Source organism: Dictyobacter aurantiacus, assembly GCF_003967515.1.
GTDB classification, from domain to species: domain Bacteria; phylum Chloroflexota; class Ktedonobacteria; order Ktedonobacterales; family Ktedonobacteraceae; genus Dictyobacter; species Dictyobacter aurantiacus.
Window position 1 is genome coordinate 1,557,134 of sequence record NZ_BIFQ01000001.1, and the last position, 230,686, is coordinate 1,787,819.

Below are 230,686 nucleotides of genomic sequence, written 5' to 3' on the forward strand. Positions count from 1 at the left end.
GTCAAGTAATCTCCCCTCTGCAAAAGACATGCCGCATGCATCAATAAAATAAAGAGAATGGGGACGCCTGCGTTCCCCACGCCGGGGGCACAAAATATCAATTGGCTTTAACGGCCTGACTATGCTATACTGCAGACTATAAACAAAACAGGCGTTCGAATATTTGGGAGAGGCAGAAAAAATGGCAGAGGTAGAGCTTCAGCAGATTGGCGCGTACCCCGTTACCGGTCTACTGCACGAGAGTTCTACGAGCACTTTTTATCTTGGTAAACAACGCAAGAAAAATGTAATTATTCAAAGGCTCAACATCCCCTTCTCAGATGCGGAAGATAAGAAAGCCTTTCTAGCTCGCACGAAACAATTAAAAAAACTGAAGGACCGCGCCATTGTGGCGGTCATTGACGCCAATTTTGATGGCGATAGCGCCTACCTGGTATTGGAGCAGCCAGTGGGGAAACCACTGAGCCAGTTGATAGAGTGCGGAAGCTGTCTGAAGCCCGACGTGGTACGGCAGTATGTGTCGCCAGTCGCCAGCGCCCTGCACTATGCCCACGTCAGCCACGTAGTCCACGGCAATCTCCATCCCGGCGCAATCTTTATGAGCGACCGTCACGAGATGCTCCTGACCAGCTTTGCCCTGACCCCTCCTGGCTTTACACCTTCTCTAGACAACGAGGAGGCAGCCTTGCCCTATATGGCCCCTGAACAGCTACAGGGGCAGACCAGCGCATCCAGCGATCAGTACGCACTGGCGGTGATGACCTACACCTGGCTCTGTGGACGCCGTCCCTACCCGGCCAGCGAACGCACACAACTGCTCGCTCAGCAACTGCACGAGCCATTCCCCAAACCCTCCAGCCTGAATAAACAGATCTCAGCCGCGCTTGAGCAGGTGTTACTGCAGGCGCTCTCGATCGATCCTTCGCAGCGTTTTCCCCATATCCAGGCGTTTGCCGACGCCTATCTGGGAGCGTTGATGGGGATGCCGGTCAAAACACCGGTGGTGCGGCCAGCCATAGCACGCCCAATGATCCCAACGACACCGGCCTTGCAGGACATAGAGGAAGACACAACACCACGGAAGCCTGTTACACCACCGCAGCCATCACGACCTCGGAAGATCGCCGAGGAGCCACTGCCATTCCGCACGCAGCAGAGCTCGGAGGCGCCCGCCGCGCCATCCATCCCCGAGACACCCGACGACCTGGCAAATCGCGTTGAACGCGTGAGCGATGAGCGACAACAGGAGCTCGCCACATGGCTGGCCGAACGTCAGGCATCAGGCGTAGAGGCAAGCAATGGATCGCGGCCCGCCGCATTTTCTCCAGACGATCTGAAGGCATTAGATACGTTAGATGAGGAGGCCGAGGAGGAGAACGCGGCACCGCTGCACGATTCACGCCTGGTGATGAGGGTTTCGGAAGATCTGCGGCAGGGTGGCGTGCTCTCGCAGAGCCTGCCCGGCTACGAGGAGCGACCGGCCCAGATCGAGATGGCAACCATGGTTTCGCGCGCCATCAATAAAAGGACGCCCGCCATCATCGAGGCGGCAACCGGAACCGGTAAGTCGCTGGCCTACCTGGTTCCGGTGGTACGCTCGGGACAGGTGGCCATCATCAGTACGGCCAATAAAGCCCTGCAGGAGCAGCTTTTCTACAAAGATATCCCGTTTGTACAGCGGCATATCAAGCACTTTGAGGCCGCCCTGGTCAAGGGTGTGAACAACTACATCTGCCTGGATCGGGTGGAGAGCGAGCGCGTAGGTATGCAGTTCTATACCAAGAACCGCGACTTCCAGCGCCTGTACGACATGATCAATGATCCCGAGACCGGCTATCGCATGACAGGTGATTTTGAGACGCTGGGCTTCCAGTTGCCCGGTGATATACGTTCCCGCGTCGCCACCGATAGCGACCAGTGCGCCTGGTCCAAATGCAGCTTCTTCGATGAATGCTACGTGCGGCAGATGCGCGAACGCGCCGAGCGCGCCCAGGTGATTGTGGTCAACCATACCCTGCTGCTGCTGGACGCGGCCATCGGCGGCTTCCTGCTGCCCGAGCGCGACGTGATCATCCTGGACGAGGCTCACCATCTAGAAGAGGAGGCCACGCGCTCCTTCACCATCACCATCAATCCGGGCCAGATTCAGACGTTGCTGGCGCAGCGCATGCTCAAGGACCATAGCCAGCTCAGTCTGCAGGACGATGCCATGCGCGCCGCGCAGCTGATGTGGATGCGCCTGGAGCAGGTCGCCAATCCTAGCTTCAAGGGCCGTGTCAACCTGGAGGCGCCCCTGGAAGAGGGGCTACGCCTGGCCACGACCATCTCCGACCTGGCCGACTCGCTGCGCAAGCAGCGTCCCAAAGAGCTCCCCGAAAAAGAGGGGCAGCTCTACGATAAGCTGCTGAAGCGCACGCAGAACCTGGCCGAGAATATCCGCACCGTCTTCTCGGTGGCGGACCAGAGCAAGTTTGTCTATTATGTCGAGCGCATGGAGGGGTCGGCGTCACGCGGCTTCGTGCTGCAGGCATCGGCGGCCCCGCTGGATGTGACGGCCTGGCTGCAGGAGCGGCTCTTCGATAAATGCAACGTTATCAGCACCTCGGCCACCCTGGCTACCATCGGACCCAACCCGGCTAAGCCCGAAGAGAAGGGACCCAACTTCTCATATTTCCGCCGCCGCGTCGGCCTCGATCCCCTGACGCGTCCCGATGTGGTGGAAAGCGTGCTGCCTCTGACCTTTGATTATGAGAACAACGCCCTGCTCTATCTGCCACGCCACCTGCCACCACCGACCTTTGGCGCGGGGGCTGATGACTATATGGTAGACGTCGCCCGCGAGATGTACCGGCTGGTCAAGGTCTCACGAGGGCGAGCTTTCCTGCTCTTCTCCAGTCGACGCATGCTGGATCGCGCCTACGAACTGATGGCCCCGCACCTGCCCTATCCGCTCCTGCGCCAGGGAGACATGACGCGGCTCGAACTGACCCGGCGCTTCCGCGAAGAGGAGGGCTCGGTCCTCTTCGGCCTCAAGAGCTTCTGGGAAGGGGTCGACATCGCCGGTGACGCCCTCTCGCTGGTCGTCATCGATAAGCTCCCCTTTGATCCGCCCGACGATCCGGTGCACGAGGCGCGCGTCGCCCAGATGAAGGCCGCCGGCGAAAACTGGTTCGGCACCTATGTGCTGCCCCAGGCCGTGCTGCGCCTCAAACAGGGCATCGGCCGCCTGCTGCGCACACGCGAGGATCGCGGCGTCATGGCCATCCTCGACACTCGCCTGCACACCAAAGGCTACGGCAAGCAGGTGCTCAACGCCCTGCCGCCAGCGCGGCGCACCTCCAGCATCCGCGACGTCGACCGCTTCTTCAACGAAACACCGCCGTCGTCATCGTAGGTGCTGGGCTTGCCCCAGCTTTGTCGCGAAGCGACCCGTCCCCGGACAGCCACGTGCCACGAAACACGTTTTGCACCAAGATAAAATGGTACATTGGTAAGAGAAAGGTAGGCAAAGAATATGAACCCTAAGCACTATTCAATGCTCATCCAATGGGATCCACGTGATAATATCTATGTCGTTACCATTCCAGAGCTCGCGGGATGTCGCACCCATGGCGATACTTATGAGGAAGCTATAAAAAACGCGCTCGAAGTTATCGAATTATGGATTGAAGATGCCCAAAAAGCAGGAGAGCCTATTCCTCAGCCGACTTTTGCCGCTTAGCCTACCTGAGAACTTTTCCCACAGAAATATATCAGAACCCGCTCGTCTCAATGAGGGGTGTTGATTGTTTGATGAAAAAAATGTGAACTATTACACATTTTCTTCAATGAAGGCGGATGAGGGCGATTTCCATCGATATAGCCGCATTATTTATAGTAAGAGGTGGGGAAAACGGCTCCACTCACATAAAATTGTAAATCCTCTCTTCATAGATCTGGCGAAACAACAAGAGTCCTCGTAAGAATAAAGCAGTAAAAATTCGTCTTCTTATGCCACTACACCTTGTAAGGAAATCAAAATGTTGAATGCGATTATAAATTAATATGGCAACTTATATAGTGTAATGATAGTAAACGAGCAGGCCAAACCTGACCGACTATCGCCCTGGTATTCTTGAAAAGAGGTATCACCATGTGGAACAACAAGGCAAAAACAACACTCATCTTTATAGTCTGTTTTCTCGTCGTGGGAATAGCATACTTTGGAAGCGTCATCGGAAGCCAGGTTGCTAATGCGGCTCCAGCTTCCCCCTCACAGGCGCACTCAGCATCTGTAAGCAATAAGGCCACGACGAACGCTTCCATCAATAGGGTCACAACCCAGGCTTCCGCTTTCAGGGTCACAGGCATTGATATGTCTGTCACTCCCAGTACCACCTCCCTATGGACGTGTGGCTCTTACATCCAGGTTGTCTATCATGCCATCTTTCATGTCAACTCCGGTCCAAATGGAGGAACGATTGTCTTCTCCTATACCATTAATAATGGGCGTTCTCAAACGATGGAGAAGTTAACTATTCTGCCTGGCCAACATCTCTCAGACTTCACATTCACCTGGCAAGGAAGCCTTCCCGCCGACCATTTCTACCCGGAACCGGGCGGCATAATGGTCACCAGCCCAAACACCCTGGTGTCTAAGCTGGTCGCGCCAGCTGGATACTGCCGCTAATCACAACAGTTTGCGAGCATTTATGCCACAATGCGCAAGGTGGGAGAGTCAGATACTCTCCCACCTTGCGCGCCCGCCACAAGCCATAGAACCCGAGTTATAGAAATATGATATGATCTAAAAAGTAGGGTCCTTGTCCAGGAAAGCTGTATTAAAGGAGCAATGATGGCACTTCCAGAATACCTCTTTATGAGTGTCGATGACTACCTGGCACTCGACAATAATAGCCAGGATGCGCGCTATGAATATCTGGACGGCGAGGTTCGCATGCTTGCCGGTGGGAGCACGTATCATTCCGCCCTTATTTCACGGCTGGGCGCAGTGCTAGAAAGGGCCTTAGAACATAGCTCGTGCTGGACTTATAATTCCGACATCCGCGTGGAGCTATCAGAGTCCTATTATGTTTACCCTGATCTCAGTGTCAGTTGTGATGAAAGCGACCAGAAGCTCGGCAACTCGATCTTGCATCCATGCATGATTATTGAGGTTCTTTCCCCTAGTACTGAAGCTATTGATACCGGCGAAAAGCTGCGTGCATACCTCACCCACCCAACTATTCAGGAGTACATAATTGTCGATTCCCTGAGCACCTGGATTGAGGTCTATCACCGTGAAGAAGACGGCTGGAAGCTGCGCACCTATGGACCTGGCAATACAGTCAGGTTGGAGCATCTAGATATCCAGTTCAAGGTTGACACACTCTATCGAGGCATGGACCTTCAGGCCACGCGCAGGCAGACGAAACGCAAGAAATTGAAGTAATCACAACGTGCATGGTGGAAAAAGAACCCCTATATGTGCCGCATCGCGTATGACAAGAATGACAGAAGAAACATTTGGGGCGCACTCACTATTATGCCTATGAAAGAAGAAACGATCTTCAGAATCTTGAGAGGCGAATTTGAAGAACATAACATCACGCCAGACGATATCTTTACATATGAAGATAGGCATGAATACACCGGTTATATAGCATCGGCGACCATCCGTCCAGAGCACAAAATCCACTTGAGAGGGCTGGTACGAGATGTCTTCGATTACTGGTGTGAACAATATCCAAACGTCAAAATCAACAAGCTGTATGCCTACGCATCCAGCGATACCGGCTGGGAGCTGGTGAGCCACTTCTACTTTGCGCCCAGGTACGACATCGGAGATAATGCCTTCGAGCTAGACTTGAGCCGCCGCAATCCTAACCGGCTCGTTTCAGATTTTCAGTCATGCCTCAGGAAAAAAACCGGAAAACCCGTAACCAGATAACAAAAGACCAGAGCGAGAATATCAATACACACTCGTCTCTGGTCTTTTACTGTAATAAACAAACGTTTTTATATAGTTATCCTTCAATAGTGACTTTAATGCCTTGACACCCATTAGTTAGTTGTCTAAAATGTTATTTACTACTTTCTTATAAAGGATTAATTGCCCAAAAAGCATGGAAGGACACATCAATTATGGACCTTCAACAGGAAATTGATGCAAGACGAGCCGAAATCAGAAGCGACAATTATGCAATGTCAATTGGTGAACTGATTAGTTTATATGAAAATGAAGAGATTGATATTCATCCTGAATTTCAGCGTTTCTACCGTTGGGATGCGTGGCAAAAGTCTCGTCTTATAGAGTCCTTACTCCTTGGAATTCCAATCCCACCTATTTTTGTTTCTCAAAGGGAAGATGGTGTTTGGGATGTTGTAGATGGACTACAACGTCTTTCAACAATATTTGAGTTTGCAGGAGTTTTACAAGACGAACATAAAAAAGTAAAGCCCCCTCTAGTTTTAATGGAGACAAAATACCTTCCTTCTCTTAATGGGGTTGTTTGGGGTGATAGTAGTGAGGATCAACAGCACAAATTGCAGCTAAGGCAAACATCGTTAATCGATGAAGCTCCTAGTGCACCTAAAGCTCTTAATAAAACACAAAGACTACTTATAAAGCGCGCCAAAATACAAGTAAGTATTATTTTGAAAGAAAGTGATGAAAGAAGCAAGTACGACCTCTTTCAACGCTTAAATACAGGAGGTTCAAGCTTATCAAGTCAAGAATTACGCAATTGTATTTTGGTATCAACAAATCATCATATGTATGAGTGGATAAGAGACCTTTCTCAGGATGAGAACTTTACAAGTTGTGTAAGCCTAACTGATAGAGCTATTGATGAACAATATGATGTTGAACTTGTTCTCAGATTCCTTGTATTTCGTAGTTTAGAGGGGGAAATACTTAAGAACATTGGTGATTTAGATGATTTTCTAACACGGCAAATGGAAAAGATAGCTCTTTCTAAAGACTATGACATGGAGAAAGAAAGCACTTACTTTAAAGGAACATTTAGCTTGTTGGCTAATACGACAAAAGGAAATAGCTTTAGAAAATACGATGCAGCTAAAAACAAATTTACTGGCGGCTTTTTAGTTTCGGCATTTGAAATGGTAGCGCTAGGAATTGGTTACAATCTTGATTTCATAAACACGCATCCAGTTGATATAGAGGAAAAGATTAAACAAATATGGAGCACTCGAGAATTTACAAGAAATTCTGGTTCAGGAGTGCGAGCATCAACACGAATAGCAAAAACAATTCCCCTAAGTCGCAGATTATTTAGGCCCTAATAAAGTCATGACAAAAATTAGAACTATAGAAGATCTACAAACCGTTTTAGATAGTGAGCTGGCTTGGCGCAAAAAAGAGCTAGCCACCATCAAAGGCTTGGTAACAACCAAATCTTCTAGAGATGTTACCAATTTTTATCTGCGTAGTGGTATAGCCCTTACCTATGCGCATTGGGAAGGGTTTATTAAAGTTGCTGGAGATGCGTACCTTACATATATCTCATCTCAGCGACTTCCTTACTCTGCTTTAACGATGAATTTCTCTGCCCTCGCGACAAAAAAAATAATGAATGCAGCTAGTTCCTCTAATAAAGTAACAGCTTACACAAAGATAACAGAGTTTTTTACAATTGGCGTCAATAATAGATGTAGTTTTTCATCAGAAATAGAAACAAAATCAAATCTCTCTTCCGAAGTTCTTAAAGAGATCACTTACATTCTTAACATTGATTATCGTGATTATGAAACAAAAGCTAATCTCATTGATGAGAGACTTCTTAAAAATAGAAATGGAGTTGCTCATGGGAAATATTTATTGATAGATGTAGATGAATTCATAGAGCTTCACACAACAATTGTTGAACTTTTAGATTTATTTGCCAATCAAATCAGCAACGCTGCATATACAAAAGCATATAAAAGAACTGCTGATCCTTTGTAGTAGAGACATTGAGCGATAATATAAATCTTTCTACAAGAATAAACAGCTTGCTGAAAACTCAACCAATTAACATACTTCTTTAAGCTTAACAAATTAATGGGCCGGTCCTGATAAGAGGTTAGTTAAGGCAAATGGCTACCTATTTGTGTTTCATCGGCGAGATTTTAAGGCACCAGAACGACCAGGAGAGTGCACTACGCTATATGGAAGATGCTAAAGATTTAGCACATAATGCGTCCAAGGCAATACAAAGGCATATCCTACAAATGCTTGCTTATGGTAGGAAGAAGCGTTTGACCATGCTATCTCAGAAGCAACAGATCTGCTCTCATTTCCTGGTGAGGGAATAGATGCATCAAAAAAGGAGTTTATTCCTTTTGAAATTTATGAGACCCGAGGAAAGATTTATCGCGATTTAGGCAAACCTACAGAGTCTATCCCTTATCTCGAACTTGCAGAGCAAGCCCTGGTTAGTGCAAATTCTGTCGCACTTCGCTGGAAGGAATCAAACTTATAAATGAATGATTGTATATAAAAATCGTAGGAGTACCTATGGCAGTTCCTGACTATCAAAGTCTTATGCTTCCTCTCTTAAAAGTAGCTAATGATGGTAATGAGCACAATCTTAGAGACACCATAGAGATTTTAGCTCAAAAACTCATGCTTAGTGAACAAGATAGAAAAGAACTTCTCCCCAGTGGTAAACAGCGCAGATTTGATAACCGAGTCCACTGGGCACGTACTTACTTAGTGAAAGCTCTTTTACTGACCAACACAGGAAAATCAAAATTCCGCATAACCGAACGCGGTCAAGAAGCTATTAAATCAAACCCCACTCATATTAATGTCAAATACTTAAGGCAGTTTCCTGAGTTCATTACTTTCGTTGACAGCAAAAGTAATGGAGATGCAGAGACAACACAAGAAATCATCGAAGAGATCAGACAAACCCCACAAGAAATTTTAGAAGCCAGCTATCAGAACCTGAAGAAGAACCTCGCCATGGAACTGCTGGAACGCGTCAAAAATAGCCCACCAAAGTTCTTTGAAAATCTTGTTGTAGATCTGCTCATTGCAATGGGATATGGAGGCTCACGAAAGGACGCCGGTCAAGCCATAGGGCAAGTAGGAGATGGCGGCATAGATGGCATTATTAAGGAAGATAAATTAGGTCTAGATGCTATTTATCTTCAAGCAAAAAGATGGGAGGGGACGGTTGCTCGACCAATTGTACAAGGATTTGCAGGTGCTCTCATAGGCAGGAAAGCACGAAAAGGAGTGTTCATCACCACATCTGATTTTTCCAGGCAAGCAATTGACTATGCTAACGGAATCGATAACCTTAAAATTATTTTAATTGACGGCGAGCAATTAGCTCAATTAATGATTGAGCATAATGTCGGTGTAGCAGAAGAGTCAAGATACATTCTTAAGAAGATAGATTTAGATTATTTTAGTGAGGAATAGCAACCATTATATTGAACTTTCTATGAGCACTGCTTTTTAGTTCAATGCATGGATTTTATTGTTAGGCCATAATATGAGAACAGTGTCAGATAGTAGCATTGAAATATTCATCTCCTATGCGCACGAAGATGAAAAATTGTTAAAAAAGATAGAAAAGCAGCTTAAAATTTTAAAACATCATGGTGATGTTATAACCTGGCATGATCGCAAGATAAACGCTGGGCTTGAGTGGAAACAAGAAATTGATTTTCACTTAAAATCTGCAAATATAATTCTCCTTCTTATAAGTACGGATTTTATGGCTTCTGATTATTGTTACAGTGTTGAATTGGAGCAAGCACTGGCGAGACATCATAATGGAGATTGTAGAGTCATTCCAGTTATCTTACGGCCCACTATATGGAAAAATGAAAAATTCAGTAAATTGCAAGCATTGCCGGCTAATGGGAAGCCAGTTACAAACTGGTCAAATAAAGACAAGGCATTTGTTGATATAGCAGAAGGTATTCAGAAAGTCATTTCCGAGTTAAAAACTCTAACACGAGAAGTGGGAGATATAATACCAAAAATCACTGATACGCTGCCGATACCAAATATGCAAAAATCATTATATATACAAACTGAAGATAGCCAAAATGATGTCATATCTAATGAAAAAAATATAGAAGATGATCAGACCCCTATAGATGATATAGAAGATGATCAGACCCCTATAGATGATATAGAAGATGACCAGATCCCTATAGATGATATAGAAGATGACCAGGATAATATGAGTGATATGGAAGGTGGGAAGGAGGAATCATTTTATAATAATCATTCCCTTGGCTTTGAAGACCAAGAGAATTCATTGTTTGATAGTGCATTATCAGTGGAAGATGTGAGAATGCACTGGGAAACCTTCAGAAAGCATATCAGGACTACGAAAGATGGAATAAAAATCTCAGCGTTACTCAAGGGAGCGATTATTCAGAAAGTAATTAATGCAGGGGATAGTCAAGAAAAAACCACAATAATTATTAGAGCCTATGCAGATTTTCATTATAAGAGCTTGCAATTTATTGATAAATCAATTATTGAATGGGCTTTCGAGATTACACTAAATAGACCTTGCAGTGTGGTAATTTTACCACCTTTAACCTTGCAAAAAATTAAAGATTCATGGGAAATAATCAGGCAACGGGTTAGATCTAGGAGCGATGGAGTTAAGATCGCAGCAATACTCGCTGGCTTTGACATAATTTCACTAGTATCAAAGGGCGATGTAAATGTTATCACGCTTAAAGCGCACACAGAATTCCACTATAAAACCCTAAATTATGAGGGGTATTTGAAGTCGGTTATATGGGTCATGGAATCAATATTAGATGGAAAATGTCAATTGCGTATTTTACCGCCAAGGTAGCAAAAGCAATTGATGTGATATTGTTGATTATTGTTATTTGTAACGAAGACCCAAAAACTTGCCAACCTGTCACGCAGAGTGCATTGGAGGTAATCCGATGTCCAGAGGTTCCATGTACAATTCTAAAACTTTTAAAGTCCAAGAGTAAAACAGCACTAATAAATTGGGGGCAGAAACGTTCAACTCAGGTTATGAAGCCTTGATTTATTTGGACAAAATTAATAGGCCAATCCGCTTGGGAGAACTGTCGAGGCAGATGGCAAGCCATTAGAAAACAGGGCTGTGAGTAGTTCAAATCTTCCTACCACAATGGAGGTAGTATGGATCAGCAAGAAGCTTTTCAGGATAAGCAAGAGCCAAAACCTGAATCAACTCAAATCAGACGGTCTATTCATGATAAATATCAATATAACAGTGTATATGGTGTCCACAATGCAATATTTTCTAATATAGAGAATACAAATGCAGTTATTGAGACGATAAAAGGGCATAGAATGGAATTTGAGGATATTGGAGTAAAATTGGCGAAATATGCTCATAAATATAAAACAATTTCCTTAATTACAAAAGTACTAACAATTTTCTTTGGTGCATTCATTGTTACAAAAGAAGTTGCGAACCAAATACTAGGTTCTTCCAATATTGGGAACATTATAATTTATGCAGCAATAGGACTTCTCATTGCAACTTTGACCGGACTCGACACAGCTTTTAAATGGGAGAAAAAGTCTATTGAGTTAGGGGCTTTAGTAGCCGTATGCCGTGCAACTACAAGAAAGACGGCATCAGACCTAGCAAAAATATCTGAAATAGCAACTTCTCAAGAAAATGATTCCAGAAATAAGGCGAACAAAATACTAGATACTTTGGATAACGCATTGGTTGATGTTCAAACGAAAGCAGCAGCACTTGGCATAGATACTACAAGATATAAAATATCAACTAGAGAAAGCGATTATAAGCTTTAGAGTAGTTCAAATCTTCTCACCCAAGCCGATACCAGGAACGATACACATAAACACAAGGCAAGCAAAACATCCAGAATCAAGTACCATAAGTAAGTACCTAATCCTGGGTGTCATCATATGCTTTCTTGCTAACAAAGCTCTAATTAATCAACCAGAAGCCCCCTCTACAGCGGTGTAAACAATCTCAAGTTGACAGCAGTTTTGACAGCAGTGGCGATGGATTGATGTGGTAATTCATAGATGCATTTAGACATTTTTAATATCTTACGAGCTGATAAACCCAGGAGAATAGAGGTAGACAGGGCTGGAAAAAGAGATTAGAATAGGAGGTGCATTCCGACTCATCATAAACAACAATAATTTGAATTGGTACAGGGGAGTTCGCGCATGAGCAAAACGAAGATGCGTTGTATCAATTGCGGCAAGTGGTTTCAGTCGGCCAATGCTAGAGAAGTAACTTGCCCTGATTGCACGCAAAAAGCCAGAAAAGAAAAGCAGGCGGCTAAGCACGCGCCGCCCACCCAGAATAAAGCTGCCGGCGCGGCCGCAGCACCCCGGACGGTGGCGCCTCCACCGAAGCCGAAGCCAGCGCAAAGCGGAACCAACCAATGGCTCGATAGCCTGTCCGATGTGAAGGTAGCTCAGCCGGAGCAACCACCACAGCGTCCGAAGATCCCATCCCCTCCTGTACAACGTGACCGCGGCAACGGTCCGGCAGGAAACCGCCCGGCTGGACCACCAAGTCAGGGGCAGCGCGATGGCAATGCGCCACGCGGCAATGGTCCAGGACGCGGTCCCGCTGCGTATCATGTGAGCAACGGTAATACGCTCACCGTTTCACCAGGACAGCGCCCCCCTCAGCCATACCGCCCCACTGAGGGTGGTCCGAATCGCGGCGGGGGACGCGGCAAGCCCTGGTCTAAAGGGGCCGGCCCCGGCGGTCCTCGCGGGGGCAAAAAGCCAAAGGTGCCAAAGCCAGCACCAGCTCCAAAGCCAAAACGCGAGAAGACACCACCACCAGAGCCGTTTAAACCGACTCTTGAGCAGATTACCCAGGTCGAGGAACGCTATATCGCCCTGGCCCAGCCCTCTGAGTTCGACGGCATCCGCACCCAGATCGCGAAAGAATTCAACATTCCAAAGAAGGCAGTCAAGAAGATCATTAAAGATCTGCGCGATCGGCAGCATATCCCCAGCTGGTGGGAAATTCAGACCTATAAGGGCTCCCAGGAGGAGCTGGATCGCATCAAGGCGCTCTATGAGCCCTACCTGCCCGTACCACCTGTAGGGGTGCATAAGAAGATCTCAGACGAGCTGGATCTGAAGCCAGGAACGGTCTACCAGGCCATTAAGGCGATTCGTACCGAGATGAATCTCCCGCAATATAATGACCCCAAGTTCCATGAGGAGGAACTGGCCGAGCATATCAAGCGTGCCCAGGCCAAAAAGGCCGCGGCCGAAGCGGCTAAAGCCGCCGCCGCTGCTGAGGGCAAGGAGAAAGAGGGGGAGACAAAGAAGGATAGCGCCGAAAGCGAGGCGGGCAAAGAGACAGCGGTGGCGGTGGCAGATTCCATCACAGCTGAAACCGCTAAACCTGAAGCCGCACCTGCAACCTCTGAGCTCGAAGCTTTTAAACCTGAGTCGTCAACGGCAACATCTGAGGCAGAGGCAGCTAAACCCGAGGCCGCGGGCACGACTTCCGAGCCCAAAGCTTCTGAACGCGAGACCTCCACGGTGGCATCTGAATCTGATCGCGGTTCGGGCGCCCACGAATAACCTGCACGTCAATGGGACTAAAGTCATCCCATGGCGATGCAACCTAGCCAAACCAGATGAATTAGGCGATAATTCATCTGGTTATTGAGGTTTTCTATGGAAGATTGTATTTTCTGTAAAATCGCAGCGGGCCAGATCCCCAGCACGGTTGTCTACCAGGATGACGATGTGTTCGCGTTTCGGGATCTCAACCCTCAGGCCCCTGAACATATTTTGTTCATTCCAAAGCGCCATCTCGCCTCAATGGCCGAGTTGACCGCCGCGGATGGTCCTCTTCTGGCCAGCATATTCACGGCCGCCAAAGATGTGGCCCATCAACTGGGTCTGGAACAGGGCTACCGCTTTTTGACCAATGTCGGCCCTCACGCAGGTCAAAGCGTTTTCCATCTGCACTTTCATCTTCTGGGTGGCCGCGACATGGGCTGGCCTCCAGGATAAGCAGAGGCGCGCCTACCAGGATAAAGGATTTGTGATGCGTATTGCGATTGACTATACCGCGGCTATTCGCCAGGGCGCGGGCATCGGGGTGTATGTGCGCAACCTGGTGGCCGCCATGCTGGCACAGGATGAGGATAATTTCTATACATTGCTTACCAGTGGACGCGCCAGTGCGGAGCGTCCATTTCCTATGGCGGACAATGTACGTGGACGCAATATAGGCATCCCCGATCGTTACCTGAATATCCTCTGGTATCGCCTGCGGGCTCCCCTTCCGGCTACCCTCTTTTCTGGTCCGGCCGATATCTATCATGGGCCCGATTTCGTGCTGCCTCCCCTGGGAAAGCGGGTACGCAAGGTGGTGACAATTCACGACCTGGCCTTTCTGGAGCATCCCGAATACGCGGTACCTTCGCTGGCTGAATATCTGCGCAAGGTGGTGCCGCAGGCGGTAGAGCGCGCCGACGTGGTGGCGACGGTCTCGCACGAGGTCAGCCGCACGCTGGTCGAGCATTTCCAGACGCCACGTGAGAAACTGGTGGTCATCCCCAACGGCGTCCAACCCTATTTCCGCCGCATCACGGACCCCGTGATCCTGGGCGCCACACGCCATAAGTTTCAGCTTGGTCAGCCCTTTGTGCTGGCCGTGGGGACGCAGGAGCCGCGCAAGAATCACCAGGGCATCATCAAGGCGTTCTACCAGGCGCAACAGGAGAAAGATGGCCCTTCTCTCTTAGTGATCGCGGGGGGGCAGGGCTGGCTGTACGAGGAGGCGCAGCAACTGGTGCGCAATCTCAGGCTTGAGGAGAAGGTACGCTTCCTGGGTCGCGTCACCGAGCATGAGTTGATTACGCTGTATAGCATGGCCGAGCTCTTCGTCTTCCCTTCCTTCTTTGAAGGCTTCGGCATCCCGCCGCTGGAGGCCATGGCCTGCGGGGCGCCAGTTATCACTTCGAATACATCGTCGCTACCAGAGGTGGTGGGCGATGCCGCCTTACAGGTTGATCCGCACAATATCGATGAACTGTCGCACGCCATGCTGCGCCTGCTACAAGATGAACAGCTCCGCACAGATCTGCGTCAGAAAGGCTATCAACGTGTACAGCTCTACACCTGGCAAGCATCCGCCCGCAAGATGCTCCGTATCTATGAGCAGTTGCATGCGGGCCAGAGTAATTTCGCAAGCGAGGCATAATCATTATGAAGATCGGCATCAATGCGCAGTTCTTTCAGTTTCCCGCCACCGGTAGCGGACAGTATCTTTCCCACCTGCTCAACGCTCTGGCTGACGTGGATGATCATAATGAGTATGTCTTGCTGGGACCTCGCTCGCTGCCGCAGTTGCCGGTGCAGGCTTATCCCTACCGTGTCCACGCGGTCCCATCCCTGGCAGCGCGCAATGAAAATATCGAGAAGGTGGTTTGGGAGCAGTGGACGAGTCCACTGGCGGCACGCAAGGAGCATGTTGATCTCCTGCACGTCCCCCACTTCGCACCCCCACTCCTTCCACCCGTACCAACCGTAGTGACCATCCACGACGTGATCGCGCTGCGTCTGCCCGCTTACCGGCCCAACAGGAAAGTCAAAGCCTACACCAATCTGATCGCGCGCTCGGCCCACCGCGCCAGCATGGTAATCGCGCCCAGCCAGCATGCGCGGCAGGATATCATTGATGTGCTGAAGTTGCCACCCGAGCGTATCCGCGTCATCTATGAGGCTGCCGGTGATGAATATCAGCCGGTGACCGATCCCGCCGTGCTGGCCGCCGCGCGCGCCCGCTATGGTCTGGGTGAACGCTACATCTTCTACCTGGGGGGACTGGATCAGCGCAAGAATGTGCCGCAGCTGGTGCGCGCCTTTGCCCGCCTGCATGCCCAGATCGGCGATCCCGATCTGCAGTTGTTGATCGCGGGCAATCCGGACAAACAAAAGGGGTCGCTCTTTCCAGATCCACGCCCGGTGGCAGCCGATCTGGGCATGAGCGGACAGATCATCTATCGCTTTATTGAGGAAGAGGATAAGCCTGCCATCTATAGCGGGGCCAGCGTCTTCGTGTTTCCTTCACTCTATGAGGGCTTTGGACTCGATCCGCTGGAGGCGATGAGCTGTGGAGCGCCGGTGGTCTGCTCCAATCGCACCTCACTGCCAGAGGTGGTGGGGGACGCCGCCATCAGCGTTGATCCAGAGGATGTGCGGGAGCTAGTGGATGCCATGTATCGCGTCCTGACCGATGAGGGACTGCGTACAGGTCTGCGCGCCCGCTCGCTACAGCAGGCGAAGCGCTTCCACTGGCACCAGGCAGCGCAACAGACCCTGGCCGTCTATGAAGAGGTGCTGGCACGTAAAAAGGCTCGTAGAAAAAGCTGAAAAGGACTGATGATGCGTATTTTGATGCTTTCCAAAGCCCTGGTCGCCGGGACCGCGCAGCGTAAGCTGGAAGAGATTGCCCGGTGCCCTGATGTCGAGCTGACCCTGGTTACCCCTCCCTACTGGCATCACGACGATGGAAGCAAGCAGATGCTTGAGCACCTCTATACCGAAGGCTATCGCATGATCGTGACGCCGATGGCCTTCAACGGCAAATACCACTGGCACTACTATCCCAGACTGAGCCAGATTATGCGCGAGGTGCGGCCTGATATCGTGCATATCGATGAGGAGCCGTATAACCTGGCAACCATCCAGGCGATGTACCTGGCGCAGAAGCAAGGGGCGCGAGCGCTCTTCTTCACCTGGCAGAATCTGTATCGCCGCTATCCTCCGCCGTTCCGCCAGATTGAGCTATACAATTACAGGCACGCCGCCCTGGCCATCGCCGGCAACCGCGATGCCTCGGAGGTCCTGCGCAAGAAAGGCTATCAGGGTCCCATCCGCGTCATCCCACAGTTTGGTTTTGATACCGATATCTATAAACGCAGCGCGCCCCGGCCACAGCGCGAGGCCAGGGCTCCCTTCACCCTGGGCTTCATTGGTCGCTTCAAAGAGGAGAAAGGACTGCACCTGATGGTGGAGGCGTTGCCCCATCTGCCCGAGTATTGCCAGGTCATCTTTATCGGCCAGGGCCCCATGAGGGGTCCGTTGGAAGAGCTGGCCGCGCGATTGGGTGTCAGCCAGCGCGTTATCTTCAAGCCAGGAGTTCCTACCGATCAGGTACCGCGCGAGATGGAGAAGCTGGATGTCTTCGTGCTCCCCTCGCTCTCGCGTCCCAATTGGATCGAGCAGTTTGGCCGCGTTCTGGCCGAATCGATGTCCTGTGAAACGCCTGTCATCGGCTCCAGCAGCGGAGAGATTCCCTACGTGATTGGAGATGCCGGCCTGATCTTCAAAGAAGGCGATGCCCTGGATCTGAGCTTGAACGTGCGGAAGCTGCTCGAAGATCCTCAGCTCTACAGCACCCTGGCGCAGCGTGGTCGTCAGCGCGTCCTCGACAACTATACGCAGGCACAGATCGCCCGCCAGACCTACGAAGCCTATCAGACCATCCTCCAGAAATAGCAAACCCGGGGCGCCCCTCGTGGGCGCCCTCCCTCAATTTTCTATGGTTCGTTTATAGCGGTTAGCTAAAGTAAAGAAGGGCTATGGGAGCGGGTTCTCCAGATTCGCCTCTCTCCGGACGAGGCTTTTGTGGCTCGCCTCTCTCTTCCCGCTCCCTGACGGACTAAGTGGAACTGTAGTACTTAGACAGACCTATTATTTTTCCAATGGCAGAACATAAATTATAATACCCTGGTGGATGGGAAATGGCAGAATGGGATCATGTGGCTGATGATGGAAAGGCAGAGTGAACTGGAAATGCCAGTTGCCGTGAATTGTCATGCCATGTTGATAAGAAGGTCCACTGAGTTGAACTTCCTTCACATCCCAGGTAAAAGTCAGATTGTTCACTGCAGCAGGAACGCGAAATTTGACAACGTTGTTGTTACCAAGGGTATCGTTACCTTTGAGGTGATGTTCAATATCTCCGCCTACGATATTGATGCAGGGGGCAGGTCCACTACCTTGCCAGGAGTCATCACAGACACCCAGACCCATTAGTGACTGACCGCCTGTTGGGTGTCCGTTTCTATCCACCGTGGGGAAACTCTTTACTTGCATATATGGATTTTTTGTTATTCCTATCGCGGTAGCATGCTGATAGCCTTTGGACAGTGTGGCAGGAAGCTGCACATTATATTCTATGTAGATACGGCTCGGATCGACATAACCTTTTGTAACATTAATAGTTATTCCCTGCGACTGCTGACTCTGAGAAACGTCGGCAAAGGCGTACACGACATTATTGTTTTCACCGAATAAGTGGAAGAACGGTCCAGCTGTTACAATTCCAAACGCAACTAACAGAAGAGCTGCGACCGCTGCCAGGATAGGCCATATGTGCCTGCGTCGGGTTGGTCGGAAACTTCTTGCTGCCAACAAACGTGGATGTGTTGCTGCTGATACTCTGCCCTCAAGAGCAGTCATGCGCTGCGCAACAGTTTGCCAATCCGCTTCAAGATCAATGGATTGGAGCGTGTGGGCAGTCAGGGTAACACGCAGCAAGTCTTCCTGGGAATCATCAACAGACGTCTGAGAGTTTGTTGTTTTCATCGTATTACTTAGCCTCCATAGCTTGCCTGCTTGTCATCAGGCGATCTTGACGGGAGAACTGGACTAGTTTCTGCAGTGAGGATGTTTCTTGAGAAGTCGCACGTAAACGTTGGAGGGCTCGATGAATAAGCACACGAATGGTACCCTCGCGTTTACCTAATATGTCAGCGACTTCGCGCAGTGAGAGATCATCATAGTAGCGCAAGACAAGCGGAACGCGATAATGTGCAGGAAGCGCCTGCACGCATTGCCAGAGATGCTCCTGGCGTTCTGTTGAAATGGCGATCTCGTCTGGCAGCGGGATTCGGGTGCGCTGCCAGTCTTCGCTTAGCTCATTGGTTTCATCCAGCGGAACGTGTCGGTGCCGTTGACGAGCCTTGATGGTATTGAGAATATGGCGCGTAGTAATGCGTTGAAACCAGAGCGGGAAAGCTGTAAGGTCACGTAATTGATTGCGATGTTCAAAAGAACGCAGGAATGCCTCCTGGGCACAATCCTTCGCCTCCTCCGGTGGCAGACCACTCAGGACCGCCAGCTGTACCAGACGTGGATAGTGCAGATTGAAAAGGGTCCTTACTGCTTGTTCATCACCCTGTTGCCATGCAGCTATGATTGCCACTTGACTTTCGGACATATTTAGAGTCCTTTCTATCTTTCTATGATGAAGGACAACCACGAGACGAGAAATGTTACAAAGATGGAAAAAGTCAAGAGGCGAACAAACAAGGAGCAACATAACTTCTAATACGAAACCGCTCGCAAAGACGCCATAGCAGGTTTCACTTCAAGTTTGTTCAAAACATATTTATTATTGTCAAGTCTATTCAATACATTTATTATTAATATTTTTTAATAATAATGACAAATCACTTGCTTTATTGTGGAGTTTGAAGTATTATATAGAAACATTTAATTATATACAATGTTTTAAATTTACGTCTGGAGCATTTTAACATGCAAAATAATTCTGATCAGCCCAACCAACCTTTTTCTCCTAATCAATATGGGCAGCCCAATCAGCCTTTTTCTCCTGATCAATATGGGCAGCAGGGCCAACCTTTTCCACCCACCCAGTATGGTCAGCCCGGACAATCTGGCCAGTTCAATCAGCAATATCCTTATAATCAGCAACCTCCTTATACGCCTGGAGGACAGCCTCCCTATACGCCCGGGATGCAGCCACCTTATGGTCAGCCTCCGGTGCCACCAAAGAAGAAATCAAAACTTGGTCTCATCATCGGTATCGTCGTTGCCGCGCTTGTATTGTGTGGCATCATCGGAGCCTTAGCCACACGCACGAGTTCACCCTCCACGACCAGCACATCCAGTCCAACGACTCAGGCCAATACGTCGACCCCGACCGCTCAGGCCACCACGCCATCAACGACCACCCAATCATCTGATCAGGGAAACCATAAGGTCGGCGAAACGGTCAAAGTCAACGACAACTGGACGGCCCAATTGCTGGACGTCAAAACCACTCCCGGCAACGATATCATCAAGCCAAAACCCGGCAACGTGTTTGTCGTCGTCCATCTCAGCCTCAAAAATACCTCCAGCCAGACGCAGAATATGAGTAGCCTGCTCTGCTTCAAGCTCCAGGATAAAAATGGGCAGGCTTATAACGAGACCATCGATCCCGACGCGGGCACAACCCCCGACGGCAAGGTGTCAGCCAACTCACCTCTGGCCGGCTCTATCGTCTACGAAGTGCCCAGCTCGCAACACAATTTCACCCTGCAGTTCACGCCCGATATCACAAGTAACGACATGGCAAACTGGGACTTCTCGATCTAGTCCATCAAAAGACACAACACTCTCTTACTACACCGCCCCGGCAGCGCGTATATATACGCGCTGCCGGGGTCGTTTTATAGTTTGATCTCAACTTTCCCCCATAACCATACGTAGAAGTAACAGAATGTAGCGTGTTTCAGCAGGTATAAACTGCTTCGCTATCATAAAGAAAAGAGAGGAATTTGTATGACAGTTTCAAACAGAACCGAGTTAATCCCACGCCGTATATTATTTGGAAATCCGGTCAAGGCCAGTCCTCGCATCTCGCCCGACGGTACACGGCTGGCGTACCTGGCTCCGGTGAATGATGTGCTCAACGTGTGGGTTGGCGAGATCGGTAGCGAGGAGTCACATCCTGTCACCAATGATACGGAGCGGGGGATCCGGTTTTATTTCTGGGCCTTCGATAATAAACATATTCTCTACGTCCAGGATATGGGTGGCAATGAGAACTGGCGCCTGTACGCGACCAACCTGGAGACGCGCGAGACACGCGATCTGACACCATTTGAAGATGTGCAGGTACAGATCGTTGATCAAGATAAACACTTTCCCAACGAGATGCTGATCGCGATGAACAAAGAGAATCCCCAGGTCCACGATGTCTATCACCTGGATCTCTCCAGCGGCGAGCTGACGCTGGTAGCGAAGAATCCAGGCAATGTGGCGGGCTGGATCGTAGATACGCAGTTCAAGGTGCGCGGTGCCATGGCCGCCCGGCCCGATGGCGGCATTGATCTGTTGACGCGCAAAAGCGAGCAGGACGAGTGGCAACATATCCTGGGTTGGGACTCCGATGACGCGCTGACCAGCGGCGGTCTGTTCTTCAGCCAGGACGGCGAGTCGATCTATCTGCAGGATTCGCGCCAGGTCAATGCGGGCCGCCTGATTAAATTGAATCTGACCACCAACGAGCAGAGCGTGATCGCCGAAGATCCACAGTACGATGTCGGCGACGTGATAGTCAATCCGGACACCTATGAGATCCAGGCCGTAGCCTTTAACAAGGATCGGACCGAGTGGCAGGTGCTGGATGAATCAATCCAGCTCGACTTCGATCGCATCCATGAGATTCACCAGGGTGATTTCTCGATCGTCAGCCGCGATAACGCCGATGAAACCTGGATCGTGGCTTTTATCGCCGATAACGGTCCGGTTCCTTATTATGCCTATCACCGCAAGGAGCAAAGCGCGGACTTCCTATTCGTCAATATGCCCGATCTCGCCGAGTATACACTGGCACAGATGCAGCCGGTGACCTACCAGGCGCGTGACGGCCTGACCATTCATGGCTACCTGACCCTGCCGGTCGGCGAGCAGCAGAGCAATCTGCCGATGGTTGTCAACGTCCATGGTGGACCCTGGGCGCGCGATAGCTGGGGCCTTAATCCCGAGGCGCAGTGGCTGGCCAACCGTGGCTACGCCTGCCTGCAGATCAATTATCGCGGCTCAACCGGCTACGGTAAAGAGCATCTGAATGCCGGAGATAGAGAGTGGGGCCGCAAGATGCACTACGACCTGGTTGATGGCGTCGAGTGGGCGGTCAAGCAAGGCATCGCCGATCCGAAAAAAGTCGCTATCTACGGTGGTTCGTATGGTGGCTACGCCGCGCTGGTCGGGGCAACCTTCACCCCGGACCTGTTCGCCTGCGCCGTCGATATCGTGGGTCCCAGCAGCCTGATCACGCTGATCCGCACCATCCCGCCCTACTGGTCAACGGCCCTGGCCACATTCCAGAAGCGCGTCGGCAACGTCGATAGCGAGGAGGAGTTCTTGAAGTCTCGCTCGCCGCTGTTCGCGGTCGACAACATCAAGATTCCTCTGCTGATCGCCCAGGGTGCCAACGATCCACGCGTCAAACAGGCCGAGGCCGAGCAGATCGTGGAGGCGATGAAGAGCAAGGGCATCAACTACGAATACATGCTCTTCCCCGATGAAGGTCATGGCTTCGCCAAACCCGAAAATCGTCTCAAATTCTACGCGGCCGCCGAAAAGTTCCTGGCCCAGCATCTGGGCGGACGCTACGAAGAGTAGCTATGAAGCATTCTGACATAGAGGTACCGCTATGTCACTTCCTTAAGAGCCCATCCGTTAGAGAATGTGGAGCCCTGCATCTCTACGGATGTACTCTCAAGGGTTCAAACAAGGAAAACTGAGTTATGAATGACGACCCGATGTTGATATTTGCAGGCAGTGGGAGTCCACGGCTGACAGCTCGCATCTGTGAATATTTACATCTCCCACAGGGCAAGAACGAAACTCTGCACTTCTCTGACGGCAACACCTTTGTACGCGTCCTGGAGAATGTACGGGGACGGCGTGTCTACCTGGTGCAATCCACCATCTTTCCAACCAACGATATGTTCATGGAGCTGCTGTTCTGGATCGATGCCTTCAAACGGGCAGGGGCCGACTCGGTCACGGTCATTATTCCTTATTTTAGCTATGGTAAAGGCGATAAAAAAGATGAGCCGCGCGTCTCTATTCGTGGTCGCGTCTGCGCGGATGCCATTGAGGTGGCCGGGGCGGATCGCGTAGTCACCATGGACCTGCACGCGCCCCAGATTCAGGGCTTCTTCCATCGGCCGGTGGATAATCTCTATGCTCTGCCTGTGCTCTGTAATCGCATCAAGGCCATGAACCTGCCCAACCCGATCATCGTCTCGCCCGACGTCGGCTTCGCCAAACAGGCTCGGCGCTATGCCTCGCACCTGGGGACCCCGATCGCCATCGCCTACAAAGAGCGACTGGCCCATGACGAAAAGGCGGTCGTGATGGAGGTCATCGGCGATGTACGCAACAAGACCGCCGTCGTAGTCGACGACTTCACCACCTCCGGCGGCACCCTGGTCAGTGTCGCCAACCTCTTACTGGAGCAAGGCGCGCGCGAGGTCTACGCCGCCGTCACCCACAGCGTCCTGACGGGGCGAGCCGTTGAGCAGATCGAAAACAGCCCCATCAAACGTCTCTTTATTACCGACACCGTCGAGAACCACCCGGTACCGTTTACCGCGAAAATCGAGGTCGTCTCTGTAGCGCCGCTTTTTGGTGAGGCCATTAAACGCATTCACAATCGGGAGAGTATCAGTGAGATGTTCAAAGGCGTGTAAGGTCTGATTCTGACCACGAGGGGGAATCTACCAGCCATCACGGCAAGCATCATGACACAAGTGAATGGATGGTGTATAATGTAGCCGCTAACAGTAGCCTATTATTAGAGGAGTTCACACCATGAATGGTGACATGATAGGTCGTGTCATCAAAGGTCGCTACAAGCTAATCGATGAACGCGGTCGGGGCAGTTTTGCCACCGTCTATATTGTACGCGACCTCGGAGACAACCGGATCTACGCGCTCAAGGTCATGCATCTAGAGCTCTCGGGAGATGGCGAACTGCTAGCGCGTTTCCAGAGAGAGGCACATATTCTCTTGAATCTGAGCGATTCTCACATTGTGCAGATCTTTGACTACGGAAACGATAATAACATGCACTATATCGTGATGGATTATATCGACGGTCAAAGCCTGAAGTACTACATGATTAATCAGGGTCCCATGGAGCCGATACGCGCCATCAACTATGCTCGTCAGATTACCGAGGGCCTGGACACGGCGTATAAACAGGGTGTGGTGCATCGAGATATAAAGCCACAGAACATACTTATTAATAGCAAGGATATTATAAAGATAACCGACTTCGGCCTGGCCCGCGGTCGGGACACTGTTACACTGACGCAGTCGAATGTATTTATGGGCACCGCCTACTATATTTCGCCTGAGCAGGCCGAAAGTGGGCGTTTAGCGGATACCCGCTCCGACCTTTATTCGGTGGCGACTGTGCTCTTCGAAATGTTGACGGGGCGTCCACCTTACGAGGGGGATACCGCCGTAGATATCGTGATCAAACATATCAACGAGAAGGTGCCGTCGATCTGCCGCCTGCGCCCAGATCTGCCACTGGAGATGGACGCGTTTATGCAGCGGGCCCTGGCGAAATCGCCGGACGAGCGCTTTGCGACCCCTCAGGAATTTAATGCCGCCCTTGAGCGGCTCACCCAGCAATTGCCGCCGCCCAGGCCGGTAAGTCCGGGTGAGATCAACAAGGCACCCGCGCCGCCACCGGCAAAAGAGGCACGCATCGTCGTGATATCCAGTGGGCAGAGCATTCCATTAAAGGGGGATAAAATGGTCGTTGGTCGTCAGGACCCTACCCTGGGTATCTATCCAGAGATCAATCTGGCGGATAAAACGGTTGGGCGACGTCACGCATACCTGCGCAACCAGCAAGGGGTTTATACAGTCGAAGACCTCAATGCCCTGAATAAGACTCGTTTAAACGGAGTGACCTTGACACCACACGAGGAACGTACCCTTAAAGATGGTGACATTCTACGCTTTGGGAGCGTCGAGGTACGTTTCGAATTGCGTTAATTAGAGGCTAATTATTCGATATTCTTACTCATTCGCTAATACGCAACATTGCGCTCGCCGTGGTGTGAATAGCACTGAGTCGCAGTTGTAGGGGTACCTGGGATGGTGCCCGATCCAGATCGGGTGGCGTGTCTCGTCTGTAGTCTGGTCAGGCTGAGGAGATCAGCCGGGCTACAAATGGCGAGCGTTCTCGCTGCCCCTACGCTTAGAGGGGTGAACTGTTATGAGAGAGCCATATTTGACTATCTTTGCTGCTCTGGGCAGCCTTGTTCCAATGCCTGTTCTCATCGGAGCAATCATCGCCGTTGCCGTTATTCTGGCCCTTGGTGGCGTATTCTTGTGGCGCAGCAATAAGGGCAAAACAACGAAACCGCCGATCGGGTCCGCTGGGGCCAGCGATTGGCAGCGCCAGGGTCAGCCGGGCGCCTGGAATCAGAATCAGCCACAGGGGTCGTCCGCCTGGAATCAGCAGGGGGGGCAGGGACAGAATCCATGGGGCACATCCGGTGCTGGCGCCCAGCAGAATAGCTGGGGCGGCGCCGCCGGCGCGCCCGCTCAGCAGCAGCAACAGCAGGCCAATGCCAATCCATGGGGCGCCAGCCCGGCTCAGCCCGAGCAGAATCCATGGGGCGCGCCCAGTCCTTCACAGCCCGCCTGGGGCAACGCGCAGCAGCCGCAACCGCAATCACCGGCCCAGGGGGCCAATCCATGGGGCGCATCCCCGGCTCAACCCGAGCAGAATCCATGGGGCGCATCCAATAATCCGGCGCAACCGGCTGCTAACCAGCCATGGGGTGCGGCAAGCCCTTCACAGCCAGGCTGGGGCAATCAGGGCAATCAGGGCAATCAAGCTCCCTGGAACGCACAGGGCGCCTCTGCTCCCGCTCAGGATCCCTGGGGAGCCGGCCAGCAGGGGCAAAGTGGTTCAGGCCAGCAGTGGGGAGCTCCGGCGGCCAACGCGGCCCCACAGCAGGCACAGACCGCCTATGGTGGAAATCCAAACGCGGGCTGGAATCAGCCGCAGCAGCAACCACAACAGCAGGCAGACCCATGGGGCGCGCCCAATCCCAAGCCACCTTCCGCGCCATTCGCGAATCCGTCTGCGGTCCCACCATGGCAGCAGCCCAACCAGGGCGGCTTCGGGCAGGATCCCAATGCCATGTATGGCGGCAGCGGCGCCGATAACGATAAGACCATGCTGCGCTCACAGGGTCCCCAGATGGGCGTTAATCCGCAGATGGGCGGGGGCGTCGGCTTTGTGCGCGTAGAAGAGGGGAAAGAACCCGGTCGCATTTATGAGATTCGCAAGGAATCATTGAGCATGGGTCGCAGCCGCGAAAGTGATATCTTCCTGGAAGACCTGGCTGTGTCGCGCCTGCATGCTTCACTTGTCAATATGGGCAATGGTAGCTACGCATTAAAGGATGAGGGTAGCGCCAACGGCACCAAGGTCAATGGGCAACTCGTCAATAAATTCCAGACGTACCCATTGCAGGAAGGGGACCGCATCCAGCTTGGGCAGACCGTCCTCGTGTTCGCCAAGAAATAAGCGGAAGCGCTTCTAACCTATGTCAATGTCTATACTATGCTCATACATTAACGCCATTTAGAGAGGGAAAGGGGCCACGCAGGTGTACTGCCCGGATGGAACCAAGCAGCAGCCATCAGCGTGGCCCTATGACATGATGCAGCAAGACGATCTGATTGGAACAACGCTCGGCAATTACCGTATCCTGGAGGCTCTGGGACAAGGGGGAATGGCCCGGGTATATAGGGCCCACCAGGAGAACCTGGGCCGCGATGTGGCGATCAAAGTTTTGCCACCGTGGTACGCGGCTGACCGTAGTTTCGTTGAGCGCTTCAATCTGGAGGCCAGGTTGGTCGCGTCGCTCACACATCCAAATATTGTGACCGTTCACGATGCGAACGAGCAATATGGTCATTTGTATATTGTAATGCAGCTTGTCGATGGGGGAACCTTAAAACAGCGCTTCGATAGATTTTTGCTGGAGAAGCGGGCGATCGATACGGCCGAGTTGATCTCTATTTTTGTGCAGTTGTCCGACGCACTGACGTACGCTCATGGCCAGGGGGTCATCCACCGCGACATCAAACCGGTCAATGTGTTGATGGATCGCTCGGGGCGCCCGATCCTGTCGGATTTCGGTATCGCCAAGGTGCTGGCCAGTACGCAGATGAACCTTACCCGTCCGGGTGCCGGGGTAGGCACGCCGGAATATATGTCACCAGAACAATGCCAGGGCGGTCCGGTGGATGGTCGAGCCGATATTTATGCGCTGGGCATCATGCTCTATGAGGCGGAGACCGGGCGTACACCGTTCGTGGCGGATAACTATCCGGCGCTGGCCCATAGCCATATCTATGAACAGCCACCGCATCCACGCTCCCTTAATCCACTGATCCCACCGGCAATAGAGCACATTATTTTGAAAGCCCTGGCCAAAAATCCCGCTCAGCGCTATCAGACAGCGCGCGAGATGGGTGAGGCTCTCAATCAGGCGCTCGTGCAGATCAACAATCCGTCCCAGTCAGCCATCGGCGGCATGTTTGGACAGGCACAGGTGGGTGGCGGCAACTTTATGCCCCAGCATCTCCTGCCACCTCAGCCCCCGATCGCCCAGCCACCACCACACACACCGACGATGGTCGATAGTCGCCAGCAGAATGTACTCTTCACGTGCTTTAATTGCCAGCACTTAAACAAGCCTCAGATGCGCTACTGTACACGCTGCGGCTATCTGCTCAATCAATGCACCGTCTGTGGCGAGCGCAATCCGGTCGGCAATCGCTTCTGCACGCGCTGTGGACAACCACTGGCCATTTAACATACATCGCGCCCGCATGAAAAAGGGAAAGGGAACGCAGCGGGCACTCCCGGTGTGCTAATAGACGAACTCATCCGGCTGCATAGAGGTCAGGCGGTCAAGGGTTCTGCGCTGCTCATCCATCCGTTTATGGTGCAGCATGACCCTTTGTTCAGCCGATAAGGACAACAGGGCTCTGACGCGCTCAACGATAACGCTGGGCTGCGTAGGCTTGGTGAGGTATTCAATCGCGCCCTCCTCAAAGCCCTGCATCTGATCCTGCAAATGGACCAGGGCGCTGACAACCAGCACAGGGATACCGGGCAGCAGATGGTTATTGCGAAGCCAGTGCAACACATCCCATCCCGACCCCGGCTGCATAACCAGGTCGAGAATAATCAGGTGGGGCTGAAATTCTGGAATGGTGCGCATGGCTTCCTGGCCGTTTGAAGCGGCCGCGACCTCAAAACCATGGTGCCGTAAAAAGAAGCACAGCACTTGCTGGATAGCCTGTTCATCTTCAACGATAAGAATCCTATTCTTCTGTGGTGCCTCATACATACTAGTTTACCTCTACTATCCACCAGCCTGCTAACTACAAACAAACATCGATAAACATCACTGTATCGCGTCACTCAACGCGGCGGGCATACATGTATGGTAGGTGCATCTCTCCCTGCTGATATGCTGATCCCCTCTTTTGGGGACGTTCATCTGCAAGCACAGAGGGGGTCGCGGTGTGGCGGATCTGAACCACACTACGAGGTACGACTACGCCTAACCAGGGGAAAGCGAACTTCTGAAATAGTGCGCTCAACCGGTTCATTATTCTCTTGTGGATTACGGTTCGATAGCGTGACCATGCCACGGCGCAAGGAAAATTTCCCGTCGAGATCGCCGATCAGATGTTTGATAAGCGAGAGGCCCAGTCCTTCGGAACTGCCCTCGGCGGCTTCGTCAAATGAGAGTTCAAAGGCCGGTCCAACACCGTCGTCCAGCACCTGAACAATCACCATGCCATCCTCTTCCAGACCACGAATGATGATGGAACCTTCATTCTTATTCGCCATACCGTGCTTGATCGAGTTAGAGATCATCTCGTTGATGACCAGGGCCAGCACGGTGACGGCCCGCGAGGGGATAACGATCGGGCTGGGCTCGACCTGGAAGGTAATACGCTTCTCGGGCGGACACAGGTTGGAGTGGGCGACACCAACGATCTTGCGCGCGATCTCGTCGACACGCGCCTCGCTGACATCTTCGTGTGCCAGCAGGTCATGGGTTGAAGCCAGACCCTGCACGCGGTTGACGCTTTCCGCCAGCGTGGCCCGAATCTCGGGCGACTTGGTGCGCCGCCGCTGCAGCGAGAGGATGCCACCCACCGTCGCCAGGTTGTTTTTGACGCGGTGATGCAGTTCACGCAGCAAGACCGACTTGAGCTCCAGACCCCGGCGCGCCTCCTCGTACAATCGAGCGTTCTCGATGGCGATGGCAGCTTCATTGGCGAAAGTAATCACCAACTGCATCTGCTCGGGACTCAGCAGGTGACGATGATTGCTATAGATACAGATACAGCCCAGCACCTTCTGCTTGACCTTGAGGGGGACGCAGAGCACCGAGTGTATCTCCGATGAGACAAAGGGATCGCTACGGATAAAACAGCTCTCGTCCGTCTGGAAACAGTCAACCGCCATGCTTGGCCGCCCGGTCTGAACCGAGCGACCGGCGCAGCACTGCCCCACGCCAATCTGGATGCTGGAGGCCAGGTTGCTGTTCAAACCATAGTGCGCCAGTACATGCAGCTTCTGCCGGTCCTCATCAAGCTCAAAGATGCAGGAGCGCTCCGCTCCCGAGAGGTGAACGGCCTGGGTGGTGATGATCTGTAGCACCTCGTCAAGGTTCAGGGTCGAAGCGATGATCGAGGAGACGCGATGGATCGTTGCCAGCTCATGCACCTTGCGGCGCAACTGCTCATCGGTCTGCTCATAGAGCCGTCCATTTTCGATATTGATAGCCACGATACCGGCCACCACCTCGACAAAGCTGATCTCGTCACGGGTAAACTCCCGGGGCTCGATCGATTGCACACTGATCACACCGATCAGGCGCTCCGCGTTGCCGAAGAAGATAATCGGTAACGCCATCAGGCCGTGCAGATCGGTATGGTAGGAACGCGCTTCCGAGGCGAAATTGTTATCCGAGAGAGCATCGGGCATAAACAGGGGACGCCCCTTGTCCGCCACCCAGCCGCTATAGCCTTCACCCAGGCGCAGCGTGAAATGCATCCCTCCCAGGGGACGCGGTCCGTTAGTGGCGCGCAGGGTTAGCACGCGTTGCAGTTCATCATAGAAAAAGATGGAGCAGAGTTCAACGTGTAGTTCAGCTGCGACTTCCTGAGCTGTAATCTCAAGCGTCTGATCCAGATCCATGGCCGAATTGCTCACGCCATTGATGCGCTGCAGGGCCGTCAGACGTTGCTCAAGCTGCTGGGTAGTGTGGACGCTTTCGATCTTATACTGGTCGGTAACGCTCTGATATCCACGTGCCAGCGACATGACACTGATCGATTGTAGTTGCGACAGGCGGGCCGTGGCTGCGGCCAGCATGCCCGGCTGATCCGAAAAGACCTCTTTCAGTTCATTTAAGAGCGCATCGATATATTGTTGCAGACCGTTGAGGCGCCCATCTAGCTTGCCACCCTGTTCCGCCAGCCAGCGCCCAGACCGCTCAAAACGAGCTGCCAGGCTTTCATTATTAACGGCCTCATCCCCTATCAGAGCATTGAGAAGAAGCCATGCATCACTTCCCTCCTCGGGACCATGGCTATCGCCAGAAACACGCTGGAGACATGCCTGCAGGCGAGTTATATGGGTATGTAATCCTTGCTCTACACCATCACCTGATATCACGTTGCTTTTCCTAATCTGCTTCATGCCACACTAAAGTAGCGCGTCATCTACCATCCGAACGTAGCCCGATGGCCTTCCGAAGAAGGTCCTGGCTGGGGCTGGTCAAGTCCGGGCCTACAATAGCCGGGCGGAAGTCACCCCTATTTACAAGCCTCCGCCTTCAGGCGTGGGGGTACTTGACCATTATACTTTGTCCATGTATCGTATTTTAGTTGTGCTATGAGTCAGTGTCAAGATACAGAGTATATGTTGACTGAACGCTATTCTAGCAGAAACCGCATAGCTATATGACTAATCTCCTATTCACACTTTTTTGTTTACCACCTGTATATCTGCTTCGTCATTATAAGTAATGTCCACGGCAGGGTAGTTGTTTGATAAAGGGGTTTGTTAGAACATGAGATGCTCACACTGCGGCATGCCGCTCTCTCCATCGCGTACCAGTTGTCCACGCTGTGGAGCAACGGTTGGGAACGGGGGAATACGTACATCGGGCAAGGTCAGGCTGACTCACGATCCAGCCCCTTCGCCATCCAATTCGTTTACACCTGATAGCGCTAACGCCAATCAGGACGCACCAGCCGGCTGGGGCGTGGTCGCCCCGGTGACGTTTCCACAGAAGCCGCCAGTTGATGTGCCACATGCCCCAGGGCAAGCTGGTCAGTTTTCGCCGACATCTCAGCCTTATCCGTCTCCTCAGATGAATGGGCCTCTACCCGTGAATACCGGCGCGCGACAGAATATGTATGTGCCGTCAACGCCAACACCAGCCAGGCAGACTACTCCACAGGCGCCGCGTATGCCTATGCCGGCCCCGCCACCGATACAGCGACAGTCTACCCCACCCCGTCAGCCTCGCATAAAGCTGGGCTTTACGGTCGCGGGCATGTGTCTGATGGCAGGTTTCCTTATTATGGTCTTTGTTTTCATCATGGCGCAAAGTCTACCATTGCCACAGAATGCTGCTTCTAGTAATGCTGCACCTCAGCAATCCATGAATCAGCCGGTCGCCACACAACCTGCTACGACACCTGCGGTCAGCACACCTCAAACCTCTGCGACACAGCCAGCCGCCACACAACCAGCCGCCACACAGCCGCAGGCTACGCCAACCGCGTCGTCTACGACCCCAACCATGCCAGTGTCGAGCAATCTCTATGTGGATAACGCCAGTCTGACCAACGGAGTCAATACACAAAATGGGCAGCCGCTACAGCCGACGCAAACCTTCCGCCTGGGTCAGCTGGTATATGTAACGATGGTCGTTCACCAGCCAGCCTACAACGGTGCCATCTGCCTCAGCTGGTCCGTCAATAATCAAGCCTACCCCTATGCCAGCCCGGCAAATCCTGGTGGGGCTACCTATCTAGCGCAGACAAGTGCCTATTTCTATTACAAACCAGGGACTACCGGCCCTGGCTTTGTGGATATTTATTGGGCCAGCTCAACCGCCTGTACTGATAAAGTACTCGTTCAACACCTACCATTTACCATCACCGCATGATCCATCATACATGTAAATAAAACAAACGTACATACAATCCATCGGTGCGCCCCTCGTGGGCGCTATCTACCTCGGCCCACGGTACCCCCGGTGTGCCTCTTGCAAGCACATCTAATTACTCATATAATATGCTCAACCAGCGAAATCCAATAGAGAATATGCATTCGAACCCTTGTGGTCTATTTTGCATATAAAACCTTTAAAGCATCAAAAAATATTCATACATCAAAATCCCGGTGAAAGTGCGCCTAAAAGCACAGCATATATGTACAGCAATCCAGTTTTATTTGCAGGAAGGAAGCATTCATGACGCATTGTCAGTTCTGTGGCGCCATATTACAACCAACACTCACCTATTGCCCGTCCTGTGGAAATGCCGTGGTCGCTAACAACATACAGAGACGACCAGATGTTAACGCCGCTGGCAATCCTCCGAACGTCATGCCTATGCCTCAGAATAGCCAGCCTCCTGCTCCCGTGCAGCCGCCGACATCCGCAATGCCATCGACCCTGTTCAAAAAACCAGGGCAGACTTTTTCGTTGCCCACGTCACCGACTGCAAATAATCAGTCTCCAGCTGGTCCGCCTTCTCACTCGGGTCTGCTTGGCAGTAAGTCTTCATCACAGCCACACTCGCTGTCTAGCTTACAGGGACCAGGCCCCCAGTTCGCGCCCCGACTGTCCCTCTCAGGTATCCCAGACACCAACGTAGGGTCGCAGGTCCAGCGCTCACCGCAGTCATCACTCTCCGGCTTCCAGAATGGTGGATTCACCGCGCAGCCACCAGCAACACCAATGCCTGGATTGCTAGCTAGCAACCCAATGCGGCAGCCTTCATGGCCCGGCATGCCGCAACCAGATCAGAACGCTGGGGGGCTGGCTCAACAATCAGCTATGCAGACATGGGGAGCACCTGTAGCACCCTCAACACCACTTCCGCCGCAGCCGCAGATAGCGATGCCGAATACTATGTCGGGGGCCGCTGGCGCGCCGGGGGTGCCCATGGCGGCGCTCCCCAATACGCCTCAACCATCAGAGGTCGTCACGCCGGGCCGCAATAAAGGTCGCCCGCGCATAGGAGTCTGGCTAACGATCCTCGTTCTGTGCGCGGTCGTGGCGGGCACGGTTGGTGTATTTGCCTACCAGAAGTATAGCAGCAATCCACAACCGGGCTCATCTTCATTCACGTCGGTCCAGGGACCATCAGGGACATCCAGTGTAGAGCAGGCGGCCTCGATCATCCAGCACGCCCAGACCTCAAGCGGTATCGACGCCAACTATAATCCCGTTAATGCGGGCAAGAAATTCGCGGTGGGGCAGAAAATATATATCAGCTTCGATATCCAATCCAAAACCAAACCGGGCTATATTGAGGTCAAGTGGTATAGCGGGAAGCACATGAAGGATGCCGATACATTCGCGCACGATCCCGCGAACTCCAGTGGCTACTTCAGTACGTACTATGACGCGCCAGCACAGGGCACCGCCGAGCTCTACTGGTGTACCCGAGCCAATTGTAGCGATGCTCAACTGGCTCAGGTACTCACCTTTACCGTTGCCTCGTATCAGAGCAATTCCTGATCTTCCTCAAGCTCTTTTTCACCGGCGATCAGGGGGGACAGCGCCGACAGGAGAGCGCGTTGCTCCTGGTGCGTCAGAGGCTGCAGCGGCTGGCGGGGCAGACCACCATAGCCGGCGCAATGCTCAAGCGCAGCCTTCAATCCCGCCACCCCATATTTAGAGGTCACGGCGCTATTGGCGGGGATCAGGCGTGCCTGCAGGATGCGGGCCTCCTCGATCTTCTCCTGCTCAAACATGCTCTGCAGCCGGCACACGGTACGTGGGAAGACATTGGCCAGGGCGGCCACGGCTCCGATGGCGCCTCCCACCAGCGCCGGCAACAGGATATCGGCGCTACCGGCGAAGATCTGGAAGTTTGGTTCGGCACGCGCCACCAGTTGCGACAGCTTGACGATATCGCTGGAGCTATCTTTGATGCCGGTAATATTGGGATGCCGCGCCAGTTCCAGGATCAGATCTACGCTCAGATTGATCCCGGCAGCGCTGGAGGGCATATTATAGATCAGCACTGGCAGCGGACTGGCATCGGCCACGGTCCGATAGTGGGCGCTCAGCGCCGCGTCATCCATGCGGCGCGGATAATATGAGGGCGGCAAGACCAGCGCGAAGGATGCACCATAGCGGGCCGCCTGCTCGCAATAAGCGATGGTCTGACGCGTCGATTGCGCGCCACAGCCCGCGATGATGGGGAGTGGCTTCTCAGCGCCCCTGACCGCCGTTTCATAGCTCGCCGCCAGCAGCCGCGCACGCTCCTCGCTATCCAGATGGACCGCTTCACCATTCGATCCCATCACCACATAGCCCGCGATACCACTGGCCGCCAGGCGGCGCAGATGGCGCTGCTGTGTCACAAGATCTAGATGCTGATCGGGATCAAAAAACGTGGGAACGGGGGGATAGATACCACCCGCTAAGATGGTCGATTGGCCTGGCATAAATAGACACCTTCCTGCTCATGCGAAAGAGACATACATATGTGTTCTAAGCGCATTATAGCATGCTGCTCATGTCAGGGTGTGTCTGACATGTGTCACCATGGGAGCAGGTGATAGCCCCCGCACGCGCGGCCGCTGCGCAGCCGCGCTGTTTTTTTATGGTGGTGCATGGGCTGCGCGTCAGCGCAGCCCATGCACCACCATAAAACGGATTCCTGATGTCTACAGATGACCACCCAGGGCCACCATGGCGATCAGCAACACCAGCAGCAGGCCCACGCCAATCCAGAGTGTACGCATCAACAGCGCTTTCTGATTGGCTTTGTGGCGCAGTTCGGTGACGCGCTGATCCTCCGCCGGCGACCAGCGGGCCCGTCCACAATAGGGGCAGAGCGGAAAGAGCTCATAGGGTGGGCAAAGTCCCCCCAGTTCATCACGCCGGCCCGAGCCGTAGGAATACGAACCGATCTCATAACGGATCTGCTCGCTCTCAAAGACGGCGTTACAGTGGACACAGCGTAACAGCAAAAATTCGGGCCAGTCCAGGGCGTGGCAACTGGGACAATACCGGGGCTGCTGCTGGCCCTGCCAGCGATGGTGGCAGCGGTGACAGAAATATTGTCCCTGTGGCGTTTTAGGGGCAACGCCACGCAGCATACCGTCCTGGGCCAGGCGTCCGGCGTCAGAAGGCGCAAGTGTATAATCAAAATCGACCAGGTTGATGCGGGCAGGTTTGCCCGACATCAGGGCAGGGAACGCATAGTGTCGCTGGCGATCACGCCGGGCCTCGGGCGTCACCTCATCGCTCGCGGCCCTACCGCCTCGTGGGCGTACCGTGGCCGCCGGGTGAGCAGCAGCACTGGATGCTGGGACTTTATAGCCGCGTCCACCGCGCTCGTCCAGCAGATACTCGGAGCGCCGGGCGTCATACTGCTTGCGCTCAAGCGGATCACTGAGCGTCTGATATGCCTGCAGCAGCTGGCTCATCCGCTCATTGGCATCCGAACCAGCATAGACATCAGGATGATATTGAAGCGCCAATTTCTTGAAGGCCGCCTTAATGACGCTCGGTTCTGCATCCACCGGCACCTCAAGCAACGCATAATAATCAGTAAAAGTATTCATTCGCTAGGTGTGTAATCGATATGTAAGCTGGCAATTTTTTGTAAAACAAGGTATCTTCTAGTACATAGACGAATAACTAATCAAAAGGTTGTACATATGGTCAAAACACGAGAATATCAGGCGTTGCTCAGCGCTTGTGCCCGGGAAGGTTGCCTCCTTTGTAATCTGGTTCATGAAAGTATCTATCGCTACCTGGACTCCTGGAAGTATGAACTCTTTACAGATGTAGAGATTCGGCAAGAATTGCGCAACACGCAGGGCTTCTGCTATATTCATACCTGGCAGCTGGCACGCATGGGTGCCACCTTGCCCATCGCGCAGGCATATCGCGATATTCTCTCCGACACCATTGATCAGTTACAGCAGAACAGCTCCGCCACGGGTCCATCAGGAGGATTATTCCGCCGGCTCTTCGAGAACAAGGAGGACGCCACCAATAAACCTGATTGTCCCGCCTGCAAACAGAAAGCGCAGGCCGAGGAACGCTACATCCACAGCCTGCGCCAGGCATTGCTCGACGATGAATTTCTGGCCGCCCTCTCGCAATCCACCGGACTGTGCCTGGACCACTTTAAGCTGGCCAGCGAGATGCGCACCAAAGAGGTTCCCGGCAACTGGTATCAGCGCCTGCGCCAGGCCCAGCTCACCTGTCTACAGCGGCTCGACGCCCAGCTGGGCGAGTTGATCCGCAAGCACGACTATCGCTTTAAAGAGGAGGAGCGCGGCAGCGAGATGCTTGCCTGGAAGCGGGCAGCCGGCCTCGTCGCCGGAGAAGACGTTCTTTCGTGATGTAACATGAAGATGGGCGCCGGACCGGCGCCCATCTTCATGTTACATCACATATTTATCCTTAATGAGAGACGCTCAACAGACCATCATAGTCGCTGGCGCCGATGAAATCGCGCGCGGAGACCGTCGAGTTCTCGGGCTGGACGCGCCAGAACTTGCCGCTGAGTTGATCCCAGTCGGCCAGGATCTCTTCGGCGTATTTGCTGCGCGTCCTGCGCGCATGCAGCTCAACGACGCTGCGCAGGGCTTCCAGCTCGCTGCCATCTTCGATACGGCTGAGTCCAACCATCTCTGTGTTGCAGCGACCTACGAAGTGGTCCTCACGATCCAGCACGTAGGAGACACCGGCGGACATGCCAGCGCCGAAGTTCTGTCCGGTCTCACCCAGGACCACAACCATGCCACCGGTCATATACTCGCAGGCGTGATCGCCAACACCCTCGACTACGGCGACGGCACCACTATTGCGGACCGCGAAGCGCTCACCGGCACGACCAGCCGCGAAGAGGTAGCCAGCCGTTGCTCCATACAGGGCCGTATTGCCAAGGATGATGTTATCCTGCGAGGCAAAGGTTGAATCGGTTGGCGGCACAATCACAATCTGTCCACCACCCATGCTCTTGCCGACGTAGTCGTTGGCGTCTCCACTCAGGATCAGGCGCATGCCGGATACGTTGAAGGCGCCAAAGCTCTGGCCAGCAGAACCGGTAAAGTTGCAGGTGATGCTGATACCAGGCAGACCCTCGTTGCCGTAGCGCCGGGCGATTTCACCCGCCAGGCTGACGCCGATCGAGCGATCATAGTTGTTGATCTCATGCTGGGTGATGATGCTGCGCTCGCCACGTAGAGCTGGCTCGGCATCGATCAACAGTTTTTCAGCCACCTTAGACTGTGGTACCGTCGTCTGGGCGTTGGGATCAGAGATGACCGGCAAAGAGGTCAGCAGTGGCGTCACGTCCAGATCACAATCAACTTTACCTTGCAGCAGGTCCGCGCGTCCAATAACATCCTCCAGCCGTGAGAAGCCAAGCTCGGCCAGCAGCTCGCGTACCTCTTCCGCTACCTGGGTCAGGTAGTTGATCAGGAACTGGGGACGACCGGTAAACTTGGCGCGCAGATCCTCGCGCTGGGTCGCGATGCCGGCCGGACAGGTGTTCAGGTGACACTGGCGAGCCATATCGCAGCCCAGCGAGACCAGGGCTGAGGTACCGAAACCGAATTCTTCAGCACCGAGCAGGGCGCCGATAATCACGTCGCGACCAGTCTTAAAACCACCGTCGACGCGCAGTTTCACGCGCTTGCGCAGGCCGTTCTTCACCAGCACCTGCTGGGCCTCGGCCAGACCACGCTCCCACGGCATACCCACGTGCTTGATCGACTGGATCGGTGAAGCACCGGTCCCGCCATCATGGCCGCTGATCAAGACATAGTTGGCATGACCTTTAGCGACACCGGCTGCAATCGTACCAACACCAGCCGCCGAGACCAGCTTCACACCAACACGGGCACCCGGATTGATCTGGTGCAGGTCATAGATCAGTTGCGCGATATCTTCAATACTATAGATGTCATGGTGCGGTGGAGGCGAGATCAATTGTACGCCCGGCGCCGTGTGGCGCAACTTGGCGATAAACGGCGTCACCTTGAAGGGTGGTAGCTGGCCGCCCTCACCCGGCTTGGAACCCTGAGCCATCTTAATCTCCAGCTCCTCGGCCCGCACCAGGTACTCCGGAGTCACGCCGAAGCGTGCCGACGCCACCTGCTTGATCTTACTGCTGACGGGATAGCCCTCAATGGTCTTGTGATACCACTCGGGATCTTCACCACCCTCGCCGGTATTGTTGCGCGCGCCGATGCTATTCATCGCCGCCGCGATCGTCTGGTGGGTCTCAGGACTGAGCGCGCCCACCGACATCGCCGAAATAACGAAGCGGGAGCGGATCGACTCCATCGACTCGACCTGATCCAATGGGATTGGCTCGCGCGGTACGAACTTCAGCAGGTCGCGCAGCACAGTCGCCGGTCGCTGATAGACCAGCGAGGTGAACTGCTGGTAATCTTCCTTCGCACCCGATTGCGCCGCCTTCTGCAGAGCGCGCACGATCAGGGGATTGAAGGCGTGGTATTCAGCATCGCGGCGGAAACGATAGCGGCCCAGGTCGGCCAGTTTACGCTTCTTGGGATTGGCGGCTTCAGGCGATGCCTGCGCCTGCTGCAGATCTTCCGCCTGCTTGATCAACTGCTCAGACACCAGCTGATAGGTGATCTTGCCGGTATGGAAGGTGGAACCCGCGAAGCAGCGCTCAACAAATTCAGGCACCAGGCCCAGCACCTCAAATTGTCCCGCGCCAATGATATTGCGCAGGGTCGAGATGCCCATGCGCGCCATGATCTTGCATAGACCCTCTTCAATAACGTGGATGTAGCGCTCAACAGCCAGCTCGCGCGTCACATGTTCGAGGCGACGATCGCCAGCCATGGCACGTACGCTCTCCAGCGCCATGGTGGGTACGATGGCTTCAGCACCATAGCCCAGTACCAGCGCAATCTGATGAACGTCGCAGACCTTGCCGGTCTGACAGATCAGCGAGGCACGCGAACGCAGCCCCTTGTCGATCAGAGCCCGGTGAACCGCGCCAATGGCGATCACCATCGGGACGGGCAGGCGCGTCAGCGAGGCATCGCTATCACTCAGGACGATCAGGGTAATGCCATCATTGATAGCCGCGATCGCCTCCGCCTCCAGGCGGTCAAGCGTCTTTTCAACGCCCGCGCTGCCATCGGTAATATCGAAGGTCGTCAACAGGGTACGGGAGCGGAAATGCTCGTCATCAATCTGGCACAACGACTCTAATTGAGCTTCAGTCAAAATCGGCGACTTCAAATGAATCAGGTGCGCGTGATCGGCCGTCTCGGTCAGCAGGCTGCCACGGCGACCGATGTAGGTATCCAGCGACATCACCACGCGCTCACGCAACGGGTCGATGGGAGGATTGGTCACCTGGGCGAAACGCTGCCGGAAGTAATCCGAGAACGAACGCTGCTGATTGGAAAGAACCGCCAGTGGCGCGTCATCGCCCATGCTCCAGGTCGGCTCTTTATTCTCCGACAGGATCGGGCGCAGCACCATCTCGACATCCTCATGTGTATACCCAAAGATCTGCTGACGTACGAACACATCGCTGATCTCTGGCGCATAACCGGGATCGGGCACCTCCTCAAGAGAGGACTCAGGCAGGCTCACACGATGGCTCTCCAGCCACTCTTGATAGGGCTGACGCTGGGCCAGGGCCTCTTTAATATCCGCATCGCGCAGGAAAACCTGGTGCTCCAGATCAACGGCGATCATCTCACCGGGTCCGAGGCGACCCTTCTCCACGACATCCTGCGGCTCAACCGAGACTACACCGACCTCTGACGCAACGATCAGCAGGCCCTGGGCGGTCAGCACGTAGCGAGCGGGACGCAGGCCATTGCGATCCAGCGCCGCGCCAACGGTACGGCCATCGGTAAAGACCAGAGCGGCCGGACCATCCCATGGCTCAATCAGACCGGCATGGTAATCGCACCACGCGCGCCGGGCGGCATCCAGTTCTGGATCATGCTCCCAGGCGGGCGGGACCAGCATCTGCATACTCTGCAGCAGATCGCGACCAGAGGCGGCCAGAAACTCCAGCGCATTGTCCAGTTGGGCGGAATCGCTGTTTCCAGGCTGCACCACGGGCAGCAGATCTTGTATCTGCTCATTCCAATACGGCGACGTCATAGAGCCTTCGCGCGCCTGCATCCAGTTGCGGTTGCCCTGAATAGTATTGATCTCACCATTGTGGGCCAGCAAGCGCATTGGTTGGGCCAATGGCCAGGCAGGAAATGTATTGGTGCTATAACGCTGATGGAAGACAGCCAGCGCGCTCGTAAAGCGCGGATTGGCCAGGTCTTGATAGAAGTTGGCCAGGTCATTGGGCGCCAGCAAGCCTTTGTGAACGAGAACGGTATTGGAAAGTGAGGCGATGTAACAATCTGAAATATCAGCCTCCGTAAGCTTCCTCTCGATCAAACGCCGGGCATGATAGAGGGCTTTCCCATATGCCTCAACAGTAAAATCAGCGGGACAAGCGACCAGGACCTGCGCGATCTCGGGTGCAATCTCGCGGGCGCGTGTTCCCAGAACGTTATAGTTCACGGGAGGAGTACGCCAGCCCAGAATGACCAGACCGGCATCCTGCAAAACCTGCTCGATGATCTGGCGACATTGTTGCGTATGGACACTGCCCCTGGGAGGGAGAAAAACCATGCCGACACCCAGATCCGCCGGGTTGGCGACTGTCACTTGCTGTTTTTCCAGTTCCTCAAGAAGCAATGCTCTAGGAATTTGTGTGAGAATGCCAGCGCCATCATATACCTCTGCGTCCGCATCCTGGGCACCACGATGGGTCAATCGCGCCAGCGCTTCCAGGGCCTGTTGTACCAGGGAATGGTTGGCCTCACCGGAAACGTGCGCTAAGAAACCCGTGCCGCAGGCGTCATGTTCCCAACGGCTATCATAAAGCGGATACGTTTGACACGCAGATTCAATGGCTTCATGCTTGTGCGTCATGCATTGCTCTCCCAATTAAAGACTATCTTGCCAATGCTAAGAGGCACCTGCGCCGGAGCCGGAGAGTTCGACGAACTGTCGTTGGCCGCCGAAATCATTTTCGCTGTTTCGGGTATGTGCAAGAGGGACGTTGTTTCAGGCTTAAAACATTTGGAGTATGTCGTCGCGACATGGAATGGATGAGCATCATAGCTCTTCGTACAGATCTGGTAACATTACCACTTGTGGAGAGAGTATAGCATACAGATAAGCATCCAAACAAGCTTTGTATATGTAGAAAGTAACTACACTGCTCCCAGCGAAATAGTATACTTTCAACTCCCTTTTGATAGACTCTACGACAGGCAGAGCCGAAATAATGGCCATTTCTCCCCCCTACGACATTAGCGAATCCGGCGAGTGTTCCAGCCGAAAAAAGCTCAAAGCAGCGTCATAACCAGATATTGCGACAGGTAATTCAAACGCCCGGCGCTTCAATAGAGAGATTCGTCTCACAGAAGAAAGATCCACATTCCCCAACGGCCCCTGTATGATTTCTCCATAAAAGCGGGAGTGCCCCTCACCAATCCCTTCTTCTCCCTCCCGCGTGGGAGGTGCAGGAGGGCGTCTGGCCCTCCTGCCGGGGGCGTGGGGGTGTCCCCCCACCAATTTCTTTCTTCTCCCTCGCCGCCGCAGGCGGGGAAATATGTCAACCAGCTACATCTTGCCTGCGGCACAAATATGCTAGAATGAAAGCAAAGTGCACAAGATCAAGCCAGCAAGTGGAGCCACGCACGCGAATAAAAAGGTCTCTACACCGAGAGCATCTGGCAACGACGTTGATCCTGTACTCATCAAATGTGTTTATAGTAAGGACAGATTATGTCAGAACGAATGTACCGTCGAGAAAAAGACCATGCGCTCCGACAGGATATACGTGTCCTGGGCAACACATTGGGGCAGTCTATTCAACGGCACGAAGGCCATCAAGTCTTTGATACAGTAGAGCAATTGCGTGGCCTTTGCATCCGCCTGCGCGACCAGAGTGAGCGTCTGAAACAGGTAGACGATGCCGAGAAAATCACGATCCAGCAGCAGATTCACGATATGGAGCAAGAGATCTTGCGCATTGTGAGCGAGAGTGATCTGGATACCGCCATCGATGTAATTCGCGCTTTTACCGTCTATTTCCACCTGGTCAATACCGCCGAGCAGTACCATCGTATCCGCCGCCGGCGCGCCCATGAGCTTGATCCTCAGTCTACCCCGCAACGCGGCTCTCTTGAGGCGCTGGTCGAATTCTTTAAGCGCAACCAGATCGATGGGGAGACGCTGCAGAAGCTCTTCAATCAGATGTCGATCGATCTGGTCTTTACGGCCCATCCGACCGAGGCGACACGCCGCAGCCTGATCACGAAATCACGCCGCATTACCGAGCTCTTGAATAAATCAGATCACGCCGATCTGATGACACAGCGTGAGCGCGAGCAGTGGCAGCGCGATCTCGATACCGTCATCGATCTGCTCTGGCGAACGGACGCGGTGCGCCAGGTGCGGCCGCAACCACTGGATGAGATCAAGATGGGCATCTACTACCTGGATGAGATCATCTACTATGCCCTACCGGATCTGTACGCGGAATTCGAGGAGCTGCTGCACAAAGAATATCCCGACCTGGTGGTCCCACCCTTTTTACGCGTCGGCTCCTGGATCGGCGGCGACCAGGATGGCAATCCATTCATCCATGCCGATACGCTGCTGACAGCATTGAATCAACAGCGCAACTATATCTTAATCCATTATCGGCGTACGCTGTTTGAGCTGGCCCGCGAGTGCTCACAATCTATCGATCATTCCACCGTCACTCCGGAACTGCAGGCATCGCTGGACCGTGATATGGCGGCCATGCCAGAGTACACGGAAGAGCTGGGACCCCAGACGGCGCTCGAACCATACCGTGCCAAATTCTCACTTATGTGGAAGCGGCTGGGCGAGAACCGGGCCATGCCACCTATCCCCCAGCAACTCTCCTGGAGCTCTTCACCATTGGCGGATCAACAGGAAGAGACGGGCCAGGGGATCGCCTATAAGGACGCGGAAGAGCTGCTCGCCGATCTGCGCCTGGTGCAGGATAGCCTGCTGGCCGATGGCGAAACGACGATCGCGCAGGGTCCCTTGCAAACGCTGATCCGCCAGGTCGAGAGCTTTGGCTTCTATTTCGCCGCGCTGGACGTGCGCCAGCATAGCGAGCGCCATTCGTCCGCCGTCTCAGAACTGCTACAGGTTACCGGACTGCGCAAGGATGACTATAAGACTTTGCCCGAGCAGGAGCGCGTCCAGATCCTGGAAAATCTATTGCAGGACCCACGCATCCTGACCCGGCCCGGCCTTAAACTAAGTCCGGAGACCAGCCAGATCCTGACCAACTTCCAGACGATTCGCCAGGTGCGCGAGACCTTCGGTAAGCGTGCCGTGAACTGCTACATCACCAGCATGTCGCATTCGCTCAGCGATCTACTGGAGGTGCAGTTCTTCTGCAAAGAGATGGGCATCTACGATCTGCCAATCGTGCCGCTGTTCGAGACCATTGATGACCTGCGTCGGTGTACCGACATCCTGGAGACGGCCTTTACCCATCCACTCTACCAGGAATACCTGAAGAATTGTGGCTATGAGCAGCAGGTGATGCTGGGCTATTCAGATAGCAGTAAAGATGGTGGCATCCTGACCTCAAGCTGGGAGCTCTATCAGGCCCAGAGCCGGCTGGCCACGCTGAGCCAGCGTCACGGCATCACTATTACCATCTTCCACGGTCGCGGCGGTGCCATCGGTCGCGGCGGCGGCCCCATCTACCAGGCGATCCTGGCTCAACCACCGGTCTCGGTCAATGGTCGCCTGCGCATCACCGAACAGGGTGAGATGCTCTCGTTCAAATACGGCATCCATGACATCGCGATCCGCAACATGGAACTGGTGATCGCCGGGGCCGTGCAGTCCAGTATTCCCATCGAACATATCGTTGAATCCCAGGTCCATCCCAAACCAAAAACCGACTGGGTCGCGACCATGACCCGGCTCTCGAACAGTGCCCATAGCCGCTATCGCAAGCTGATCTATGAGGATCCGGCCTTCCTGACCTTCTTTGAGCAGGCCACCCCCATCAAAGAGATCGGCTGGCTCAACATTGGTTCCCGTCCGGCGCGCAGGACCGTTGGACGCGCCATCGAAGAGCTACGGGCCATCCCCTGGATCTTCTCCTGGATGCAGACCCGCTATGTGCTCCCAAGCTGGTATGGTGTGGGAGGCGCGCTCGAAGAATACCTGCAGGAAGATCCCGATCGGCTGGCCCAGCTGCAGCAGATGTATAAACAGTGGCCATTCTTGCAGACCTTCCTGGATAACCTGCAGATGACGCTCTCCAAGGCGGATATGAGCATCGCCCATGTGTATGCCCACTTCCTGGTTGAAGATCGAGGGCTGAGCGAGCGCATCGCCCGCGAGATCCAGTCTGAATATGAGCGCACCTGCCGCGCGGTCACCGCCATCGTCGGCGGCAGAAATCTGCTGGATAACTCTCCCACCCTGCAGGAATCGATCCGGCGGCGCAATCCCTATGTTGATCCGCTCAGCTATTTCCAGATCATCCTCCTCAAGCGCCTGCGCGCCCTGGGTGGTCCCCTTACGCTGGACGCGGAAGCGCAAAAGCAGGCATCAGCCGAAGAGAACGAGCGTGCCCGCCTTACCTATGCGGTACTCCTGACCATCAATGGTATTGCCGCCGGCGTCCGCAATACCGGTTAAAGGTTCGGAGTTCACCTCCGATTGAACAAGAAGCGCCGCTCCCTGGTCGGGGAGCGGCGCTTCTTGTTCAATCGGATATTTTATTGTTCGCGCTTGAATTCTTTAATAAATTTTGGTAAGAGGATAAGATGCGATGATAGGGCGACGGTCCATAACGCCACCGTGATGACATTACCATATTTTTGTGTAAAAGAACTATTTTTTTGTGTTGTCCCTAATACCATTATACGTCCTCTCAGCTCTACAATCTCAGCCATAAGTGTTAGCCATACACTAACATATACACATCATACCCAACAGATGGTTACGGAATCAAACACAGCTACAAGGGTTCGGATCTCGCGTTTTAATTGGACGCGAGGTCCGAACCTATGAGGGTGGTCATTTGCGGGGCGTGGGCGCAGGGGTTGCGGTGGCCCCGAGGTTGATGGTGGTGTCGTCAAAGGTTTTGAGGTTGACCACGGTTCCGCTGGCGCCGCTGTAGGTGACGGTTACAGTGTCGCCGGTCTGGACCAGGGGCAGCTTGGGTGACAGCGAGAGGTTGGCCGTGAAGATGTACGGCTGTCCCGCGATCTGCAGGTAGTAGATGGTACTCGTTCCCTGCTGGACCGAGGAGATGCGCTGCACCTTACCGCTGGCGGTCTGTATCTGCCCGCTCGTGCTGCCGCCCGAGTTACCACTGCTGCCCTGGGAGGTCAGCCATTGCTGGTAATCGCGCAGGCCGGAGCCGAGGTCGGGATCGAACTGCACATTGTTGCCATTGAGCTCACGAGCATCGACCAGGCCGACCGCCTGGAAGATATCGCCACTCGCCGTACTTTGTGTATAAATGGCCACCCAGGTGGGCGTATTATAGATCTGATAGAGCTGAACCGAGGAGACATTATAGCCACGAATATTGGCGCGCGTGGACTGGAACGTCTTGGTCACGTTATCCCCAATTCCTAAGCCCGCCGACTTGCTATAGAAGCTGGCCTCGTTTTTGTGCGTGTCAAACAGGAATACACCGGTGCTCGAATTGTCATTTGAGGACGCTGAAGACATCGGAATCAGCCATACAGGCTGGTCGACATTGTTGTAAAGAAGCTCGGGAGCGCTGGCAGGCGATTGCTGGCCCAGGCCAGAAGGATTGAACCAGGGAGCAGCATGATAGAGCCCCCACCAGCTGAGATACTGCGAGACGGTCTCCGCCGGCATAACACGATCAACCCAGGCAGGTACGTTCTGGGGACTGTATTCTTTGATGTCGCCCGTATGGGCATCCACCAGCAAGACCTTACTCAGCACGTCACCGGTATAACCACGCGAGGGCTGCATCAGAGAGATGGTCCAGTAGGGATGCAGGCTATCATCCAGCTCAAGAGTTGGATCGACCAGCCGCCCATAGGTATAGCCACTGAGATAGACGTGACGCAACAGGTCCTGATTCAGCAGCGCTCCCGGCAGGTAGCGAATCGTTGACTGCGTATCTGTATGCAGCTGCGGTGCCTGCTGAGGATCTTCAGCATCGACCATCACAAAGCCAGGCGTTACCGGATTGGAAAGGTTCACAAACAGGTTGTTATAGCTTAACTCTGCCACATAATAGAGGTGATGATTGATCGATTGCAAGGTATAACTATCGGGATTCAGTTGATAGGCCGAACCAAGATTCTGGCCCGTCGATCCCAGGATCTGCTGTCCCTTGTATGACGCGATGCTCTGACTGACCAGCACGATATGGCCGGCATCGGTCGGCGGCAGATTTGGCGCGGACTGCATGGTGACATGGGGAATCGCCGCCAGCGCCTTGGCGTTGCCATCGAACCAGGTGGTAAAGATGTTGATGAGCAGGGTAGCAGCGATCCCAAAGACGGCCACGACAATCAGGCCGAAGATACCCGCGGCAATCGAGCGGCGCGAAACTTTGGCGGCATCGACTTTGGGGGTATAGACCTGGCCCTGGCTGGCACTCAGGCTCATCTCCAGCGCCCCGCGCGCACCCCCGGCGATCGCGAATAGATTAATAATGCTGCTGATCAGCAACGGCCAGAGTACCCACTGCCAGCCCCAGAAGGGTCCGGTAAAGGCAGGTTCAGAGAAGTAGAGGATCAATAAGCAGAACACGTAATTGAAAATGGTAAAACCCGTAAACCAGCGCACAAATGAACGCGCCTCGAAAGGCTCCTTGCGTCCAAACCCCAGCCGTCCGATGGTCAGCAAGGCCATAACGATCAGGGTGCCGATCAGTGCCAGCAACAGAATGATCATCTGGATCAATCCCTCTTGTTCAGAGGCAAGAGGTCTCCTTTTCTCAAATGCAACAATAACATTTTGCTATTATTTTTATAGCATACTGCTATTGCTGTGTCAAGGCTTTTGGCTGCAAAGATGTGCTAGACACACATGAGTGTGTCTGACTTCTGTTATCACGGGGATGCGTGATGGCCCCCGCACGCGCGTCCGCTGCGCGGCCGCCTGATTTTTTATGATGGTGCACCAGGGGCGCATCCGCGCCCCTGGTGCACCATCATACTATGGGCTGTTGGCCACCACACAAGCTTTCGCGCCTGCGTGGCTCACGGATCAGCTTTGAGTTGGTGCAGGGAGGGCGCAGATGTGCCCCTGGTGTGCCAACATATTGGCCACCACACAAGCTTTCGCGCCTGCGTGGCTCACGGATCAGCTTTGAGTTGGTGCAGGGAGGGCGCAGATGTGCCCCTGGTGTGCCAACATATTGGCCACCACACAAGCTTTCGCGCCTGCGTGGCTCACAGGTCAGCTTTGAGTTGGTGCAGGGAGGGCGCAGATGTGCCCCTGGTGTGCCAACATATTGGCCACCACACAAGCTTTCGCGCCTGCGTGGCTCACAGGTCAGCTTTGAGTTGGTGCAGGGAGGGCGCAGATGTGCCCCTGGTGTGCCAACATATTGGACACCACACAAGCTTTCGCGCCTGCGTGGCTCACGGATCAGTTTTGAGTTGGCGCAGGGAGGGCGCGGATGCGCCCTCCCTGCGCCAACTCAAAAAACCAGCGCGGCCGCGCAGCGGACGCGCGTATGGGGAGGCGTGATAGCCCCATGATGGCTTAAACAGCAGGATAGGTAGCACCATGCTTAAAACATGTGCTGTAAGAGTTCCACATAAAGTGCTTGTAAATAGTATGCATGACTCACATTCATTCAGGACGTTTATTCGTTGACATTTCACAAGGTGGATGGTACTCTTTTTGAAAGACAAATAAATAACCAGACCCGCGCTGATCGAAAATAGTATGAGAGAAGCACCTGACAGCGATCCGAAAGAGAGTGGAAGTTCGGAATGGGAAAGCTCTTTCAAAACGCCTTCGTGAGCGGCTGACCGAAGAAAGTTATCCCGGCTCTTACCTGAGCCAGGGGAGCAAGTAGGACAGGTGGGTGGTTCCCACGTCGCGCATTAACCAGGAAAAGTGGTCACTGTCAGTTTTGTCACGAGGACGTGAACAGGCTAAGCTGCAGATAGTGACAATTGGGGTGGCACCACGGGCATAGCTCTACCTCGAAGTTTGAGAACTTCTAGCGTGACTATTCTCGTCCCTTCAAAAGAATGGAGGGGGCGAGGATTTTTTTTACCCCTTTGCACCTTCCATCTATCACATTCCAACTTTTTCTTTGTCCTCTCTCGGAAACGTTATGAGCCTGCCAGTAACAGGCATACGTGCAATGAGGGCAAAACAGTCAGGAAGAAGAGGTGCAATACCATGCAGATGCAACTTACAAAGATTCCCTCAGCAGTGCGCAAGCTTGACGTACCATCAGTGGTTGAGATCAGTGAGCAGATTATCCCTGAAGAAGGCGCGGTCCTGATCGCGGAGGCGCTGTCGGACGCGGGCAAGAATAATCTGTTAGAATTCACCACCGGGCGCATCGGTTTTCTGGTAGAGGGAGATGTCCTACCAGTCGTCCTCGGGAAGCGGCGCGCGCTGCGCGAGTATAGTGGCGATATCCCCAAACATGTCGCCGTTGGTGACTTGCTCTATTATCTGTGCGAAAGTGGTGTTGTGGGCGAGATCCGTGGCCTCAACGAGCAGTGGGGCGCCCCCATGCAGGTCAGAATTCTGGGCAGCCTGGTCGAAAATGGTCGTCAGGTCAACATTAAGGATGCCGCCCTTCCCCATCACACAACATTGGAGCAGAGCGCTCCCATCATTGGCGTGGTCGGCACCTGCATGAATATCGGCAAGACCACCACCATCTGCAAGATCATCAAACATTTTACGCAAAAGGGCCAGAAGGTCGCGGGCGTCAAGCTCTCGGGCGTCGCCTCTACGCAGGATCTGGATAAGATCGCAGACGCCGGGGCATCTCCAGTCGTCGGCTTTATGGATGCCGGTCTGCCCTCGACCTGCGGTGATCCTCAAGAAGTGATTGAGGCCGCCATCAGCGTGCTGCAGGAGGCCAACAAGTCAAATCCAGATCTGATCATCGCCGAGTTCGGCGACGGCATCCTGGGCGAATATAACGTCGGTCATATCCTGAAATCACCTGAGATTCAGCAACACATCAGCTCATTTATCGTGGGAGCCGGAGACCTGGTTGGAGCGTGGGGCGCGCAGCAGATCATGCACCAGTACGGAGTTACCGTCACTCTGATTACTGGTCCCGCTGTCAACAACGATACCGGCGTCCAGTTCGTGGAGAGCCATTTTGGCGTCCCCGCCGAGAGCAATCAGCACGCCATGCCGAAGACACTACACCTGGTCGAGAAAGACCTGGCCGCGATCAAGCAGAAACAGCATGTACAGGCCGTCGCGGTACAATCTTAAGCAGAGTCAGTACGTACAGGAGAACATCGTATGCTTCAACAGCAAACCACTACCCATTTCCTGAATACGGCCGACCTGCCCCAGGAAGAGATCCAGGCGCTCATCTCGCTGGCCTTAGATTTAAAACAGGGTAAGGTGCAGAAGAGTCTGGCCGGTAAGACACTGGCCACGCTCTTCTTCAATCCCTCGGTTCGCACGAGAGTCTCGTTCGCCACGGCCATGTCCAGGCTGGGCGGACAGGCGCTAGAGATCAGCGGCAACAACGTATGGTCGTTTGAATACGCCGATGACGTGGTAATGGATGGCTCAACCATCGAGCATGTCAAAGAGGTTGCCCCCGTGCTCTCGCGCTACTGCGACGGCCTGGCCATCCGCTGCAGCGAGCTGGTCACCAAATCGACCGAAAGCGCCAGCACCGGCAGCTGGGCCGAGTCCAAACAGGATATCGTGCTCAACAGCTTCGCGAAGTACGCCAGCGTACCCGTCATTAATATGGAATCCAACGTCTATCATCCCTGCCAGGGGCTAGGAGACGCCGTCACCATCAAAGAACAATTGGGCGAGACAAAGGGCAAAAAATACGTTCACACCTGGGCCTACCATCCCAAAGCACTGCCAATGGCCACCACCAATTCACAACTGCTGGCCGCCTGCGACCTGGGTATGGACGTTGTACTGGCACATCCACAGGGATGGGAACTAGATCCTGAGATCCTTGAAGTGGCCCAGAAACGTGTTATACAGAGTGGGGGCTCATTTTCCATCTCATATGATCAGAAAGAAGCCCTGGAAGACGCGGATATCGTGTGTGCAAAAAGCTGGGGCGCCCTCCCCTACTACGGCAACTGGGAAGCTGAAAAACAGGCCCGGGCGCAACTGAAAGACTGGATTGTTGATGAGCCAAAGATGGCTCGTACCAGACAGGGCAAATTTATGCACTGCCTGCCGGTGCGTAGAAATGTCGAGGTCACGCAAGGCGTACTGGATGGTCCCGGTTCAATCGTCATTGACGAAGCTGAAAATAGAATGTGGGCCCAGATGGCCTTGCTGGCAACCCTGCTTGGGAACTGAGCCAGCCACGCGGCATCTACCAGATAACTGATCCATTTCGGTTGACCTGTCATTATGTTCTGCTTAAACCTCCTGGCGGCAAGGGAGGAGTGGTAGTAAGAAAGGATGATCCATGCACACGCCAGTACTAACCAGACCAGATTCAATTCAGCGGCCTCTGCGCCACGGCAAACTAATCCTGGAAGATGGGACGCAATTTGAGGGCCGCTCCTTTGGCTATGAAGAGGGACGATCCGGTGAGGTCGTCTTCAGCACCGGTATGGTGGGCTATCCCGAGTCGCTGACTGATGCCTCGTTCGCCGGTCAGATCCTGACCCTGACCTATCCCCTGGCCGGCAACTATGGTGTGCCCTCCCAGGACAAATGGGAAGATAATCGCATCCACGCCACCGGGCTGATCGTCTCCAACTATATTGATACGCCGTCACACGCCCAGAGCACGATGACCCTGAGCGAGTGGCTCAAGCAGCAGAAGGTGCCAGCACTTGAAGTCAAGGATACGCGCCTGCTCACCCAGCATATTCGTAACCACGGAGCCATGCTGGCGAAAATCGTCTTCGATGAGGACGTGCCTTTCTTTGATCCCAATCAGAGCAACCTGATCTCACAGGTCTCCACCCGCGAGGTCACCATCTCAGGAGACGGTCCCAAAACGATCGCGCTGCTGGACTGCGGCGCCAAGAAGAATATCGTGCGCTGTCTGCAGCGCCGCAATGTGCGCATCGCCACAGTGCCCTGGGATTATAACCTGTTCGCACCAGATATCCCCTTCCATTTCGACGCCCTGCTGATCTCCAATGGTCCGGGCAATCCCAAGACGGCCACAGCGACCATTCAGACCATTCGCACGGCGCTGGAACAGAAGATCCCCACACTGGGCATCTGCATGGGCAACCATCTGCTGACACTGGCGGCCGGCGGCGATACCAGCAAGATGAAGTTCGGGCATCGCAGCCAGAATCAGCCCTGCATCATGCAGGACAGCCCGCGCTGCTACATCACAACCCAGAATCACGGCTTCGTGGTCAGCGAGGTGCCACCCGACTTCAAACCCTGGTTTATCAATGCCAACGACGGCAGCAACGAGGGCATCATGCATGTCTCGCAACCCTTTATGTCGGTTCAATTCCATCCCGAAGCGGCCCCGGGACCGGTGGACACTGAGTGGATCTTTGATTACTTCCTGGAGAAGATTTGATGGAACAATTACGCAAAGTGCTGCTGCTGGGGTCTGGTGCCTTGAAGATTGGACAGGCCGGTGAGTTCGACTATTCTGGCTCGCAGGCCCTGAAGGCGTTAAAGGAGGAGGGGGTCCAGACCGTCCTGATCAATCCCAATATCGCGACCATCCAGACCTCGCAACTGCTGGCGGACCGCGTCTACTTTCTGCCTGTGACGCCCTACTTCGTGGAGCAGGTCATCCAACGCGAGCAGCCGGATGGCATCCTGCTCTCATTCGGCGGTCAGACGGCCCTGAACTGCGGCATCCAGCTGCATGAACAGGGGATTCTGGCCCGCCACAACGTGCGCATCCTGGGCACACCAATCTCAGCCATTATTCTGACCGAGGATCGGCAGAAGTTCGCCGAACATCTGCATAGCATCAATATTCCGACTCCGCAGAGTCAGAGCGCCACCACGCTGGCCGAGGCACTTGAACTGGGAGAGCAGATCGGCTTTCCCGTGATGGTGCGCGCCGGTTTCGCCCTGGGTGGACAGGGCTCGGGTATCGCCAAAACAAAAAATGAACTTGAGCATATCGTTAAACATGCACTCTCATTTGCCCCGCAGGTGCTGGTTGAACAATATCTTCATCACTATAAAGAAATAGAATATGAAGTTGTGCGAGATCATCATGATAACTGCATCACCGTCTGTAATATGGAGAATATGGATCCGCTGGGCATCCACACCGGCGAATCGATCGTGGTCGCGCCCAGCCAGACCCTGACCAACGAGGAATACCACCTGCTGCGCGCAGCCTCGATCCAGATCGTGCGCAGCCTGGGTATCGTCGGCGAATGCAACGTCCAGTTCGCCCTCGATCCCATGAGCACCCAATATTATGTCATTGAGGTCAACGCACGCCTCTCGCGCAGCTCGGCTTTAGCCAGTAAGGTCACTGGCTATCCACTGGCCTATATCGCCGCCAAACTGGCGCTCGGCTACGATCTGACCAGCCTGCCCAACAAGGTCACCGGCGTAACGCGGGCCTGCTTCGAGCCCAGCCTCGACTACCTGGTCGTCAAGATACCACGCTGGGATATCGCCAAGTTCAAGGGGGTGGTGGAGACGATTGGCACAGGTATGAAGTCCGTGGGCGAGGTGATGGGTATCGGACGCACCTTTGAGGAGGCCTACCAGAAAGCCTTGCGCATGCTGGAGCAGAATTTCGAGGGCGCGCTGCCAGCCGCCGACTTCTTCTCCTCACCAGAAGAGATGCGACACTACCTCTCCACGCCGACGCCCAAACGGCCCTTCGCGCTGGCGCAGGCGCTCCAGCAGGGCATCACTATCGAAGAGATCTATACGCTGACCGGCATCAATCCCTGGTTTCTGGCGCGTATCCTCAATATCATCGAACACGAACAGACGGTAACGCCCGACGGCGAGCTGACGGCCGAGCAGTTGTGGGAGATGAAGCAGCTAGGCATCTCGGATAAGCGTATCGCCGAGTTGCACGGTAGCAACGAGATGGGCATCCGCCAGCTGCGCCAGCGGCTAGGAGTACTTCCTTCGGTTTTGCAGATCGATACGCTGGGCGCGGAGTTTCCGGCCGAGACCAACTATCTCTACCTGACCTACAACGCACGGCACAACGACGTCACCCCCTGCAGCGGCGGCGGAATCATCGTGCTCGGTTCTGGTCCCTACCGCATCGGTTCCTCGGTGGAGTTCGACTGGACCAGCGTCAGCACCGTCGAGGCGCTGAAGAAGCACGGCAGACAGGCCATCATCATCAACAGCAATCCCGAAACGGTCTCCACCGACTACGACGTCTCCGATCGGCTCTACTTTGAAGAGCTGACCTTTGAGCGCATCGCCGACATCTACGACTTCGAGCAGCCGGAGGGCCTGATCGTCTCGGTAGGTGGACAGACGCCCAATAATCGCGCTCGGGCGCTGGCAGCCTATGGCTGTCAACTGCTGGGCACTCTGGCGAAAAATATTGATCGCGCCGAGAACCGCAGCACCTTCTCACAGCTGCTGGACACACTGGGCGTGCGGCAGCCAGAGTGGGATACGTTCACGACGCTGGACGAGCTGACGGCCTTCGCCGACCGCGTCGGCTACCCGGTCCTGATTCGTCCATCCTATGTGCTCTCGGGCAGCGCCATGAAGGTCTGCGACACGCCCGAAGAACTGGAGCTGTACGCCAGCCAGGCCGCCGCGCTCTCGCCTGATCATCCCGTGACCGTCTCAAAGTTCTTTGAATACGCGCGCGAGCTAGAGTTCGACGCCGTGGCCCGGCATGGACAGGTCAAGGCCCATGTCATCTCAGAGCATATCGAGAACGCCGGGGTTCACTCGGGCGACGCCACCATCGTCCTGCCGCCGCAGACCATTCCACAGGAGGTGCAGCAACAGATCGCTGTGATTGGGCACCAGATCGTGCAGGCGCTGGAGGTAACGGGTCCGGTCAACATCCAATTTCTGCTCAAAGACGGACAGCTCTACGTGATCGAGACCAACCTGCGCGCCTCGCGCACCTTCCCATTCATCTGCAAAGTTACCGGCATCAACTTCATGGACATCTTTGTGGACGCCATCTTCTCCCAGCAAGAGTTGCCCCCGGTTGAGGTCCCCAAACCGGACTTTGTCGCCCTGAAGGCGCCGCAGTTCTCCTTCGCGCGCCTGACCGGGGCCGACCCTGCCCTCAGCGTAGAGATGTCCTCCACCGGCGAGGTCGCCTGCTTCGGAGAGGATCTCGAAGAGGCCTATCTGAAGGCCATTCTGGCCTCGGGCGGCACGCTGCCGCAGAAGGGCATCTTCCTCAGCATATGCGGCGAAGACAAGCAGGAGGCCCTGCTCGCCAGCCTGCCGCATCTAAAAGAGCTGGGGCTGCCGCTCTACGCCACCGAAGAGACATGGCAATTTCTACAGGGGCACCAGATCGAAGCCACTCACCTTTCAGTGGAGAAAGGCGAGGTGGAACAGGCTTTCCGCCAGCACCAGGTTGACCTGGCCATCGTCATCGTCGCGGGCCGCCTGCAGCGCGACTTCGACCAGAACTATACCCTGCGGCGCCTGGCTATCGACTGCAACATCCACCTGGTCACCAAGATCAAGCAGATGCGCATCTTCCTGCGCGCCCTGGCTCACAAAGACCTATCTGAACTGCCCATCAAAGCCTGGGACGAGTATCAGCACGAGCAACCGCTCGCCGAACTATACATATCCGAGCCCACCTTGATGAGCAGCCAGCCATAAGCGCATAACAGCTCAGCAAAGAAGAGGAGTGACTGTTCACTCCTCTCTTTTTGCGTCCCTGAGAGAGGCTATATACTCATTGTCTGCCAGTTCCTCTAACTTACCCACAGCGTCTATCCTTCCATTTTTCATCACAATAATTTGATCCGCTCGCTGCAACGCTGCCTGGCGATGTGAGACAACAAGGCAGGTCAGATGAGGGCGAATAGCTAACCGCTGCCATAAGGTCCGTTCAGTCTCTACGTCCAGAGCGCTAGAAAGATCATCAAAGACCAGCAGTTCTGGTTCGCGCACAAACATGCGCGCGGCCGCGGCGCGTTGAATCTGGCCACCTGAAAGCCGTACTCCTCGTGTGCCAACCTGGGTAGCCAGACCATTTTCGAGCAGCGCCACATCGCGCTCCAGTACCGCATCAGTGATCGCTCGCGCCACGTCAACCTTTTCCTCTGGCAGGCCCAACAGGATATTCTCCTGCAGGCTTGCACTAAACAGCATCGGCACCTGGGGAGTATAGGCGCAACGAGGAGCCACAAAAAACTCTCCTGGTTCATCCACAGCCACGCCGTTCCAGAAAATCATTCCTGCATTGTGTGGCAGCAGTCCAAGCAGCGTTTGCAGTAGTGTCGTCTTGCCCGCCCCTATGCGTCCGGTAATAACGGTAAATGAGCCGGTGGCGATACGCAGGTTCACATCCTCAATACCGCGTCCCGAGCTGCCATGGCGATAGCTCAGGCCACTCACTTCTAGCAGAAGCAGGTGATCCTCCGCAGACTTCTCTATATACGGTACCGCGGGAAGTTCTCCATAAGTATGCAGAGGATGATGGGCAACCAGCTCTTCTGAGCTGATATCCGGCAATAACTCGGTCACACGGCGTGTGGAAACGGGAGCCAGTTTGAGGGCGGTCAGGAGCCTCCCCACGCGTCGCGGCATCATCAGCAGCCACTGCAGATAAAGCACAAAGAGCGCGAAGTCGCCAACGCTAAATGTGTGTGCCCGCAATGCTTGCGCCGCGAGCAGCACGATCAGGCCCCGCCCCAGATCAGTCATGTTCCCACCCACCGAGTTCAACACATTGCCCAGAATGGTATCTTTGAGCGAACTGACACGTCGCCGCTCATTGAGCGACTCCAGGCGCACCAATACCCTATCCTCAGCCGAGCTAACTTTAATTGCTTGCACAGCGCCAAAGATCTCGCCCAGAAAGTCCAGCGCGCGCCCTTCACTCTGGCGCGCGGCCTGCCGATAAGCTTCCAGATGTGCCCGCGCCTGATGCACGACAGTTACGATAAGGGCCAGCGGGACAACGGTAGCCAGGGTTAACAGAGCATTGATGCGCACCATAATGATCAACGCAATCAAGGAGAACAGAACCTCGCCAGACAGACGATACCACTCATTGATCACATCATCGGTAGCCAGCATGACGTCATCTACAAAGCGACTGATAAACTCGCCAGCCTGTGGGGTACCCACTACCCCTCTCTTGTCGCACAATATGGCATAAAAAAAGTTGCGCCGCACCAGGTCATTCAGCGTCTCAATACAGTACCGGTGCAGCAAGAACCAGCCCGATACCGTTACCTGGGTGACAATTTCACACACCAGCAGCAGCGCACCCAGCAACCAGAGATTAAGTCCCAGTACGGTTCGATGGCCGCTCAACCCATCGAAGATCGCGCCCGTTAGCAGGCCCGTTAAGAGCGGGAGACAGCTTGCCAGTGCCCATGCCAGTACCATTGCCCCAAATAGCAGCGGGCGATAGCGCACCAGTTTGCCCAGTGGCAGCATCATATCTGAACCTCCTCGCTTGCGATGTGCAGCAGGTGAGAGAAACGTGAATGGGGATCTGCAAGCAGACCAGTCCTCCCGCCATACTCTACCAGCTGACCATCCTCCAGAATAGCCACCTGATCCGCACGCTGAATCGTTGCCAGGCGATGCGCGATAATAATGCCGGTGCGCCCTTGCAACAGACGCGCAACGGCCCGCTCGATAAGTTGCTCCGTAACCACGTCCAGGCGCGACGAAGCTTCATCCAGAATGACTACAGATGGATTCTGCAGGAAGACACGGGCAAAGGCCAGCAGCTGCGCCTCACCGGCAGAGAAACCTGCTTCGCTAGTAGAGTCAGACCCGATAATTGTATCCAACCCTCTGGGTAGCGCCGCGTACCAGTCCTCCAATCCCAACTCGTCTAGCACCTGCACAATTCGTTCGTCGTCGCTATCCGGGGAGAAGAGAGTCAAATTGTCGCGCAGACTGGCCGGGAAAAGCTGCACCTCCTGCGTAACCATGCCCACGCGCTGCCTGAGCACCGCGATACGTTCATCCTGAATAGGGATACCGCCCAGGCTGATGCTACCCACATCGGGATCGCACAGGCGACACAATAGCCGTGCCAGCGTGCTCTTGCCGCTACCGGTGTGACCCAGCACGCCGAGCACCTCACCAGCACCGATATGCAACGTAATATCCTTCAATACTGGAGCACCCTTCTGATAGCTGAACGAGACATGCTCACAGGCCAGGGCCAGGGCGCCAGCTGGCAGCGATGTGATCCCCAGGCCATCACGCAGTACAGGTTGTAGCGCCAACAATTCATCGATACGCTTCAGGCTCGCGCTGGCCTTCTGTAAATCATCGATCTGCGCCATAATCTCTTGCAGCGGCTGCGCCAGCATCTGTGTATAGGTCACAACCAGGTAGACGGTCCCCAGAGTGATCGCACCCGCCTGGAAAAGCGCCGCCCCCAACAAAAATGCTCCTACCGCGCCCCCTGTCAACAGAATATCGGTCCCGCCAGAAATGATGATGCTGAGCCTGTGGGCGTCCCACTGACGCAAAAAGGCCACGCGCCTCCTGGCATAAAACGTGCGCATCACATAAGGGATGGCCCCGCTGGTGCGCAGGTCCACAATGCCCGTAATCTGCTCACCCACAAACCCGTGTAGATCCGCCAGCGCCGCACTGGCCTGTTTCCAGGCGGGAGAGGCCGTCTCACTCGTGCGCCGAAGCACATACAGACAGAGCAGCACGTAGACCGTCAACGCCAATCCCAGTCGCCAGTCCATACAAGAAAGCACAATCAGGATACAGATCAGAAGTAGCAGGTTAATTAAGATTTGCAGCACAAAACTTGAGAATAGATTGGCCAGTGCCGAGACATCCTCGTCGGTGCGCTCAATCAGTTCACCCGGCGTATGCGTTTGATGGAACGCCATATCCAATCCAAGACAATGGCGGACCAGATCCAGCCTCATACGATTGGTTGCGCGCCAGGCCAGATTGCCGCTCACATAGGCTGTGGCAACAGACAGCCCCTGGCTCACCAGCACCAGGGCCAGAAATAATCCACCCCGCAGCAGCAAGATCTCCAACGACTTTCCACCTACCGCATCATCGATAAAAGCACGCAATAGCTCAGGATTACCCACCCGTACCGCGACGGTAGCCGCCAGCAATACAGCCAATCCCAACACACACATGCGCTCAACACCTAGATACTTAGCCAGCACCACCCGGCGACCTGTTGTAGGCATAGATGCTCCTTGCTTTATATCAATAAAGATTAATACAGAACAACCACTGCGGCAGTGCGGCACTATCCATATGTGGGAAAAGCTCATCTACCACCTACCCCTTCCCACCAATAAAAAAGACCCCGGACAGCAACCCACGCCGTCTCAGGGTCATTTGACAAGAATGTGGATGTATTTCCACAGAAGAGCTATGGAGGCATCAAACAAACAGGGACACATTTAGCGCATGGGCACGCAGCGATTGAGAGCTCACACTGGTTTCTATCTGGTGGTGCATCGGGTACGCGAATGCGCACCCGATGCACCACCTAAAAACGAGTACGGCCGCATATGCGGACGCCCGTGCGGCGGCGCTCACGCGCGCCAGTAAAAAGCGTGTCTCACACTCTTTTTGTTTGTTTCCTTCATAGCCCAAAGACAGCGGAGTTATTGATCTGTCTTTGGGCCTTGACACGTTTGCATTATCACGCTAAACATTTCCTGCTAATGGTTATTTTGAGGCTTTTAGCACATCTTAGCTGAATGAAGTATAGCCAACCGCAGAGAGCAATGTCAATGATTCATGCAACATAGGATGCACTCAAATTTTTGTAAAGACACTGCGGTTGTATGATTATAGAGCAAAAAAACCATACAACCGCAGCGGCCGCGTTAGACAAACATTTTCTCGATGGAGGAGACCAGGATGCCCTGGGCGCCGAGGGTTTTGAGCTCTTCGATGACATCCCAGAACATGTCTTCGCGGATGGCGGTATGTACAGCCATCCAGGAGGGGTCGGCCGTGGGCAGGACGGTGGGGGACTTGAGGCCGGGCATGATGGTGGAGATGTATTCGAGCGCGCTGGCCGGGACGTTCATCATGACGTATTTATATTCGGAGGCGGCGATGACGCCACGGCAGCGTGTCAGCAGGCGCTCGATGATAGCGGCCTTATGGTCATTAACCAGCGAGTCACGGTTGGCGATGATCACCGACTGCGAGTCCAGCACATTGTCGATGGCGACCAGGTCGTTCAGGCGCAGGCTGCTGCCGGTGCTGACCAGATCGACGATAGCCGAGGCCACGCCCAGCGCGGGCGTAATCTCTACGCTGCCGCTGATGGTGATTACGTTGACATCCACGTTGCGCTCCTGAAAGAAGCGACTGGTCGTCACAGGATACGAGGTAGCGACCTTGCAACCGGACAGTTGTTCGATGTTTGTAATGCCGCTCTCGGCAGGAACGGCCACCTTCAAGCTGCAATGGCCATAATTGAGCGGCATAATCTCCGTAACCGGTTTATCAGACTCCACTACCAGGTTGCGGCCCACGATACCCAGATCCACCACGCCTTCGGCGACGTACTCCGCGATATCGTCATCGCGCACGTATAGAATATCCATCGGAAAGTTGCGGCAGATACTGAAGAGGCGCTGCTTATACGATTCAAAATGCAGGCCCACGGTACGCAACAAATTGCGCGTATCTTCGGTCAACCGACCATCCTTCTGTATCGCCAGCTTGATGTGATCTTCACTCAATCTCGTTACCATCGTCAATGTGCTCCTTCTGGTTTTACCCATAAAAAAAACCCTCATTCCTCGCAACTCGAGGAACGAAGGTCAATCCGCGGTCCCATCCTCATTTCTGTCCAATCGACAGACACTCGGCCTCATAGTCCTGTCTCTTTCAAACAAAAGGACGCATGACTATAAGATGCTCTTGATAACGGATGAGGCCATCCGGTGTGCTTTGGCGTACTGCTGCGCCTGCTCGCACAAGGCTCTCTTGGTGTGTTCGGTTGGCAGGTATACCTGGATTTGCACCACCCTCCAGGTCGCTGTATATACCACGCCCACCTACTCTTCCTCGATCAATCGCCTCTACTTGAATACATTGTACTGATCATCTATGACTGTTCGTAGCTGCAAGCTAGTTACACAACCTGTTGCAGCGACGAAATCAATGTGCTTATCCAGCTTTGACTTTAGTATAGTAAGCACTCAAACCATTGTCAAGTGAAAATTATACATTTAAAGATCTTTTAACACATGCATATGTCGGCCCCCTGCCTTCGGCGGGGGGGAGAAAAGTTGGCGGGGACACCCCGCCCCCGGCAGGAGGGCTCACCGCCCTCCTGCACCTCCCAGCTTGTATCAGCTTTATTTGTTAAGCATCATATAACAATAGCACTACACAAATAGGTACATATTGATGCTAATCGGCCGCAGAGTGGGTCGCAGCATCTTCGTCAACGGTGGGCGGCGCCAGCGGATCGGTGACCAGCTCAGGTTCAGGCACAGCCGAGCTGGTCGGGCGCGGACGATAGACAAAGCGGTCCGAGACCAGGTATTTATAGACGAATGAGAAGCAGAGCCCGATTGGATTAGAGAGGTATTCGTTCATGTGAAAGACATAGTGGAAGATCAGGGCTACTGAGAAAGAGATCACCAGGGCGGAGACGCTGGTCGCCTCGGCCTTCAGCAACCGATAGAGCCAGATAGAGACACGATGGGGGCGGTATTCGGGATAGGTAATGAGCTGGTTCAAGACAAAATTGGCGCCATTACTGACGGCAAAAGCAAAGACATAGGCGACTGGATAGAGATGGAACAACAACATAAACGCAGCCAGCGCCAGGTCATTAATAAGGATGCCGATGCCACCAATCATGGCGAAGCGCACAAATTTTTTGCGTACTAAATTTGCGAGAAAGGCAAAGATAGAAGATCTCCTTTTTTATTTAGACAGTGTCTGGCTGCCGTCATGTGGGTGCCCCTTACGCCCCCGCACGCGCGTCCGCTACGCGGCCGCACTGGTTTTGTGATTGGTGCATGGGCGCGCGAATGCGCGCCCATACACCAATCACAAAAAAGAATTCTAACTCATAAGGGATGCCGCTAGCTCGCCCTGTTATTATAGAGCGAGCTAGCAAGAAAAAAGTCAGTTTTATAAAGGTTACTTGCTACGCCAGGGCTCTGTTGGTCCCTGTCCGGTAGAGGTCTGCGGGGGATAGCCCTGGGTGGGAGTCGTCTGGGACGGATAACCCTGGGTTGGACCCGCAGGGGTGGGCTGTCCAGGTCCCGGTTGATTAAGCTCACCGGGAGCCTTGCCTACCATCGGCGGGGGCTGATTAAAGGGCTGAGACATATCGATCTGCCCCTGCCCCGAAGCAGGCGCCATGGCCGCGCTCATACGACTCTCGCTGCGTTCAAGCAGGCGTTTGGCGCTGTCGCGTCCACCCAATCCAAAGGCCAGGCCGCAGGCCAGCGCGATACTGCCCACGACGGCCGTGAACAGCGTTGTAATCAGCGCTGGAGCGATCTGCAGCTGCTCAAGGGCGATCAAGACAGAGAAACCCAGGATCGCGTAGCGCGCGATATTGGCCAGGAAGTTAGGGTTCGCCATGCGCGTGCTGGCGGAGGCGCCCCGCACCAGATCAGCCACCACGGCGGAGATCACCATACCCAGAAACAGCACGATGATCGCCACAAACACGTTAGGGATATAACCGACGATCTGCCCAATCAACGTACTGACCGCGTTCAACTCCAGAGCGTTAAAGGCGGGGACCAGAAAGATCAAGAAGACAAACCAGAAAAGGACCTTTCCCAACAACGTCGCGGGATCCATGCGCAGGTTCATCTGCTGCTCAAAACGCGTAAAGCCGATGCGATCACTCAAGCGATCGAAGCCCACCCGGCGCAACAGCAGGGTCAATCCTTTCTCTAGCAACGAAGCTACGATCCAGCCTATCAACAAAATGACTAAGAATCCAACCAGCTTTGGAATAAAAGCAAACACCATGGCCAGGGCGCTCGCCAGCGACGAATAGATAGCGACGCCCCAATTAGTAATCACACCCATGAGCTATGCTCCTTTCGCGGGTAGATATCACTGACCGCCTGGTCCACCCCTGTATAACAAACGAATCTACATGGATATGTGAAACATGTCCTCCTAAAGACCAACTTTTATGTGCACTCAGGGTTTGACATTTCAGGAGCAGGCTGTTATCCTAATACAAATATTAAAGAAGACCCGCGTTGAACGAAAATAGTACGAGAGTTACAGCCAACAGCGATCCGGAGTAGAGTGGAAGTTCGGAATGGTCGTGTCCTCTCAGAACGCATTCGTGAGCGGCTGGCCGAAGAAAGTTTTCGGTGATCCACACACATTTATGGGACCACAGAAGACAAGTAGGACAGGTGGTTGGTTCCCACGTTTCGCAAGTAACCAGGAAAAGTGGTCTTTCGGCTCTTGCTCATAGAGCCTGTGAATGAAAGACAATTAGGGTGGCACCACGGGTGTGATAGGGCAAAGATAAAATATCCCTGCACTCTCGTCCCTTCAAGATTGACGGAAGGGGCGGGGGTTTTTTATTGTCCCTCAGCTTCTTCCATAGCACAATCGAAGGAGATCACACATGCTAATGGTTCAACAGGGGTGCCCCAACCTATCGGACACCACGGCAAGATCCATTCGTGCCCTCAACCAGCCTGCTAGCCACGCATGGCCTGCCCATCTCAGCGTCCCCCACGGCGCGGAGGAGGGCGTGCGATGAGCAAGATCTGGCAAAAAGGCTATAGCATCAACGAGCAGGTGGAGCGCTACACGGCCGCGCAAAATAGTCTGCTCGACAATCGCCTGATTCGGCATGACGTCTGGGGCTCACTGGCCCACGCCATCATGCTGCACCAGATTGGAATTCTCGACAACGAAGAGCTCCAATCCCTCAAAAAAGGTCTGAACGAGATCCTTGAGCTAGAGAAAGAAGGCCAATTTGTCATCCAGCCCTCGGATGAAGACGTTCACACCAGCATCGAGAACTATCTAACGCAGACGATCGGGACGGCAGGCAAGAATATCCATACCGCCCGCTCACGCAACGACCAGGTGCTGGTGGATATACGCCTCTACAGCAAAGAGGAGCTAACGCAGACCAGCAAGAAGCTTTTCAATCTCATCACCACGCTTTTGAACTTCGCCGAAGAGCAGATGGCTACTCCCATGCCCGGCTATACCCACATGCAGCGCGGCATGCTCTCTTCGGTTGGACTGTGGGCCGCCAGCTTCGCCGAGTCCCTCATCGATGATGAGCGCCTGCTCTCAGCGGCCTACGAGATCAATGATCAGTCACCGCTCGGCTCAGCCGCCGGCTATGGCGTTCCCCTACCCATTGATCGCCAGCTGGTCGCGGATCTGCTGGGCTTCGCGCGCGTGCAGAATAACGTCATCTACGTGCAGAATGCCCGTGGCAAGATCGAGGCAGCCATCGTACAGGCGTTGACGCAGATCATGCTGGATCTGAGCAAGATGGCCCAGGATATGCTGCTCTTTACCACGGCCGAGTATGGCTTTTTCCAGGTGGCGCAGGAGGTATGCACCGGCAGCAGCATCATGCCGCAGAAGCGCAACCTGGACATCATGGAACTGGTACGGGGACGCGCCCAAACGATGCTGGCACATCAACAGCATATTCTTGGCATCGTCTGCGGTCTGCCATCCGGCTTTAACATGGATTATCAGGAGACCAAGCGTCCGCTGATGGAGGCACTGGACCTGGCGCAGGAGAGCATCGACATCTGTTCCCTGGTGATCAGCAAGATAAGTGTCAACAAAGAAAGACTGCTGAAGGCCTGCACCTTTGAGCTCTTCGCCACCGATCACGCCTACGACATGGTCACCAAAGATCACATGCCGTTCCGCGACGCCTATCGCATCGTCGGCAAAGAGGTCACGGCCCAGCTCGATCAGCTCCTGCCCCTGCCAACCGAGAGTCAGGAGCAGCTAGTTGAACGTCTCAAGGCCCGCAGCCATCAGGGCGGTACCGGTAATCCGGGTTTAGAACTGGCACGCCAGCGCCTGGCACAGGCTCAAGAAGACTGGCAGCAGCGCGCCACACATTTCACAACCGCAATTCAACAGCTCGTTGGAACATCGCAGATATCCATTCTGGAGGAGGAGTAGCTATGCCATCTGTTGTACTCGCATATTCTGGTGGACTTGATACCTCAGTCGCCATTCGCTGGATCAAAGAGAAATACGACCTGGACGTAATCGCCGTCACCATCGATGTTGGCAATGAGCGCAACATGCAGGAGATCGCCGATCGCGCCACTCAAATCGGAGCCATCAAGTCCATGATCGTGGATGGGCGTGAAGATTTTGTGCGCTATTTTGTCTGGCCCGCCCTGCAAGCCGGCGCCATCTACGAGGGACAGTATCCCCTGGCCACAGCGCTGGCCCGTCCCCTGATCGCGCGCCTGCTGGTTGAGGTAGCACGCCAGGAGGGCGCGGTCGCTGTGGCCCATGGCTGTACGGGCAAGGGCAACGACCAGGTGCGCTTCGACGTCTCGATCAATACGCTGGCACCCGACCTCAAAATCATCGCGCCGGTGCGCGAATGGAGCATGACGCGCGACAACGAGATCGCCTATGCCGCCGAGCACAACATGCCGATCAAGGTCAGCAACGCCAGCCCCTACTCGGTCGACCAGAACCTGTGGGGGCGCAGCATCGAATGCGGCATCCTGGAAGATCCCTGGGCCGAGCCACCGGCCGACGTCTTCGCCTGGACCAGCGATCCCGACACCATGGACGCCCTGGAGCCCAAATACTATGAGATCAGCTTCCAGAACGGTATCCCGGTCGCCCTCAACGGCGAAGAGATGCCCGGCTATGTCCTGATCGAGACCCTCAACAGCGAGGCCGGCAAGTACGGTATTGGACGCATCGACCACATCGAGAACCGCCTGGTCGGCATCAAGTCGCGCGAGATCTACGAGGCGCCAGCCGCCGTGGTGCTGCACACCGCCCACAGCGCCCTCGAAAGCCTGACCCTGAGCCGCGAGCAGATCCGCTTCAAAGAGACGATCGCCTCCGAGTACGCGCGCCTGATCTACAACGGACAGTGGTATAGCGCCCTGCACCAGGACCTGGCCGCGTACGTCCAGAGCACGCAGCGCTTCGTCAGCGGCACGGTACGCGTCAAGCTGTCGCGCGGCCGCTGCCAGATCGTTGGCCGCAAATCCGACCACTCGCTCTACGATCATGGCCTGGCCACCTACGACAGTGGAGACCAGTTCGACCACAACGCCGCCCTCGGCTTCATCAAGCTCTGGGCGCTGCCGCTGAGCACTCAGGCCCAGGCCCAGCTGCTCCCCTCCATCGGCTTCGAGGGCAACCTCCTCAACACCGGCGAAGGCAAGGTGCAAATCTCCACCAACCCCAGGTCTGAATAGCAGGCAAAAAGCAGAAGAGTGCGGGAGGGGCGGCCAGCCGCCCCTCCCGCACTCTTCTGCTTTTTGCCTGCTTGATACATCCTCTTATCTATGCATGGGTGGGTTCGGGAGCCTTCTCCTGTTGAGCTTCTTCTTTGTGATTCTGGCGAGCGGCACGCCACTTTTTGAAATCCAGCATGCGCTTGTAGGCCTGGTAGAGGAATGGGTTGTAGGGCAGGTCGTAGCCGGGCATCGCGGTACGCGCGAAGCCGTTGAAGCCGCGCTTGAAGGTATAGACGCCCCACAGCGGATCTTTGCGGGCCTCCGGCTCTTCCAGGGTGGTGGGAATGCCCAGGAAGTTGTAGTATTCGCAGCCATGAGCTTTGGCCCACTGCATGCCGGTCCATTGCAACAGGTGATTGGGCATGACGTTGCGACCTTTGGTCAGGGACGCACCATAGCGATACCAGCACCATTTGCCCATGCGCATCAGGACGATGGCCGCGATCGGCTTGCCCTCGTGCTCGGCGATCAACATGGCGTAGCGATCGCCCTCAGAAAATAGCTTCTCCACCAGCTCGAAGTGCTCGATGCTGTGAATATAGAACTGATCGCGCTCACTGGTCTCCTGCAGGATACGATAGAAGGCCTCCATATCCGCCCGGCCATTGGCCTCGCGCACCGTGACACCTTTACGGGATGCCAGGCGAATGTTATAGCGCCACTTCTCTTTCATGTTGGCCAGGATCTCTTTTTCATCTGGCCGGATATCCAGAATCCATTCGCTGCGAATGTGCAGGAACTGAGTCGAGGGCTTGAAGCCGCGACGAGTCAGGGCCGAGGTCCAGGTGGTATCGCCCACGTCGGCTCCCGGCTCAAGCTTGAGCATAAAGGCCCCCTTCTTACGGGCCTCGCTCTTAACGAAGTTGAGCAGCACATTCATCGCTGGCGAATCGGGATCATCGATCACGGGACCGCGTGGCGCATAGAAGAAACTGCTACGCAAAAGCGGCATCTTGACCAGCAGGAGCAGCATGGCCGCGCAGAGATCGCCCTGCTCATCGACCACGCCGACATGAAACGCCTGTGAACCGACATCCTTCGACAGCTCACCCCACTCATAAGACTGGGTGATATTTCCGTAGGGGGACTTCTCCACGAAGTCGTTCCACTGCTGTCGATCAGTAATGAAACGTGCTTCCATCTTTTTCTTCTCCTCTATTGCAACCTGATAGGCTGAGAGTCTTATCACGACTAGCACAGGCCAGGGCACCTCTCAGACAAATAAGCAGAGGAGACACACAGCAGCCATGCTAGAATATTAACTAGCGGATCCTGGTGAGTAATATACTCCTACGCCAGGTTGTTTTTGTGCCTGGGTCCAGACATCCCAGATATAGAACACTCGGTCTGTACTGGTCGATATCTTCAAGCTTGCGTCAGGCAGCCAATCCAGCACAGCGCTCATAGTTTCCCGATAGATGAAGACAGCATACCGGGTGCGCACATTCCATATATGAATATCCCGGCCTTCGCCCGTTAATGTCATCAATTGCGCCTCAGAAGAGCACGTCAGGGCCGTAATCTCTTCCGCCTGACGATAGCAGCCCAGATTACAGGTTAGAGAGGGATCGTGACCTGCGCGATAATCCCATACCTGCTCCATATGGGCTGGACCAGCACCCACGATCGAAGTCAACCACGAAAAAAAACTTTCCACACCTACACCTCATCTTCGACCAATCAATCGCAGGAATGTATACACCTGACAAGTAGCGTGGCAACACTCCAGTTGAATTTGCGCCGCCTTCACTCATCTGATTGAAAGGTATGATGTTATCGGGTCCAGTTTATCATGCAGTAGGATAAATCGCTACCAATTAAAACTTATGTCGCATGCGCTGGCCTCTTTCTTTGCGCAGGCGTCCGCGACCATCCATAGAGCGTATCCAGGTGCGAAAAGGGGTGCAGGGTTCTCCCTGCCGGGGTGTGGGGTGTCCCCACGCTCTCCTTTCTCCTCTCGCGCCGCAGGCGGCGCGAAAAAGAGAAAAAGAAGTTTTGTGGGGACTTGAGCATGCTCCCAGCATGCTCGCCCACACCCCGGCAGGAGGGCTGGCCGCCCTCCTGCACCTCCCGCTTTAGGGGTGCAGGGGTGTGGGCCTTCATCTTACATTCACACCTATTGAGGCCACGCCTTTTCATAATGCGGGGAAAGGGGCTATAATACACCTTAGCGATAGCAAACGTATAGACGGTAAAAAAACTTCCCGGGCGGCAGCGCCATTATGGGTGGAAGAGAAAGTTTAGAGCAGGTCAGGAACCTCACGCCTCAAGGCGGAGGCTTGTTGCGGCAAGCCTGAACCTGACCAGTCTTGGTCTTGGAAGAGAGACTCCGTTCGGGGAGAAAATAGGTACGGCGGGGTGCATGCCAGCTCCGCCCTCTACGGTCAATCATTAAACAGGTGGACGAGGTCAAGCCAGTGTGGTTGACGTCAAACCTTCTCGAACATTGACGAGGCACCCATTACCCTGGAAACAGGAGGCTCTGAAAGGAGCAAAACTGTATGTCACATGTGTTCGTGGTTGATACGAACAGGACGCCACTCAACCCGGTGCATCCAGGAGAGGCACGACGCCTGCTCTCGCACGGCAAGGCGGCGGTCCTCAAGCGATATCCCTTCACCATCATCCTGAAACAGGCCATCATCACACCACAGGTCACCGGCCTGCGCGTGAAGGTTGACCCGGGTTCACGGACTACTGGCATTGCTGTTGTCAACGATACCTCGGGTCAGGTCGTGTTCGCGGCAGAGCTCACCCATCGGGGACAAGCCATCAAAGCCAACCTGGACGCTCGACGCCGCGTTCGCCGCAGTCGCAGACAGCGCAAAACACGCTATCGTAAGGCTCGCTGGCGGAACCGTCGCATCAAGAAAGGATGGCTCCCCCCCTCGCTTGGCAGTCGCCTTGAGAACATATGCACCTGGGTCCGTCGCCTTTGCCAGCTCTGTGTGGTGACCGCCAGTAGCATGGAGTTGGTCCGGTTCGATATGCAACGCATGGAGAACCCGGATATTGCCGGGGTGGAATATCAGCAAGGCACATTGATGGGATACGAGGTGCGGGAGTACCTCCTGGAGAAGTGGGGCAGGCAATGCGCCTACTGTGGGGTGAAGGACGTCCCCTTGGAAATTGAGCACATCCACTCCCGTGCTCACGGCGGGACGAACCGGATTGCCAATCTCACGGTGGCGTGCGTGCCATGCAATCGAGCCAAAGGGAACCGAGACATCACCAACTTTTTGCACCAGAAACCGGAAGTGCTGGCGCGCATCCTGACGCAGGCCAAACATCCGCTCAAGGATGCGGCTGCCGTCAACACCACACGGTGGGCGCTCCTGGATCGCCTCACAGCCACGGGGTTGCCCGTGGAAACCGGATCGGGTGGGGTGACCAAGTTCAATCGGACGCAGCGCGAGATCCCCAAGACCCATTGGAGTGATGCGGCCTGTGTGGGAGCAAGCACACCACCGGTGCTCAAGACAACCGGTGTGGTTCCGCTGCTCATCCGTGCCACCGGCCACGGCAGTCGGCAGATGTGTTTGATGAGCGCGTATGGGTTTCCCAGAACAGCGGCCAAGGGAGCCAGGAGAGTCCAGGGGTTCCAGACCGGTGACCTGGTGAAAGCGGTGGTTCCTACGGGCAAGAAGCAGGGCACCTATTGGGGACGCGTTGCCGTCCGAAGCAGCGGCTCCTTTAATATCAAAACGAGCACCGCGACGATACAGGGCATTTCTTACCGACATTGCCAGATGCTTCAGCGAAGTGATGGCTATACTTACACCACAGGAGGCGCACTTCCTCCCCATGCCTGAAGGCAGGGGTTTCCGTGCGATTGATATTGATGACAACAATTTTTGAAACGATCAAGCGGCGGCGCAGTATTGGTAAGATGACGGACCAGGTGCCGACGCATGAACAGGTTGAGCGCATTCTGGAGGCGGCCACACACGCCCCCAATCATCATAAAACCGAGCCATGGAAGTTTTTCGTGGTAAGCGGTAAGGCGCGTGTCGAGATGGGGGATGTGATGGCCCAGGCCCTGGCAGAACGTCATAAAGACGAGCCCCATCTTTGCACCCCGGCCAGCCTGGATAAGGAGCGGAACAAACCATTGCGCTCGCCTATCCTGATCGCGGTAGCCTCCAAAGCGCCAGAACAGGGCAACGTACTCGCCATTGAAAACATCGAGGCGACGGCAGCAGCTGTACAGAACATGCTGCTGACTGCTGAGGAGATGGGGCTGGCCGCCATGTGGCGTACCGGGGACGCGGCCTATGATCCCCGCGTCAAGCGCTGGTTTGGACTGGCACCAGAAGATCAGCTGGTCGCCTTTGTCTACCTTGGCTATCCGGCTATCCAGGCCAGCGAACGCCACCCTGCGCCAGCGGACAACAAAACCGTCTGGCTCTAGCAGCAGGCAGCATATGTTACCTCGCTGCATCCACTTCATAGTCAGCCTGCTTTTTGACGGCTAATCCGCAAGGACCCCGAGTTTTTTGTTGGGAAAACTCGGGGTAATTTCATGATATTTACCGCAAGACGCTCTTCTCGTCACGTATACATTAAATAGCCCTACTCATACAGACCATTGTTTACGTTTTATATAATAGATAACTCATTTATCATGTATGTAGCATAGGATGATAATTATGTATAGCACACCACATATATTGGAAAAGCCAGAACGGTCAATAACACCACACTATAAAAAGACACGTATCGCGGTAGCACTGGTAACGGTGATGATGATCATCGCAGTATCGATGCGCTTTATTCTGATCATCAATAACTGGCCGGTCACAAATAGCGATGAATCAATTATGGGGCTGATGGCCCTCCACATTTCACATGGAGGAGAATGGCCCCTCATGTATTATGGACAGGGATATATGGGGCCGATAGAAGCATATATAGCGGCACCCATTTTTCGTCTCTTAGGGCCATCCGTATTTAGTCTACGTATCGGACTACTACTATTTTTCGGCTTGTTTTTAATTGCTATGTACAGGTACTCAAAGTTTCTGTATACGGAAAAATTCGCCCTCTTTATCTGTCTTTTACTGTGCCTGGAATCGAAAGAGATCATCATCCGACAATTGAAGGCGATAGGAGGGTATCCAGAGCTACCTTTTTTGGCCGTGACTATTTGTATTCTGGTTACGACCATACTCTGGCGACACGATAAAACGAGTACAAACAAAGCGCAAGTAAGTCAATATCTCCTCTATTTTCTGCTTGGCCTGGTGGCAAGTTTTGCTATATGGACCGATCCTCTGATCTTCCCATTTGTCATGATGGGCCTGTTCCTTCTCATTATGTTTATCAAAAAAGATTTACTATCTCTGTCGGGGTTATTATTATTATGCGGCTTTATGATCGGCATATTTCCAATCATTTTACATAATATAACCGCACCATTTAGCGAGAGTACCATTGCCAATATGGCTGGACTTGCCAACGCGAGTGATGGAAAAAGCTATTCGCTGCTGCAAAGAATGGGTAGTGCATTCTTTATTAGTATCCCCAGCGCAACCGGTTATCCGCAAATATGTCCCGCCAACATGGCTCCAACCCTGGGGGAGATAAATACAGGATGCTTGCTACTGCGAGGTAGCTGGAGCCTCGGCTATGTAGTATTGTGGATACTGGCTGTATGGAATGCCGTCAAAAACATCAGGCAAGAGGCTGCAACGACGCGTGAAGCAAGGCAAAAGCAGATCATCGAGTATAGCCGCCTGATGTTACTTGTGGGTGGAGGGGTAACAATCGCCATCTATTCACAGAGTACATTAGCGGCCGTGGTACCAGAACCAACCTCAAGGTATCTTATTTGTCTTCTGCTCACCATTCCAGCCGTACTGTGGCAAATCTGGCCTGGGAAGAACAGTGCTCTTAAAAACAAGACCACAAAAATTCCTGGAATAGTCCTCTTGCTGCGTTTATGTATGCTATTCACTATTCTCTGTGCCTTCTCATACGGCGTATTTGAAACGTTTACGGATATTCCCGCCGCCCAACAATTTTATCGCCAGGACACAAAACTCGTGCAACACCTGGAGGCGCTCCAGGCAACGCGCATCTACTCGGAATACTGGACATGCAATCGCCTTATATTCCGGAGCAAAGAAAAAATCCTCTGTAGTGTTCTCAATCCGGATCTTACACCAGGGATGAATCGTTATCCCCCCTACCATACTGCCGTGAAAAAGACCAAAAATCCCTCTTATGTGTTTCCGCTTAACTCTCAACACGAGCAGAACTTTATCAAAATACACACACAAGATAATACGTTACAGAATTATCAGTACAGCACTTATGAGGGGTATTCTATATATCTCTCTAAAGAGAGTATCTGAATCTCGCCATCCCAGGGGTATATGAGCGCCCCCGCACGGGCGTCCGCTGCGCGGCCGCATTGATTTTGTGTGCTGGTGCATCGGGGGCGCAACTGCGCCCCCGATGCACCAGCACACAAAGGACTCCTGAGCATCGCAGTGTGATGATCGTGAGAGTCACCCTGGGGGCACGTGAGCGTCCCCACACGCGCGGACGCCCTTATTTTTTTGTGCTGGTGCATGGAGGCGCAGTTGCGCCTCCATGCACCAGCACAAAAAAGACGCCTGAGCATCACAGTGCGAAAAATCAAGCATGCTCAGTGCCGATGATCGTGAGAGTCACCCTGGGGGCACGTGAGCGTCCTCACACGCGGACGCCCTTATTTTTGTGCTGGTGCATGGGGGCGCAGTTGCGCCCCCATGCACCAGCACAAAACGAATTTGTGAGCGGGGATACTTTATATGATTTTTTCTAGCAGAAATGGATAGATTTAATATTGGATCAGCGCAAAGACGTCGTGTCCCTCCAGGCGTTCGCGGCCTTTGAGGAAGCTCAGTTCCACCAGGAAGGCGATGCCAGCGATATGGCCCCCCATCTTCTCTACCAGTTCGATGGACGCGGAGACGGTGCCGCCTGTGGCCAGCAGATCATCCACAATCAGGACACGTTGTCCCGGCTTGATGGCATCGGTATGCAGCTCAACCACATTGGTGCCGTACTCGAGCGCGTACTCGACGCTAACGGTGCTGGATGGCAATTTGCCGAATTTGCGTACGGGCACAAAACCACAATTGAGCAGGTAGGCCAGCGGCGCCCCGAAAATAAAGCCCCGAGACTCAACGCCAACTACGGCTTCAATACCAGCCCCCGCATAATGCGCGGCCAAACGATCCATGGCAACGTGAAATGCTTTGGGATCCTGCAGCAAAGGGGTAATGTCCTTGAACAGGACACCTTTCTGGGGAAAATCAGGGATATCGCGAACCCAATCTTCCAATCGTACAGGCTCGGATGTTGACGTCATGAGCTATGTTCTCCTCTATATGGTATGAAATTGGCAATAACACAGGGGCCGGTCAAGCCATATATGTTATTCTCTTGACTGACCGCCCCTTATCTTCACTCACGGAAGACGTTAATCGCATCCATTAAATTTATGAATGACAATCAACATTTTCTCCGTTAGCAGTATACGCTAGCCATTTCCCACATGCAAGAATCTGAAGGGTCATCTCCCGTTTTCCGCTGGCAGAAAACGGGAGACGGAGGCGAATAGCAATCAGCGCGCCGTTGCGGCCTGCGCAGGAGTCTCATCTGCCGGCGGCAACTGGGCTGTACAATAAGCACAACGCGTCGCTTTCAAAGGCACAGAGCTCAAACAGAACGGGCAATCACGCGTGGTCGGAGCCTCCTCCTTCTTGGGACGCAGGCGATCATAGCGATCGTGCAAAGCATTGATCGGCTTTACAACTAAAAAGTAAACCACCGCTGCCGTCAGAATAAAACTGAGTACAACATTAAGAAAATCACCATAAGCAAAAATCTGTTGGTGGTATGTTGTTGTCAAATTGCTGAGGTTCTGTTTCTGCACAAAAAGACCAATTAATGGTGTAATCAGATCTTTAACCAGAGCTTGCACTACGCCATTAAATGCAGCACCTATAATAACGCCGACGGCCAGGTCAACGACATTGCCGCGTAACAAAAATTTCTGGAAACCACCTAGCGTGTTTAAACCGCCCTTAAAACCGCGGCGGCCATAATCCGCGATGCGATCACGATCAAATAAGTCCCGAGCCATGAATACTCCTTCTCTGTCAGAAGACCATACGATTACAATACAGTCGCTGGATGCTACACATGCATCTCGCATGTAATACGCAGGGTACAAATAATCCGCTACATGGCAGAGACATTTGTCGTAGGTGCCGGGCTTGCCCCGGCTTTGCCGCGCAGCGGTTCTGACAAACGCGCCACCATACAGATCCAATCTCAGCGTAACACAAAGCTCAGCTTTATTCCAGACCCTCACGCGTAGGGGGTGTGCGTCATATTTTTGCAAGAAGGACGGCAATAAGAAAAATAGAGATGCCTGCGTAGGTGCTGGGCTTGTCCCAGCTTTGCCGCAAAGCGGCCCCGTTCCCGGCCGTTTCAGCTCACATAGCACCATTCCCTTGGCCAAAAACCCTTTTTGCAACATTTGAGTGACACATAATGAATATATGTATCTTGATTTACATACAGGTTTATGGTACGCTCGTAAGAGATCGGCTGAAAGGAGTAGATACGCCAGATGATAATGGTATTGGCAATTGATTTGAAGAAGAATTTTTCGCATCCTCTGATGGGAACCTATCTATAAGTGCGCCCTCGAAGCCGCTAGCTGTTTGTAGCATTGCTCCTCCTTCTCTACCCAACGGGAGCATATCCTCCACTCGCTTAGACTGCATGACCATGGGTGCACGCTGACCCGTGGCTTTTTTTCTCCCTTTTTCACATTATGATGCGTTGATACGCGAAGCCATGGGTATGGTCTGTCTGTTTCACCTCGTGGCCTTGCGGATATCATCATGCGCACGAACAAATTTATGGCGCCGGGCTCACGAGGTTGCTGAAAGCATTGCTGTGATGAAAGGATTCACCCATGAGCACCGCGCTCAAAGATTCATTTACCTATCGTGAGCTGTTAACACTCTACCTGGGACCACAGTGGCGGCGCGTCTGCTGGCTGATTCTGTTGCTGCTGGGCGGTATCATTCTGCAGCTGATTAATCCTCAGATCTTGCGCCAGTTTATCGATAGCGCCATGCAGGGGGCCGACATCACGCCGCTGATGCTGGCCGGAGCCCTGTTCATGGGGCTCTCGCTGCTGAACCAGGCATTGGCTGTGATCAATACCTATGTTAGCGAGAATGTGGCCTGGACCGCCACCAATCAGCTGAGAACCGACCTGGTGCGCCACTGTCTACAGCTCGATATGGCCTTCCACAAGGCCCGTACATCGGGCGAACTGATCGAACGCATCGATGGCGACGTCAATACGCTGGCCACCTTCTTCTCGCAGGCCATCGTCAGATTATTCGGCAATGGCTTGCTGATCATCGGCGTGCTACTGCTGCTCTTCAAGGAACAATGGCAGGTAGGGATCGCCATCAGCCTGTTCGCGCTCGGCGGCCTGTTGATCCTGGTGCGGATACGCCGCGTCGCCATTCCCTATTGGATGAAGACGCGTGAGAAGGATGCCGAGTTCTTTGGCTTTCTGGGCGAGCAGCTGGCTGGTACGGAGGATCTGCGCGCCAACGGCGCCACCGGCTATGTGATGACCCGCTTCTACCAGATCCTGCGGAGCTGGCTGCCGATCAATATACGCGCCAGCCTGGCCAGCTATGGAACCTGGGGCAGCACCCTGCTCCTGTTCGGCATCGGCAACGCACTGGCCCTGGGCATCTCGATCTACCTGTGGAGCAGGCACGAGCTCTCACCGGGCGGTGTCTACCTGATCTTCTACTACACTAACCTGCTCAGCGCGCCGATGGAGCAGATCCGTACCCAGCTGCAACAGCTGCAAGAGGCGGGGGCCGGCATTGAACGCATCCGTCAGCTCCTGCAGGCTCAGCCGACCATCCTCGATGGCAGCGGACCAGATCTGCCAGCGGGAGCGCTGGAGCTGGAGATCAATGACCTGACCTTCGGTTACAATCCAGATGAGCCGGTGCTACAGGGGATCTCCTTGCAGCTGGCGGAGGGACGCGTGCTGGGTGTGTTGGGGCGCACTGGCAGTGGCAAGACTACGCTGGCGCGCCTACTGCTGCGTCTGTATGAACCCCAGCAAGGAGAGATCCTGCTGGGAGGTGTGCCGCTGCGCCAGACGCGGCTGAGCGATCTACGCCAGCACATCGGCATGGTCACCCAGGATGTGCAGCTCTTCCACGCCACGGTGCGCGACAATCTGACCTACTTCAACCGCGCCATCGCCGATAAACGGATCATCAAGGTCCTCTCCCAGATCGGGCTGGTGAATTGGTATAAGAACCTGCCAGAAGGACTGGATACCATCCTGGGCTCGGATGGCGAGGGGCTATCGGCGGGCGAAGCTCAGTTGCTGGCCTTTACACGCGTCTTTCTCAGCGATCCAGGCCTGATCATCATGGATGAAGCCTCGTCCCGCCTGGATCCCGCGACGGAGCAGTTGATTGAGCGCGCCGTCGATACCCTGCTAAGCAATCGCACGGGTATCATTATCGCGCATCGGCTAGGCACCATCCAGCGCGCCGACGACATATTGATCATCGAAAATGGACGGATACTGGAGTATGGTCCGCGCGCCCGGCTCGCTGCCGATCCTCAATCACGCTTTTATCAGTTGCTGCAAACCGGCTTAGAAGAGGTGCTCGCATGAAGACATATCAATATCTCTGGTGCCTGTTTCGCTATCGTCCACTGCTCTACACGCTCAACGCTGTGCTGTGGGCCATCATCCATGTCGCACCCCTGGTGCCGGGACTGCTGGCGCAGCAGTTCTTTAATCGTCTGCAAAGCGCCACGCAGCTCTCACATGCCTTCTGGCTCATTATCGTGCTGCTGGTGGCAACCGAGCTGGGCAGGGTCTGCCTGATCCTGTCCGGCGGCACCGTAGATTCACTGCACCGCTTCAGCATCAACGGCTTGCTGAAGCGCAATATGCTGGCGCGCATCCTGGAGCGTCCGGGGGCCCACGCGGTACCGGGCTCTCCAGGCGAGGCGATCAGCCGCTTCCGTGACGACGCGCGCCAGGCTGAAGACGCCGTCAGCTGGACTCTGGATAGCCTTGGCTCCATCATCTTTTCGATCATCGCCATCGTGATCATGCTCAGAATCAGTGTCACCATTACGCTGTTTGTGTTTATGCCGCTGGTCTGCATGGTCGCTGTCACCCAGGCCATCCATAAACGCCTGGAACGCTACCGTCGCGCGAGTCGTGAGGCCACAGGAGCCGTCACCAGTGCCATTGGTGAGATTTTCAGCAGCGTACAGGGGATCAAGGTGGCGGCCGCCGAAGATCACGTCGTGCAACATTTCCAGGGACTGAACGAGCAGCGCCGCCGCACTATGCTCAGGGACCGTACGCTGGAGCAGCTGCTCGACTCGATCTTCGGCAACACGGTCGGGCTGGGCACCGGCATGATCCTGATCCTGGCCGCCCAGGCACTCCACACTCATCAGTTGAGTATCGGTGACCTGGCGCTTTTCATCTACTATCTGACCTTTGTGACTGAATACACGCAGTGGGCTGGCACGTTCCTGGCCCACTACATCCAGACCGGAGTAGCATTTCAACGTATGGATGCGCTGCTGCAGGGCGCGCCAGCTGAGCGGCTGGTCGCCCATCATCCACTCTACCTGCGCGGTCCCCTGCCAGCTTCCAACAAGAACACACTACCCACCACGCAGGATCAACTAACCACGCTCAGGGTCGAGGGGCTGAGCTACCGCTATCCCGATAGCGGGCGTGGCATCACCGGGATCAGCCTTCAGCTGCATCAAGGATCGCTAACCGTCATCACTGGGCGCATCGCCTCCGGCAAGACTACACTGCTGCAAGCACTGCTGGGTCTGCTTCCCAGAGACGAAGGGGAGATCTACTGGAACGGCCAGCAGGTACAGGACGCGGCCAGCTTCTTTGTACCACCGCGTAGTGCCTATACCGCGCAGATCCCACGCCTCTTCAGCGCCACGCTGCAGGAGAACATCCTGCTCGATCAGCCGCACAATCCTGAGCGGCTGCAGAAAGCCCTGCACACGGCGGTCCTGGAACCAGACATCGCCACACTGGAACACGGCCTGGACACGGTCATCGGCAGTCGGGGCGTCAAGCTCTCAGGTGGCCAGATCCAGCGCACGGCGGCTGCTCGCATGCTAGTACGTCCCGCCTCCCTGCTGGTCTTTGACGATCTCTCCAGTGCCCTCGACATAGAAACCGAGCATCTGCTGTGGGAGCGGCTATTTCAGGACCAACCACCCACCTGCCTGGTCGTCTCCCACCGCAAAACCGTCCTGCAACGCGCCGACCAGATCATCGTACTCAAAGATGGACAGATCGAGGCCAGCGGCACGCTGGCTGAACTCCTGGAAAGCAGCGCGGAATTTCAATATCTCTGGCATGGAGCCAGCAATTTTTGACATTGATAGCAAGATCATGTTACCTTGGTAGAGGTAATACATAGCGTAAATTGCTCATTTGTGAGCAGACAATGTAAAGAGCATAGAAGACAGCCGATGGTCATTTGTTGATGACCATCTTGATACAGGAGGACACAGATATGTGGCCATTTGATCAAAATCAACACCAGGTATACCAGCAGTATGCCCAGGCCTATGATACAGGCAACTTCAATGGATTCGATCCTATGCAAGCCATCAACCATTTACGCCAGTTTATTCAGGGTGCGCCACCCGAGATGCAGCAAAACATCTATCAGCAACACTTTGATCAGATGCCGTATGAGCAGCGCGCGATGCTGGCCCAGCAGATGCCACCGCAATACGGGGTTGATCCAGGCAATAGCTGGTCCATGGCTCAGGGGCTGATGCGCATGGGACAGGAACAGCCGCACCTGCTCCAGCAGATCTTCAGCCATCCCTTGCTGATGGGCAGTGCCGTAGCTTTAACCGCCCTGGTCGCCAAACATATGCTGGCCCAGCGTCAACAGCAGGGTGGCTATCAGCAGCAGCCGTACTATAACGATAATTTCCAGCAGCAGGGTGGCTTCCAGCAACAACCTTACGGCTATCAGCAGCCTTACGGCAATGATCAATATCAACAGCAGCCCTATGGTAATCAGCAGGGCTATCAGAATCAACCATACTATGGCAATCAGCAGGGCTACCAGGATCCACAGTATGCGCAGCAAGAACTGCAGCAGGAGCGGCAGCGTGAACAGGAATTGCGGCGCGAGCTGAGACAGGAAGAGCAAGAGATCGAACGCCTGGAGGGCAATGGTTACGGTAATCAACAACGCCATCATCATCGCCGTGAAGAATATTAAGTTTCTTTTGTGTGTTGGTGCTGTGGGGGCGCGAATGCGCCCCCACAGCACCAACACACAAAAGAAACCGATGTGGCCTGCTCGCATAGCGGCCACAGATAGTGGAGCGAGGCGCGGTGGTGTGCTATACTCGGGGGGAAATAATTCACCATCATCATGATGCATAAAGAGGTACTATGCCCGAGTATATATGGGGCCGCAATCCCATTTCAGAAACGTTACAGTCCGGTCGCCACGTTCAGCGTCTGCTGCTGGCCGAGGGAATCCGTGAGGCACCGGCCATCGCGACCATCTTGCAAGAAGCCAGGCGGCGCCAGGTTCCGATCGAGACCGTGCCGCGCCACCGCCTGGATCAGATCAGTCACGGAGCCGTTCACCAGGGCTGCATCGCCCAGGTTGAGGAGCGCAGATACGCCAGCGCCGACGATATCCTGGCCCATGCCGCGCAGAAACAGGAGGCCCCTTTTATCCTGATCCTGGACGCGATCCAGGATGTCAACAACCTGGGCTCCCTGCTGCGTACGGCCGAGGCAGCCGGCGTCCATGGCGTGATCATCCCGGAGCATCGCGCGGCCGAGGTCAACGCCACCGTGGTCAAAACGTCGGCGGGCGCCACCGAGCATATCCTGATCGCGCAAGAGACCAACCTGACCCGCGTCATCGACCAGCTCAAGAAAGAGAACATCTGGGTTGTTGGTCTGGCAGGTGAAGGAAAGACCCTCTACACTCAGGCCAATTTAACCGGGCCGCTGGCCATCGTGGTAGGCAACGAAGGAAAAGGATTGAGCCGACTCGTACGCGAGCATTGTGATGTGCTCGTCAGGCTACCGATGTTCGGACAGGTCAACTCGCTCAACGCCGCCGTAGCCGGAAGCATCTCCCTGTATGAAGCATTACGACAGCGTACCACCCAGAACGGAAAAAAGTAGGACGTGACACATATAACGATAACAGAGCGGTAAATGTAGACGTATAGATTACAGAGGATTTATCCCATTACACCAATTCATTCAACTACGTCTATTCCAATACAACGTTGTGTTCTCAGGAGTAATTCTAGTGTTCAAAACTTTCATCAAGGGTCTCAGCGTCTTATTTTGTGGCATGGTCGGGTGCGCACTTTTTATCTGTATCAATACACAGCCCGCGGCTTTTGCCAGCCCAGCTCACACGCAGGATGATCCAACGCCCACAGCGACGGCAACGGCAACCTATAATCCTGGCTTAACGCTCGCCCTGCCAACAGGAGGAACGCCCAGCGGGCGACCGGGGACCGTCATTCAATTGACCGGCACTGGCTTCCCTCCCAACAGCGGTGTGGCGTTCTCGATCGCGACAGATCCCAATCAGTGCACCAGCGGCAATGGCAGCGTAGGACCCCTCCAACCACAACAGCCCGCGACTGCCGATGGCAACGGCAACTTCACAGTTCAGGCCAGCTGGCCCGATGGCGCCAACCAACCCAACACCAAATATTACGTCTGCGCCAACGCGGCCAACACCCATGCGGCAGCTACCACGCCATTTACCGTCCTTGGTCAGCCCACGGTAGCCTCCTCCAATCAAACGGTCAACGCCGGCGACAAAGTAACTATCACAGGGCAGAACTGGCTTCCTCAACAAGGCTTAAATGTAGCGATCACCGCCGGTCAGGGCGGCAACACCATCGTCAGTGGGCAGACCAATCCGGATGCCAACGGCACCTTCACGCTGGACCTGACGATCCCTGCGGGTACCGCATCCGGCAACTACGGCATCAGCGTCGTCGGCCAGAATGATCCCAACCTGAAAACGTATCAGGACAACGCGATCACCGTCAACGCGCAGGCCACACCCACTCCCCAGGCCACAGCTACGCCCACTCCTACTCCCCAGCCAACGCCCACCTCTACCCCGACTTCCTCCACTAACAACAGCTCTTCCGGTGGCGGTGGCGGTAACCTGACCTGGCTCATCTTCTTATTAGGTGGTGTAGGAGTCGTCCTGGTCATCATCGGCCTGACCATGTACCTCTCCAATACCCACAGTAGTTGAGGGGGTGTCAGACACACTTTTTCCAGGGGTGCGTGAGTGCCCTCGTTCGGGCGGCCGCATACGCGGCCGCCCGTGTTTTATATGTAAATGAACGGGTTGCGCGAATGCGCAACCCGTTCATTTACATATATGTCATTTGTATCGTAGGTGCGCCCCTTGCGGGCGCTTGCCGCGAAGCGGCCCCGTACCCGGGCGCGCACGTTCCACCAACGGTACCATCTCCCCGATCAAAGGTGCCCGTACCTCACAGGGAGAGGCGTTTGAAGACGCTTTCGGGAATGGATTTGATGACCAGCATGATGATGCGCCAGTAGCCGGGTGTATAGGCAACGTCTTTGCGCCGCTTGATAGCGTCGTAGATGCCCTGGCCGACCGCCTCGGGTTTGGCGAAGAGCAGGCCCTGCTTCATGTGCGCCGTCATCGGTGTAGAGACGGTGCCAGGCTTGATCGTAACCACGGCCACGCCCGATTTCGACAGGCGGTTGCGCAGTCCCTGCAAGAAGGTGCTAACCGCGGCTTTGGCGGTGCCATAGACATAGTTGCTTGCGCGACCGCGATCGCCTGCCACAGAAGAGATGACCGCGATCGTACCCCGCTTCTGCTGCTCAAAATAGTTAGCACTCAGGGTCAGCAGCGAGATCACGCTCAGCGCGTTGGTGTTGAGCTCCTGCAGCGTCTCGGCTACGCTCAGCTCACAGGCCCGCTGATCACCCAGGGTACCATGCGCGATCAACAGCACATCCAGACCGCCCAGGGTGGCGATCGCCTGCTGCAGCATCGCATCGTGGTGCTCAAGCTGACTGAGATCCAGAGTATAGGTCTCGATGGCCTGCGCCCCACGCACCTTCAGATCAGCGGCTACCACCGCCAGCTTCTCGGCGGAACGTGCGACCAGGAAGAAGTCGGCCCCATCGCGGGCAAAAAACTTGGCTGTCTCGTGGGCCAGCGCGGACGTGGCCCCTACAATTGCTACTCTCATCGTCTTTATCGTACTTTCTTAGATATAGGTCGGAATGTTGCTATCGGTCCCCTGAGTCACACGACGCCAGAAGCTGGAGGAGAACTTGGGATCAATATACTGCTCAAACTCCTGCCACTGCGGATAGTACTTCTTAAAGGACTCAGGGCTCATGCGAGCATCTTTGGCTGGATAGAGGACGCCGCCGTTATCCTCAACGATGCGGTCCAACTCATTCATAAAGGTGCGCGTGCGCTCGCCATGATTGGAGAAGTCGAGGGCCAGCGTAATGCCGGGACGCGGGAAGGACAGCATGCCAGGCGACTTGATGTAGCCAAACTGCTTCAACACGGTCAGGAACGAACCCTCACCAGCCTGCTGGATATGGCGGATGCACTTTTGCATCGCCTCACGGCCATTCTCAAACGGGACCACAAACTGATACTGGAAGAAACCACGCTTGCCATAAATGCGATTCCAGTTATGGATGGCATCCAGTGGATAGAAGAATGGATCATAGGGCACGGTCTTGCTGACGTACTTCTCACGCTGGACATGGTAATAAGCCTCGTTGAACGCCTTCACCGTATATGTATTGAGCGCGAACGAAGGGAAATCGATCGGCACGGCCAGCGGCAGCTTCTTCGGCTTATATTTCTTCGCCAGATCAGGATCTTGATTGTGGTTGCCGCGCGAAAACTTGCCGCGACACAGCTTATCGCCACCGATCAAGAGATCCACCCACGACACAGTATAGTCATAATCTTTATCCGAGGCGGCCGAAAGCTCAAAGAACTCATCGAGCGACTCAAAGCGAATCGAGTCCATATCGATAAAAGGATTCACAATCTTGCGCAGCCGGAACTCGGCCCACAGGATCACGCCGGTCAGGCCCAGGCCACCGATCGTGGCGCGGAAAAGCTCGCTGTTCTGCTCGGGTGAACAGAGCAGGTGCTCCCCGCTTGAGCGCACCAGCTCAAATTTAGTCACGTGGCAGCCGAAGGTGCCGGCGGCATGGTGATTCTTCCCATGCACATCATTAGCGATCGCGCCGCCAACCGAGACAAATTTGGTACCCGGACTCACCGGCAAGAACCAACCACGTGGAACCGCCACCTGCAACACATCGGCCAGCGAGACGCCAGCCTCGCAGCGAATAATGCCTTTTTCTGTATCAAAAGAAATAAAGTTCTTAAGATGGCTCGTATCAATAGAGATACCATTTTCATTCAGACAGCTATCACCATAACTGCGACCATAGCCATAAGGAAGGATTGATTGATCCAGCGAACCAAGATCCGGCAGTTCATCGCGCCAGTATACCGGCACGACCTGGTTATTCTTGACCACTGGATAGCGTCCCCAGGATTGAGGTTGTTTATTTGCAGATCCCATAACTTATCTATTCCTTGTTCATTGTAGCGCGAATGAATATGTTTCACATTGTTGTTACGTTCATAATAACGTATAAGCGCTAACTCACGCTACGAATCAGCCCAAATGTATAGGTGAAGGGTCCAACGCTGCCTGCGGCAGCGATTGGAAGGAAATATGGTGTTGAATACAGGGGCCGACGAGGCCCCTGTATTCAACACGCAAAAAAGGATTACAGGTTGAGGATGCTGTGATTGACATCCTTACGCGTCTGCAGTGCTCACAGGTTTTTATAGAGATGATGAGGTCAGGGTGCACACCCTGGCACCATCATCTCTATAAAAATAAAAGAGGTTCAATAGAATTGTATTATGAGCTCTATTGAACCTCTTTGTGTGGAGCTTGTGGCTCCGGAGGTATATTAGCGACCGACCAGTGAAGCAAAGAGATTGAAGGCCGCGGGATTGGCGGCATTGATCACAAGCTGCACAATAACGGTCAGCACCAGCAAGGCGGCCGATGCCAGGGTGATCGAGGTGCCCAGACTCATCGAGGTCACCAGGCGACCCTCTTTCTGTGGCTCATCAAAGAACATAACTTTGATGATGCGACCATAGTAGACCACCGAAACGATACTGTTCAGCAGGGCGATAATTACCAGCCAGGACTGACCCAACTGCCAGGCCGAGGTAAAGATGAACACCTTACTGAAGAAGCCAGCCACCGGTGGAATACCTGCCAGCGAAAGCAGGCACAGGGCCGTACCAACACTCAGCAGCGGGGCGCGTCTCCACAGGCCACGGAAGTCATCGATCCTCTCACCACCGGTCATATTCGCCAGCGCAATGATGCCCGAGAAGGCACCCAGGTTGGTGACAACGTAGACCAGGATAAAGAAGAGCACCGCGGCGGTACCGGTAGCAGCAGCAGCCTGGTTCGTACGGGCCATGCCCACGGTACCGACCACACCGACCAGGATATAGCCGGCCTGCGCGATACTGGAATAGGCCATCATACGCTTGATATTGGTCTGGACAGCGGCCACAAAGTTACCCAGCGTCATGGTCAAAACAGCCACGATCGAGAGGATAACAACCAGGGGCACCATATCCACCTGCCACAGGCCACCATAAACCAGAACGCGGATCAGAGCCGCGAAGCCAGCCGCTTTCGAACCGACTGAGAAGAAGGCCGTTGCCGGTGTCGGAGCACCCTCGTAGATATCGGGAGCCCACATATGGAACGGAACCGCCGAGATCTTGAAGCCGAAGCCCGCGATCACCAGTACGTCCGCCACGATCACCATCAGGTTGCCATTGGTAAAGCTCTTGAAGGTATGCGCCAGTCCTTGCAGATCGGTGGTACCGGTCAGGCCATACAGCAGGGCAAAGCCATACAGCAGAATGGCCGAGGACATAGCACCCAGCAAGACATATTTGACAGCCGCCTCAGATGACTTGGTGTCGGAACGAATCAGGCCCGCCATGATATACAGTGGGAAGCTGGTCAGCTCCAGGGCGATATAGATCGAGATCAACTCACCTGTACTAGCCATGAACATCATACCCACGACCGACAGCAGCATCAACGAGTAAAACTCGCCATCCGCCTGCACGTACTTCCCAATATAGTCATAAGACGCCAGGATGATGACGGCCGCGATAATCAAGAAGATAATCTCAAAAAAGAGAGAATACTGATCCACCACCAGCATCTTAAAAAATGCGGTCTGGGGACCACTATAGGTAACAACCTGCGCGATGGTAAAAGCCGCAGGCACGATCAGACCTACCAGCGCGGTAGCCGCGATGACGATACGTTTCTTCGTAAAAAGATCAACGGCCATCACAACCAACCCTAACAGCACCAGGCTGATTTGAGGCGCCAGCAGGTAGAGATCATAAGGCTTAAACATAATTACTCCTTACCCCGCAGCGGGGCGATCCAGCTTATTTGTTAACCTGGCGGATCGCCCAGGCTGCTTAGGGGACCTCCCCTACTTTATCATGGTCACGGCCGTGTGAATAATCGGCGTGATACTACTCGAAATCATGTTAATCAGGGGCGCCGGATACACGCCAACAAACACGATCAGCCCGGCCAGAGCAAACAGCGGGACGAGCTCGCGTGCCGAGACATCTGGCAGCCAGTTCCACTTCTGTTTGAAAGGTCCAAAGAAGACGCGCTTGATCATCCACAGCAGATACGAGGCCGTCAGGATCATGGTAAAGACCGCGATCAACGTCGGGATGGTCCAGACGCGGAAGCTGCTGGTAAAGACCATATATTCAGCGACGAAGCCAGCCAGACCGGGCAGTCCCAGTGAAGCCATGGCCGCGAAAGTGAACAACGTACCCAGCATCGGCATACGCTTGGCGATACCACCGAAGACGGCGATCTCGCGGGTGTGGGCCAGATCATAGATGACGCCGACGCAGAAGAAGAGCATACCGGTAATGATACCGTGGCTAAACATCTGCAGGGTCGCACCGGTCAAAGCCACCTGGCGGAACGCCTGGTCGCCACCGGCCAGCGCGCCCGTAAACATCCCATTGCCTGCGCCAGCCGCGGCGGCCACGCCCAGCAGGATGATACCCATATGGCTCACGCTCGAGTACGCGATCAGCTTCTTCATATCCCTCTGCACCAGGCAGATCGCCGCGCCATACAGAATATTGATCACCGCGATCACCGCCAGCCAGCCCGCGAACTGCCCCAGTCCCCCAGGGAACAGGGTAAAGCAGAAGCGAATCAGGCCATAGGCACCCATCTTCAGCAGCACACCGGCCAGCAGTACGCTAACCTCGGTCGGCGCATCTGTATGGGCATCCGGCAGCCAGGTATGGAACGGGAACATCGGGATCTTCACCGCGAAGGCCATAAAGACCAGCAGGAAGGTCAGCAGCTGCAGGGTAACGCCGATGCCAAAGATCGACGTGGTACCACCGATCAGGTGCGTGGACAGATACTGCATATCGGAGCTACCGATATTAAAGTAGAGCAGGATAAAACCGGCCAGCATAAACACGCTACCAAAGAACGTGTAGAGCAGAAACTTCCAGGCTGAATAGACACGACCAGGAACGCCATGTTTGATCGCGTCACTGCCCCAGACACCGATCAGGATAAACATCGGAGCCAGCTCAACCTCCCACATCAGGAAGAAGAGGAAGATATCCAGCGCCATAAAGACGCCCATCACACCGGCTTCCAGAAACAGCATCATAGCCATGTAATCCTTGACGCGCTTCTTCTGCCAGCCACCAATTACGGCCAGCATCGTCAACAACGCGTTCAAGATCACCATCGGCAAGCTCAGACCGTCCACGCCGAGAAAGTATTGTACAGTAAAGCGGGACGAACCAGCCTGCAGATTAATCCAGTTCAACTTCACCTGGTCGGCCAGGTGGTTCAGATCGCCAAATCCGCTAATCCCACTGGTATTGAGAATGCGGAAGAAAATCCACATTGAAAGAACGAAGGTAGCCGCCGAAAAGGCCAGGGCCCACCAGCGCGCCGCTTTCGTCGGGAACACATAGACACCCACACCACCAATCACAGGCAGCAGGAGAATCCATGTAAGATCGCTCGTAAAAAACGACATGTCTTCTTATCCTTTACTTAATGCCTGTGGTGATCAGGACAACGACGACAATCGCTAAGACAGCCACACCGCCAAAGAAACCCAGCATATACGTCTGTACACGACCAGTCTCCACGCGACGGGCGCCAGCACCCAGGCCGGTCACACCACGTGCCACGCCATTGACGATACCATCGACAACGTAGACATCGAACAGCTGCGAAAGCTTAGAGACGCCACCCAGGATCAGGTAGTTGGTAATCCAGTTGTACAGGGTATCCATATAGTAGCGGTTATACAGAATGTTATGCAGCACACGCAGCACAGCGTTCGACTGCACAAACTGGTTAATCTTCACCAGCTCGATGCGGCCATAGACGGCCCAGGCAAAGACCAGGCCAGCCAGGGACACCACAACACCGATCCAGGTATCCAGGGTTCCCAACAAAGTCGGGATGCTTAAGTTCTGTACAGCCTCGGGGTTGACATTGACATACTGGTAGAAACCGGTCCAGTAGCCAGCGATGACGGAGGGGATCACCAGCAGCATCAACGGAATGGTCATGGTCAGGGGAGACTCATGAACCTCACCGGAACCGCGATATGGACCACCCCACAGACCCATGATCTTACCACCCTTACCACCGAATGCCAGGATGAAGGCACGCAACATATAGAAAGCGGTCAGAGCAGCCGTAATCAGGGTCAGGGCATAAATCACAGGATGACCATGCTCCAGCGACAGGCCGATAATCTCTTCTTTACTATAGAAGCCAGACATGAAAGGGAAGCCCGAGATAGCCAGTACAGCAACCAGCCAGGTGAAGGCGGTGATCGGCATGCGAGTCGCCAGGCCACCCATCAGACGTACATCCTGAACTTCTTTGTGCATGGCATGATGCAGACCATGCAGCACGCTACCAGCACCCAGGAAGAGCAAAGCCTTGAAGAAGGCGTGCGTAAAGAGGTGGAACATACCGGGGCCAGGGCCAAACTCAGGACCAGCCACGCCCAGACCCACGAACATATAGCCCAGCTGGCTGATGGTCGAGAAGGCCAGCACGCGTTTGAAGTCTGACTGCACCATAGCGATCGTAGCAGCGAAGAAGGCGGTAAACGCGCCGATCGAAGCCACAACATCGAAAGCGAACGCGGGAGCCGCGCTAAAGAGCGGGAAGGTACGGGCGACCATATAGACGCCGGCGGCGACCATGGTGGCCGCGTGGATCAGCGCGCTCACCGGGGTAGGACCTTCCATAGCGGAGGGCAACCATGTATGCAGGGGGAACTGCGCCGACTTACCGATCGCGCCACAGAACACCAGCAGCATCGCCACACCTAACAGGGTGGAATGATACAAAGGATTACCAGAAGTGATGCTCTTCTGAATCTGCGCGAAATCGAAGGATCCTGTATTCACAAACAGGATCATAATACCGAGGATAAAGCCAACGTCACCGATGCGGTTCATGATAAATGATTGCAGGTTCGCACTGGCAGGCGCGGGTCGCTGCTCCTCGGGTTTAGCGCGTTTATTGATCCAGAAACCGATCAACAGATAAGAGCTCAAACCGACCAGTTCCCAGCCACAGAAGATCACCAGGAAGTTCTGGGCGAAAATGATCAGCAACATCGAGAACGCGAACAAAGACAGGTAGGCATAAAAGCGCGCATAACCTGCCGAGTTCTCCATATATCCCTGAGAGTAAAACTGGACCAGCAATGAGATAGTGGTTACCACCACCAGCATAGCGATGCCCAGGCGGTCCAGGTGAAAGGCGATATCATAATGCAGATTGGCCACATTGAGCCAGGTATAAGAAAAGACCGAAGTACCGCTCTGGGGCAAAACGCTCGAAGTCATCGAACTGAACAGCAAGACCCAGGAATACACACAGGCGGCAAGCATAATCAGCAGCGCGGCATAGGCGCTGGCCTTCGCACCGGCCGAAAGACGAGGAACCTTAGGATCATCGTCATCATCCTCGGCATGCCCGACTCGCTCATCTCCATGGGTGCCCTGCGCCTCAACCCCGTGGGGATCGGCATGATCACTGGCATGGTCGCCATGGCCACCAGCATGAGCAGCCGGGGCCGTCTTGGGTCGGCTCAGCATATCCCATACCCGTGTACCGAAGATGATTACAGCGAAAGCGAGGAGCGGTGCAAACAAGATTGTCCACGATAATTGATACAACAACATCTGATCACCACTTCATCATATCGATCTCGCCAACATCCACCGTAGCACGCTTGCGATAGATGGCAATAATCATTGCCAGTGCAACCGCAGCCTCGGCCGCAGCAACAGTGATAATGAAAATAGCGAAGATCTGTCCAGTCAACAGCTCTTTATAAGCATTGACGGTATTAAAGTACGAAAAACCAACCATTGTAATATTGACGGCATTCAGCATAATTTCAATACCCATCAATACGGCAATGGCGTTGCGCTTCGTAATAGCGCCATACAGGCCAATACAAAAAAGCACGGCCCCCAGAACAACAAAATGATTAACTGTAAGCTGCATCCCCATTAATCCTCTCTGCCAATGACAATTGCGCCAACAATTGCGACCAGCAACACCAGTGATGCAATTTCAAACGGGAGCACATAGCTGTAATTAGTAGGGCTGTACAACAACTGGCCGATGCGCACAACGTTGTTGGGGAGCTGCTTTGCGACCTCTGACGCACTGACAACATTTTTTACAGCGTGCTGGCTCGTATTCACCGCATAGATGATCGCCACGCCAACGGCGGCACAGATCACAGCAGCCACAGGCCATAACCGATTGGTCGGATTGGTCTGTGTACGTCCTGTAATGCGCGTCAACATCAGCGCGAACAGGATCAAAATCGTTACCGCACCTACATAGATGAGGATTTGCACAATAGCAATAAATTCTGCACTGAGCAGGACATAAATACCGGCGGCCATGGCGAAGACCATAACCAGAGCCAGAGCGCTATGCACAATATTACGAAGCCCCACCACCAGCAATGCGGCACCCACCAGGATCACGGCGAAGATCCAGAATAAGAGGGTGGCTAAATCCATAAAAAAACATACCTCCGGATTATATCAGATATTATTGGATCGTAATTTCAGACTCAAACCAGAGGGAGAAGATTACACATCCTTACATTGGTTAATTCTGCTAATTGTATTGTATCTCATTCTACGACGCCCCGGGCATGACAAGATAAGCCTATGTCCTAAATGGGGGGATAGAACGCGTGCATAGTCCCTTTGGGATTCTAACAAAACCTGAGACTGGTGACAAGGGGAAAAAAGTTCCATTGCGCCACCATTAGTCAGACAATCAGCACCTTCTCCAATTACCCGTTGCTTACGCTATCCCTGCCATTTGTAAAAATAACTCTACAATAGCAAGATATCAAATAGGCTACCATCATACCTACTAAATAGCGGTACACGACACGTAAATGAACCAGGTGTGCTATAATTTGTCGTAAACATACATAGTTTCATTTTAAAAGGGCGTAATTGTGGCATGAGCTTAACACATACATCTCTCGATCAAACTCAACCTGATATAGTACGATGCAAACGTTGCAATGCGGAACTGCCACCGTCGGCAACTTTTTGCGGACGATGTGGTGAGCGCGTCGAGAAACAGGGAGGCGATAAGTCATCTCCCAAAAACGCCGACATCACTGATCGCTATCGTATCACTTCATTGCTGCGGCGACAAGCTCCAGCGCAGGTCTTAATGGCCATTGATACACAGCAGCAACGCCCGGTCATCATCCATGATATTGATATCAGTTCACTTGACGAGGAACATCGAGCCCTGGCTATCGCGGCGTTACAAAATGAATACGACGTGCTGCGCCGGCAACGTATTCCAGCGGTGACACCGCTGGTCGATCTACGCTATTTCAATGGACATCTATACGTCATCTCCGGATGGCCATTCGCGCTGGTCAGCAAAAACGGCACCAGCAACACTTCGCAGCTACGGATCTCAACCCTGCAAGATATCCTGCAAAGTGGTATTGGCCTGCCCGATGAGCAGACAGCCATCGCCTGGGTCTATCGCCTGAGCCGGGCGCTTGAGCAGCTACACCGCTCGGAGATCCTACTCGGGCAGATCGATCCCCAGACTATCCTGGTCAGTCAGCATGACTATAGTGGAGAGCCACTCCTCATCATCGCCTGGATACCTGATCTGCTACGCGAACTCATTCCCCAGCCATTGAACCATGCCAATCCTTCTCCGTTTTGCGCACCAGAGGTACTGCTGGGCGATATTGAGCCGCGTTCAGATATCTACAGCCTGGGCGCCATTCTCTATCTGTTATTGACAGGCATTACACCCGATGATGCCAATAAACGCCGTCACCGTCCACTGCCATCGTTGCGCGATCTGGATGCGCGCAGCAATAGCACATTAGATATGACGGTCATGCAGGCCCTGGCCATGGAGCGAGAGCTACGCTATCAAAGTGCCAGCGAATTCACAGAAACGCTGCAGCGCTTCCTACCCCGACCCACCATCAATCGCTCAGGCGATCCCAATAGCCCGCAAGCCAGCAATGAGAAAAGTGCTCTGTCGAGCGCGCCTAACATGGCCGATAATAAAAGTGACACAGATAATGAGGTAGCGGACACCGAGGAAGCGGATGATAAGACCATTTCGATGATCCCGCTTCAGGCCCGCATGGCCCGGCGCTACCTGTCCAGGATCAAAACAAGCAATCTGAGCCTGGCAGAAGTATCAACCGGGGAGGTGCCAGTGGAAAAAGGCGCGGCACAACAGAGACAGTTCCAGGTGGACCAATCTACACAACAACATGATGAGAAACCACTTGCCGAGGAGCCCGAGGTTATGAATACAGGTACAGTAGAAGAAGAACAGGCAGTGGAGTCCGCAGGCACTGAAATCGCCCACGACCCACAGAACACCACGCCTGATGTCAGCCAGAGCGAACAGAATCTACAAGGCGAGGCCGCCGCGCCAGACCAGAATGAATGGGGGGCGCAAGAAGGTATCCCCGCCGGGGAACAGCATATCCAAACGGCGAACGAAATACCACCCCAGGATATCTCCCAGATGTCGACGATTCTGATTAAAAAAGACTCACTTAGCGCGGAACTGATAGCGCAGGCCGCGCTGGTGGATCACCCGGTTGATAATGAGCAGGCCAGCAATACCGAACAGGCGCAACATAGTGAAGAGGCAATGCACGAGCATAAAGACTCCTCGCTGACACACTTGAAGAATATCATCACCGGTTCTCTACCAGCATTGCCCAAACTGCATATACCCAAAACGCCGTTGCTGAGTAGGGAAAGCACGGGGGATCTCAAGGGACAGGCTGACGATTCATTGCTGAAGCGGGTCCAGCGTTTCATCCTGGGCGAACCTCAGCAGAACACATCTGCGGCGGCCTTGATTGAGACGCCGATGCGTGTCCAACCTAACCAGGGCTACTCCATTCGCGTCAACGTCCTGGGACGCGATAAGACTAACGGTGATCAGATAAGTGGTGGATTGAGCGCCCTTGGCGAAGGGGAAACGGTTCATATCGAGGTCCGTTCAGCGCTCTATCAGAACTACGCCTATATTGTCCAGCAGGCCGACGTCACCATACCAGGAACCGGCTATGTCGCCGAAGTCACAATGCCCATGCAGGCCCTCAGCAGCGGACCAAGCGGTAGACGCGAACGCCTGCATATCTTCTTTATGGATGACAATCGCAGCCCTCTGTATGAAAAACCTTTTGTCATCGAGCTGTTCGTCTCCCACCTCGTCCAGAGTGGCCGCGAAGGACATAATGTGCTGTCAATACCGTTATAGGTGGGAAGTTTCCCGCCTATAACGGTATTGACAGCACAGGTGTTCCTGTTTTAATGAAGATATGGAGAGGGGACCTGTGTGGTGTGCAGTGCACACCACACAGGTCCCCTCTCCATATCTTCATTATTAATTTCTTATCCAGGGATGACGGGTGAGTTTCCGAATAGGAAGATAGTTCCACCCATCATGGCATAGAGCAGTATCATCAGCAGGCCCTCAAGCCAGACCAGTTCGCCGTCTTTGGTGACTTCGCTGAAAAGGAAGGTGGCCAGGGCGAGTACAGCCAGCTCAACCAGGCTAAAGATCAGGTCGAGACGGTGCGGCATAAAGAGGCTGACCAGGACCAGGATGGGGGCCATCAGCAAAGCGATCTGGATCGATGAGCCTGCTGAGGCCGACAAAACCATTTCCATGCGCTTATCCAGGGCCATAGAGATGGTATTGAAGTATTCTGGCAGACCACCAATCAATGGAATAAAGATCAGGCCTACAAAGGCGGCGTTCCAGTGCAGCACCGCCGTCATCGGTTCAATCGTCCCCACCAGAATCTCTGAAATGATGGCGACACCAACAGTTGCCAGGATCAGCAGGAGCAGACTTCTCCACAAAGGAACCTGTTTGGTCTCTTCATCTGGCTTCTTCTCCTCGGTAGCAGGCTGTGCCTGATTCCGCTTAAGAGTCAGGGACGATTCTAGCAGATGGCTCTTCGAGGCGTTTTTTCCATTGGTAGCGCCTGACGCGTTGCTCTGCTCCGCGACCACTCCGGTGCCATCTTGTGCTTTGTCCTGCTCCGCCACCGCTCCGGTGGCTCCGGCGGCTTTTCCTGTCTCATGGGCAACGATCGCATCAACGGTGCCATCGATGCGCCGCAGCACGCCGCTCTTACCCGCAACCTGGCTCTGTGCCAGATGCTGGCGATAGGCAAGCAGGCGCATGATAGCGGCCGCCGAACGTGCGCCCACCAGCGGATCAATCTCCACCTCGTTCTCTTGAGGTTTATCACCCAGGCGGAAAACGCTGAACAGGATCGACGCGACATAACCGATCAATAGCATAACAGCGATCGCGTCCGACAGCATCACACCGCGCTCAGCAACCATCGATTGATTGGCACGTGTCGCAAAGATTTCAGCGATCGTGGGCAACAACAGACCACCGATCGAGAGCGCCAGTAAAGATGCGTACTGGCTGGCGGGACGCGTCTCAAAACGCAAGCGACCATTTTTAAAGCCACCGACACAGACGGCGACCCCAAAGACCAGCAAGAGATTTCCAAGTACGGTACCGATAATGGTGGCGCTAACCACATCGACCAGGCCCTTGGTAAGCGAGATAATACCGATAATAAGTTCGGTCGCATTGCCAAATGTCGCGAACAACAGACCACCAATGCGCTCACCTGTATGTTCCGCCACCTCTTCCACCGATTGACCAATCAGAGCGGCCAGGGGGACAATGCCCAGGGCAGCAATCACAAAAAGCATCCATGAAGGGATATGTATAAAGGGAACATATTCAAGCACAACAGCCAGAACAGCAAAGATCAATAAGAAATATAACCAGCGCGGCATTCCATTCCTCCCAAATTATCCTGGATAGAAATCCATACGTTGTATACGCACGGTCAAGCAGTAGAGTTACAGCCGCCCGGTTGGTCATGCTGTTTTTCAGCATGACCAACCGGGCGTGGGGACGCCTGCGTTCCCCATTATTTTTTCTTTAAAGCGTATCAGACTCTCGTCACTCTGCGGGCGCGTGGTCGCCCCCGCACGCGCGGCCGCTACGCGGCCGCACTGGTTTTGTGTGTTCGTGCATGGGGCGCGCTGATGCGCGCCCCATGCACGAACACACAACGGAATTCTGAGCACCGAAGGTGCAAAAAACCATGCAGGCTGCAGGCCATCATCATGAGAGTCAGACACTCTCTTATATGCAAGTGCAACAAAGGCGCAGATGCAAGTGCAACAAAGGCTCAGATTCGCCTTTGTTGCACTTGCATATAAAACAGGTGCGGCCGCGTAGCGGCCGCCCGTGCGGGGGCGCTCATGTTCGCAAACATAAGGAGAGTAAGACCTATTTATAGGCTAAAACACCACAGCTGGTGGTCCAACCACTGACAACTCTTGTCAGAAGTAGTAAACTTTTGCCATACTTTCAATGGGGAAACAAATCTCAAGCATTGTCCTTACAAATTACTTAATAAGGGTTTTTCTGATGAAACGTAGTTTATTAGCCAGGCTGCGCTCAAATGGCATCTATTACATTATTGCCGGCCTGCTTTTGCTGTTAGTCATACCGCTCTACCAGGTCCTCTTCCTGGGACCCACGGGCTTTAGCGCCGCGCTAGACGCCACCGGCCTGGGACGCTACACAGCCTACCTGGCCTGGATCAGTAGCCATAGCCTGCCGTTCTTGATCTATCGCGCGCTCTTGCTATGCGCCTTTTTGCTGCTGATATCATTTCCGTTTAACCTGAATCGCATTATTGTCGCCCAGGAATTGATGGCGCAACAGGAACGCGAGGAGGAAGAGCGCCGGACCGAGACAGAACAGGCTGATACCGCCGATAGCGAGGAAGAAGAGGAGGAGGATGGACTGCCAGCATATCCATGGCGTGGTAAAGGATTCGTTGTGCTGGCGGCCTGGCTGGGTGTAGTCGGGCTCTCGATTTATTTACTGGGTACCGCGGCCAGCAGCATCTACTTCATCCTGGTTGCCAGCAGCACTGGAGCCGCCCTCCAAAATAGCATCACAACCATCGCGCCCATATTTTCCATCATCACCAATGTACTGGGCACCGGTCTGCTGGGATTAGGCTGTCTGTTCTTTGGCGCCATGATCGCGCGCACCGGCAAGAATCTCTGGCCGGGAGCCTGGGTCGCCTTTGGCTACGCCTCGCTCTTCATCGGAGCCATGCTCTCTATCAGTGCGGTAGCCGTGCTTAGCGCCGCGGGCAGCGGTCAGAGTACCCTGACGACCATCGCCACCCTGCTCTTCGCGATCTGGATTATCTGGCTGGGAGCCATGCTGGTGCGCCTGAAGCCGGAACCGTAAATTCGTAAATTAATCGGACGCGAAGTCCGAACTTATGGAAGAAGGGGATTTTATTTATGCTTAATGATCCGGTGCTGGTGAACGATTGGCATGTCGTCGCACGGGTAGAGGAGGTGCAGGAAGGGAAGACCAGAGCGGTCCGCCTGCTGGAAGAGGACCTGGTGCTCTGGCGCGTAGGCGGAAAGGTCTGCGCCTGGCAGGACCTGTGTGTCCATCGGGGGACCAGGCTCTCGCTTGGCAAGGTTGAGCACGGGACCCTGGCCTGTCCTTATCATGGCTGGGTCTATAATCAAGAAGGTCAATGTATACGCTACCCCGCCCATCCCAATCAGCAGCCATCAGAGCGTGCGCGGGCCAGGGTATACCAGGCTCGCGAACGATATGGCTGGATCTGGGTCTGCCTGGGAAAGGCGACCAGGGATATTCCGCATTTTCCTCAATGGGAGGACGCCAGCTATCGCAAGGTTCACTGCGGGCCATACACATACAAAGCCAGCGCGCCCAGGGCAATTGAAAACTTTCTGGATATTACGCACTTTCCGTTTGTGCACCAATCATACCTGGGAGATCCCGCACACGCTGAAGTCAATGATTACCAGGTAACAACTGATGAGGATGGTATCACGGCCAGCAACATCACCGTCTGGCAACCTGATCCCGATGGTCGCGGGCAAGGGGCCTATGTCTCCTATACGTATCGCGTGTATCGGCCGCTGACGGCTGGATTTGTGAAATCTTCGGCGGGTCCCCACTTTGCCATGTTCTTCACCATCACGCCGGTAGCGCCCAATCTTTCACATGCGTGGGCATATGTAGCTATGGATTATAGCGATCTCACCGAGAGCGAAATCCAGGGATTTCAGAACCTGATCACTATGCAGGATGTGCCGATCGTAGAATCGCAGCGGCCAGAACTACTGCCCCTGGACCTGCAGGCCGAACTACATCTGCGATCAGATCGCACCGCCATCGCTTATCGCAAATGGTTAGGGCAACTGGGATTAAGCTTCGGGACAGCTTGATCCCAATTCACATAACTGATGGGTCATATCTCTGCTGTGCTGGTACATAAAATAGATATAGGCCCACCAGATTATTTCCCATCTTCTCTAAACTGGTGGAGCACGGTATAGCCGGCGCGCCAGCATTCAATGGCCTCAGCGTCTCGGCCGAGTTCTTCCAGAACCTGCGCCCAACCACCGTAGATCTCAGCCTCATCGGCGTAAGCCTGGGTTGCGGCCAGGCACGTCTTAGCCTTCTCATACCAGGAAAGGGTCTCTTCCAACAGCTGGCGACGCCGGGTCCCGTCCTCGTGGAGAGCCGCTGCATACGTCACCTTGGCGATCACATGATAGACGCGCCCCTGCATATGCACATCATCGGTCTGCTCCATCGTCGTCAGGGCCAGCTGACAATAGCGTCGGGCCTCCGTCAGGCGCTTCTCCGCCAGACGCACCTCTGCCAGGGCGGCGCAGTTCAACATAGCCAGCGTTGGTCCCTGATAACTGGTTGCCATGGCCAGCGATTCAGTATAGTGGTCAGAAGACTCGCGATAATTGCCCATCTGCATACAGACATGGCCGAGCATATTGTGCATGCGCGCCGCCATCTGCTGATCATCGCGCGCCATATACAGGCGCAACGCCTCCTGGCCGGCATTGTACGAATCAACAAGCTTATTCATCGCACGATAGACATCGCACAGGCCATAGTAGATATCGGGCAGAGCCGTTTCATTACCGTAGTGATTGCAGAGGCGTATCGCCTCTTCGTAGTGCTCAAGGGCTGGAGTATATAAACCACGCATCAGACACGTCATGGCCAGGTAGTAACGCGCATGGATACGAACCACCGGCAGATGAACACGTCGATCGTGTAGTACCTTCAGGCAACGCGTAAAATGAAGAGAGGCATCCTCATAAGTTGAAAGGTTCACCGCAGCCATTCCCAGTCGTAGCAACGCCATCGCATGGCGCTCACGCTCCTGTGGTGTCTCTACAGCCAGGCGTTCATCCATTCCCACCAGAAGTGGTGAAAGTGTATTGAGCGCCTCCTCCCACTGTTGGCGCTGAATATAACACCAGCCAAGCAGATACGCTACTTCTTGTTGCTGCTTCTCATTATCAAGCTGCATGCTTTTCAATACGTCCAGAGCCGCGTCATATCTGCCTTCTTCCACCTGGAGTCTGGCCCGATAAAGTAACATCCTGTTATCCGCATTCTGTGTCACTAGCGCATTCCTCCCTTAAAAATAAGAGCAATTATAACACATCTAGTCTCATAGGTACACATATCACTCATGATGCGATATATTGTTTAATGGATTGATAAACCAGTGGATACCAAACTACCGTTATGCAAAATAAAACACCCTAAACCTATATTTTTATCTTATTAATAGACCAAAATAAATGAGGATTATTAAAACTTCACCAAAACTTTATCCTGTAAGGGATGGACGGGCAAAGAGTTAAAGTGTAAGGAGAAAAATTGCATGGAGAGTAACATAGAGAGCATATAAAAATACAACGGGAGTCTTGCGCCCCCGACACCGCGCCCACAAAGTGTCGAAGAGATTCCCGTTGACAACAGTATAGCGTAATTCCATTCCTTACACAAGAAGATAGGACTTATGGGAGGATAAACTGTTCAAATAACATAAGAAGAAATGCTGGCTTACAGCTATATTTGCTGCGTAATAGCATAACATATATTATAGCTGAGTATAATTCATTCGGCACCGGTAGCCAGAAACTCCTACTTAAATAAGTAGCCGATAAGGGTAGGCAAATACAATTCTTGCACGAGATATACTGTCGTGATAGACTGTCGGAAGAAAACAGACCCTTGTTTCGAAAATGATAGATATTGAAAATTATCATTTTCTCCGATTGTTTATACTACAATGTTTGCTTATCAAATATATGTCGAAAAAATAACAACGTCGTACGTATTACAAAATGCACATCATAGCGTAAGTGAGCAGACTCATGCTGTGCATCTGTATAATGCGTATTTGTGTAGAGGAACATATTGTGGATAACGAACCTGGAATCAGCCGAAGGAGAAGCCTAGTGCAGAGGAATTTGCGCACAGGAGATCAGTTTGCAGGACGCCGTGTTGTAACTATCGGCGGAGGATCAGGAACATTTTCACTCCTTTCCCATCTCAAAAAATATCCATTTAATATCACTGCTGTGGTCAATATGTCGGACAGTGGCGGTAGCTCACGCCGGCTCATGGACGAGTTCCGCCGCCAGCTGCCATTGGGCGATCTCCGCATGTCACTGGTTGCGCTGGCTCGTAACGGAGCCCTGTGGCGAGAAGTATTCATGCATCGCTTTGAAAAATCCGAAGATGCCACCGAACCCAATGCTATTGGGGGAGTTGGCGGACATAGCCTGGGCAATCTTATTCTGAAGGGTCTGCAAGATATTAACAATGAAGATCTTCTGCTGGCCATTGAAGATGCGCAAGAGTTACTGGATACCGCTGGCAACGTTGTGCCTGTAACCCTGGCTCAAACCACTATTTGTGCTGATCTTGAAGACGGCACCGCGATATGCAGTGAAACAGAAATAGATACACGAGGAGAAAAACATCCTGGTCCGCTGTCACCCATTCAAAATTTGCGCCTGATACCCGGAGATGCACCCGCTTGTCAGCAAGCGGTTCGCGCCATCCGCCGCGCTGACACCATCATCATTGGTCCCGGCGACCTCTATACCAGTCTCTTACCCAATCTACTGGTGACGGAGATTGCCCGCGCGGTACGCGAATCTGACGCGGAAAAAGTCTATATTTGTAACCTGATGACAAAGCACGGTGAGACCGATAACTACAAAGCATCGGATTTTGTCAATGTGATTCACCATTATCTAGGTGCGCGGGTAGACCGTGTCCTGCTGAATAACGGTACCTTTTTGCCAGAGGTTCTAAGCGCTTACGAGGAAAAAGGAAGCATGCCGGTACAGGTTGATCAGCAGCAAGTGGAGCGCATGGTTCCCAGCGTGGTTGTCGGGCGCTTTAATCTGGAAGGTGATTCGCTGGCGCGTCATGATCCTGAGCGCGTTGTGCATGCTATCTTTGATAATGTGATTGATTAAAATGGCAATTCTTCATTGCTATGGTGAGGGAGATATGAGGGCAAGCGTCATATTTCCCTCACCATAGCAATTATTTTTTATTCAGATCAGGGGCGCCGAAAAAACACACGCCCTTCGCAGAGGCCGGCCAGGGCGCCGACGAGTGAAAAAAGGGCGATATGGCGGTGCAGGTTCGCGCTCCAGATAAAGACACCGCTGGTTAATAAAATATAACTGAGGATAGCCAGTACCGATCCAATAAAGGGACGCGTGAACCAGGTAATAACGATAAATGTAGGGGGGCGATCTATCTGCAGGCGGCTCAGGGTAACGATGCAACTGATACATCCTCCTAAAAGTCCATACATCATAACTAGCCAGGGCACCCCCAGTGGTTCGAAGCTTTGATTAAACACCCCATTGGCCACACCCAATCCTTGAATGATGGCGACAATCAACACGATCAGCAATAGCGCAACCAGGTAGATGGCGAAAATCATCAGCCAGCGTTGTGTCTGCAGCGTGGACTGTGGCAGAAATGAACGTGGAATAAGGTTAGCAGAGGGCAGAAGTGATTCTTTAAAAACGGGCAGGGGCTCGGTATTATGTTCATTCGCGGTCGCTGTTTCACTTCCTGAACCAGACAGCATGTCCGCTGGCAGATGGGCCGAACGTAGCTCCGATACATGCGAGGAATGCAGTCCGGCCACCTGAGATGAATGAGAGATATACTGACCAAGGGGGCTATTGTGCATGGTGCTCTCCTCTGAAGCGCTATTCATGGCGCTGACACGTCGTGAGCGCTGACCCATGAAGTGTTCCCCGGCTGATTGCTCACCCTCAAGATTTACACGTTGCTCCCATAATCTCTGAATATAGCTTTCAGGTATTTTATGCTTGCGCGCGATCTGCGCCAGGCGCTGCATAAAAGCCGGATCACCGGTCCCCTGTTCAGGCAAAGTAAAGTGCAGCTGCTGATAGGCGAGATCGGTTGCGACATAGGTAGTACTGGTTATCTCACGTTCCCGATAAGATTCATGGACCGCCACCTGGATCCCCTTAAAAAACTTCTGCGGCGTGATTGCGGCATGGATAGTATCAAGCAACGATGGGTCGTTCCCGTTTGGTTCAGACACCCGGCGAGGGATGCGATAGAGCACGCCCCATACCTCCGCGTCGGGCTCTAAACTGGGGCTGATCGCGACGATGGTGGGTCCGGTACTGCCATGGATACGCTGGGCGCCAATCACGAATGTATAGCCCTTAAGGACTGCGGGGCCATACAACAGGGCCAGGCCATCCAGTCGTTCGGGACTATTTAAAATCGCGGCGTCCATTTCCAGGCCATATTCAAATAGCCAGATAAATTCCTGCTCCTCTTCGACGGGACCGGGTTGGCTGGTAGAGACCGGGGCCAATGCTTTCTCGCCATCAGACTCGCTGATCTCTTCGGGTAGGGGAGGCGCCGATGGTGCTTTCGAGGGAAAGGGAGGCGCGATCTCAGGCCGATTCTCGGCTGGATACTGGCCTCCAGAAGATATCATCATCTCATATGAAAGTGGGCGCGGAGTATTGCTACGTACAATCGGCACGCCAGGCACGACCTCTTCTCCCGATTGCCGCTCGGCGGCCGGTACCGATGTTTCTTCCCGCTGCTCCTGCGCCTCTTCAGACTTTTTCTGCTGTTTATGCTCCATTTTGATTGCAACCTCCTTCTATTCACATGCCCACCAGTCAATCAAAATTACAGCTTCTATCATGCTAAGATACTCATAATGCCCGTATCCACCAAATCAATAGGACTAATGGGGCAAAGAGAAGGCAGATAGCGAAACAGATCAGGAGCCAGCAAAACCCGTTCCACAAGGGTAGGATAGGTCAGACCATCGGCATGTGCTCGATGGGGAGATCCTGCTCCTCTGAATGCGTCCTGCGAGCCAGCAAACGACGCATGGCGACTCCGATGCGACGCACACCCTCGGTAATATGCGCCTCTTCAGGAGAGGCAAAACTCAGGCGAATATAGTGGTGTCCGCCTCCGTCAACATGGAACAGATCACCACAAACGAACGCGACCCGTTCGTGGGCCGCTTCGCGCAACAGGTGTCGCGCCTGCATCCCATGAGGCAGACGGCACCAGAGATGCATACCACCGGTAGGCGGATAGGCACGTCCCCCCGAGGGCCAGTAGGTCGCGATAGCTTCTAGCATCAGATTCAACTTATGTTGATAGCACTGGCGTGCCCGCGAGAGATGTCCATCCAGCAGATCGCGGCGTATCAATTCCGCAATAATCCACTGTCCTAACGCATTCGTATTGAGGTCAAAGGTTTGCTTATATAATCCCATGCGCTCAATCACGGGTTCGGGAGCAGCCAGCCAGGCCACGCGCAAACCAGGGGCCAGCATCTTCGAATAGGTGCTCAGATATAAGACATTGCCATAGGTATCCAGGGACTTCAGGGGCTGGGATGGCTGCTCGCCAAAGTAGATCTCGCCATAAGCATCGTCTTCAACGATAGGAACCTGGTAGCGCCTCGCCAATTGCAGCAGGCGTCGGCGCCGCTCAACGGACATCACTACACCAGTAGGATTCTGGAAGGTCGGCAGGGTATAGATGAAACGCGGCTGACGGCGAGCCAGGATCGCCTCCAGCAGATCCACACGCATCCCCTCACTATCGGTGGGGATGCCAATAATGCGCGCACCCAACGCCCGAAACATCTGGATCGCACCCAGGTAGGTTGGCACCTCGACCACAACTTCATCGCCAGGTGAAAGTAGGAAACGCCCCAGCAATCCCAAACCCTGCGTGGAACCCGAGAGGATCAGGATGTTCTGCACATCTACGCGCACGCCGCGGGTGCGCATGCGAGCCGCGATATGGCGGCGCAAGCTTAAGAGGCCGTCAACCGGGCAATAGCCCAGCGCACTGCGTTGAGCTTCAAGCGGGCTATCGGCCATAATCGACCGAATCAGGTCGGCCGGCAACATATCGGCGGAGGGTGTCCCCTGGGCCAGCGAAATAATCTCTTCCCCGGCTTTCAGCGAGGTTAGTTCGCTTACCGCGCGCGTGTCGCGTCCGATAAGTGAATCCTCATTTGCCGCCAACCCCAGCAACCAGGAGGGTGTGGTCTGATCAAAATAGTCCTCCTCCGGACGAAGAGAGCCACGCTTCACCAGTGTTCCCCGTCCTACATGTCCCTCAATCAAGCCCTCGGCCGACAAATCGTTATAGGCATTCATGACCGTTGTACGGTTTACGCCCAGTTCCCGAGCCAGCGTACGTTCAGGAGGGAGGCGCGTCCCCTCGGGCAGTTCGCCAGAAAGGATCGCCTCGCGCAACCCCTGGCTGATCTGCCGATAGAGCGGAATACCATTTGAACGCTCAAGATGGATAAACGAACGAATGGATGCCATAAACAAAGGCAATGGCTGATAGTTGGTCTGTGCCTGTCCCATGTCTTCCTCCCAATTGGCTGTTGATATCAACAGTGTAACCAATCCAATCGCTACCCCACAAGAGCCAATTAAAGGCAGCAAGCACCCAGCCAATTGTAAGAGCAGGTCTTACAATTGGCTGGGGGTGCTTGAGCACCCCCGCACTCGCGTCCGCTGCGCGGCCGCGTTAGTTTTTATATATGGGAGCTAGAGGTGGAGGGCGCCTCAGCGCCCTCCACCTCTAGCTCCCATATATAGACTGGTGTGCACTGCTGATACCGCACTAGTATTTATAAGTTGGGGCAGCAGGGCGCCTCAGCGCCCTGCTGCCCCAACTTATAAATACTAGTGCGGCCGCGCAGCGGCCGCGCGTGCGGTGATACGCACGTGCCCCTATAAGACAGGAGTAAGACACTCTTTTTTAGGAAGAGAGAAAGAAGCCCAAAACGACAAAATTGAAAAATAACGATGCGATCTAGCTGGGAGTATCCAGGGGGCTGGAGGTTATGCTACACTAAATCGCATCGTCTAACCTATCAAAAGACGAATAGCAACCCATATCAGTTAATTTTTTTCTTTATGTAAAGTGAAGTAATGGTGTATGGAAACAGTTGAACAACGTATTCAGCAGGTATGCGAAGATCGCGAACATGGCTCCCGCTGGCTGGTCAAAGAGACGATTACAATTCTGCGCGACCTGGCGCGGGATGAGCAGCGTCCAGCATCCGAACGCCTGCGGCTCCTGGCCAGCGGTGCCCGGCAGATCGTTCAGGCCCGACCGGCCATGGGGGCGCTCAGCAGCGCGGTCGGACACGTCATACAGGCGCATGAAGAAGGATTGGAGGCCATGGGGAAGGCGGCTCAGCAGTTACTGGACGACTATGCATCGGCGACCGGGCGCATGGCCGAACATGCACGTCCCTATGTAAAGGGGCGACTGATGACCTGCAGCATCTCAGGAACCGTTTTAGAGGTTCTGGTAGCACTGAAGGATCAGATAGAACATGTCACAGTGCTGGAGGGCCGTCCTCGTTACGAAGGGCGCGCCATGGCCCAGGCCCTGCATGAAAAAGGGATTGCGGTCACCATCATTACCGATGCACAGGCGGATATTTTTTTGCCACAATGCCAGGGTGTGGTCGTAGGGGCCGATAGCCTCCTGATCAACGGAGATTTGCTGAATAAAGCTGGAACCACGCTACTGGCCTGGGCCGCCCGTGGGCACGACGTCCCTTTTTACGTCCTCAGCGAGACGCTTAAGATCTCACCCAAACGCTGGCACGAGCACGATCCAGCACGCATAGCCAGCAACCTGGCGCTTCTGGAAGAGAAAGAGCCTCAGGAGGTTTTTGCCGATGCTCCATCCGGCATTCAGGTGCGCAACTTCTACTTCGACCATACCCCCTACCGGCTCTTGACGCACGTCATCACGGAAAACGGCTTGCTAGACAGAAGAAGAATTCGAGAGATCGCGGTCACGACCAGGGCTAATGAACGGCTGCTATCGAAGTGGCATCCATAGGAGGCAACCTTGCCCTGTCCCACTTTTTTCAGCTACAATACTTCAACAGGTAGTGCATTCTCAGCAAGACTGTGCCAGCCAGGCGTAAAAATGATATATAAGTGGATGGGTACAGGGAAAGGTCTAATTATGTACTTGAGGAAAGAAGAAGGGGATTGGGAGGTAACATCAAATGGTTTGTATGTGGCAACGCGAGGCTATCTTATTCGTCGCGGCTTCTGCTGCTCCAACCGCTGTCGAAACTGCCCGTACATCAACTGGCATAACAGTTCCCACTGGCAACCTCTCCCGGCCGAATGCATTAAACGCACGCGGGTCTCACCCAGATCGATCTGCGCCGCCCAGGCCCTGCTGGCCTATCACGAGCAGCAGCTCACGGATAGTCCACCTGAGGAGAGGACAAGGCATCAGGAAATGATTGCCCACTATACACGCCTGCTCACCCAATGGGGAGACAAAAAATGAGGAAGGCCAATACAGTGTTGGCTCTTCCTCATCATTTCAACCAGGTCAATACAGGTTATGGATGCCAGATAAAAGAGACCCCCGGGCCCGGTTGATACGTATTCCAGGAAAAGACTCCCCAACCGACAACATTCCAATTGGTGGTGGCCACCGAACCATCGGCGTTTATTTTCTCAACCACGGCTACGTGCCCCGCCCAACCGGCATACTGCGTACCTGGCTGCAGCACGATAATCGAGGGCACATGAGGTTGGGAAGAAACAACCCAGCCAGCGGCAGCCGCACCGGCCGCCCAGGCCGAGGCATTACCGCTCCACGTGACGGCGTAACCGGTCAAATGGTGGTACTCATAGTCGGCCCAATAGGTACACTGTCCCGGCGTAAATGGATTTACAAAGCTGCTATCAGCGATCGTACCGGTGCTAGAAGAGATCCCATTCGTCGTACCGGTCGAGGTAGGCCCCGTCTGCTGTGCGGGCTGTTGATTTGTCTGCGTGCCATCAGGCAAAGTAAAATTATTCTGCACGCCAGCAAAAGAATACTTACCGCCGGCGCCATTATATTCAAAGCCATCCTGCGTCACCGCGGTCGCCGTGGCGGCCTGGGCCGCGATCAACGCAGTATTATTCTGCTGTGACGTAACCGTATTAGAGCTCTGATGAAATATATTTCCCCAACCATTCGCCAAACCAGAACTTACCGGTATCACAGCTGCTAGAGCACCAATTATAACCGCCACCAGGGCAACTGTAGCACCAATATTGACGACAGCCTTTCGTCCCGTGGGAGGGCGCAATGTACCGGAGCTTTTTTTGCCAGTACCAGGAATGAAGATTGGTCCGCGTTGAGGGGAAGTAAGTTCCTTATTCGCACTGGAAACAGCAGCTGGCTGTACCTCTGTCCCCTTCACCACCGCTGGCAACTGCTCAGCAGGAAGCTGGGATGTGGCAACACCACCTTTTGGCTGGGAAGAAGTGTCAAAATCCAGCTGTTCTACGTCGGACGACGTAGCAGTGTGTTCATTCGAAAACATGTATACTTCCTTCACTTGGATAAAACATCTCTTAAGAGTCGCAAGCCATGCGTTTCTCTAGACTTCCGACCCCAATTTATCTAATTACACCTATGTGCGTCAATTTATTGATACTTATTAGGACTATGTACCCATGCGGTTTTACTTTTTTTTGCAAAAATAGCCACATAAAAAACAAAGTGGAGATAGAATATTCCTATCTCCACATGCATAGAATTATCGCTTAACCCGGGAACCAGATAAAGGTCACGCCAGAACCAGGATAGAAGGTCCAGTAGGTAGTTGTAGCCCAATTGCCATTCCAGTTCCAGTTACTGGTTGAGACGCCATTGTAGGGATTGCTAACACCTGTCTCAACGACCGCGACGTGACCATAGGCGCCAGCGCCTTCAGTGTAGGGGGCCAGCACAATGATCGATGGTCCATATGGATTGGGGACCGACGATGTCTTCCAACCATACGCGGGGGCCTGATAGGCCCACTGATAAGCATTACCCAGCCAGGGGACCCAGTGACCGGTCAACTGGTGATAGCGCATATTAGCCCAGTAGGTACACTGGCCATAGAAGAAGCGGTTTAAGCTACCTTGATCTTGAGCGGGGATAATGTTAGTAGTGACTGTAGGAGCTGCCTGAACACCGGCGTACACCTGGTTACCAGCGTCAAAGCCATCCTGCGTCACCGCGGTCGCCGTGGCGGCCTGGGCCGCGATCAACGCAGTATTATTGCCTTGAGAGGTTTTGGTGTCGCTGCCCGGATTAAATATCTTTGTCAGGGTACTGCTAGCCTGGCCATTACTGGTAGGAAGGACAGCGGCAAACGCTCCAATGACGATGACAATCAAGGCTACCGCCACACCGATATGCACCACGGTTCGCCTCCCCCTGGGAGGACGCAACGTCCCCGTGCTTTTCTTACCAGTGGAAGGAATAAATACAACCTCACGGAGCGGATCGGTGGTTCTCGGTGCGATACCAGGCATAGCTCCGGCATCTAGAGGCATAGGGACAAGGGGGGCCTGCGCATCACCGGGGGCAGCCATTGGAGTATTTGGGACAGGGACACCTCCCTGCTCCATCAACATGCTCGGAGCGCCTCCCCCATTGGACGCCGGAGGAGTAACGCCTTGGTGTTGCTCAGTATCGGCATTACGGGAACGATCACGAAATAACATACACATTACCTTTAGTTTTACAAGGGTGCATCAAAAGATGACGCTCCAAATAGATTTTTTCAAATACTCAACCTGACTTTACATAATTAGCGGCGTTTCAGTCAATTAATCAGACCTCTTTTAGGACCATATAACTATCGCTTATTTGCATATAAGAATTTTAATGTGGCCTAATACTCCTCTTACAAAAAGGGCGCGGCCCTTGTGATCCTCCAGGTGCCACCACGCGGGTGGCGAAAGAAAAGATCCTCTATGTCAAGTCTAAAAAGCGCATCAAGAAAAGCTGAAAGGGGGAAATGAAACTGGGGAAACAAGGACTGCCTTCAACTGAGCATGAAGGAGCATATCATGCCGCAGCGCGGTGTCAAGCCGCTTCACTTTCCTTGACACCGCGCTGCTTGCATGATCAGAAGAAGACATGCTCAGCTGAAGGCAAAAAAACAGGCGGTTTTGCCTTTCAAAGATGGCCCTTTCTATGCGGCTCTGGGAGCATGAGCCAGCTTCGCGGACTGAAAGATGGCAGCGTCATAGCACTCGTGCTTGCTCCAGAGCGCAAAGAGGATTCTCACCCACAGATTAGAAAGGGCACGAACGGCTTCCGTATGGCTTTTCCCTTCACTTCGTTTACGCAGATAGTAATCCCTCGCCCAGGGTTCTTGTTGGGTACTTTGCCACGCAAACTGGTGCAAGGCATTGCGCAGAGGTTTACTACAGGCATAACGGCGGTGGGCTTTCGCGTAGGTTCCACTCTGAAAGATGACGGGCGAGGTTCCAGCCAACGCCTGCAAATTGCTCGCTCGCAGGTAGCGGCTTCTCTCATCCCCAATCTCCGCCAACAGTCGAGGGGCGAGCCGTTTTCCAGCACGGGGCAAACTGCTGAAAATCGGACTGTCAGCGTGGGTCAAAAAAAGGTCTTCAATCACCTTATCATATTCGGCGATCTCTTCCACCAGCGGCAGCAGTTGCTTGACTTGGACCAACATCAGGCGGGACTTGGTCCGCGTTGTAATCGCATCAGCGGTCAAATGGGATTGATGCAGCCTCTGGAAGATCAAGGGCGCTGCCTTTGTCGGATTGGTATGCCTTCCCTGGCGCAATGTGACCTCAATCTCTTGTACCGAGGCCCCCATAGCCGCTTGCGGAGTCGGATAGGTTTGCAAAAACATCAGCGTCGAATGCTGCTGAAGCTTGGCAAACAACTGCAAAGCCACTGGATAGTATGCTTTGAGGCAAGCTGTCAACTGGTTTACCAGTCGGGTCTGGCTCTGAATCAAGCTATCTTGATCGCGGGTCAATGCTTTCAATTCAGCAATGATGTCGCTATCAGGTTTCAAGCGCCGCAAGTCCACCAGTTCAGCCCGTCCATGTTTCGCCAACAGGTAGGCATCAAGCGCGTCCGTCTTTACCCCAGAAGCTGGCCGCCGACGATCAACCGTTTTGGGATGAACTGGATACACGTGCCAACCTGCTTCCAGCAGCGCAGTGATCAGCAGCCCACGAGATGTTTCGATGATGCAAGCCATCTGGTCTCGATCATCTGGGCCAGTAATATCTTCCAAGAAGGCATTCAGGTGATGCAAGCCTTCAGGCGTATGGTTGACGCGCAACGATCCAACTTGGCGGCCAGCATCGTCAATGACCAACACATCGTGGTGAGCGTTCGCCCAATCAATACCAGCATACCACATAGCAAACTCCCTTCTCGAAGAGAACTGTTCCTGGGTCAGCGTGTTCTTATACTGCGGTGCTCAATGAAGGCACGATCCTCTAATGGACGCTCCATCCAGGAACAGCAGGAGGCGAAGCGCGATCTTTTCTAATTGGTCGAGCCAGGTGAAAGAGGTAGACTTTCGCCTCCTGCGTTCGACTCGTTTCTGGAGCAAGTGTACCGCTTGCTCCGTCCCTCTCTCGAGAGGGCTTGTAAACATATTACTGTATAAGAAGAGAGAGTTGGTGCGCGAGGGCCTGATCGGCCCTCGCGCACCAACTCTCTCTTGGAAGATGTACTTAATTGGGATACCAGATAAAGCTGATACCGCGGCCAGGATAGAAGGTACGCATAGAGAAGGTAGCCCAGTCCCCGTTCCAGTTCCAATTGCTGGTCAGTACACTTCCATCGGCATTGATCCTCTCCACTACAGCGACATGGCCGTAAGCACCCGCCCCCTGAGCATAGGGGCTAAAAACCATAATCGATTGGCCCATTGGATTAGGGGTATCAGAGATCGTCCAGCCATACGCCGGCGCCTGGTAGGCCCATTGATAGGCATTACCCAGCCAGGGGATCCAATGGCCGGTCAACTGGTGATAGCGCATATTGGCCCAGTACGTACACTGACCATAAAAGAACTGGCTCAATCGACCATAGTCGGCCGCGGGAAGATGGATATTCACCGGGGCCGCCTTTACCCCTGCGTAAACATGGCCACCCCCGGGATCGTAGCCGTCAACAGTAACCGCTGTAGCGGTAGCCTCCTGCGCGGTGATCAAAACTGTATCATTTTTGTGGACCGAGGCAATGTGGAAAGTGAAAGGGAAGGTGCTCCCTTCATGGCTATTACCAGCATCGACCGGCATCAAAGCCATCGTCGCCCCCAATGCGAGAAATAAAAATAAAAAGCTGAGAGCGCTATGGACCACCAGGCGCCTTCCTCGCAGCGAGGTCTTTCCAGAGGGAGGCGTTCTACCGCCTCCGGGTGCAATAACCAGCGATGGTGACGCGCTTCCCCGGGATCTAATAGAAGCAGATGCGATCTCCTCGGTTTTTTGTTCGGTAACAAACTGCTGCGTGCAATTAACAGGGCCCACGGCAGGGGGTATGGCAGGCGCGCTACTGGAGAATGGAAAGGGTTGCCCACCTCGGGCGATACGTTGAAAGGTCTCATGCGGTGGCGCGAGATACTCTCCCGGACCTGCTGGTGGAAAAAGAGGAGGTGTATGGACGGCATCATAAGATAAAAATTGCATATGCTCTGGAAATGGTAACTGTTCTATGGGGACACTACGCGGGACAGCTTCATTCGCCAGAGGAGCTATGCGACTACGCTGCCGATAGCTGCTTTTACGCTTATGGTAACGCTCAGAAGACAACATTACGTACAACCTTCACAATCCAGCCGAGCTACACTACAACAATACGGCCCAACTTCAGAAGCACTCGACTCCTGTTTATAACTTTACCCATGTAATGAGAAAAGACAAAATACGTTCTTTTGCCATAGGAAAATAATCCTACGCTATCAACGGCTAAAAGCATATAAATAATTTTATATACCATAACATAATTTTCTATCTTATCGCATGTTTTATGCTGTTTTAAATAAATATGTTAAATATAGTTATCTAAAGCATGCATCAAATAAAGCATTTTCATCTTTAGCACGATACCTGATTGCTGTCCAATAACCATCATTCATGATAGGATATGGTTAACGTTCTGAAATGGCGATGCTATTAAGCAAGCAAACTATTGACCTAACGATTCACACCATAGTGCAAGTAGGAGCTAAGATGAAACGCACCACCCTGCGTCTTTTTTTCTCTTTATTCTCCATGATCCTGTTACTGGCTGCCTGTAGTCCTCAGTCAGTATTAGGAGATGGGGTTCAGTCTACGCCCACAGCCGCGCCCGGCACCGCTTCGACGGACGCCTGCCCAGCCAGTATCGGGCAACTGCCAACCTGTCTGACACCTACCGCCATGCGCAAAGCCTATGGCATTCAATCGCTCTACGATAAGGGGTACACGGGTAAAGGGCAAACCGTCATCGATATCGTTTCCTTTGGTAGCCCTACTATTCAGCAAGACATGAAAGTATTTGACCAGACCTTCAACCTGCCCCCCGTGAACCTGCAGATTATCGCACCGCTCAATGTGCCCGAATATGATCCCCATCATGACAAATCTGGCTGGGCTGGCGAAACGACGCTGGATGTCCAGATTATCCATGCCCTGGCTCCCGATGCTAAAATCGTTCTGCTGGTCAGCCCGGTAGCAGAAACAGAGGGCACAATTGGGCTGCCAGAATTTCGCCAGCTTGAACAATACACCATCGACCATAAGCTAGGCAATATTGTCTCACATAGCTGGGGCGCCTCGGAGCTCACTTTCAAGGATGCTAAAGGGCAGGCTGAACTCAATGTCTGGAATCAATTGCTGGAGAAAGCAACAACACAGCAGGGCATGACCTATTTCTCTTCGTCCGGAGACAATGGCGCAACTGATTACTCGGACCTCAATGCGACCAAGCTCGCGAATGTCCAGACAACCAGTTTCGCGGCCTCTTCTCCCTGGGTGACCAGCGTGGGCGGAACAAATCTCGTCGAAAACCATGGCGCCTTCAAAGAAGTAGCGTGGAATGGTAGTGGTGGCGGCTTCAGCCAGTTTTTTAGCATTCCTGACTATCAGAAACTGCTCCCCGCCGCGGCACAGGAACAATTTAAAAATCGCCGCGGGGTACCCGATGTCTCGGCGGTGGCCGATCCTTTCACTGGCATGGCTGTCTATATCGGTGGCAACTGGACGCAGGCCGGGGGCACCAGTGCAAGTTCACCCGTGTGGGCCGCGATCATGGCTATCGCCGATCAGATGGCCGGTCGACCGCTGGGCTTCATCAATCCAGCCCTTTATAAGATCGCCGCATCGAACAGCTATTCCCACGCTTTCCGCGACATCACGCAGGGCAATAATAACAATCCGTCCGCCAAAGTGAAAGGATTTCAGGCCGCAGCGGGCTGGGATGCGGTTACAGGCCTTGGCGCGCCCAATGCGCAAGTTCTGATACCAGCCCTGATCAAAGAGATTCCGAAGAATTCGTAAATATTCATAACAGAGGCCGCGAATGCGGACAGATGAAAAAGGAGCCCGGCGTATGCCGGGTTCCTTTTTCATCTGTCCGCATTCGCGGCCTCTGTTAAAGTAATCCTTTATGGACGCACCATTCGGCGTTCAGGAGAGAGCCGCCGGCGGCGCCACGGATGGTGTTGTGGCCAAGCATGACAAACTTGTAGCTGAAGAGCGGGCAGGGGCGCAGCCGACCAAGGGTCACGGTCATGCCATTGCCAGCGTCTCGATCTCGCAGGGTCTGTGGGCGATCGATTTCACGGCGATAGACGAGGGCATGTTTGGGCGCGCTGGGCAGGCCAGCCGCCTGCGGCTCCGGCACATAATTCTCCCAGGCCGCGATAATCTCCTCGGGGCCAACCGAACGCTCCAGCTGGATGCTGGCGCACTCCAGGTGTCCCTCACGGGTCGCCACACGGTTGCAGTGGGCGCTCACCGCCAGCGGCGCATCCACAAAGCCCCGTCCCTCCTGCCACTCACCCAGCATCTTTAGCGTCTCGCTCTCCAACTTCTCCTCTTCGCCACCGATATAGGGGACAACGTTATCCAGAATGTCGTACGAAGGGATTCCTGGATAACCGGCGCCAGAGATGGCCTGCATAGTAGTCACCAGAGCCTTGCTAACTCCAAAGGCCAACTGCAACGGCTTGAGCGCCATCACCAGCGGCGTAGCCGAGCAATTGGCGTTGGTCACGATAAAGCCCGACCAACCGCGCTGTTTCTGCTGCTGAGGGATGGCGGCGATATGGTCCGCGTTCACCTCGGGGATCAACAGGGGCACATCGGCGCCCATACGATGGTTCTTGGCGTTGCTAAAAACGGCTACGCCAGCCTGAGCAAAGGCAATCTCGATCTCGCCCGCGATCTCGCCAGGCAGAGCCGAAAAGACCACCTTAACCCCAGGCATAGCCTCGGGACGACACGGCACCACCGGGAGCTGCGCCGCATCCGCGGGCATGTCGCTCCCCGACAGGCGCCAGCTGGTCACCTCGGCATAGGGGAGTCCATTGTGCTTATCCGAAGCCGCCAGGGCCACCAATTCAAACCAGGGATGCCCCTGCAATAATTCGATAAAGCGCTGGCCGACCATGCCGGTCGCCCCCAGCACCCCTACAGGAATCTTCTTATGCGATGTCTCCATATATATCCTCCCACTGCTCGATGAAAGTGCCAGACTTGTGTCGGTATGGGGCACGTGAACGCCCCCGCACAGGCGTCCGCATGCGCGGCCGCACTGATTTTATGTTGTTGGTGCAACAGGTGCGCGATCGCGCACCTGTTGCACCAACAACGAATGGGCTCATGAGCACTACAGACGCTAAAGCTCAGAACAGTGATCGTGTGAACCTGATCCATCCTATGAAAACGGACGGGCCGCATACACAAGCGAACCCGTCCCCTGGTTATTTATAATACTATATCATCTGCTCGATGCAGCGATATGGCTATCAGGCCTGGCGGCGTGCTTCTTTACCGGTGGCCGGATGGCGCACCAGCGGGATCACCGGGGCGATCAGATCGCGATGCAAACAGCGCAGGGCGCGCTCAGCCGAACGATTCTCTACGATCAGCGTAATGCCCTGCTCTGAAGCTCCCTGCGAGATAACCGGGATACGCTCGCTGGCCAGCGCGGTAATAGCGCGCGCCGGGCTCATTGGATCATTGGTAAAACCCGAGCCGATACAGGCGCAGGCCGCCAGGCCCCGGCGGAGAGAGACACGCCAGAGCTCTTTATCCATGTTACGCTGCAACAATGCCACCACTGAGTCGGCCGCCTTCTCATCCACCACAAAAGAGAGATGATGGCCGGAAGAAGAACAGATGGCCGCGGGGGCCGCGCCCGCCCTGGCAGCCAGGTCAAACACCTGACCAGCATTCTCCGGAGCACCAAAGAGGTCCGTACTCTCCACCGTAATCAAGGCCATGTTGCGGCGAATGGTGATCGCGCCCGCCCCACTTGGGGTATGTCCAGTGGGACCAATGATCGTGCCACGAATATGTGGCCGGAACGAGTTGCGCACCCGCACCGGAATGTTACGATGGGCAATGGGGATCAGGGTACGCGGGTGCAATACCTTGGCACCAAACCAGGAGAGGCGGGCCGCCTCCGCGTACGATAATTGCGTCAACAATCTGGTATTGGCGACCATGCGGGGATCAGCCGTCAGCACGCCATCAACGTCTGTGTAAATCGAGACATCCACGCAATCAAGAGCCGCGCCAATCACCGTCGCGGAATAATCTGATCCATTGCGTCCCAGCGTCGTTACAAAACCAGTGATCGTGCGCCCCATAAAGCCTGCGGCAATCGGCACCACACCGGCCTCAACCAGCGGATAGATCAACATCTGAGCGTTGGTGCGCGTCTCCTCGATCAAAGGATCGGCACCCTCAACCACGCCAAAGGGCTGCGCGAGATCGTGTGGGGGATGGCTGGTAATAATGACCTCTTTGCGCACCGGCTCCGCCGCGGCGCCGCGCGTACGCACAGCCGCCGCCACCAGTAAAATAGAGAGCCGCTCACCCCAGGAGGCGACCGTGGCCGTACGCAGATGCACCATATCATCATTGGCCGCCGCCTTACGCAGGATCTGCACATCCTCGCTCAGCTTCCCAATCGCCTCCTCCAGTTCATCCAGCAAGCGCGTTCGCTCCTCGCCCGCGTGGGTCACATGGCTGGCGGCATCCAGATGCTTCTGGCGCAGCGAGCTCAGTTCCTGATCACAGGACTCACCCTCGCCCGAGCAGGCGTAGCGCGCGATCCGCAAAAGCTGATCGGTGACACCAGACATAGCCGAGACTACCACGACGGGAAAAGGGGCTGTAGAATCATGCAGGGTGTCCACAATAATGGACGCCACACGCCGGATACGCTCACCACTACCGACTGAGGTACCGCCAAATTTTAAGACACAGACAGATTGTTCCATAGCAGACCACCACCATTCATAACACAGCTTCAGGGGCCAGGCCGCTCAACCGCGCATACCCGTGATCAGCGGCCCGCATCCGAAGGAAGACTTATCTACGCATTCGTAGCTGCACCAACATCGGCCAACGCAGCATTCAGAGCCTGGTCCAGATCATCGGTCAGATCATCAACGGTCTCCAGACCAATGGAGAGGCGGATAAAGTCAGGCGTAACACCAGCCTCAACCTGCTCCTCAGGTGTCAACTGAGCATGGGTGGTGCTCGCGGGATGGATAATCAACGACTTCGCATCACCCACATTAGCCAGGTGCGAGAACAGCTCGATATGGCGAATCAGCTGCTTGCCAGCCTCCAGGCCACCCTTGATGCCAAAGCCCAGGATGGCGCCAAAGCCACCATGCGTAAAGTACTTCTGTGCCAGTTCATGCTGTGGATGACTCTTCAAGCCAGGATAACTGACCCAGCTGACGGCGGGATGCTGCTCCAGGAATTCCGCCACGCGCTGCGCATTCTGGCTATGGCGCTCCATACGCAGCGGCAGAGTCTCTAGTCCCTGCAGGAAGAGCCAGGAATTGAACGGAGTGGTGGCTGGACCCATGTCGCGCAGCAGCTGGACGCGCGCCTTGATGATGTAGGCCAGCGGACCAACGGCCTCGACATAGCGCACACCATGGTAGGAAGGATCAGGCTCGGTCAGACCGGCGAAGCGGCCGCTGGCAGCCCAATCGAAATTACCACCATCCACAATCACACCACCGATGGAGGTGCCATGTCCACCAATAAACTTGGTCGCCGAATGGATCACGATATCAGCCCCATGCTTGAGAGGCTGCACCAGGTAAGGGGTCGCAAACGTATTATCGATGATCAGTGGCAGGCCATTTTCATGGGCGATATCGGCCACCGCGCGGATGTCCAGCGTATCCAGCCGAGGATTGCCCAGCGTCTCCGCGTAAAACGCTTTGGTGTGCTCGTTGATCAGCGAGCGAAAATTCTCAGGATCGCGGCTATCCACAAAGTGGACCTTGATGCCGAGCTTGGCAAAGGTATAGTGGAACAAATTGTAGGTACCGCCATACAGACTGGCCGACGAGATGATCTCATCGCCTGCTCCGGCGATATTGAGCAGCGCCAACGACTCGGCCGCCTGTCCTGAAGAGACCGCCAGGGCACCCACACCACCCTCAAGAGCGGCGATACGGCGCTCAAAGGCATCCTGCGTTGGATTCATAATACGGGTATAGATATTGCCAAATTGCTTCAAGGCAAAGAGATTCGCCGCGTGTTCAGGACTATCAAAGACATAAGACGAGGTCTGATAAATAGGCACGGCACGCGCCCCGGTCGCACTATCAGCGGTTTCCTGTCCAGCATGCAAAGACAACGTTTCAAAACCATAGCTACGATTACTATTTAATGCCATGAGATTTCTTTCTCCTTTTTTTATAGTGAGAATTGACGGAGGACGGCGTTTAATTTGTCCCATTCTTTCAGGAACGCATCATGGCCATGGGGAGAAGCAATCTCCACATAGCGTGCATCGCCTCCAACGGTTTGTACTTTATCTGCCAGCCAGCGCACATGTGACGCCGGGAAGAGAAAATCGGAGCTGATCCCGACAAAGAGCATCTCGCTCTGGATGCGTCCGAGCGCATCTTCAAGAGAGGCATACCCCTCGCTTACATCATAAAGATCCATCGCTCGGCTGATATAGAGATAGCTATTGGCATCAAAGCGGCGAGCAAGCTGATCGCCCTGATAGTAGAGATAGTTTTCGACATCGAAGCGTCCACCCAGTTCAGGCGAAAAGGTTGGAGCCGTCACCGGTTCACGCTGCGCCTGCTTGCGCGCGAAGCGCTGCTCCATCGACTCCTCACTCTGATAAGTGATCATCGCCAGCATGCGCGCGATCGCCAGGCCCGTCGCGGGTCCCTGGCCCGGCCGGTAATCTCCACACTGCCAGGCGGGATCAGCCATAATCGACTGACGCGCTACTTCATTGAAGGCGATCGCCTGAGCCGACACAGCCGCCGAGGCCGCAATTACAGCCACTTTATCTACAATGTTAGGGTAGGTAACCGCCCACTCCAGCGCCTGCTGACCCCCGATGGAACCACCTGCCACCATCGCCAGTCGGCGCACGCCCAGGTGCTTGATCAGCTTATACTGAGCCCGCACCATATCACGGATCGTGATCACAGGGAAACGCATGCCATAAGGGCGTCCGGTCACAGAATTCTCAGAGGAAGGACCAGTACTACCAGAACAACCGCCAATAATATTGGCGCAAATCACAAAGTAGCGCGCAGTATCAAAGTATTTGCCAGGACCAATCAGGGGATTCCACCAGGCAGCCCTGGGATTCTCTGGATCCTCGACATCATGGGCATGAGAACTACCGGTCAGCGCATGCGTAATCAAAATCGCATTATCGCCCGTGGCATTGAGCTCTCCCCACGTCTCATACGCCAGCGTCACCGGTCCCAATCGGCCGCCGCGCTGCAGCAAAAGCTGATCAAAAGTGAACGTCAACACTTCATTCTCTGTCTGCGTCTTTATTCGGTTTATATATTCCAATTGCGCTACCATGTAATACTCCCCCTCCTGGAAAAAGGAACAAAAAAACCCTCACCCTGCAGGGGCGAGGGGTAAACGTCTTCGCGGTACCACCCTGATCTATTGACACCTCACGGCGCCAACCTTTACGAGTGTTATCCTGTCAAACTAGCCACCCGAACTATCCACAACCTAACGGCCAGCGACAATCTATAACACTACAGCTATAACGTAGCTCACGGCACAATCTACTACCTCGCAAAAGGGTTCAATCTGCAACTCAGAGGCCATATTCAATGCCGGTACGGCGCTGACATCTCATCGTCGTCAACTCTCTGTAGCCGCCCATTCACATTTACTCTTCCTCTTCAACGCAATTCTCTTTTTCAATTGTAAGGTACACCAGATTCCAGGAAACAGGTAACAAAAAAGCCCCTCACTTGGGGGGGCCGCTACATTGCTGTTCCCCTCATCTTGCGAAATATGCGCTGCACATTTCACCGGAATTGGCACCCTGCTTGCTACATTGCAAACGGGTTGCCGGGCTTCACAGGGCCGTATCCCTCCACCTCTCTTGATGAGAGCAGTTATCACTGCATTATTCAGTTATAGTATGTTCTTTTGTTTGCGATTTGTATCTTAATGTTATTGAGTAGTATACCCAAGGTAGCTAAACGCTGTCAAGGGCACAACCATACCAAACATGTGTACAAAATACACATATCACCATATTTGCAAAGTCTGCTGCTCAGGCTCCAGGCCGGGACATGATCTTTTCCTTTTTAACCAGGCATAAAATATCCCCGCCTACGGCGGAGAAGAGGGAAAAGCATTTTGGGGGCACCCCAAACCCCGGCAGGAGGGGCTCGCCGCCCCTCCTGCACCTCCCTGCTTTATGCAAGACTACCTCTTTTTCAGCATTTAGTCCCAGGAGGAGGCCTGGTTGAGGGCGGTGATATGATCGGGAACCAGGGTGATGTCGACCGCCTCCAGGCTGGGCTGCAGTTGATCGGCACTGTTGGCGCCGATGATGGGAGCGGTAACAGTTGTCTGAGCCAGCAACCAGGCCAGCGCCACGGCACTCGGCGTGGTTTCAATTTCCCGGGCGATCCGCTTGACGACATCGAGGGTGCGCCATGCACCCTCGATGTCATATTTCTGCGCAATCGAGCTGGCGCGTTCGCTCTCGGCATTTCCGCCGCGCTCGTATTTGCCCGTCAGGAAACCACCGGCCAGTGAGCTATAGGGGATCACCCCGATCTGGTGCTGCTCACATATAAGTTTAAGATCGCTCTCGAACTCGGCGCGATGAACCAGGTTATAGTGTGGCTCCAGTACATCATAACGTACCGTATTGTGCGTGTCGGCGCTCCACAGACTCTCCATCAGCCGCCAGGCAGGATAGTTGGAGGCACCAACGTAGCGCACCTTGCCCATGCGCTGCAAATCATCGAAGGCCTTGAGGGTCTCATCAATGGGTGTCTCGGCATCAAAGGCGTGCGCCAGGTAGAGATCGATATAGTCGGTCTGTAGGCGGCGCAGGGAAGCATTTACACCATCCAGAATATGCTTGCGCGAGAGTCCGCGATCGTTGGGGCTATCACCCATAGGTTGATAGACCTTGGTCGCCACGATCATCTCGCCGCGCTTGTGTCGCGACTTTAGCCAGCGACCGATAATCGCTTCCGACTCACCGCCCTCGTGGCCGGCAAGCCAGCGTGAATAAAAATCGGCGGTATCCAGAAAATTGCCGCCCTTCTCGATAAAGGCATCCATAACCTCAAAGGCCGCATTCTCGTCCGCCGTCCATCCCCACTGCATGGTTCCCAGGCATAGTGCCGACACTTTCAGGCCCGTACGGCCCAGTTTTCGATAGCGCATTGCTGCATCATCCCCTCTTTACTAACAGCCAGGCTAAAACACATACATCCAGGTTCATAAGATCTCGCCGATACAACGTATCGCTAGCCTATATTGCACGTCGCACGCCCGGCATTCGTTTCTGGCCCGGACACATAAAAAAAGATGCCATCATGCGATCCACAATGGCATCTCTACACATCCTAAGCGTTGATACGTTCGATGATCAGGGCGTTGGCCATGCCACCACCTTCACACATAGTCTGCAGCCCGTAGCGACCGCCCTGTCGCTCCAGTTCCCACAACAAGTGCGCCATCAGTCGGGAACCTGACGCGCCCAGAGGATGGCCGATGGCGATCGCGCCACCATTCACGTTGACCTTGCGCATGTCCGCTCCGGTCTCACGCTGCCAGGCCAGCACGACGCTGGCAAAGGCCTCGTTAATCTCGATCAGATCGATGTCGGACAACGTTAAACCGGCCTTCGCCAGCACCTTGTAGGTAGCCGGGATGGGAGCAGTCAACATAAAGATGGGATCATCGGCGGCCAGGGCGAAAGAGACAAAGCGGGCGCGGGGCCGCAATCCCAACCGCTCGGCGGTAGCGCGCTCCATAATCAGGGTGGCCGCAGCTCCATCGCTGATCTGCGAGGAGTTGCCCGCAGTCACCACGCCATCCTCCCTAAAGGCCGGCTTGAGTCCCGCCATCTTCTCCATACTGCTATCCACGCGAATCCCCTCATCGCGCTCAAACGACTGGCGGGTACCTTCGGGGGAGACGACCGGGACCGGGATCAGCTGTCCGGAGAAGCGGCCTTCGGCGGTAGCCTGGGCGGCGCGCCGGTGACTTTCGAGGCTAAACGCATCCAGTTCGTCACGGCTTAGCTCCCATTTCTGGGCGATCAGCTCAGCGCTGACGCCCTGAGGAACCAGTTTGCCCTCGTAGCGCTGCTCCATACGCGAACCAAATGGGGAGGCGGCACCCTGGGCACTGGAGCCCATCGGCACACGCGTCATCGATTCGACGCCGGCCGCCAGCACGATGTCGTAGGCTCCACTGATAACGCCCTGGGCCGCGAAGTGAATAGCCTGCTGGCTGGAGCCACACTGGCGATCAATGGTTGTTCCCGGCACCGACTCGGGGAAGCCGGCCGCCAGCACAGCGTTACGAGCCACATTCCAACTCTGTTCGCTCACCTGGCTCACACAGCCAACGATCACATCATCAATGAGGGCGGGATCAATCTTTGTACGCTCAACTACATGCGAAAATACATGGGCCAACAGATCAACTGGATGCCAATCCTTTAGCTGACCGCCACGACGACCAAACGGCGTCCGTACAGCTTCAACGATCACTGCTTCACGCGGGGTTGTGCCTTGCGTCATCGCACTGCTCCTCCTTACCGTTACTGCTCTAACAGTCCTTGCGCTTGTATTACGCGCTGTCTATAGTAAGCCACAAAGGTGCAGATAGAACAAGCGGTGCTTATCCCATGGTGCGTGGCAAGCTATCAGGCGATCCTGCGGGCGACGCGCATTCCCATGCGGGTGCATGGCTTCTCAATCAAGCGATACGAGACCACAGCAATAGGCACCACAATCACGAACAGCCAGCCCCAGTACAGAAGATAGGTGGCAACTCCGTTCACCGTGGGCAGATGGGGCATGATCTGCTGGTCGAATAGATCCAGAAATGGCAGATGCCACATATAGAGTCCATACGAGATAAAACCGATCCAGCACAGTGGCCGCCAGGCGAATGGACGCTGTAGCCAGGTAGGGCCAAAGAGGATGGCCATTACGCAGGCTCCATATCCCATAGCGATAATCGTTTCGTTTAACCAATCGAACTGAGGGGTCAGCACATTCATAAAGGCAAAGATGGGTACCTGCAGGTGCAGCACGTTAAAATGCCAGATGGCCGTAAAGAACAACAGCCCTAGCCCGATAATCGCCAGCAGCGGGCTGGCCCATCTCAGGCCGTAGCGAATATCCGCGCTATGTTCAGCATGCCAGGCATAGGTATAGCAAAGACAGATAATCATGCCCACCGCGAAGTTTTCCAGGTACTTTCCCTGTATCCCATAAAGGACAAACACCGCTAGCCTGGCGATAAAGGTAGTGGGATGATGTGCTTCAGCGGTTCCCCCAAGCATGCGTATCCCCAGTCCCCAGATGACCATCAAACCACAACAGCCTATCATCACGCGCAGGCGCTGCGCCGGTGATTCGGGCAGACGCCGGGCCAGCAGCAGAAATCCCAGCGCTAGCAAGGGCAGCAACATGTAGAACTGCCACTCAATGGCCAGCGTCCAGAATGGGCCATTCAGCTTGCGAAACGTGCCATGGGACGAGTCCATGAAGAATGTCAGGAAGAGAGCCAGCTGCTTCCACCTGCCCGGCTGTAGATACTGTGGCTTGAAAAACAGAATAATGGTAAATAGCGCTACATAGTAAGCCGGAATGATACGGAGCGCCCGCTTGAGATAGAACTGGCGTAGCGACGGCCACTCCACCTGAAACAGCAACGCCTTCGCATACGGCAAGAACAATAAAAAGCCCGAAAGCACAAAGAAAAGGGTTACCCCCGAACCCCCAAAAGTCGCCAGCGCGCTGGCAAAGGGATGATCAGGCAGATCCCATAAATTGTGCAGAGCCAGTAGATTAATATGAAACATAATAACAGCGATGATCGCGCATGCCCTTACCCCATCCAACACCGCGATATTTTTTTTATGACCAGTTTGCAGATGGCCTTTCTCTTTCGATGCACTATCCTCCACATGGCTCTGATTATCCTGTACTACCACCGACATAATTGCTCTATCCTGCAAAACTCAACCTTTCTTCGTGTATATAATAACCTGTTAGTACGATCAAGCGAACACCTGAAATAGTAAAGGTGTTACTTTTACATATATTGCAGTTAATCTCCTGGGCGTCAAACCATCAGTGCCTATGGGTTAGGCAAAAAGTCATGCATACATATATCCATTCGGCCAGAGCCAGAAAATAAAAAAGCACCATCCCCGGCAGGGATGGTGCCATCATTTTTTTGTTCGCGGTTAGCTAGTAACGCTGCTGATAGGGATTGGGAACGTAACCCGGCTGGCCAAACATGACGCGCGGACGATTGACCGGGCGTTGACCAAAGATGAGGTAGAGGAATGGGCCCAGGAATGGGAGCGCCCAAATGATCAGCAGCCAGAAAACCTTGCCCAGGGGAGAGTGATCATCCTCCAGGATAAAGATGGTTTCAATAATATGTCCGACCAGGGGCAAAAAGACGATAATCAAAAACAATATAGAATTGGTGGCGCAACCTCGACTTGTAGCCATACTTTTTTTATCTCCTTATCACACACACTGTATGCTGTAGTACCTTGAAGCATGTCCGCAGTATATGCGAATCTCTACGTCTATATCTATCATTAATATCTGTCAGGCGCTATCAATAATAGTACGGTTTACAGATAGAAATTGTTGCAAGCGGGAGGTCAGAACCATGCTGGTCCTACTTTGCGCCACTGGCTACCCAGGTACTCGGTTCAGATCAGGCGAAACAGATGGTAAAGTGCAGGGCCAGGCCATTCTTTGCGTTATGTTCAACCCATAGCTGGCCCCCATGCATCTGTACAATACGCTGAGCAATGGAGAGGCCCTTGCCATCGGAGTTCTCATGAGCCGGCTCGGGCAGCCTGGAACTGGCGCGCAGGTGGACAAACCCATGGGCAAACATGTTCCAGGCCTGGTTATGAATACTCACATGCACCTTGTTTTCCGCCACGTAGCTGCTAACAGTAACCATGTTGCCCCGGCTGGTGTGTTCAATGACATAGCTTAGCAGGTGGGAAGTCATCAACGTAAGCTTTTCGCGATCCCCGAGCAGAATGGGAACGGCGATGGCCGGGCTAAACGTGACGGTATGATGGGGAGCAATAAAGCGCATCCTTTTAACAACGCCGGAGATAAGGATGTTCAGGTTCACCCATTCCAGGCAAACGTCACTCTGGTTGGACTCGACGCGCTCCAAATCGAGCATATCATTGATCAGGTGCAGCAGGCGCCGGGCATCGGCATGGATATCGATAGCAAACTCTTTGAGGGTATCCACGCCAAGGTCCTGGTCACGCATAATCTCGCTACACTTTGCGATGCCCTTTAGAACGGTACGGAATTCGTTATTGATGGTGGCCATAAAATTTGTCTTCATGGTGCTGGTACACAGCAGCTCTTCATTAGAAATCTGCAAGCCACATAGCATGCCCTCATACTCGCGTAGTTCACGGTCTCGCTGCATCACCAGGGCCAGCATGCGAGACAGGGAGCGCATCAACGCCACATCAGCTTCAGGCAACGGCAGCAACACGCGACCATAATCTAGAAAAAGGATGCCAACCAGGTCATCCTGGTACAGCATAGGGACAATCATGCGGTACATAGCATGTTCGCCACCCGGTATATGCGCGCCATCCGGCACCATCGCCTCACCCCGGCACAGTCGCTGAAACTGGGCCGCATCTTGAAACAAAAGATCTATGGGTACATCCTCGCTCCAATACTGGGCATAGGCTGGCACATCTCCCGCACAACTAAGGGGAGTAAATATTTTATGCTCTGGCTGAAACTCGGCCAGCATCACAAAATAGCATCCCAGGCACTTACGGATGCACTCGCTACAGCGCTCGATCAGCGAGATCCTCTCTCCATCATCCCTTTCACACTCATTCAGCCTGGTCAGCGTATCATGCGTGACCACAAGGGCTCGGCGCTGAACCAGCGCCAGAGATAGAGCCTCCAGGGCTTCTAACGCGTGTTTCGCCCGCCGCACATCCGGTATATATGAATATGCTGCCGACTCAAGCACCTGGCCACACTCCTCCTCAACCTCCTCCTGTTCTGCTCTATCAACAGAGAGCCTGGAACCGTTCGTATGCGCGATATGCTGGCGGTCTTTGCCATCTCTGCTCATAGTGTTACTCCTTATTTTTACCTATTTATAGTCTACAGATGGCGCATAATTAGGTTAAACATCGCACTATTATTTGCGTACTTTTTCAGATGCACGCCAATAAAGATCCTGGCCTCCGTAGAAGCGATAAGCAGCCTCCATGTGTCAGAGGCCGCTTATCACATACATCCGATCTATAGAGATTAACGACATTTAGCATATAAGGCTACAGTGTAGCGATCAGGAGCAGCTCAGGGTTGCCCATCAAGGTTGCCGCCAATATAAGCGCCACCGCTGGGAATGGTATAGCCGCCACGAACAGGCACAAATTCAACTCCATCGGCGGCCACCTGGGTACCAAACTCGCCGGTAAAGTTGCTTAACACCACGCTACCAGTTGTGCCGCTGTGGAAGTAATAGGTGCCCAGGCTCACCCACTGGGTTCCCGTGCTGACAGTCCCAAAGGGGCCGCCGAAGACGCCGATGTGCGATTCATCGACGCGCACGGTATGTCTTACCTGGAGCTGCGGATTCTCGGGATTGGCGCTATGGATGGTATAAGGGACCCAGCTGCTCGTGGCATGGGTATCATCGACGTATACGCCGACCTCATAGTAGCCATCCGCAGGGATCACGGGGCGCCAGGTAGCCGTAGCGAACGCGCCCCCGGTAGAGGTCCAATGCAAGCTCCCGCGAACATCGGTCCAGAACGCGCTGCGGCGCCAGTCGCCAGTCGAGCTCCAGCCGGGACCACCATCGTCTACCAGGATGGCGCCGGGATGGACGTGCGATCCTCCCAGGTAAGGAACCGCCGTACGCGAGGCCGGTGTGTCTACCCAGAGGTAGTTGTCGCGCACGATATTAGGATCGCGTGTGCGACCGCGCCAGCCAAAGGGATCGGTCGCCTGCCAGTTGGGCAGGTAATAGGCCGACATATGCAGGTGGGGTCCGGTCGAGGCGCCAGTCGTACCGCTGGTGCCGATCTGCCACTGGGTCCCAATCTCGTCTCCATCTGAAACCAGTACAGAGCTGAGGTGCCCATACGAAGTTACAATACCATTGCCGTGATCGATCGCCACCCACAGTCCAAAAGAGGAGTTGTGATTGACCGCGTTGTACCAGCCAGCTCGAATAACCCTGCCCCCGGCCGCGCTCAGCACAGGCTCAAAGCGCATATCCATATCGTAGCCATTGTGCCCATCATAGCAGCTCAGACGGGCGATACAGTCATAGACCGAAGTGCGCCAGGAGACGCCATCGAAGCGTACAAAGACGCCGTCATTAGCATACCAGGGCTTATCATGATCCACAAAAGAGACAGTGCGCTGCATAATGGTGTGATAACCATAATATGGGCGATGCATAAAAGGCATGCGGTATTGATACTGCAGTGAAGCCGCCGAAGCCTTCTCACCCATCCAGCCATCACTGCGTTGCGTCCCGACCAGCCAGGGCAGGCTCATCAATACCGTAAACAAACATAGCAAGGATATATATCTTTGGAAACGTAGAAACCTCATAGTCATCGATCTTCTTTTATAACTAGGGAAGCGCATGGAGCATATTCCCGCAATACTACGATCAGTTACCCCCATGCCACCACATGCGAGAAAGTGGGCGAGATAGGTACAACCTGCGTCTCACCATCGGACCCATTAACCTGGGCAGACCAGTAGCGCGGCGTCCCCCCTAGCACATTATTCACCGGGTTGAGGGCCGTGAAAATGACGCGATCGCTCAGGGCAGACCAGGTTGGATTGATATTCCACTGCTGACCCGTCTGCGCGGCCGTAGCAACCAGGCGCTCTTGATGGGTGCGTAGATTAAAGACCCCGACACCGCACTGCAAAGCCTGGTACAATTTATCGGCCCGGTGATCGCCGGTATTGGTGCGTACCACAAAAGCCAGCTTCTGCCCATCGGGCGACCAGGAGGGCAGATAGCCATGCCCACCATCTACGTCGGCGAGCCGCTGCTGCCGGGCGCCGCTGCTATCCATGGTCCAGAGGCCCGCGCTGAGGAAAGGAGCTGGACTGTCGGCCAGCCGCTCGTAGGCGATACTCTTCCCATCAGGTGACCAGGCAAACAGGCCGGCCACTGATTCCAGGCCGGTAGTGGCGAAGAGGTGGGTGCGGGCGCTACCATCGCTATGCATCATGTAGGTATCGCTTCCCTGACCCAGTCCGTCCGTCGTAGAGTAGACGATGCGCGAACCATCCGGCGAGGGGACCGCGTCGATCAGATTGGAGGACACGGTACCGATATCGATATTGACGTGCGCCCCTGTAGCGGCATCGACCATCCACAGGCCAGGATTCCAGCTCCCGCCGTCCAGCGGCGCATCGGGTCCCAGTGGCAGCATAGGGCGATAGAGGAAGGTATGTCCATTGCCACCAGGCTGCCAGCGCAGAAAGTTTCCCATCACAGCGTTCGGCTTAAACGAAACAGTATTCGCCTGAACCGCATACATCCAGACCTGCTCGCCGTGATCCCGATTCCCGTCGATCGCCAGGTAATTGCCATCCGGCGACAATTGCAGGGAGAGGACCATGTCGGATGAGACCAGGCCAAAGTTGTCGCCCAGCGGCACCAACGGTTGAGGCTTGCTCGTCGGCTGCCCGTCGGGACCCTTGGGGGCACGGGCCAGCACAAAGCCGTGTGGATCCTTCAGGGTGTAGTAGATATAGGCGTTGGCGGAAGAGGTGCTCGTAGGAGCCTGCCACAGCAGTTTCCACGCGGTAAGGCCGCCCGCAATCACCGTTACGATGCACAATAGCACAAAGGGTATGAATATCTTTCGTCTCATAAGCATTCCCAATTCAGCAGATTGTATGCAGAGCTTTTCAATGCTTCTTCAATAAGCCTGGCATGGCTCATGTTATCTCAATCGGCTGGACTGAAAAGCTGGACAGGGAAGGTGCTGCACTGGTGACTTATGGGGAAGGCAAATGGACTGTTTGTATGGTGTACTGCGGCAACCGCAATACACCATACAAACAGTCCATTCATGCGGATAATCCAATTATGTAGATATTGTGGATAGCACTATTTAGAGGAAGCGGCGTGCAAGGCGCATAGATAATGGCCGGTAGATATGTTCGTAGCCGCCTGCATATTGGACGACGCGTCCACCCCAGCCGCGTTTGAAGCGATAGACGCCGGCCATAGCTTCGTCCTCATCGTCGCTGGCCGGAATGCCCCAGAAATCATAGACATGCGCTCCACACTGTTTAGCCCAACGAATAGCCTCCCACTGCAAGACGTAGTTGGGCATCAGTTGTCGTTGCTGATTGCTCGAGGCGCCGTAAAGATAGATCGCCTGCCGCCCCATAATCGCGATCATGATGCCGGCCAGCAGCTGGCCATCGTGCTCCGCTAACAGGAGGCGCAGATTATCAGATGGCGCATAGAGCTCCCAGACGCGCTGATAATAGGCCAGGCTATGGATGCCGAACTGATCGCGATCGCCGGTCGTTCGCAGCAATGTATACCAGCCCTCTACATCGGCGAGTGAGCTCGCCAGGCGCACCTGCACCCCTTTACGTGCTCCCAGACGCACATTGTAGCGCCACTTCTCCTTCATCTGGGCCAGCAGGCGATCCTCATCGGGCGCCAGATCAAGCACAATACTGCGGCCCGGCTGAACAGGCGCAATCTCAGTCGCGCCCCACTCGCGTGTAAAGCGCTCAACCGCCTCACCAGCGGTGGTAGCGACCTCTACATCCGGCTCCCAGCGCAACGCCAGGGCCCCCTGCCTGCGCACATAGCGGTCCAGTTGCGCAAAGAAGGTACGGACCAGCTCTGGCTGCTGCCAATCCACCACAGGACCACGCGGAATGTAGGCCAGATGGCCCAGGGCCAGGGGTACCCGAGGCGCCGTCTTACGCAATACCTGGGCCACGGCCACAATCTGCTCCTCGGAGCACAGGGCCAGGCGCAACGGCGACCAGCCGGCCGTGGCTTTCAACTCACCCCAGCCCCAGCTCTGCAAAAAATGGCCATTGGGATGATTCTCCACAAAGGCATCCCACTCGGCGCGCCGCGTCTGGGGCAGCGCCCGCAAAACGTAGCGCGAGGAATCCGACCTCACTTGAGACTTAGACTCTGTTACCATCTTATCCAACTCTTTCACTTCAGATATTGCTCTATATCATACTCTATATCGTCTTCGACTATAGGAGCAACTAGCCATAGCAGAAATGTCCCTACATGCTATAATATTTGAGTTACAACCTAACAATCCTAACAAGCGGTCATTTGACCGATAGGAGGCAATACGTGAATATAGTGATCCTGGGATGTGGCCGTGTTGGAGCAACACTTGCCACACAACTGGATGAAGCAGGACATACAGTATCAGTCATCGATAGCAGCAGTGACTCTTTTCAACGTCTGAGCCCCAAATTCAAGGGAGATAAGATCGTCGGCAATGGTGTAGATGAAGAGACGCTACGCCGAGCTGGTCTGGAAACCGCAGATGCATTCGCCGCCGTCACCAACGGCGATAATCGTAATATTATGGCCGCCCAGATCGCCAAAGAAATTTTCAACATCAAAAAAGTCGTTTGCCGCATCTACGATCCCCTGCGTGAACAAACATTTAGGGAAGAGCTCGGACTGGAAACGATCTGTCCTACACAAATCATCTCAAGCCTGTTCGTCGATGCGCTGATCGGGAACAAGGCCTCTGCGCCTGCCCAGAGAAGTTAGCCAGTGAAGGATCAGCTGTTTATGGGTACGAACCGTAATAGCATAAATGGTACGTACTCCACCTATCACACAGGAAGAAAATAAGAGAGGCACAACATGTATATTATTGTTGGGGGAGGTGGCGATGTCGGCTACTACCTCACACGCTATTTGCTCCAGCAAGGTCACGAGATCTTGCTGCTCGAAAAAGAGAACAGGCGTTTTCAGACGCTATCAGAAGAGCTAGGCCAGGCGGTACTCAAAGGTGACGCCTGTGAGGCAAGGACGATGGAGGAGGCGGGAGCACGCCGGGCCGATGCGGTAATCGCCGTCACCGGTGAAGATGAGGACAACCTGGTCATCTGCCAGATGGCAAAGAAACGCTTTAATGTTGGCCGTACCATTGCTCGCTTGAATAATCCCAAGCACGAGGAACTGTTCCAGCGCCTGGGCATCGATGTCACGGTCAGTCCGACCAAAGCCATCCTTTCATTGATTGAATCAGAACTACCGGGACAGCGCTTCGTCCTGCTGATGAATCTCAAGCGGGCAGGATTAGAGATTATCCAGATCGTGGTTCCATCCCTATCACCGGTAGTCGGAAAACCGCTCAGCCAGATCAATCTGCCACGGCGCAGTAACCTGGCCCTGATTATTCGTGGTGAGGAACCAATCATCCCGTCCGCTGATGTGACCATCGAGGCCAACGATGAAATTTATGCCCTGGTCAATCGCGAAGGTGAGGAGGAACTGCGCCGCACTTTTGGCAACGCATAGAGATTCTTCCATATGAGGCAAGTGAGTGCCTCCACACAGGCGTCCGCATACGCGGGCGCACTCATTATTGAGATGGTGCAGCAGGGGCGGATCCGCCCCTGCTGCACCATCTCAATAATGTATCTGAGTACCGCATCAAAGGGCGGGCTCATCAGCTTTAGAGACCGGAGTGAGAGTGGAAGCCTCAGGCTGCAACGCATCATGCATGCTCTCATCCTCCAGGCGTTCGTCAACGCGGATACGGGAGCGCAACTGGTCTTTGGTCTGCTCAAGCCCTCCACGTGTAACTATGTGGGGACGCCGCATGGCCCAGGGCGCTCGTTTGCGCGCCATGATCTGATCGGCAGTCTCACCCCTGGCGGAGCGATAGATGCTGGCCACAACTACCCAGGCGGCCGCGACGATCGGGGTCGCCAGCAGAGCGCCAAAGACCCCAAAGAGCCTGGCGCCTACCAGTAAGGACAGGATGGCCGCAACAGGATGGAGGCCGACGGCGTGTCCAACGATACGCGGCCCCAACACATTGCTCTCCAGCGCCTGCATAATCACGAACAAGACAATAATCAAGATGGTGCGTTGAGCCAGTTGAGGCTCGCCCAGCAACAACGAGAGCAGAATAGGTGTGATCGAGGCCAGGGCTGGCCCAACCATCGGAATGGTCTCAAACAAGAATGCCAGCACACCACAGATCAGGGCATAGCTGCCCAATCCCGAGACGAGGCAGATCAGACTGGTCCCCACACCAATAATCAAGGCCAGCGTCAACTGACCCCGGATATAGTTTCCGACTACGCGATTCAAAGCATCCTCAAACAAGAGCACATTGGGAAGCCAGGAGCGGGGAGAGATGCTGATCAGGTTGTTACGGATACGCTTGCCGTCCAGGGTTAGATAGAAACTCAACACAGTCACCAGCAATACGTTCAGAAAAACACTGACGCCATTGGAGACGATGCCGATCACATTACCAGCCAGCGAGGTGGCGAAGCCGTACACCTGCGCCTGCACCTGCGTAATCGCGTCCTGAATCTGTGCATACGGCACGCCCATCTTCACCAATGAGTTAATGGCAACGTGAAAGGTATCGGGAAGTGAAAACGCGAAATCAGCGATGGTGGTGGAGAACGTATTGACCTGCAGCACCAGCGAGAAAACCAGTTCATAGGCCAGGCCAATGATCGCGCCTAAGACAACAATATACGTAATCACGGTTGCCGCAAGACGTGGGACACCATATTTTCCCAGGAAATTGACAATAGGAGTGAGTAAAAATGCGACAGCCATGGATAGCAGAAGAACAACGATGGCCTCAACAAACTGGCCCAGTAATATCCAGACCGCCCAGAAGATGACACCCAGACCCACTATACTCAGTAGTATATCGCGCGTTCTCTGCCAATTGATGTGATCCATATCCCTTAACCCTCATAGTTAATCAAGCTCAGCAAAGTATCCCTCGGTGTCATTGTGACAGGTTTTCCACAAAAGAACAAGCATATAACACATGAAATCGCTGCCATATAAAATGAAAAAAATATTACTAATTATTCATATCAGAGAGGAGATACAGTATTAGAACGAATAGAGAACGTCACATACCAAAGCGCACAGAAAAAATTAGCCAAAACAGCCATAAAGTAAGGTTTAGTTGCCAGATGAACACGTTTCGGGAAACAATATACAGCAGAGGATTGCATAGCAGGCATATGTATATGTTGAAACTTTATTTATTTATAAGTCGTCATTCCAATAGGACAACGCAAAGCCAATTGCTCGGCTACCCTCCTGAACAATGGGCTTATGTTAGAAGAAGTCCTTAAATTACTTTTGTTGATTATTACAAAACGGTAATCTTATCTTGCTTCGACTGGAAGCAACGTGAAAGAGGATGTACCCGTGGGTATAAATGTAGCCATCACACCTAGTGCACTATTACTATCTATCTTACTGCTGTTTCTCGTGGCCTGGACCGTCATTTTTGCCTACCTGGCATTGAAACGACCGGTCGAGTCATTGGTAGACACCAATACAGCAGCGTCAACAGCGCAGCCACAGCCCGTAACTATCGCTCCTGCCGTACCTGCACAGCTTCCCAAGATGAAGCCAGCGGTCCTTCAGACAGCGGTAGCCTATTCGGAGCAATCGGCCAGAGAGCCAGTATTAGAGCAATCATTGCGCTAACCTTCACACACAATACATATAAAAAATGGCACCAATCTCACACAGGTACATGTGGATTGGTGCCATTCGTGTAAACTAGAAAGAGCAGAAGGGTCAGTTAAGAGAGCGAGGCATAGGATTCGCTCGGTCAGGGAGTATATTGTATGTTCTCTCCGGGATGCGGTGCACGAAACTGACCGGCGTCATTTAAAAATATAATATGGCTCTCCTGCACATTCACAATCATATCCGGTTTACCGTCGGCGTTCACATCTTTAAATGTCAGTGTCACAGGTGAGAGATCCTGGTCCGCCCCGACTAAAACAGGCCCGACATAGACTTTGGCATTGGCGGCATCGCCTCCCTGGAACTCGATGACTTGAATATGGCGGTTCAGATTCATGGCGATAAAATGGCTGGGGCTGGTAGCGGAATCGTGGTGCCCCACGACCTGGTCGGTCTGAAAGGTGCGTGGACGGCCATAGCGCCAATCGTCCTCGACCCCCTGCCACCAATGGGCAACGCTGCTGACAACCATCCATCCGATCATCATGGTGATCATGGCAAAGCCAGCATAGACGGTCCAATGCATACGGCGAGGCTCGTGGGCAGCATAGACAGGACGTGAACGATGGACGGGAGCCACCACACTATCAGTGTCTACCTGGCGCCGGATGGGTGTAGATATGGGTGGATGACTGGCGGTCCTGCGAGCCGGGACGGCGTTGCGCCCGGTGGAACGCATATGGTGAACCTCGCTCCATTGCTCATCACCATGCGGATGTTCCGTCTCTGGCTGTACATCGGTGCGATAGCGTATTACGCTGCTCGCCGGTCGCGATGATGGCCAGATGTCATCATACTCTTCAGAGAAAATATCCGGGGCAACTGGCCTCTGCTGGCCAGAGCCTCGCCTGATTGTACGCACATACGAATTCTGCTCCACATTGCTACCGTCCTCTCATCAAATTTTACAGTGATCCGAACTTCTGTTCTAACTGCTTTCCATAGTACACGAAACGTTTTGCCCTGTCAACAACTTTTTGGAACAAAATTACTATAGTTCATAAAATCTATATATTTGAAGTCATCCCCACAGATCCCCCTGGACGATTTCCGGTGGAGGAAGCGGACGTTTTTTGATAGCGGCACGCCGTTCGCGCACGGGCCGGCGTAGCTCTTTGTCGGAGGATATACCTGTGTCGGGTGGGGTAGCATGAATAGCCGTTTCTAGACGGGCGGCCTGCAATTCAATGGTCACCTCAAAGATGGAGGCACGCTGTATCCGCACCTCATCCCACAGGCTAACCAATGTCTCCAGCGTCGCGTCCTCGGACTGCTGAAGATCAGGGGTGAGGCAACGTAGTTCCTGCAAAGCCTCATGCCAGACGGCTGTCCCTCCTGGCTGCTTTTCCAGCCAGGACAGAAATGCTTGCCTGACATGGGCCAGCCAGTTCTGCGCATACAGGCCGAGACCGGCGACAAAAGTAATATCCGTGCTATTGGATACGCCGGATACCGTTACCGCCTGCTGCAATTCGGAGCGGCGGTAACAGTGCAGGAGAGGATAGCATTGTCGCTCGGCAATAAAGCCCTGTTGCTGGACCTGCCGTTGTATCTGTGCCACATCAAGCAGCTTCAGACGGTCCGCGAAATCATCGTAGTGTTCTTGCAGGAGTTGCAACACGTCCATCACAGACAACTGTCCCTGGTAATACACCACTGGAAAATCAGCGGCAATGGGACTAAAGGCATCCCTGGCTTCCTCGGGGATGGCCAGAACCAGATCTTTGCGTCCGCGTAGATACTGCAATTTCTGGATCTTGCGCTCACGATAGGCTGGTGTCCAGAAACCGAGGATTTCAAAGTAGATACGCCGCCTGCCACGCGTGAGGGCAAAATCGGGTAGAAAAATACCTTTATCCAGCAACAGCGGTTCCTGCTCACGTTCCAGTTGCCAGCCATCGACGCCGTGGTTCCTGGCCAGCGAGAAAAAGGCCTCTGAGAAGTTTTGCTCGATACTGCTATCGAAGAGCTGCGAAGGATCGTTAAAGGTCTGGGACCGGGCCGAATCGCCCGAGCGGGGTAGCAATTGCAACAATTTGGCATCCATGGCAAAGGTATAGGCGCGCTGCAAGAAATGTACTCTGGCCTCAGCCTCGACGATACCAGGAGTAAGTTGTGGCTTCTTAACGCCCGAGGGCTGGCTATAGCCCAGTAAGAAACGACACAGACGCGCCAGGCGCAGGCCATATTGCTGGGGAGCACCGGTCACCTCCTGGGGTCCATACAGGGTCAGGTGAAGCAATGGCGGCACGGCTGGTCCGGTCAGCGAGGGCTGAGAATGCTGCTCGTATTCCAGATCATAGTAGACACCCAGGCGACGCGCCAGGAAGCAGAGGCGCTTGATTACGGCGCCCACGCCGGCGGAGGGTGTCTGCAAGACAGCCTGCTGGTTCTCAGCCTGGTTAAAGGCCATGACATCAATCACAAAATGGACGCTAGAGGCATTAAAGAGCGCCGCCTCAAAGGTCCACTGATTATAGAGGGTCGTCACTTCCTCAACGGTGGGAGGGAGCTCCGCATCGCGCGTCAGGATGGCCTCGTCCTCGCTATCCAACGCCAACAGGTATTCCAGGTCACCAGTCGATAGCGCGTAGCGGCTGGCGACCAACTGCAAAGCCTGCGCGCGCTGCTCGGCCCCCAAAAAACCATGATAGTGCTCATTGATGTGGGTATACAGGGACAGGCGCAACTGCACCGGCGATCCCAGGGCCAGCAGTTCCTCACTGCCCCCCATCTGCGCCACGGTCTCGTTCCACGCGCGCGAACGCCAGCTATACCAGTGGCTGAGTGTAGCCATTAAACAATACGCCAGGCGATACTCGCCGACAATAGCCCTGGCCTCATCCTGCGCAAATAAGCGCTGCGGCTGGCCCAGCAAACTCTCGTAATAGGTAACGAGGCGCGCAATCTCATCCTGACATTCACCACCCCGCAAAAAATGGAGTGACACAGCTAGTTTACCACCCCGCCGCTGCACCGATTTCCTGATATCCTGTAAGCTAAAGCGCACAAATAACTCCTGACTAGCAACAATGTCTATTATCGACCTTTATTATAGCGAGAAAATCCACCCAATGGGTAGCTTCAGCCCCTGCAACCAATTTTCCCTTTTGAATTGATGCAGCAGGGTCGCGGATGCACACCTGCGGTACTCAAAAGTCATTTTTGTGTGGTGGTGCAATGGGGGCGCGAATGCGCCCCCGTTGCACCACCACACAAAAAAACCCTTTCCACGTCCTATTCTTTAGTAGCCGCTATCAAACGGTATGTAGGATACTTTTCCTAAATAATTGAGTATCCACTCTGACTCTGCTATGGTACTAATGGGATAGTATAGACTTTGCCGACAGCTTTGTCGGCGAACAGGAGGTGGCCGTGAGCACATCGCCACGCCGCATTGGACAATATGAACTGTTGCAACAGATCGGCAGCGGGCATCTAGGAGAGGTCTGGAAAGCGCATGACCATGCCCAACATCGTGATATTGCCATCAAATTGCTACACAGCGATCTGCAGGCCGATCCAAACTTTTTAAATCGCCTGACCAATGGAAGCAGGGTGTTGACCACGCTGCGCCATGAGAACCTGGTCAGCGTCTACTCTGCCGCGGTTTCGCGCTCAAACGAGGCTCGTGAGACGACCGCCTACATCGCGATGGATTATATCGAAGGATATACACTCAAGGATTACATTCAGGCCACCGTGCACCGTGGCATTTTTCCCGCAACCGAAGACATCGTCTATCTTTTTTCGGGCATCGGGGCAGCCGTCGATTATCTTCACCAGCAGGGTATCGTGCATGGCGATATCAAGCCGACTAATATTTTGCTGCATAAGCAGCGGCGCACGCATTTCGCCGCCGGTGAGCCGATGCTAACCGATGTTGGCATCACCCAGATCGCCGGCAATGATAGTCATCTCAGCGCCCCTCACTATTTATCTCCAGAGCAGGCCCAGGACAGGCCGGCCAATAAGGCCAGCGATATTTATTCTTTGGGCATCATCCTCTACGAGCTATGTACGGGCACGGTCCCATTTCGAGGGGACAAGACATTCACAGTTATCTCTCAGCAGAACGATACACTACCCGCGCCACCAACGCTACTCAACGCCAATATACCTCCGGTCCTGGCGCAGGTCATCTTGCGCGCCCTGGCCAAAGATCCCAATGCCCGTTTTCCAGAAGCCACACAGTTGGCCTACGCTATTGCCGAGGCATGCGCGGTACAACCCACTCACCCGCTGGTGAAGCAGATCGCCACCCGTACATCACAGGAGCAGATCTCGACTGGCACTATGCCACACAATACGCACTCGATCCTGGGGGTGCCACAGCCGCTCGCCCCCGAATCACCCATATTTATGCGTCCATTGCAAAATCTCTCGGGGCGTCAGCAGCCACGTCCTGCACAGTCACATCCCGTTTCGCTCAACGCCAATCCCGATCTTTCCGCCGCCGACGTCTTCCCCAACTCGGCTCGCATGTCGGCGGTTACGCCTGGCAATCAATCACCCACTACCAGCAAGCACCCGGCAACAGGCATCACCTCACCACAAAAGCCGGTGGTCGCACCTACCCACCTGGTACCCACAACCCCACCAGAGAAGCCGCAGTTTCCCCGGCCATCTGGCTTACTGGGCCCCCTATCCAATCCCGGCACACCACAACCTCAGATACGACAGGTAGCCACGGACAACGCATCGACTATGGAAAGGCGCAACTCAATGCCACGCCTGCAGGCGCTGCCGGCCACACCCCACACCCCACAGCCGCAGGAGCCCACGCAGTCCACCAGTTCATATCAACTATCATCCATACGTGACGCACAGGCAGCCACCTATCAACAGCAGCAATCCGCCAGTCAGGCAGCCGATGCGGTCCCCCCACCTTTCCCACTACCCACCAATCCTGGCAGAACCACACCGATCTATAAGAACAAGTACGTGGTCGGGATCGCGCTGGTGCTCCTGGTGGCAATAATTATCGGGACGTTGGTCACCAATACCGCATTCAACCATAGCACAGTAGGACAAACAAAGGTAAGCGGGACGCCCCGCACGAATCCCTCTCCAGTCACCACGACGCCGGTGGCGGGGACACTCTTCTTTCTAGATGATGCCCTGGGGCACAATGATCAGCTCCATCTGAACATGTCAAACATCGGCGCCCCGGCTCAGGGTAAAAGCTATTACGCCTGGCTACAAACGGACACACAAGGCTTCATACCATTGGGGGTGCTGCAGGTCCAGAATAAGATGGTTGACTTCATGTATGGAGGAGATGCCACCCATTCGAATCTACTGGCCCATGCCCAGGGTATACAGATTACCATTGAGCCCACGGGCTCGGCGCCTAAAGCTCCGGGCAAACAGATCGCCTACCAGGGCAGCTTTCCCGTCGCGACGCTGGCAGAGCTCAAGAATATTCTTTACTCGACGCCCGAGCTACCACCAGGATCCGCCGTTATCGTGAATATGTTCGACACCATTAAGTCGATGAACGACAAGGCGATCAGCATCGTTGATTCGCTGCAGCAGACCAAAGATTACGGCCTGGCCAAACGGCAGAGCACACGCCTGATCGAGATGATCGATGGCACCAGCTATGCGCGTGAAAGCGGGGACCTGCCCGCGGCCATCCCACCGCAGCTCCACACCTCCATTGGTCTGCTTTCTTCGCCTAAACAGCAGGGGTATCTGGATATCCTGGATAAACACCTGGATAAGCTGAAGGCGGCCGCCGCCAATAATACTAACCTGCTGCAGCGCATCCAGAACGCCAAGAACGGTCTGCAGGATCTGCGCGGCTGGCTCCAGCAGATGCGACAGAATGACGTGCAGATCTTAAAGGCCACCAACCTTGCCAGCAACCAGAATCTTAGCGCGGCCCTGCAATTGAAGCAGATAACGGCCTATGCCTATACAGGGCGTACCATTCCACCAGACACCAATCCAAAGCCAACGCCTGGTTCAGCAGGCGCGCTACAGACCTATACCGAGGTACAATACCTGGCAGCGCTGGACCTGCAGGCGGCTAAATAATACGAACTTTCGCACCTACGGTGCTCAAGAGTTTGTTTTGGGTTATGGCATGGGGGCGCGAATGCCTTTCAAGTATAGGTTTTCAAGGGCCTTGCCCCTTGAACCCGCTTGTGCCGCCGTCAGGCGGCACAAGGAGAGGGAAAATCAGGGGACACCCCTGAAACCCCGCCATGGGCTGCCGCCCCTGGACCCCGCTCCAATGGGAGCGCTCACACGCCCCGGTATGACGAGAGAACGCACTTTCTATGTGCGTGATATGGCGTTGTCCGCAGGAGTCGAAGGTACTCCAGGTGCTACCAGCAGCCCGAACTCGGCCGCCATAGCCAGGTGGTCGCTAGCATGTTCGCCCAGAAAACCATCCTCACCCTCAACCATGACATGGCACATCTCCAGACGGCCAATCAGGGTGGGATCGGCAAAGACATAGTCGATCCTGCCCGCCGGGGCGGCGGCCGGACAGGTGAAGCCCTGCTCGTGCGGATGCAGATAGCGGAAACAATCTATATAATGCTCCTTCAGGAGGCGAATGGGACCACGAGGAGCATAGAAGTAAGCGGCTAAATCAAACAATTTACAGAGCAGATCGCTCTGCCCCACCGCGCGAAAGACTGGATTAAGGAAGCGCAGTCTGCGCGGTACGACCGAATCGAGATGGGGATGCCCATCCTGGAGCGCGATATTTTTACGCCTGGTATCCAGGCGCATGACATATTTGAGCAGCGCGCTGGCCGTAAAGTCATCTTTGGGGGCCAGTGTATTAAAATCACCCATCAGTATATGTGGCTTGCCCTCCGCTCGGAATGGCGCCAGGATGTTCAGGATCTCGCGCACCTCGCGCATGCGGATGTGGTTGCCAGCCCAGCGACGATTAAACGAGGCCGCCAGATGGATAACGAAAATCGTCAGTTGCTGGCCCGAACGCTCTTCAACACACACTTCCAGTAAGGGGCGAGTCAGCACGCCGGGGCGGACATGATTCTTCACGGAGAGAATCGGCAGGCGCGTCATCAAGGCCGTCCGATAATCGCGATTACTACCAGTCTGCCCGCCCTCGATAAGCTGCATACCCAGCGCCTGCGCCATCTCCTCAACCACCGTCAGGCCCTCAAACTTAATGGGATTGAGCGCCTCAGGCAATCCCACGATATCGGGATCGGCCGAGCGAATGATCTTTAATAACTGTTCCGTCCTCTTCGCGCCTTTTTCGCGCAGGCTATAGCCACCAGCAAGAATATTATATGAAACGACACGTGTCATCGATCTTGATCCTTTTATGCGAGATAACTGGCCTCAGTGCGCTTTATCGGCTACAGCCAGTTCTGTCCATTTCAACACTCGTAAATTTCAGCTTAGAGAGTGTCAGACACACTTTTTACTGGTGTGCTTGAGCGCCCCCGCGCGGGCGTCCGCTGACGCGGCCGCACCGGTTTTGTATGGTGGTGCAACAGGGGCGCGGATGCGCCCCTGTTGCACCACCATACTATGGGCTGTTGAGCATCTGTGGCGCTCAGAAACTAGTTTTGAGTTGATGCATAGCCCCTGTTGCACCACCATACTATGGGCTGTTGAGCATCTGTGGTGCTCAGAAACTAGTTTTGAGTTGATGCATAGGCTGCGCATCCGCACCCCTGTTGCACCACCATACTATGGGCTGTTGAGCATCTGCGGTGCTCAGAAACTAGTTTTGAGTTGATGCATAGCCCCTGTTGCACCACCCTACTATGGGCTGTTGAGCATCTGCGGTGCTCAGAAACTAGTTTTGAGTTGATGCATAGGCTGCGCGGATGCGCAGCCTATGCATCAACTCACAAAATCAGGGCGGCCGCGTCAGCGGACGCCCGCGCGGGGGCGCTCAAGTACCTCGATAAGATGAGAGAAAGACGCTCACTAATACTGATCAACATACAATATTGAACCAACACAACAATTACTATACGTTTGATGTGAGTTACTGGTGAGAAAATCCCCAGATTCACTATAGCAGAGATAGAAAAAAAATTGAAAGATGGGACTATTTCTTTTCCAGAAGTACTAACTTAAACAGTGAGAACGACAAAAAAGGATTGGAGAAAAAATAGCCTGGTAGAGATGCTCAATATGATAAACAGAGCATCTCTACCAGGCCACCAAGGGGCAACTATGCGCCAGCTACTTCCAGGTGACGCGATCCAGCAGGTACATGGTCAACTCGCTGATTGGCAGGCGAACCTGGGTCATACCATCGCGCTCACGCACCGTCACAGTCTGATCGTCCAGAGTCTGGAAGTCAACGGTCACGCAGAACGGCGTACCAATCTCATCCTGGCGACGATAGCGGCGCCCGATATTGGCCACATCGTCATACTGCGACACCATATAGCGGCGTAGGTTTTCGTGAATAGAACGCGCGGTCGAGACCAGTTCTTCCTTGTTCTTCTGCAGCGGCAGCACCGCGACCTTCACAGGCGCCAGCCAGGGATGCAGGTGCAGGACGGTACGAGGCTCTTTCCCATTAGGATCTGGCTCTTCCTCATAGGCATCCAGCAGCAGGTTCAAGAAGGTGCGATCAACACCACCGGAGGTCTCAACGATCCAGGGAATATAGCGCTCTTTCGTCAGCGGGTCGGTATAGCTCAGATCCTGGCCACTATACTCAGAGTGGCGCGAGAGATCCCAGTCCTGACGCCAGTGAATGCCTTCCCATTCCTGCCAGCCCAACACCGTCTTATACTCCACATCGAAAGCCTTTTTAGCATAGTGGGCCAGTTCATCGCTGGCATGCTCGCGGAAGCGCAGGCGATCCTTATGGTTCACGATGCCCTTATACCATTCGAAGCGGAAATTCTTCCAGTACTCATACCACTTGTCCATCTCGCTGGGATGAACAAAGAACTGCAGATCCCACTGCTCGAACTCGCGCTGTCGGAACAGGAAGTTACCAGGGGTCACTTCGTTGCGATACGCCTTACCGATCTGGCAGATGCCAAAGGGAACCTGGACGCGCGATGACTTCACCACGTTATCATAGTCCAGGTAAATATTCTGACAGGCCTCACCGCGCAGATAGGTCTTCATGCGATCGCCTTCAACCACGCCCAGGTAGGTCTCCATCAGCAGGTTAAAGACACGGGGCTCACTGGTCAACTCACCACCGCAGACGGGACACTTGTGCTGCTCCAGATTCTCAGGCTCCAGGTGATCGGTACGGAAGCGGCGCTTACACTTTTTACAATCAACCAGGCGATCTACAAAATTTTCCACGTGACCACTGGCTTCCCAGACACGTGGATGCGTGATGGTAGCACCTTCGATGCCGACGACGTTATCGTGGTTCTGAACCATCGACCACCACCAGTAGCGCCTGATATTGTTGCGCATCTCAACGCCAAGGGGGCCAAAATCGTAGATGCCAGCTACGCCGCCATAAATCTCTGAATTGGGGAAAACAAAACCACGGCGCTTGGACAGGGAGACAACTTTTTCAATGGGGACCAGAGGGGTATCCTTTACCTCCGGCTTATTCTCTTCAATTTGTGTCATGAGTGGTTTCCTCCGCAAAAAAAAGCCCCAGGCATCTATAGCCCAGGGACGAATGCGCTAACGTAGGCCTGGGGCAACTACGTTTTACAGCGACATGCGCGGTCCCACCCTGCTTCTTCACCAAACAGTGAAGCCACTCAGTTATGTTCAATGCATCCACCTCAGAAGCGCCCTTCACCCGCCTGTGATTGCCGATCTCACACCAACCATCGGCTCGCTGCTATCCAGTACAGATTACTCTTCTTCCTCAACGCTGGAACACATTTTGTATTCGTATTGTATAGGGATTAGTATAGCGAAGAACTGTACAAGTTGCAAGTGATACAGCCCAAACGGGACATTCGCTACCTTGTGAAGGTTATTGAGAGGTGTTACAATAGTGCGAAAAATAGTCGGTAATGAATTAAAGAAGAGATGGAAGAATACGTGGTGACCGAGCACGATCCCCAGGCTGATATTCAGGCCTTTGCCGCGCGTTATACATTTCCAATTGACACGTTTCAACTGGAAGCGATGGACCAGCTCGCGCACGGACAATCCGTGCTCGTTGCGGCACCTACGGGGACAGGTAAAACCCTGGTAGCAGAATACGCCATTTGGCGTGCACAACAAAAGAGGCAGAGGGTCATCTATACGACTCCCTTAAAGGCCCTCTCGAATCAGAAGTACCGCGATCTGCGTGAGGTATATGGCGCGGACGCAGTGGGCCTGGTAACTGGTGATATCGTTGAGCGCAGTCGTGCTTCGATCGTTATCATGACCACTGAAGTCTATCGCAATATGCTGCTTGAAGAAGAGAGCGATCCAGCATCCGCTGGTAGCCCTTCAAACCTGGCGGATGTAGGTTATGTCGTTTTCGATGAATTACACTATCTGAGTGATATAGGGCGTGGACCGGTATGGGAAGAAGCCATCATCTGTTCGCCGCCTCATGTTCAGCTTGTTGGTCTCTCGGCCACAGTCAGCAACGCCGAGGACCTGGCCAGCTGGATTAGCCGGGTCCACCGCCCGATCTCTTTGATCACCCACGAGCAGCGCGCGGTACCATTGGAACACTACTACTTCCTGGACGGCAAGCTGCACCTGGTACAGGACGCGGACGGCAACCGGGTTGAGAAGTTTCCCCAGACCGGAGGTGAAGCCAAGCTGGCGCAGATGCTGGGCCGCAACCGGGTCTTTACCTTTGACGACGAGGGTGAGGATGAGGAAGAAGATTTAGATACCGATCTCTGGGAAGAGCGTCGCCGTCGCAACCGGGCGCCACGACCACAGGATCACCGCCTCTCGCGCAAGGAGCGCGAACGGCTACGTTCCCAACCACGCAAAGGGTCAGGATCGGGATTTAAAGAGAGCTCCAGCCAGGCAGAGGAGCGCGATGAAAACAGTCCACAGGCCAGCAGCAGCGCTGAAGCGCAGACCAATGGGGACGTAGCTCACCAGGAGAAGCCGCGCGGACGCCGTCCCCGGCAGCGCAAAGCTCCCGAACCAGGCGAGATCCTGACGGTCCTGCGTGATAGCGACATGCTGCCCTGTCTCTACTTCCTGCCGGGTCGACGCGTCGTGGAAGAGGCCGCCATGAGCGCCTCCATGCACAACTTCACGACCCCGGAGGAAGAAGCCTTGATCCGCGAGGAGACCAGCATCTGGCTGGAACACCTTCCCAAGGAAGATCGCAACCTGCAACAGGTGCATGCCCTGCTCAATCTACTGCCGCGTGGCCTGGCCTTTCACCATGCCGGTCTGCTGCCAGGACTGAAAGTGCTGGTAGAAACGCTGTTCGCCCGTGGTCAGTTGCGCGCCGTTTTCGCCACCGATACCCTGGCGCTAGGTATCAATATGCCCGCACGCTCGGTCATTGTAGGCAGCCTGAGCAAGTTTGACGGCCAGGAAATGCGGCTACTCACGCCCAACGAGTACCGCCAGCTCACCGGACGCGCCGGACGCCGTGGCATGGACACGCGCGGGGCCGCCATCATTCCCTATTCGCCCTGGGAGCCATTTGAGCCATCGTTTCAAAAGATTACCGGCGATATGTTGCCCGTCACCAGTTCATTTGTAATCCGCTACAACTCGGTGCTCAATCTCTGGCGACCCACTGATCTTCAACACCTGCGGCGCATCTGCGCCTCCAGCCTGCGCGAGTATCAGCGCTACCTGTTGTGGGAGATCAACGAGCTCCAGCGGCTGGAAAAACGCTATCGCAAAGCCAGCAAGTCGGGCAAAAAGAAAAAGGGCGCGGCATCCGTAGAAGCGGAACGGGCCCTGGAGAAGCGGCGTGAGAAGATCGGCGCCTTCCCGCTCAGCCGTGCCGGAGCCGCTGAACTGGACGGAACTATCTTCGCCCTGCGCGCATTGGGGCATATCGGCCAGGATGAACAGCTTACCCTCAAAGGGAGGCTGCTGCGCAACATCTTCCATCCCGCCGGTATCGTGCTGGTCGAGCTGATCACCAACGGCTACCTGGACGAGCTCTCGCCAGCTGAACTGGCCGAGGTCTGTAGCTGGTTCACGTACGACAACGATCGGCGTCTGAACAATCGACATGTCATGCATGCGCGTCTGACCCAGATACGTCGTGAGCTCTGGCATATTATTCAACATGTACGAGGGGTTGAGGAGCGCGCCGGGATCAGCTCTACACCAGGCTTTGTACCTGAATTTCATGGTCTTGCCCTCTCCTGGGCCCGCAACATGACGCTCAGCGGCCTGATGAAGCGCATCGACCTGGCCGAAGGTGACATCATGATGTTGCTCAACCAGACCATCGATCTCATCCAGCAGCTCCAATCAGCCGTTGGACAGGTATTGGACAGCCGTGATATCTGGGAACAGATATCGCCAGTCATGGTTGAAGGCATCTACAATGAGAGCAATACGCCCCGCTACGAAAAGAGGCGCAACGAACAGCAACAGCAACAACGAGCCAGCATGGAGCGCTTGCGTCCCATGCTAGCGCAAGCCTCCGCAGCGTTGCTCCATGGCATTATCGCCCAGAGCCGCACGGTCCCCTCCATGGCGGTCCAGCTAGGACCCGAAGAGGTCCCCCTGGATGCCGAGGAGGATCGCGATCCTCAGGGCCTTTCAGACCCAGAAACATTCGTCGGCGACCTTTAACCCGACCAGGACGTGGTCACAAGAATGTTCATCCTTTTTTCGTATGAGAGCGGGACTGCCAGGGACGGCGCGCCATCCCTGGCAGTCCCGCTCTCATACGAAATCTCTTCTTTTCATTTCTCCACCACAGGTGCCGTCAGCCAGGCATAAAACGCCACGCATGTACAATGAGTAACAGCGTGAAATCCACTGAAACAGGCTACATGTCGTACACCCCTCGCGAAACAAACAATTCTGCGTATAATCCAATGCTACTAAGTAGCACGAAAGCACAAATTGACGCAGTAATAGACATTACTTTGGTCATGCTTGCCCTGCCATTTCATTGTCAGACGCATGGAAGTTGACTAATATGTACAAAGGTACAAGTATGTCGGGAAGGCGGGGTGAAAAGATTAAGCTTAGTATTCGCTGGCAAAGTGAGCGCCAGTTGTAATAGAGGGGTAGAGAGTTTTGATGAACGCAGAAGCATTGATTGGAAGGGTATTGGGCACATGCACACTCCAAAAACTGGTAGGACAGGGGGGCATGGGGGCCGTGTTCCTTGCCCAACAATCTCGCCCCCGCCGTCAGGTTGCGGTCAAAGTGCTTCTACCGATAACACAATTAAACGCCAATCAACTGGCCGCATTCCTGGAACGCTTTCGTCGCGAAACTGATGCCGCAGCCTCGTTGGAACACCCGAACATTATGCCCGTGCATGAATACGGGGAACAGGGCGGCCTGGCGTACCTGGTCATGCCCTATGTATCTGGAGGCACCCTGCGCGATGAATTGGAGCGAGAAGGGCCTCTCAGCCTGCAGCACACCGTAAATTATTTAGAACAACTCGCCGCCGCCCTCGACTTTGCTCACGAACACGGGGTCATCCACCGCGACATCAAGCCCGCCAATATCATGGTCACCAACGAAGGCCGTCTGCTATTATCCGACTTTGGCCTCGTCAAAATTATCGCCGCAGGACAGGCACCGCAGGTGCGCCTGACTGGAGCTGGGGCTCCAGTCGGCACACCGGACTATATGGCGCCGGAACAGGTCATTGGTGAAGAGGTCGATACCCGTGCCGACCTCTATTCGCTGGGGGTTATCCTCTTCCAGATGCTCACCGGAACAACACCTTTCCAGGGTGAGACGCCGATGCAGATCGCAGCACAACATCTGCAGATACCACCTCCCTCACCGCAGATGCTGCGCCCGGATCTACCGATTGCAGCCGAGCAGGTGGTGTTGCGGGCGATGGCGAAACGGCCAGGAGACCGCTATATGCGCGCCCAGGACATGGCACGGGCGTTTCGCTCGGCCGTCGTCAATTCAGGCATCCAACTTGATCCAGAACAGACATGGGCGGGCTTGCTAAGTGGTTCGACCGCTTCACGCCTGGCTATTCCCAGGGGCCAGTTTGATCCCATGCGCCAGACCGCCTCGATGCCTAAAGTGACGAAAACGGATGCACAGCCAATGGGGAACGTACTGAACCGGTCCGCCAACAATCAGGCTCCTCGGCAGCCAGCCGTAGAAGCAGTGCAACCTCGGCAGAACGGTGGATTGCTGGGCCGCACCAACATAACTCCAGCCGGTGCCACCGCTCGCCCAACGGGTGGTCTGCTCTCAAAAAGCGGTCAATTGCCACAGGCTGGATCGGGGGCCACTCATACAATGAGCGCACCTGATCCGATAGGCGCACCCAGAGCAGCCGGCGGTGGACTCCTCTCCAAAACGGGACAATTCCCCCTGGTCGGAACGGGCATGCTGCCAACGATCAACAAAGGGCAGGCCACCGCAACAGCGAGCAACGGACTCAACCCGGCCTGGAGTAAAGAGCCGCCACAGACGCCCAACAACCTGACTCAGAATGCGGCCTTCCCTAAAACGCCAACGGGCGCCCTGAACACAGCAGAGCAAAATGGTTCAACCGGCACGCTCAAACTGAATGATCCAGTCAAAGTGGTGAAGGTGCCGGTCGCTGGCCAACCCGGACGCTATATTACCGGCATCCTGCCTTTTGAAAGGCAACCAGAAGAGAAGCCAGCCGAACCAGCAACCGCTAAACCAGGTCTTAAGCCATGGGTGAAGAATACCATCGCATTGGTCATTGTATGCGTAGTCCTGGCATCCATAGCCGGAGGGCTCTTATTCTCGCAAAATCAGAATAAAACGCAGGGCAACCAGCAAGCGAGCACAACGGCGGCCGGCAATACCGCCAATGATCCAGGCGCGATGGCCAGCGCGACCGCGAGCGCTAATGTGCTGGTCTCTGATCCATTAAGCAAAAACATCAATGGATGGCGCACCGACCCCCCCAATCTCTATGCCTTTAAAAATGGCGCGTATCATATCGCAGTGCAGGGCAACAAAGGCAGCGGGGCCATCCTACCGCAAAAAACGTTTGATGGCCCGCTCACCTATCGCGTAACCATGCAGGAGGTCAAAGGTGACGACAACGATCCCAACAACACCTTTGGCATGATCTTGCGCTTCAACCAGCAACAGAAAAACGGTAAGACCAACACAACCTTTTACACCTTTGAAGTGACAAATGTAAAAGGGAAAGAATACCAGTTCTGGCGCTACGATGATAGCCAGCCAAATCCCTGGATACAGATCAAAAACAGCACCCTGCCAACGGGCAATGAATTCCACCAGGGTAAGCAGGCCAATACCATTACGATCGCAATGAATGGTGACAGATTTACGGTCACCGTAAATGGCAAAAAATTATCCAAAGTCTTTCAGGATGGAACCTATAAAAATGGTTCTGTGGGTATGATCGTCAATAAAGATGGCACGGAAGTAGCCTTCACGAATCTCTTGCTTACACGTAACTAACACCATCTATTACAACTGTCTTGTAATCTCACAGAAAGGGGACAGCCTCTGGGACGGTGTTTGGATCATTCACACCAGATAGCCAGCTTTTGTCGGCAAAGGGGTAAAGTATCATGAACGCAGAAGAGTTATGCGGCAAGGTGCTCGGCACCTGCACGCTACAAAAGGTGATTGGACGGGGTGGTATGGGTGCAGTTTATCTGGCTCAGCAGTCTCGTCCGCGCCGCCAGGTTGCGGTCAAAGTTCTTCTACCCATTACGACCTTCAAACCGCAGCAACATAAAGCATTTCTAGAGCGCTTCAGACGAGAGACCGATGCGGCCGCTTCGTTAGAGCATCCCAACATTACACCGGTCCACGAGTATGGAGAATTAGACGGATTGGCGTACCTGGTCATGCCCTATATCAGCGGTGGGACTTTACGCGACGAGCTGGATACAGAGGGCAAATTACCTTTGACGCGCGTGGTGAGCTATCTTGAACAGATGGCGGCCGCGCTGGATTTTGCGCATGAGCGCAAGGTTGTCCACCGCGACATCAAGCCCGCCAATATTTTAATGACGCCAGAGAAGCGCCTCCTGCTCACCGATTTTGGCCTGGTCAAGATTATTACCGATGGTCAGCAGCGCAGTCAGAATCCACTTTCCGAGGTCGGGATGCCAATGGGGACGCCAGATTATATGGCCCCCGAGCAGGTTATAGGTAGCGTAGTAGACGCGAGGGCGGATATTTATTCACTGGGCGTCTTACTCTATCATATGGTAGCAGGCACGCCTCCCTTTCAAGGTGAGACGCCAATGAAAGTGGCCCTGCAACATTTACATACGCCACCGCCGCTACCCAGAATGTATCGTCCAGATTTGCCCCCGGCCGCCGAACAGGTCATTTTACGCGTCCTGGCGAAACGGCCAGTCGATCGCTACCAGCGCGCACGCGACCTGGCCAGCGCCTTCCGGTTGGCCCTGGAAGCGGCTGGCGTACAGGTAGACGGATCGATGGAATCCGGTAACCGCCGCCGAGGACTCTTTGATCCGGTCTGGCAAAGTCAGATGCCCATAGCGACTCCTCAGCAGGAACCGGTGAAAGCGGCACACGAAACAGTACAGCAGCTTCCTCATGAATCAGCTGGCAAGGTCGCCCAGTCGTTTACAGCGCGCCACGATATTGTGGCCCAGACCAGGATGACACTACCATCATTCTCCGGTATCCTGACCGAGACAGATATCGCGGCTTTCAAGTCCGCCAGCCCACAGCCAACGGCAGTGCCGGGCGCGGACTCACTGCTGCAGGGCCAGGAAATTCCAGAAACGCCAAATAGTGGCCAGACACCTTTACCGCCAACCATCGGGACCGAAGTCCGGCACGGAGGCCTGCGACCAGGGGCCAGGCAGACGCCCTTGCCACCGGTAGGGGAGAATGTGCAATCCGCACTGCTAGCCAGTAACCAGATCGGGAATGCTACAGAGACTGGAAACAGAAAGATGTTTATGCCGCCTCGTCTGAAACTGGGGCATAAAACGAATCTACGCGGTCTGCATAAGGGAGCCAGCAAACCCGGAGGACTGATTACCAATACAGTACCAACGATGCCACAGCCCCTGCTGAAGAACAGCCCTGATCAAGGCCATCCCGCGACCTCGAATGAGAAGACTACACGCGCCTTCGGCCTGCTCGAAGGTATCCAGCCAGGGGCCACCAAAACGGAATCCTCGGCCCAACCTCATCATGAGCCAGGCATCCGGGCAGGAATACCGGCCGCGGATCAACAGGCAGTGACAGGACAAAATAAGAGGATAGCGACTGAAGTACTATCGGTGCTCTCTCAGTTGCCTACTCTGATAGAATGGGTCAAGAGCCATAAGAAGACAACACTGGTGATTGGCGCGATCATCCTGCTGGTCCTGGGCTTGCTTCTATACATGCTCACGCGGCCTGTTTCCAGCACACCAGCATCAGGCGAGCGTGGGCCATCACACAGCATCGCGTTCACAACCGGCGCCAGCACCCGGTTCACCGCCAGCGGATCAACGATCCTTTCGGACCATCCTTTCAACGCACCTGCACCTGGTGCAAAACAAGGGACGAAAAAAGGGTCTCCAACGTTGACCAGCCCCGCCAGCGAGAACGCGCGCATTCAAACACAACAATATTTAAAACAAACAGGATATTGAGCGGGGCAAGCCCAAAGCTGGGACAAACCCAGCACCTACGGCAAGCCCGGCACTAAGCTGGGGCAAGCCCAGCACCTACTGTTGACATACGCTATTTATGACCGGTGAGAGATTATGAATAACCAACAAGGACCTTTTAACTCGCCCTTTTTCCCAAAGGCAGGAGAGCGAGACACAGAACCATCTGAAAATACAAAGACGACCAATCAACATGGTAGCCTGAGACATAAGACCAGTCTACGTGGTTTGCAGCAGAATACGGGGCCTGTGCCTGCGAATAATGCGCAACAACCGTTTGCTCCTTCACAGTCATCCTGGGGAACCAATGGGGGACCGCAATCCTTCCGGCCCCAACAACCCTGGAGCAATCCAGGTCCGGCCTTCCAGGAAAACCAGCAGCAACAGCATGGAGCAGGCATGCAGGGCTTTCCATCATCACCGGCTCAATCTGGTAATCCAACAAACGGACGAACGCCCACCGGCCAGTTAGGTCCTGGTGCGTCCATGTTTAATAATCCACTGTTCCCGAAGGGAAATACACAACAGTTGGGCAGCGCTGGTTCGTCGGTTAATAACTTTAACGATCTACAAACAGAGGCTCACACGCCCGTCAACGGCGCGCCCAATGCCACCCAGAATTTCGGCAATAGCGGCGCATTCAGGAGACCAACCGGTGCCCTCGGCAATAGTGGCACTTTCAGAAATCCAACCGGTGCCCTCGGCAACAGTGGCACTTTCAGAAACCCAACTGGCGCCCTCGGCAGTAGCGGTGTGCACCCAAATCCTAACGCCACCAGAGACCTGGGCAATATGGGGCTCGTACCCAGTCCAACCGGTGCCCTTGGTAATACCGGTACCCTGATGCATCCGGCAGGTGAATACAGTGGCGACACCGGCATGCTCAAACTCAACCAGGCGGTCAAAGTTGTACGCATTCCCGTCGCTGGTAAGCCGGGCGAATATAAGACGGGCATCCTACCAGTCCTCTCGCAAGGCAATACTGGCGCGCTACCGCCGACACAAAACCCGGCGGAAGGATCCAAAAAGAAGGGCAAGATTATGATGCTGGCCATTCTGGTCATGCTCGTCATCTTTGCCTCTGGCATCTATATGTTCACCCGTTCGGGCGGCAGTAACATGGCGGCCAACCCGGGAAGCACGGCAAACGGGAACAACGCACAGAATCAGGCCAATTTGAAGGCCACGGCGACCGCCAATGTTGAGGCCACCACAACATTTAACAACCTGATATTCGCGGATCCGCTAGAAACCAATGGTAGAGGCTGGTTAACGACAAATAACCGCCCTGATCTGGTGAAAAAAGGCATCGTTATGAACTTCACGGATAATGCCTATCATATCAGTTCTGCCAAAGTCGGTGATAATACATACTTCGCATCTTCCGTTCTGCGCAACGAGGATATACCTACCAGATATACCTATAGTGTGGATATGCAGCAGTTAAAGGGCAAAGATGACAACGACTTTAACTTCTTTGGTCTACTGTTTAGCTACACGGAGATTGGTGGGCAACCGATATCATACGCGTTCCGTGTCATTAATAATAAAGGTGGTTTGAGGTACGAATTCTGTACCCTCGATGGCCGCAAAACTCCCGTCTGGTCCGATCCCATCTGGAAGCAGAATGCCGGCAAGGAGTTCAAAGGAACCAAAGCCAAGAACAACCTGAAGGTGCATGTAGATGGGCACGACTTTACCTTCTGGGTAAATGGGAAGCAGGTAGGCAAGGCGCATGATACCAGCTATGGGACCGGCTCCATCGGCCTCGGTGTAAATGGGCAGGCTGGCGGTTCAGAGGTAGCATTTACCAATCTTGTGCTGAGCAAGAATTAATGTCGTTGATCTTATCAATTTTCATCATCAAAACATGGGTGGAGGTACTCGTTTGATAGTATTTAACAGCGCTCTCATATCAGCCACGGTCGCACAAATAAGTGGACTCAGTTTCAAATCAACAGCGGTAATCCCCGTCGTACTATGTGTCACAGGCTTTCTGTGCCTGATCAATGTGGGTCTGGCCATCTTCTATCGCCACAATAAGCGGGTGGAGATTATCACATACTACGCGGCCTTCGCCTTTGAGCTGATCCTGTTCGTAGCTGCGTTCCTGGTACTGCTGGGGGTCTTCTCTCAGTCGTTCTTCCGCCTCCCTGCTGGTCTGCCAATCAACCAGGGTGAGATTGGCGTGGCGCTGGCCATCGGTCTCGGTCTCTTCCCCGCCGCCTACTGGCATCGCATCAACATCTCTGAGCTGCCTAAACGCATCACAGAGGATGGCCAAAAACTGAAGAACAACCAGATCGACGTACGCATCCGCGACCGCAGCATTCCCGGTGAATGGATGAATTAAAGATAGCTATCCATCAAAAAAGATGGGTTGGAGCAAAAACGCACGTCTGAGGCGCATTTTTGCTCCAACCCATCTTTTTTGAACACAATTCTTCACATGGTGTACCCGATCTAATCATAAGGGTCAGGTAGTTGCAGAAATAGCTTTGATCTGCTAAAGTAGCAGCACAATAGTTGATAAATGCCCGGAACAGCTATAGATCGGCACAAAAAGTCTGTGGGCCGAATATTGCGGTGCAAAGAGAGGCCAGCTATAAAAGCTAATCCGGTAGCATTAAAACCAGCAGGTAATATTTAAAATACGAATTTACGGTTTCTACTTATCCAGCGGGCATATATAAAAACGTCACAGCACCATTCTTTTTCATTGTTATAGCGACACACCCATTTATTATCTGCGAGAGATGTATGAATAATCAGCCAGAAGCATTCAACTCGCCCTCCCTTCCAAAGGTGGGAGAACCAGAGACAGAAAACCAACGCATAGCTCCTCGCTTGAGGCCTAAAACAAAACGGCGGAGTCTTCTGCCACTACAGTCAAGCGCATCTACCACCCCGACATCCTCATCCGTAGATGACGCAGGCACAGATACCTCCCAATCCTTTATCCAGACGCCAGAGCCATGGGCAATGCCTGGAACACAAGCGTTGTCATCATCACAACGTGAAAATCCGCCTCGGCAGATCTCCTGGCATGAAATGGCCACGCAGGCCTTTCAGGAGGCCCAGCAATCGAGGGGTGAAACCACCACCCGGGAATCCCTATCTCCAGTTCAGCCGCCACTACCAGATACACCTGAAACGCTTGCGCCGCCGGTACAAACGCCATCAAGCAAGCAGACCGGTGGCCACACATCACAGCTCAATAAGCCGAAATTCTCGAAATCAGCGTTCTCTAAGAGAAATAATCAGCGTACAGGCGAGGCGGGTACACCCACAGCCGGCCTGGACGATGCTGGTATGAATAGGCAGGCCGATCTTAAACCATCGGGCAACCCTAACGACACGACCGACAACCTACCATCCAGTTCCAACGCTACCCGGAATCTGGGCAACACTGGTATCTTGCCGGGCCCAACTGGAACCCCGGGTAAAACCGGCACACTGATGCACCCGGCGGGCGAGTATAGCGGCGATACCGGCATGCTCAAGCTCAACCAGGCGGTCAAAGTTGTGCGCATCCCCGTCGCCGGCAAACCGGGCGAATATAAGACGGGTATTCTACCCATGTTAGCGCAAAGCGATACCAGCGCGCTACCACCTACGACTCCACCACAAAACCAGACCTGGCAGCAGAAAGTTAAGCAACACAGCAAGTTTATAGCGCTGGCCACCTTCATCGTGCTGATCATCTTCAGCTCTGGTATCTATCTACTCACCCGTACGACAGGTCACACCACGGCCAGCGTAAATGCCGTGAAAAGCTCAATAAAACAGGTCAGCCTGAACGCGACAGCCACAGCCAATGTCCAGGCTACGGCCACTTTTGAGCAATCGCTGCTTATTAATGACTCACTGAGCTCAAATACCAGGGAATGGTTAACGACACAGAATCGCGATGATCTCACCAAAAAAGGCATCAAGATTTTTTTCCAGGATAATGCCTATCACATTAGTTCAACCGCGACCGGCGGCATTGCCTACTTCGCAGACGCGCTCCTGGTAAACGAGATAACACCCGCCAACTTTACATTTAGTGTGGACGCTCAGCAGATCAAAGGCGATGAGAATAGTCAGTATAACTTCTATGGCCTGCTGTTTAGCTATATAGAGATCAATCGGCAGCCTATCTCCTATGCATTTCGGGTCATCAACAATAAAGCTGATCGAAGGTACGAATTCTGTACCTTCGACAATCGCAGGCAAGAACACAAATGGTCCGACCCCATATGGAAGAAAGCAACCGGGAAAGAGTTCCATAACGGGAAGGGAAAAAACAATTTGAAGGTCCAGGTGAAAGACCATACCTTTACATTTTACGTCAATGGTCAGAAGCTCGGCTCGATAAGGGATACTAAATATGGACCCGGATCGATCGGCTTAGGGGTCAATGGTTTGCCAGCTGGCTCCGAGGTAGCTTTCACCAATCTCTTGCTGACAAAAAATTGATTTTAGCCTTATTGTGACTATACAATGGGGGTGTTCTCGTACAGGCATCGATGCGCTGGTTTGTGGCTTGCAGAATTGTACCCATTGGCCCACATATCCTAAAAATCGCTATAGAGAGATAAAAGATTTGATTGTGCCTGATTTACTACGTCAATATAGATGTGTCCATTTGTAAATAGCTTATTGCTATAACTTCCATAGCGGGCAGCTATTTACAGGTGAACAGCAAGTGGTCAACCATAAACGTATATCACGTAAGGCAAGTGCCAGGATTATCCATAGCAATACTCATTACCATAACAAAGGGATATTAAGTATGACGATGTACCCTGAACCAAATGCATCTAGCAGTTCGGCGCCGGTGGAACAGTATAACTATCCTGTTCCGGCTCAGACAAATACTGCATATGCCGTGGTTAGCCGCAATCTTGTGCGTCAGTTTGATCAGAAGCTGGCGGTCAATAATCTCAATCTGGCGGTACGGCCGGGGGAGTTCTTTGGCTTTCTTGGTCCCAATGGCGCGGGCAAATCGACAACCATTAAGATGATGGTAGGACTACTGCGACCAAGCTCCGGCAATGTCTGGGTTGGCGGTGTCGATGTCTGGCAAGATCCGTTGCGGGCACGCGCGCTAATGGGTGTACTCCCCGAGTACTTAAACCTCTATGAGCGTCTCTCTGGTCGTGAATTTATCACCTTCTCGGGACACATGTATGGCGTGGCCGAGGCCGACATCCAGAGGCGCACGGAAGAACTGCTGCAGGTGTTGGATCTGAGCAATGATGCCGACAAGTTAATCGTCGACTATTCGGTTGGTATGCGCAAGAAAGCCGCGCTGGCAGCGGCCATCATCCATCGTCCCCAGGTACTCTTCCTCGATGAGCCATTCGAGGGCATTGATCCCGTCAGTTCGCGCGTCATTCGCGATATCCTCCATGATCTGACGCGCCGTGGCACCACCATCTTCTTCTCATCGCACATCATGGAAGTGGTTGAGCGCCTCTGTACGCGTGTGGGCATCATCAATCAAGGGGTACTGGTGGCTGAAGGCACCCTGCAGGAACTGCGTGAGCGTGCCAGCGGCAGCGGGGGTAGTAAAGACGCCACCCTGGAAGACATCTTCTTGAACGTGATCGGTGTGCGCAACGAGAACCACAATTTAAGCTGGCTGGATTAGGAGGATATCGTGCTTATCCACGGTGATAAACTTCGCTGGTTATTCTGGCTGCGCTGGAAGATGTTTACGCGCAGCTTTACACGCGGCAATAAGGTCGGTCGCATCATCGGCACCATCTTTCTCGCCTTGTTTGTGCTGGGTATGGGCGTAACCATCGCCGCAGGGACTTTTTTTGCCTATCGTCTCCTGCCCGAACCGGCTAATGCCGAGGTGCTCTTCCTGGTTCTGACGGGCATTTTCTTGCTCTGGCTGATTCTGCCGCTACTAGAGTTTACAACCAACGAAGGGCTGGACATCTCCAAACTGGCGCTCTTCCCTCTGACCAGGGGTGAACTGATGCTAAGCCTGGTCTTCTCGACCCTGCTGGATATTCCAACGGTGGGCCTGATTATCGCCCTGGCGGCGGTGGTGGCGGGCTGGGCCACATCAATTCCACTGGCCTTGATGGCGCTGCTGAGTATGCTGGTGTTTTATGTGCAGCTGGTCGCCGCCAGTCAGCTGGTGCTGGCCTTGCTACAGAAGGTATTGCAGAGCCGCCGCTTCCGCGATCTCAGCGTGATCCTGATCGTTCTGCTCTCATCCAGCGGCTACCTGTGCCAGTTCGCCGTGCGCGGCTTTATCAACAGGGGCTTTTACGATACGTTGTTACAGGCGCACATCTCACCCTACCTGCAGTGGTTGCCTCCCGGCATGGCGGCCCGTACCATCCAGCAGGCGGCGGTAGGCAACTGGCTGATGAGCGCAGTATGGCTGCTGGCGCTGATTATAATCACGTTCCTGTTCCTCTTCTTCTGGCAGATGATTGTGGAGCGAGGCTTGACCACAGCGGAGAGCGCGGGAACGGCCAGGACGGTACGTCACCAGAACGTAGTCGGAGCGACCTCGGGCAACGTACTGACGCGCCGCATCCCGGTCCAGGTCAAGGCCATGCTGGAGAAAGACCTGAAGTACTTCTGGCGCGATCCACAGATCAAGGCCGTCTTCCTACAATCGATGGTATCGCTGGTCTTCCTGGTTCTGTACTTTAGCTTTAGCTTTTTCAATAACAGCGGCACCAATAGCGCACGCCTCTTCACGCGGATAGGACCCTGGACCGTGCTGGTCGCGCCGCTGTTCCTGATGCTCACACTCTACACCCTGTCCTATAACTCGCTGGGATTTGAGCGGCAGGGCATTACGACCCTCTTCCTGTTCCCGATCAATCCCAAATATATTCTCTGGGGTAAGAATATCGCGATCTTCATAGTGGGACTGGTAGAGATCTGCGTGCTGATTCTGATCGCGGCCATCATCACCAAAGCCTGGGCCTTTATAGGACCGGCTCTCGTGCTCGGACTGGCGGCCATGGGCATCATCCTGGGCATTGGCAATTTCACCAGCGTCTACCTGCCACAGAAGATGCGCCTGGCGCGGCGTGGCTTCCAGACCTCTTCCAACCTGTCGGCGGAGGGAGGCTGTCTACGCGCCATTATGTCTATGGTAGCCACGATGCTCATGCTCGTCCTGCTCATACCGGCGGCTGCGGCGGTCGCGGTCCCCATCTTCTTCCACATTGAGTGGATCTGGATCTTAACGCTCCCCGCATCCCTACTCTATGGAGCCGCCTTCTACATCATTGTTACCAACATAGTCGCTCCACGTATCCTTAAACAGGCGCCCGAAATTGCCGGGGTTATATCCAAAGAGTAGACGCCCACACACAAAAAGTTACAATAAATATAGTCAGGTCGCTTCTGATGGCGATAAAAAAATTGCTCGCTGCAGTTCTTAAGAACTGCAGCGAGCATTTAGAGCCTTAACTGCAAACACACACTCTCTCTCATAGACGGTGCTAAAAACCAGGATTCTTACTGTTCTCAGTGCCCGTGTAAATTGTGCCTGCGTCTCTCACTTATATAGTTGTCTTTTTTTAAAATTGGTTACGGCCAAAACGATTATATTTTTAACCAATATTATTTTTTCTTTACCGTCTCAGACCATCCATCATTGTTCACTATATACCTGGTAGGAAATACCAATAAGCCAATCAGGTAGTACCTGTTAAATTTCTCGCGTTTGACCCGTACCTAATATAGAGGGAATGATAAATATTAAAGGATGAGACTGCATTATTGTAAGAAGGGCTACTTTATGTTTTTCAGGTCACGATCTCCTGACATGGCAAACTCAGACGGAGAGGCGCAGCAGCCTGCGTTTGAGCAAACCTTGTATCAGGCCAAACAAGGGGATGGAGATGCCATCAGTGCATTGTACCGGCAATTTCTTCCAGCCATCTTTGGTTATATTGCGGCACGGGTCCCCGAAAAATCACTGGCAGAAGATCTAACATCTGAAGTATTTTTAAAAATGATCGAAGGGCTACAACAGGTGCGGGCTACTAATGAGACCGGCTTCGCAGCCTGGTTGCTGCAGATCAGTCGCGTGACTATTGCTGGCTATTATCGTGGGCAAGCCAGGCAACCAGAACCCGTTTCATTGACGCCAATGGATAAGGATGCTACGTGGCATGACGGCATTGGCGAACTACCAGACAACCATCCAGCGACGGATCCGGTGTACCAGTTCGAGCAACGCGATGAATGGAGGAGCGTCGTACAGGCCATGAATACATTGACCGAAGAGCAACGCCAGGTGATTGTCGGGCGGCTGATCATCGGTTACGATGTGGCAACGGTAGCAGAAATGATTGGGAAAAAAGCCAACGCGGTCAAAGCGCTTCAATTTCGCGCATTGCAGAGTCTCCAGCGAGCTCTCAATCCACAGCCAAAAACAAAACAGGCCAAAAAGCAGCACCCTGGCAAGTGGCAGCATCAGGAGGTCAAACCATGAAGTCGCAATCAGAACGCCTCAACGAACGATTGGAGGAACAACTTCAAGCCAGGCGGAGCACGGCGATATCAGGTAAACAGCATACCCGCGCAACCTCCAGAGATGACGAGGAGATCAATGATTTATTGGAGATCGCGCAATATCTCCAGTCAACACCTCATACACAGGTAGACAACCAGTTCGCCCAACGCCTGGAGAGGCGCATCCGCGCACATGCTATCCATATCCAGCAAAAGCGCGCCAGCCGGCCCTGGTGGCAAAGGCTATTCGTGTTACGCAAGCAGATCGCGGTGGCGAGCTTAGCTATCTGTCTGCTACTAGGTGCAGGAACTGTCGCAATAGCGGCCCAAACAGCTCCCCCTTCCAGCCCTCTTTACTTGATAAAAAACCTGGAGCACAAAGCCCGGCAAGCATTGGCGCCCTCCCAACTTGACAAGGCAGAGCAGATTCAGCAGGGTATACGTAATCAGCTCAAGGTTTTGAAGACGCTTGCCAATCCAGCGCAAGAAAAAGCCTATAATCATGAACTGCTCAGTCTGGAGCACCAGTTGCATTTAGCATCTCAGCTCATTGATGAGATTTCAGATCCAAATGATCGCAACCATGCAAATAACGAATTGAGCAGGCTGAAAATGGAGGTCAATGCGACCCTGCACGATCTGCTCCCCATGCTCAACCACTCAGAACAGCTGGCAACGACAAATGAACTCAATTATCAGGGAGCGCAAGTTCTTCATCTGAAGAACGCAACCGTCATGATCTCAACATCACCACATCCACAGGCGACCATTACCATTACAGGAGAAAGCTTTCAACCAGGCGCGCAGTTGTTCATCAACAATCAATTGCAGCCTGCTACCGGCATGCTCCAAAACGGAGTATATATCTTCACGCTAGATTGGAATGGTGAGCAACAGCCCGTCACGATAGCCCTGCGCAATCCTGATGACACTCTGGCACAGACAACCATGATCACGTTCTCAACCGATGGCACATCCAATGAAAATAGGAATCCAGAAAAAAGTGGGAACGGTGACAATGGCAGCAGCAATGGCCAGGGTAGCAGCAACGGGGGCAGTAATAGCGATGGCGGCGGTAATAGCGATGGCGGTAGTGGTAGCCATAGTAGTAGTAACGGCAGCGGTAGCGGCAACAGTAATGGTAACGGCAATGGCAATGGAGGAGGAAAAACCGACACGGCATCATCGAAATCGCATCACAAATGAAGCCAGGTAGGATGTCGGTAATCGCTAGTTCCCACTGAAAAGATTAGATATCTAGAGAAAAGTCGTACCGCCATGCTGGCGGAAGGCCGCCGGTGTCAAACCTTTACGGCGTCGGAAAAGGGTAATGAAGTACCGAACGTCAGGATAGCCGACGGTCAGGGCCACCTCTTTGACCGGCAACTGACGATCGAGCAGGAGTTGGGCCGCGATGTCCAGGCGCAACGTTGTCAGATATGACATGATGGTTTCACCCATCACTTTCTGGAACAGGCGGCTGGTGTGGCGCTCGCTCAGATGCACCTGGGCCGCCAGATCACGGATAGAGATGGGACGCCAGTAATTGTCGCGCAGATAGCGCTCAATCATCTGGGCGACCGCCTGGTCGGGCTGACGCGAAACGGGTTGTTCGGACCGGGTCAGGGCCTCCTCATCCACCGCTGCCCTGGCAGTATCGACCAGCAGCTTGCAGACCAGGCCATTAATAATATGTGGGTAGCCTGGATGCCGGGCCGCTACCTCCTCGGTTAATAGCTCCAGGGTACGCAGCATAGAAGAGGTACGCCTGCTCACAACGCACGGCGAAGACATAAAAGCCGTGAGCAGATTATCTATGGACTGATTCTTCCCTGACGCATCGCTCAGAGCGGCATCCTGCGCGCCTGGCGTCAGGGTATAGGTCCAGAAATAGATACCAAGAGGTTGCGCCTCCGCAGAAATGATCTCATGGCTCACACCGGGACGCGCGATAAACACATCGCCATTACCGACGGTATACATTTCCGATCCGACGCGGAACTGACCCTCACCCGCGAAGGCATAGCAGACCTCAAAGCACGAATGCGTATGGAGATAGTTGCGCCAGTAGCGCGGCTCAAAGAAGCCCCAGCCCAGCATCTCGCTGGCAAAGCTCCCCAGATGGATAGACAGGGCCAGGTTATTCAGTTCCATGAAGCGCTGACGCGGGACAGACGCAGATATCTCCACCACAGTACAACCTTTACTACGCTAGTGAGCTTCCAGAGGATCAATACCGCGCAGCATCATCCCCTGTCCACGAGACTTATGGGTATCTACCGTCGGCGGATCCTGCGGATCGCGCATCTGAATGAGCAGGGTCGTCCGCGCCTCATTACTGACGTTGACACCGGAGCCATGGATCGTCAGATAGCTGAAGAACAGCACGTCGCCGGCCTCGGCGGCACAGGGCTGAGCAGATTCCAGTGGATACTGCTCCAGGGGGAGATGCCAGCTACCCTCGGCCTCGTGTGGCACGGGACCCAACTTGTGAGAGCCAGGCACGACGCGTACGCAGCCCTTTTCCAGGGGAGCATCATCAAAGTGCAGGATCGCCGCGATCATACTATGGTTTTGATGTGGAAAAAAAGGATGATCCTGGTGCATCGGGAAGGGAGATCCCTTCTCTGGCGGCTTCACAAACATCTTATTGTGATGTAGCTGCACGTTCGGACTACCGATAATATCGGCCGCGATCCCCGTAATGCGCTCGTCGACCAGCAAACGTGTGAAGGCCGCGGACTGAAATTGCACATCGTGGCAATGCAGGATTCTGGTCGCCATTGTCGCATTCGTGCGGGCGCTGCCCCAGGTAGCATCGATGTCATGATCACGAGATAGACGATCAACCAGGTTATGGCACTCCAGACGGTAGGCCGCAGCCTCCTCCTTCGACAATACCCCTTTGACCAGAATATAGCCATTCTCTCGATAAAACGCAAGCTGCTCTGCTGTAAGCATGTCGGTCCTCCCTGTCCAATAACACTATAGGTGAATAAGTAAGAACAAAACTCTATACAGATATTCTAAACAGCGGGTACCGAACGTACAAGAAAGGAGAAGGACAGAGTTGTTTGTAAAACGGACATGCTCACCCTGCCAAACATTTGTCCCAGGGTGAGCATAACCCTTAAGCACATTGAAGCGCAAGCTCAATACTCATCGGGCGGTGTAAGAGGCGTCTCCTCCTGTCCTTGACCAGCCTGCACCTCAACAGGCTGATTGGCGGCTGTCGCACCACGTGCTTTAGCATAGCGGCGGAACAGAAGAAAAGGCACAACCAGCAATAGCACAACGATCACATAGCCGAGAATATTGCCCAGTTTATCGACCAGACTGGCCTGCTGGGGTGTTGTACCCAGATTGGGTGGGTAGAGGCCAGTAATAATAAATTGTGGCGTCCCACCTGCGGGGATAGTCGCGGCCAGCTGCCGACCAGGAATATCATACATCGCCACATTCCCATTGCTTAAAGCCGCGAATCCCAGTTGACCATCGTTGGTAATTGCGATCGAACGCGGTGCGGCATCGAGTTTCAAGACATGGTTCGGCTCTTTGGGGATAGTAAAACCAGCATTCACGGGATTCAATACCACCAGCTGATTGTGCGTGCTATCAGGCACATATACCTCACCCGTAGTCTCATCAAAGTCCATTGGGCCATACGTTCCCCCTGAGAGGAGTGGAGAGACTTTGTGCGAACTGAGATCAATAGCCTGTAGCGATCCGGCGGCGGTGGTCGCATAGACGGTAGAACCTGGAGGGATCGAGAGGTAGCGTGGTCCCTGGGGTAGTGGAATGTTCGCCAGTTGCTGGCCACTCACGTCATCATACACATTCAGGGCTTTCTCGTTTGAGACCCACAGTTGCTCCCCGTTCTTGCCAGAGACGGCGGACCCTACGGCCGCGTACGCCAGACCATAGACGGGTCCAGTGGTTTCGATTTTGCGCTTAATGGTACAGTTCTCGGCATCTATAACAGTAACGGTTGGACCATTAGAACCACCCACATATAACGATTTAACATTGGGATCAAAGACCAGCAACGTCGGCGCTCCGGGAACGGAGGCGGCACAGACCTGATCACCCGTCCTGGCGGCGATAATAGCGATCTTGTTGAGCTGAGGTTGCGTCACATACAGGAAGCGCCCATCCTGGCTTAAGGCCACCAGGTGGGGATCGCCCGCTACCTTGATCGTTTTAGTGACCTTCTGCTGTCCCACATCAATCACCCCCACGCCGCCGGTGCTACCGGCGACGTAGGCCAGATTGGGGGCTCCCCCATCCGCGTGGACCACGGGCGTCCGCATAGCGCAGACGACCATAACCACTAGGGAAACAATAAGCAGCAAGCAACGCGCGCATATAGGGTTATCTTTACCAAACATGTCTTACCTGGCCTTTATTCTTCTCTATGCCTTCGGGGTTAACGATGTCCACGTGGGATTCTGCTGATCGAACTGGTAGACCGCGCATGGATAGGATAGCGACAGAAAGAGGCGAGATGATACCTGTGGATCCGGCACCAGGTTCTCCAGGTTGCCCTTGATCTGCGGCAGGGTCTTCCAGCTATGGCCACCATCCGTACTCTTGTAGATCATACGGCCAGTCTTGCCATACACCATCTCAGGCTGGTCAGGGACGGCAGTCAGAGCGCTGTAGCGTGCATCGGCATAGGCCATAGAAAAGCTCTTCCCACCATCCTTAGATACCATGATCCCCTGGTCACCGGAAGCATAGATCGGCTCCCGCGGGCCGCTGGTGGTCATATTATACACGGCAGAGGTGAAGTCCTTGATCGTCTGCCAGTGAGCACCACCATCGCTACTGCGCGCCGCTCCATCGTTACTGTATACCAGTAACTGTCCCGGCTGACCGGGTAGAGCCAGAATGCCCAGGATGCGCCCGAAGGGCAGTGGCCCCGGTGAGCTAAAGTGCTTGCCACCGTCCTGACTGACCACAAAACCGTTAGCGCCTTTGGTCGGCACATAGGCATAGAGCTCATTAGCTGAGCGGTTGCCCGCCACGATGGTATACATCTTCCCGGTATCGCTGGCTTTGGAGGCCGGCTGCCAGCTACTGCCACCGTCCGAACTGGCATACAGGCCAATGGTGCCCGTCTGGCTGCTGAGTGAGTGCTCCGCCAGCAGATAGACATGCTGACGATCCATAGGACTGCTGGTCAGCGACGAGGTCATCATATCACCCATGCCCTGGTTGGGGCCGGACCAGCTTTTGCCAGTATCGGCGGAGCGATAGAGGCCATAATGGGTGGCAACCAGCAGGACGTTGCCGGGTAGCGCCATCATGGCATGTACATGGTTCGCGGCCGTGCCAAATACATTGACCTTCTGCGCATCTGGCGTCGCCGTCGGCTGGATGCTGCCATCTAACGCTGAACACGCGCTCAACAGCAGCAACAGGGTCAGGATACAAAACAATTGGACAGGTAAATATAGCCAGCGCCGACTGTCAGCAGGCGCGTCATCTCTACGGACTTCAGCTTCATCGTTGCATGAAACTGAACATGTGTTTCTACTCATCCCTACATCCTCAATATCAAATTCTCACTACCCCAACTTAGAACGCGGTAGTGATATCGACAGTTCCACTATGCAAGGTATCCTGGGGCGTCCGAATCTCAACTCGTAGCTGCCAGTGACCCCCCATATTCAAATCTCCCTGGGCCGTAAAATGCCCCTTCCCATCGGGCTGTAAATTCACAGAATCGGTCCCCATATCCATATCCAGCATCGAGATATAAACGGATACGCCAATGTTGGTGGCAGGCTTTCCCTTACTATCGCGCACACTGACCGTAAAGACGTTGGTACCCAGGCGATTGGGAGAAACGGTCAGATCGATAGTATACTGATGATCTTTAGTGGGGAATGTGCCATGATACGGCTTCACCACACCGACCTGCTGCGCCGCCGGCTGATTGGGGATCGCCGGCGACAGGCTACCGGCAAACACATTCATCAACCCTGTGCACACCAGTACAGCCACGCCGAGCACAGGTTCCCAGCGCAGAACCGTCGTAAGGCGCCGGGACTGCCGTCCGACTGTACGCTCAAGCTGCTTAACCTCTGGCGCCGATGCCAGTGGCAGCTGCCCACCATCTTCCTCACTTGCCTCCGGTTGAGTCACAGCACTATCATATTGGGCGGCAACCTTCTTCAAGCGAGGGCGATAGATCAGAACATGGATCGCGCTGGTGACGAGTAGCGCCACCACCAGCAATGTCTTAATCGATAGCGAGCGGCCATAAGCGGTGGTAATCAACTGGGCAAACGAGTCCATGTGCACGACCGCATTAAATGGTCCGCTGACGGCCATAATTACAACACCCGCCAGCGCCAGCGGTGAAAAGCGTCCCAGCGTCGATATTAGCACATGAACGCGATCAGACAGCGAGTCGCGGCGCAATCCCGGCAGGTAGACCAGCGAGAGGTAGATCATCCCCCCGACCCATAGTGAGGCGGCCAGCAGGTGCAACCAGTCACTCAGAATAGCTAACGTCTGCACATTGCCGGTCACGGCCGCCGCGTGGCTCGAGAGGGTTACAGCCGTTAGCAAGGCCAGACCGAGCAGCAGGTTGAGCCAGGATAAGATGCTATCCATGACCCGTGGGCGCTCACGTACTACCATGCTAAAAATGGCCAGCACCAGGGCAATCACAACCACCCCCAGACGCAGGATCAAGAACGAGCCGAAGCGGCTATGGAACAGAAGCTCCTGGAACGTGGTGGGCGACAGCGCCTGGCCCAGATTACCACTTGAGAGATCGAGGCCCTGCCCTATTAACACACCTATATTAGCCAGTAAAAGCAACAGCAACGTTGGGAAGGCGAAGACACACTCAAAACGATCGGCGGCACGCTGATCGGCGGTACGCAGTTCAGCATCCTCTGTATCGTTGAGCTGCAACACAAAAGAATGCCAGAGCTGGGCACCAACCCAGAACACCACGCACAGATCCACCAGCGTGATCATCAAAAAGCTAAAGAACGAGGTGGTATCTAGCTGTCCACTGGCCGCGCTGGAGGTACCACCCAATACGCCCGTACCTGGTGCGACCTTACCTGTTGACTGGGGCACCGTCCCATCGGCCGCGGCCACACTAAAACGCACCGAGCCACGCAAGACATGTCCATCATCAGCCGACTGGGTACGCCAGACCACGACATAAACACCGGGTGGCAGGTTGGCTGGTAATGAAACGATCATCTCACGAGGATCACTGCTGGTAACATGGGCATCTTTGGAATCCACCTGCGTATTGGATGCGTTCACAACCTCCATGGTACTGGAGGTTGGATTCAGGTCTTCACTGAACCACGCCTTGAACTGGTCGGGTGGTGTGGTAAGTACAGCATCTTTGCCGGGATCTGACCTGAGCAAGATGGCATGGGCCTCAGCTGGCAAAGCAGAGAAAAAGAGTAGGAGCATGACAAGGGGAAAAGCCAGTCCAAGCATGCGTCCCATAGTACGGAAACGGCGCAAATAAAACATAGAAAAAACCTTTATCTTAGCGGATGATGAGCGCGAGCAGTCCTGTCCATTGCATACAAATATCGCTGGATACACATCTTTATACAGTTTGTATGCACTCCTCACCCCTGATTTTATTATAGGCGGCAGCAAAGAATAGCATACATACTAACAATTACAGGTAGATGCCATTTCGTCGCAACGTCTTTTTGGTGCTGCGACTCTTTTCGTATTATAGCGCACCCAACTGAAGAAAGCTCAAGGGTATGTATGCGATCGAAGCCGGGACAAGCCCGGCACGGGTCGCCTGTCGGCTCCAAAGCGGGGGCAAGCCCGGCACAGGGTCGCCTGCCGGCTCCAAAGCCGGGGCAAGCCCGGCACCTACGGTAGGGGGGATATCGGGAGCGTAAGGGTCTTACTCGACGCTCTTCCTATAACTGAGATATAATAAGAAATATGAATGACGCAGATCTCGTAGACAATCTTACTGCGCTGGAATCATTACTCCAGGTTACGTTTCATGATCGGACCCTTTTGCGCCGGGCAATTACACATCATTCGTGCTGCCCGGATACGGCGGTGCACGATTCATACGACACGCTGGAGTTTCTGGGTGATGCCATTATCAGCGCCCACGTGGTCGAATACATTTACCGTACCCATCCCGATGCCTCGGAAGGAGAGATGACGGCGGTAAAATCAGAGGTGGTCAGCCGCCGTGTGCTGGCACAGGTCGGCCAGCAATTGGGGCTTTTCCCGTTTATCTGCGTCGATATCGCCAATCTGCGTACATTCAACGAGCGTTCTCGCGATTCCCTCTGCGCCGACGTGCTGGAAGCGATTGTGGGCGCGATCCATATCGATCAGGGAACAGAGGTCGCGCGCGAGTTTGTCACCCGTACGGTTTTCCCCATGATAGAGTTAGTCAGCACGCACGCCATCGATACCAATCCCAAAGGACGTTTACAAAAAGTAGTTCTACAGCGCACGGGTCATTTACCCCGCTATCGCGTGCTTGAGCAGAGCGGCCGCCATAATGATCGCGTGTTTCTGGTTGGAGTATTTGAGCAAGAGCAGCTTATAGCAACGGGGAAGGCATCCAGCATTAAAGAGGCCGGACGCTTAGCCGCCCGCGAAGCCCTGCAACTGCTGCAAAAGAAAGATAAACGCTCGTCCGCCGATGACACAACAGCATGATCTTCTACATTGGTATGAGGCCAGCCTGCCACAGCGAGAGCGCAAATTGCGTGGGCACTTTTCGACACCCCCGCAGTTGGTGGAGCAGGTGCTTGACGCGTGTGGCTATACACCTGACGCCAACCTTTCAGGGATCCGCGTGCTGGACCCGGCCTGCGGGAGTGGTAATTTTTTAGCCGCCGCCAGTCGCCGATTACTCGGCTATGGGAGGCAGACCGGCGTCTCCGCACGCACCTCGGCCAGATATATCCATCACAACATCTGGGGCTTCGATCCCGATCCCATCGCCTGTATGCTGGCCGAACTTCAGCTGCACGAGACCTTCAGGGATAACTACCCTCGTAGCCGGGCGTTGCGGCATCTGCACATTCACCAGGCCGATGGGCTGGCCTTTCCCTGGCAGCAAGGCGGGCACGTCGATCTCTTCCTGGCCAATCCTCCCTACCTGGCCGCCAAAAACAATGATCTAAGCGGCTATCGCTCGACCCACCAGCGCGGGCAGGCCGATAGCTATCTTCTCTTTCTCAACCTGGCCCTGCAGATAGTGCGGCCCGGTGGCTGGATCGGACTGGTGCTGCCCGATCCGGTGCTGGCCCGCAGCAACGCAACCTTAGAACGACAGCGCCTGCTAACCGAGACGACCATTCATCACATCTGGCACCTGGCCGATGTGTTCGCCGCCTATGTAGGCGCGGTCGTCATCGTCGCGCAGAAGACACCGCCGCTGGTTCATCACCAGATCAGCTGGAAACGGGAACGCTGGATCGATACGGCGGCGACGCGGGCAGTGAGCAAGGATAATCTGCCACTACAGGTGATGACCACCGTATCGCAGCAGCAGCTCGGTCAGCAGCCGGGAGCCGAGCTACGCTACTTGCTCAGCACTATCAAAGGGACTCTTATTGAACGCCTGCAGCAGCAACTACACATGCAGATCGATCCACAGGCGCCGCGCAACCTGGCCTGCCTGGGAGAATATGTGGTGATCAGGCGCGGTGAAGAGCTGGGCAAGGACAGCGCACTACTCAAAAGTAGCGCCTCCCATCCTGATGACCTGAAATGGTATCCAGTCCTGCGCGGTGGTATCGATATTCACCCCTATGTGGTACCGACAGCGACGTGCTGGATCGCGCGTGAACAGATTCTGAAGCCACTGCATCGCTACCAGGCGCCAAAGATTCTGCTGGTCAAAAGCGCCGGGCGTCTGCAGGCCACCCTTGATGTACAGGGGCACGTGGTACTGCAGACCCTCTACATGTTGCAACCGGTCGTCAATTCAACCAGCCAGCCGGAATTTAGCGAGGAAGATGAGCTCTACTTCTTGATGGCGCTGCTCAACTCGCGCATCCTGCAGGACTATCTCTACGCCCTGCACACCGCCTACAAATGGGTACAGCCCCAGATTGAGCAGCACGTCCTGGCGCAATTACCCATACCTGCCCGGGCGGCACACGCGGAAAAAGAGCAGATCATCGCCAGGGCCAGGCTCTTAATGCATGCTTGCAGCAAATCATCCTCCGTTGTAGAATTGAAAGCACAAAGCTACGAGCTGTATGAAGAACAGGAGCGAGCGATTTGCGCGCTCTACGAAAGAGCTCTCCAGCAGAGGCAGGTACCAGACTCGCCTCGCGACGCTATTGACGAAGGAGTCAGTTTGTATGGTTGAGAATCAGGCAACTCGCCACATCCGTGTCCTGGTAGCCAAACCGGGACTTGATGGACACGATCGGGGCGCAAAGATTATCGCCCGGGCCCTGCGCGACGCAGGCATGGAAGTTATTTATACCGGTATTCGCCAGACGCCAGAAATGATCGTGGAAGCCGCTATTCAAGAGGATGTCGATGCGATCTTATTAAGCATTTTATCAGGCGCCCACATGGCCCTGTTCCCCAAAATTATGGAGCTGCTCAAGCAGAATAATGTTGACGACGTGCTGATCGCTGCCGGTGGAATCTTGCCCGATGAAGATATTCCAGCCATTAAAAATATGGGTATCAAGGGCTGCTTTGGACCCGGCACATCGACAGAAGAGATTATCACTTTTGTGCGCGAAAATATCCAGGCCGAACGCCTGACCGTAGAAGTATAGGAGCGGGCGTGAAAGACATCGTTAAACGCCTGCTACAAGGAGATCGCCGCGCGCTGGCGCGCATGGTTACACTGATTGAGAACGAGCTACCCCAGGCCCACACGTACCTGGCTGAACTGCATCAGCATAGTGGAAAAGCCCATATCGTCGGCGTAACTGGCTCGCCAGGCGCTGGTAAAAGCACGCTGGTTACACGTATGGTACGCGAGCTACGCCAGCAGGACCGTAAAGTCGGGATCATCGCGGTCGACCCCAGCAGTCCATTCAGCGGCGGCGCCATCCTGGGCGATCGCATCCGCATGATGGAACTGGCTGGAGATCCCAATGTCTTTATTCGCAGCATGGCCAGCCGCGGCCACCTGGGTGGACTCTCTACAGCCACCCGCGACGTGGTGCGAGCCATGGATGCCGCTGGCTATGATCCCATCATCATCGAAACGGTCGGCACCGGCCAGGCCGAGGTTGAGATCATGCGCACAGCCCAGACGGTCCTGGTGACAATAGCGCCAGGCATGGGCGATGATATCCAGGCCATTAAGGCCGGTATACTTGAGATCGCCGATATTTTTGTGGTCAGCAAAGCCGATAAACCGGGCGCCGACCAGACGGCGGCCGAGCTTACTATGCTTCTGAGCCTGGACCCCAATCGCCGTCAATCCGCCTGGCGCATTCCTGTCATCAAAACCTCCTCGCTGAAAGAACAGGGAATTCCTGAGCTGATCAGCGCCATACAGAAACACCATGGCTATCTGAAGGAAAGCGGCATGCTGACGCAGAGGGCGCAGCGCCAGATCCACAGTGAGATTCAGAATCTGATCCTGCAATCGGTCGCCAAAACCCTGCAGGCTGCCGTGGGCGAAGAGGAATGGAACACGTTAATCGAGAACGTTACAAACCGTGAAAGCGACCCGTACAGTGTGGCCGCGGCTCTCCAGGAGCGCATCGGCCTCCAGCATCCCATCCCTTAGTCACCGAACAGCGTTGGTGCTAGTTATAGAAATCTTTGCTAGCACCAAACACTTCTATCTCCAGTTGATGCTCATAGATCTGCTGCTTCTCAAACCATAAGAAAGGGTTTTCGCTCTCGTTGATATCGTCCAACACGTTAACGCAGTAGGTCAGGCTCTCGTCAAATTGCGGCTCTGGCGCCAGCGAGAAGTCGCGAAAATATAGCTCGTGCGCGTATTCCGCCCTCACATTGACCATCGCGAACAACCACGTCCCCGGCTCAATCTGATCGCGCAACCCGGCAGGAAAAACATCTAAAGGCATGCGAATACGCTGATAGCGGTCCCAGTAATCAATCGACACATCCACATACTGTTCGCCGGCCACTCCCTCCATATGCTCGACGCCCACCATCACCCGATAGGGGATACGCGACTCGGGGATATGTCCCTGCAGTTCACTGACGCATAGATCGAGGTAGTGACGCAGCGTCGAAAAGTCGAACTCGCTCAGGTGCAGGACGACCGGTAGCTTATCGCGCCAGCGCCGAATCGAAGAATGCTGATCAATTTCTAAATACTGGGTCACAAGCAAGGTTGGAATGCCCACATCATAGAGGGCGGCCGCCAGTTCGGCCCCGTAAAACTGTGGCGCGCCGTATGGACTCAGGCGATGCGAGCAGATGGCGGCCTGCGCGTGCTCCTGAATAAAAGCCACGATCTCGGGGATGGTCCGCATCTCTTCAGGCACAAGCACAGTAGCAAATCCAGCGATCTCCGCGTCCCAGTAGGGAAGGGCTTCTTCGGGTCCAGAGGATGGGCTATCGACGATCGCGATGGTTTTGATTTTGTAGGAGAGAAATTTGCTTAAAGTTTGCATACAGGACAACCTCCGCCACATTTCTTACCATAAAAATATCACAATGTATTTCACTACAGGATAATACTATAATATATGCTTTAATTCAATAGTCTCTATACATATGTCTGGAGTTTGTTTTTATGGGGCAGTTGAGCGCCTCCTTTCGCGCGAGCGCATGCGCTCGCGCGTGTTGTGTGATGTGTGCTGGGGTGCGCACCGCGCACCCCAGCACACATCCATGTTGGCGTGGGCGCGGGTTCACCTCCGATTATCATGGTTGACGTGGGTGCGGAATCCCCTCGGATTATCACCGTCGCCATAGGTTCGGACCTCGCGTCCGATTATCACCGTCGCCATAGGTTCGGACCTCGCGTCCGATTATCACCGTCGCCATAGGTTCGGACCTCGCGTCCGATTATCACCGTCGCCATAGGTTCGGACCTCGCGTCCGATTATCACCGTCGCCATAGGTTCGGACCTCGCGTCCGATTATTATGGTTGCCAATTACGGGCCGGGCAAATAGAATGTTTATGTGAAGAGGAGCATGGGCAATATTTTTTATGTGCAGGAGATTGTTTTGAGAGAGACGGTTATTGATCAGCGGGGGCGCGATCTGGCAATTATTCCGCCGCCGGAGATAGCGGGGATGGGGCGCCAGGAGATGATCGAGGCTCTGTTTGGGGCGCATCTGTCGCTGGAGATTACGCAGGGGATGGAGTGGGATAAACGGGGACAGTGTTTACGCAGCCTGCCTATGCATTTGACCCCCGTCAAACAGGCCCTGCAGCAGCAACAGACCCCCTTTAGGATCGCCTTTGACGAACGGCCAGCCTTGCCGTTTAAGACAAAGCTGGCGATGGAGGCGCGACCGTATCAGCAGGATGCCCTGCAGGCGTGGCTGGCACAGCAGCGGGGGGTTGTCGTGCTACCGACCGGCGCGGGCAAGACGTTTGTGGCCGCGATGACCATTCATGAGACCGGACTGTGGACGCTGGCTGTGGTGCCAACCATCGATCTGCTTCAGCAGTGGCGGATGGCGCTGGCCGCGGTCCTATCCATATCAGTGGAAGAGATAGGGATGTTCGGAGGTGGAGAAAAAGATCTCAAGCCGATTACGATCATCACCTATGACTCGGCGGCTCTGTATCCGCGAGAGCTACGCCAGTTCGGTCTACTGGTCTTCGATGAATGCCATCACCTGCCTGCCCCGACCTATCGTCTGATCGCCGAGAGCGCCTTTACGCCATTGCGGCTGGGACTCAGCGCGACGCCGGAGCGCAGCGATATGGCGCATATGGAGTTGGAAGAGTTGATCGGCCCGGAGGTGTATCGCCGTTCACCCGCCGAACTGACCGAGGGGCGCTTCCTGGCCCAGTATCAGGAAAAGGTCATCGACATCGCGCTGTCCGAAGAGGATCAGGAACGCTACGCGGAACAGAGACGCCTCTATCGTTCTTTTCTGCAGCGGCGGCGTATCGTGATCCGCAACCCGGAGGATTTTCAGCAGAAGATCATCTATATGAGCGCCCGTGATCCCGAAGCGCGCGAGGCGATGCTGGCCTGGCGGGAAGCACGCAACATCGCCATGAATGCCCCGGCAAAGTACACGGAGATCGAGCGCCTGCTGCGAGAGCATGGCAGCGACCAGGTGATCCTCTTTTCAGAATATAACAACGTGGTTGATGAGATCAGCCGCCGCTTCTGCATTCCCAGCATCACCTACAAAACGCCAACCGAGGAGCGACGACTGATATTGGAACGCTTCCGCAGTGGCGAATATACCAAGCTGGCCACGGGCCGCGTCTTAAACGAGGGGGTAGATGTCCCTGATTGCCGCGTCGCCATCATTGTCAGCGGCAACAGCACCAAACGCGAATACATCCAGCGCCTGGGCCGCATCCTGCGCCCCAAAGTTGGCCAGGCCCTACTATATGAACTCGTCACCGGCAACACCACCGAAGAACAGATAGCTAAACGCCGCCGATGAGAGTATCATCGGCGGCGTGGGGAACGCAGGCGTCCCCATTTTTTGTTTAGAAGTGATGCGGCAAGGGTGCGAGGACGTACCCTTGCCGCATCACTTCTAAACAAAGGCTTGAGCAGCTCAGCGGCGCGCGTGTGCCCCTTCCACACCACCTCTAAACAAAGGCTTAAGCACCTGCGGTATGCAGGAATCATTTATTCATTGGTGCATCGGGGGTGCGGATGAGCCCCCGATGCACCAATGAATAAAAATAGTGTGGCCGCGTAGCGGACGCCTGTGCGGGAGCACTCATGCTGGGCAGCACTCAGATACAGGGGGAAGAGTTTACGTTTTGGGGACAGGCTTTGATCTCAAAGGTCGCGCCACCCGATGGTGAAAGCTGGGCATAATAGAGACGGGAGCTCATATCTATAGCCGGGACAAGGATATGAGAATTGGAAGCATCCTCCAGCGTAATCAAGAAGAGGGCGTGAGGCGTCACCAGGTTGGTCACCTTATTATCCGACAGGATACCGCTGCGTATCTGCTTCTGTCGGGCTTCCAGTCGCCAGTGCGGAATATAGCTCTCGTTAGCGGGAGCATCAATCCAGGCGTAATATACCTTCCCTCCTGGGGGGTCAGGCACGTTCTGCATGGTGATCTGTAATTGATCGTAGTGACTGGACCCCAGGCTATAGCTAAATTGCACCGATCCATGGGGAATGGGTGGGGCGGACGACGGTGACGGCGGCCATAGGCGAGCGGCGATCCCCACAATGAGTAGCACTATAATCAGGCCAGCGATCGCCGTCAGCCAGCGTGGATGGCTCAGGAACGATCGTGCTGGACGCGAGGGAACCGCTATGGTTGGCGAACTGGCGGCCTGAATCAACGCGGGCGCCATGTGCGCCAGAGTGGGCAGGGCATGAATTTCATCCGTATGGGCCACCGGGCTGGCGCCACGCGACTGCCTGTCTATAGCTGGCGTAGCCAGGGTGGCAGGTGGCGTCTCGGCTATCAGTGGTCGATCCACTGGCGTCAGTGGAACATAAGAAAGGGAGATGGCGGCATGCGCTGGCATGGTGCGCAGATTCTGGATCAGTGGCTCCGGAGCAGGTAAGTTAAATGATTCTGCCAGTGCGATCACCATTTCAGACGCGCTGCCAAAGCGGTCCTCGGGCTTCTTGGCGATGCTTTTTAAGATAACCGCGGAAGTCGCCTCGCTGATAGCCTCATTCAGTAGCTCGGGAGGTGTGGGCGCCTGATTCACGTGCTGCATAAGCACGTTCATCATGCTATCACCGCGAAATGGCGGAATGCCTGTCAACATCTCGTACAGGATAATACCGAGCGAATAGAGATCGCTCCGCTTCTCATCATAACTCCCGAGCGCCTGTTCAGGCGCCACATAGAGCGGCGTCCCCACCACACTGCCGACGACAGTGCCACCCGAGATCCCCTGGCGGCGCGCGATGCCAAAATCGGTGATGATGGGCACGCCCAACGCTCGCTGCCTGGTGTCTCGCTGGTCCAATAGAATATTAGCCGGCTTGATGTCACGATGAATCATACCACGGTTATGGGCATAATCGATAGCCTGCGCCAGCGCCGAAAACAGATAAAGGATATCCTCGTGAGGCGGAAACCGGCCCAGTTTGGAGGTTACAGCCAGGTACTGCGCCAGCGTCTGCCCCTCGACATAGTCCATGACCATGTAGAATAACGGCGGCTCACCAGGTTTCTCCTCAATGGCAAAGTTATGGATATTGATGATATTGGGATGACGCAGGGATGCGATCAATCTAGCTTCGCCCTGGAAGCGCGCGACGAAGCCAGCCGAATGGCGCCAGTTGGACAACAGGAATTTGATAGCCACGATACGCTGTAGATGGGTATCCATGGCCTTCCATACCTCGCCCATGCCACCAGACGCGATGCGTTCAAGCAGTTGGTACTGCCCAAGGTAACGTGGTTCTGTCCCCATACATGCCACTCCCAAGAATGTTAAAGGTGCGCGGGCATCTTTTTGGTCAGTGTAAAGGTAGCCAGTTGCTGAATATCCTGGTGGACCTGGGTCACCCCAGGATGGACCTGATTGGTGACCGGATCAAGCTTGCCGATATAGGCATACGTCGTCAGGGTCACCATATCGTCCAGCATACGACCCGCCTCCGCCTGCTTCAGCTGGTCTGGTGTACTATTGAAGAGCTTGACCGCGTCCTGACGCACCGTTCGCAGCCAGGAATTGACGTTCTGCAGCGCATCAATGATATGGGCAGTCCGCTGACGCGTCTCTGGTGTAATGTCTCCGGCCTTGGCTACCTGAGCCACGTGGAACTGCACATGATCCGTATAGCCTGGCGGATTGGTCTTGTTAAAATCTCCCCCCTGATGGGCAGGATCGACCGTGAGCAGTCCAACGGTAGCGGCGACCGGATCGGCCATCACTGGTGTGTTAGCCGGCATATCCACATGCACATTCTTCAGACCATCCAGGTAATCTAACTCACTGATAAACTGGTTGCGCATCAAGCCAATCTCGGAGCTATTAGTTTGCGCCCCATGCCAGTTATCGCGCGCGCTTACCGACCACTCCAGCAGCTTCTCGGTATTTTTAAACAGCCAGTTATCCAGCCCTCCGGGCAGGCCAAGCACGCTGATATCGACCTCGTTATAGAATAGATGGCGGATATGGATCAAGGCACTGAACGCGGCCGCATCCTGCGCGATAGGTTGCTGTGGCAGGACTGCGTAGTACTTCCATTGAGCCGGATCTTTCGATGGGGCGGCGTTGGCGCTATTGGCATCCTCCTCAGTAATCAACAAACGACTGGTCGACGACAACAGGTTATCGTGGTGAGCGTCGCCCGGATAGAGATAGTGGATGCGACCGTTCTGTATCGGCAGACTTTTGGTCAACAGCAGCGGTGGAGTAATCGGCAATGGACCGGTCAGATCATCACGCCGCATAGGATCTGTATCACCCAGCAGCCAGGCATGATAGCTCTTACCCGCCTGGGGAGGTGGCACATTAGGCACATCAATCTGTAGCTGATCCGCGATTCCCCGCGCGCTATCCATCGCTGTCTGGCCGCTACTGACATAGAAGGCTTGCCCATCCGTCTGGGCTGACAGAGTCGCGTACGACGGCCAGATCAGGAAAGCGGTCACCCCCCCTGCGATCAGCAGCACAAGCAAGATCACAGTGCCTATCAGGTAAGTGGAAGACACACTTCGGCGAGCAGCGGACGGTCGATTCCCAGCAGGAAAAACCGGGGGTGGACTGATGCCAACGGTTGGCGTGGGTGCGGGCTGTACCGCCGGCGCCGTTGGAGCAGTTTTGGGCACGGCCGCCAGGGTCATAGATTCAGCCGCGTCGGCATAACCTCCAGAAGATGCCGCCTGGCCTGAGGGAGATGAAATTCGCGTCTGCTCACCGGTGCCCGAGTTCACAAAGCGCATCGAGTCCGTGCTCGAGGATGCTGAGCGGGTAGCATCCAATACCTCTATCGTCGTCGGTTGTCCCAGAATTTCGGGGACCGTGACGTTTAGCGCCCGCGCAATAGCGACCGTCATCTCCGAGGCGCTGGCGTAGCGCTCCTCGGGATTCTTAGCAATGCTGCGTTTGATAACCTGTACCAGGGCGGGTGGAATATTAGGGTTGATCATGGTGGGAGAGATCGGCGTCGCATGCACATGCTGCATGATCACTTCCACAGGGGTATCGCCTCGGAACGGAAGCACGCCAGTCACCATTTCATACAGGATAATGCCCAGAGAATAGAGATCACTGCGCCCATCGCCCTGCAGCCCCCGGGCCTGTTCCGGTGATATGTAAAGCGGTGTCCCCAGTTGTACACCACTCTGGGTATTGGTCAATGAGCTAAGCAGTTTGGCCACACCGAAATCGGTCAAGATCGGCTCGCCCATTGGATTGCGCGCGGTATTGCGCTTATCCAGCAAAATGTTGGCCGGCTTGATGTCGCGATGGATCATGCCCTTGCTATGGGCATAGTCGATCGCCAGACTAATCGAGGTAAAGAGATTCACGATCCGATCCGGCGCGGGCACCTTGCCCACGCTGGATGTCTCATAGATGTACTCAGCCAGCGTCTGTCCCTCGACATAATCCATCACCATATAAGCCAGAGGAAAATACGTTGGCGCCCCCGAGACGGGCGGCTGATAGATTTGAAAATCATGAATCTGCACAATATTCGGATGGTGCAGGGCAGCGATCAACTGCGCCTCGCGTTGGAAGCGGGCGATAAAATTTGGATCATCGCGCAAATTTGGGTGCAGCATCTTGATCGCCACATAGCGCTGCAGCTGGGTATCCAACGCCTTCCACACCTCGGCCACCCCACCATGGCCCAGACGTTCAATAAGTTCGTATTTATCCAGACGCTGAGGAAGAGCACTATTCATGTATACCAACCCACATCTCTCTGTACCGCGACTAAACGCAGGACTGGTTAGTCTGATTGCTACATGCTACAATGTCGAACGTCGCCAATCGTTGGGCCTTATAATGGATCTGTGATACGCCTTCTTTCACCTTGTTAGTGCCTGGATCGGTCTCTCCCACAAACGCGTTATTGGCCAGCTTAAACATATGGTTAAGCGTGTCTAACGTTCCCGGCTGGCGCAACTGCGCAGGACTCATGTGAATCAGTTTCGCCGCGTCGTCGTGCACCCCCAGGTACCACGCCTGGACGTTATCGATCGCCAGGTTGATCTCTCTGGCCAGCTGCTTCTGCGACACGCTCACGTTCGGCGAATTCGTGATCTCGCGCAGGTGGTTGCCAATATGTTTTAAGTAACCGGGCGGTTCCTCACTCTGACTCACCTCCAGCAGGGCCACGCGCGCGATTTTGGGATCCACCAGTATCGGAGACAGGGTAGAAGGGATATTCTCGGTCTGCACATACTGCGTCCCATCCAGATAATCCAGGATGCGTACCGCCTGTCGCTGCATCAGACCGGTATCGCCACTATTGTAGGCATCACGGGCGCTCCCCGTCCATTCCAGGACCTTCAAACTATTGCGGAAAAGCCAGATATCAAGGCCGCCGGTAAGCCCTACTTTGGCCAGCTTGGGATCTTGCGCCAGCAGGTGCCGCAGGTGGTCGAGCAGGCTAAAATGATTCTGTGTATCCTCGGGACTGGGCACGCGTGAGAAAACAGCTCCGTAGCGCCAGGTAGCCGGATCCAGCGATGGATTGGTCGGGGGCGCGGCCGCATCTTCTTCCGTCACCAGGAAACGGCTATAGTGTGATAAGAGATTGTCGTTCTGAGGACTGCTGTACGCCATCGAAGCATGGCCACTGACCAGTGAGAGCGAACCAAGCGCGATAGGAGGCACCGTAACATTGGTATCCGTATCCCCTAGCAACCAGGCATAATAACTTTTGCCGCTATCGGGAACTGGAACACCGGTCAGATCTATCTGCAGCCCATCCACAATCCCCTTGGGATTACCGGGATCTAGCAAGCCGCTACTAACAAAGAAGGCGTGCCCTGAAGGTGAGGAGGCCGCGAGCCCATTATAACGGGAAGCAAAAAAAGCAACCAGGCTGGCGCCAATCACAGCCAGGCAAAGCAAGGCTGAGAGCAGGATGGTCAGCTTTTTCCCACGCGAAGTACGCCAGAAGCCATCTCTACGCACCGGATAAGGCGCTACATGCGGAGGCGAGACGGGCGGTGCCGGCTGGGAAGCGGGCGACACTGGATGGAGTCTCTGGGTCTCCATCGCCGCCAGCAGATCGGGCGCTGAACGCGGTGAATGCATCACCGCATCAGCATGCGTTGGTGTATGACCGCCATCGGGCGTCACGGCAGGAGCCGCTGAAGTCGGAGCCGACGACAACGAAGTGGGAACATCAGCGATAGGATAGGCTCCAGAGACGTTGGCACCGGCATCCACATTCGAAGCGGCCGAACCGGTCAATCCTTGAGAACGCTGAGGACTCAAGTAGGTCTCATCGATGCTCACCTGTGCCGGTGTAAACCAGGGGGTCAAACGATTGCCACTGCTGGCCGCGCCAGACTGTCCCACACGCGACTTCCCCGGAGCATTGGCAACCCTCGACAGGGCAGCCGTCAGCGCGGCTCCGGTTGGGAAACGGGCCGAAGGATCTTTGGCCAGGCAGCGCAAGATAATCGCGGTCATGCCAGGTACCATGCGAGTATTAATTAGAGCAGGCGACATTGGCTCGGCATGCATATGCTGCATCAACATCTCTGAAGTAGTCTCGCCCTGAAATGGCAGGGTACCTGTGCAGAGCTCATACAGAATCACACCGAGCGAATAGATATCGCTGCGCGTATTAACCGTCTGCCCCTGCGCGCCCTCAGGAGAGATATAAGCAGCATCCTCCAACGCAAGGGTCAGCGGCGACAGCATATTGTGCATCCCGAAGCCCACCACCTTTATCTCTCCCTGTGGTGACTCCGGTGAGTCGGATTGCGTAAACAAAATATGAGCTGGCTTCAGGTGGCTATGGATGACTCCATGCTGATGGGCATAATCCAGGGCCGAGCTTGCTGGCGCCAGGATACGATAAATATCGGTCGGGGCCGGAAAATCGCCGACGCGGGCGGTGGCCTCAATATAGTCGGCCAGCGACATCCCCTCAATATACTCTCTGACAATATAAGCCTGGGGTTGGGCAACCTCACCCGGCAGGTCAGGCCGCTGTGGAGCCGCAGAAGCCTGTACATCGTAGATCTTCGCGATGCTGGGATGATTGAGCGTAGTCAGATTTTTGGTCTCATACACAAAACGCGACATCAACGCAGCCGCATTGCCTGCCTGCAGATGCAGCATAGTAATCTCCACCTGGCGTTGATGCTGCGGATCCCAGGCTTTCCAGGATTCATATTGGCGCGTATCGCTCAATCTCTGCTGTAACTCGTATGGACCAAGATAGTGTTGGTTTGTATCCATGGAGATCCCTCACGCAAAGCTAATCAGCTGCTACCCCGAGGCGATGCCTCTTACACACAATGAGATCCAGAGCAAATGGAATTTTACGGCTTCTACAGGCTTATTAAGTGCAAATGGAATTTTACGTTTATTGCAGGCTCATGAACAGTATGGTGCCAGACCACAGTCAAATCAATAGTAATTATTGACCACATAGCATCCTATGTCAATGAACCATTTCACAATAGTCGATGCGAGCTCGAACTCGGCCGTTGTCAATTTATGAGAGGTGGCGCCACCGCACGGGCGTCCGCATTCGCGGACGCTCAGTTTTATTGAGAGTTGCTGGTGCACAACAACAGGCGCCGGGCGCCTGTTGTTGTGCACCAGCAACTCTCAATAAAACTTTTTGAGCACCGCAGGTGCGTAGCGTCAGGGGCCGAAGGCGCACCCCCTCGGTTTTTCCTACATATTTACGAACGCGACCATAACAAAAAGAGGGATAGGCCACCACACAATGGTGGCCTATCCCTCAAAGATTGGAACGGTTGGATATAACCGTTTTTGAGCCTACTGGAAAACGTCCTTCGTTTTCTCGAACAGGTCGCGGAAGATGTTTTTACTGTTCTGTTCGTTCTGTTCGGCTTCGATGCGGGCGAACTCCTCAAGCAGTTGGCGCTGCTCCGCCGTCAGGTTGGTTGGGGTGACGACCTTGACAAAGACGTGCTGATCGCCGCGTGCGCTACTATGCACGACAGGAACACCCATGCCTTTGAGGCGGAATGAACGGCCACTCTGCGTGCCAGCAGGTATCTTGAGCATAGTGGACTTGCCGTCGACCGTAGGTACCTCTACTTCATCGCCCAGAGCCGCCTGCGTGAAGCTGATCGGCAGATCATAAAGGATATCGTTGCCCTGGCGCCTGAAGAAATCGTGCGGCTTGACGGTCAGGACCACGTACAGGTTGCCCGGGGTACCACCACGGGAACTCACCTCGCCCTCGCCGGTCACGCGCACATTGATGCCATCGTCCACGCCCGCCGGGATATTCACCACTACGCGGCGATTGTTACGTACACGACCCTGGCCACGGCACTTCTCACAGGGAGTCGTAATAATGCGGCCCTCACCACGGCAGCGCTCACACATCGTCACATTGACAAACTGACCAAAAATCGACTGCTGCACCCGGCGAATCTCACCGGAACCCTGACAGGCGGGGCAGCGCTGGGTGGAGGTCCCAGGTTGGGCACCATTACCACGACAGGTCGAACAGGTTTCCCAGCGCGGCAGTTCAATCTCTTTCTGACATCCAAAGACAGCTTCTTCAAACGAAATGGTTAACTCATAACGCAGGTCCGCGCCACGCTGTGGCCCAGAACGCCGTTGACCACCCGAAGCACCCGCGAAGAAGGTTTCAAAGATATCGTTGAGATTGCTAAAACCACCGAAGTTATCGAAGCCCGCAGCACCGGCGCCGGCCCCTACACCAGCATGCCCATAACGATCATAAGCGCTACGCTTCTGCTGGTCACTTAAAACCTCGTACGCCTCATTAATCTCGATAAAGCGGGCTTCCGCTCCCTGCTCTTTATTTGCATCAGGGTGATATTGCTTGGCCAGGCGACGAAACGCTTTTTTGATCTCATCGTCCGACGCGCTGCGCGATACCCCCAGCACCTCATAATAATCTCTTTTGTTTGCGGCCATCTGCTGGTCCTTTACCCTTAGAAACAGGGCGCGAACGTATCCGCGCTACTGGATGAAAAACTTTTCTACTGCATTCAGAATAGATGGTATTGACAGCTTTACAGGTGCTATAAGCATCTGGCATGCGAAACACCTTTCGCGTTCTCTGGCATACATTCTGGCATTATTTAAGGATACCTCATGACCCAAAAGATACGCAATAAGCATAGCCCAAGTAGGAGTATTGGAAGAGTATAAGTAGTACTCAGGCCACTAGCATCTATAACTTTCAGCTAACGATCCCTGCGCCAAAACAGGGATATGAGAGGGTAACGAATTTGTTACCCTCTCATATAGAGGAGATGCTATAGAGATGTTGATACACCGTCTGACAGACAACGATCTCCCCCTTCGGTCAACTACATTTCCTTGTATTCGCCCTCGATGGTGTCATCGTTGGAGCGTGGCTGGTCCTGATCGGCGGCACCCGGCTGGGGCTCACCATATTCAGCACCGGCACCACCAGGCTGACCCTGACCATACATTGACTGGCTGATCTTGAAGAACGCCTGCTCCAGTTCCTCGCGGGAAGATTTGATGCGCTCGACATCGTCGGTCGACAGGGCGGTACGCACATCGGCGATTTTGCCCTCGAGCTCGCTCTTCTGCTCGGGCGAGATCTTGTCGCCGATTTCAGAGAGGCTCTTCTCAGAGCGATACGCGGCGCTATCGGCCAGGTTGCGCTCCTCAACCTCTTCTTTGCGGCGCTTGTCTTCCGCGGAGTGGGACTCAGCATCGCGCACCATCTTGTCGATCTGATCTTTTGACAGACCGCTGGATGGCATAATGGTGATCTTCTGCTCACGGCCGGTGCCTTTATCGCGGGCCGAGACGTTCACGATACCATTGGCATCGATATCGAAGATAACCTCGATCTGTGGCACACCGCGTGGTGCTGGTGGAATACCATCCAGAATGAAGCTACCCAGTGAACGGTTGTCCTTGGCGAACTCGCGCTCACCCTGCAGGACATTGATCTCTACGCTGGGCTGGCTATCGCTAGCGGTCGAGAAGACCTGGCTCTTCTGGGTTGGAATGGTGGTGTTGCGCTCGATCAAGCGGGTGAAGACACCACCCAGGGTCTCGATACCCAGGGACAGAGGCGTGACGTCGAGCAAGAGCACGTCTTTGACGTCGCCGGTCAGCACACCAGCCTGAATGGCGGCACCAATGGCAACGACCTCGTCAGGGTTCACACCACGATTGGGCTCGCGATCAAAGATGCGGCGCACCAGGGTCTGTACGGCTGGCATACGGGTCTGACCACCAACCAGCACGACTTCGTCGATATCGCCAGGGCGCACACCGGCATCCGAAAGAGCCTTGGTCACAGGAACGCGGGACTTCTCAACCAGGTCCTCAACCAGCTGCTCCAGTTTCGAGCGGGACAGCGTCATGGCCAGGTGCTTTGGACCACTGGCGTCGGCGGTAATAAAGGGCAGGTTAACCTCGGTCTGCATCGAGCTGGAGAGCTCTTTTTTCGCTTTCTCAGCGGCCTCTTTCAAGCGCTGCAGGGCCATGCGGTCCTGGCGCAGGTCGATGCCCTGCTCTTTGCGGAACTCGTCGGCCAGCCAGGTGATAATGCGCTGGTCGAAGTCATCACCACCCAGGTGTGTATCACCGTTGGTGCTCTTCACCTCGAAGACGCCGTCGCCCAGTTCCAGGATCGAGATATCGAAGGTACCACCACCAAGGTCGTAGACCGCGATACGCTCGTCTTTCTTCTTGTCCAGGCCATAGGCCAGTGAAGCGGCGGTCGGCTCGTTGATGATACGCAGCACTTCCAGGCCAGCGATCTTACCCGCGTCCCTGGTCGCCTGACGCTGAGCATCGTTAAAGTAAGCCGGCACAGTAATCACAGCCTGTGTCACACGCTCACCCAGATAGGCTTCCGCGTCATTTTTCAACTTCTGCAGGATCATAGCGGAGATTTCCGGGGGGCTATACTGCTTGCCCTGCACCTCAACCCAGGCATCACCATTGGCAGAGCGAACCACTTTATAGGGCATCAAGCGTTTGTCACGATCAACTTCTGGATCCTCGAATTTGCGGCCCATGAAGCGCTTAATTGAATAGACGGTATTTTCTGGATTTGTGATAGCCTGACGCTTCGCAACTTCACCAACCAGGCGCTCGCCATTCTTATTGATAGCTACAATAGACGGCGTGGTACGTGCACCTTCCGCGTTGGGGATCACAACAGGTTCGCCACCCTCCATCACAGCCACACACGAGTTTGTTGTTCCAAGATCGATTCCAATAACCTTTGGCACAGTTGCCTCCTAAATCAAAAATCTCAACATCTCAAGATCTAGCATCCACAGATCAGATCCAGTGTATACAGATCAGATCGAAAATTTATAGATCAGAGCAGAGCTAAAAATCCAAGCTAAACCTAGAAATCTATGTGTATCTGAGTTTTTTTACTCACATCCATAAGCATCAGCCAGTAGCTCATTCATAACCTGCGACATATAGCGCACAACGGCGATGGCACGGCCATATTGCATGCGGGTCGGACCAATGATCCCTAACAGGCCGCCCACCTTGCCCTGCTGCCCATAACGCGCCAGAACCAGGCTGACATCCTTCATTTCATCCCACTGATTTTCGCCGCCGATGATCACTTGCACACCGTCTGAAGAGGGCAGATGCGAGGCCAGCACAGGTAGAATGCGCTTTTGCTCAAGATCATCCATCACTTTCTGCAAACGCTTATGCTCAAGCTCTTCTATCATTTTGCGAATCCGCTCGGCTCGCTCCTCCTCGGGAGGTAAGCGCAGCCCGACGGCAGAGACAGTGGACTGGTCCAGGATATTGACGATGTCCTCCCCGAAGAAGACATCCCCTTCCATCTCGCCATGCTGCTCCAGGATACGAACGATTCCATTCGAAATAATTCGTTCCACCGGAGCGGGCTCATAGGTCATAAGGAACTCATTGAGCTCATCGGCATTTTTGCCAAAAAACAGCGGATTGAGGCGAGCGGCGATCGCGCTCAACTCATCCTGCTGGGTTGGTTTCTCTAAGAGCAAACGCTGCTGTTGAACCGAACCGTCCATCAGAACCAGTATCAGGTGTACCGATAGATCGGTCACCGATAGTACCTCAAAGTGTTTGATGCGCCCCTCGCTTGAGCGAGGAGGAGTCATTACTGCGGCACTATGCAGCAAACGCGCCATTACCGACGCCGTAAGCCGCACCCATTGATCCAGCTGATCCTGTACCTGATAAAACATATGGCGAATCAGACGCTGCTCATCGAGCAACAATGCCGACTCCTGCATCAGGTGTTCGACAAAGTAGCGATAGCCAAGGTCCGTAGGTACACGACCAGCAGAGGTATGTGGCTGATTGATCAAATTCGCCTCTTCCAGGCCCGCGAGTTCGTGGCGTACGGTGGCGGAACTAAAAGGGAGCTCATACTTGCGTACGAGCGTCTCAGACGCAACCGGGGTCGCGTTGTGAATATATTCTTCAACCAGCGCACGCAAAATCTGCTGTTTACGTGGGCTTAAAGGTGTCATGTACGTGCTTCCCTCGATAGTCTTGCTGTACCTCCCTGGCAAGTATCCCGCGCCCGCAAGAGCAGGGCGGTTTATGGATATGCTCGGATGATACAACATCTGTCAAATGCGATTGCTAGCACTCTCACCTGGAGACTGCAAGTACAGAATAGCACTCTCGAGGGTCGATTGTCAAGTATTCCAGGCAGGCGAGTTGAGCGCCCCCTTTCGGGCGTCCGCATGCGCGGCCGCGCCCTTTTATATGTTGACGCCACACACACCGCAATGCGGTGTGTGTGGCGTCAACATATAAAACAAGCTATATACGCCCCAGGGGTTCGAAAACCAGGCGCATCTCATTAAGAAAGGAGCGTAGTGATGTACCACGCTCCTTTCTTATTTAAGCTATAAACCAGATGAACCTGCGAACACTTGCTTACGGCTGCAAGGGCGCCTGCCCATCGATAACGTAATCCGTCGTACCACCACCCTGCATGCCAGTTGCAGATGAGAGAGGAACCTGTTGAACACCGGGAGGAACCGGGAACTTCCAGGTAGGATTTTTAGAAAAGCGGAAATTATAGGTCGGACACTTAACGCCATCACCGACCTGGCCGGCTATGCCAGTTGTGTATTGATTACACTGGCCCACAAGGCTTTCCATGACATTGTGCCAGATGGGGGCCGCGCCGGTAATACCAATGACGTTATACATCGGCGAGTCATCGGCGTTACCAACCCAGACCGCCACGGTCACGTCCGGCGTGTAGCCAACAGTCCAGTTGTCGGCGAAGGAGTCGGTGGTACCGGTTTTAGCCGCTACCTGGTGCGCACAATAAAAGTTCACAGTACAATTGGGATCGATATCTGAGAACGAAAGGTCGTGGTCCCCAGAAAATTCGACGTTGCGATCTGGCTCATCAACCAGAACCGAGGTCATCAGGTAAGCGACCTGTGGACTGAATACACGGCCAGAGACTGGCTTTTCCAGGTTGTAGTGAAACAGGTTATTGCCAAGATTATCCCACACATCCAGGATACTCTGTGGCTGAACGCGCACGCCCTGATTGGCGAAGGTCTCGTAGGCATTAGCCATCTGCAGCGGCGAGATGTCTCTCGCGCCGATGGCCCAGGCCAGGCCATCATTGACCTGAGTATTGATACCCAGGCGCCGCATTGTATTCAAGACAGCATTACCGCTGGTAAACTGCATAGTCTTGATGGCCGCAATGTTCAGCGATCCCGCGGTCGAATAACGAACTGTATGGGGTTCAAAAGTCCAGGTTTTGCCATAGTCCGATGGAGCATAGAAAGTTCCGGCTTCAGACAAGGCATCAATCTGTGACTGGATAGTTGGTACCTGTACGCCAACATTATTGTTGGTCGGGAAGATCGTCTCATTGTCCTCCAGCACAACAGCTGGATTCCAGCCCATCTGGAAAGCGGTGGCGTAGTCGAAAGGCTTAAAGGTTGATCCGGGCGGGCGAGCATGGATAGCCACATTATACTGTCCATTGACCCTGGGATCACTGGAGTTAAAGTCCGCGCTACCGTCCATCCCTAGAATCTCGCCGGTCTTTGAGTCCAGCACTACCACCGCCGCGTCATGCACGTTATTGTTTTCACTCAGTGTGACGTAGGCACCAGTCACCTTTTGCACATCCGGCTTGTAGATGTGGCGCGTAATCTCAGCCTGGATATAGTTATACAGGTTAAGATCGAGCGAGGTACGGATATTATAGCCACCGGTCAGGAAGGCATGGGCGCCTGCGTTACCGCCACCCAGGGCCTTCGTCATCTGGTCGATCACGTATTGCACAAAGTGGGGAGCCAGCATCTGGCGCTGATAGGGCTTGAAGGTCTGTTTGGCCATCAAGGCTTCCGCTTTCTGGGCATCCGCCTCGGTGATCTTCGGGCTATCTGGCTGACCATCGATGGTCATCCCCTGGGTAATCATGGCATTCAAGACCAGCTTCTGACGATCCAGCGCGCGCTGCTTGTTGTCGGCACCCATGGTAGGATCGGTGGCGCTGGGTGCGTTGGGCTGGCCGGCCAGGAACGAGGCGCGCGCCAGGGCCAGAATAGGATCGTTCTTTTTGGTCTTATTATTGTAGGCCAATTTGGAGATACCGGGTATGCAGGGTTTGTTCGTCTCGCAGACAGGCCTGAGGCCAAAGTAATCTTCCGTGGCCACCTCGACGCCATAGGTCTGCGCGCCAAAGGGAGCTACGTTGAAGTACATCTCCATGATCTTGGCCTTGGAGTACTGCTGCGTCAGACCGATGGCCATGGCAGCTTCGTTCAGCTTACGCTGATAGGTGGGCGAATTATCCCTGGTCAGGTTTTTAATCACCTGCTGCGTCAGGGTACTGGCGCCACCATACTGGCTGGTCCCGGCGCGCACAATCGCCAGCGGATCAATACCCGAGTTGGTCCAGAAGGTCTTATCCTCGATGGCGGTCATGGCATTCTGCATGACCAGCGGAATGTCCTGGTAGCGCACAGTGACGCGGCGGCCACTATAGGCTGAGGACGTGTTGTCGTATGCCTCGTACAACAATTTGCCATTGCGATCATAGATGCGGGTGTTCTGGTCGATATGCTGGTTGGCGAATTCTTCCATGCGCGGCTGCTGCTGCACATAAAAGCTATAGGCATAGGCGCTACTGCCAAAGGAGGCCAGCACTACCAGAGCCAGCAGGCATACCAGTGTAATCACCATAACACGTCCCGGACCACCCTGGCGCTCCTTCAGGCGTCGCTGGCGAATCTGCTGATTGATGCGCAAAACGCGCGAGCGTTTCCAGGGACGCGAGGTGTGGGTGACCAACTGACCCGGACCCGGAGGGGAAGGTGGGCGATAGTGATCCATGTAGGGAGCCGGAGGCTGCATCTGGTGACCTGCGACGGTGGCCACTTTACCGGACCAACGCCGCATCATATCAACCGTGTTAGACAACAGGTTAGAGCGTTGCTGCGCTGGCGACATCGGAGGCTGGGACTGCGGTGAATACTGCTGTCCCGGCTGAGGGCCCGCGGCTGGCTGCCACTGTCGATTGGGGGCCCCAGATGTCCGCTGCGATGGTGACCTTTGCTGCATACCCTGACCAGCCGGGGGCGGAACTTGCTGTCCCCCCTGCGCCGAGGGGGAGAATTGCTGATATCCCCCACGCAACAGGGACGAATTGTTCCGCTGAGGTCCGGCTGGCGACGAGGCAGAATTCGCCCCAGGCAACGGCTGTGATTTAGAGGCCCCATGACCATTTTGCTGCGTTTTAAAGTTGCTTAACAGTCCTCCGGTCTTGGGCCGGGGACTATTCTCAGAAGGTTGATTTTCGTCTGAATTTGGATTCCAATTATCGCTCATACATCATCCTTGTGTTAGCGCAGTGGTAGCCTCTGCCTTCAATATATAGATAAATCTAAATATTTACTCTGCCACTGTGAAACAAAAATATAGTCGTCTCTGCTCCTCTTCATATACCAGAGAAAGCTTTACATCTGCGTTCTTCTATCTTATCTTTGAGAATGTGTCTGACTTCCGCCACCATGGGGCATGTAAGCGCCCCCACACGGGCGTCCGCTGCGCGGCCGCACCGGTTTTGGTTGTTAGTGCACCAGGGGCGCGGATGCGCCCCTGGTGCACTAACAACCAATGGACTCTTGAGCACCGCAGGGGCAAAACCTCATGCAGGCCGCAGGCCATCATCATGAGAGTCAGACACGCTCTGAGAGTGTGTCTGACTTCCGCCACCATGGGGGCACGTAAGCGCCCCCGCACGGGCGTCCGCATACGCGGCCGCATCGATTTTTGTTGGTGCATGAGGTGCACAGATGCGCACCTCATGCACCAACAAAAAACTGGCTCGTGAGCACTGTAGGTGCGAAAGCTCAGGTGAGCCGCAGGCGATGATCATGAATGTCGAACACGTTATGAATGAGAGAACGGCAGATCCAGATACATTTAGAGGCCGCCAGTTTTATCCCTCTAGCTCCCCCATGCTCTGGGTTTCCTGGTTTTCAGGCATCCGCATCGTGCATCATAAATAGGGTACCGAATTACCTATCTCAACGAACCTGTTGATACACGTTAACACAACCCCCTATTTGGGGGGTATGGTAGCAAAAGCTTCTTATATTTTGCTATTCAATTACTTATTTTTACTGGTGGTTTTTTAGTCCTTAATAACAAGAATATACTGCTATGTGACGCGTCCTTGCAAATTACGCGCGAATAGATAAGAAAGCTCTCCTATGAGTGGGCTGCCAGGCAGTTTTTTTCTCTATAGAGATTGTTTTGTGTCTGCGACCCCAGACGCGAACGCATTCGGCGCTCGTAGAGGTTTAATGTGGTGATGCAGAACCGGTGCTCCGCACCGGTTCTGCATCACCACATTAAAGAGGGTGGCACGTCATTCCCTGGTGTGCCAGGGGTGTGAAGATTTTATGGTGATATATGGTTCAGGGATATTGGAGGGAGAGGGCCCAGTCGGGAGTTGAGGGCTGGCCGTCGGTGATGGACGGCTGGTTGAGTAGTTCAAGGCCAGGCGGGATTGGGAAGGTCCATTGAGGATGGGCGGAGAAGCGGAAGTGATAGTCGGGTCCACAGGCGATCTGGTCGGGGCTGACAAAGGCGTTAGTGTAGGGGGGATGCTCGTTGCAGCGTCCCAGTACGCGTTCCATGACGCTGTGCCAGATGGGACCGGCTCCGGTAATGCCGATGACGTCTCTCATCTTTTCGTTGTTGGCGTTGCCGACCCAGACGCCGACAACAACGTCTGGCGTGTAACCAATGGTCCAGTTGTCGCGAAAATCGTCGGTGGTGCCCGTTTTGGCCGCGACCTGTCGACTACAGTTGAAGCGCGAGTAGGCGCAATTGGCGTCCATATCGGCAAAGGACAGGTCGTGGTCAGAACCAAATTCATAGGCGCGCGAGGGCTCGTCAGCCAGTACCGAGGTCATCATGTAGGAGACCTGCGGTGAGAATACACGGCCAGCCGCCGGTCTGCTCTCATCGTAGTGATAGAGGTTATGACCAAAGTTATCCCAGATATCCAGTACGCTCTGTGGTGGGACACGCACACCTTGATTGGCGAAGGTCTGATAGGCGTCCACCATCTGCAGCGGTGAGACATCCTTTGAACCCAGGGCCCACGCCAGGCCGGTATTGGCTTGTGTGGTAATACCAAGACGGCGCGTGGTGGTCAACACCTGGTTTGCACCGGCGAACTGCATAGCCTTAATGGCCGGGATATTATAGGAATTGGCGGTACCTATGCGCACGGACACCGGTCGATTTGTATAGGTATGCCCGTAATCATAGGGGGCATAGATGGTTGAATGCCTGGAAAACACATCCTTATCGGTGCGCGGCATTGTCGCACCCGGAGGGGCCCCGTTAGGAAAAAAGGTGCGGTTGTCCATCAGCAGCACGCCAGGATTCCAGCCCATCTGGAAGGCAGTAGCATATTCAAAGGGCTTGAAGGTTGAGCCAGGCGGACGTGAACTGACGGCGGCATTAAACTGACCACCCACGCGTGGGTCCATAGAATTATAGTTAGCGCTTCCGTTCATGGCCAGGATCTCGCCAGTCTTTGCGTCCATCACCACCACCGCCGCCGAGTGCAGATTGTTATAGTTACTGAGCGTCGCATAGTAGCCGCGTAGCTTCTGGTAATCGGGCTGATTGATATGTCGGTCTACCGCCCGCTCCACATATTCCTGCAAATTCACATCGATGGTGGTACGAATATTGAAGCCGGCCTTCTGAAAGAGATCATAGCCCTCGGCGGCATCGCCATCTCCCAGCGCGGTCGAAACCTGGTTGATAACCCAATCCACGAAGTGAGGGGCGTGCTTGAAGCGCGTAGGGCTTCTGAAGGTGTGGCGCTCCATCAGCCGCTGCGCCTGCCTGGCGATAGCGGGTGTAATAGGACCCAGACCATCCACGACGCTATGCAGCGCCATCATCTGCTGCAACACCAGGCCCTGACGGTAGATAGCACGTTGTTTGGCATCGGGTCCGCTGGTCGGATCATTATAGAACGGCTGATTGGGCATGCCGGCCAACAGAGAGGCGCGGGCCAGCCCCAGCAAGGGATCATTTCTACCGGTTGCCTGATTATAGTTCAGTCTGGAGATGCCAGGGATGCACTTCTGGTTAGTGTGGCAGGTTGACTGCAGACCAAAAAAATCTTCGGTCGCCACCTCGACACCATAGGTTTGTCCTTCAAAAGGGGCGATATTAAAATACATCTCAAGGATCTTGCTTTTGGAATACTGCTGCGTCAGTCCGATGGCCATAGCCGCCTCGGTAATCTTGCGTCCCAGGGCATATTCGCGCTGATTGGACAGATTCTTGATTACCTGCTGCGTTAACGTGCTGGCTCCTCCATACTGTCTGGCCGCCGCACGAATGATGGCCGATGGCTCGATACCCGCGTTGGTCCAGAAGGTCTTATCCTCGATAGCGACCAGGGCATCCTGCATAACGCGCGGGATGTCATCATATCTAATGGCGATACGCCGGCCACCCTGCCTTGAGTTCTGATCATAGGCCTCAAATAAAAGTACATTGTTGCGATCATAGATACGTGTGCTCTGGGCGATGTGAGCGTTAGCCAGTTCCTCTACGCGCGGCAATTGCTGCTCATAGTAACCATAGCTATAGGTAGTGCCGGCCACACAGATCAGACCTAGCACAGACATTAGAGCCATGGTAAGCACCGCCCAGAGTTGACGTGGAGCTTGCTGCCAGCGCGCACGCCGCTGCCTCATCTGCATAGCGATGCGCAGGGTGCGTGATCGGCGCCAGGGAGTCCTCTTCGCGGGTTGCGGCGTCTGCGGTTCCGCTTCAACTGGAGGAGGATTTAAGCCATGATAGCGTTCCATATACGGCGCGGGAGGAAGTATCTTGTGGCCGGCGACCGCCGCCACTTTACCAGACCAGTGGCGTACCATATTCATAGTATGGATCAGTAGTCCCGGTGAGCGCAGTAACTGTCCACGTCCAGGCATGCCTGTAGATTCGCCAACCGAGGAAACAGGAAGGCGTAGCTGACCACGCGAATAAAGAGGAGAGGCATTGGAGAGATGGGCAGATCTTTGCGCAGGTGGGAGCGGTAAAACAGGATGGTCAAGTTGATCGGTTGCTGAAAGCGAAGATGGCTGTGACGCCGAAGACTGTTGTTGTCGATAAGTGCTTAAAAGCCCTCCTGTTTTGGGTGGCGCACCATCTCCGATGCGTGGCTGCTGACCCTTAGCTTGCTGATCCAGGTTATTACTCATATATTCAATCGCCTCCCTTCCACATCTGTCCCCGTGTCGGCTGCATGCGTTACCGGAGAAACACAAACTCAACCTCATTTATACTTAACGAACGAACACGACACAGATTAACAATAGAGGAAACCGATTAACGGCAATTGGAGGGAGGATGTTTCAGTGGTGATGCTGCCGCGGCAGCATCACCACTGAAACATCCTCCCTCCAACTATCAAAATCCGGAGTGATAACCATGCGTACTATATAGATGAGCAAATCACGGTATTTTTGTGCTTGATCAGATATAATAAGGATTGATGTTCGCGAATTGCCACGAGGAGTTTGAATATATGCGCTGGAATGCCATGCGGCGTAGTGGGCGCCTTTTTATTTATCTATCAATCATGATTCTTATATCGATAAATTTACCTTCTCACGCCTATGCAGCTGTAGCGGACGACCCTATTACCGTCAATTCAGAGACCGCCACCCTCAACTTCCCAAAGGCGATGGACTTCCAGTTGGACACGCAGGATAGCGCCAGCCCAATCGAGATCGCCACACTCACAATCAAGTTCAATTATATGCGGGTCTCAGAGGTTCATCCAATTACGCAGACCCCGGCTAACCATCTCTCCTTTCAATGGCATGAAAACCTCGACGCACAACATTTTATGCCGGTTGGAACCATTATCAACTATACCTGGGATATCTCAGATAGCGCCGGACATAGTTATAAGACACCTCCCAAATCGCTGCAGATCACTGATACGCGCTTCCAGTGGCAACATCTCTCACAGGGGCTCTACCAGGTCAACTGGTACGACCGGCCCACCTCCTTCGGACAGCTCTTACTCAACCAGACGGGCGATAGTTTAAAACGCATCTATGCAAATCTAGGGGTGCAACTACATCAATCGATCAACCTGTGGGTCTACGAGAACAGCGACGACTTCCACAGCTCGCTCCCCCCCGACTCGGCGGAATGGGTTGGAGGCGTAGCCTTCTTCGAGATCAATCAGGCCTCTGTCACCGTCCAGGGAGCAGACGATACAACGCTGAACAGGGACCTCCCGCATGAGTTGACGCACCTGGTCCTGCACCAGACCGCCCAGGTCACGATTCCCACCTGGTTTGATGAAGGGCTGGCCGTCTACAATCAAGCCTACCATGAAGGGGATATGCAGAACCAGTTCAAGACTCAGCTAACCAAACACAGCCTGATCCCCCTCTATCAGATCGATCGCTCTTTCCCACGCGACGCTCAAAAAGCCTACCAGGCCTATTCACAGAGCTGGCAGCTCCTGGATTATATGTATAAAACCTTTGGGGTGAAAAAGATGAACGCCCTGATACAAAGCACAGGGAACAGCGATGAGCCATTTGACACAGACCAGAAACAGGCGCTAGGTGTAGACTCGGATCACCTGGAGAATCAGTGGCATCTTCACCTCAATCAGCCGGCAACCCTGAGCGGTGCAGACCAGACTCAGCAACAGGCCACTCAGACGACCACAGATAATAAACCAGCGGCAGCGACGAGCGATTCATCCGATGCGTATCTGACTGTGGCAGGTTCGCTCTTGATCAGCATTCCGCTGGTCAGTGGCGTACTACTACTCATCTTCCTCTTCTATAGCCGGCGCAAAGCCAGAGCACAGGCAGCTATAATTCCACAACCAGCCTATAACTACATGCCACCGGCAGGAAATTACCATCCTGGCAGCAGTCCTGCCGGACACTACGCGAACCCGGCGACCTATAGGCCCGCCGGACACTATGATGAAGTCGCCGGTCAGCCACCCACTATGGCCAATAATGTACCACCCGCGTATACAGCCTACCCTCCCTATCCATGGGGAGACCCAACTAGCGCGGGAGCCAGACCACCAGAGATAAAGGAGTAAAAAGCATCATGGGCAAGAAGCAGCGGCGGATGGAAGTGTTTGATGCCCGGGCCCGATATTATCCTTCGGCTAAACTCACTTTAGAAGAACTCTCGTACTGGATCGCCTTTAGTCGCGTGATGGGCATTGGCCCGGTACGCTTTCAACTCTTACTGGACCACTTTCAGGAAGACGTTGCCAGCGCCTGGCACGCTCCATCTTATGAGCTCACCCGGATCGGTCTTGACCAGCGCACCGTTGACAGCTTTATCAGTCAACGTGCCAACATCGATCCGGCCCACGAGTTGAAGCGCCTGGACAGGTTGCGCATCCAGGTCATTACCTGGAAAGATGCCTGTTACCCACCGCTCCTGCGCAAAATAGATTATGCTCCCCCGGTTTTGTATGCCTGTGGTCAGTTGACCGAAGATGATCTACACTACAGCATCGGTATTGTGGGGACGCGCAAGATGAGCAGCTATGGACGACAGGTAACAGAGCATTTCACCAAAGAACTGGTAAAGGGGAAGATCACCATCGTCAGCGGACTGGCGCTGGGCGTAGACACGGTGGCGCACAACACCGCGCTTGATAATGGAGGACGCACCATCGCTGTGCTGGCCTGTGGCCTGGACACCATCTATCCTCCCTCGAACTATCATCTGGCCAAACATATCGTCGACTCAGGCCAGGGGGTATTGTTAAGCTCATTTCCCCTGGGTATCAAACCCGAGGCCGGCAACTTCCCGGCGCGCAACCACATCATCTCGGGTCTCTCACTGGGCATCCTGGTCACCGAGGCGCCCCCTAAAAGTGGGGCGCTCATCACGGCCAACTCGGCCCTGGTCCAGGGGCGCGAGGTCTACGCAGTCCCCAGCAGCATCTTTTCGAACAGCGGCGCCGGGGTCAACAAGCTCATCCGTGATGGCGCTCACCCCGTGACCGAGGTGAGCGATATCCTGGAGCATCTCAACATCCATACCGTTCCGCTGCCAGATACCAGCGTCCTGCGCGAGCCAGAGAACGAAGAGGAACGGCTGGTACTGGCCCTGTTGAGCCGCGAACCCCGGCATATCGACGACCTGATCCGCGACACAGAACTGGCACCCAACATCGTCACATCCACCCTGACCATCCTTGAACTGGACGGCCTCGTCAAACAGGTAGGTAGCATGCAGTACGTGCGCTGCACCTAGCAGGTGTCTACACTCCTCTTTTTAGGACGCGTGAACGCCTCCGCACGCGCGTCCGCATTGATTTTATAATTTGTGCATGGAGTGCGCTTTCGCGCACTCCATGCACAAATTATAATGGGCTGATAGGTACCCTTTTGCGCACTCCATGTGCAAATTATAATGGGCTGATGGGTATCCTGGCGACGTATAATACACATATATTACAAGCTCATCTATTGGGGGAGCTCATACATATATATGCCCATACCGTGGACAACAATATGGTAAGCTTAATATAAAGAAGAGCATTGCCAGCTCACATAATGGCAACATAAAAAACGTCACCAATCACGCGTTACAAAAATATGAGGATACCATGATCTATCTCGATCACCTGTTAAAAGCGACGCAGGGCACCCTGCGCCAGGCCAGTAAGCATGTTCATTTTCAGGCGTTCAACCATGACACGCGCCAGATCTCCCCCCATGAAATATTCGTCGCCGTGCGCGGCGAAAGGGGTAATGGCCACGATCATGTGCTTGATGCGGTCCGCAAAGGCGCTACTGGACTTCTCCTGTCGGGTCAGACGTTCCAGCAGTTCTCCGAACAGACTAAATCCGTCCTTGCAAATGAAGAGATCACGATAGTTCTGGTTGAGGATACGCGTCGCGCCCTGCAACAGTATGCCAGCGCGATCCTGGAGATCTGGCACCCTACTGTTATCGCGGTCACGGGAAGCGTGGGCAAGACGAGCACCAAAGAGGCCATCGCCACCGTGCTCTCGCGCCAGTTCACCACCTTCCGCAGCTGGCAAAACTATAATGATATGCTTGGCATTCCGCTCTCGCTAGGCCGATTGGAGGCGCGACACGAATATGCCGTATTAGAACTGGGCTGTGACCATCCAGGCGAGATCGCCGCCCTCAGTCGCGTGGTACGTCCACAGATCGGCGTGCTGACCAATATCAGTCCCGTTCAGCTCCAATACTTCAGCTCGCTCGAACACCTGGCCTTCGAACTGGGAACGCTACTTACCAGCCTACCGGAAGGCGGGCAATTCTTTTATAATCAGGAAGACCCCATCATTCGAGCACTGCTGGAGCAGCGCGTCCACCATGCTCCATCCACGGTAAGCTGCCATCCCTTTCTTCCCGCCGGGTACGCGGTAGATGAACAGCCGGGTGTGACGGTCAGATGGGATGGTATCCAGGGAACAATCAAACGTCGTCACACCTCGGGCGAACTTGAGAGAGGAGAGGACGAACAGGTAACGGTTCAGCTACGCTCACAGCTACTGGGAGAGCACCAGTTCACGACCATGCTGGCAGCTTACCAGATAGGGCTCAGTCGCGGCATATACCCCTCCCTGGTCGAACAGGCACTGACAACCTTAAAACCGCTACCGGGACGGCTCAATCCACTGCCGGGCATTCGACAATCGGTACTGCTTGACGATACCCATAACGCGGCGCCCGCCTCGGTTAAAGCGGGTTTGCAAACGCTCAGCGCGCTGGCGGGCGAGCGAAGTCAGCGCATCGCGATCCTGGGAGACATGCTTCACCTGGGTGATACGGAGGCAGAGGCGCATCGTGCCATCGGGCGCGAGATCTCCCAGTACGTTGACTATCTGATCACGCGTGGCGAGTGGGCCACCCTGATCGCCGAAGAAGCCCGACAGGCCGGGATGGATAACGAGCGCATCATCATGACCTCAACGCATGAGGATGCGGCCCAGGCTGCCCGCCGCATCCTGAACACCCTACCAGAGAGCGACGGGTGCGCCGTCATCCTGATCAAAGGCTCCGAAGAGATCCGCATGGAGCGCGTCACCGAGCTCTTAATGGCCCGTCCCTGGGAGGCATCGGAGTTGCTGGTACGCCAGACGCCAGGCTGGAAAAAGACCATCTTCAGACACGCCGAGCGGCCCACCTGGGTAGAGATCGACCTGAACGCCATCGGCAGCAACACACGCCATATCGCCTCCATGGTAGGGCCGCGCACACGGGTCCTGGTCGCGCTCAAGGCCGATGCCTATGGTCATGGAGCGCTAAAAGTGGCCCGCACGGTACTGCAGAATGGAGCCAGCATGCTCGGCGTCGCCACAGTCAGCGAGGCGATCCCTTTGCGCGATGCCCATATTACGGCCCCCATTCTTGTCTTTGGCTATGTGCCCCGCTGGCAGATGCGTGAAGCACTACGTCTTGGTGTCAGCGTCACCATCTACTCCAGAGAAGAGGCTCAGGCGCTCTCGCAAGCCGCGCAGGCGCTCGACAAAACGGTCAGGGTGCATGTCAAGGTTGATACCGGCATGGGACGCCTGGGGGTACGCTTTGAAGAATTGCCAACCATCATAGAACTGGTACGCGAGGCCAGCCAGCTGCCCGGGCTGGAACTCGAAGGCATTTATACCCACTTCGCTCAAGCCGACGCCGAGGACCAGAGCCACGTCCGCATGCAACTGGAGCGCTTCCAGGGAGTGCTACAGCAGTTGGAAGAGGAGGGGCTCAGACCACCGATTGTTCACGCAGCCAATAGCGCCGCAACCCTGTCCCTTCCAGAAGCTCGCTTCGACATGGTACGGCCTGGAATCGCCATCTATGGTCTCGAACCATCGCCTTTTGTACGCCTGCCAGAAGGATTTCGGCCCGCGCTAGCCTTCAAGACGCAGGTCTCACAGGTCAAATGGATCCCAGCTGGAGAAGGAATCAGCTATGGCAGCACCTATATCACGCCGCGTCCAACACTCATCGCCGTCTTACCCGTTGGCTACGCCGATGGCTTCCGCCGCAGTCCACAGAACTGGGGCAGTGTGCTCATTCATGGGCAAGAAGCCTCACTGCTAGGGCGTGTCTGCATGGATCAATGTATGGTTGATGTCACCCATATTCCACAGGTCCGCATGGGAGATGAAGTCGTCTTGATTGGGCGTCAGGGGGAAGCCACGCTCACTGCCGAAGAGGTTGCTAATCGCTTAGGAACCGTCAACTACGAGGTTGTCTCAGAACTATTAGCCCGTGTTCCCCGTGTCGATTAAAATTGCCACGCCCACGAACATAGTGCCTACAACCAAATGAGCCGATAATACGTACCAAAATTGCAAGGGATAAACCCATGCATGAATATGAAAAACCTATATCGCTATATACTGATGCAGAAAATGATGTACGTTTTTCTTCACCAGTATATAGCACTGTTTTGGGCTACTACACACCAAAGAGGTTCGTAATGCAAGAGAGGACCGATAAAGCCAGCACACCTGTTAAGAAGCTGCAAACAAAAGCCATTGTTATCGCTAACCCAACTTCAGGTAGCTATACACTTCATGAACATCAAATCCAGCACATTATCGCAAAGCTCCAGCAGCAGGGATGGCAGGTAGAGCTCAAATTAACCCGATCCAGTGGGGACGCCTGCCGGCTGGCACGCGAGGCCGCCCGGCAACATATCGATGTGGTCATCGCCACGGGTGGTGATGGCACCATCCATGAGGTAATTCAAGGACTGGCCGGCAGCGAAACAGCGCTGGGAGTACTTCCCAGCGGAACCGTCAATGTCTGGGCGCGCGAGGTAGGTATTCCCTTAGATCTTAATGGCGCCAGTAATGTACTGCTCAATGGGCAGACTCGGCGCATTGACCTGGGTAAGATAGATGACCAGTATTTCTTGCTGATGGTCGGCATAGGAGTTGATGGAGAGATAGCGCAGGCGGTTGAGAAACAATCGATGAAGCGCCTGAAATTCATTTCCTATCTTCTGATGGCCGCCTGGTGGGGAGCCCGCTATCCAGCTTTTCGCGGTACGATAAACCTGGGGAATCGTGAGATTAAAGTCAATGCACTACAGGTAATTATCGGCAATACCCAGCTCTATGGCGGCGCGATGAAATATACCTGGCAGGCAAAATGCGACGATGGGCTGCTTGATCTGTGTGTCGTACGCCGCCAAAGTGTGCTCCGACGAGCAGCCGTGATCATCGATTTCCTGTTGAGGCGTCCTAAGCGCCATCAATGGGTACGCTATGAAATAGGAGAGACAATTAAAATTATCACCCAAAAACCGGTTGCCATCCAGGTTGATGGCGAACCACTGGGCCATACCAGCACTTCAGAGGCAGAACCAACCCTCTTAAGCATTGAGCCACAGGCCTTGAAAGTGATCGTGCCAGTCACAACTCCCGAAGACCTGTTCTCTCGCCAGCCGCTGTAACGTATTACAACTACAGCACCATCACTTATGATGGCAAAACAGTGGCCCCGCGAGGAGATGCAAAGAGTATGGCAAAATCTATCTTACAAGAACGACAACGAGCCCTGCTACAACAAGAGAAGCAGCTCGCCATTGACCTGGCCAGTTGCCTGGAAAATTTTGAGGGCGGCGAGCCCTATGAGAAAACCCTGCGGCAGGTCACGGCCTCGCTGGATGACCTATTCCTGCTGGTCATTGTAGGTGAATTTAACGCGGGTAAATCCGCCTGCATTAATGCCCTGCTTCATGATGAAGTGTTAGAAGAAGGCGTCATCCCGACCACACACCAGGTCACCATCCTGCGCCATGGGGAGGAAAGATCGCAACATATGCTGGCGCAGGACATCCTCGAAATGGAGTATCCAGCCGAGTTCTTACGCGACATCAGCATCGTGGACACCCCAGGAGTTAATGCCATTCTGCAGGAGCACCAGCGTCTGACCGAAGAGTTTGTCCCCCGCAGTGATCTGATATTGTTTGTCACCTCGACCGATCGACCATTTACGCAGAGCGAAAAAACCTTCATGGAGCGCATCCGGGCCTGGGGCAAGAAAGTCATCATCATTCTCAATAAGATCGACCTCCTGCGCTCACCAGAAGAACTGCAGAAAATCACCACCTTCATATCCCACAACTGCCAGCAATTGCTGGGTTTTCAGGCGGAGATCTTTCCGGTTTCGGCACTTCAGGCGCAGCAAGCGCGGCAGGCCGTGGGACACCAGGCCGTTGAGCTCTGGGAGCGGAGTCGCTTCGGCAGGCTCGAAGAGTATCTGTTTGAAACGCTGGACGCCAGAGAACGGGTACGCCTGAAGCTCTTGAGTCCGCTGGGAGTCATGCAGCGCCTGCTGGATCAGACACGCGGCTCGGTAGAGGAACGCGCCAGACTGCTAACCGAAGATGCGCGCACCGTCACCAATATCGAGAATCAACTGAGCTTCTATCGTGAGGACATGGAGCGCAACTTCAAACATCGCCTCACCGAGATTGCCAACATTGTCCTGGAGATGCGGCAGCGCGGCGATTACTTCTTCGATGACACCATTCGGCTGCGGCGCATTCTGGACCTGGTGCAGGGAGATCGCATCCGCCGCGAATTCGAACGAGAGGTACTGGGCGACAGCGCCGCCCGCATCGAACACGCCGTCCAGGAGATGATCGACTGGATGGTCGAGCAGGAACACCATTTCTGGCAAAACGTCATGGAATACATCGACCGGCGACGCGAGGTGAGCCTGCGCCGCGATGACAACATGATCGGAGCCGTTAGTCGCCAGTTTGACTATAATCGCCGCCTCCTGCTGCAGTCAGTCTCACACACCGTCACAGGTGTCATCCAGACCTATGACCAGGAGGCCGAGTCCACCCAGCTCGCCGAGGATATGCGCAATACAGTCGCCCAGGCGGTGATCACCGGGGCCGGAGGCATTGGACTGGGCGCATTGATCGTCGCGTTTATGGGGACGCTGGCGGCCGACGTCACCGGCATCATCGCAGGCATCGGTCTGCTACTGGTCGGCTATGGCATTATTCCATTGCGTCGCAAGCAGGCGAAGAAGACTTTCGACGAAAAAATGCAGGAGTTGCAGCAGAGACTGACCTCGGCAATGAGTGAGCAGTTCCGCAAAGAGCTACAGAACTCGCTCAACCGCATCGAGGATGCCATCGCCCCCTATACACGCTTCGTGCGGTCTGAGCAGCAAAAAACCACCGAGATCCAGGCTCGCATCAGCCAGTTAAACAACACCATCACCACCATCAAAAACGAGATAGAAAAAGGATGACCATGAGTAAGAAGGCAAGGGTGCCACAATAGCGCGGGACGCGCTATTGTGGCACCCTTGCCTTCTTACTCATTACAGCTTTCGCTATCCAAGCAGGTTGAAAATCAGGTTGACAAGGGCGATGATGCCACCAGCTACAATAAATGAAGCAAAGCCAATGGCACCGCCGAGGCCGCTCAAGAGGATGCCTGAAAGGGGGACCAGTACCCCGATAGAAACGATAGCCAGGGCCAGGCGCTGGCCCGAAGAGGCTTTAGACCGCGTGCTACCCGGCTGATGTATCTTGCCACCAAAATTTTGGTTCTGATTCAGGCGTTGACCCAGGCGCTGGGCTACAGCCTCCACAAAATTATCGTCCGCGAATTGATTGCTGCCAGATGGTTGACCGTATGTTGCCTGCTCGCGTTCATAAGGTGGGACGTCATGGCGGTATGTCGAAGCGCCTTCATAACCCTGATAGCTAGAGGGATTGGGACGCTGCTCCTGCGAATCCATTTGTGGTGCCATCCTGTAAAACCTCTCTCTCAAAAATGATATAGCTTAGGATATCTTTTCTTCTACATTACGTCTACTATAGACCCGGGGTTGTACGAATATTCATCATTTGCAAATGCGGTAAACTATAAAGAGGCGCAGGCCGATTCTTGAAAGAAAGATAAGGGAGGGAGCCTATGTCACAGGACGAAACAACACAGCCATTGCACGCCGTTGAGACGATCGCGCAGGCTGAACAACTTTTAAACAGGCATTATGACACAACCATACGACTTGGCCCGGGCGATGATTTAGGAGGTAGCCAGCGGTCACGGGTCTATCGTTGCTCCGTACTGGAGGGGCCGGAACTGCTGGCTTCCGGCGTCATCATCAAGCAGGTCAGCGAACCTGACGGGAGCCCACGGCAGGCCAACCAGCTCTTCTTAAATGAATGGGCCAGTCTGCAGTTTGTACAGGCCTTATCACCAGAACAACCACTGGCGCCCAGATTTTACGTTGGCGATCTCAACCTTAGCATGTTTATTATGGAAGATCTTGGGCCTGGCGAGCAGCTCAATCACGTCTTATTGGGCCATGACGGCACTCGAGCTGAAGCGGCCTTGCTGGACTACGCGGGCATACATGGACGTCTGCACGCCCTCTCAATGGGCAAACAGGCCGAATATACAGCGATCCGAGCGGCCCTGGGGCCACAAGAGGAGAGCCGCTATTTCCGCTTCGACTGGTTGCACGCGCAAATGGAAAAGATCATCACAGCCCTCAATGTGCGGCCTGAACCTGGGATTGAGCGGGAACTCCAGACCCTGCAAACTGCCCTGACCAATCCAGGTCCGTTCCTGGCTTTTATGCAGGGAGACGCCTGTCCCGATAATGTTATTCAAACCTCACGAGGGGTGCGCATGATCGATTTCGAGGGCGGCATGTATGTCCACGCACTTATCGAAGGAGCTTATGGACGGGTCCCTTTCCCCACCTGTCGCTGCCTCTATCGCATCCCTGAACACATCGCACAGGAAATGGAGGTGCGCTATCGCAGTGAGCTCAGTCAGGGCTGTCCAGAGGCCACCGATGATACACTGTTCTACCAGGGTCTGATCGAAGCTACCAGCTCCTGGGCGCTCGGTTTTCATACTATGGTTCCCCTGGAAATCATCCTACCCCAGGACCGCTTTATCATGGCTCTGACCGATCGCCAGCGCTACCTGCTCTTCTTTGAAAACGCCGCTCGCTTATGCGCGAAACACGGCTATATGCAGGCCATCGGAGGCACACTGGAAAAGCTGGCCCAGAAGATGCGCCTGCTCTGGCCAGATACAGAGGAGCCCCCCTGCTATCCAGCCTTCCAGTCACCACCACCAACACTCCCATAACACAAAAAAAGCAGGAGGCTATCAGTCCTCCTGCGACTGCAACTTTTCAAAACTGGATCAGAGAGCAATGCCCTCAGGAAGCAATGATTCAAGCGAGCCACCGATGACGATGGTACGCCCATCAGGAATGGCTGCATCGGTGGCGGCTCTGGCGATAGCTTCACCCATTTCAGCGGCCGTGGGCAACGCGCCCACCTGGTTGCTGCGGTTGGCCGCCAGGCCAGGAGCGGAACGCTCTAACAGCTTCGGAGTAATCGTTCCTTCGATAAGATCCCCGGTCACCACCACAAAGCGAATGCCTCGCGCAGCAAACTCCTGCTGCCGCGCGCGTAAAGCCTGCTCACCAGCGTATTTAGAAGCCGCAACCGGCTCATAAGAAGGGACATGCTGGATACCATGTCCATACAGATGGGCCCAGTGGCTGGTAATAAATACGATCGCGCCGCCGGGGCGCAGTTGGGGGAGTGCCAGGTCAACCATGGCCACCTGGGCATCACGATTGATGTGCATAGGATAATCAGGGTCCAATGCCAGGGCCTCCTTCTCCAAACCACCAGAGGCATTAAGGACCAGCACATCCAGTCCGGAACGCCACTGCCGCACCTCGGCGAACAGGCGTGCCCGATCCTCAGGGCGCGTAATATCGCAGCTCACAGCTAGAGCCTGCACGCCGCAGCGGTTAGCTTGAGAGACAACATCCTTGGCGCGCGCGGCCTTGTTGCGATAGTTAAAAGACACATCATAGCCGCGCGCGGCCAATGCCAGCACCGTCTCCGCTCCAATGCCACGAGATCCCCCGGTGACTAAAGCGGTCTTTGTCTGTGTTGCCTCTTCCATAAAAAATCTCCTTCACTACAAAACCCGATAGAGTGATTATGCCTCAATCACGACCTCACGCCCCTGCAACGCGGAAGCATAACAGGCGTCGATGACGCGGGCGCGACGCAGACCATCAGCCCCATTGTAGAGAGACCAGTTGCCGCTCGTAATACGCTCGATAAACTCACTGGTCACCGCATTATGGAACTGGCCCCCACGAGTATGAGGATGGATCTCAGATGGCACGCCGGCAACATCGGTATAGATTGTCAGGGTATTCTCTGTATTATAGTTCTTCACCCGAATGTCGGCGCCCCCCTCGGTCCCGTAAAGAATGATCCCATAATCGTCCTGGGCGCTACTATGGGTCGCCCAGCTGGTCTCCAGCAGCAGCGTACCACCGTTTGAGAGACGTAAGAAAGCGGTAGCCAGGTCCTCTACCTCATAGCCATGCCCTGAACCTGATTTGCGTGAGTTGAGATCAAAACCAACACCACGCGTACCCAGTTCATTATAGGTCGAGGCGCTGACGGTCAGGATCGAGGGCTCCTCCAGCAGATAGAGGGCCATATCCAATATATGCACGCCCAGATCGATCAAAGGGCCGCCCCCAGCCATATTTTTGTTGACGAACCAGGAGCCGGCACCTGGAATACCGCGTCGGCGCATCCAATAGGCTTTGGCATAATAAATACTGCCCAATTTACCTTCATCAATGTAGCGTTTTAGTGTCTGTACGTCGTTGCGCTCGCGATGATTGAAGACGACCTGCAGGACACGGTTGGCCTTCGTCGCGGCCTGCACCATAGCCTCAGCCTCTTCGCTGTTACGCGCCAGCGGCTTCTCACACAACACATGCAATCCACGCTCCAGAGCGGCGATGGCGATAGGAGCATGCAACACATTGGGGACAGCCACGCTGACAGCGTCCAGGTCCTCATTTGCCAGCAGGTCCTGATAGTCTCGGTAGCGGCTGGTAGCAGGAATACCGAAAGTATCGCCCAGATAAGTCAGGCGGTCCTCCTCAAGTCCCGCTAATGCTACCGCTTCAACGTTCGGCAGCAAACGAAACCCCTTAAGCGCGCTTTCTCCACCAAACCCCAGGCCGATAATACCTACACGAATTTTTTTATCTTGTGTTTCGCTCATTATTCGCAATTACACTCCTTATCTACCAGTTAATAGCACAAGCCGCGCATATGTTTTGTCACATACAGTTGAGGAATTTATAGATATAGACATATAGAATAAGTGGTATTCTATTGCATATCAATGCCTACCCAACAGTACGTAGCATACCATACATAGTAGAGATTTCAAGGGTCGAAAAAAAAATATTCGTTTCTACCTGCTTCCCAGAAGCAGGTAGAAACGAATATTTATGAAAAGAAGGGAGAATAGCGAGAAGGGCATCTTAGAGATGCCCTGGTATTGATCCCAGTTGAGGATACTTGCTTAAGAGACCAGATCGAGAGTTGGCACGCCCAGCACACGCGCTAAAATACGCAAATGATAGGGTTGAGCCTCTTCGCGACCTGTTTCGAGATGAGTAATAGTATCGCGTCGCAGTCCCGAGAGATCCGCGAGCTGTCCTAAGCTCAGCCCTTTCTTCTGGCGAAGCACACGTAGGTTGGGAATACCGTGAGATCTTGTTATTCTCACTTTAGTTGCTACTTTCATGTTCCTCTCCTTCGAGGTAGTATGACTAACTTCTCCAGCGCCATTGCAAGAGAAGACGACTGACGCAAAATCTGTATGCACATTCTTTATCTTCATCAAATAGCATACCAGATGGTACAGGTTGTTGTCCAGTGACACAACAATAGTAATTTTTCAACTTCAACCATAACCTCTATACTTAGAGCATATCTAAAGTTGTTCCTCTATCATCAACGCACGTAGAGGTCCAAACCTTGCATTGGATTTATCAAAATACGCCTATGATCGCGATCTAATCAATCATACACGTGCAAGAACAACTACATAATTTTCTTGCCGTATACTACACGGTTTAAATGGAAAATTTGCTTCACATACACTTATAGCGTACAGCGCACATAGGATAGAAGTAGGGAAGGCGGCGAAGCAAATTGGAGATCATCGATCCCTCCCCCTGCTGGTATGTTTAGACCACAGGGAGAGAGCGATCGGAAAGCTATTGCATAAAAGGGTGCAGACTAATCATGCCGTTGCGGCTCTGGGGTTGATCAGAGACGGCTCCAACCAGTTTGAAGGAAGGGCCGCTACTAGTATCGGGATTATCCAATGAAATAACATCATTGGCAAACTGGCCAGGGGTATCTTCATCGCTCTGTGTTACACGATCGATACGGCCACCAATATGATGACCGGCATGGAGATCAAACATCTGCAGCGAATTAGCCACCGAGGTCAATTCGGCATTGTTAATGCCGTCGCTGGGATCGCCAACGATCCAGAAAACAACACCACTATTCTCATCGACAATCTCGCTACGATCATTATAGACCCAGGTCGCATCCGCCTGACCGGTCTGAGTCCAGTGACCTTCGACAAAGATAGCCGAATCGTTATTGCCATCATGGTTAACCGGGATCTGCCTGGCCGCACCATCTTTCACCACCAGGTACACGGTACGCTGTGGCTTAAATTCGCAGATGGTAATATGCTTGGGAGCCACTCCGGGCAGAGCGTATGTATACTCAACCACCATAATCGGACCATCGGCCCAGCTATTATCTCCACCATACATATAGAAGTCGCTCTGATTATAGCGATCAGGAACAGATGAAGGGACAAAAAGAGGGAAATGCAGAAGATGCTGAGCCTGGGCCAGACTGATCTGCTGCGTCTCATCCTTATTTGGGTTTGGATTATGTTTCAGGTTTGAAACCGTGGAAGAGACGGCCGGGGCATTATTAACTAACAATACCCCGCTATGGGCGCCGGACAGAAGATAGCTCAGACCATAAGCGAATGCCGGGGCGGTCGCTACGACTGAGAGGAGCATAAACAGTGCGCAGGAGGCACAGAAAGCCAGAAAGGGACGCGAAATAGTTGTAAACCCATCAAAGAGTGTGGAGCGCAAGGATGGATGTGCAGAGCTCACAAGGCGGCGATTGAGTTGAAGGTGACGAAATACGGCAGCTTTAGTCTTCAACTCAAATCCATGTTCGGCAGGCTGCAAACGCGCATCTTCGGAATCCATTAAGGTCTGCACAAACAGAGGGGGGAGTTCCTCGTGTTCAGGAGAAAATAAAGCATTGAGTTCACAGGCAAACTCAACTTCATCCATCGTGAAATCATCAGGAAATACACCTTCCTTGTCGGAAAAGTGAAATGTCTCCGGCCGTGATTCTGGAGGATAATCCTCAAATTCGCTCATACTCATGGGCATGCTCCTTGAGCGCTTCGCGTAAGCTTTTGCGCGCTCGCCAGAGTCGCGTGTCAACGGCATGGCGGGTCAACCCCGTCTTTGTCGCCAGTTCCTCAGTGCTAGCAAATTTAAAATAGCGATGATAGATGAGAAAGCGGTCAAGTTCGGGTAACGTCGCCAACGCAAGACGCAATTCCTCGCGCCTTTCGCTTTGCTCTAGCAAATGTTCCATACTCGCTTCTGGATGTGGAGGCAGAGTTGCACGTGCATCGTGTTCGTATCCCCAACCAGAAGATTTACGATTACCAGCAGTATCGCTTGAACCCCATTGACGAATTTCATCAGCAGATTGTACATTGTGCGTCTGACGACGGCACAATTGACGACGACGATCTAGCGCGATATACTTCGCGCGCATTGTAAGCCAGGTACGTAAGGTCCCGCGTGTAGCATCAAAGGTATCAATCTCTTGCCAGACGGCCACAAAAAGGTCGTTGACACATTCCTCTGCATCCTGCGTTACCCCAACGCTATCAAGCACTAAACGAATAAAATAAAAAACTTCACGAGAATACCGGGATATAAGGGTTTCCAGTGCCTCGGGGTCTCGATCATGCAGCTTTTGGGCCAGATCCTCATCGGACCATTCATGTCGCACCATCATTGCTCCTTGCAGACCTGCGTATATCCTTTCAGATCAGTGAGCCGCTGGCACCTGCTTACTATATTCCAGCAAGACGGCTCAGACGGGGGGAAAGAATATACCGTATCGGTGGTACACTCGCCTGATTTATGATAGATATACGACTGATAGAGACGCATATCTCTCACAATTCGGGCTTTTTTTTCAATTTTGCTTAAAACAGTGAAAATTGTCAAGTACCTATGCCAATGTACTACTAAAATGTTGTAGGCAAATAGCCTATATCGCGAAAGATAATGTAGTCAAATAAAATATATCGTTGAAGATCTAGAAGTACTTTTTTGCCCAACCAACCTGTTATTACCCCTGATAAACCACCATCTATGCTATATAAACTCGAAGCAAGGTACATAAGTGGTATAGACAGCACCAGGAATGATTAAATAATAAAGATCTGATGAGCTTTCATAGCTGCCAGATGTAAAAGTAGATGTTAAAGAATCTGCTGCTCTCAGAAACAACTCGCAGAATTAGCAACCGCGATAAATAGTGACTCCATATCTATATTCAATCCTGGATCCCGAGCTCCAAAATTATAGAAACTTTATCCATATGTATATCCATGCTGATGGCAGGCACCACCTGGCTCGGTGGCACATGCTGACACGCGCTACCTTCCTGGCTCGTAACTATGGGTGGGAACGCTAACATGATTATAGCGCGAAAAATTCACTTCTGCCAGAGGAGAGAGAGTGGATGCATATCAGCACAGAAACGTATCTCCCCCCGCTGGTAGAGAATCATAGTTGCCTGGTAAGGTATATAGGAGGGATGGCATCGGCCAGCCAGACACTCTCGTTTCCCAGATAGAATTGAACACCGTCCTGATAAGCCTCCAAGGCGGCCACAACCAGGATAACCGGCTGCGAGGTACGGCGCCGGGCAACCTGGAGCGCCGTCTCCCGATCCTCAGAAAGGTGGACATACTGACGTCCCATCGGTAACAATCCTGACTGGCAGATCCGTTCATAGGCCGCCGGGGTAGTACCGTGAAAGAGACGCGCCGGCGGAACTGCAGTCTCACGCTGCATGCGCTGCTGCAGAGAATGTCCATAATAGGCGCGAATGCGTCCCGTGCGCAATTCGTAGCGCTTCTTCCCGGGCAAGGCTATAACGTGTTCAATATCGCTCACCTGCAAATGCTTCCAGCCTGTACGATGCTGGCGCAGGGCGCTTACCAGAGCATCTACGGAGACCCAACCCTCATCATCCAGGGTCAATCCAAAGTTTGCCGGCTGATGGCGCAGGGCGTAAGCCATCGTGCGGCTAAGCTGTTGCAGGTCGATTTCCATTTCTCAATCCTTCTAAGCATGCCTGCTGCTTTTTAGGAGTTGGTGCACCAACTCAAATAATTGCGCTTTTTGCCATACTTCCTACATCCAGAATAAATAGAAAAAACGCGGGGATGATGGTAATCATCCCCGCGAGGCCTTTTTGCTGGCCTAGTTGACATTGATGACAGGTATCTTCGAAACGCTCCAGCGTGCGTTAGGGCTGGAGACCTCGAACTGCACCATAGAGATCGCATCGGTAGGACAGCGCACAATGCACAATCCACAGCGAATACATTTTTCTTCATCAATGATCATATCGGCGCCACCCCGCCAATCTTCGGCATCCTCATGCATAGGATCACCCTTGACGACGCGAGAGAGGCCTTCCATGCTAATGCAGTCATAGGGGCAAATGTCCACACAACCAGAGCAGAGAATACAGATTGAGGGATCAATCATAATATTCAACTGACACTGTAGACAGCGGCGCGCCTGAATGACGGCCTGCTCGGGAGTATAGCCGGTCTCGGTCTCACGGGTGTGAGCATAGCGATCTTTCAGCGGGAGTGAAGGCAGCATCTGATGTGGGATGGACTCATAGTTGTCGACCATACCACGGCGATAGTCGGGAAGCTCAACCTCTTCAGCAGCTTCCGCCGGCATATCGACACCACCCAGATAACGGTTAATGGCAGCGGCCGCATCACGGCCATCACCAATCGCCGAGATCAGGTTACGGGCACCCTGCGTAAAGTCACCGCCAGCGAAGAGGCCTGGATGGTTTGTCATCCACGTCTCGATGTCCAGCAGAGGCACACCCCACCTGTTGACCTCAAGACCCAGTTCCTCAGCTGGTAGCCACGATACGTCGCTATACTGACCGAAGGCCGGGATCACGGTATCAACTTTGATCTCGAACTCGGTGCCGGGAATGGGTACAGGACGACGGCGGCCACTGGCATCGGGATCACCCAGCTTGTTGCGAATAAAGCGCATGCCACTGACATGGATACCATCCTCGCTCATCACTTCCAGCTGCGTCACGAGATAGTTGAACTCAACATGCTCGTACATGGCCTCATCCATCTCGTACTCGTCCGATCCGGCTTCCTCTTTCGAGCGACGATACATGATGTAGACCTTTTCAGCGCCAAAGCGGACCGCTGTACGGCTGCAGTCCATAGCGGTAAAGCCAGAGCCAAGCACGGCTACACTCTTACCAATAAAGGCTGGCTCACCATAATTCGTCTTTTCCAACAGACGAATACCGTCGATTACACCATGCAGGTCAGCACCCTTAATTACTTTGTTATCGGGGCCGGTCAATGCATTTGGAATATAACAACCGGCGGCCAGGAATACAGCGTCATACTCTTCAAGCAGATCTTTGATCTGTACATCGCGGCCAACGCGCGTGTTGTACTTAATCTCAACGCCAATATCCGCCATATACTCATCACACTCTTCGGTGGTCACATAGCGGGGCAGGCGCCAGACTGGGATACCATTGACCATCACGCCACCGGCGGTTGGATACTGCTCATAAATGGTGACTGGATAACCCATATCACGCAGATCACGGGCACAGGCCATACCAGCAGAACCAGCACCCACAATGGCAACCTTTTTATCTTTGGTTACCGGAGGGCATACCGCGTGATGGCGATACTCACGGTGATCGGCCGCGGCACGCTTCAGCCAGCAGATGGCAATCGGCTTACCATCAACTTTATTACGCCGGCAAACTGGCTCACATGGTTTCGCACACGTGCGACCCAGCACGCCAGGCACAACGTTTGCTTTACGATTCAGCAGATACGCCTCATCGAAACGAGCCTGCGAAATCAAACCAATGTAGGTAGAAACATCCGTATGAGCGGGACATCCCACCTGACAAGGAATATTTGTCTGATACCAGTCCGGTGTCACAGTCACTGAACGATATCGAGCTTCCAATTCGCTATCGGGATCTATCATTTTAACCAAGTCCTTTCCTGGGTGCCGGGCACTCTCTTCTACCAGGTAGTGAGGTATGCTAGCACCCGGAACAGGGGAGACAACGTTGGCGGCACAAACCGCTATTACAGTCTGGTCTATTCCCTATTAAAATTGCAAATAAACGTTAGACCAATACTAGTAGGAACAACATGATTGCGTTTTTGCTGCGCGGCTAGCACGCTTCGCATTGAGATACGAATATCCTCATAGGCTAATTTTCCTTGTCAGATTATAGCATAAGGCCAGTCTCTGGAACAAGAAGAGAGCATGCAGGAACGACGTCGCTCAAGAAGAAGACCATCATGCAAAAAATTGGGAACCACCTTTACAGTCCCGGGTGGAAGTTCGTTGCATACTAACCGTATACTATTCGAATAGGAAATAAAGTCTTCCTTCCCTGCCTATCAAATAAAAAGGCAGATAGCGCTTACCTGGCTCTGTCGCAGTTAAACCGGGTAGGCAAAAGTAGCGAGACAACAGGTTTATACCATAAAATAGAGAACACAAAAGAGAAGGAGTCGTCGGTGAGCGATATAAGCATCCCCCCATATGACGGCATGCCAGTAATAAGCACCCAACGATTAACAAAGGCGTTTGGAAATCTTGTCGCGGTCAATGATCTAAATTTGCAGGTCATGCGGGGAGACGTGTTTGGTTTTTTAGGTCCCAACGGATCAGGCAAGACCACCACAATCCGCATGCTGCTTGGACTCATTCATCCAACGGCTGGTCGAGCTGTGCTCTTTGGCATGGACAATGCCTATCAGCTACCAGCTATTTTACAGCGCATCGGCGCAATCGTTGAAACCCCGACGTTTTATCCCTATCTGTCGGGCCTTGATAATTTGCGTGTAATCGCGGCCAATTCGGGGATGGTACTGGGGAGAGCTAATAACCGGCGCTATGAAGAGGTGCTGGATATAGTTGAGCTCAAGCAATATCAACACCTTGCCTACCGCAAGTACTCGCTGGGCATGAAACAGAGGCTCGGAATCGCCGCGGCCCTGCTAGCGGACCCGGAACTGGTGATGCTCGACGAGCCAACCAACGGACTTGATCCCGCCGGAGTCATTGAGATCCGCAAGCTTATTCAACGCCTGGCAGGATTGGGCAAGACCATTTTCTTATCCAGCCATATTCTGTCGGAAGTTCAACAGGTCTGCAATCGTGTAGCCATTCTGCGCAAAGGCAACCTGGTCAAGCAGGGCGATGTCAAAGAACTGCTGCGCGAAAAAGAGCAGGTCGAGATCCGTATGAACCGGCCGGAGGAGGCGCAGGAAGCGCTACGCATCTTACAGCAAATAAAAGCTCGGGAAGCCGACTGGATAGGGCATATCGCGATCGAACAGAATGCCCTGCGCCAACCACTGCTGCTGGTGGATGCTCCGACCGCCCGATCCGCTGATATCAATCGCTTCCTGGCGCGCCACGAGCTGTTCGCGGCTGAACTGCATCCACGAGAAGGAAGTCTGGAGGCAGTCTACTTACAGGCGACGGCACAGCCCAATCAACCTGGCGAGATCATAGCGATTGAGACGCCATATGAGCAAAAGCAGGTTGCTGATCATACAACTAATCGCACATGAGGAACAGTGAAATGAACAATCAAATAGAAGCAGCGATAGATCAGCCCATTCCGGCCCCCGCGCGCAGTGAACATGTCATCATGGGTAATCAGCATTTCATGAGCGTGCTGGGCCGTTCAATCGCGGGCGAGCTATACAAAATTCGTCGGCGCGCCATGTCCAAGGTTCTAAGCACCATCGCTATCGTGACGGTCGTCCTGGCCCTACTCTTTACAAACTCAACCTCGTCGCGCCTTTTTCCCAATATGATCGACACCACAATATCTGTTGCCAACTTCATTGGCACGATCCTGTTTATCATCCTGGCCGGTACAATTGTCGGTGGTGAATATTCGGTTGGCAGCATTCGTCTGATGCTGACGCGGGGACCAACACGCTTGCAATTTTTGCTAGCCAAGCTGGGAACGATGCTGGTATGCATATGTATCACGTTCATCTCATTGATGATTGTTGGTATAATAACGTGGATGCTATTAAATCTGCCCGCAGGCCGCAACATTGATTGGAGCTTTTTGAATGCGAACTGGCTCTTGCATACAACGCTCTACTTTCTGGCGACCCTGCTAAGCGTATTTACTTACTGTGTGCTGGCGATTAGCCTGTCCACATGGGGAAAAGCAACGGCGGCGGGCGTTACAGGCGTCTTAATCTGGTGGTTCCTGGAAGGTGGTATTAGTAGTCTATTTACCATTTTAGGGGGTCAGATGCAAAATGCATTTGGAACCTTTTTCGCCGCCATTCCAGATTATTTTATCGGCAACGCCCTGATGGCCTTGCGCACAAATCAGCAGAACTACCTGCTTGGAGAGGCCACAGGCTCGATCAATGATCTCCATGCGGGTATTGTGATCATTGTCTACCTGGCACTGTTCGGCGGCATCACCTGGTGGGCACTGAAGACACGCGACATTACCAATTAAGGTCATACGATACAAGTGAGACAGCGATCATTGACCATAGATAGAAGAGATAATGCTCAACGCACAGACTATTAAGGAATATGCATACAGCCTGGGTTTTGACGCGGCTCGCATCACCAGTGCCGCAGCATTTCCCGAGACCAAACAGATTATTCAGGAGCGCATCGGGCGTGGCTTGATGGATGGCCTGCCATGGTTTACCGCCGAGCGGGCTGAAATCTCCTGCCATCCAGATGCCTTGCTACCCGAGGCACAGTCTATCATTACGCTGGCACTGTGCTATCTCACAGAACAGCCTGAGGCACCTGATAAAAGGGAACCACATGGTAGCATCTCGCGTTATGCATGGGGAGATGACTACCATGATATCATCAAACCTAAATTGCAGCAGTTTGCCAGCTGGCTCAAAGACTATGCTCGGGATCAAGGCGGGAACGAGGTGGAGACGCGCCTGTTTGTGGACACAGGCCGCATGGTGGATCGTGCCGTCGCCCAGCGGGCCGGTCTGGGCTGGTATGGAAAGAATACCAATATCCTGACCAAAGGCTGGGGCTCATGGGTCTTTCTGGCCGAAATCGTGACGAACCTTCCCCTGGCATCTGACGAGCCGCTCAAAGCCAGTTGCGGAAGCTGTGAGATATGCCTGCACGCCTGTCCCACTGGTGCCCTACCCAATCCCTATGAGCTGGACAGCAGGAAATGTATCTCGTTCCTGACCATTGAACTACGCGGCAGTATTCCCGTGGAGATGCGGCCTCTGATGGGCAATTTGATCTTTGGCTGTGATATCTGCCAGGAGGTGTGTCCGGTCAACAAAGTTGCTGAGAAGCGTCTGGGCCTGCGTGATATGCAGGGCAAACCAATCATTCCCCTGCGCACAATTCAGAAGCATAGCACCGAACCTGCCATGGATCGCGATCCGGCGCGGAAAGCTTTTCAACCACGTAGTGAATTTCAGGCCCGTCCAACCGTTGGCAGCACACCTGAGCTTATCCCCCTCCTATCGCTGACGGAAGAGGAATTCAGGGAGCGCTTTCGCCGCAGTCCGATCAAGCGCACCAAGCGGCGTGGATTCCTGCGCAATGTATGCGTGGCACTGGGCAACAGCAAAGATCCCCAGGCAATTCCCGCACTCACCAAAGCACTGCATGACGATGAGGCATTGGTTCGCGGCCACGCAGCCTGGGCCCTTGGGAGTATCGGTGGCTCTACCGCCAGGCAAGCGCTTTACGATGCCCGGCAAACCGAGCAAGATCCAGAGGTGCTTAAAGAGATTCGCTATGCGCTTAGCATAGCATGATGTGCCTTCGGCTCTTGACGCTACGCGCCTGCGGCGCTCAATAATAAAAAGGAAAAGAGCTGTGTGAAAAACGTGCGCACGCACGTTTTTCACACAGCTCTTTTCCTTTTTAAAAGAACGCATGGAGGTGTTAACGCCTCCGCGTCAGGTGGCAAATATGTAAAAACAAAAAACCACCAATGACCTAAAGATCGTTGGTGGAAGCACAGCAGAAAGCCGGGACAAATCCAGGACCTACTTAAAGAATACCATTTCCTCAATTTTGCCGCGCCATCGGTCAGTCAGAGACCGAAGCAGAGGACACGCATCGCATGCGTCCACGATGAAGATACACAATGGTGAAACAAGCCGTACGATCATTAGGGCGACTTCGCTCCGCCTGTTACCAGGTGTCCACGTGTCGTCTATCGACCAGGTCGTCTTCCTGGGATCTTGACTCTTCAAGAGAGTGGGAGAACTCGTCTTGGGTGCGGCTTCGCGCTTAGATGCTTTCAGCGCTTATCCCTTCTCGACATAGCTATCCAGCTCTGGCCCGGGCAGGCCAACTGGCACACCAGCGGTCGAGCCATCTCGGTCCTCTCGTACTGGAGATGACGCCCCTCAATTCTCCTACGCCCACGACGGATAGAGACCGAACTGTCTCGCGACGTTCTGAACCCAGCTCGCGTGCCGCTTTCATGGGCGAACAGCCCAACCCTTGGGACCTACTCCAGCCCCAGGATGCGACGAGCCGACATCGAGGTGCCAAACCTTGCCGTCGATGTGAACTCTTGGGCAAGATAAGCCTGTTATCCCCGGGGTAGCTTTTATCCGTTGAGCCACACTCCTTCCACTCGGGAATGTGGGATCACTAAGCCCGACTTTCGTCCCTGCTCGACCTGTCCGTCTTGCAGTCAAGCTCCCTTGTGCCTTTACACTCTGTATGGGTGATGTCCATCCACCCTGAGGGAACCTTTGGGCGCCTCCGTTACCCTTTGGGAGGCGACCGCCCCAGTCAAACTACCCGCCTGATCCTGTCCACGTCCCGGCTCACGGTGACGTGTGAGAAACAAAACACAACGAGAGTGGTATTTCATTGCCGTCTCCCCTACCCCCACAAGGATAGGTTCTCCGACTCCCACCTATGCTACGCACGCTCTGCCTCGTTTCGAGGTCAAGGTGTAGTAAAGCTCCACGGGGTCTTTTTGTCCTGTCGTGGGTAACCCGTATCTTCACGGGTACTTCAATTTCGCCGAGTCCTCTGTCGAGACAGTGCTCAACTCGTTACTCCTTTCGTGCGGGTCGGAACTTACCCGACAAGGAATTTCGCTACCTTAGGACCGTTATAGTTACGGCCGCCGTTCACCGGGGCTTAGATTCGCAGCTACGATCACCGCTCCTCGTAACCTTCCGGCACTGGGCAGGAGTCAGCCCCTATACTTCCGCTTTCGCGTTCGCAGAGACCTGTGTTTTTGGTAAACAGTCGGTTGAGCCAATTTCTTGCAACCCCCTCACGCTCCTGGCAAGCCAGTCTCGCTACTAGGGCACCCCTTCTTCCGAAGGTACGGGGTCAATTTGCCGAGTTCCTTAACAGAGGGTCGCTCGATCACCTGGGGAGTGTTCCCCCTGCCTACCAGTGTCGGTTTGCGGTACGGGCGGAGATAGCTCTGGCGAGAGGCTTTTCTTGGCGGCCTAGGGGCCGATGACTTCCGCGAACTGACGTCCGCTCGCTGCACGTGTCATGCACAGGAAGCCGGGATTTGCCTCGGCTTCGCACTTCACCGCACAGACCCATCCTGTCCAATCGATGGGCTCACCTTCCTTACCGCGTCCCCCCATTGCTCAATAACGAGCATCTCCGGTGCAGGAATCTCTGACCTGCTTTCCATCGCCTACGGCTATGACGCCCTCGGCTTAGGACCCGACTCACCCTGGGACGTTTGACGGTGCCCAGGAACCCTCAGGCATTCGGTGTGTCTGGTTATCACAGACATGACGCTACTCATTCCGGCATTCTCACTTCTCTTCGCTCCACCAGTCCTTGCGGTCTGGCTTCTCAGCTGGAGAACGCTCCCCTACCAACTTGACCGAAATCAAGTTCCATGGCTTCGGTAATCCGCTTGAGCCTCGGTACGTTGTCGGTGCCACGACACTCGACCAGTGAGCTATTACGCACTCTTTAAATGGTGGCTGCTTCTAAGCCAACATCCTGGCTGTTTGGGCGTTGTGACCCCCTTTAACACTCAGCGGATACTTGGAGACCTTAGCCGATGGTCTGGGCTGTTTCCCTTTTGACGACGAAGCTTAGCCCCCGCCGTCTCACTTGCATGCATGCTGTCCTGGCATTCGCAGTTTGCTTGGGTTTGGTAACCTGCACGAGGCCCCTAGCCCATTCAGAGCTCTACCTCCAGGATAGTTCATCATACAGCTGTACCTCAATACATTTCGGGGAGAACCAGCTATCTCCGTGTTCGATTGGAATTTCTCCCCTATCCACAAGTCATCCCCCAGTTTTGCAACACTGGTGGGTGCGAGCCTCGACGGACTGTCACATCCGCTTCACTCTGCTCATGGATAGCTCACACGGTTTCGGGTCGCATCGCCGCAACGTTCGCCCTGTTCAGACTCGGTTGCCCTGGGGCTCCCCAGCTTTAACGCTGGTTAACCAGGCTACGACGATGCACTCGCCGGATCATTCTACAAAAGGCACGCCATTAGCCCTTGGTTCCTCGTGGAACAGTGGCCTCTGACTGCTGGTGAGTACGTGGTTTCAGGGTCTCTTTCATCCCCCTCTCGGGGTGCTTTTCACCTTTCCCTCACGGTACTTGTTCGCTATCGGTCGCTAAAGATGTGTAGCCTCGGAGGGTGGTCCCCCCAGCTTCCCACAAGATTGCACGTGTCTCGTGGTACTCAGGATCCCGACCCACGTTAACAAACCGTCCTTTACGGGACTGTCACCCGCTCTGGTCGCGCTTTCCAACGCGTTCAAGTAGTTCGTCATTGTTTGATGTCGGTCCTACAACCCCGACCATCCCGAAGGATGATTGGTTTGGGCTCCTCCCGGTTCGCTCGCCACTACTACGGGAATCTCGGTTGATTTCTCTTCGTCGGGTTACTGAGATGTTTCAGTTCACCCACTGCCCCCCGTCACTGCCTATGTGTTCAGCAGGCGGTCTCCAGACATCACTCTGGAGGAGTTGCCTCATTCGGAATCTCGGGGTTCATCGCTTGTATGCAGCTCCCCCCGAACGTTTCGCCGGTCTCCGCGTCCTTCTTCGGTCTTTAGCGCCAAGGCATCCACCTCGTACTCTGTGTAGCTTGTTCTCTACGTCTCTCATCATGTACTATGAATGCTTTGACTTCTGCTCTTCTTCTCGAAGAGAGAAATCGATCCTCTGCTTCAACTCTGGCTGACCATATGTGCTCAGCAAAATTGAAGAAATGATAATCTTTAGTTGTTAGTGTGCTTTTTATGCGGCTCGCATCGCTCTCGTGCGGCGCTCAGATAATATGCCATACATTGCTGGCTTTGTCAACACTTTTCTGCAGCTTTTTTTGGCAATGTGCCAGATTGGTATACATGAACCTGTTAAGGGACTGGTCAACTGGTGCGCGACTGGCTGTATTAGCTCTTCAAACAAGAACCTGACAGGCTCACATTTAGCGCATCCGGGCCACTGAACCGCTTGATACCAGGGATAAGAGCGCAGAAGATGCAGATACGCCAGTTCGTAGCGCATGGGCTACAACAGGTGCCTAAGCCAATGAGAGGGCAGCGAAAACGCAACTTGACGTTTAAAGATTGTTATGCTAAAATTGTCGGAGTGTAGTATGAACCTGACAATCCACCTATCAAAAATGTGGTGTGTTGCAGTGTGACAGAGTAGTCTCAACGACAAATATGAAGTAAGCAATTGAAAAATTTTTCTTCCAATTATTTAGGGAGGGAGAAATGCCGGCCACGTTCAGTTACGCGAACATCTTACATGCAGTTGGTCAGGTTCTTGACCAGATTGGTGTTAAGAGCATCGCAATCCATGAAGAAGAGGATGGTCTCTTCGTAGAGGGTTTCAATAGTGACGGCCAGCTGCAGGTGCAGATGCGTTATGATATCGCCAGTCTGTATGAATTAGTGAGCAGAGCGGATATAGAGGCAGAAGAGCACACCACGACTCAAACTTCCGGTGTGTTAAGCCGCTTCCTCTCTGAGCATCACCGCGAGCTGGTTGGAGCATCACTTTAATACGTTTGGGAACAAACACGAGAAAGAACCGGGGGCAGACCTCCGGTTCTTCTAACTTAAATTACGTGGGTAGGGGGAGTAAACTGGCTACAACAAGATCTAGTGCATGTATATCTACTTATCATCGCACAACCACTTTTTTCCGTAGTTCCGCATACTATCGATTACAGGCACCAGGTCATACCCCTTCTCCGTTAGTGAATATTCAACGCGAGGAGGTGCTTCTGCAAATGTCCGACGACTGATAATTCCCTCTTCTTCTAAAGAGCGCAGTCGTTCGGAGAGTGTTTTGGGGCTGATGCCCTGGAGAGAGCGTTCTAACTGATTGAACCGCTTGACACCAGTGGCTAAATCACGAATAATAAGTATCGTCCATTTACCGCTCAAGACCTGAGCCGTGCGGGCAACCGGACAAATTGATTTATCTATGAGATGAGACTCTATTAGCTCCATTACTGGTTACTCTTTGTATCTCTTGTTCTTTCTCAACTACAGAATATACCATAGTAGGTACTCAAAGTAAAGCGCAGACCTCTCGACTTTAACCATAAAGTATGATATGCTCATAGCTAAGAGGATACACTGCTAGGTAATCCGAGCACCTGAACAATCATAAATCTTGGCCTGCGCGGTTTCTCCCTATGAGAGGAGAAGGTTGTGCCCGAAGATATTGCTTTATTCATCGATTTTGAGAACATACGTTACAGCATGCTGAATATACAACGGCGAGAGCCCGACCCACAGGAACTTATTGCTGTGGCTCGCCGCTATGGCACTGTTATGGTCGCCCGCGCTTATGCGGACTGGTCTCGGCAACCCGAGCCATTTAAAGGGAGCCTGACGGCAGCGATGATTGATCGCGTCGATTGTCCTGCCAAGCAGAGGGACCGTATCCGCATGGGCACGATTCATTATGCATCTAGTAACCCCCCAACTGGCTCTCTTGGCTCCTCAAACTACGTTGCTGAGCAGGGAACCGGCGCTTATCCCCGGCAGTGGCCCTCGAACATCTCAGGTAATTCTGGTTCACTTCCCGCGATTCAACCAGGAATGCTGAACAATGGTTGGCCCACTGAAGCAGAATCCTTGCAACATGACCTGGACGATAATTTGCTCACCGACGAGGAACAGCCTCCCGATGAACAGTATCCCATGTCAGATGACCCGCAACGCGAGCCTTATCGCCAATCGCCCTATGGAACCTCTTATGGCCAATCCAGTCCGACCGGTCCACTTGGGCAAAGTAATACTGGTCCTTTAGGATATTCAAATAGTGTTCAGCATACCGGCAATACTGGTCATATGCCCGCCGTCAATCCTGGCAATAGCACTATTGTACAGAGTACGGTTGTGCAGAGTACGGTCGACCTGAATATGTTGATGGATATTATTGAAACTGTTTTTGACCGTCCTACCATCTCGACATTTGTGTTGATGACAGGCGATAAAGATTTTACTCGAATCAGTGCCCGCTTAAAGTTACGCTTAAACAAAACTGTTATTGTTGTTGGTATTCCAGGAACCGTCAGCCGAGATTTAATCAGTAGTGCTAATCAATTTGTGCCTCTTGTTCCAGGTGGCGTAGGTGGTACCACCGGGCAATTACCTATTGTCCAGATGTCACCCAGCAATGCGCTGGGCGCGAGTACTGGATCTATGCCCGCAGTTAACTTTAATAATAGTGGATCTCAATATCAGCAGCCACCTTATGGCAGCCCGCCAATGGATGTACTTGATCCACAATTCTTACAGTTCCTCGATTATATCGACCGCAACTGGTCCTGGCGCACAATTATCGGGGTGTCTAATTTTATCGGCGATCCAGTCAATCCAAAGAACCGTTTCCGTGGCCGTTTAACACGGGAATCTGCTCGTGAGCTGCTGAATAACTGTATCCAACAGAATATTCTGCTCGTTCAGGCCGATGCGACGGGAGCGGAGGATTTGCGCTTGAATCGTTCCCATCCCGGTGTTGATGAGGTACTCAAACAATTTGTGCGCTAATACTTACGTTAAGCTAATTAAGTTTATTCTGTAAAAGCTCAAAAGAAAGAACGTGAACCCGGTACTGGCCTCCTCCAACCAGGAGTGAGACCTGACCGGGCTCTTTGTTTTACGCTTATAGCTATTTCTATACTTTTTATGGAGGTTTTTATGATAGATGAGTCACGCGTCTCGTTTTTAGAACGTCTGATCAGCAGCCCCAGCCCGTCTGGCTTCGAGCAGCAGGTACAGCAGGTCGTGCGGGAAGAGATCAAGCAATACACCGACGAGGTGCGTACCGATGTCCATGGTAATGTGATCGCAGCCCTCAATCCACAGGGGACGCCTCGCGTTATGCTGACCGCTCACGGTGATGAGCTCGGCTTCCTGATTCGTTATATCGATGAGCAAGGCTTCCTTTATTTCGCCCCCATCGGGGGATTTGACCCTTCAACACTCCCTGGCAACCGCGTACATGTACATACACCTTCTGGCCCCATCCTGGGCGTCATTGGACGGTCGCCGGTGCATACCTTGAGTAGCGAGGATCGCGGCAAGAGTCCTAAACTGGCGGACCTGTGGATCGATATCGGCGCCACCAGTCAGGAGGATGCCAGGAAACTGGTACCCCTGGGGAGCGTAGCTACGCGCGCGGCTCTGCTAGAACGCATGCAGAATGATACGATCGTGTCGCGTGCCCTGGATGATAAGTCCAGCATCTTTGCCCTGGTGGAGACGATGCGCCGCCTGCACGAGAAACGAGAAGCATTAAAGGCTGGAGTCTTTTTCGTCTCGGCGGTTCAGGAAGAGGTAGGCTCTCGCGGCGCACAGACGGCGGCCTTCAGCGTCGATCCTCTGATCGCGGTTGCGGTTGACGTCACCTTTACCTCTGACCATCCCGGTACCTCTAAAAAAGAGCTGGGGGATGTCAGATTGCATGGCGGTCCCGTTCTCTCTATCGGCGGCCATATCAATCCACGCGTCTACCAGCTGCTGGTAAAAGCGGCCGACGAGGCCGGCATCGCCTGGCAGATTGATCCCCAGGCCGCGCGTACCTCTACCGATACGGACGTTATCCAGGTGGTACGTGGCGGTGTTGCGACCGCTTTGGTGAGCATCCCTTGCCGCTACCTGCATACCGGTTCCGAGATCGCCTCGCTGAAGGATATCGATGAGGTCGCAGAGCTCCTGGCGCGCTTTGTGCTAGCGCTGGATAAAGACACCAACGTCATTCCTTAAGCACCCTCACGAGTGTTTGCTCATAGCAGCATGAAAAAAAGAACCACCTTATGAATCTAACTTCGTAGGGTGGTTCTTTTTTTCATAGCATGCAAACCGGCCATAACGTATCCTTTATCTGTTGCACAAAGACGCCCCCAACCAGTCCACAGCTTCTTTGGCTTCTTTCAATCCCACGCCGGTCATTTCCCTGTAATACTTGATGGCTTGAAGTTTTTGTCCTGCCTGAACCATGGATTGCAGCTTATCTGTATCCATATATGGATTGGCCGCAGCCTTTAGTTCTCTCTCAATGCTCTCAACAGCTTGCTTTGCTTCTCTTAAACCCACACCTGTGCGCACTCGATACGTTTTAATGGCGAAGATCTTACCTTTATACGTAAGGTCCCACACAATCTCTTCCTGCAAACTTGTAAAGGAAGGCTTCTCAGGCTCCCACTGCTGACTCCTGTTTTTGAAGCCACCAAAGATATGCATACCTAACCTCCGCTGACTCTGATTACATAGGGGGCATCTGCTGTGGGTATTCAGCTTTAGGCTGATATGGATCCTCTTGTACCTGCTCAGGGGCCTGCTCATATGTCTCTTCAGCGTAACGTGCACGCTCATCATCTACTGGCGCTTGATATTGATAGCCCTGCTGATAAGGTTGATAATATGGCTGATCCGCCTCAGCCGTTTCGCGTGGCTGCGGAGTCGGCTGGTAATATGGCTGCTGAGGCGAATTTGGGACGCCTGGATTATAGTAAGTCGGCGGCGGATTCATGCTGCGCGAACTCATCCGGCTGATAAATGCGATTATCAGAAAAACTACAAATCCCGCAAAGATGAGGCTCCATAAATGATTGGGCAAAACCCAGAAAAAGGCGAAGAACAACCACCAGGGGAAACCACCAAACCCCCTGCGTCTGCGGCGATAGCGTGGATACCCCGAACGATCGTCAAACCAAAACATGATATAGTCCTCCTCGCAGCATTCCTGCGAGCGTATCCCTATCTGTATCTCTACGAATATTTATCACTAAATGTTATATCTGGTCTGATTTAAATATAACATTTAGCAATTTCTATGTCAAGTGTTACCGATTTTCTCGTACACTATTTTAAAATGCGTCTCAAAAAATGTGCGGCAATTAGAAATTTGTATGCTCTTTAAAGCATCCAACGTAATATAAGGGCCTCTATCCAATTACTTCTCAGACGGCCATCGGTTTAAATAAACGATATAACGTATTACGAAATCGGACGTGAAAAAGTTGTGAGGGTGGTTTCTAGATGGCGGCGAGAATTGCTAGATTCGGGGAATGCTTGCTTCTGACGCGAGATCAGGATGTATTTGACCAGTTCGACAAAAACACTGGCATCTGACACCTGCGATAGGTAGCTGACGTCCAGGCATGTATCATCGACACTTATCAATGCAATACCTGAATCGACATATGCACAGGCGCGCAACTGCTCCCAGTGAAAAAGTTGCTGCCCATTATCAATACCTTCCCAGTTCACAGTAAAACGGCCGAACAGAACGGGCTCACCAGAGTAATAGGCGGAGCGAGCACGCGCGAACAGAGAGCGAAATGCTTTCCCACAAATAATGTGCTGAACCGCTGTGCTATTGGCCCAGCTGCTCCGCAATTTCAAGCTACTCCCATTACTACATACGATACGCGCGCATCCTTTATCTGAGCGTATCGATATAATCTGCTCCCAGCGTATAATGCGCCGGCGCTGTAATTTGTCTATAAACAGGCAACCATCGGTACAGATCATGATAGAACGGGAGAGGGGCATAAAATAGAGAGCGACGACGGTGGCGATGAATCCTGTAATGCAAAGGAATAAACCGCCAAAAATATACGCCGCCGGATCCGGCGGCGTAGCGTGCATCATCACCAGGTAGCTACCCAGGAAGACCGGCAGCAGGCTCGCAATGGTGCCAAATACATTGAGTGCCAATAAACGCTGATTCCCATGTCTATACATTATCCAGCCAGCAATAGCAGGAACAGCCAGCATAGCCAGTATCCATAACCATGCTGTAGAAAGATGATAGGTAATGGTGGCAGAGATGGTCAATATAAAACCACAGGTAAAGCAGCATAAACCCAGGATCGCAACAACGGTGAGTTCAGCAAACAGGATGAGGTCACGGGATGAGAAAGAATGAGAAAAATCAAAACGAAATTTCCGTGTAGGAACACCTAATTTATACTTTTTGGCAAGTAAATGGTCTTGAGGTAAGATATGATTTGCCACGAGCAATGTTCCTTTAGATTAAGGCTGGAGTGCAGGGATTCGAACCCCGATTACCTGATCCAAAGTCAGATGTCCTACCATTGGACGACACTCCAATATGCTCACCTTCACTATAATAGCTCTTTCTTTACCGGTTGTCAATACACATCTCAGGCAAATTCAGGCTGATCAGTTTAGGCTTCCCAGAGTATACAAGGCTCTCAGATAAATATATGCCTGATCTGAGTTTATGTAAATAGATCGTTATCATATTCCACTTTTCTTGCTGTGTTGGCACTCGCTTGTAGCATTGGTAAATATACTGTATTCATGACATGGTAGTGTAACAGATACAATACCGAAATCAGGAGCAAAATATGGGTACGTGCATACAACGTCAATCATTACAATCATTATACATGAATGCCACCGTATGCCTGCTGGCCTTGTTTATGCTGGCAGCCTGTTCACTGGACAATGGAAATTCCGGCACAAACACAACCACTGGTAAACCCACAACGCCAACCTCGATGCCCGCTACGGCCACGGCTACGGCCACGCCTTCTATAAAATTGGGCGCCCAGCCCTGCCCGGCGGCCGTCAGTCAACCTTCTTATTGGAACACAAAAATACCCACGCAGGCGAATGTCAACCAGGTCGAAAACGTTACCTGCGCCAATTTGATGGGAAAGGTCGATCTGCAGGCTGTGGTCACGGTACGCTACGCGGGCACCGGACATATGCTGGATGTGCATGTTTACAATAATATCACCAATCCCAAACCTGATGGGATTTTTCAACTCACCAACCTGTATAACGGTGAGGCCAGGATTAGCACGTACAATACCCTGTTAACCAGCGAGGCCAATCAAAAATCTCCACAAAACCTGAATCAGCCCCCGGCCTCCATCACCAATGATCTGCAACGCGAGTTCAAGTGGTCAGACAGCAACCAGACACTTGTGCCGGTGACGTTTCCTGGCTTCTTTCCCAGTACCACGCGCTACCAGGCGGAAGCGGATCAGCAAAAGGTGAATCAGGGGCAGGAAGCCTGGCAGTTGAACGCGGAGTTAGTGGCCAGCAAATTTGTGGCGCAGAGTAAACTCTTTAACTGGCAAAATGGCATACAGACGACAACTGTCAGCGGTGGTGGAAAAAACGATGTCAATGCTATCGTTAAAGTCGAAAAGACCGCTCCGGCCGGTAGGAATGCCGTTACCATCACCATGAGCCGACTGGAGAATAACGCCAATGGCGGCATCTGGATCGTCACCAGGGTGGATAGTCCGCAGCTATCCATCACATCCCCAGAGCAGCAGAGCCGCATCCAGAGTCCCGTTACCGTGTCAGGTAAAGGAACGGCTTTTGAAGGGATCATTGGCAAGATTTCGATTTTCGACAGTCAGTATAATATGCTGGGCAACGCCAATGCCCGTGGACAGCAGGGCAATGGCATGACATCTTTCTCATCTAGTGTAAACTATACGCCCACCTTCAAGAATGGAAGTGAGGAAGGAATCGTGGCGATATTCTCTTACAGCAACGCCGATGGCAGTGTAAGTGGATTAGCCATGGCCAAAGAAATTTTAAGCTAGCATCTCATGAGGAGGTGCTCAGAATGTATCTGACTCCCGTCACCACAGGGGTACGTGAGCGCCCCCACACGCGCAACCGCGCTGGTTTTGTGTGTTGGTGCATGCAGGGGCGCATCAGTGCCCCTGCATGCACCAACACAATGGACTCGTGAGCATTGGAGGGGCGAAAGCTTATGCAGGCAGCAGTCGATAAGCATGGATGTAAGACACATTCTCACAGATCTTGTGTCTATTGGCGCACAGGGTGTGCCTTTGCACACCCTGTGCGCCAATAGACACAACCAGGACGTCCGTAAGCCGCTTGCGACACAAAAAAAGGGGAGAACAAGGGCGCAGACCCTCTTCTCCCTTAAATCATCTCAAAATACAGAGATGACACCACCTGAGCGAGCTAAGCATCATGGTTGGTACATCAGGGTTCCTCCTGATGCTTTACTTTCTTACCCTCTTTATAACATAAGAAGTGGTTGACGCCTACACTTTTAAGGCTCTTGCCAGTTTTTTTTATCTTTTTTTAATACGTTCAATTATAAACAGAGATTAATACATGTAGGCGATTGGCAATTTTCCGCCATCCTGCACCCTCAGGCTCGATCGGGAGGGCCCTGACGGATAAATGAACGCAATTCCTGCAGGGTTCCCCGCTCCCAACTAAGATTTTCTATCCACCAATTCGCACCTGCCTCCTCATAGACGCTGACCAGAGCGGCATCGTGTCCGCGATCATTTCCATCCATGATGCCCCATTGGACACGTGCATAATCCGCAGAAATCTGGTCGGAAGTCTGTTGCGAACGAACATAGTCAAAACACGCATGCGCCTGTTCAGGGGACATCTGCTCCGTCATGCCCACTCCTTTACCAATCGGACATACCCCATCCCAATTCGCCGCCCGGCGCATCGGCTTTTTATTGGGCCAGACGCCACCAACCCAGATCGGGATGCGCGGCTGTTGAATCGGACGCGGCAGGTGGCGAACATTCTCGATCTGATAATATTGTCCCTCATAAGAGATGCGCTCACCACTCCAAAGCAATGAGAGCAGCTCAAGCGCTTCATCCATGCGTGCACCATACGTTTTTGTATCTCCCGGCTCGTGGTAATTGACGTATTCAATACCACCACCGCTTCCAACCCCCAGAATCATGCGTCCATTGGAGAGTTGATCCAGCGTGGCTACTTCGCGGGCCAGTTTCCAGGGGCGGCGCCTCGTTACTGGCGTCACCATCGTACCGAGCCGGACGCGCCGGGTACGCATCGCCATCGCGGCCAGCATCACCCAGGGATCAAGTACCTCATCACCCCACTTATCGCCAATGTGATCCCAGACAAAAAAGCCATCCCAACCAGCCTGTTCAGCTTCATACGCCACTTCCGCCACCAGGTGAATATCAGCAAAATCTCCATGACAGTTAGGGATCGCAAGTCCAAATTTCATACATCGTCTCCTTCGATGTGCCAGATAAATGCTTTCAAAAAGCCTGATGAGCAGCGGCGGCTGCGCGCAGCCGCCGCTGCTCATCAGGCTTTTTGAAATGCTCTGCTCAACCTTACCCCTTATTATACATTAGTTAATTTTTATATGGGTGCATGGAGTGCACGGATGGGCACTCCATGCACCCATATAAAAACCGAGAGTCTTATTAATACCTATGCAATTTTGCAGTCTATATATACACAAGATCTCAAAATATCTTCTCATTTATTGGTGCAGCGGTTGCTTAAATCGCACCTTTTGCGCCGTTAAAGAAAGAATGGTTACGAACAGGCGTCTACACGGGGGCGCTTTGAGGTTCATGGTGATGGGCTTCATGCAGGCATATCTTAGAAATGGCACAGAATGAACAGGTCAATAGAAAGAGTGAGGCACGCATGAAAATTGCACAGGTAGCACCACCCTGGATCGCAATACCACCGAAAAGCTATGGTACCACTGAATATGTAGTCTACCATCTGGTTGAGGAGCTAGTAGCTCTTGGGCATGAAGTGACCCTGTTTGCTCCTGCAGATGCTCACACGTCGGCTAAACAGGTTTCTTTTATTCCAAAATCGTTGATTACGGAAGGTGTGCCCTGGCAAGCTACGTTGAAGGCATATTACCACCTGCATAAATCGCTCGAATATATTGCCGAGCACGATTTTGATATCGTACATACCCACCTCGCCTCCAGCAGCGATATGTATATTTTTCCACTGACGGCGCTAATGTCGATGCCACACGTGATGACCCTGCATGGCTACTTTCCATTCGATCGTACTATAGACAATTGGACGGGGGATGCGGATGGCTATTTTATGGAGTGGGCGCAACATGTACCTCTGGTTGCCACAAGTGAAAGTGCACGCAAGCAAGTAGCTCAGCTCACGCCACAGGCGCACTTCGCGGGCGTGGTACATCATGGCATCCATATTGATAAATGCGAGATCAGTGCTCAGCCCGTTGGCGATTACTTTATCTGGCAGGGACGCTTCACCTATGAAACTGGCGCCCACCTGGCCATCGAGGCCGCCAGGCGTGCGAGGCAACCATTGATTCTGGCGGGGATCAAAGAATCCCACAATCGCGATGCGATGGATTACTATCGGCATCTGGTAGAGCCATATATCAATGGGCAGGACATCCGCTACATCGGACCGGCAATGTATCGCAACAATATCGAGCTCTTACGCCAGGCCAGGGCGCTGCTGGCTCCGCTGCAATGGGAAGAGCCCTTTGGCGTTGAGATGATCAAAGCGATGGCCATGGGCTGTCCCGTCATCTCGTTCGCGGCCGGGGCAGCCACAGAAATCGTGGATCATGGACGGACAGGATTTCTGGCGCACGACGCGGAGGAGATGGCGCACTATATGAATTACATCTCTAACATCGATCGTCAGCACGTGCATGCGCATGCTGAACGTTACTTCTCAGCCCACGGGATGGCCGAAAAGTATCTGGCCATTTATCGCAATATTATTGCATCCCCGGGACACGGCGGAGGGGTCACAACCCCTGCTAGCACGCAGCCACTGGTCAGTGCGGCTACCTCAGATATGCTCTCCGCGTAGCAATGGCGCTCGCGGATCAGTATATATCTCGGCCCCGCAGTCCTCTCCCACTGCGGGGCCTCCTTCGTTGGATGCAGAAGACTATGTCAGTTGGATGTGCCAGCCAGTCTCTTTTTCCAATTCCTCCAGCAGCGTGGTATCGATGTGCCGCTGTCCATTGGTAAACTGCAGATTGACCATGAGAATATGGCGAATGGCATCCACCAGCAAACGCCGGATATTCCCATATGTTCCCAACTTTGTCTGTACGATAACCTGGGCATCCCGCTCATGCAGAGGCGCTCTGGCTGTGGCTTCGACCGAAGCTTTTTGCTCGTTGCTATTGGTGGCCAGGTAAAATGCCTGCTGACCCGAAAAGTCCAGTACGAGGCTCCAGCCGGTCTCCCGCGTGAAGCATTGCTGGATATGCCGTATCTGCTCTGGCTCCAGGATACCGGTACAGGTCAGCCGCAGCGTTAATTGCTCGTGCAGGATGGATTTCTTGCCAATGATGGTCACATGCGCGGGCAATAAACGTATAACCGCTTCAACTAGAGCTTTCTGATGGACATCTTTATCAACTTCAATTTTCCAACCTGTCTC

At 53.9% G+C, this 230,686-nt stretch carries 157 protein-coding genes, 1 tRNA gene, 1 rRNA gene, 1 riboswitch and 1 other annotated feature (1 of these 161 only partly in view); of the genes, 80 read left to right on the forward strand and 79 right to left on the reverse strand.

The window, feature by feature from the left end; all coding sequences use genetic code 11:
* Nucleotides 1-181: 181 nt before the first annotated feature.
* The 15 genes from KTT_RS06295 to KTT_RS06365 all read left to right on the forward strand — a co-directional run bounded on the left by KTT_RS06295 (nucleotide 182) and on the right by KTT_RS06365 (nucleotide 17,494).
* On the forward strand, nucleotides 182-3,394 hold the full coding sequence (locus KTT_RS06295; RefSeq protein ID WP_126595159.1) for a helicase C-terminal domain-containing protein: 3,213 nt from the start codon (nucleotides 182-184) through the stop codon (nucleotides 3,392-3,394).
* Nucleotides 3,395-3,514: 120 nt separating this feature from the next.
* Complete coding sequence (locus KTT_RS06300) at nucleotides 3,515-3,721, forward strand: type II toxin-antitoxin system HicB family antitoxin (protein WP_126595160.1); 207 nt, start codon at nucleotides 3,515-3,517, stop codon at nucleotides 3,719-3,721.
* A gap of 633 nt (nucleotides 3,722-4,354) precedes the next feature.
* Nucleotides 4,355-4,669, forward strand: a complete 315-nt coding sequence (locus KTT_RS37020) for a hypothetical protein (RefSeq protein WP_235845622.1) — start codon at nucleotides 4,355-4,357, stop codon at nucleotides 4,667-4,669.
* A gap of 162 nt (nucleotides 4,670-4,831) precedes the next feature.
* Nucleotides 4,832-5,431, forward strand: a complete 600-nt coding sequence (locus KTT_RS06310; protein ID WP_126595162.1) for a Uma2 family endonuclease — start codon at nucleotides 4,832-4,834, stop codon at nucleotides 5,429-5,431.
* Nucleotides 5,432-5,524: 93 nt separating this feature from the next.
* On the forward strand, nucleotides 5,525-5,929 hold the full coding sequence (locus KTT_RS06315; RefSeq protein WP_126595163.1) for a hypothetical protein: 405 nt from the start codon (nucleotides 5,525-5,527) through the stop codon (nucleotides 5,927-5,929).
* 194 nt (nucleotides 5,930-6,123) lie between these two features.
* Complete coding sequence (locus KTT_RS06320) at nucleotides 6,124-7,284, forward strand: DUF262 domain-containing protein (protein ID WP_126595164.1); 1,161 nt, start codon at nucleotides 6,124-6,126, stop codon at nucleotides 7,282-7,284.
* Nucleotides 7,285-7,291: 7 nt separating this feature from the next.
* Nucleotides 7,292-7,945, forward strand: coding sequence for an MAE_28990/MAE_18760 family HEPN-like nuclease (locus KTT_RS06325; protein WP_126595165.1), 654 nt, complete (start codon nucleotides 7,292-7,294; stop codon nucleotides 7,943-7,945).
* Nucleotides 7,946-8,497: 552 nt separating this feature from the next.
* Nucleotides 8,498-9,412, forward strand: coding sequence for a restriction endonuclease (locus KTT_RS06330; RefSeq protein ID WP_126595166.1), 915 nt, complete (start codon nucleotides 8,498-8,500; stop codon nucleotides 9,410-9,412).
* A gap of 82 nt (nucleotides 9,413-9,494) precedes the next feature.
* Complete coding sequence (locus tag KTT_RS06335; protein ID WP_160145684.1) at nucleotides 9,495-10,817, forward strand: toll/interleukin-1 receptor domain-containing protein; 1,323 nt, start codon at nucleotides 9,495-9,497, stop codon at nucleotides 10,815-10,817.
* A gap of 320 nt (nucleotides 10,818-11,137) precedes the next feature.
* A complete protein-coding gene (locus KTT_RS06340) occupies nucleotides 11,138-11,785 on the forward strand; it encodes a hypothetical protein (RefSeq protein WP_126595168.1) in 648 nt (215 codons plus the stop codon).
* A gap of 387 nt (nucleotides 11,786-12,172) precedes the next feature.
* On the forward strand, nucleotides 12,173-13,561 hold the full coding sequence (locus tag KTT_RS06345; RefSeq protein ID WP_126595169.1) for a hypothetical protein: 1,389 nt from the start codon (nucleotides 12,173-12,175) through the stop codon (nucleotides 13,559-13,561).
* A gap of 96 nt (nucleotides 13,562-13,657) precedes the next feature.
* A complete protein-coding gene (locus tag KTT_RS06350; protein WP_126595170.1) occupies nucleotides 13,658-13,999 on the forward strand; it encodes a histidine triad nucleotide-binding protein in 342 nt (113 codons plus the stop codon).
* Between the two features lie 34 nt (nucleotides 14,000-14,033).
* Entirely contained in the window at nucleotides 14,034-15,194 is a 1,161-nt protein-coding gene (locus KTT_RS06355; RefSeq protein WP_160145685.1) for a glycosyltransferase family 4 protein, read from the forward strand.
* A 5-nt stretch (nucleotides 15,195-15,199) separates the two neighbouring features.
* Nucleotides 15,200-16,366 carry a glycosyltransferase family 4 protein gene (locus KTT_RS06360; RefSeq protein ID WP_126595172.1) on the forward strand — a complete coding sequence of 389 codons (1,167 nt, stop codon included), beginning with the start codon at nucleotides 15,200-15,202 and terminating at the stop codon, nucleotides 16,364-16,366.
* A gap of 9 nt (nucleotides 16,367-16,375) precedes the next feature.
* A complete protein-coding gene (locus tag KTT_RS06365) occupies nucleotides 16,376-17,494 on the forward strand; it encodes a glycosyltransferase family 4 protein (protein ID WP_218030844.1) in 1,119 nt (372 codons plus the stop codon).
* A 195-nt stretch (nucleotides 17,495-17,689) separates the two neighbouring features.
* Here KTT_RS06365 and KTT_RS06370 read toward each other — a convergent pair whose 3' ends face one another.
* Together KTT_RS06370 and KTT_RS06375 are read right to left on the reverse strand one after the other, a co-directional pair.
* The gene (locus tag KTT_RS06370; RefSeq protein ID WP_126595173.1) at nucleotides 17,690-18,586 is read right to left on the reverse strand and encodes a DUF4179 domain-containing protein; all 897 of its coding nucleotides are present in this window, start codon (nucleotides 18,584-18,586) and stop codon (nucleotides 17,690-17,692) included.
* Between the two features lie 4 nt (nucleotides 18,587-18,590).
* On the reverse strand, nucleotides 18,591-19,220 hold the full coding sequence (locus tag KTT_RS06375; RefSeq protein WP_160145686.1) for an RNA polymerase sigma factor: 630 nt from the start codon (nucleotides 19,218-19,220) through the stop codon (nucleotides 18,591-18,593).
* 320 nt (nucleotides 19,221-19,540) lie between these two features.
* On the opposite strand from KTT_RS06375, the gene KTT_RS06380 reads away from it, so the two are divergent.
* The 6 genes from KTT_RS06380 to KTT_RS06405 all read left to right on the forward strand — a co-directional run bounded on the left by KTT_RS06380 (nucleotide 19,541) and on the right by KTT_RS06405 (nucleotide 27,660).
* Nucleotides 19,541-20,383 (forward strand): DUF4352 domain-containing protein, encoded by an 843-nt coding sequence (locus KTT_RS06380; protein WP_126595175.1) that lies wholly within the window; start codon nucleotides 19,541-19,543, stop codon nucleotides 20,381-20,383.
* Nucleotides 20,384-20,569: 186 nt separating this feature from the next.
* Nucleotides 20,570-22,417, forward strand: coding sequence for a S9 family peptidase (locus KTT_RS06385; RefSeq protein ID WP_126595176.1), 1,848 nt, complete (start codon nucleotides 20,570-20,572; stop codon nucleotides 22,415-22,417).
* Nucleotides 22,418-22,542: 125 nt separating this feature from the next.
* Entirely contained in the window at nucleotides 22,543-23,493 is a 951-nt protein-coding gene (locus tag KTT_RS06390) for a ribose-phosphate diphosphokinase (protein WP_126595177.1), read from the forward strand.
* Between the two features lie 121 nt (nucleotides 23,494-23,614).
* On the forward strand, nucleotides 23,615-24,814 hold the full coding sequence (locus KTT_RS06395) for a protein kinase domain-containing protein (RefSeq protein WP_126595178.1): 1,200 nt from the start codon (nucleotides 23,615-23,617) through the stop codon (nucleotides 24,812-24,814).
* A gap of 223 nt (nucleotides 24,815-25,037) precedes the next feature.
* Nucleotides 25,038-26,363 (forward strand): FHA domain-containing protein, encoded by a 1,326-nt coding sequence (locus KTT_RS06400; protein ID WP_126595179.1) that lies wholly within the window; start codon nucleotides 25,038-25,040, stop codon nucleotides 26,361-26,363.
* 82 nt (nucleotides 26,364-26,445) lie between these two features.
* A complete protein-coding gene (locus KTT_RS06405) occupies nucleotides 26,446-27,660 on the forward strand; it encodes a serine/threonine-protein kinase (protein ID WP_126595180.1) in 1,215 nt (404 codons plus the stop codon).
* A 57-nt stretch (nucleotides 27,661-27,717) separates the two neighbouring features.
* Here KTT_RS06405 and KTT_RS06410 read toward each other — a convergent pair whose 3' ends face one another.
* On the reverse strand, nucleotides 27,718-28,200 hold the full coding sequence (locus tag KTT_RS06410) for a response regulator transcription factor (protein WP_126595181.1): 483 nt from the start codon (nucleotides 28,198-28,200) through the stop codon (nucleotides 27,718-27,720).
* Nucleotides 28,201-28,397: 197 nt separating this feature from the next.
* Complete coding sequence (locus tag KTT_RS06415) at nucleotides 28,398-30,548, reverse strand: GAF domain-containing protein (RefSeq protein ID WP_160145687.1); 2,151 nt, start codon at nucleotides 30,546-30,548, stop codon at nucleotides 28,398-28,400.
* Nucleotides 30,549-30,945: 397 nt separating this feature from the next.
* On the opposite strand from KTT_RS06415, the gene KTT_RS06420 reads away from it, so the two are divergent.
* Nucleotides 30,946-32,052 (forward strand): hypothetical protein, encoded by a 1,107-nt coding sequence (locus KTT_RS06420; RefSeq protein ID WP_126595183.1) that lies wholly within the window; start codon nucleotides 30,946-30,948, stop codon nucleotides 32,050-32,052.
* Between the two features lie 306 nt (nucleotides 32,053-32,358).
* A complete protein-coding gene (locus tag KTT_RS06425) occupies nucleotides 32,359-33,633 on the forward strand; it encodes a hypothetical protein (RefSeq protein ID WP_126595184.1) in 1,275 nt (424 codons plus the stop codon).
* Here the strand turns inward: KTT_RS06425 and KTT_RS06430 are convergent.
* The gene (locus KTT_RS06430) at nucleotides 33,618-34,568 is read right to left on the reverse strand and encodes a dihydrodipicolinate synthase family protein (RefSeq protein WP_126595185.1); all 951 of its coding nucleotides are present in this window, start codon (nucleotides 34,566-34,568) and stop codon (nucleotides 33,618-33,620) included. The two genes, KTT_RS06425 and KTT_RS06430, sit on opposite strands and share 16 nt — an antisense overlap.
* Before the next feature lie 222 nt (nucleotides 34,569-34,790).
* Nucleotides 34,791-35,693, reverse strand: a complete 903-nt coding sequence (locus KTT_RS06435) for a J domain-containing protein (protein ID WP_126595186.1) — start codon at nucleotides 35,691-35,693, stop codon at nucleotides 34,791-34,793.
* A gap of 96 nt (nucleotides 35,694-35,789) precedes the next feature.
* Between KTT_RS06435 and KTT_RS06440 the strand changes: the two genes are divergently transcribed.
* On the forward strand, nucleotides 35,790-36,482 hold the full coding sequence (locus KTT_RS06440) for a DUF6062 family protein (protein ID WP_126595187.1): 693 nt from the start codon (nucleotides 35,790-35,792) through the stop codon (nucleotides 36,480-36,482).
* A 61-nt stretch (nucleotides 36,483-36,543) separates the two neighbouring features.
* Here KTT_RS06440 and gltB read toward each other — a convergent pair whose 3' ends face one another.
* Nucleotides 36,544-41,079, reverse strand: coding sequence for a glutamate synthase large subunit (gene gltB, locus KTT_RS06445; RefSeq protein ID WP_126595188.1), 4,536 nt, complete (start codon nucleotides 41,077-41,079; stop codon nucleotides 36,544-36,546).
* An 861-nt stretch (nucleotides 41,080-41,940) separates the two neighbouring features.
* Here gltB and ppc point away from each other — a divergent pair.
* On the forward strand, nucleotides 41,941-44,859 hold the full coding sequence (gene ppc, locus KTT_RS06450) for a phosphoenolpyruvate carboxylase (RefSeq protein ID WP_126595189.1): 2,919 nt from the start codon (nucleotides 41,941-41,943) through the stop codon (nucleotides 44,857-44,859).
* A 381-nt stretch (nucleotides 44,860-45,240) separates the two neighbouring features.
* On the opposite strand, the gene KTT_RS06455 is transcribed toward ppc, so the two are convergent.
* Nucleotides 45,241-47,109, reverse strand: a complete 1,869-nt coding sequence (locus KTT_RS06455) for a hypothetical protein (RefSeq protein ID WP_126595190.1) — start codon at nucleotides 47,107-47,109, stop codon at nucleotides 45,241-45,243.
* Nucleotides 47,110-48,576: 1,467 nt separating this feature from the next.
* Between KTT_RS06455 and KTT_RS06460 the strand changes: the two genes are divergently transcribed.
* From KTT_RS06460 to carB, 4 genes are all read left to right on the forward strand, one after another.
* Entirely contained in the window at nucleotides 48,577-49,641 is a 1,065-nt protein-coding gene (locus KTT_RS06460) for a P-loop NTPase family protein (RefSeq protein ID WP_126595191.1), read from the forward strand.
* Between the two features lie 30 nt (nucleotides 49,642-49,671).
* On the forward strand, nucleotides 49,672-50,712 hold the full coding sequence (locus KTT_RS06465; protein ID WP_126595192.1) for an N-acetylornithine carbamoyltransferase: 1,041 nt from the start codon (nucleotides 49,672-49,674) through the stop codon (nucleotides 50,710-50,712).
* Between the two features lie 112 nt (nucleotides 50,713-50,824).
* Nucleotides 50,825-51,910, forward strand: a complete 1,086-nt coding sequence (gene carA / locus KTT_RS06470; protein WP_126595193.1) for a glutamine-hydrolyzing carbamoyl-phosphate synthase small subunit — start codon at nucleotides 50,825-50,827, stop codon at nucleotides 51,908-51,910.
* Entirely contained in the window at nucleotides 51,910-55,143 is a 3,234-nt protein-coding gene (carB, locus tag KTT_RS06475) for a carbamoyl-phosphate synthase (glutamine-hydrolyzing) large subunit (protein ID WP_126595194.1), read from the forward strand. The genes carA and carB overlap by 1 nt, the downstream gene beginning before the upstream one ends.
* Before the next feature lie 36 nt (nucleotides 55,144-55,179).
* Here the strand turns inward: carB and KTT_RS06480 are convergent, their stop codons facing one another.
* From KTT_RS06480 to KTT_RS06500, 5 genes are all read right to left on the reverse strand, one after another.
* Nucleotides 55,180-56,937, reverse strand: a complete 1,758-nt coding sequence (locus KTT_RS06480) for an ATP-binding cassette domain-containing protein (RefSeq protein WP_126595195.1) — start codon at nucleotides 56,935-56,937, stop codon at nucleotides 55,180-55,182.
* Nucleotides 56,934-58,685, reverse strand: coding sequence for an ABC transporter ATP-binding protein (locus KTT_RS06485; protein ID WP_126595196.1), 1,752 nt, complete (start codon nucleotides 58,683-58,685; stop codon nucleotides 56,934-56,936). Before KTT_RS06485 ends, KTT_RS06480 begins: the two co-directional genes overlap by 4 nt.
* A gap of 651 nt (nucleotides 58,686-59,336) precedes the next feature.
* Nucleotides 59,337-60,218: an ATP phosphoribosyltransferase gene (hisG, locus tag KTT_RS06490; protein ID WP_126595197.1), complete on the reverse strand. Its 882-nt coding sequence runs from the start codon at nucleotides 60,216-60,218 to the stop codon at nucleotides 59,337-59,339.
* 664 nt (nucleotides 60,219-60,882) lie between these two features.
* Nucleotides 60,883-61,350, reverse strand: coding sequence for a GtrA family protein (locus KTT_RS06495; protein WP_126595198.1), 468 nt, complete (start codon nucleotides 61,348-61,350; stop codon nucleotides 60,883-60,885).
* 273 nt (nucleotides 61,351-61,623) lie between these two features.
* On the reverse strand, nucleotides 61,624-62,532 hold the full coding sequence (locus KTT_RS06500) for a mechanosensitive ion channel family protein (RefSeq protein WP_126595199.1): 909 nt from the start codon (nucleotides 62,530-62,532) through the stop codon (nucleotides 61,624-61,626).
* A gap of 559 nt (nucleotides 62,533-63,091) precedes the next feature.
* Here KTT_RS06500 and KTT_RS36090 point away from each other — a divergent pair.
* The 3 genes from KTT_RS36090 to KTT_RS06510 are packed head-to-tail and all read left to right on the forward strand — an operon-like array spanning nucleotide 63,092 to nucleotide 65,909.
* The gene (locus KTT_RS36090) at nucleotides 63,092-63,229 is read left to right on the forward strand and encodes a hypothetical protein (RefSeq protein WP_160145688.1); all 138 of its coding nucleotides are present in this window, start codon (nucleotides 63,092-63,094) and stop codon (nucleotides 63,227-63,229) included.
* Complete coding sequence (gene argH, locus KTT_RS06505; protein ID WP_126595200.1) at nucleotides 63,226-64,635, forward strand: argininosuccinate lyase; 1,410 nt, start codon at nucleotides 63,226-63,228, stop codon at nucleotides 64,633-64,635. The genes KTT_RS36090 and argH overlap by 4 nt, the downstream gene beginning before the upstream one ends.
* 2 nt (nucleotides 64,636-64,637) lie before the next feature.
* Entirely contained in the window at nucleotides 64,638-65,909 is a 1,272-nt protein-coding gene (locus KTT_RS06510) for an argininosuccinate synthase (RefSeq protein ID WP_126595201.1), read from the forward strand.
* Nucleotides 65,910-65,997: 88 nt separating this feature from the next.
* Here the strand turns inward: KTT_RS06510 and KTT_RS06515 are convergent, their stop codons facing one another.
* Together KTT_RS06515 and KTT_RS06520 are read right to left on the reverse strand one after the other, a co-directional pair.
* Entirely contained in the window at nucleotides 65,998-67,092 is a 1,095-nt protein-coding gene (locus KTT_RS06515) for a lipid II:glycine glycyltransferase FemX (RefSeq protein ID WP_126595202.1), read from the reverse strand.
* 117 nt (nucleotides 67,093-67,209) lie between these two features.
* A complete protein-coding gene (locus tag KTT_RS06520; protein WP_126595203.1) occupies nucleotides 67,210-67,608 on the reverse strand; it encodes a WD40 repeat domain-containing protein in 399 nt (132 codons plus the stop codon).
* 844 nt (nucleotides 67,609-68,452) lie between these two features.
* Here KTT_RS06520 and iscB point away from each other — a divergent pair.
* The 3 genes from iscB (at nucleotide 68,453) to KTT_RS06535 (ending at nucleotide 72,307) form a co-directional block, all read left to right on the forward strand.
* The gene (gene iscB / locus KTT_RS06525) at nucleotides 68,453-69,763 is read left to right on the forward strand and encodes an RNA-guided endonuclease IscB (protein ID WP_126595204.1); all 1,311 of its coding nucleotides are present in this window, start codon (nucleotides 68,453-68,455) and stop codon (nucleotides 69,761-69,763) included.
* Nucleotides 69,764-69,792: 29 nt separating this feature from the next.
* Nucleotides 69,793-70,362 carry a nitroreductase family protein gene (locus tag KTT_RS06530; protein ID WP_126595205.1) on the forward strand — a complete coding sequence of 190 codons (570 nt, stop codon included), beginning with the start codon at nucleotides 69,793-69,795 and terminating at the stop codon, nucleotides 70,360-70,362.
* A gap of 238 nt (nucleotides 70,363-70,600) precedes the next feature.
* Nucleotides 70,601-72,307: a glycosyltransferase family protein gene (locus tag KTT_RS06535; protein WP_126595206.1), complete on the forward strand. Its 1,707-nt coding sequence runs from the start codon at nucleotides 70,601-70,603 to the stop codon at nucleotides 72,305-72,307.
* A 470-nt stretch (nucleotides 72,308-72,777) separates the two neighbouring features.
* Here KTT_RS06535 and KTT_RS06540 read toward each other — a convergent pair whose 3' ends face one another.
* Both KTT_RS06540 and mscL read right to left on the reverse strand, forming a co-directional pair.
* Entirely contained in the window at nucleotides 72,778-73,311 is a 534-nt protein-coding gene (locus KTT_RS06540) for an adenine phosphoribosyltransferase (protein WP_126595207.1), read from the reverse strand.
* A gap of 255 nt (nucleotides 73,312-73,566) precedes the next feature.
* Nucleotides 73,567-74,088: a large conductance mechanosensitive channel protein MscL gene (mscL, locus tag KTT_RS06545; protein WP_126595208.1), complete on the reverse strand. Its 522-nt coding sequence runs from the start codon at nucleotides 74,086-74,088 to the stop codon at nucleotides 73,567-73,569.
* 843 nt (nucleotides 74,089-74,931) lie between these two features.
* On the opposite strand from mscL, the gene KTT_RS06550 reads away from it, so the two are divergent.
* The 5 genes from KTT_RS06550 to KTT_RS36095 all read left to right on the forward strand — a co-directional run bounded on the left by KTT_RS06550 (nucleotide 74,932) and on the right by KTT_RS36095 (nucleotide 81,346).
* Nucleotides 74,932-76,686: an ABC transporter ATP-binding protein gene (locus tag KTT_RS06550; protein WP_126595209.1), complete on the forward strand. Its 1,755-nt coding sequence runs from the start codon at nucleotides 74,932-74,934 to the stop codon at nucleotides 76,684-76,686.
* Nucleotides 76,683-78,446 carry an ABC transporter ATP-binding protein gene (locus KTT_RS06555; RefSeq protein ID WP_126595210.1) on the forward strand — a complete coding sequence of 588 codons (1,764 nt, stop codon included), beginning with the start codon at nucleotides 76,683-76,685 and terminating at the stop codon, nucleotides 78,444-78,446. The genes KTT_RS06550 and KTT_RS06555 overlap by 4 nt, the downstream gene beginning before the upstream one ends.
* A 140-nt stretch (nucleotides 78,447-78,586) precedes the next feature.
* Nucleotides 78,587-79,312: a hypothetical protein gene (locus tag KTT_RS06560; protein ID WP_126595211.1), complete on the forward strand. Its 726-nt coding sequence runs from the start codon at nucleotides 78,587-78,589 to the stop codon at nucleotides 79,310-79,312.
* A 176-nt stretch (nucleotides 79,313-79,488) separates the two neighbouring features.
* On the forward strand, nucleotides 79,489-80,241 hold the full coding sequence (gene rlmB / locus KTT_RS06565) for a 23S rRNA (guanosine(2251)-2'-O)-methyltransferase RlmB (protein WP_126595212.1): 753 nt from the start codon (nucleotides 79,489-79,491) through the stop codon (nucleotides 80,239-80,241).
* A 130-nt stretch (nucleotides 80,242-80,371) separates the two neighbouring features.
* A complete protein-coding gene (locus KTT_RS36095) occupies nucleotides 80,372-81,346 on the forward strand; it encodes a COG1361 family protein (protein WP_160145689.1) in 975 nt (324 codons plus the stop codon).
* A gap of 244 nt (nucleotides 81,347-81,590) precedes the next feature.
* Here KTT_RS36095 and KTT_RS06580 read toward each other — a convergent pair whose 3' ends face one another.
* The 7 genes from KTT_RS06580 to KTT_RS06610 all read right to left on the reverse strand — a co-directional run bounded on the left by KTT_RS06580 (nucleotide 81,591) and on the right by KTT_RS06610 (nucleotide 90,322).
* A complete protein-coding gene (locus tag KTT_RS06580) occupies nucleotides 81,591-82,325 on the reverse strand; it encodes an SDR family oxidoreductase (RefSeq protein ID WP_126595215.1) in 735 nt (244 codons plus the stop codon).
* A gap of 18 nt (nucleotides 82,326-82,343) precedes the next feature.
* Nucleotides 82,344-83,699, reverse strand: coding sequence for an FAD-binding oxidoreductase (locus KTT_RS06585; protein ID WP_126595216.1), 1,356 nt, complete (start codon nucleotides 83,697-83,699; stop codon nucleotides 82,344-82,346).
* Nucleotides 83,700-84,099: 400 nt separating this feature from the next.
* Nucleotides 84,100-85,593 carry an NADH-quinone oxidoreductase subunit N gene (locus KTT_RS06590; RefSeq protein WP_126595217.1) on the reverse strand — a complete coding sequence of 498 codons (1,494 nt, stop codon included), beginning with the start codon at nucleotides 85,591-85,593 and terminating at the stop codon, nucleotides 84,100-84,102.
* 81 nt (nucleotides 85,594-85,674) lie between these two features.
* The gene (locus KTT_RS06595; RefSeq protein WP_126595218.1) at nucleotides 85,675-87,282 is read right to left on the reverse strand and encodes a complex I subunit 4 family protein; all 1,608 of its coding nucleotides are present in this window, start codon (nucleotides 87,280-87,282) and stop codon (nucleotides 85,675-85,677) included.
* Between the two features lie 13 nt (nucleotides 87,283-87,295).
* On the reverse strand, nucleotides 87,296-89,464 hold the full coding sequence (gene nuoL / locus KTT_RS06600; RefSeq protein WP_126595219.1) for an NADH-quinone oxidoreductase subunit L: 2,169 nt from the start codon (nucleotides 89,462-89,464) through the stop codon (nucleotides 87,296-87,298).
* 4 nt (nucleotides 89,465-89,468) lie between these two features.
* Entirely contained in the window at nucleotides 89,469-89,792 is a 324-nt protein-coding gene (gene nuoK, locus KTT_RS06605; RefSeq protein WP_126595220.1) for an NADH-quinone oxidoreductase subunit NuoK, read from the reverse strand.
* A 5-nt stretch (nucleotides 89,793-89,797) separates the two neighbouring features.
* Nucleotides 89,798-90,322, reverse strand: coding sequence for an NADH-quinone oxidoreductase subunit J family protein (locus KTT_RS06610; RefSeq protein ID WP_126595221.1), 525 nt, complete (start codon nucleotides 90,320-90,322; stop codon nucleotides 89,798-89,800).
* Between the two features lie 457 nt (nucleotides 90,323-90,779).
* On the opposite strand from KTT_RS06610, the gene KTT_RS06615 reads away from it, so the two are divergent.
* Nucleotides 90,780-93,089, forward strand: a complete 2,310-nt coding sequence (locus KTT_RS06615) for an inactive serine/threonine-protein kinase VRK3 (RefSeq protein WP_126595222.1) — start codon at nucleotides 90,780-90,782, stop codon at nucleotides 93,087-93,089.
* A 134-nt stretch (nucleotides 93,090-93,223) separates the two neighbouring features.
* On the opposite strand, the gene KTT_RS06620 is transcribed toward KTT_RS06615, so the two are convergent.
* Nucleotides 93,224-94,660 (reverse strand): calcium:cation antiporter, encoded by a 1,437-nt coding sequence (locus KTT_RS06620; protein ID WP_126595223.1) that lies wholly within the window; start codon nucleotides 94,658-94,660, stop codon nucleotides 93,224-93,226.
* A 643-nt stretch (nucleotides 94,661-95,303) separates the two neighbouring features.
* Here KTT_RS06620 and KTT_RS06625 point away from each other — a divergent pair.
* Nucleotides 95,304-96,143 carry a hypothetical protein gene (locus tag KTT_RS06625; RefSeq protein ID WP_126595224.1) on the forward strand — a complete coding sequence of 280 codons (840 nt, stop codon included), beginning with the start codon at nucleotides 95,304-95,306 and terminating at the stop codon, nucleotides 96,141-96,143.
* 56 nt (nucleotides 96,144-96,199) lie between these two features.
* Entirely contained in the window at nucleotides 96,200-97,165 is a 966-nt protein-coding gene (locus KTT_RS06630) for an aromatic ring-hydroxylating dioxygenase subunit alpha (RefSeq protein WP_126595225.1), read from the forward strand.
* Nucleotides 97,166-97,236: 71 nt separating this feature from the next.
* Here the strand turns inward: KTT_RS06630 and KTT_RS06635 are convergent, their stop codons facing one another.
* Entirely contained in the window at nucleotides 97,237-98,373 is a 1,137-nt protein-coding gene (locus KTT_RS06635; RefSeq protein WP_126595226.1) for a tetratricopeptide repeat protein, read from the reverse strand.
* 844 nt (nucleotides 98,374-99,217) lie between these two features.
* Here KTT_RS06635 and KTT_RS06640 point away from each other — a divergent pair.
* Nucleotides 99,218-100,249, forward strand: a complete 1,032-nt coding sequence (locus KTT_RS06640) for a gluconeogenesis factor YvcK family protein (RefSeq protein ID WP_235845624.1) — start codon at nucleotides 99,218-99,220, stop codon at nucleotides 100,247-100,249.
* An 86-nt stretch (nucleotides 100,250-100,335) separates the two neighbouring features.
* On the opposite strand, the gene KTT_RS06645 is transcribed toward KTT_RS06640, so the two are convergent.
* Nucleotides 100,336-101,925 carry a gamma-glutamylcyclotransferase family protein gene (locus KTT_RS06645; protein WP_126595228.1) on the reverse strand — a complete coding sequence of 530 codons (1,590 nt, stop codon included), beginning with the start codon at nucleotides 101,923-101,925 and terminating at the stop codon, nucleotides 100,336-100,338.
* Between the two features lie 181 nt (nucleotides 101,926-102,106).
* Nucleotides 102,107-103,690, reverse strand: a complete 1,584-nt coding sequence (pdxR, locus tag KTT_RS06650) for a MocR-like pyridoxine biosynthesis transcription factor PdxR (protein WP_126595229.1) — start codon at nucleotides 103,688-103,690, stop codon at nucleotides 102,107-102,109.
* A 580-nt stretch (nucleotides 103,691-104,270) separates the two neighbouring features.
* Between pdxR and KTT_RS06655 the strand changes: the two genes are divergently transcribed.
* Together KTT_RS06655 and KTT_RS06660 are read left to right on the forward strand one after the other, a co-directional pair.
* A complete protein-coding gene (locus KTT_RS06655; protein ID WP_126595230.1) occupies nucleotides 104,271-105,191 on the forward strand; it encodes an eIF2B alpha/beta/delta subunit family protein in 921 nt (306 codons plus the stop codon).
* Between the two features lie 129 nt (nucleotides 105,192-105,320).
* Nucleotides 105,321-105,656 carry a DUF5522 domain-containing protein gene (locus tag KTT_RS06660; protein ID WP_126595231.1) on the forward strand — a complete coding sequence of 112 codons (336 nt, stop codon included), beginning with the start codon at nucleotides 105,321-105,323 and terminating at the stop codon, nucleotides 105,654-105,656.
* A 55-nt stretch (nucleotides 105,657-105,711) separates the two neighbouring features.
* On the opposite strand, the gene KTT_RS06665 is transcribed toward KTT_RS06660, so the two are convergent.
* From KTT_RS06665 to KTT_RS06680, 4 genes are all read right to left on the reverse strand, one after another.
* The gene (locus KTT_RS06665; RefSeq protein ID WP_126595232.1) at nucleotides 105,712-106,689 is read right to left on the reverse strand and encodes a CHAP domain-containing protein; all 978 of its coding nucleotides are present in this window, start codon (nucleotides 106,687-106,689) and stop codon (nucleotides 105,712-105,714) included.
* A 223-nt stretch (nucleotides 106,690-106,912) separates the two neighbouring features.
* Nucleotides 106,913-107,863, reverse strand: a complete 951-nt coding sequence (locus KTT_RS06670) for a CHAP domain-containing protein (RefSeq protein WP_160145690.1) — start codon at nucleotides 107,861-107,863, stop codon at nucleotides 106,913-106,915.
* 473 nt (nucleotides 107,864-108,336) lie between these two features.
* Entirely contained in the window at nucleotides 108,337-109,551 is a 1,215-nt protein-coding gene (locus KTT_RS06675) for an IS110 family RNA-guided transposase (RefSeq protein ID WP_126594464.1), read from the reverse strand.
* Between the two features lie 319 nt (nucleotides 109,552-109,870).
* Nucleotides 109,871-110,956, reverse strand: a complete 1,086-nt coding sequence (locus KTT_RS06680) for a CHAP domain-containing protein (RefSeq protein WP_126595234.1) — start codon at nucleotides 110,954-110,956, stop codon at nucleotides 109,871-109,873.
* A gap of 417 nt (nucleotides 110,957-111,373) precedes the next feature.
* Between KTT_RS06680 and KTT_RS06685 the strand changes: the two genes are divergently transcribed.
* Nucleotides 111,374-112,681, forward strand: coding sequence for a S53 family peptidase (locus KTT_RS06685; protein ID WP_160145691.1), 1,308 nt, complete (start codon nucleotides 111,374-111,376; stop codon nucleotides 112,679-112,681).
* 94 nt (nucleotides 112,682-112,775) lie between these two features.
* On the opposite strand, the gene asd is transcribed toward KTT_RS06685, so the two are convergent.
* The 12 genes from asd to KTT_RS06745 all read right to left on the reverse strand — a co-directional run bounded on the left by asd (nucleotide 112,776) and on the right by KTT_RS06745 (nucleotide 129,119).
* The gene (gene asd, locus KTT_RS06690) at nucleotides 112,776-113,846 is read right to left on the reverse strand and encodes an aspartate-semialdehyde dehydrogenase (protein WP_126595236.1); all 1,071 of its coding nucleotides are present in this window, start codon (nucleotides 113,844-113,846) and stop codon (nucleotides 112,776-112,778) included.
* A 307-nt stretch (nucleotides 113,847-114,153) separates the two neighbouring features.
* Complete coding sequence (locus tag KTT_RS06695) at nucleotides 114,154-115,635, reverse strand: aspartate kinase (RefSeq protein WP_126595237.1); 1,482 nt, start codon at nucleotides 115,633-115,635, stop codon at nucleotides 114,154-114,156.
* Nucleotides 115,636-115,730: 95 nt separating this feature from the next.
* A complete protein-coding gene (locus tag KTT_RS06700; RefSeq protein ID WP_126595238.1) occupies nucleotides 115,731-117,059 on the reverse strand; it encodes a homocysteine synthase in 1,329 nt (442 codons plus the stop codon).
* Nucleotides 117,060-117,079: 20 nt separating this feature from the next.
* A complete protein-coding gene (gene metX / locus KTT_RS06705) occupies nucleotides 117,080-118,225 on the reverse strand; it encodes a homoserine O-acetyltransferase MetX (protein WP_126595239.1) in 1,146 nt (381 codons plus the stop codon).
* A gap of 45 nt (nucleotides 118,226-118,270) precedes the next feature.
* Nucleotides 118,271-118,573: a binding site (T-box leader), on the reverse strand.
* A gap of 85 nt (nucleotides 118,574-118,658) precedes the next feature.
* Nucleotides 118,659-118,776, reverse strand: a riboswitch (SAM riboswitch).
* A gap of 337 nt (nucleotides 118,777-119,113) precedes the next feature.
* Nucleotides 119,114-120,073 (reverse strand): aldo/keto reductase, encoded by a 960-nt coding sequence (locus tag KTT_RS06710; protein WP_126595240.1) that lies wholly within the window; start codon nucleotides 120,071-120,073, stop codon nucleotides 119,114-119,116.
* A gap of 182 nt (nucleotides 120,074-120,255) precedes the next feature.
* Entirely contained in the window at nucleotides 120,256-121,440 is a 1,185-nt protein-coding gene (locus KTT_RS06715; RefSeq protein ID WP_126595241.1) for a thiolase family protein, read from the reverse strand.
* A 125-nt stretch (nucleotides 121,441-121,565) separates the two neighbouring features.
* Entirely contained in the window at nucleotides 121,566-122,870 is a 1,305-nt protein-coding gene (locus KTT_RS06720) for an acyltransferase family protein (protein ID WP_126595242.1), read from the reverse strand.
* Between the two features lie 253 nt (nucleotides 122,871-123,123).
* Nucleotides 123,124-123,393 carry a PLDc N-terminal domain-containing protein gene (locus tag KTT_RS06725; RefSeq protein WP_126595243.1) on the reverse strand — a complete coding sequence of 90 codons (270 nt, stop codon included), beginning with the start codon at nucleotides 123,391-123,393 and terminating at the stop codon, nucleotides 123,124-123,126.
* Nucleotides 123,394-123,607: 214 nt separating this feature from the next.
* On the reverse strand, nucleotides 123,608-125,026 hold the full coding sequence (locus KTT_RS06730; protein ID WP_126595244.1) for a sensor histidine kinase: 1,419 nt from the start codon (nucleotides 125,024-125,026) through the stop codon (nucleotides 123,608-123,610).
* 230 nt (nucleotides 125,027-125,256) lie between these two features.
* A complete protein-coding gene (locus tag KTT_RS06735; protein ID WP_218030846.1) occupies nucleotides 125,257-126,492 on the reverse strand; it encodes a peptidoglycan DD-metalloendopeptidase family protein in 1,236 nt (411 codons plus the stop codon).
* Between the two features lie 98 nt (nucleotides 126,493-126,590).
* Nucleotides 126,591-127,811 carry a TolB family protein gene (locus KTT_RS06740; protein ID WP_160145692.1) on the reverse strand — a complete coding sequence of 407 codons (1,221 nt, stop codon included), beginning with the start codon at nucleotides 127,809-127,811 and terminating at the stop codon, nucleotides 126,591-126,593.
* A 243-nt stretch (nucleotides 127,812-128,054) separates the two neighbouring features.
* Nucleotides 128,055-129,119 (reverse strand): lipid II:glycine glycyltransferase FemX, encoded by a 1,065-nt coding sequence (locus KTT_RS06745; protein ID WP_126595247.1) that lies wholly within the window; start codon nucleotides 129,117-129,119, stop codon nucleotides 128,055-128,057.
* Nucleotides 129,120-129,283: 164 nt separating this feature from the next.
* Here KTT_RS06745 and KTT_RS06750 point away from each other — a divergent pair, with 164 nt between their 5' ends.
* Complete coding sequence (locus tag KTT_RS06750; RefSeq protein ID WP_126595248.1) at nucleotides 129,284-129,715, forward strand: potassium channel family protein; 432 nt, start codon at nucleotides 129,284-129,286, stop codon at nucleotides 129,713-129,715.
* 96 nt (nucleotides 129,716-129,811) lie between these two features.
* A complete protein-coding gene (locus tag KTT_RS06755) occupies nucleotides 129,812-130,471 on the forward strand; it encodes a potassium channel family protein (protein WP_126595249.1) in 660 nt (219 codons plus the stop codon).
* Nucleotides 130,472-130,606: 135 nt separating this feature from the next.
* Here the strand turns inward: KTT_RS06755 and KTT_RS06760 are convergent, their stop codons facing one another.
* Nucleotides 130,607-131,884 (reverse strand): AI-2E family transporter, encoded by a 1,278-nt coding sequence (locus KTT_RS06760; RefSeq protein WP_126595250.1) that lies wholly within the window; start codon nucleotides 131,882-131,884, stop codon nucleotides 130,607-130,609.
* A 483-nt stretch (nucleotides 131,885-132,367) separates the two neighbouring features.
* Here KTT_RS06760 and KTT_RS06765 point away from each other — a divergent pair, with 483 nt between their 5' ends.
* On the forward strand, nucleotides 132,368-132,652 hold the full coding sequence (locus tag KTT_RS06765) for a hypothetical protein (protein WP_126595251.1): 285 nt from the start codon (nucleotides 132,368-132,370) through the stop codon (nucleotides 132,650-132,652).
* A 127-nt stretch (nucleotides 132,653-132,779) separates the two neighbouring features.
* Here KTT_RS06765 and KTT_RS06770 read toward each other — a convergent pair whose 3' ends face one another.
* Both KTT_RS06770 and KTT_RS06775 read right to left on the reverse strand, forming a co-directional pair.
* Entirely contained in the window at nucleotides 132,780-133,577 is a 798-nt protein-coding gene (locus tag KTT_RS06770) for a hypothetical protein (protein WP_126595252.1), read from the reverse strand.
* 141 nt (nucleotides 133,578-133,718) lie between these two features.
* Nucleotides 133,719-135,707: a DUF790 family protein gene (locus tag KTT_RS06775; RefSeq protein ID WP_126595253.1), complete on the reverse strand. Its 1,989-nt coding sequence runs from the start codon at nucleotides 135,705-135,707 to the stop codon at nucleotides 133,719-133,721.
* A gap of 365 nt (nucleotides 135,708-136,072) precedes the next feature.
* Between KTT_RS06775 and KTT_RS06780 the strand changes: the two genes are divergently transcribed.
* On the forward strand, nucleotides 136,073-138,739 hold the full coding sequence (locus KTT_RS06780) for a serine/threonine protein kinase (RefSeq protein WP_126595254.1): 2,667 nt from the start codon (nucleotides 136,073-136,075) through the stop codon (nucleotides 138,737-138,739).
* A gap of 243 nt (nucleotides 138,740-138,982) precedes the next feature.
* Here KTT_RS06780 and KTT_RS06785 read toward each other — a convergent pair whose 3' ends face one another.
* Complete coding sequence (locus KTT_RS06785) at nucleotides 138,983-139,996, reverse strand: endonuclease/exonuclease/phosphatase family protein (protein WP_126595255.1); 1,014 nt, start codon at nucleotides 139,994-139,996, stop codon at nucleotides 138,983-138,985.
* Nucleotides 139,997-140,887: 891 nt separating this feature from the next.
* Nucleotides 140,888-142,258 (reverse strand): glycine--tRNA ligase, encoded by a 1,371-nt coding sequence (locus KTT_RS06790; protein ID WP_126595256.1) that lies wholly within the window; start codon nucleotides 142,256-142,258, stop codon nucleotides 140,888-140,890.
* A gap of 414 nt (nucleotides 142,259-142,672) precedes the next feature.
* Between KTT_RS06790 and KTT_RS06795 the strand changes: the two genes are divergently transcribed.
* From KTT_RS06795 to KTT_RS36100, 10 genes are all read left to right on the forward strand, one after another.
* Nucleotides 142,673-145,372: a DEAD/DEAH box helicase gene (locus tag KTT_RS06795; RefSeq protein WP_126595257.1), complete on the forward strand. Its 2,700-nt coding sequence runs from the start codon at nucleotides 142,673-142,675 to the stop codon at nucleotides 145,370-145,372.
* A gap of 456 nt (nucleotides 145,373-145,828) precedes the next feature.
* Entirely contained in the window at nucleotides 145,829-148,198 is a 2,370-nt protein-coding gene (locus KTT_RS06800; RefSeq protein WP_126595258.1) for a serine/threonine protein kinase, read from the forward strand.
* Between the two features lie 113 nt (nucleotides 148,199-148,311).
* The gene (locus tag KTT_RS06805) at nucleotides 148,312-150,369 is read left to right on the forward strand and encodes a serine/threonine-protein kinase (protein ID WP_126595259.1); all 2,058 of its coding nucleotides are present in this window, start codon (nucleotides 148,312-148,314) and stop codon (nucleotides 150,367-150,369) included.
* Nucleotides 150,370-150,483: 114 nt separating this feature from the next.
* Nucleotides 150,484-152,223: a hypothetical protein gene (locus KTT_RS06810; RefSeq protein WP_126595260.1), complete on the forward strand. Its 1,740-nt coding sequence runs from the start codon at nucleotides 150,484-150,486 to the stop codon at nucleotides 152,221-152,223.
* A gap of 52 nt (nucleotides 152,224-152,275) precedes the next feature.
* Nucleotides 152,276-152,740 (forward strand): hypothetical protein, encoded by a 465-nt coding sequence (locus tag KTT_RS06815; RefSeq protein WP_126595261.1) that lies wholly within the window; start codon nucleotides 152,276-152,278, stop codon nucleotides 152,738-152,740.
* Between the two features lie 647 nt (nucleotides 152,741-153,387).
* Nucleotides 153,388-154,848 (forward strand): hypothetical protein, encoded by a 1,461-nt coding sequence (locus KTT_RS06820; RefSeq protein ID WP_126595262.1) that lies wholly within the window; start codon nucleotides 153,388-153,390, stop codon nucleotides 154,846-154,848.
* Between the two features lie 316 nt (nucleotides 154,849-155,164).
* On the forward strand, nucleotides 155,165-156,025 hold the full coding sequence (locus KTT_RS06825) for an ABC transporter ATP-binding protein (RefSeq protein ID WP_218030847.1): 861 nt from the start codon (nucleotides 155,165-155,167) through the stop codon (nucleotides 156,023-156,025).
* Nucleotides 156,026-156,034: 9 nt separating this feature from the next.
* Nucleotides 156,035-157,714 (forward strand): ABC transporter permease, encoded by a 1,680-nt coding sequence (locus KTT_RS06830; protein ID WP_126595263.1) that lies wholly within the window; start codon nucleotides 156,035-156,037, stop codon nucleotides 157,712-157,714.
* Nucleotides 157,715-158,182: 468 nt separating this feature from the next.
* Complete coding sequence (locus KTT_RS06835) at nucleotides 158,183-158,854, forward strand: RNA polymerase sigma factor (protein WP_126595264.1); 672 nt, start codon at nucleotides 158,183-158,185, stop codon at nucleotides 158,852-158,854.
* Nucleotides 158,851-160,080, forward strand: coding sequence for a hypothetical protein (locus KTT_RS36100; protein WP_160145693.1), 1,230 nt, complete (start codon nucleotides 158,851-158,853; stop codon nucleotides 160,078-160,080). Before KTT_RS06835 ends, KTT_RS36100 begins: the two co-directional genes overlap by 4 nt.
* A gap of 51 nt (nucleotides 160,081-160,131) precedes the next feature.
* Here KTT_RS36100 and KTT_RS06845 read toward each other — a convergent pair whose 3' ends face one another.
* The 5 genes from KTT_RS06845 to KTT_RS06865 form a co-directional block, all read right to left on the reverse strand.
* A complete protein-coding gene (locus KTT_RS06845) occupies nucleotides 160,132-161,067 on the reverse strand; it encodes an AraC family transcriptional regulator (RefSeq protein ID WP_126595266.1) in 936 nt (311 codons plus the stop codon).
* Nucleotides 161,068-161,085: 18 nt separating this feature from the next.
* Nucleotides 161,086-161,835, reverse strand: a complete 750-nt coding sequence (locus KTT_RS06850; protein WP_126595267.1) for a phytanoyl-CoA dioxygenase family protein — start codon at nucleotides 161,833-161,835, stop codon at nucleotides 161,086-161,088.
* 191 nt (nucleotides 161,836-162,026) lie between these two features.
* The gene (locus KTT_RS06855; RefSeq protein ID WP_126595268.1) at nucleotides 162,027-163,184 is read right to left on the reverse strand and encodes a YncE family protein; all 1,158 of its coding nucleotides are present in this window, start codon (nucleotides 163,182-163,184) and stop codon (nucleotides 162,027-162,029) included.
* Between the two features lie 102 nt (nucleotides 163,185-163,286).
* The gene (locus KTT_RS06860) at nucleotides 163,287-164,417 is read right to left on the reverse strand and encodes a WD40/YVTN/BNR-like repeat-containing protein (protein ID WP_126595269.1); all 1,131 of its coding nucleotides are present in this window, start codon (nucleotides 164,415-164,417) and stop codon (nucleotides 163,287-163,289) included.
* A 37-nt stretch (nucleotides 164,418-164,454) separates the two neighbouring features.
* A complete protein-coding gene (locus KTT_RS06865) occupies nucleotides 164,455-166,389 on the reverse strand; it encodes a copper resistance protein CopC (protein ID WP_126595270.1) in 1,935 nt (644 codons plus the stop codon).
* Nucleotides 166,390-166,824: 435 nt separating this feature from the next.
* On the opposite strand from KTT_RS06865, the gene rnc reads away from it, so the two are divergent.
* Genes rnc through meaB form a run of 4 tightly spaced genes read left to right on the forward strand, consistent with a single transcriptional unit; the run spans nucleotide 166,825 to nucleotide 170,623 of the window.
* On the forward strand, nucleotides 166,825-167,565 hold the full coding sequence (rnc, locus tag KTT_RS06870) for a ribonuclease III (RefSeq protein ID WP_126595271.1): 741 nt from the start codon (nucleotides 166,825-166,827) through the stop codon (nucleotides 167,563-167,565).
* The gene (locus KTT_RS06875) at nucleotides 167,549-169,231 is read left to right on the forward strand and encodes an N-6 DNA methylase family protein (RefSeq protein WP_126595272.1); all 1,683 of its coding nucleotides are present in this window, start codon (nucleotides 167,549-167,551) and stop codon (nucleotides 169,229-169,231) included. Before rnc ends, KTT_RS06875 begins: the two co-directional genes overlap by 17 nt.
* A complete protein-coding gene (locus KTT_RS06880) occupies nucleotides 169,224-169,655 on the forward strand; it encodes a cobalamin B12-binding domain-containing protein (RefSeq protein ID WP_126595273.1) in 432 nt (143 codons plus the stop codon). Before KTT_RS06875 ends, KTT_RS06880 begins: the two co-directional genes overlap by 8 nt.
* Nucleotides 169,656-169,663: 8 nt before the next feature.
* Nucleotides 169,664-170,623, forward strand: a complete 960-nt coding sequence (gene meaB / locus KTT_RS06885; RefSeq protein ID WP_126595274.1) for a methylmalonyl Co-A mutase-associated GTPase MeaB — start codon at nucleotides 169,664-169,666, stop codon at nucleotides 170,621-170,623.
* A gap of 19 nt (nucleotides 170,624-170,642) precedes the next feature.
* On the opposite strand, the gene KTT_RS06890 is transcribed toward meaB, so the two are convergent.
* Nucleotides 170,643-171,482, reverse strand: coding sequence for a hypothetical protein (locus KTT_RS06890; RefSeq protein ID WP_126595275.1), 840 nt, complete (start codon nucleotides 171,480-171,482; stop codon nucleotides 170,643-170,645).
* A 527-nt stretch (nucleotides 171,483-172,009) separates the two neighbouring features.
* On the opposite strand from KTT_RS06890, the gene KTT_RS06895 reads away from it, so the two are divergent.
* A complete protein-coding gene (locus KTT_RS06895; RefSeq protein WP_126595276.1) occupies nucleotides 172,010-173,452 on the forward strand; it encodes a DEAD/DEAH box helicase in 1,443 nt (480 codons plus the stop codon).
* 301 nt (nucleotides 173,453-173,753) lie between these two features.
* Here the strand turns inward: KTT_RS06895 and KTT_RS06900 are convergent, their stop codons facing one another.
* The 8 genes from KTT_RS06900 to KTT_RS06935 all read right to left on the reverse strand — a co-directional run bounded on the left by KTT_RS06900 (nucleotide 173,754) and on the right by KTT_RS06935 (nucleotide 192,898).
* Nucleotides 173,754-175,412, reverse strand: coding sequence for a serine/threonine-protein kinase (locus KTT_RS06900; RefSeq protein WP_126595277.1), 1,659 nt, complete (start codon nucleotides 175,410-175,412; stop codon nucleotides 173,754-173,756).
* Nucleotides 175,413-175,432: 20 nt separating this feature from the next.
* Complete coding sequence (locus KTT_RS06905) at nucleotides 175,433-177,856, reverse strand: protein kinase domain-containing protein (RefSeq protein WP_126595278.1); 2,424 nt, start codon at nucleotides 177,854-177,856, stop codon at nucleotides 175,433-175,435.
* 31 nt (nucleotides 177,857-177,887) lie between these two features.
* Nucleotides 177,888-180,377, reverse strand: a complete 2,490-nt coding sequence (locus KTT_RS06910; RefSeq protein WP_126595279.1) for a serine/threonine protein kinase — start codon at nucleotides 180,375-180,377, stop codon at nucleotides 177,888-177,890.
* A 549-nt stretch (nucleotides 180,378-180,926) separates the two neighbouring features.
* The gene (dnaJ, locus tag KTT_RS06915) at nucleotides 180,927-182,066 is read right to left on the reverse strand and encodes a molecular chaperone DnaJ (protein ID WP_126595280.1); all 1,140 of its coding nucleotides are present in this window, start codon (nucleotides 182,064-182,066) and stop codon (nucleotides 180,927-180,929) included.
* A 398-nt stretch (nucleotides 182,067-182,464) separates the two neighbouring features.
* Nucleotides 182,465-184,378: a molecular chaperone DnaK gene (gene dnaK / locus KTT_RS06920; protein WP_126595281.1), complete on the reverse strand. Its 1,914-nt coding sequence runs from the start codon at nucleotides 184,376-184,378 to the stop codon at nucleotides 182,465-182,467.
* A 150-nt stretch (nucleotides 184,379-184,528) separates the two neighbouring features.
* On the reverse strand, nucleotides 184,529-185,632 hold the full coding sequence (hrcA, locus tag KTT_RS06925) for a heat-inducible transcriptional repressor HrcA (RefSeq protein WP_160145694.1): 1,104 nt from the start codon (nucleotides 185,630-185,632) through the stop codon (nucleotides 184,529-184,531).
* 415 nt (nucleotides 185,633-186,047) lie between these two features.
* Entirely contained in the window at nucleotides 186,048-188,978 is a 2,931-nt protein-coding gene (locus tag KTT_RS06930; RefSeq protein ID WP_126595283.1) for a transglycosylase domain-containing protein, read from the reverse strand.
* A 1,094-nt stretch (nucleotides 188,979-190,072) separates the two neighbouring features.
* A complete protein-coding gene (locus KTT_RS06935; protein WP_160145695.1) occupies nucleotides 190,073-192,898 on the reverse strand; it encodes a transglycosylase domain-containing protein in 2,826 nt (941 codons plus the stop codon).
* Between the two features lie 326 nt (nucleotides 192,899-193,224).
* On the opposite strand from KTT_RS06935, the gene KTT_RS06940 reads away from it, so the two are divergent.
* The 5 genes from KTT_RS06940 (at nucleotide 193,225) to KTT_RS06960 (ending at nucleotide 201,961) form a co-directional block, all read left to right on the forward strand.
* The gene (locus KTT_RS06940) at nucleotides 193,225-194,781 is read left to right on the forward strand and encodes a peptidase MA family metallohydrolase (RefSeq protein WP_160145696.1); all 1,557 of its coding nucleotides are present in this window, start codon (nucleotides 193,225-193,227) and stop codon (nucleotides 194,779-194,781) included.
* Between the two features lie 8 nt (nucleotides 194,782-194,789).
* Nucleotides 194,790-195,956, forward strand: coding sequence for a DNA-processing protein DprA (dprA, locus tag KTT_RS06945; protein ID WP_218030848.1), 1,167 nt, complete (start codon nucleotides 194,790-194,792; stop codon nucleotides 195,954-195,956).
* Nucleotides 195,957-196,311: 355 nt separating this feature from the next.
* Nucleotides 196,312-198,969: an alanine racemase gene (gene alr / locus KTT_RS06950; protein WP_126595286.1), complete on the forward strand. Its 2,658-nt coding sequence runs from the start codon at nucleotides 196,312-196,314 to the stop codon at nucleotides 198,967-198,969.
* 191 nt (nucleotides 198,970-199,160) lie between these two features.
* The gene (locus KTT_RS06955) at nucleotides 199,161-200,141 is read left to right on the forward strand and encodes a diacylglycerol/lipid kinase family protein (RefSeq protein WP_160145697.1); all 981 of its coding nucleotides are present in this window, start codon (nucleotides 199,161-199,163) and stop codon (nucleotides 200,139-200,141) included.
* Between the two features lie 68 nt (nucleotides 200,142-200,209).
* Entirely contained in the window at nucleotides 200,210-201,961 is a 1,752-nt protein-coding gene (locus KTT_RS06960) for a dynamin family protein (RefSeq protein WP_126595288.1), read from the forward strand.
* An 84-nt stretch (nucleotides 201,962-202,045) separates the two neighbouring features.
* On the opposite strand, the gene KTT_RS06965 is transcribed toward KTT_RS06960, so the two are convergent.
* On the reverse strand, nucleotides 202,046-202,468 hold the full coding sequence (locus tag KTT_RS06965; RefSeq protein WP_126595289.1) for a hypothetical protein: 423 nt from the start codon (nucleotides 202,466-202,468) through the stop codon (nucleotides 202,046-202,048).
* A 164-nt stretch (nucleotides 202,469-202,632) separates the two neighbouring features.
* Here KTT_RS06965 and KTT_RS06970 point away from each other — a divergent pair, with 164 nt between their 5' ends.
* Nucleotides 202,633-203,826: a hypothetical protein gene (locus KTT_RS06970; protein WP_126595290.1), complete on the forward strand. Its 1,194-nt coding sequence runs from the start codon at nucleotides 202,633-202,635 to the stop codon at nucleotides 203,824-203,826.
* 57 nt (nucleotides 203,827-203,883) lie between these two features.
* On the opposite strand, the gene KTT_RS06975 is transcribed toward KTT_RS06970, so the two are convergent.
* The 7 genes from KTT_RS06975 to KTT_RS07005 form a co-directional block, all read right to left on the reverse strand.
* Complete coding sequence (locus tag KTT_RS06975; protein WP_126595291.1) at nucleotides 203,884-204,663, reverse strand: SDR family oxidoreductase; 780 nt, start codon at nucleotides 204,661-204,663, stop codon at nucleotides 203,884-203,886.
* Between the two features lie 36 nt (nucleotides 204,664-204,699).
* A complete protein-coding gene (locus tag KTT_RS06980) occupies nucleotides 204,700-205,794 on the reverse strand; it encodes a Gfo/Idh/MocA family protein (RefSeq protein WP_126595292.1) in 1,095 nt (364 codons plus the stop codon).
* A 306-nt stretch (nucleotides 205,795-206,100) separates the two neighbouring features.
* Nucleotides 206,101-206,325, reverse strand: coding sequence for a helix-turn-helix domain-containing protein (locus tag KTT_RS36105; RefSeq protein ID WP_160145698.1), 225 nt, complete (start codon nucleotides 206,323-206,325; stop codon nucleotides 206,101-206,103).
* A 475-nt stretch (nucleotides 206,326-206,800) separates the two neighbouring features.
* Nucleotides 206,801-208,015 carry a hypothetical protein gene (locus KTT_RS06990; RefSeq protein ID WP_126595294.1) on the reverse strand — a complete coding sequence of 405 codons (1,215 nt, stop codon included), beginning with the start codon at nucleotides 208,013-208,015 and terminating at the stop codon, nucleotides 206,801-206,803.
* Complete coding sequence (locus tag KTT_RS06995) at nucleotides 207,996-208,664, reverse strand: sigma-70 family RNA polymerase sigma factor (protein ID WP_126595295.1); 669 nt, start codon at nucleotides 208,662-208,664, stop codon at nucleotides 207,996-207,998. Before KTT_RS06995 ends, KTT_RS06990 begins: the two co-directional genes overlap by 20 nt.
* 779 nt (nucleotides 208,665-209,443) lie before the next feature.
* Nucleotides 209,444-209,995: an RNA 2'-phosphotransferase gene (locus KTT_RS07000; protein WP_218030849.1), complete on the reverse strand. Its 552-nt coding sequence runs from the start codon at nucleotides 209,993-209,995 to the stop codon at nucleotides 209,444-209,446.
* 150 nt (nucleotides 209,996-210,145) lie between these two features.
* A complete protein-coding gene (locus tag KTT_RS07005) occupies nucleotides 210,146-211,954 on the reverse strand; it encodes an FAD-dependent oxidoreductase (RefSeq protein ID WP_126595296.1) in 1,809 nt (602 codons plus the stop codon).
* Between the two features lie 545 nt (nucleotides 211,955-212,499).
* Between KTT_RS07005 and KTT_RS07010 the strand changes: the two genes are divergently transcribed.
* From KTT_RS07010 to queG, 3 genes are read left to right on the forward strand one after another with little or no spacing between them, the layout of a single operon-like run.
* On the forward strand, nucleotides 212,500-213,561 hold the full coding sequence (locus KTT_RS07010) for an ABC transporter ATP-binding protein (protein WP_235845627.1): 1,062 nt from the start codon (nucleotides 212,500-212,502) through the stop codon (nucleotides 213,559-213,561).
* 11 nt (nucleotides 213,562-213,572) lie between these two features.
* On the forward strand, nucleotides 213,573-214,481 hold the full coding sequence (locus tag KTT_RS07015; RefSeq protein ID WP_160145699.1) for an ABC transporter permease: 909 nt from the start codon (nucleotides 213,573-213,575) through the stop codon (nucleotides 214,479-214,481).
* 52 nt (nucleotides 214,482-214,533) lie between these two features.
* Nucleotides 214,534-215,781, forward strand: a complete 1,248-nt coding sequence (gene queG, locus KTT_RS36675) for a tRNA epoxyqueuosine(34) reductase QueG (RefSeq protein WP_126595298.1) — start codon at nucleotides 214,534-214,536, stop codon at nucleotides 215,779-215,781.
* 339 nt (nucleotides 215,782-216,120) lie between these two features.
* Here the strand turns inward: queG and KTT_RS07025 are convergent.
* A 23S ribosomal RNA gene (locus KTT_RS07025) occupies nucleotides 216,121-219,084 on the reverse strand.
* A gap of 628 nt (nucleotides 219,085-219,712) precedes the next feature.
* Here KTT_RS07025 and KTT_RS07030 point away from each other — a divergent pair.
* Complete coding sequence (locus tag KTT_RS07030) at nucleotides 219,713-220,003, forward strand: hypothetical protein (RefSeq protein WP_126595299.1); 291 nt, start codon at nucleotides 219,713-219,715, stop codon at nucleotides 220,001-220,003.
* A gap of 114 nt (nucleotides 220,004-220,117) precedes the next feature.
* On the opposite strand, the gene KTT_RS07035 is transcribed toward KTT_RS07030, so the two are convergent.
* Entirely contained in the window at nucleotides 220,118-220,456 is a 339-nt protein-coding gene (locus KTT_RS07035; RefSeq protein ID WP_126595300.1) for a winged helix-turn-helix transcriptional regulator, read from the reverse strand.
* A gap of 204 nt (nucleotides 220,457-220,660) precedes the next feature.
* Between KTT_RS07035 and KTT_RS07040 the strand changes: the two genes are divergently transcribed.
* Together KTT_RS07040 and KTT_RS07045 are read left to right on the forward strand one after the other, a co-directional pair.
* On the forward strand, nucleotides 220,661-222,007 hold the full coding sequence (locus KTT_RS07040) for an NYN domain-containing protein (RefSeq protein ID WP_126595301.1): 1,347 nt from the start codon (nucleotides 220,661-220,663) through the stop codon (nucleotides 222,005-222,007).
* A gap of 150 nt (nucleotides 222,008-222,157) precedes the next feature.
* On the forward strand, nucleotides 222,158-223,225 hold the full coding sequence (locus KTT_RS07045; RefSeq protein WP_160145700.1) for a M42 family metallopeptidase: 1,068 nt from the start codon (nucleotides 222,158-222,160) through the stop codon (nucleotides 223,223-223,225).
* Nucleotides 223,226-223,339: 114 nt separating this feature from the next.
* Here the strand turns inward: KTT_RS07045 and KTT_RS36680 are convergent, their stop codons facing one another.
* The 4 genes from KTT_RS36680 to KTT_RS07060 form a co-directional block, all read right to left on the reverse strand.
* On the reverse strand, nucleotides 223,340-223,702 hold the full coding sequence (locus KTT_RS36680; protein WP_218030850.1) for a ribosomal protein L7/L12: 363 nt from the start codon (nucleotides 223,700-223,702) through the stop codon (nucleotides 223,340-223,342).
* Nucleotides 223,703-223,724: 22 nt separating this feature from the next.
* Nucleotides 223,725-224,180, reverse strand: a complete 456-nt coding sequence (locus tag KTT_RS36115; RefSeq protein ID WP_160145701.1) for a hypothetical protein — start codon at nucleotides 224,178-224,180, stop codon at nucleotides 223,725-223,727.
* A 278-nt stretch (nucleotides 224,181-224,458) separates the two neighbouring features.
* Nucleotides 224,459-225,481: a DUF6585 family protein gene (locus KTT_RS07055; protein ID WP_126595304.1), complete on the reverse strand. Its 1,023-nt coding sequence runs from the start codon at nucleotides 225,479-225,481 to the stop codon at nucleotides 224,459-224,461.
* 24 nt (nucleotides 225,482-225,505) lie between these two features.
* Nucleotides 225,506-225,576: transfer RNA gene (locus KTT_RS07060), tRNA-Gln, on the reverse strand.
* A 261-nt stretch (nucleotides 225,577-225,837) separates the two neighbouring features.
* Between KTT_RS07060 and KTT_RS07065 the strand changes: the two genes are divergently transcribed.
* Nucleotides 225,838-227,055, forward strand: coding sequence for a Gmad2 immunoglobulin-like domain-containing protein (locus KTT_RS07065; RefSeq protein WP_126595305.1), 1,218 nt, complete (start codon nucleotides 225,838-225,840; stop codon nucleotides 227,053-227,055).
* Nucleotides 227,056-227,639: 584 nt separating this feature from the next.
* On the opposite strand, the gene KTT_RS07070 is transcribed toward KTT_RS07065, so the two are convergent.
* Complete coding sequence (locus KTT_RS07070; protein WP_126595306.1) at nucleotides 227,640-228,494, reverse strand: LLM class flavin-dependent oxidoreductase; 855 nt, start codon at nucleotides 228,492-228,494, stop codon at nucleotides 227,640-227,642.
* Between the two features lie 434 nt (nucleotides 228,495-228,928).
* On the opposite strand from KTT_RS07070, the gene KTT_RS07075 reads away from it, so the two are divergent.
* Nucleotides 228,929-230,104: a glycosyltransferase family 4 protein gene (locus KTT_RS07075; RefSeq protein WP_160145702.1), complete on the forward strand. Its 1,176-nt coding sequence runs from the start codon at nucleotides 228,929-228,931 to the stop codon at nucleotides 230,102-230,104.
* Nucleotides 230,105-230,185: 81 nt separating this feature from the next.
* Here KTT_RS07075 and KTT_RS07080 read toward each other — a convergent pair whose 3' ends face one another.
* A protein-coding gene (locus tag KTT_RS07080; RefSeq protein WP_126595308.1) for an MBL fold metallo-hydrolase crosses the window boundary here: on the reverse strand, nucleotides 230,186-230,686 show its final stretch. 3,708 nt of this gene lie beyond the right edge of the window; 501 of the gene's 4,209 nt are visible here — the last part of the coding sequence; its start codon lies beyond the right edge, outside the window; it ends in the stop codon at nucleotides 230,186-230,188.

Bases quoted from the DNA above. Each gene is read 5' to 3' on its own strand.
- KTT_RS06295 (WP_126595159.1), top strand. From the start codon at position 182: ATGGCAGAGGTAGAGCTTCAGCAGATTGGCGCGTACCCCGTTACCGGT.
- KTT_RS06300 (WP_126595160.1), top strand. From the start codon at position 3,515: ATGAACCCTAAGCACTATTCAATGCTCATCCAATGGGATCCACGTGAT.
- KTT_RS37020 (WP_235845622.1), top strand. From the start codon at position 4,355: ATGTCTGTCACTCCCAGTACCACCTCCCTATGGACGTGTGGCTCTTAC.
- KTT_RS06310 (WP_126595162.1), top strand. From the start codon at position 4,832: ATGATGGCACTTCCAGAATACCTCTTTATGAGTGTCGATGACTACCTG.
- KTT_RS06315 (WP_126595163.1), top strand. From the start codon at position 5,525: ATGCCTATGAAAGAAGAAACGATCTTCAGAATCTTGAGAGGCGAATTT.
- KTT_RS06320 (WP_126595164.1), top strand. From the start codon at position 6,124: ATGGACCTTCAACAGGAAATTGATGCAAGACGAGCCGAAATCAGAAGC.
- KTT_RS06325 (WP_126595165.1), top strand. From the start codon at position 7,292: ATGACAAAAATTAGAACTATAGAAGATCTACAAACCGTTTTAGATAGT.
- KTT_RS06330 (WP_126595166.1), top strand. From the start codon at position 8,498: ATGGCAGTTCCTGACTATCAAAGTCTTATGCTTCCTCTCTTAAAAGTA.
- KTT_RS06340 (WP_126595168.1), top strand. From the start codon at position 11,138: ATGGATCAGCAAGAAGCTTTTCAGGATAAGCAAGAGCCAAAACCTGAA.
- KTT_RS06345 (WP_126595169.1), top strand. From the start codon at position 12,173: ATGAGCAAAACGAAGATGCGTTGTATCAATTGCGGCAAGTGGTTTCAG.
- KTT_RS06350 (WP_126595170.1), top strand. From the start codon at position 13,658: ATGGAAGATTGTATTTTCTGTAAAATCGCAGCGGGCCAGATCCCCAGC.
- KTT_RS06355 (WP_160145685.1), top strand. From the start codon at position 14,034: ATGCGTATTGCGATTGACTATACCGCGGCTATTCGCCAGGGCGCGGGC.
- KTT_RS06360 (WP_126595172.1), top strand. From the start codon at position 15,200: ATGAAGATCGGCATCAATGCGCAGTTCTTTCAGTTTCCCGCCACCGGT.
- KTT_RS06365 (WP_218030844.1), top strand. From the start codon at position 16,376: ATGATGCGTATTTTGATGCTTTCCAAAGCCCTGGTCGCCGGGACCGCG.
- KTT_RS06370 (WP_126595173.1), bottom strand. From the start codon at position 18,586: ATGAAAACAACAAACTCTCAGACGTCTGTTGATGATTCCCAGGAAGAC.
- KTT_RS06375 (WP_160145686.1), bottom strand. From the start codon at position 19,220: ATGTCCGAAAGTCAAGTGGCAATCATAGCTGCATGGCAACAGGGTGAT.
- KTT_RS06380 (WP_126595175.1), top strand. From the start codon at position 19,541: ATGCAAAATAATTCTGATCAGCCCAACCAACCTTTTTCTCCTAATCAA.
- KTT_RS06385 (WP_126595176.1), top strand. From the start codon at position 20,570: ATGACAGTTTCAAACAGAACCGAGTTAATCCCACGCCGTATATTATTT.
- KTT_RS06390 (WP_126595177.1), top strand. From the start codon at position 22,543: ATGAATGACGACCCGATGTTGATATTTGCAGGCAGTGGGAGTCCACGG.
- KTT_RS06395 (WP_126595178.1), top strand. From the start codon at position 23,615: ATGAATGGTGACATGATAGGTCGTGTCATCAAAGGTCGCTACAAGCTA.
- KTT_RS06400 (WP_126595179.1), top strand. From the start codon at position 25,038: ATGAGAGAGCCATATTTGACTATCTTTGCTGCTCTGGGCAGCCTTGTT.
- KTT_RS06410 (WP_126595181.1), bottom strand. From the start codon at position 28,200: ATGTATGAGGCACCACAGAAGAATAGGATTCTTATCGTTGAAGATGAA.
- KTT_RS06420 (WP_126595183.1), top strand. From the start codon at position 30,946: ATGAGATGCTCACACTGCGGCATGCCGCTCTCTCCATCGCGTACCAGT.
- KTT_RS06425 (WP_126595184.1), top strand. From the start codon at position 32,359: ATGACGCATTGTCAGTTCTGTGGCGCCATATTACAACCAACACTCACC.
- KTT_RS06430 (WP_126595185.1), bottom strand. From the start codon at position 34,568: ATGCCAGGCCAATCGACCATCTTAGCGGGTGGTATCTATCCCCCCGTT.
- KTT_RS06435 (WP_126595186.1), bottom strand. From the start codon at position 35,693: ATGAATACTTTTACTGATTATTATGCGTTGCTTGAGGTGCCGGTGGAT.
- KTT_RS06440 (WP_126595187.1), top strand. From the start codon at position 35,790: ATGGTCAAAACACGAGAATATCAGGCGTTGCTCAGCGCTTGTGCCCGG.
- gltB (WP_126595188.1), bottom strand. From the start codon at position 41,079: ATGACGCACAAGCATGAAGCCATTGAATCTGCGTGTCAAACGTATCCG.
- ppc (WP_126595189.1), top strand. From the start codon at position 41,941: ATGTCAGAACGAATGTACCGTCGAGAAAAAGACCATGCGCTCCGACAG.
- KTT_RS06455 (WP_126595190.1), bottom strand. From the start codon at position 47,109: ATGATCATTCTGTTGCTGGCACTGATCGGCACCCTGATCGTTATGGCC.
- KTT_RS06460 (WP_126595191.1), top strand. From the start codon at position 48,577: ATGCAGATGCAACTTACAAAGATTCCCTCAGCAGTGCGCAAGCTTGAC.
- KTT_RS06465 (WP_126595192.1), top strand. From the start codon at position 49,672: ATGCTTCAACAGCAAACCACTACCCATTTCCTGAATACGGCCGACCTG.
- carA (WP_126595193.1), top strand. From the start codon at position 50,825: ATGCACACGCCAGTACTAACCAGACCAGATTCAATTCAGCGGCCTCTG.
- carB (WP_126595194.1), top strand. From the start codon at position 51,910: ATGGAACAATTACGCAAAGTGCTGCTGCTGGGGTCTGGTGCCTTGAAG.
- KTT_RS06480 (WP_126595195.1), bottom strand. From the start codon at position 56,937: ATGATGCTGCCACTGGGCAAACTGGTGCGCTATCGCCCGCTGCTATTT.
- KTT_RS06485 (WP_126595196.1), bottom strand. From the start codon at position 58,685: ATGCCTACAACAGGTCGCCGGGTGGTGCTGGCTAAGTATCTAGGTGTT.
- hisG (WP_126595197.1), bottom strand. From the start codon at position 60,218: ATGGTAACGAGATTGAGTGAAGATCACATCAAGCTGGCGATACAGAAG.
- KTT_RS06500 (WP_126595199.1), bottom strand. From the start codon at position 62,532: ATGGGTGTGATTACTAATTGGGGCGTCGCTATCTATTCGTCGCTGGCG.
- KTT_RS36090 (WP_160145688.1), top strand. From the start codon at position 63,092: ATGCTAATGGTTCAACAGGGGTGCCCCAACCTATCGGACACCACGGCA.
- argH (WP_126595200.1), top strand. From the start codon at position 63,226: ATGAGCAAGATCTGGCAAAAAGGCTATAGCATCAACGAGCAGGTGGAG.
- KTT_RS06510 (WP_126595201.1), top strand. From the start codon at position 64,638: ATGCCATCTGTTGTACTCGCATATTCTGGTGGACTTGATACCTCAGTC.
- KTT_RS06515 (WP_126595202.1), bottom strand. From the start codon at position 67,092: ATGGAAGCACGTTTCATTACTGATCGACAGCAGTGGAACGACTTCGTG.
- iscB (WP_126595204.1), top strand. From the start codon at position 68,453: ATGTCACATGTGTTCGTGGTTGATACGAACAGGACGCCACTCAACCCG.
- KTT_RS06530 (WP_126595205.1), top strand. From the start codon at position 69,793: ATGACAACAATTTTTGAAACGATCAAGCGGCGGCGCAGTATTGGTAAG.
- KTT_RS06535 (WP_126595206.1), top strand. From the start codon at position 70,601: ATGTATAGCACACCACATATATTGGAAAAGCCAGAACGGTCAATAACA.
- KTT_RS06540 (WP_126595207.1), bottom strand. From the start codon at position 73,311: ATGACGTCAACATCCGAGCCTGTACGATTGGAAGATTGGGTTCGCGAT.
- mscL (WP_126595208.1), bottom strand. From the start codon at position 74,088: ATGGCTCGGGACTTATTTGATCGTGATCGCATCGCGGATTATGGCCGC.
- KTT_RS06550 (WP_126595209.1), top strand. From the start codon at position 74,932: ATGAGCACCGCGCTCAAAGATTCATTTACCTATCGTGAGCTGTTAACA.
- KTT_RS06555 (WP_126595210.1), top strand. From the start codon at position 76,683: ATGAAGACATATCAATATCTCTGGTGCCTGTTTCGCTATCGTCCACTG.
- KTT_RS06560 (WP_126595211.1), top strand. From the start codon at position 78,587: ATGTGGCCATTTGATCAAAATCAACACCAGGTATACCAGCAGTATGCC.
- rlmB (WP_126595212.1), top strand. From the start codon at position 79,489: ATGCCCGAGTATATATGGGGCCGCAATCCCATTTCAGAAACGTTACAG.
- KTT_RS06580 (WP_126595215.1), bottom strand. From the start codon at position 82,325: ATGAGAGTAGCAATTGTAGGGGCCACGTCCGCGCTGGCCCACGAGACA.
- KTT_RS06585 (WP_126595216.1), bottom strand. From the start codon at position 83,699: ATGGGATCTGCAAATAAACAACCTCAATCCTGGGGACGCTATCCAGTG.
- KTT_RS06590 (WP_126595217.1), bottom strand. From the start codon at position 85,593: ATGTTTAAGCCTTATGATCTCTACCTGCTGGCGCCTCAAATCAGCCTG.
- KTT_RS06595 (WP_126595218.1), bottom strand. From the start codon at position 87,282: ATGTCGTTTTTTACGAGCGATCTTACATGGATTCTCCTGCTGCCTGTG.
- nuoL (WP_126595219.1), bottom strand. From the start codon at position 89,464: ATGTTGTTGTATCAATTATCGTGGACAATCTTGTTTGCACCGCTCCTC.
- nuoK (WP_126595220.1), bottom strand. From the start codon at position 89,792: ATGCAGCTTACAGTTAATCATTTTGTTGTTCTGGGGGCCGTGCTTTTT.
- KTT_RS06610 (WP_126595221.1), bottom strand. From the start codon at position 90,322: ATGGATTTAGCCACCCTCTTATTCTGGATCTTCGCCGTGATCCTGGTG.
- KTT_RS06615 (WP_126595222.1), top strand. From the start codon at position 90,780: ATGAGCTTAACACATACATCTCTCGATCAAACTCAACCTGATATAGTA.
- KTT_RS06620 (WP_126595223.1), bottom strand. From the start codon at position 94,660: ATGCCGCGCTGGTTATATTTCTTATTGATCTTTGCTGTTCTGGCTGTT.
- KTT_RS06625 (WP_126595224.1), top strand. From the start codon at position 95,304: ATGAAACGTAGTTTATTAGCCAGGCTGCGCTCAAATGGCATCTATTAC.
- KTT_RS06630 (WP_126595225.1), top strand. From the start codon at position 96,200: ATGCTTAATGATCCGGTGCTGGTGAACGATTGGCATGTCGTCGCACGG.
- KTT_RS06645 (WP_126595228.1), bottom strand. From the start codon at position 101,925: ATGGAGCATAAACAGCAGAAAAAGTCTGAAGAGGCGCAGGAGCAGCGG.
- pdxR (WP_126595229.1), bottom strand. From the start codon at position 103,690: ATGGGACAGGCACAGACCAACTATCAGCCATTGCCTTTGTTTATGGCA.
- KTT_RS06655 (WP_126595230.1), top strand. From the start codon at position 104,271: ATGGAAACAGTTGAACAACGTATTCAGCAGGTATGCGAAGATCGCGAA.
- KTT_RS06660 (WP_126595231.1), top strand. From the start codon at position 105,321: ATGTACTTGAGGAAAGAAGAAGGGGATTGGGAGGTAACATCAAATGGT.
- KTT_RS06665 (WP_126595232.1), bottom strand. From the start codon at position 106,689: ATGTTTTCGAATGAACACACTGCTACGTCGTCCGACGTAGAACAGCTG.
- KTT_RS06670 (WP_160145690.1), bottom strand. From the start codon at position 107,863: ATGTTATTTCGTGATCGTTCCCGTAATGCCGATACTGAGCAACACCAA.
- KTT_RS06675 (WP_126594464.1), bottom strand. From the start codon at position 109,551: ATGTGGTATGCTGGTATTGATTGGGCGAACGCTCACCACGATGTGTTG.
- KTT_RS06680 (WP_126595234.1), bottom strand. From the start codon at position 110,956: ATGTTGTCTTCTGAGCGTTACCATAAGCGTAAAAGCAGCTATCGGCAG.
- KTT_RS06685 (WP_160145691.1), top strand. From the start codon at position 111,374: ATGAAACGCACCACCCTGCGTCTTTTTTTCTCTTTATTCTCCATGATC.
- asd (WP_126595236.1), bottom strand. From the start codon at position 113,846: ATGGAGACATCGCATAAGAAGATTCCTGTAGGGGTGCTGGGGGCGACC.
- KTT_RS06695 (WP_126595237.1), bottom strand. From the start codon at position 115,635: ATGGAACAATCTGTCTGTGTCTTAAAATTTGGCGGTACCTCAGTCGGT.
- KTT_RS06700 (WP_126595238.1), bottom strand. From the start codon at position 117,059: ATGGCATTAAATAGTAATCGTAGCTATGGTTTTGAAACGTTGTCTTTG.
- metX (WP_126595239.1), bottom strand. From the start codon at position 118,225: ATGGTAGCGCAATTGGAATATATAAACCGAATAAAGACGCAGACAGAG.
- KTT_RS06710 (WP_126595240.1), bottom strand. From the start codon at position 120,073: ATGCGCTATCGAAAACTGGGCCGTACGGGCCTGAAAGTGTCGGCACTA.
- KTT_RS06715 (WP_126595241.1), bottom strand. From the start codon at position 121,440: ATGACGCAAGGCACAACCCCGCGTGAAGCAGTGATCGTTGAAGCTGTA.
- KTT_RS06720 (WP_126595242.1), bottom strand. From the start codon at position 122,870: ATGTCGGTGGTAGTACAGGATAATCAGAGCCATGTGGAGGATAGTGCA.
- KTT_RS06725 (WP_126595243.1), bottom strand. From the start codon at position 123,393: ATGGCTACAAGTCGAGGTTGCGCCACCAATTCTATATTGTTTTTGATT.
- KTT_RS06730 (WP_126595244.1), bottom strand. From the start codon at position 125,026: ATGAGCAGAGATGGCAAAGACCGCCAGCATATCGCGCATACGAACGGT.
- KTT_RS06740 (WP_160145692.1), bottom strand. From the start codon at position 127,811: ATGAGACGAAAGATATTCATACCCTTTGTGCTATTGTGCATCGTAACG.
- KTT_RS06745 (WP_126595247.1), bottom strand. From the start codon at position 129,119: ATGGTAACAGAGTCTAAGTCTCAAGTGAGGTCGGATTCCTCGCGCTAC.
- KTT_RS06755 (WP_126595249.1), top strand. From the start codon at position 129,812: ATGTATATTATTGTTGGGGGAGGTGGCGATGTCGGCTACTACCTCACA.
- KTT_RS06760 (WP_126595250.1), bottom strand. From the start codon at position 131,884: ATGGATCACATCAATTGGCAGAGAACGCGCGATATACTACTGAGTATA.
- KTT_RS06785 (WP_126595255.1), bottom strand. From the start codon at position 139,996: ATGACACGTGTCGTTTCATATAATATTCTTGCTGGTGGCTATAGCCTG.
- KTT_RS06790 (WP_126595256.1), bottom strand. From the start codon at position 142,258: ATGACACAAATTGAAGAGAATAAGCCGGAGGTAAAGGATACCCCTCTG.
- KTT_RS06795 (WP_126595257.1), top strand. From the start codon at position 142,673: ATGGAAGAATACGTGGTGACCGAGCACGATCCCCAGGCTGATATTCAG.
- KTT_RS06800 (WP_126595258.1), top strand. From the start codon at position 145,829: ATGAACGCAGAAGCATTGATTGGAAGGGTATTGGGCACATGCACACTC.
- KTT_RS06805 (WP_126595259.1), top strand. From the start codon at position 148,312: ATGAACGCAGAAGAGTTATGCGGCAAGGTGCTCGGCACCTGCACGCTA.
- KTT_RS06810 (WP_126595260.1), top strand. From the start codon at position 150,484: ATGAATAACCAACAAGGACCTTTTAACTCGCCCTTTTTCCCAAAGGCA.
- KTT_RS06825 (WP_218030847.1), top strand. From the start codon at position 155,165: ATGACGATGTACCCTGAACCAAATGCATCTAGCAGTTCGGCGCCGGTG.
- KTT_RS06835 (WP_126595264.1), top strand. From the start codon at position 158,183: ATGGCAAACTCAGACGGAGAGGCGCAGCAGCCTGCGTTTGAGCAAACC.
- KTT_RS36100 (WP_160145693.1), top strand. From the start codon at position 158,851: ATGAAGTCGCAATCAGAACGCCTCAACGAACGATTGGAGGAACAACTT.
- KTT_RS06850 (WP_126595267.1), bottom strand. From the start codon at position 161,835: ATGCTTACAGCAGAGCAGCTTGCGTTTTATCGAGAGAATGGCTATATT.
- KTT_RS06855 (WP_126595268.1), bottom strand. From the start codon at position 163,184: ATGCGGACGCCCGTGGTCCACGCGGATGGGGGAGCCCCCAATCTGGCC.
- KTT_RS06860 (WP_126595269.1), bottom strand. From the start codon at position 164,417: ATGAGTAGAAACACATGTTCAGTTTCATGCAACGATGAAGCTGAAGTC.
- KTT_RS06865 (WP_126595270.1), bottom strand. From the start codon at position 166,389: ATGTTTTATTTGCGCCGTTTCCGTACTATGGGACGCATGCTTGGACTG.
- rnc (WP_126595271.1), top strand. From the start codon at position 166,825: ATGAATGACGCAGATCTCGTAGACAATCTTACTGCGCTGGAATCATTA.
- KTT_RS06875 (WP_126595272.1), top strand. From the start codon at position 167,549: ATGACACAACAGCATGATCTTCTACATTGGTATGAGGCCAGCCTGCCA.
- KTT_RS06880 (WP_126595273.1), top strand. From the start codon at position 169,224: ATGGTTGAGAATCAGGCAACTCGCCACATCCGTGTCCTGGTAGCCAAA.
- KTT_RS06890 (WP_126595275.1), bottom strand. From the start codon at position 171,482: ATGCAAACTTTAAGCAAATTTCTCTCCTACAAAATCAAAACCATCGCG.
- KTT_RS06895 (WP_126595276.1), top strand. From the start codon at position 172,010: ATGGGCAATATTTTTTATGTGCAGGAGATTGTTTTGAGAGAGACGGTT.
- KTT_RS06900 (WP_126595277.1), bottom strand. From the start codon at position 175,412: ATGGGGACAGAACCACGTTACCTTGGGCAGTACCAACTGCTTGAACGC.
- KTT_RS06905 (WP_126595278.1), bottom strand. From the start codon at position 177,856: ATGAATAGTGCTCTTCCTCAGCGTCTGGATAAATACGAACTTATTGAA.
- KTT_RS06910 (WP_126595279.1), bottom strand. From the start codon at position 180,377: ATGGATACAAACCAACACTATCTTGGTCCATACGAGTTACAGCAGAGA.
- dnaJ (WP_126595280.1), bottom strand. From the start codon at position 182,066: ATGGCCGCAAACAAAAGAGATTATTATGAGGTGCTGGGGGTATCGCGC.
- hrcA (WP_160145694.1), bottom strand. From the start codon at position 185,632: ATGACACCTTTAAGCCCACGTAAACAGCAGATTTTGCGTGCGCTGGTT.
- KTT_RS06930 (WP_126595283.1), bottom strand. From the start codon at position 188,978: ATGAGCGATAATTGGAATCCAAATTCAGACGAAAATCAACCTTCTGAG.
- KTT_RS06935 (WP_160145695.1), bottom strand. From the start codon at position 192,898: ATGAGTAATAACCTGGATCAGCAAGCTAAGGGTCAGCAGCCACGCATC.
- KTT_RS06940 (WP_160145696.1), top strand. From the start codon at position 193,225: ATGCGCTGGAATGCCATGCGGCGTAGTGGGCGCCTTTTTATTTATCTA.
- dprA (WP_218030848.1), top strand. From the start codon at position 194,790: ATGGGCAAGAAGCAGCGGCGGATGGAAGTGTTTGATGCCCGGGCCCGA.
- alr (WP_126595286.1), top strand. From the start codon at position 196,312: ATGATCTATCTCGATCACCTGTTAAAAGCGACGCAGGGCACCCTGCGC.
- KTT_RS06955 (WP_160145697.1), top strand. From the start codon at position 199,161: ATGCAAGAGAGGACCGATAAAGCCAGCACACCTGTTAAGAAGCTGCAA.
- KTT_RS06960 (WP_126595288.1), top strand. From the start codon at position 200,210: ATGGCAAAATCTATCTTACAAGAACGACAACGAGCCCTGCTACAACAA.
- KTT_RS06965 (WP_126595289.1), bottom strand. From the start codon at position 202,468: ATGGCACCACAAATGGATTCGCAGGAGCAGCGTCCCAATCCCTCTAGC.
- KTT_RS06970 (WP_126595290.1), top strand. From the start codon at position 202,633: ATGTCACAGGACGAAACAACACAGCCATTGCACGCCGTTGAGACGATC.
- KTT_RS06975 (WP_126595291.1), bottom strand. From the start codon at position 204,663: ATGGAAGAGGCAACACAGACAAAGACCGCTTTAGTCACCGGGGGATCT.
- KTT_RS06980 (WP_126595292.1), bottom strand. From the start codon at position 205,794: ATGAGCGAAACACAAGATAAAAAAATTCGTGTAGGTATTATCGGCCTG.
- KTT_RS36105 (WP_160145698.1), bottom strand. From the start codon at position 206,325: ATGAAAGTAGCAACTAAAGTGAGAATAACAAGATCTCACGGTATTCCC.
- KTT_RS06990 (WP_126595294.1), bottom strand. From the start codon at position 208,015: ATGAGTATGAGCGAATTTGAGGATTATCCTCCAGAATCACGGCCGGAG.
- KTT_RS06995 (WP_126595295.1), bottom strand. From the start codon at position 208,664: ATGATGGTGCGACATGAATGGTCCGATGAGGATCTGGCCCAAAAGCTG.
- KTT_RS07000 (WP_218030849.1), bottom strand. From the start codon at position 209,995: ATGGAAATCGACCTGCAACAGCTTAGCCGCACGATGGCTTACGCCCTG.
- KTT_RS07005 (WP_126595296.1), bottom strand. From the start codon at position 211,954: ATGATAGATCCCGATAGCGAATTGGAAGCTCGATATCGTTCAGTGACT.
- KTT_RS07015 (WP_160145699.1), top strand. From the start codon at position 213,573: ATGAACAATCAAATAGAAGCAGCGATAGATCAGCCCATTCCGGCCCCC.
- queG (WP_126595298.1), top strand. From the start codon at position 214,534: ATGCTCAACGCACAGACTATTAAGGAATATGCATACAGCCTGGGTTTT.
- KTT_RS07030 (WP_126595299.1), top strand. From the start codon at position 219,713: ATGCCGGCCACGTTCAGTTACGCGAACATCTTACATGCAGTTGGTCAG.
- KTT_RS07035 (WP_126595300.1), bottom strand. From the start codon at position 220,456: ATGGAGCTAATAGAGTCTCATCTCATAGATAAATCAATTTGTCCGGTT.
- KTT_RS07045 (WP_160145700.1), top strand. From the start codon at position 222,158: ATGATAGATGAGTCACGCGTCTCGTTTTTAGAACGTCTGATCAGCAGC.
- KTT_RS36680 (WP_218030850.1), bottom strand. From the start codon at position 223,702: ATGCATATCTTTGGTGGCTTCAAAAACAGGAGTCAGCAGTGGGAGCCT.
- KTT_RS36115 (WP_160145701.1), bottom strand. From the start codon at position 224,180: ATGTTTTGGTTTGACGATCGTTCGGGGTATCCACGCTATCGCCGCAGA.
- KTT_RS07065 (WP_126595305.1), top strand. From the start codon at position 225,838: ATGGGTACGTGCATACAACGTCAATCATTACAATCATTATACATGAAT.
- KTT_RS07070 (WP_126595306.1), bottom strand. From the start codon at position 228,494: ATGAAATTTGGACTTGCGATCCCTAACTGTCATGGAGATTTTGCTGAT.
- KTT_RS07075 (WP_160145702.1), top strand. From the start codon at position 228,929: ATGAAAATTGCACAGGTAGCACCACCCTGGATCGCAATACCACCGAAA.